Here is a 220064-nt window from a genome sequence, read left to right on the forward strand (position 1 = left end):
AATGCCGGGCTGCGCCTGAAGGACAAGCCGGTCTTTTCGGTGCAGTACCATCCCGAAGCATCGCCTGGTCCCCAGGACAGCCACTATCTTTTCCGGCGCTTCATGGATCTCGTTCACGAGAACCGCAAAGCGCCGACGGACAGGCCGCCGGCTTAAGCCGACGGACAGCGGAGACCGGCTCGCTCGATGCCGGTCTCAGCTCGAGGGGACTTCTGAGCGCGCCCGTCTCTGCAAAAAGAGAAAGCGCAGCATTTTACCTATAAGCCAGGCGAAAGTGCCGACGAGCGAGAGCCCGGACAAAGCCCATAAAGCTCCCGCTACTGTCACCGGAACGGCTGGTTCGTAGATCTGCCAGGCGCCCTTGACGATTTTCTGATCTGGGTTCCGGAATACGATCACCGGCCGCATCAGGGGCTCGGACAGCTCGAGCTCCGCCTCCTGACGGCTGAGTATCGAGAAGCGTGCGAGAAGACGCTTCATCGACAGGCCGCGATCCTTGAGGAACGGTTCCGGCGACTGGGCGTAAAGTGCCACAGCTTCGTCGCGGTCGAGCCCGTTGCGGCGAACGTCCGCATCGAAATCGGCCACGACCTGCCGCATTTCATCGACGGCGCCGCCGAGGCGTTGCCGATACTGCTGGGCGAATTCCGGCGCCTGCGAGCCCGCGAGACCTCCCGCCAGCGCGAGTGCCAGCACGGCCGTGCGGCCCGCAACGCTCATCCTTGCGCCTCAAAGCGTCGAAACGCTGAAAGTATCGCAGGCATCGAGATCTCCCGATTGATAGCCTTTGCGGAACCAACCTCGCCGCTCTTCCGACGAACCATGATTGAAAGCCTCGGGCACGACATAGCCTTGCGTGCGCTTCTGGATCATATCGTCGCCGATCTGGGTCGCCGCGTTCAGCGCCTCGTCGAGATCGCCCGCCTCCAGCAAGCCTTTGTCGCGCGTCCGGTTCGCCCAGATGCCGGCATAGCAATCGGCCTGAAGTTCGACACGGACAGAAAGGGCGTTGCCCGCGCGCTCGCTCATCCCCTGACGCATCTCGTTCACTTGCGAGAGAACGCCCGTCAGATTCTGGACATGATGGCCGACTTCATGCGCAATCACATAGGCTTGCGCAAAATCGCCGGGAGCACGAAAGCGCCGCCTCAGCTCTTCGAAAAAGGACAAATCGAGGTAGAGCTTCCGGTCCCCTGGACAATAAAACGGTCCAGCCGCCCTGCCCGCCAGGCCGCAGGCGGACCGGACAGAATTGTTGAAGAGGACAAGCGTGGGTTCAGGATAGTCCGCCCCCGCCTCGCGGAAAATGCCGCCCCAGACGTCTTCCGTCTCGGCAAGCACCGTGGCGACGAAATCGTCGGCTTCCGTTCGGGTGGAGGCGACGTCTCCAGACGGAGAGCGTTGTTCGCTTGAGATCTGCCCCGAGCTAGTCTCCACTTCGCGGAGGAGCTCCATCGGATTGATGCCGAAGACGAAGAAGAGGACTGCCGCGACGATCAGGAAGCCGATGCCGCCACCAGCACGTCCGATTGGCAGGGAGCTTCGCCCGCCGGTCCGATATTCGATATTGCTCGACTTCCGCCGACCCCGCCACCGCATCCCGTGCTCCGTCCGTTGCTGCGACGGGGAAAGAAACGGAGATGGCCGGCGGTTCCGTCGCCTGAAAGCAAAAACGCGGCCAGGGGAGCCGCGTTTTTGTTCATCACACTTCTTTTACAGCGTAATCGCCGTGAGAAACCTCAGCTGAACCAATGGCCTACACGCTTGAACAAGCGTGCCATGCCGCAGTTGAGAGTCGCGTAGCGATGCATATCCACGCGATCGTAACCCAGGCGAGCCCGCTGCAGGACGATGTCATTCAACATCTGAGAGCCCTCCTCTGACAGGTTGCGTCTGACGGCACGTAGGCCGTCAAAAGGAGCACTATTTGCGCCTTCATCGTGAATATGTGCACATTGTGCGCATTTGTCAAACCGGAAATGCACTTTTTGCGCCTTCACGATTTCGCTATAGGCCGCAGTGTAAAAAGCCCCTAAATTCGGTCAGCTGAAAGGGACCTGCCTTGGGCGTTTCCACGATGACACCCGACCAGTTCAAAGCCTGGCGAAAAAAGCTCGGAATGAAACAGAAAGAGGCAGCCGATCGGTTGGGCCTCAAAAAACGTATGATTCAGTATTACGAAACGGGCGAACGCGACGGCAAGAAGGTCAAGATCCCGAAATCCGTTCGCCTCGCCTGCTACGCGCTTTCGGTCGGGATTGCCGACTATGACGGCGAGACGGCATCGTACGAAGACGGCAAAGACACTGTCGAGGACACGAACGCCGAATCTGAGGCTTCCGCCATCGCAGAGTTGAGCTGACCCGCTTGCTCTCCGTCGTCTCGTTTCCGCTCTGGGGTCTGTGAGGCTGCAGGTCCACAGCACTCCAGGTGGCGGCTTTGCCTCTTGCGCGAATTCCTCTATAAGCGCGCAACTTTCCAACCACCCGGAACCGGCCGGGCCGAACGGCCCGCCTACCAGCACGCCCCCATGCCGAAACGCACCGACATCTCTTCCATTCTGGTTATTGGGGCCGGGCCGATCGTGATCGGCCAGGCCTGCGAATTCGATTATTCCGGCACACAAGCCTTGAAGGCTCTGAAGGCCGAAGGATATCGGGTCATCCTCGTCAATTCCAATCCGGCCACGATCATGACCGATCCGGATTTGGCGGACGCCACCTATATCGAGCCGATCACGCCCGACGTCGTCACCAAGATCATCGAAAAGGAGCGTCCCGACGCGCTCCTTCCAACGATGGGCGGGCAGACGGCGCTCAATTGCGCCTTGTCCGTGGCAAAGGCCGGCGTCCTCGATCGCTATGGCGTCACGATGATCGGCGCGCGCGCCGAAGTCATCGACAAAGCCGAGGACCGGGAGCTGTTCCGCGAGGCGATGACGAAGATCGGCCTCGATACGCCGACATCGCGTCTTGCCCATTCTCTTCCGGAAGCCCTTGCCGCGCTCGAAGAGATTGGCCTGCCGGCGATCATCCGCCCCTCCTTCACGCTCGGTGGCACCGGCGGCGGCATCGCCTACAACCGCGAAGAATTTCTCGAGATCGCCGAGCGCGGCATCGACGCCTCGCCCACCAACGAAATCCTGATCGAGGAATCGGTGCTCGGCTGGAAGGAGTACGAGATGGAGGTCGTCCGCGACAAAGCGGACAACTGCATCATCATCTGCTCCATCGAGAACATCGATCCGATGGGCGTGCACACGGGTGATTCGATCACCGTTGCTCCCGCCCTCACCCTCACCGACAAAGAATACCAGGTGATGCGGGACGCTTCGCTCGCGGTGTTGCGCGAGATCGGGGTGGAGACCGGCGGCTCGAACGTACAGTTCGCGATCAACCCGGCCGACGGGCGCATGGTCGTCATCGAGATGAATCCGCGCGTGTCGCGTTCCTCGGCGCTTGCCTCCAAGGCGACGGGCTTTCCGATCGCGAAAGTCGCGGCACGCCTTGCCGTCGGCTACACGCTCGACGAACTCGAAAACGAGATCACCGGCGGGGCGATGCCCGCCTCCTTCGAGCCGACGATCGATTACGTCGTGACCAAGATCCCGCGTTTCGCCTTCGAGAAATTCCCGGGAGCAGAGCCCTCTTTGACCACGTCGATGAAGTCCGTCGGCGAGGTGATGGCGATCGGGCGCTCGTTCAGCGAATCCCTGCAGAAGGCTCTTCGGGGCCTCGAGACCGGGCTCGACGGGTTGGACGAGGTGGTCATTCCGGGTCTCGGCGAAGGCGACGACAAGAACGCCATTCGCGCCGCGCTCGCCCGCCCCACTCCGGACCGGCTGTTGAAGGTGGCACAGGCGCTTCGTCTCGGCACTTCTTGCGAAGAGATCTACGAAGCCTGCGCCATCGATCCCTGGTTCTTGCGTGAGCTTGAAGGGCTGGTCGGCTGGGAGGAACGCATCCGCGCCAATGGCGTGCCGGAGGACAAGGTGGTGCTGCACCGCCTGAAGAGCCTCGGCTTTTCGGATGCTCGCCTCGCCAAGCTCGCAGGCACCGATGAAGAATCGGTGCGGGCGCTGCGCAACCGTCTCGGCGTCAGGCCGGTCTTCAAGCGCATCGACACATGTGCGGCCGAGTTCGCCGCCGCCACGGCCTATATGTACTCGACCTACGAACGGCCCTTCCGCGCCGGCGGCGAGGCTGAGGACGAAGCGCGTCCGAGCGACCGGGAAAAGATCGTCATTCTGGGCGGCGGACCGAACCGCATCGGTCAGGGCATCGAATTCGACTATTGCTGCTGCCATGCCGCCTTCGCGCTCGCCGATGCGGGCTATGAAACGATCATGATCAACTGCAACCCGGAGACGGTCTCCACCGACTACGACACCTCCGACCGGCTTTATTTCGAGCCGCTGACGGCGGAAGACGTGCTGGAGATCCTGCGGGTCGAACAGAGTGCCGGAACGCTGAAGGGCGTGATCGTGCAGTTTGGCGGCCAGACGCCGCTGAAACTCGCACAGCCGCTCGAAGAAGCCGGCATTCCGATCCTCGGAACCTCACCCGATGCGATCGACCTCGCCGAGGACCGCGACCGCTTCCAGAAAGTTCTTGGGAAGCTCGGCCTCAAACAGCCGCGCAACGGCATCGCCCATTCCGCAGAAGAAGCCTTCGCGATCGCCGAGAAGATCGGCTATCCCGTCGTCATCCGGCCGTCTTACGTGCTCGGCGGGCGCGCAATGGAAATCGTCCGCGATACCGCGCAGCTTGAGCGCTACATCAACGAGGCGGTGGTCGTCTCCGGCAAGTCTCCCGTCTTGATCGATTCCTATCTCGCCGATGCGATCGAGGTCGATGTCGATGCGCTTTGCGACGGCACCGATGTCGTCGTCTGCGGCATCATGGAGCATATCGAGGAAGCCGGGATCCATTCGGGCGATTCGGCCTGCTCGCTGCCGCCGCATTCTCTGTCCAAAGAGATCATCGAGGAGCTCGGCCGTCAGACGGCAGCGCTCGCCAAGGGGCTTTCCGTCGGCGGGCTCATGAACGTGCAATACGCGGTCAAGGGCGACGACATCTTCGTGCTGGAGGTCAACCCGCGCGCCTCGCGAACGGTGCCTTTCGTGGCAAAGGCCGTCGGCCGCCCGATCGCAAAGCTCGCCGCGCGGATCATGGCCGGCGAAAAGTTGAAGGATCTGGAGGCGACGCCGCTCGTCCACAAGCATGTGGCCGTGAAGGAAGCCGTCTTCCCCTTCGCCCGTTTCCCCGGTGTCGACACGGTCCTCGGACCGGAGATGCGCTCGACCGGCGAAGTGATGGGCCTCGACTACGATTTTGCCGTGGCCTTTGCCAAAAGCCAGCTCGCGGGTGGCGTGCAGCTTCCCACCGGCGGCACGGCTTTCGTCTCCGTGCGCGACGGCGACAAGCCGCGCGTCATGGAGACGGTGCGTCAGCTTGCATCCCTTGGTTTCACGATCATCGCGACGACCGGCACGCAGCGCTTTCTGGAAGAACACGGGATCGCCTGCGCCAAGGTAAACAAGGTACTTGAAGGCCGGCCACATATCGTCGATGCTATCAAGAATGGCGAGGTGCAGCTGGTCTTCAACACCACCGAAGGCGCTCAGGCCCTCGCCGACAGCCGGTCGCTGAGACGGGCCGCGCTGCTGCACAAAGTGCCTTATTTCACCACTTTGGCGGGAGCACGTGCTGCGGCACAGGGCATTGAAGCCCTTCTCGGCGGGCAGCTTGAAGTCAGGCCGCTACAATCCTATTTCGACGCGGCCTAAGTTAGTTTCGTCAAGCAGGGTGTTCCCCTCACCGGTGGAGCGCCCGCTTTTTTGTTGCCCCCAGCCCAAAAACGAGGCGTCGTGGAGGAGAAGATGGAAAAGATTCCGATGACCGCTGCCGGCCATGCGCAACTGGAATCGGAGCTCAAACGACTCACCTCCGAGGAAAGGCCGCGCATCATTCAGGCGATTTCTGAAGCTCGCGCGCATGGCGACCTCTCGGAGAATGCGGAATATCATGCCGCCAAGGAGCAACAGAGCCTGAACGAAGGCCGCATCGCGGAGCTTGAGGACAAGCTGTCGCGCGCCGACATTATCGACGTGTCGAAACTGACCGGCTCAACGGTGAAATTCGGCGCCAAGGTGAAACTCGTCGACGAAGACACCGACGAGGAAAAGACCTGGCAGATCGTCGGGGACATGGAGGCCGATGTCCGCCTCGGCCGCATCTCGATCTCCTCGCCGATCGCACGTGCCCTGATCGGCAAGAGCGTCGGCGATTCCGTCGAGGTTGCGGCTCCCGGAGGCGCGCACAGCTACGAGATCCTCGAGATCGTCTACGGCTGAGCACCCTCAGAGGGGTTTTCTACTCAAAGAGCGCGCCGGCACCGTCTTGCAGCCTATGGCGCGCTCCTGCTAACTGGCCCGCCTGACCTTAAGGCGGGCATTGCCATGATCGATCTTTACACCTGGACCACTCCGAACGGCCGCAAGGTCTCCATCGCTCTTGAGGAGATGGGGCTCGCCTATGAGGTCTATCCCATCGACATCATGGCGGACGAGCAATTCCGGCCGCAATTTCTCAAGATCAGCCCGAACAACAAGATCCCGGCGATCGTCGATCACGAGGGCGGCCAGGCGCTGATGGAATCGGGAGCCATCCTCCTCTATCTTTCAGAAAAGACCGGCAAATTCATGCCGACCGACGAGGCCGGCCGCTGGCGGGCGATGGAATGGCTGATGTGGCAGATGGGCGGGTTCGGCCCCATGCTCGGTCAGGCGCATCATTTCTTGAAGTTCAATCCCGGCAAGGCCCCCTACGCGGAGGAGCGTTACGCCAAGGAGGCTGCGCGCCTCTACAAAGTGCTCGATACGCAGCTCGCAGAGCACGATTATCTCGCCGGGGCCTATTCGATCGCGGACATGGCCGTCTGGCCCTGGGCGTCACGCTTCGAGTGGCAGGGGATCGATCTCGGCGATTTCCCGCATGTGCGCGATTGGTATCTGCGTATCGCCGACCGGCCCGCCGTCCAACGCGGCTACGATGTGCCGAAAAAGGACCAGGGCATTCCGCTGCCCTGACGGATCGGCGCAGCAAAGCGTAACGCTCCGCGCCCGCAGGCGCGAAGCTTCGATTTCCTGATGAGACTACTGCGTGCCGGCGTTCCCGCGTCGCACATCCACATCCGACGCACGGATTTCGTGCGCGGCCTCCATCAATTTGGCGGCCGCGCTGGCGCACGAATCCGCGCTCTCTTTCGGTGAGCACGTCACGCGGATCGTCGTATCGCCCTGGCGCAGTCTGAAGCTTGTGCCACCTTTGGCCATGCCATGCCCGCGATGGCCGTGCCACTTCATGCCGTGGTGGCCGCCGGGCCCCATGGCCGCAGGGCCGGGGCCCCTCTGACGCCAGCCGCCAGGTCCGGGTCGCTGCATCGGCTGTTGCCCTGCCCAATCGCCCGGATAGCCCCGGCCACCGCCATACCAATCATTACCAGGCCCATTCCCGGGCCCCATTCCGGCGCTGGGCGCCATCATGCAATTGCCCGGGCCCCAGCCGCCATAACCAGGCCCGCCCCAGCCGGAGCCACCCCAGCCAGAGCCGTAACGTTGCATCGGTGGGTTCTGCGAGGACGACGTATCATCGTCTGTCTGCGATGGCCCATCCTGATCGGGCATCATGTCCATATCCGGATCTGACTCCATGTCTTGATCGGGATTCGGCGCATTCATATCGGGCGGCGAAGCGGGTTGCTGAGCAGATTGTTCAGCCCCCGTCTGGGCATAGGCCAGTGTGGACATGCTAAGAGCGAGAGCGGTGCTCGCGGCAAGAAGTCTGCGCATTCGTATCTCCCATTGAGGCGCCCCTCCTTGACAGAACACGTGCAAAGAGCCCTTCGTTGCGTGAATTTCAGGTAACGTTTGCAGTACCCATTCCAGCGCACGGCCCACGCTCAGGCGGGGCGCCAATCGATCGTCACGTGCCCCCTCGCGGCGGCAACCCGCTCCAGCCAGCGGCGAATGCCCGGGAACGGATCGAGGTCGAAGCCGCCCTTCTCTTCCGCGTCATGCGTGTAGGCATAGAGCGCGATATCGGCGACGGAGAACGCATGGCCGGCGAGCCAGTCGTGCTTTGCAAGCCGCTTTTCCATCACGCGCAGAGCTTCGTTGCCCTTTTCAAGCAGCTCGCGCAGCCTCTCGGGCGTCGCTTGGGCGCGACGAGCTTCGTAAACGTGCAGCGCGCGACGTACGGCGATCGTAGGCTCGTGCGAATATTGTTCGAAGAACATCCATTCGTAGCACTTCGCTCGTTCGTAGCCGTCGTCCGGCAGGAAACGAGAGCCTTCCGCGAAATGCAGGAGAATTGCACCCGATTCGGCCAGAGCACGCCCGTCATCCAGGACGACAACAGGCGCCTTGCCGATCGGATTGATCTCGAGGAAGTCGTCCTTTCGGGTCGCACCGCTTGTCGTATCGATATCGACGATCCGAAACGGCAGACCGAGATGGGCAAAAAGCAACCGCACCTTATAGGAGTTGCCGGAATCCTGCATCGAATAGAGGGTCGCCATCATCGCCCTTCCGTTGTTGTCAGCTCTCAGGCTTTGCCGCTTGCTGCCCTCGCGGCAAGCAAATTGGGTTGAAGGGTTGCCTCAATCCTACTGAGGTACAGCCAGATCCCAGCGGCAAAGCGGATCTGCGATTGTGCGTTCGGCACGCTTGCGCCTTGCGCCTCCCGCGCCTTGGGCCTAGGTTTCGCGCCCGTTGCTAACTCCCTTCAGTCGGATTTCAAACTCATGGCCTTCCTTGCCGACAACCTCGCTCGTGTTCAGCCCTCCCAGACCATCGCCGTCGCCGAGAAAGCGCGCGAACTGAAAGCTCAGGGACGAGACGTCATCAGCCTCAGCGCGGGCGAGCCCGATTTCGACACGCCCGACAACGTCAAGGAAGCTGCGATCGCCGCCATCAAGCGGGGCGAAACGAAATACACGCCGGTTCCGGGCATCATGGAATTGCGCACGGCCATCGCAGAGAAATTCAAGCGCGAGAACGGCCTCACCTACAAGCCGACGCAGACCATCGTCGGAACCGGTGGAAAGCAGATTCTTTACAACGCGCTGGCAGCGACGCTTAACCCGGGTGACGAGGTCCTCATTCCGGCTCCCTATTGGGTGAGCTACCCGGATATGGTCCTCCTGAACGGCGGCGAGCCGCGCTTCGTCGACACGACGCTTGAAAACAAGTTCAAGCTGACGCCGGAAGCCCTCGAGGGCGCGCTCACGCCGAAGACCAAATGGTTGATCTTCAACTCGCCCTCCAACCCTTCCGGCGCGGCCTACACCGAAGCCGAATTGAAGGCTCTCGCGGCGGTTTTGATGAAGCATCCGCATGTGTGGATCATGTCGGACGACATGTACGAGCACCTTCTCTACACCGACGAGCCGTTTTCCACCCTCGCCGCGGCAGAGCCGGAGCTCTATTCGCGCACGCTCACGATGAACGGCGTGTCGAAGGCCTATGCGATGACCGGCTGGCGTATCGGCTATGCCGGCGGCCCGGACGAGCTCATCAAGGCAATGAGCAAGATCCAGAGCCAGCAGACATCCGGCACCTGCTCTATCGCGCAATGGGCCGCGGTCGAGGCGCTGACCGGGCCGCAGGATTTCGTCGAGAGTTCCCGCAAGGTCTTCCAAAAGCGGCGCGATCTCGTCGTGTCGATGCTCAACCAGAGTGCGCTTTTGGAATGTCCCGAGCCAGAAGGCGCATTCTACGTCTATCCGTCCTGCGCGGCGGCAATCGGGAAAAAGTCGCCCTCAGGCAAGACGCTCGAGAACGACCAGGATTTCGTCACGGAGCTTCTCGAAGCAGAGGGCGTCGCGGTTGTGCATGGCGGAGCCTTCGGTCTCGGCCCGAACTTCCGCATTTCATATGCGACGTCGACGGAAGCGCTCGAGGCAGCCTGCGAACGCATCCAGCGTTTCTGCAACACGCTGAGCTGAAGCCGGATCGAACCGGCGGCTACGGCAGCCGGGCTTTTTCACGCCGGAGGCGCGGCGCCTCGAGCGTACCGAAAGCTCCAGACGAAAAGAAAAGGGGCGGCCCGCACAAGCGAGCCGCCCCAAATTTTTGTCGTCTGTCTTCCGCTCACATGCGGAACGAGTCTTCCCAAAGGAGACTTCTCTCGGTCGACGACCTGCTCAAGCCTCGTCTTCGAGAAGCTGCAAATTGACCGCCTGCGGCCCACGACCGCGACGATCCTGCTGCGTCTCGAACGAAAGCTTGGTGCCTTCCGCAAGCTGCGGCAGGCCGGAGCGTTCGATCGCCGAGATATGCACGAAAACGTCCTTGCTGCCGTCCTCCGGCGAGATGAAGCCGAAGCCCCGATCCGCATTGAAGAACTTCAGTGTGCCGTTCTGACGCGGGCCGACCTCTGCCGGCTGGCGATCCTGGAAGCCGCCGCCGCCACCACCGCCGCTGCGGAAGCCGCCACCGGCTCCGCCGCCACCGCCGCCGCCGCGGTAGCCGCCGCCACCGCCGCCGCCGCGATAGCCGCCGCCTTCGCCACCACCGCGATAGCCGCCACCTTCACCGCCGCCACGGTAGCCGCCGCCTTCACCGCCGCCGCGATAGCCGCCACCTTCACCGCCGCCGCGGTAGCCGCCGCCACGGTTGGGACCGCCACGATAACCTCCGCCACCGCCGCCACCGCGATAGCCACCTTCATTGTCTCTGCCGAAGCCTCCTTCTCCCCGATCGCCATAACCGGGGGTGGGAGGAGCATCGCTACCGAAATCGCTGCCGAATTCGCGCGCACCACCACGACGGGGCCGACGGGACCGATCACGGTCCGGGCGCTCACCAAAGTCGTCGTCGTCGTGCCCGCCGCGACCGCCATTGTTCATCATCTCATCTCGTCCTTCGATAGAAAAAAGTCGCCGGCTGGAGGCTCACCAGCCGACGCGGGCAAGCGCGCGGTCTTTACTTGGGAATACATGGAAAGCCGGGATCGGTCCGCTGGCCCTCGACCATAAAGGGGGCGCCTCATGCAAACCCCCGCGTATGATCATGCCGTTATGCGGGCAAATCTGCAAGTCCCTAATGGGCCGAACCTTGGCTCGACCCTAAATCGGCGATTCACTTAAGGACTTCGATTTGAACCTTTGCCGTGCCTCGCCCTTTGAACCCGAGCTTGTGGGCGGCAGCACGCGTGACATCGATGACGCGCCCCTTGATGAAGGGACCGCGATCGTTGATGCGCAGGACGGCGGCTCGACCGTTGCGCAAATTGGTGACCTTCACCTTGGTCCCGAAGGGAAGCGTGCGGTGAGCCGCGGTCATTGCATTGGGGTTGCACCTCTCCCCGGAAGCCGTGCGCGAGGTCAGGGCGTACCAGGAGGCGTGGCCGGTCTGAGCATTGGCGCTTTGAGGCTGGGTTACGAGGACGCAGCTGCCCACAAGGACCGCCGCGGCGAGGAACTTCGCCGAGTGGAACATTCTTCTCTTCCCATGAAAACAAACTTTGCCGCCGCCGCTTTCACCGGCGAAAAGGGGCCAGAAATGGGCAAGACCTGGGGCATTTCTTGCAGCATGACGTGAAGAGAAGCCGATGTGACCATGATGTCACTCGAATGGCACAGAAAAGCAAAAGGCCGCTCTTTGAAAGCGGCCTTTCCTATATGTTGCTCAAGAAGAACGAGGTGTCACTGGCAAAGCTGGCGCGGGCCATTATACGGCTGATAGGTACCACTATTGGCATCGAAGGAGCGATACTTCGAGCTGCAATAGGCATACCATTCCGGCGTCCAGGGAGCGGGGCGCGTGTCGTAGACGACCAGCGGATTGCGCGCGGGAACCGCATAGACGGGCGCCGGCTGGACATAAACGGGCGGCGGAGCCGCATAGACCGGCGCCGGTTCGACATAGACGGGCGCGGAGCGCGGCGCGGTCAGTGCCGAACCGAGAAGAGCACCCGCGGCCAGGCCGACGACACCGGCAGCGACAGCCGCGCCGGCGTCGTCACGGTCGCGGCGATGGTGGCGGTGTCCATAATAACCGCGCGGACGCTCCCAGCCACGGTCACCATAATATCCCCTGTCGCCATCCCAGTGACGGGAATCCCATGACCCGGCCTGAGCGCCAGCCGGCAGAGCAAGAGCAGTCAGTGCAACGGCCAGTGCCGCAGCCGTTGTCTTGAGAGCAGTGGGTCTGAAGAAAGACATCGTCGTTTCCTTGCCAATAAGCCCCGCCGGAAGATCATCTCCGGCTTCTTGATGAGATTGATAGGACTTCCAGGCTGAACGATGGCTGAACGGACATGCCTCGTTGCCATCCCCCTCTCGGGACCTTTAGACAATTCCGCGCAATCGGAGGTCGACAGCAGCATCCATGCGGCCTCAAACGGTGCCGCGCGGCGCGTCGGCGCATGGGCGCACGACCCAGCTTGGGCGCATCATGACCAAGAAACAAGAAACCTGGGAGGACGCCGATGGTGAGCCGAATCTTGCTGCCGATCGACCTCGACCACATCGCCAGCTGGAAGAAATCCGTCACGACTGCGATCGAACTCACGCGCCTCTATGATGCCGAGCTCGTGGTTTTGAGCGTATTTCCCCAGATGGAAGCGGACTTTTCGCAGTTCCCGACGCATCACCTCCCCGCTGTGGAGGTGTTCCGGCGCGAGTATCTTCCCGAAGATATCAGAAGCCGCGCCATCTACCGTTCAGGAACCGTGGCTCGCGGTATCCGCGCGGCGATCAACCAGGAAAAGATCGATCTCGTGGTGATGGCCTCGCACAACCCCAATCTCGGCGACTATGTGATGGGGTCAAACGCAGCCAATGTGGTCCTGCACAGCCCATGCTCGGTGCTGGTGGTGCGTTAAACAAAAACCGCCGGACATGCCGGCGGCTCGATCGTCAAATATGGCTGGGAGCAGTCACATCCCAGAGAGGAAGCATTCAGGCAAGCTGGAGATTGACCGCCTGCGGGCCGCGGCCCCTTGGATCCTGCTGCAACTCGAAGCTGACGCGATTGCCCTCGACAAGGCCCGGAAGGCCCGAACGCTCGACAGCCGAAATGTGGACGAAAACGTCCTTGCTGCCGTCTTCTGGAGCGATAAAGCCGAAGCCGCGCGTGGAATCAAAGAACTTAACGGTGCCGGTCTGGCTCATGGGAGAAACCCTTTTCCCTTTGTGGTCGGATTCATCGAGGCTGGCCCATTGCCAGGCTCGAATTTCGAAACAGTCGGGAAAGACGTTACCTACCGGTCGGGTACGAAACCGCGCGGCGCAGACTTAACCGGTCGTCGGGGCGCGCCCATCCAACATTTACGCGCCCATTCGCGTTATGACGGGAAAAGCCACAGATAACAAGGCGCCGCCCTTCTGGGCCTGATCACAGCGCCGGCTTCCTGACGATCCCGAGCCTCGCACGCAGCACCTGCGGCACGTCGTATTCGCGCATCAGCTGCTCCGTGCCGGGGAAACCGAGCGCTTCGCGCTGCACGACGAGCGCCCACAAGGCCTGGCTCGCCTCGTCCAACGCTCGCGCACGAGCATCCTCGATGCTGGCGTCGGAGGCATCCGCTCTCACGGCATCTTCAAGGCGACGCCAGACGGCAAGCGCGTCTTCGAAACGGGAAGCCGCGCGTGAGAGGCTTGCAGCCCTCTCCGCCATCATCTCTTGCTCGAGGGCGTCGTAGGGCGAAGCTTGCTTGCGCGGAGCAAGGATGCGCGGTGGACGGATGCTCATGCCCCTCAGCTAGGACGCGCCGCCTTTCCGGACAAGACCGCCGCTGGTGCAGGGCCCGAAACGGTTCGCGGCAACGTGAAGGACCCCTGCTCCGATCGCTCAGATGAACACCGCATGCATTGCGGCACGTTCAGCGCCGTGTCTGACGGTCCTCTGGCAGGAATTGGGTGTGCTCCTTGTCGCGCTTTTGCCGTTCCTGCATCAATTCTTCGTAGGCGCGGCGCTCCTCGGCCGACAGCTGAACACGCTTCACCGGCGCCTTCTTTCGTCGATCCTTGGCCTTTTTGTAGAGCTGCGGCTCTGTGGACATGTGCCTCGTCTCCATCTGCCGGACATCGCTAGATAGCCGCTTCTCCCACAATTGACGAGGCGCTTTGCCCTTTCTGCGGCCAATACGTCGAATTCACCTGTCGAGGCGGGCCATAAGCTCCATAGCGGCGTGCGGATTGCGGACTTTGGCGCCGGCTATGAAGAAGATGAAAACCGCGTGGGGGTCGGTCGAGCAGATAGAGCCCTTCCCCTTGAGCCGCTGCAAATCGTCAGGCACGTCGCCGTGCGCAAACACGCGCGCACGCTCTGCCCAGGCGTCGAGATCGGACGGGGAATAACCCGTCCTCTCCTCCTCCCGCGTGCGCATCAGCCGCACATAGGCGAAATCGGCTGTCGGCTCGGCGAGGCCCGGATAATCGTCTGACTCGGCATAGACGATCGCCGCGTTGTGGCGGCTTGCGAGATCGACGAATTCCTCGCACAGGAAACTCTCATGGCGCACTTCGAGCGCATGGCGAAGCGGCAGACCGTCGACTTCCTGCGGCAGGAGCTTCAGGAAAGCGGCAATATCCTCAGCATCAAAGACGCGGCTCGGCGCGAACTGCCATAGGATCGGACCGAGCTTTTGCTTCAGCTCGGCGATGCCGCCGTTGATGAACCAATCGAGACTGTCGCCGGTCTCGGCGAGCTTCTTCTTCATGGCAATGGCGCGATGGCCCTTCAGAGCGAAGACAAAATCGTCCGGCGTCTCGTCGTGCCATTTGGCAAAGCTCTTGGCGCTCTGGCCGCGATAGAAAGTGCCGTTGATCTCGATCGCCGTCAGCTTGGAGGCCGCGTATTCGAGTTCGCGCGTCTTCGGCAGTTTTTCCGGATAGAAGGTTCCGCGCCAGGGTTCGAAGGTCCATCCGCCTATGCCGACCCGGATGTGTCCGGTTCGAGCCGAGTTGTTATCTTCGGACCTGTTCTGCGCCGGCATGCCTCGCCTCCTCTTCCTGGAGAGGGACCCTTCCCTGCCTTGAATGCGGAAGCAACCCGAAAAGACGCTGCGGAAGCTGACGGCACCTGCGCGTCAGAAAGTCGCCCGGGTCCGGCGGTCAGTTCTCTTCGCGATACTGATATTGCGCCCGGCACTTGGCGCGCTGCTGCGCCGTGAGATTTCCGGCACAGCCCGGCGGCGCGAAAATGCGCTGATTCTCCAGCCGGCGCTGACGGAGCCGCGGCTGATCGTAGGGGTTGTTGATCGGGTCTGGGGCCTTCAACTTCGGCACTTCGACCCGCGGGATCCGCGGCCGATCGGGGTTGCCAAAGCTCTGTGCAGTCGCAACAGAGGGGATCGCGGCGACGGCGAGAAGACCTGCGAGCGCCAATCCCGAAAGGGATTGGCCTGGACTCCGGCTCGAACGTGAAGCTGACCTGCACATGACAATCATGTGGGGCACCGCTCGGCTATTCACAAGCGGACATCCGTCCTTCGCGATTCGGCCTTAATTCCGTCTTCCGACGCAGCTAGCGGCCCGCCTGCCGCAGATGTCAGGAAGGAACCGACATGGATACGATGCCGACGCGCCGCAGCTTCACGGCCCTCATGGCCGCGATGGCCGGCAGCGCGTTTTTGCCCTCCCCGCTTTTCGCACAGACCGCAGACGATAATCCTCCGCAGGACGTGCTGACACGCACGCTCGCGGAGGTGGAGCAGCGCCTGAATGCGCGTCTCGGCGCCTATGTCCTCGACATCGAGACGGGTCGCGAATGGGCCCAGCGCGCGGACGAGCGTTTCCCGATGTGCAGCACCTTCAAGCTGCTCGCCTGCGGCGCCGTGCTGGCGAAGGTCGATATGGGCGAGGAAGATCTCGAGCGTCGCATCAGCTTCGAGGAAAAGGATCTCGTGACCTATTCGCCCGTCACCAAGGAACATGTCGGTGGTGAGGGGATGACGCTTGAGGATCTCTGCGTCGCGGCAATGACGCAAAGCGACAACACGGCCGGTAACCTGATTCTCGACAGCCTCGGCGGTCCGCCCGCGATCACATCTTTCGCTCGCTCCATCGGCGACCAGGTGACCCGCCTCGACCGCAGGGAAACAGAGCTCAACGAAGCGACGCCCGGAGATCCACGGGACACGACAAGCCCGCGGGCCATGGGCCGCGACGCGCAGACGCTCCTCGTCAAAGGCAGCCTCTCCGACCGTTCCCGCCTGTATCTCAAGAGATGGATGTGCACCAACAAGACGGGCGACGAAAAGCTGCGTGCCGGTCTTCCTGGCGACTTCCTCGTCGGCGACAAAACGGGGGGCGGCGGCAATGGCACGATGAACGACGTCGCGGTCATCTGGCCGAGCGGACGCAAACCCGTCATCGCGTCCATCTACCTGACGGAAAGCGGCGCCTCTTTCGATGATCGCAATGCCGGTTTTGCCGAGATCGGCAAGGCGATCGCGGAAGTGATCAAGGCCTGAGTGTCTTTAGCGACCCGGCCGCCCGGTCTTTCTCGGGCGGCGCTGGCGCGCGCGCTCGTCTTCGGGCTCCTCGTACGACCCCTTGCCGATGTTCTCACGCCGCAGCGGCCTGACGTCGTCGCCTTCTGGGGCCTGCAAGGGGGCGGGCCCGCCAAGCGGTTTCTCGGTCCGGCCCACGGTCATCTCGTCGAGCGTGTTCTTGCGCACGCGGGAGCCGCCGGACTTTGCCGCATCTTTCCGGCTCTGCCGGGTATTCTCGATGCCGGTGTTGCGGGCGAGCGGGTCGTCCATGACGGCAAGCTCAGTCGCTTCCAGCCGCTTGATCTCGTCGCGCATCCGCGCCGCCTCCTCGAATTCCAGATTGGAAGCGGCCTCCAGCATGCGTTTTTCGAGATCTTCGATATGGGCGCGCAGATTGTGGCCCATGAGCGCGCCCTCATCCTCGGCAAATCCAGCGCCGCGGCCACTGCCGGAAACACCGACGCGGACGTGGTCACGCTCGTAGACGGAATCGAGGATATCGGCGATACGGGCTTTCACGGATTCCGGTGTGATATCGTTCTCGACATTGTAGGCGATCTGCTTTTCGCGCCGACGCGAGGTTTCCGCGATCGCCCGTTCCATCGATCCGGTCATACCGTCCGCGTAAAGGATCACCCGCCCATCGACATTCCGGGCGGCCCGGCCGATCGTCTGAACCAATGACGTCTCGGAGCGCAAGAAACCCTCTTTGTCGGCGTCGAGAATCGCGACAAGCCCGCATTCGGGAATGTCGAGCCCCTCGCGCAGCAGGTTGATGCCGACGAGGACATCGAACGCACCAAGGCGCAGGTCACGGATAATTTCGATGCGCTCGATCGTATCGATATCGGAATGCATATATCGCACCCGGACGCCGTGCTCGTGGAGATATTCCGTCAGATCCTCGGCCATGCGCTTGGTCAGCACCGTGACGAGGGCGCGATACCCGCCGGCAGCGGTTTCCTTCACCGCGCCCAGGAGATCGTCGACCTGGCTCGAGGCTGGACGGATTTCCACCGGTGGATCGATCAAGCCGGTCGGACGAATGACCTGCTCGGTGAAGACGCCGCCGGTCTCGTTGAGCTCCCAGTTGCCCGGCGTCGCCGACACGCACACGCTCTGCGGGCGCATGGCGTCCCACTCCTCAAAGCGGAGCGGCCGATTGTCCATGCAGGACGGCAGCCTGAAGCCGTATTCGGCGAGCGTCGCCTTGCGACGGAAGTCGCCGCGATACATGCCGCCGATCTGCGGAATCGTGACATGGCTCTCGTCGACAAAGACGAGCGCGTTGTCGGGCAGGTACTCGAACAGGGTCGGCGGCGGCTCGCCGGGCTTGCGCCCCGTCAAATAGCGCGAATAGTTCTCGATGCCGGCACAGGAGCCCGTCGCCTCGATCATCTCCAGATCGAAACGCGTGCGCTGTTCCAGACGCTGTGCTTCAAGAAGCCGCCCCGCCTTTTCCAGCTCCTCGAGCCGCCATTTGAGCTCTGAGCGGATCCCCTTCACCGCCTGCTGCAGAGTCGGTTTAGGAGTGACATAGTGCGAGTTCGCATAGACCTTTACGGAACGAAGCTCACCCGATTTGTGACCTGTGAGCGGATCGAATTCCGAAATCGCCTCGATCTCGTCACCAAACAGCGACACACGCCACCCGCGATCTTCCAAGTGGGCCGGGAAAATCTCGATCGTGTCGCCGCGCACCCGAAACGTGCCGCGAATGAAATTGGCATCCGACCGTTTGTATTGCAGGGCCACGAGATCGGCCATGAGCTGGCGCTGGTCGAGCCGATCGCCCACCTCCAGGCCGAAGGTCATGGCCGTGTAGGTTTCCACCGAGCCGATACCGTAGATACAGGAGACGGACGCGACGATCACGACATCATCGCGTTCGAGCAGCGCGCGCGTCGCCGAGTGGCGCATGCGGTCAATCTGCTCGTTGATGGAGGATTCCTTCTCGATATAGGTGTCGGTGCGCGGAACGTAGGCCTCCGGCTGATAATAGTCGTAGTAGGAGACGAAATACTCGACCGCATTCTCCGGGAAGAACGATTTGAACTCGCCGTAGAGCTGCGCCGCCAAGGTCTTGTTGGGCGCCAGGATGAGCGCCGGGCGCTGCGTTTCCTCGATGACCTTCGCCATGGTGAAGGTCTTGCCCGAGCCGGTCACGCCGAGCAGAACCTGGGTCGCCTCCCCGGCCTCCTTGATCCCCGCAACGAGTTCAGCAATCGCCTGGGGCTGATCCCCGCGTGGCTCGAACTCGGAGGTGATTTTGAGAGGGACGCCGCCCTCGGACTTTTCCGGCCGCGGCGGCCGATGCGGCACCCAGGTGCCGTCGCGAAACTCCGGACGGCCTTTCTCGATGAGGGAGGAAAGGGCTTCAACCGTCGCCGTCACCGCGGAACCCGGCAAATTCTCCGCATCTTCCAGATTCACATCGAAGCCTGCCGCCGGGCTCATGCCCGCACCGGCGCGCTCCTTGGCGGAGCTGCGCCCACCCATCGAGGTTCCCCTCGAGGTCTTCAAAGGCTTGTCGGTGGCCGTCTTTCCGGCACGGGATTTTGTGCTCTTGCCCGCGGCGCCACGGCTGGGTTTCGCCGGCGCTTCCTTCTCATCAGCCTTGATGGGAATCGACTGGTCCGTCTCCCAACCGGAGTTCTTTCCCGGTCCAAGTCTCGACTTTCCGGCACGCGACTTTCCCTCCGGTGAAGGGTCAGTCTTCGGTTTTTCGGGAACAGCGATCGAGCGATCATAGGCAAGCCCGCCCCGATCCTTCGACTGGGGTGGCCTGATGCGCGTGCTGCGCCCTTCCGCCTCGGCCTCGCGCGCGATCTCTTCCGCCCATGATGTGATCGAACCGGCAAACGCCGCTTCGATCGGGACACCTTCCAGCGAGGGCTGTGCGGCCTCACCGAACCCCTTGCCCTCGCCCTCGCCTTCCGATTGCTCATAGGTGGTTTCGGAGCCGAGCTTAGCGGCCTTACCGCGTCGCCCGGGGGATGTGCGCCTGTCTGCTGCCATGTTCTCTATATGGACCAGCCTTGCAGGCGCGAAAAGGCCTGAGTGGCAGCTTTCGCCACCCGACGAGGGAGACTGGTTCGCGGGTCACAGCCTTTCGCAACCTGCTCGTGTCACATACCCGCAGAACGTGATTCTTCATTTCGCCACAAGAGCTTCTATCCTGGAACGAAAGCAATTCGAAGTTGGAGGAACGTCCGGGGGTCTTCGTACCGGTTCACCTGACCTGGAGTTTGGAGACGTGCGGATCACTCTCGGCGTCGGGCGCGTCCGAGCCCAAATCATGGCTCTCGGAATCGTGTCCATCCTTGGCCTGGGCGCGCTGGCTGGGCCGGCCGATGCGGATGAGCGCGACTGGCTGATCGTCAATCGTTCGTCGCTCGCCGATGGCGCGGCCATCTACACGCTCGGAGCTCAGCATCCAGGCGATTGGGAAGGCCGATTCGGTGTCGACATCGGTACGACCGGCAGTGGCTCTCACGGCGTCGACACGCGCGTGTGGCAATGGGGAAACCGGCCTACCGATGTGGCATGGTACAGCTTGGCGTTGCCCGGCCCCTTCCCGAATTACGACTGGACGTGGGACAAGGCCTGGATCGAAGGCAATGTGATCCCCGAAGAGAACAGCTACCGGATTGCGGCCCGCATCGGGCGTCAGGAATCCTTCGGCAATCTCGTCGAAGCGTCGCTGCAGCTGAGCTACGCCCTCTCCGGCTCCGGTGTCGGGTCCAACGCCGAACAGACGATGGCGACTGCACCTTATCTTCGCCTCAACATCCTGCCGACCGACACCGCCCTGACGGCGCAGTCTTACGTGTCGGATACCGATTTCATCTGGCACAGCTCCGTCGAAGCCCAACAGCAGCTGATCAAAGGCATGTCGCTCGTGGGGGCGGTTTCCGACATCGGGCTCGACAGCCAGAATGCCAGCCTGCGCCTGCAACTCTATCGAAGATGGTAGAGCCGAATCGGCGCCTCGTTCGAGCGCCGCGGCATCGAAACCTACCGCAGAACGATGATCGTCACGGGCCCATCGGTCTCGAAATGAACGGCAAAATCGTCGTCGCTCGAGTTCCGGCGGCTGAATCCGAGCGCTGTCAGCGCATCACCTCGGAGCCAGCCGTGCCGCGCGCCGCCCGAGCGCGGCCGCACCAGACACCACCCCTCCGCCTGCGCACAACCGTTGACGACGACTTCCGAGCCTCTGGCGACATCCCCGAGCGCCGCAGACGCATCGTCGGGCAGAGCGCGCATCACCGCATCACGTCGCAAAGCCGCGTCCGCCGCAAGAGCGGAGGACGACAGGCCCGAAAGACCCAGCGCGATCAGGGAAACGGTCAGGCGGATATTTGGGAGAAGCGGCACGGGCATCCCGGTAAGGATTGATTCACCATAGTGCTACGGTGCCGTTTCCGCGACGGCTCTGCAAGCGCGGCGCTTCCCGCGACTGACCGACTAGAGATTCAGCGCGTCGAGACCGGCGTCGATATGGTCGGCCAGAAGCGGCATGCCGAGAAGATACTTGGAGGTCTTGCCCTGGGCGCGGCCTCTCGCTTCGGAGCGCGCCTCCTCCCAATCGTCTGCGCCGTAATCACCGCGCCCGATCCATACGATTGCGACTAGATCCGCCGCTTCATCGATATTGAGATCATCGATGAGCTCGCGAAGTTCCTCTTCGGTCTGGTCGTCGGTCTCTTCTTCCGCGAGCGCATCGTGGTGGTGCGATTCGCGCATGCCCTCGGCATCGAGATCGATTTCATGATCGCGGCCGTCCTCGTAGCCAGCTTCCAGATCGGCACTGAGCGTGCGAGCCTTGTCGGCAAAAAAGCGGAGGGTCGAGGGATCGAGAGAAAGATCGACAGCCATTGTTCCGTTGTTCTGCTTGTGTGCTGGCCTTGGAAAAAGCCTAACACGAGTGTTGCGTCTTGTAGCGGAACGCGTTGTCACGTGGCCTGCGCCTGCAACCGTTCCCTCCCAGGAAGCCACTAGCCCGAAACAAAAAAAAAGACGAGCCCCGGTGTTTGATATCCAGGACTCGTCGGGAGAGTTTGGAGCCGGTCAACGACCGGCCGTCCAAGAGGGGAACAGCTGCTCTCTGCGGCCACAGGGAAGTGCCCGAAGAGCTCGTCAGCTCCCGCTTTATCGTCCGACAATCGGCCGATCACAATGAAAGAGTGTGCATGCCAGCCATGCATGTGCCTGAAACATAGGCATTCACTGCCTCTCAAGGCGGCAAACCGGCGGCAAAATCGTCGTCCTGGCCGCGCCCGAAGGCGCACTTGGCGCGCCGGCTTCCGGCATGCTACCGGTGGCGAAGTTCCCGCGCTTCAACTTCTCGCCGGCCCTCGTCAGATCATGGTTCCGCATCCCGTAAATCCGCCCAAGCCCCGCTGTTGGGTGCTGACGACCGGCGAGGCCGGAATGCGTAGCCAGGCCCTCGGATTGGCAGAACGATTGGGCGTGCCGTTTGAGGAGAAGACGATCAGGCTGCGTCAGCCATGGTCTTGGCTTCCAGGGCATTTGTGTCCCGCGGCGCTGGCCGGGCTCGATCCTTCGCGTGATCTTCTCACGCCGCCCTGGCCGGATCTCCTGATCAGCTGCGGACGCCGTTCCACTGCGGCCTCGATCGCGATCCACAGCGCCTCAGAAGGCAGCACACGGACGGTGCATATTCAAAATCCCCTGACGCCCGTGCACCATTTCGATCTCGTCATTTCGATGCGCCACGATCACCTTGCCGGTGAGAACGTGGTCAATGTCGATACGGCGCTGCATCGCGTAACCAGGGATAAACTCGACGAGGCAGCCGCCCTTTGGGGTCCGCGTCTTCGCGGTTCGGAAAACAGCCTCGTCGGCGTCGTTCTCGGGGGGCCGACACGTCACTACTGGATGAGCGAGGCCTTTCTCACACGCCTCAAGGCGATCATCCGCGGTGTTCACGAAGCCACCGGCGCACGTATCGTGGTGACGCCGTCGCGGCGAACGGAAAACCGGGTCAAGCAAGCTCTCGCTTCGGAATTTCAGGCCGAACCCTGGTACTGGCAGTGGGATGGGAGTGGCGACAATCCATATTTTGGGCTTCTCGCACTTGCCGATCGCCTGCTCGTCACCGCCGATTCCGTTTCGATGGTGTCAGAAGCGGTCGCAAGCGGGCATCCAGTCAATCTCCTGCCACTCAACGGCCGATCGCGTCGTCATGACGAATTCGCCGCCAATCTCGACACCCGCGGCCTGGTTTCTCTGACCGGCCCCGAAGGGGTGGATCTGGAGTTCCAGGGCGCCGGAACTGTCGATGCCACCACCTATGCGGCCGATGTCGTCCGCGAGCGCCTTTTGAGCTGATGGTCGTACGCCCTCCGACAGGAGCGGTGGACTTGCCAGAATGCGCCGAAAACAGCGCTTGGGTTGCACGCGACGCACCAAACAACCCGCCTTCGGCCGAAACCTGGTGACGGAAGGGCATGCTCGCTTGCCCTTTGTGAAGTTGCCGCCTATCTGGACAGACCAACCTGCGATGGGTGCGACCATGTCAACGGCCAACCATGCCAAGCTCTTGATCATCGGATCAGGTCCCGCCGGCTATACGGCAGCCGTCTACGCGGCGCGGGCTCTCCTCGAGCCTGTCCTGGTCGCCGGGATGGAGCCCGGCGGACAGCTCACCATTACCACCGAGGTGGAGAACTATCCGGGCTTTGCCGAGCCGATCCAGGGCCCATGGCTGATGGAGCAGATGCGCAGCCAGGCGGAGAATGTCGGCACACGGATCGTCAGCGATATCGTCGTTGCGGCCGAGCTCACCACCCGGCCCTTTCGACTGACCCTCGACAGCGGCGATGTCTGGACGGCGGATGCCGTCGTCATCGCCACGGGCGCGCAAGCACGCTGGCTCGGGCTGCCGTCGGAGGAACGCTTCAAGGGTTTCGGCGTGTCGGCCTGTGCCACCTGCGACGGTTTCTTTTACAAGGACAAGGACGTCCTCGTCGTCGGCGGCGGCAATACCGCCGTCGAGGAAGCCCTCTATCTCTCCCACCTCGCCCGCCACGTCACGCTCGTGCACCGTCGCGATGCGCTCCGCGCCGAGCGAATCCTGCAGGACCGTCTCTTCACGAGAGACAACGTCAGTGTGATGTGGGATTCCGCCATCGAGGAAGTCCTGGGCCAGGGCGGCTTCCCGCCGGCGGCGACCGGGGCGAAAATCCGCAATGTCCGGACAGGCGCAATCTCGGAAGTCGCAGTCGACGGCATCTTCATTGCCATTGGCCACGCGCCGGCAGTGTCGCTTTTCAAAGACCAGCTTCGCCTGAAGCCCAATGGCTATCTGTGGACCGCGCCGGATTCGACGGCGACGGATATCCCCGGGGTTTTTGCGGCGGGTGACGTGACCGACGACGTTTTCCGGCAGGCGGTGACCGCGGCCGGCCAGGGCTGCATGGCGGCCCTGGAGGCGGAGAAATACCTCTTCGCGCGGGAAGCAAGGCAGGAGGCGGCCGAGTAGGCCACCTGTCTCGATGCGCAATGTTCAAGACCTCAGGGGCGCAGGGACCCTGAAGGGGGTGTGATGGATTGGGATAAGCTGCGGATCTTCCACGCGGCGGCAGAAGCCGGGTCGTTTACCCATGCCGGCGATTCGCTCAACATGAGCCAGTCGGCCGTCAGCCGACAGGTGAGCGCACTGGAATCAGAGCTCGGGGTTCCCCTCTTCCACCGCCACGCCCGCGGCCTCATCCTGACGGAGCAGGGCGAACTGCTCGTGCGCACGGCACGGGAAGTGCTGGTGAAGCTCGAACAGACGCGCGCAGAACTGGCAGATTCCAAGGGGCAGCCGTCAGGCGCGCTCAAAGTCACGACCACCGTCGGGCTCGGTTCCAGCTGGCTCGCCTCGCGTCTCAACGAATTCATCGACCTTTACCCGCAGATCAATCTGCAAGTCGTGCTCGACGATGACGAGCTCGACCTGTCGATGCGTGAGGCCGATGTGGCGATCCGGCTGCGTGCGCCCACCCAGCCCGATCTCATTCAGCGCAAGCTGTTCACGGTGCACTTCCACGTCTACGCCTCGCCCGATTATCTCCAGCGTTTCGGACAGCCGAAAAGTGTGGCCGAGCTCGATGATCACCGCATCATCGTCTATGGCGAAAATGCCCCGGCCTATCTCCGCGACATGAATTTGTTGATGAGCAGCGGCCGCGAAAACGGCGAGCCGCGCACTCCGATCATGGCGATCAACAATGTCGTGGCGATCCGGCGTGCCATCGAAAAAGGGCTCGGCATCGCCATGCTTCCCGACTACCTCGTCAACGAGCAGTCGCCGCTGGTGGCCATCCTGCCGGAAGCGGAAGTGCCGGCGTTCGACACCTATTTCGTTTACGCAGAAGAGCTCAGGAACTCCGCCCGCGTCCAGGTTTTCCGAGACTTTCTCATCGCCATGGCACGCCGCTGGCATTATTGACGCGAGCGCCGCATCCGCAATGAGCGCGGTCTGAGGCCTTTTTCTCGGCGTCTTGCCGCGTCACTCTCTTCACATATGAAAAGCGCGGCCTTTCGGCCGCGCCAGTTCGAACAAAACCCCGCGAGGCTACGCCGCCTCTTTCGAGGCCGCTTTCAGAATGTCGTCGGAAAGCCGCCCATGGACTTCGGCCAGATGATCGAAGTTTGAGGTGAAGGTGCCGACGCCCTGTGTGGCCGAACGCAACTCGATGATGAGATCGGCAATCTCGGCTTCCGGAATGAGCGCCGAGATCACGTCCCAGCCCTCCCAATCCGGCTTGCCGTCAAAACCGAGAAGCTGTCCGCGTCGCCCTGAGACGATGGCGTTCACTTTCGGCGTCGCATCGCTCGGCACAGTGATCTCGACCTTCAGGACGGGCTCCAGGATGACCGGCTGGCATTGCGGCAATCCTTCGCGCATGGCGAGGATCGCCGCCATCTTGAACGCCTGCTCGGAGGAATCGACGGAGTGATAGGAACCGTCGGTCAGAGTGACACTGACATCCACGACCGGGAAGCCGCCAAGAGGGCCGCTTTCCAGCGCCTCTCTTGCGCCGGCCTCGACCGCGGAGAAATACTGCCGCGGAACCACACCGCCGGAGATCGTCTCGTTGAAGACGAAACCGGAACCGCGGGGCAGCGGCTTGATGTCGATCACGATGTCACCGAACTGACCATGTCCGCCCGACTGCTTCTTGTGGCGACCACGCTGCGTGACTGACCCCTTGATGGTCTCGCGGTAGGGTACGGTCGCAACGGAGGTCTCAATCGACAGGCCGTTCTTACTCGCAAGCCTCTCAAGCGCGACGCGCAGATGCATCTCCCCCTGCCCGCTGACGACCGTCTCGCCCGTTTCCTGACGGTGCTCGACGGCAAGAGAGGGATCTTCGTCAACGAGCTTGGCAAGAGCGGCCGAGAGTTTCACGTCGTCCTTGCGCTCACTTGGCCGCACCACCTTGTGCAACACCGGCTGTGGCGGCTTCGGCACAGCGATCGTGGGCACCGACGCCCCTTTGGCCGACAGCGTATCGCCGGTCACAGCCCCATCGAGCTTGCCGAGAGCGACGGTATCGCCGGCTTTGGCAGCACCACGCTTTGTCGTCTTCTGTCCGAGGAGGTCGTAGATGCCCGAGACTTTGCCCGCTGGGCCGGCGGCATTGTCGAGTTCGGCGGTATCTTCCACCGACCCGGCAAGGACGCGGCTCAAGGAAAGCTTGCCGCCGTGGCTGGTGTGAATGGTCTTCATCACCTGCACGAGCGGACCGGCGGCATCTTCCAGGCCAAGACGGGCGCGGGTGTCGGTGACGTCGGGAGCCTCGTGGCGCAGCGCCTTCAAGAGGCGCATGATTCCGTTGCCATTTGCGGCCGAGCCGAGGAAGACGGGAACGATCTCGCTGGCGCGCATCTCTTTCACGAGGTCAGCGAAGACGTCGTCGCGCGGCGGCTGAATGTCTTCCAGCAGCTGTTCCATCAGAGCGTCGTCGTGATCGGCGAGCGATTCCAGCATGGAAAAGCGCGCTTCGTCGCTCTCCATGCGCTCCATCTCCGCCATGTCGACGACTTCGCTCGGCGCGTGTTCGCGATAGAGGAAGGCACGATCGAGCGCGAGGTCGACGAAACCGACCGCGATGCCATCCTTCCAGATCGGCAGCTGCCGCAGAACGAGCGGCACGGACGAGACAGGCTGCAGCAGTTCGAGCGCGTCACGCACACCGCCCGAGGCCCGATCGATCTTATTGAAGAACAAAAGGCGCGGCACGTTGCGCTCTTCCAGATGCTTCATCACCACCTGGAGCGCAGGAATTTTCTTGTCGTCGGGCTCCGCCACCACGATCGCCGCGTCGACGCAGGCGAGCACCGGATCGGATTCGTAAGCGAATTCAACGGAGCCCGGGCAGTCGATGAAACAATAGGTTTCATCCATGAACGTGGTCGTGGCCGTATTGAGCTCAACGCTCATGGCGTGCTCGCGCGCTTCCGGCGAGGCATCACCGACGGTGTTTCCTGAGGCCACTGTTCCCACTTTGGGGATCGCGCCCGTTCGGAAAAGGATCTCCTCAAAGAGGCTGGTCTTACCGCTCGCGAAGGGGCCAACGATGGCGATGCATCGCGGCCCCTCGCGCCTCGCACCTCCTGCGTCTCTGCCGCTCATTTCGCCGCTCCTTTCCCTGAAATTGAAAACTCCATGACAACCGATTTCTAGCGCGTTGCGCGTAGGTTACGGTAGCCACAGATCGTCTCAGTCGAGGCGGCTTTTTGCAAGTCTGCAACACGTCCGAGCTATTCTTCCTGGCATGCTTGATTCGCGGGGCTCGCCCGCTCATGGTGGTGCAAAAGCAGAGGACGGAATGCGCATGAATAGGCTGTTTTTGGCTCTTGGAGCCGTCCTCGGGGCATGTCTCGCTCAACCTCAGGCCCATGCTGCAGATCTCGCGCGGGGCTACGATGCGGGGGTTTACGCCGTCGCACCGGCACAGCCGACGAGCTGCGATCAGCCCGCCGTTCTCAACAGGATCATGGAACGCTTCGCCTGGGCGGAGAAAAACACCTGGCACCGCGGCCTTTTGATCGACAACGTCGTCGAGCCACGTCTGCGTTACACGGACGGGACGGCTCCGGGCCGGATCATGAATGACCGCTGCGAGGCGCGTGCACTCATGAGCGACGGCACCATGCGATCGGTCTATTACATCGTCCAAGAAAATATGGGCTTTGCCTCGCTTGGCCGCGGCATCGATTTCTGCGTCCTCGGCCTTGATCCCTGGCGGGTTTACGACGCCGGTTGCAGCACGATGCGGTAGGTCACGTCTGCAACCGACCGTTCAGGCGGCATCGGCTCCTCTGACTTCCAACCGGGCCCGATGAGGCCGCCGGAGGTGGTGTATGCGCAGCCTCAGCCTTGTCGTCCTCCCATTGCTCGTCTGTTCTCCCGCTCACGCGCAAGAGACGAACAGTTTTCGCGATTGGTCGGTGACGTGCTCTCCGGAGGCCAGCTGCAGCGCCCAGATGAACGGCCCTTCCACGCAATTCTCGCTGGATCGAAGCGAGGGGGCCCCCGGCTGGTACATTCGCTTCGACTTCTCCGATCCGCTGCCGGATCCCGACCGGCCCCTCACCCTTTTGATCGACGGCAGCAAAACCGTGCTGCAGGCCCAATCGGGTTGGAGTTTTACGGGCGAGGCAGGACGAAGCTTCGTGCGCGGCAACGACAGGGTGCGGGCCGCTTTGATGAGCTCCCTGCAGGACGGAACGCAGCTCATCGTGGAATATATCGACGTCACCGGCGAGCCGCGCCGTCAGCTCTTCTCGCTTTCAGGCCTCTCCGCCTCATTGTTATGGGCGGAGGAACAGATGGGCATCGTGGGGGAGAAGCGCCTCGCCGCCACCCCGGAACAGGACGCGGTGGACGCAGAGGCGGCGACCGATATCGAGACCTTATCGATCGAAGCGTCGGCCGTTCCGGCGATCGTTCTCGAGAGACATCAGCAATCCAGCGCTTGCGAAGCTCTCGACAGCGAACTGATGCGGGAAATCCCGCCGCTCATCTCGCGGGTCAGCGATACGGCGATCGTCTATGCCATTCCCTGCGTCGCCGCGGCCTACAATGTCACCTATCGGCTCTATCTGCGCGAGACGGGAGAAATCGGCGGCCTCCAGACACTTTATTTCCCGCAATGGTCAAAGGCCTATGGCTGGAGCGGGACCGATCTCCTGTTCAATGTCGCGCTCGAGGGAGACCACCTTTCGGCGACCGCGCTTGGACGCGGCGTTGGCGATTGCGGCACGCAAGCCGATTTCACCTTCCTGGATTATGCCTTCCGCCTAAACCGTTATGCCGCCGAAGAGGAATGCCGGGGTCGTTTGCCCGCTGACTGGCCCGTCATCTACGAGCACAGCAAACAGCCACAAAAAAGCCCGACCTGAGGCCGGGCTCGCATTCATTTGCGTATCGTTGGCGCGGGGTGCGCGCCCCGCTTTCGAGCCGTCCCCGGAGCAAGCAGCCCTAGAACTTGTAGCCGACGCGGGCACGGACCGAATGTGTGTCGAGATCAACCGAGGTCGGCGCCGTGAGGCTGAACGTCTTGTCCTCGTAATCCGTGTAGCGGTACTCGACACCCGCCGTCAGGTTCTTGGTGATCGCGGCTTCTGCACCCGCGCCGAGCGTCCAACCGACACGCGTGTCGCTGTCGCTCACACCACCCGCCTTCGCCTTGACGTCGCTCAGCGCGACACCGCCGGTCGTGTAGAGAAGAAACCGATCAAGCGCGATGCCGGCCCGACCGCGCAAAGAGCCCGTCCAGTTCTGCTCAACGGAAATGCCGTAGTCGTTACCGTCGAGACCAGAGGCGAGCGCATCTGCTTCCACACCCACCACGAACTGATCGAACTGGCGCTGATAGCCGGCGTAAATCCCGCCATCGACACCGTCGACATCGACATTGCCGACGCTCGTATCGCTCTCGCCCGTGGAATAGCCGAGCATGGCGCCGAGATAAAAACCGGACCAGTCGTTCGGGCCGGTGGACGTGACCATAGGAGGCTCAGAGGTATAGGTTTCGGGCGCCGGCAGATCGGCAGCCAGCGCAGACGATGCCACCAAGCCGAAAGCAGCAGCGAGAACCAGCGGTTTGCGCATGTTAACCTCCACTCCTCCGATAACCTCAACGCGTAAGGCCGAAGGATGTTCCGATGAAATCCTATAGCCGTCGTTCGTTCGGAGCTAGCCTTAGATTGTGATACCGGCCGGTCGAAAAAAGGGTGAAACCTGAACAATTCCGTGATCAAGAGTTAACGTGTCTCAGCTGCCACACCTGCGCCGGTGATTCCCTGCAATAGAGCCTCTTCCACCTCAATCTATGACCATTCGCACAAGCCGCAAGTGACCGTTCCTCTCTCCATTTTCATCATCACCCGCAACGAAGCCGACCGCCTCGGCGAGACGCTCGCGGCCGTCCGCGGCCTGACCGACGACATCGTCGTCGTCGATTCCGGCTCCACCGACGGCACGCAGGAGCTGGCGAGACGCCTTGGCGCACGTGTCGTGCATCACGACTGGCAGGGCTTCGGCCCGCAGAAGCGTTTTGCCGAAGAGCAATGCCGCTACGATTGGCTTCTCAACCTCGACGCCGACGAGGTTCCTCAACCCGAAGTCGTCGGCGGTATCAGCGCGTTGTTCGCCGATGGCGAGCCTCCGCTCAGCCTCTATCGCATCCGCATCGTCACGATTTATCCGCGCCACCACCATCCGCGCCTTTTTGCCGACTTCGTCAGCCCGGTTCGCCTCTACGACAGACGTGTTGCGCGGTATTCGCCGAGCCTCACCGACGACCGCGTCGTCGACCATGGTCTGCCGTCGGGTCTCGTACCGGGGGCCGTGTGGCATTTCTCGTTCCGCTCTTTCGCGCATATTCGCGCCAAGCTCGACGGCTATTCCGATCTCCAGACGATTGAGAAGGCCGGGCGCCGCTCGCCCCTCGTTTTGAGGCTCAGGCTTCTCACCGAATACCCGATGCAATTCGCTAAGTACTTCATTTTCCGTCGTCATTGGACGGGTGGCGTGCTGGGCGCGCGCTATGCGCACGAAATCGCGGCAGCGAAACAACGTCGCATTCGGCGCTTCCTCGAGGCGCGCCAGAAGCTCTCCTCGACCTGACGGGCGCCGCATCGCGTACGACGACGGGGCTGTTGAGCGAGAAATACCCGCCTATATGGGGCGCTGCAGCCCAACGGATCGGATCCCGCCGCCCATGTCGAGCCTCCTCACCCTCATCGCCGGCCTCATCTTCCTCATGATTGCCGCCGACATCCTGGTGCGAGGTAGCGTCTCCTTGGCTGAGCGGTTCCGCGTCCCGCCCCTCGTCGTTGGCCTCACCATCATCGCCCTCGGTACGTCGGCGCCCGAATTGGTGGTGTCCTTGCAGGCGGGCCTTGCCGGGTCCGGCGGCATTGCCATCGGCAATGTGGTGGGCTCCAACATTGCCAATATCCTCTTATGTCTCGGCCTCCCCTCGCTAATCTTCGCAACGGCCGTGAACGCGACCGGACTGAAGCGGAATTTCTCCGTCATGGTCGCAGCCACCGTTCTTCTCATCGCATTGTGCTGGGATGGAAGTTTGAGCCGGCTCGACGGCGGGATTCTTCTGCTTTGCTTTATCGCCTTCTTCGTCGCCCAGATCCTCGTGACCCGCGATTCCCGGCGCCAGCAGGAGGAAATCGAAGAGCTCCGGACCAACCTCTCCCCGCCGCTCGCCGCCTTGATGGCAATCGGCGGCCTCGCCGCCCTGCCCTTTGCCGCAAACTTCGTCGTCGATGGAGCCATCGGGCTCGCGGAGATGCTCGGTCTTTCGGAGACGGTCATCGGCGTCACGGTCGTTGCCGTCGGCACCTCGCTGCCGGAACTCGCCGCCGGGGTGATGGCTGCCTGGCGCGGTCATTCCGACATGACCCTCGGCAACGCCATCGGCTCCAACATCTTCAATATCCTATTCATCCTCGGTGTCACCGCGAGCGCCGTGCCGCTCGTCGTCCCACCTGACTTCCTCGTCTATGAGTTCTGGGCGATGGTCGCAGCCTCGCTTGTCCTGGTGCCGTTCCTTGGCATGCGCTGGCCGATCGGCCGCCTAGGCGGGCTTGCCCTGGTCCTCGCTTACGGGGGCCTCATCTGGGGCGCCGTCGCTTTTCCCGGCGCCTGAGCGATGCCTGATAGAGCTTTTTCAGATCCATCTCCGCGCACTGCGCTCGTCACCGGCGGGGGGAGACGCATCGGGCGCGCGATCGCGGAAGATCTGGCACTGCGCGGCTGGCGGGTCGCGATTCACTGCAACACTTCCAAGAACGAAGCGGAGGACGTCGCTCAGGGCATTCGCGATGCCGGCGGAGAGGCCGCGGTCTTCGCCGCCGATCTCGGCGACGCCCAGGCCCTTGAGGGCCTCCTCCCCAGCGTTGCCGACGCCCTCGGGCCGGTCACACTTCTCGTCAACAATGCCTCGGTCTTTTGGGATGACGCTGCAGAAACCTTGACCGCGGAGGTCTGGGACAAACAGCTCGCGATCAATCTGCGAGCTCCCGTCTTCCTCACGCGCGACTTCGCCAGGCTCTTGCCGCAGGACGTCGAAGGCCTCGTCGTCAACATCGTCGACCAACGGGTTTTGAAGCCGGACGCCGAGTTCGTCTCCTATACGATCTCCAAATCCGCGCTTTGGACGGCGACGCAGACGCTCGCGCAGGCGCTCGCCCCTCGTGTCAGGGTGAATGCGATCGGTCCCGGACCGACATTGCCCAACCCGCATGATGGGGAGGCTGGGTTCGAGCGCGAAGTGGCACAGGAGACGCTTCTCGGGCGTTCCGTCGACCTCGCCGATTTCGGTCGCACCATCCGCTATCTGTGGCAGACGCGGTCGCTGACGGGCCAGTTCATTGCCCTCGACAGCGGCCAGCACCTCACGTGAACGGCCGCGCCTCCCCCGCGGCAACAGGAGAACCCGATGGACATAGCGATGATTGGTCTCGGCCGCATGGGCGCGGGACTTTCCCGGCGCCTGATGGCGTCAGGCCACACCCCCTTCGTCTTCGACCGCAACCAAAGTGCGATCGATGCTCTCGCCAGCGAGGGCGCGCGCCCGCTCGCGGCGCTGAGCCAGGTCACCGCGCTCGCGCCGCCCCGCGCGGTCTGGGTCATGCTCCCGCATGGCGAGGCGACGGAAAGCACGATCCGCGCCCTCGCCGACATCCTCTCTCCCGGCGACTGCATCATCGACGGCGGAAATTCTTATTATAAGGACGACGTGGCGCGGCGCAGCTTCCTGGAGCCGAAAGACATTGCCTATCTCGACGTCGGTGTTTCCGGAGGCATCTGGGGAGAGCGCGAAGGCTTCTGCATGATGATCGGCGGTCCGGACGCAGAGGTTGCGCGTCTCGATCCCATCTTCGCTTCCCTCGCGCCGGGCATCGGCGATCTCCCCGAGACACCCGGCCGCGATGGGCGCGATCCCCGGCCGGCGCAGGGTTATATGCATTGCGGGCCGGCAGGCTCCGGCCATTTCGTCAAGATGATCCATAACGGCATCGAATACGGGCTGATGCAGGCTTATGCGGAAGGTTTCGACATCCTGCGCAATGCCGGCACGGCTGCGCGCCCAGAAAACGAGCGTTTCGACCTCGATTGTGCCGACATCGCCGAAGTGTGGCGCCGCGGTTCGGTGATCCGCTCATGGCTGCTCGATCTTTCGGCCGCAGCGCTCGCCAAGGACCAGGCGCTTGAATCGTTCCGTGGACATGTCGCCGATTCCGGCGAGGCCCGCTGGACATTGGAGGCCGCCGTCGAGGAAGAGGTGTCGGCTGCCACCATCGCCTCTGCCCTGTTCGCCCGCTACCGTTCCAGACGGGAAAGCACCTTTTCCGACAAGCTGCTTTCGGCGCTGCGGGCCGAGTTCGGCGGCCATATCGAGGGCGGGAGCAAGAGCGAAAGAGCATGAGGCGGGTGCGCAAAGGCTAACAAGCGCCTATCTTGGACGACATATGAGTGAGGATATCAGCAACGGTGGGGAGGCGGAGGTCGCACAAACAGCGGACCCGGTCGATTCCGTCTCCTCCGGGGACGAGGTCACGGCCTCCGATACCCCTCGCACGCCCGCGGCAGAGCCGGTTTCCGGCATTGCATTCGAGGAGCTGCCCCCGGCCGAGCCCGGCGCGGACGTGATTGCGGCCGCCGTCAAGACCCTGCCTAACGCACCCGGCGTCTACCGCATGATCAACGAGCACGGTCAGGTGCTCTATGTCGGCAAGGCCCGCAGCCTCAAGAAGCGCGTCGTTTCGTATACGCGGCTCGGCGGCCAGAACAACCGCATCGCCCGCATGATCCGCGCCACTGCGGCGATGGATTTCGTGCGCACCCGGACGGAAACCGAGGCGCTTCTTCTGGAAGCGAATCTCATCAAGCGCTTGCGGCCGCGCTTTAACGTTCTGCTGCGGGACGACAAGTCGTTCCCTTACATCCTGATCACCGGCGATCACGAGGCGCCGATGATCGTGAAGCATCGCGGCGCCCGCAAACGCGCGGGCGATTATTACGGGCCGTTTGCCTCGGCCGGCGCGGTCGGGCGAACGATCAATGCTTTGCAGAAGGCGTTCCTCATTCGCTCCTGTTCCGATTCCGTTTACGAGAGCAGAACCCGTCCTTGCCTTCTCTACCAAATCAAGCGCTGCTCGGCCCCCTGCACCGGCGAGATCTCGGTCGACGATTATGCCAAGCTCGTCGACGAGGCCCGCGCCTTCCTGTCCGGCCGCAGCCAGGCTGTGCGCACAGAGCTCGCCCAGGAAATGGAGGCCGCCTCGTCTCGCTTCGACTTCGAGCAGGCCGCGGTTTATCGTGATCGGCTGGCGGCGCTGTCGCATGTCCAGTCCCACCAGGGCGTCAATCCGCAGAGTGTCGAAGAGGCCGATGTCTTCGCCATCCATCAGGAGGGCGGCATGGCCTGCGTTCAGGTGTTCTTCTTCCGCACCGGGCAGAATTGGGGCAATCGCGCCTATTTCCCGAAGGCCGACAAGACGATGGAGGCGCCCCAGGTTCTCCAGGCTTTTCTGGCACAGTTCTATGACGACAAACCGGTCCCGAAACTCGTCCTCGCCTCGGAGGAGTTCGAGGAGCGTGCGCTGCTTGCCGAGGCGCTCAGCGAGCGCGCCGGGCACCGCATCCAGGTCCATGTTCCGCAGCGAGGAGAGAAACGCGAACTCGTCGAGCACGCGCTGACGAACGCACGCGAAGCCTTGGGCCGGCGGCTGGCGGAAACCTCCAGCCAGGCCCGCCTGCTGCAGGGGCTCGGAGAGGCATTCGGCCTCTCCTCTCCTCCCCGCCGCGTCGAGGTCTACGACAACAGCCACATCCAAGGAACGAATGCGGTCGGCGGCATGATCGTCGCCGGGCCCGAGGGCTTTTCCAAACCGCATTATCGCAAGTTCAACATCCGCTCCGAAGAGATCACGCCTGGCGACGATTTTGGCATGATGCGGGAGGTTCTCACCCGCCGCTTTTCAAGGCTCATCAAGGAGGCCGGTCCGCGCGCTCCGCAAGAGCAGCCATCCGACGATGGCGGCGAACCACAAAGCGACGCGATACCCGCCTGGCCGGATCTCATCGTCATCGACGGTGGCAAGGGACAGCTCTCCGCGACGCTGGGAGTCTTGAAGGAGCTCGGGATCGAAGATCAACCCGTGGTCAGCATCGCGAAGGGCCGCGACCGCGAAGCGGGGCGCGAGACCTTTTTCATGGCGGGAAAAGCTCCCTTCATGCTCCCCCACCGCGACCCAGTGCTCTATTTCATTCAGCGTCTGCGTGACGAGGCGCACCGCTTCGCCATCGGTTCGCACCGCGCTCGTAGAAAAAAGGCAATGGCTGCCAATCCGCTCGACGAGATTTCCGGGATCGGTCCTTCACGAAAACGTGCGCTTCTCCGCCATTTCGGAACGGCTCGCGCCGTTAGCCGGGCCGGCGTGGAAGACCTGATGGATGTGGAGGGAATCTCGGAACAAATGGCCGAAATCATTTACGACCATTTCCACGAGCACGGCGGCTGAGACAAAATGGCACCGGTCTTGGCTAACAATCAGCGTGACAATTACAAAAGTTTTGTCAGGCACTGCTATTGAGACCGTTGACACTGCGAGCGGGCAAGGAACAAGCTGAGGCATGAGCATGGAAGCACAAAACGCGGCCCGCACCCCGCACATCCAGGCTTTTACGATACCGAACGTCCTGACCTATGGTCGGATAGCAGCGGCGCCGCTTCTTGGCGCCTTTTTCATCCCCGATATCGGTCCCTGGATCGCCTTCGTCATCTTCGTGGCGGCGTCCATCACGGACTATTTCGACGGGTATCTCGCCCGGATCTGGGAACAGCAATCGGCCCTCGGCCGCATGCTCGACCCGATCGCCGACAAGCTTCTTGTCGCCGTGGCGATCCTCATTCTGGTGGCGGACGGCATGCTCGCCGGCTGGACGATCTGGGCGGCAATCATCATCTTGATGCGTGAGATCCTGGTCTCCGGTTTGCGCGAGTTCCTGGCCGAATTGCGCGTGAGCGTGCCGGTCACCAAGCTCGCGAAATGGAAGACGACGATGCAGCTTTTCGCGATCGCTGCGCTTTTGATCGCGCCGGCGATCCAGGGCGCCAAGAGCGGCATCATCATCGATCTCGGGCTCGCCTTCTTCTGGCTGGCGGCGATCGTGACGCTCTACACCGGCTATGATTATTTCCGCGCGGGCTTGAAGCATCTGGTGGACGAATGAGCCTCGAACTGCGCTATTTCGCTTGGGTGCGAGAGCGGATCGGAAGCCCAGGAGAGAACATCGACGTGCCCAGCGAGGTCACCACTGTCGGCGATCTGATCAGCTGGCTTTCCAGCAAGGATGAGGGCTATGCGGCCGCGTTCGCCGAGCCGGACATCATCCGCGCCGCGATCGATCATGAGCATGCGGACCATGACACGGCGCTCGCAGGCGCGAAAGAGGTGGCTTTCTTCCCGCCCATGACGGGCGGCTGAAGCTGCTCCGATTGCCGTGGCCCAAAGTGCGCGAGCGCGTGACGACGGCTGAGAAAGTGATTCATGTCCTGCACAATTCGAATCCGGATCCAGCCGCAATCCTTTGATATCGAAGAAGAAAGCTCTCGCCTGACCGAGGGGCGCAGCGATGTCGGCGCGCTCGTCACCTTCACCGGCTATTGCCGCGATGAAGGCGGCACGCTCGCCGCTCTCACGCTGGAGCACTATCCCGGCATGGCGGAAGCTGAAATCAGCCGCATCGCCGAAGAGGCCGTCGCGCGCTGGCCCTTGAGCGGGCTCACGGCTATTCATCGTCATGGCCGCATTGTGCCCGGCGAGCCGATCGTGCTCGTGGCTGCCGCTTCGAGCCATCGTCAAGCCGCCTTCGAGGCAGCATCCTTCATGATGGACTATCTCAAAACCCGCGCGCCCTTCTGGAAGAAGGAAGAACGCGTCGGTGATCAAGAAGGCGATTGGGTGCAAGCGAAGGCTGTGGACGACGCCGCAGCCGGGCGCTGGCAGAAGCCGTGAGCGCTGAAGCCGCAGTTCCAGCACGGACTTTCGAACATCCCGCAGACAGCAAAAAGGGCGCCGCAGCGCCCTTTTCGAATTCACGATGTGGTCGCGCGCTTCAGCCGGCGGCAGCCACCTTCTGAGGTGCCGAAGCCGGCGTCACGGCGGCGATATAATCCTCGAACATCGTCTTCGAGATCTCGCCCGGCGTGAAGTGATAGGGTCCGATCTCCGAGACCGGCGTCACCTCGGCGGCCGTTCCGGTGATGAAGCACTCGGAGAAACCATCGAGCTCCTCGGGCATGATCGCCCGCACTTTGACGTCCAGCCCACGCGCCTCCGCGAGCTCGATGACCGTCTGGCGCGTGAGGCCGTTGAGGAAGCAATCCGGTTCCGGCGTATGCAGGACCCCGTCCTTCACGAAGAAGACGTTGGCACCCGTGCATTCAGCGACCCGGCCGCGCCAATCGAGCATCAGAGCGTCGGCATAGCCTTTGCTCTCCGCCGCATGTTTGGAGATCGTGCAGATCATATAAAGCCCGGCTGCTTTGGCATGGACGGGCGCAGTGCGCGGATCCGGCCGGCAATAGCTCGCGATATCGAGCCTGATGCCCTTCAGCCGCTCTTCCGGATCGAAATAGGACGGCCACTGCCAGGCGGCAATCGCCACATTGATCCGGTTTTTCTGAGCCGAGACGCCCATCATTTCGCTGCCGCGCCAGGCAAAGGGCCGCAGATATGCGTCGGTGAAGTTGTTCACCCGCAGAATTTCGGCCTTCGCCTCTTCGATTTCATCCACCGAATAAGGCAGTTTAAAATCCAAGATCTCCGCAGAATTGTGAAGGCGCTGCGTGTGCTGGAGGCTCTTGAAGACTACCCCACCATAGGCGCGCTCACCCTCGAATACGCAGCTACCGTAGTGAAGACCATGCGTCAGAACATGAATCTTTGCATCGGCCCAGTCGACGAACTCGCCATTGAACCAGATCTTGCCTTGCATTTTATCGAAGGGAACGCCTGCCATTGATTTCTCCTACCCTTGAGCTTGCATTGCTTTCGGCGGCGCATCTTGTAAGGTCTGCGGCAAGAGTGCGCCCTCGTGGACTGTCTCTCCTGCCCCAGCAACCATACACAAACGGCTTGACCTTCGTAGTCAACGACGGAAAATATGTCAACATGGCTGACGTAATTACGCCCTCACGCGAACGGATCGCGCCGATTTTTCCCAAAGAGCGCTACGACGACATAATGTCTTTGCTCTTTTTCGCATATCGAGATTTTATTTCCGATCCAGACGCGATCCTCGCGCGCTATGAGTTCGGTCGGGCCCATCATCGAGTGCTGCATTTCGTGACCTGCCACCCTGGTATGCGCGTGGCGGACCTCTTGGACATGCTGAAAATCACCAAGCAGAGTCTCGGCCGCGTTTTGAAGCAGCTCATCACCGGAGGTTACATCGAGCAGCAGCCGGGCGAGACCGATCGGCGGGAAAGACTGCTCTTCGCCACATCTGAGGGCGAAGCCCTGGCCGCGCGGCTACGCGAACCACAATCTCGCCGAATCGAGAGAGCATTGGCTCACCTCGGGCCCGATGCGCGGGACACGGTCGCGGACTTTCTGCTCAATATGGTCAATGAAGCGGAACAGGGTGACGTGGCGCGACGGGTGTTTGAGGAAAGAAACAGCGCATGACTGTCGTCGAGCAGGCAGTGCCGGCGGAGCTGCCGGACGACGCTCCCCATCTCCTCGTCATCGATGACGACAATCGCATCCGTTCTCTGCTTTCGCGCTTTTTGAGGAATGGCGGTTACCGCGTGACCGTTGCAGCCTCCGCCGAAGAGGCGAGACGTCACCTCTCGGCCATGACCTTCGATCTTCTCATCGTCGATGTGATGATGCCGGGCGAAAACGGCATGGATCTGGTGGCAAGCCTGCGGAAAACCGACGACGTACCGATCTTGATGCTGACAGCGCGTTCGGAGGCGGAAAGCCGCGTGCGGGGTCTGGAGCTCGGCGCCGACGATTATCTTGCCAAGCCCTTCGAGCCGCGCGAACTGCTTCTGCGTATCAGTAATATCCTTAAGCGGGGAAGCCCGCCGCCCGTGCGCGAGATCGAATTCGTGCGCTTCGGCCCGTTCACATTCAATCTTGAGCGGGGCGAGCTGAAACGCGGGTTGGAGCCGATCCGTCTCACCGACCGCGAGCGCGAATTGCTGACCGCCTTCTCCAGCCGACCGGGCGAGACGGTTCCCCGCCATGAGCTGTTGTCCAGCTCAGATGCGAGTGGCGAGCGCACCGTCGACGTGCAGGTCAACCGATTGCGGCGCAAAATCGAAGCCGATCCCTCAAACCCGGTGCATCTGCAGACGGTTCGCGGCATCGGCTACCGGTTGATGGTCGACTGATTCAGAATGCCGCGAGCGCCGTTCCTTATACGCGCAGTCTCCGCCGTTTTCTCCGACCGCGGCACGCTTGCGCGCCTCAATCACCAAGGCCTGCGACGGCAGCTCAGACGCTGGCGACGCCGGCTCAAGCGCATCCGTCCGTTCGGAGGGTTCGGCGACCGCCTCATGGGGCGCATGCCGAAAGGGCTCTTTGCCCGCTCCATTTTGATCGTCGTCACCCCGATCGTCATTCTCCAGGCGATCGTCGCCTATGTCTTCATGGAGAGGCACTGGCAGCTCGTCACCGAACGTCTGTCACAATCACTCACAGGCGACATTGCCGCCCTCATTGCGGTGATCGAGCGCTATCCGCACGAGCCGGGTTATCTCGACGTCACGCGGCTCGCTGCCGACACGTTTCAACTCACCGTTTCCATTTTGCCGCCGGACCCCCTGCCCCCGCCCGTTCCGAAGCCCTTCTTCTCTCTCCTCGACCACACCCTGTCGGAGCAGATCACTCAGGTGATCGGACGCCCGTTCTGGATCGACACTGTTGGCAATTCCGATCTCGTCGAGATCCGCATTCGGCTCGACGATGTCGTCCTGCGCGTCTTCGCACCGCGCCGACGCGCCTATGCCTCCAATTCTCACATCTTTCTCGTCTGGATGAGCGGCAGCGCACTTATCCTGCTGGCGATCGCGCTGTTGTTCTTGCGCAATCAGATCAAGCCGATCGTCGCCCTCGCCTATGCGGCCGAAAGTTTCGGCAAAGGCCGCAACGTGGAGAACTTCAAACCACGAGGAGCACGGGAGGTCCGACAGGCGAGCCAGGCCTTTCTCGACATGCGCGAGCGCATCGAACGCCAGATCGAGCAACGCACCACGATGCTGTCAGGCGTGAGTCATGATCTCAGGACCATTCTGACAAGGTTTCGCTTAGAGCTCGCTCTGCTGCCGGAAGGCGAAGAGAGCCAGGCGATGCAGAATGACGTCGAAGAGATGAGCCGCATGCTGGAGGATTATCTGGCCTTCGCCAAGGGCGATGCCGGCGAAGAGACGGAAGCCGTCGTGCTGCCCGATCTCCTCGAAACCCTTGCCGAACACACGCGATGCAACGGCGATACGGTCGTGTTGAATTTCTCGGGCGAGCCGGAGATCCACGTGCGCCCGACAGCTCTCGCGCGTTGCCTCTCCAACCTTCTCACAAACGCGGCAAAATTTGCCGATCGCATCGAGATCAGCGCCACCCACCGCGACGGCATCCTGGAAATCAGCATCGACGATGATGGCCCGGGTATTCGCGACGAGGATAAGGAGGCGGTGTTTCGCCCGTTCTACAGGCTAGATGATGCCCGCAACGTCGACGTGGGCGGAACGGGGCTGGGGCTTGCCATCGCGCGCGACATTGCGCGCAGCCATGGCGGGGACATTGCCCTGGAAGACAGCCGGCTTGGCGGGTTGAGGGCGGTGGTGACTATTCCTGCCTGAACGCCCCTAAAAAAGCCGCCCACCGACGGGCACCTCGAGATTCGGCTCGATCAGCACGACCTCCCCGTCGGCGTCAGGAACGCCAAGCGTCAAAACTTCCGAGCGCATGGGGCCGATCTGGCGCGGCGGGAAATTCACGACGGCAAGCACCTGCCGCCCGACGAGCTCGCTCGGTTCATAATGCTTGGTGATCTGGGCCGATGATTTCTTCTGCCCGATCTCCTCGCCAAAATCGATGAGAAGCTTGTAGGCGGGCTTGCGCGCTTCCGGAAACGGGGAGGCCTCGACAATGCGTCCGACACGGATATCGACTTTCAGGAAATCGTCGAAGGCGATCGTCTCGCAAACCGAGTCGCTCATACTTCGGCGGCCCCGGCTGCCTGTGCACCATCAGAGCGCGCCGCCTCTTCAGGCGTCGGCGCATTTCGCGGCGTCGTGTGGCGACGGCCTCCGGGCGGCCGTGGCAGGAAACGCGCCAGCCGATCGAGCCGCATCACGGCGCGTTCGCCCTTGCGGAGTTCGCGGTCGAGTGCGGACATTGTGCGCGCAAGCCCCGGATCGTCGTCCCTCAGCCAGGTGCGCATCACGCGACCCCACAGGAAAGCCAGGCCCTGCGCCCGGACCAAACCCGCCGGTCCGCCGGAAGAAATACCCGCCGCAGTCATCATCCAGGCCATCGACGTGACAAGGTGGCGGTTCAGCTCCGCGGCCAAAAGTGGATCCCGTCTCGCCGAATGGGCCAAACCGGAAACCGCATTCTTATGGGGCCCTAAGGCTTCAAAGCGCGAAAACAGCACATCGAAGAGCCGTTCGCGCGTGCTTTCAAACGCCATATCCGGATCGAGATTGGAAAGGACGGCCCGATCGGTCCGCCGACAAAAGTCCCCGACGATATCGCCCCGACCGTCATAAGCCTCGCGCAATTGCTGCAGGGTGACCCCTGCCTCGTCGGCGATGTCGGCGAGCGTCACCTCATCCCAGTCGCGCTCGGCTACAAGGTCGAGCAATGCGTCGATGATCTTATCGCGGGTTTTGGCAGTGGCCATCGTGGTCAATTCCCTTCTGCCCTCAACATGGCGTGGCGCTCTTGTAGATAGAGGCCGCTCTCATCGGGCAAGACCCCGCCACAATGCCGCAGGCAGCCTCAGCCAAGCTCGATCGAGCGCCGCTTGGCGGCGGCGACCGCCTCGCGCATCAAATCGACAAGACCGTGCTCGCTCATCAGCACTTCGAGAGCTGCCTGAGTGGTGCCGCCTGGAGACGTCACATTGCGGCGCAGCTCCTCCGCAGACAGCGGACTTGCGGCGAGAAGCGCCCCGCCTCCGACCACCGTCTGGCGTGCAAGCTGCATGGAAAGTTCCGCCGGCAGTCCAGCGGCTTCGCCTGCTGCAGCCATCGCCTCTACGAGATGAAAGACGTAAGCGGGTCCCGAGCCTGAGACCGCCGTCACCGCATCGATCAGCCCTTCATCGTCGACCCAAGCGATCTTTCCTGTCGGAAGCATCAGGCGATCGACCAAAGCGCGATCCTGCGCAGTCACCGCATCGTTGGCGACCGCAACAGCCATGCCCGCGCCGACCTGCGCTGGGGTATTCGGCATAACCCGCACAATACGCGAGGATACGTCAAAGCCCTTCGCCAATCGGCCGAGACCGATCCCGCCAGCGACCGAGATGATCAGCGTTTCTTTGCCGGCGTATAGCGCCGCTTCTGGCAAAACGTTGTCCATCTGCTGCGGCTTGACGGCAAGCACCAGCAAACGCGGCGCGCTGTCGAACCCGTCGGGGCCATTCGAAATGACCACGCCGCGGGAGCCGAGCTCATGCGTTCTCTCCGGCGAAAGCCCAGGATCTCGGACAATTGTCCTCTCCGGCGCGAGACCAGCCGAAAGCCATGCCTCCAGCATGGCGCCCCCCATCCGCCCGGCACCGACAAGGAGAACAGGTCCAATCTCAGAAAGATCCGCTTCGGCGGTCATAGTCTATGCCTCTCCAAGCGTCTCGAAGAGAACGGAGCCGAGAGCCTCCTCGGGCGATTTGCCGGCCCAGATGACGAACTGGAAAGCCTGATAGTAGCGCTCGCAGGCTTCCACCGCCGCGGAGAGAATTCCCTCAAGCTGACCGGTGTTGACCTCCGCCCCATCTGAAAGAAGCAGTGCGCTGCGGTACATGATGACGCCTTCGGCCTGCCAAAGATCGAAATGACCGATCCACAATTGCTCGTTCACCAGCGCCAGAAGACGCATGATTTCCGTCTTGCGGCGCTCACTGACACGAAAATCGAAGGCAGCCGCAAGATGCATTGCCTCCAATTCTTCCATCCATGACAGCGAAATATTGTAGTCGCAGAAGCTGCCGGCGATCGAAACCGTAATTTCGTCCTCGCCGGACCGGTCAAAGCTCCAATCGTGATAGGTGGCGATCTGCTCCACCAGGTCGACAAGATTTCCGGCGGCAGCGGTCTGAAAATCGAGCAGGCTCATAATTGGCCCTCGCATCTTGGGAGGTTGCAAGGCATCGAAAAGTGATGGGACGCGATGAGAATCAGCAGCTCCTTCAGTTCTTTAGCCTTAGGTGTGGCCGTGTCGATTTGATGACGCCACGAATCTCTTTCATTTCCAAGTATAGGAACGAAGGCGTGCCGCAAAACCCGCAGCTCGGCCTGAGCGGGCTTTTCCACGACCGATCGCCCGACGCCGAACCCGACGTCGGGGCAGCTGTCGTACGGGAGAGAAACGTCAGTCGGCGAGAGGACCTTCCTCATCGGCCGCAAGCCGTGCTTCGTCGCCGGCAAGCCGAGCTTCGAGAGCAGCGACGCGCTGCTGCAAGGCTTCATTCTCCGCGCGCGCCTTCAGAGCCATGTCGCGAACGGTTTCGAACTCTTCGCGCTGGATGAGATCGAGCTCGGACATGATGCGCTCCAGCTGAGAGCGCATCGCTGTTTCGGCTTCGCGCCGCACCCCCTGGGCTACCCCCGTCGCATCCGTCATCAGCTTGGCGAATTCGTCCATGAGGCGATTGGAGGTCTGCGTCATCGGGATCCCTTTCCGGCATTGTTTGGCACTGACGCCAGGCGTTCCTTCGGTGGCGCTGCGGCATACAGAGGGTGAGATATAGGAGCTCCGCGCCCGGCCGCAAGCGGAGAGACAAGGGCGTGGGGTCGCGGGAGAGGGAGCGCGGCGGCCACAGCCCGCGCCCGGTTGACCAGCAGCGCCATTCTGGGCAAGGGTCCGGCGCGCTTTAACACAGAAGCATCGTGACTCCCGTGGCCCTGCCGTTTCCGAAGATCGATCCCGTTGCCGTGGAGATCGGCCCCCTCGCCGTGCGCTGGTACGGCCTCGCCTATTTTGTCGGCATCCTTCTCGGCTGGTGGTATGCGAGACGCCAGGCTGGCAATCCGCGCCTCTGGCAGGGAGGCCGCGCGCCCCTGACGGCGGCGGATCTCGACGATTTTGTCTTGTGGATCACCGTCGGCATCATTCTCGGCGGGCGCCTGGGATACGCGCTCTTCTACCAGCCAGACCATTTTTTGAACGAGCCCCTCGCCTTCTTTCGGCTGTGGGAGGGCGGCATGTCGTTCCACGGCGGGTTGATTGGCACAATCGTGGCGATGATGGCGTTTTCCTGGAAACGCGGCCTGCCTTTGATGTCGCTTTTCGACGTCGTGTCGACCGCTGTCCCCTTTGGCCTCTTCTTCGGCCGCATCGCCAATTTCATCAACGGCGAGCTCTTCGGGCGCCCGACGGACGTTCCCTGGGCAATGATCTTTCCGGGCGGCGGCGGAGCTCCAAGGCATCCGAGCCAACTCTATGAAGCGGCTCTGGAGGGTGTCCTGCTGTTCCTCATTCTGCGACTCCTGACACATCATTTCAGGAGCTTGCGCTATCCCGGCCTGACGAGTGGCGCCTTCCTCATCTTTTACGGATCGTTCCGTATCTTCGTCGAGTTTTTCCGCCAGCCTGACCCCCAGCTTGGGTTCATCGCTGCCTTCTTGACGATGGGCATGATCTTGTCGGTTCCGATGATTCTGATCGGTGCCGGAGCAGTCATCTACGCATGGCGGCGCGGCCCGCGGCCGACGGAGGTTGGGGTGTGACGGGTACACTTTCAGACGCGCTGAAAGACATCATCCGCACCAACGGACCGATGACGCTCGCAAGCTGGATGGGCCATTGCCTCGGCCATCCCGAACACGGTTACTACGTCACCCGCGACCCGTTCGGCGCGACGGGCGATTTCATCACGGCCCCCGAAGTCAGCCAGATGTTCGGAGAGATCATCGGGGCGTGGATCATCGATCTTTGGCAACAGGCGGGCTGTCCGCAGCCCATCAACCTCGTCGAGCTCGGGCCGGGCCGCGGCACCTTGATGAGCGACATTCTGCGTGTCGTGCGTCTGAAGCCGAACTTCTGCAACGGGCTTTCGGTGCATCTCGTGGAGACGAGCCCCGTGCTGGCCAAGGCGCAGGAAACCGCTCTTGCATCCTTCGCTGGCCGGAAAGAATGGCATGAGAGCCTCCAGACGCTGCCGCAGGGTCCCCTTTTTGTGGTCGCCAACGAGTTTTTCGACGCGCTGCCGATCCGGCAATTCGTCTTCAGGCGGGGGAGCTGGGAAGAGCGCATGCTTGGCCTCGATGCCGAGGGCGAGCTGACTTTCGGCTTTGGACCGGGACGCCCGGAGAATGTGCCGTTCGAACCGCAGGAGGGCGATGTCTGGGAGGAGCGGCCCGCAGCAGCACCGATCGTGGCAGAGTTGGCAGAGCGCTTTGCAAGCGACGGCGGAGGCGCCCTCATCATCGATTATGGCCATGGCGAGGCGGGTTTCGGAGATACGCTCCAGGCCGTAGCCCGGCACGAATTCGCTGACCCATTGAAACGGCCTGGCGAGGTGGACCTGACGGCTCACGTCGATTTTTCCGCTCTATCCGATGCGGCCTTTACGGCCGGCGCGGATGTCTACGGCCCCATGCATCAGGGCGAGTTTCTCTTGCACCTCGGTCTCGTCGAGCGCGCCGGACGACTTGGATTCGGGCGCAGCGAAGAGGAGCAGGAAGCACTTCGCAACGAGGTGACCCGCCTTGCCGGTCCTGAGGACATGGGGGAGCTCTTCAAGGTTCTGGCCATCGTCAAGCCCGGGCTCGTGCCGGCACCCTTTGCCACCTCTTAGTTTCTGAGCAGTGGGCTCGCGCGGGTCCCTTTGCGGCTCGTCCGCAGCGCCGCCATCGTTTTGGCGCAGACACGTCTCATCCCGGCAGGAAGGACAGATGATGCCGCTCTCTCACTCTTTTCGCTCATTGATCGCCACAGGGCTGGCCGCGGGACTGATTGCCGGCGGCGGGAGCGCCTTCGCCCAGGGCGCGGGACCGATCAAGGTCGGAGATCTGACGATCAGCGATGCATGGACCCGAGCAACACCGCCAGGCGCACCGTCGGCCGGCGGCTATCTCACCATCTCCAATGCGGGTTCTAAGCCAGACCGGCTCGTCTCCGTCTCTGCCCCATTCGCGGAGGAAAGCGCCGTCCATGCGATGAGCATGCAGGACGGTGTCATGAGAATGCGGGCGATGAGCGAGGGTCTCGAAATCCGGCCGGGCGAGAGCGTGACGCTAGAGCCCGGCGGGAACCACGTGATGTTCATGGGGCTTGAGACCACCTTGACCGCGGGAAAGGCGGTACCGGTCACGCTCACTTTCGAGCATGCGGGAAAAGTCGAACTCGATTTGCCGACGGCAGCGATTGGAGCCACGCATCCTCCTGAAGCGTCGAAATAGCCCGGCAGACGCGGCGAACATGCATTTCCGGCAGCTCCTGTTTGGCGCCTTTGCCCTACTCATCGCCGCTTCGGCAGAGCCGGCGACGGCGCTCATCCAGCGACCCGGCGAAGCCTCTGGCGGTACCGTGCGCATTCATTCGGGCTTTGCACGGGCAACGCCAGGACCGGCACAAGAGACGGCCGCTTACCTCATCATCACCAATACCGGCCTGCAGCCGGAGCGCCTTCTTTATGTGGAGACGCCGTTTGCCGACCGGAGCGAACTGCGGGAAACAAGCTTCAATGAAGACGGCACCCTCGAAACACGTCGGCTCAGAAGCATCAACATTCCACCCGGCCGCACGATCACGCTCGCGCCCGGAGGCGAGCATCTCGTCTTCTGCGGACTGTCGAAACCTCTTATCCAAAATGAACGAATCCCGGTCACGCTCACTTTCGCCAGGGCCGGCCGCATCGACCTCTCGTTGCCCGTTTCCACAGCCGGAGCAAGACAACCCCCGAGATGAAGACCATTGATGAAAAGCTCACAGGTCTGGCAGCCTCGCCGTTTCGTTGAGAGCCACCGTCCTGCATGATCCGATCTCGACCAGCCACTCCACGACCTTGAGAGAAGAATGTCTCCGACACCGATTCAGGCTGATGCCCTCGCCTTCCCGAATATCCGTCACGCCTTCTTCACGCGGGAGGGCGGCGTCTCGGAGGGCATCTATGCGAGCCTCAATACCGGGCTCGGCTCCGCAGACGACCGTCTGCACATCCTGGAAAATCGCGCCCGGGCCTGCCGTCATCTGGAGGTCGCGCCGGAGCAGCTCGCAACGCCCCACCAGATCCACAGCAGCGATGCAAATTTGGTCCACGAGGTCTGGGCGCCCGGCGAAGGGCCGCGTTGCGATGCCCTGGTGACGAACCGACGCGGGGTCCTTCTCGGCATCGGCACCGCCGATTGCGGCCCGGTTCTTTTTGCCGATGCGAAGGCGGGCGTGATCGGCGCAGCGCACGCTGGATGGAAGGGCGCGTTCTCCGGCATCCTGGAAGCCACCATCGACGCAATGGCGGAACTCGGCGCCGAGCAATCCTCCATTGTCTCCGTTCTAGGCCCCACGATCTCGGCCAAAAACTACGAGGTCGGCGAGGATTTCGTGGACCGCTTTGTATCTGCGGACGGCGAGAACAAGACATTCTTCGCCGCATCCGAGCGGGCCGGCCACGCCATGTTCGACCTCCCGGCTTACATTCTGAAGCGTCTGCGAGAGGCGGGCATCGAGGCTCACAACCTCGATCTATGCACCTATGCGGATGAAGAACGCTTCTTTTCCTATCGTCGCGCGACCCATCGCAACGAAAAGGATTATGGACGCCTGCTCTCGGCAATTGTCTTGGCATAGGCAGAAAGCACGAGGTGCGTCTGTCTGCCATGCAAAGACGCAGGGGACTGGCGGCTTTAGCTGGTGGACGTCGACACGGTCAGCCGGTATGAGGCCCTTCTGAAAAGGCTTGATTATGCGACTGTCTCCGCTTCTGGCGTTTCTCGCGCTCATCCCACTGGCCGCATGCAACCCCGCTCTCAACACGGGCGGGCCAGGTGCTTCTGTGTCCAGTTCAAGCAAGGTGACGACAGACGCTCGTATTGCCTTCGCGCCGTTGACGGGACCGCCGCAGAAAATTGCCGACGCGCTTGCCGTGGAAGTGGCACGTGGCGCGACGAGCCGCGGGATCGCGCTAGCCAACTTTCAAGACGCGACCGCCAATTACACCATGAAGGGTTATCTCTCGGCTGTCGCTGAAGACGACGGAACGCTCGTCGTCTATGTCTGGGACGTGCTCTCGCCTGACTTGAAGCGTGTGCATCGAATTGCCGGAAAGATCATGATTGAGCGCAAGGCGAGCGATCCGTGGTCGGCCGTCGACGACAAGACGCTGGCGCTCGTCTCGCAGGAAACGCTCGACAAACTGACATCCTGGCTCGCATCCGGTTGATCAGCGCACACAGTTCGCTATACGCCAGCCTTGCCGCCGTGCATGGTGACCGCGCCGAAAGGCGCTTCCTTTGCAGCTCACCACTCCGGAGAGCCGCCTGAATGTTTGAGAGGGCTTCCAGCCGATGAAAATCGTCGCCGGCAATTCCAACCGGAGTCTTGCGCAGCAGATCAGTTCCTATCTCGATGTGGAGCTGGCAAAATGTGCCGTAAGACGGTTCGCCGACCAAGAGATCTTCGTAGAGATCCAGGAGAACGTGCGCGGCGAAGACGTCTTCGCGATCCAATCGACGAGCTTCCCCGCCAACGACAACCTGATGGAGCTGTTGATCATCATCGACGCGCTCCGACGGGCTTCAGCGCGGCGCATTACGGCAGTGATCCCCTATTACGGCTATGCCCGCCAGGACCGAAAGCCTGCGGCGCGCACGCCGATCTCGGCCAAGCTCGTGGCCAATCTGATCACTGAAGCCGGTGCGGATCGTGTCCTCACACTCGACTTGCACGCCGGTCAGATCCAGGGCTTCTTCGACATCCCAACGGACAATCTCTATTCGGCGCCTGTGTTCACGCGCGACGTGAAAGAGCATTACGAGCTTGGCAATGTCATGGTCGTGTCTCCTGACGTCGGCGGTGTGGTGCGCGCGCGTGCCATCGCAAAACGCATCGATGCGCCGCTGGCGATCGTCGATAAGCGCCGCGAGCGTCCCGGCGAATCGGAAGTGATGAACATCATCGGCGAGGTGGCCGGCCGCGACTGCCTTCTCGTCGACGACATCGTCGATTCGGGCGGCACGCTCTGCAATGCGGCCGACGCGCTGCTCGCCAAGGGCGCAACGTCCGTCACCGCTTATATCACCCACGGCGTGCTTTCGGGCGGCGCGGTCGCGCGCATCACGGCCTCGCGGCTGACCGAACTCGTCATCACCGATTCCATCGAGCCGACGGCGGCCGTCACCAGCGCTCACAATGTGCGCGTGGTTTCGATCGCGGCTCTTCTCGGCGAGGCAATCTCGCGCACCGCGCTGGAAAAATCGGTCTCCAGTCTCTTCGACTAAGGCCCCAGCCTTCCCCACAACGATCGGATTTGCGAGCACGGGTTCTTCGAGGCGAAGAAGCCTCCCGTCTTGAAGCTGTCATAACGCGTGCGAGATACGCCCCTCAATGGCATTGAGGGGGACGATATGCGCGCGCTGGACACCCGGGAGCAAACGACCGAAGGCTCGGCTTTCGAAGTCTTCAAGGTCTTTCTGGTGCGCGGCCTCACCTCCTTCGGCGGACCTGTCGCGCATCTCGGCTATTATCACGAAGCCTTCGTGAAGAGGCGCGGCTGGCTGAGCGACGCGGCCTACGCCGATCTGATTGCGCTTTGCCAGTTTCTCCCCGGCCCGGCCTCGAGCCAGGTGGGCATGGCTATCGGCCTTATGCGCGCCGGCTATCTCGGCATGCTGGCCGCCTTCGTCGGCTTTACCCTGCCCTCGGCTCTCCTCATGTACGCCTTCGCGGAGGCTTTCGGCTTTCTCTCGCCGCTCATCGGATCCGGCTGGATCGCGGGCCTCAAAGCTGCAGCGGTCGCTGTGGTGGCTTTTGCCCTCCTCGGCATGGCAAGAAATCTGACACCCGATCTCCGTCGTCTCGTCATAGCGGCCGGAGCCGCAGCTCTCGTTCTTGTGGCGCACACGCCGTGGACGCAGCTCGCCGCCATTCTCATCGGCGCTGTGCTCGGGCTCTGGCTCGTTCCAAACGAAGCGGTGGAGGCGCGCGAGGCCGAAGCCGCCGCCGACACCAAAGTGGGCCGGCGCCTCGGTGTTGCTGCTTTTGGCGTCTTCATCGTCCTGCTTCTCATCGCCTTCACGCTGCGTGGAACCCCTACCGGCCTGGGACTGGCAGCCCATTTTTATCACGCAGGCGCCCTCGTCTTCGGCGGCGGCCATGTCGTCCTGCCTCTTCTGGAGACCGAGGTCGTTTCTTCGGGCCTCGTCTCTCGCGACGCTTTCCTGGCCGGGTATGGCGCCGCACAGGCGCTGCCCGGACCGCTCTTTGCCTTCTCGGCCTATCTTGGATCGCTCGCGCAAACGCCTCTCGCCGGCGCGCTCGGCGGTCTCGTCGCCCTTTTGGCGATTTTCCTTCCGGGCGCCCTACTCGTCATCGCAGCCCTGCCCTTCTGGCGAGAGCTTCAGCACGCGCCGAATGCAAGAAAGGCGCTGGCCGGGGTTAACGCAGCCGTTGTTGGAATCCTCGCCGCCGCACTCTACGATCCGGTCTTTAAGGCGGGCGTCGACTCACTCGACAGCACTGCGATTGCCGCGAGCGCCTTTCTGGCCCTCGCTGGGCTGCGCGTGCCGGCTTGGGGCGTGGTGATCGTAGCCGCGGGCGTGGGGGCCGTCATTCTCTGACCCCTCTTCCTGCCGTCCCGCCTCTGCATTGCCTTTTGCGCAGGCCTCGCCTATAAGCGCGCCCACGCGCCGGCACCCTTGGAGGCCGGGCGTACAAGGAGCCGCACCATGCGGCTCTTTCTCTTCTTAAACCTAGGAGTGCACCAATGAGCCACACTTACGAGCTCACAGCTGAGGTGCGCGAACGGAGCGGCAAGGGGGCCGCACGTGCCGTGCGCCGCGAGGGTAAAGTCCCAGCCGTTATTTACGGCGACAAGAAGCCCGCCACGCCGATCGCGCTGAACTACAAAGAACTGAATTTGAAGCTGCGGGCCGGCGGCTTCCTCACCACCGTCGCCACCATCAACGTTGACGGCGACAAGGTACGCGTGATCCCGAAGGATTATCAGCTCGATCCCGTCCGCGGCTTCCTGATGCACGTGGACTTTCTGCGCGTTTCGCGCGGCACGACGCTGACCCTGGAACTGCCGGTGCACTTCATCAACGAGGAAGAAGCTCCGGGCCTCACCCGCGGCGGCGTTCTCAATGTCGTGCGCCACACCGTCGAGGTGCATGTGCCGGCAGATCAGATTCCGGAAAATCTGGTGGCCGACCTCGCCGGCCTCGATATCGGCGACAGCGTCCACATCTCCAACATCGCCCTGCCTGAGGGCGTGACGCCGACCATCACCGACCGTGACTTCACCGTCGCCACGATCGCCGCTCCGGCGTCGCTCATCAGCGAAGAGAGTGAAGAAGAGGCCGAGGGTGAAGAGCCCGAGGTCGAAGGCGAAGGTGACGAGGAAGAGGAGACGGAGGAGTAATCCTCCCCCTCTCGACCAAGGGAGGTCGGACGATGCTGTTGATCGTCGGTCTCGGCAATCCTGGTCGCCGGTACGCTCATCATCGGCACAATATCGGCTTCATGGCGGTGGACGAAATCCACCGCCATCATCGTTTTTCGAACTGGCGCGCGCGTTTCCAGGGGGAAGCGGCCGAAGGCCAGACCGGCGACGAGAAGATCGTTATCGTCAAACCCGCGACCTTTATGAACGAATCCGGCCGCTCGGCCGGAGACGCCATGCGTTTCTACAAGCTGAAGCCGGAAGACGTGCTCGTCATCCACGATGATTTGGACCTGGCGCCGGGCAAGCTTCGCCTCAAGACAGGCGGCGGCCACGGCGGTCACAACGGTCTCAAATCGCTCGACGCGCATATCGGAAAATCGTACCGCCGCATGCGCATCGGCATCGGCCATCCGGGCGCCAAGGAATTGGTGAACGCCCATGTCCTGCACGATTTCGCCAAGGAAGACGAAGAGTGGCGCGAGCCGCTCTTGCGCGCAATTGCGGAAAATGTCGGTCTTCTGGCTGAGGGTGATGAAGCCAATTTCATGAACCGCGTGCATCTGGCCAGCAACGGCTCGGCGCAACGTCCCGTCGAAGGGACCCCGCCGCCGCCGGCACCAGCCAGTTCGCGCGCCTCGGGAGAAAGCCGGTCAGGACCGCTTGCCGATGGGCTCAAAAGGCTCTTCCGGCGCGATTCCTGACTGCAGCCCTCCCTTCACTCCAACTTTCGAACAGGCATCGCCATGGGTTTCAAATGCGGCATCGTCGGCCTGCCCAATGTCGGCAAGTCCACTTTGTTCAACGCGCTCACCAAGACGGCCGCAGCGCAGGCAGCGAATTATCCCTTCTGCACGATCGAGCCGAACACCGGCGAAGTCGCAGTCCCTGACCCGCGCCTCAAGCGCATCGCGGAGATCACGAAATCCGCACAGACGGTGCCGACACGCCTCACCTTCGTCGACATTGCGGGCCTGGTACGCGGTGCATCCAAAGGCGAAGGCCTCGGCAACCAGTTTCTCGCCAATATCCGCGAGGTCGACGCGATCGCGCATGTCCTGCGCTGCTTCGAAGACGGCGACGTCACGCATGTGGAAGGCCGCATCGATCCGGTGGCCGACGCAGAGACCGTCGAGACCGAGCTCATGCTTGCCGATCTTGAAAGCCTAGAGCGCCGGGTCGTGGCCATGCGCAAAAAGGCAACGGCCAAAGACAAGGAGGCGTTGGCCTTTCTGCCGGTGATGGAAAAGGCGCTCACGGCCCTTCAGGAAGGCCGCATGGTGCGCACCATCCGCGCCGAACTCTCCGACGAGGATCGGGCGATCCTGCGCACGCTCGGGCTTTTGACGTCCAAGCCTGTTCTCTATGTCTGCAACGTTGCGGAAGACGAAGCCGCAACAGGCAACGCCCATTCCGCTCGCGTCGCAGAACGTGCGGCCGCCGAAGGAGCCGCCTGCGTCGTCATCTCCGCTTCCATCGAAGCGGAAATCGCCCAACTCGATGCGGAAGAGCAGGCCGATTATCTTGCCGATCTCGGGCTCGAAGAGCCTGGCCTCGACCGGCTTATCCGCGCCGGCTACGAGCTTCTGGATCTGATCACCTTCTTCACGGCCGGGCCAAAAGAAGCACGCGCCTGGACGATCCGGCGCGGCTCTCGCGCCCCGCAGGCCGCAGGCACGATCCACTCCGACTTCGAACGCGGCTTCATTCGTGCGCAGACCATCAAATACGATGATTTCATCGAGCTCGGCGGAGAGACGGCTGCCAAGGAGGCGGGTCGGGCGCGCGACGAAGGCAAGGAATATGTCGTGGAAGACGGCGACGTGCTTCTCTTCAAGTTCAACGCCTGAACGACTGGGCCTGAAAGCCTGGGCGTGAACTTCTCGACAGGGATTTTTGTCGACCCTAAGAATGGGTCATGTTGCATTTCGAGGATTTTCGTCCCGGCCTTGAGCTACCGCTCGCGCCCTACGCCGTGAGCCGCGAGGCGATCATCGCCTTTGCGGCGGAGTTCGACCCTCAGCCATTCCATCTCGACGAAGCCGCCGCGGCGTCAAGCATGCTCGGCGGTCTTGCCGCTTCGGGATGGCACAGCTCGGCGATATTCATGCGCATGATGTACGACGGGTGGCTGAAAGACGCCGCCTCGATGGGTTCATCCGGCATCGAGGAGGCGCGCTGGCTGAAGCCTGTGCGCCCAGGCGACCGCCTCTCCGGCGTCTCGCTCGTCCTCGACAGGCGGGCCTCTGCAAGCCGTCCGCATCTCGGCGTGGTGCGTTTCGAACACCGGGTTACCAACCAGAACGGCCAGCTCGTTCTGACGATGACCAACCCGATCGCCTTCCGGCTCCGCGAGGCGGTGGCATGAAGACATTCGAAGCGATCCAGATCGGCGAGCGCATCATGCTCGGCTCGTATCATTTCTCGAGCGAGGAGATCGTCCGTTTCGCCGAAGCCTTCGACCCACAGGATTTCCATCTCAGCGAGGAAGCCGCCGCCAACGGACCTTTTGGCCGGCTCGCAGCTTCCGGCTGGCACACGGCGGCGATCTTCATGAAACTCTGGATCGCCTATTCAAAGGAAGAGGCAGCGCGCGGGGGAGACTTCGATCCGCGCAATGCCGGTCCCTCCCCCGGCTTCGAAGACCTCAAATGGGTGAAGCCGGTGTTCGCCGGAGACATCCTCACCTACACGACCGAGATCATCGACAAGAAGGAGAGCGCGTCACGTCCCGAATGGGGCCTCGTCGTCATGCGCAACGAGGCACACAAGCAGGACGGAGAGCTCGCCTACACCTTCATCGGCAAGGTCTTTGTGAGGCGTGAGATGTCCGCAGACGCGCGATAGAGGCTGGGGCTTAGCCGCCCCCTTGCCTGCCTGCTTTAGTCGCCAGCGAAGCTTACAAGCGTGCGCACGGGCACACCAAGCTTTTCCAACTTGGCCGCCCCGCCGAGATCCGGCAGATCGATGACGAAAACCGCAGCGACCACATCGGCTCCGATCTGATGCATCAGGCGGATGGCCGCGTCCGCCGAACCGCCGGTCGCGATGAGATCGTCGACGAGGATCACCTTTTCCTGGGGACGAATCGCATCCTTGTGGATCTCCATTTCGTCCAGACCGTATTCGAGGCTGTAGGCGATCCGCACCGTATCGTAAGGCAGCTTGCCCTTTTTGCGGATCGGCACGAAGCCGGCGGACAGCTGGTGCGCCACGGCGCCACCCAGAATGAAGCCGCGGGCCTCGATGCCGGCGACCTTGTCGATCTTGGAGCCAGCCCAGGGCTGCACCAGTTCATCGACCGCACGCCGAAAAGCGCGCGCATCCCCCAACAGCGTGGTGATGTCGCGAAACGCGATTCCCGGCTTCGGATAATCCGGAATTGTCCGGATGGTGCTCTCGAGCGTGTCGATCAGGCTGTTCATCCCCGGCCTCAGCTGCCTCCGCGTTCGTCCGCTTTTGCGCGAACGACCAGTCGCTTAGCACCCGCAGACCGCGACGGCCAGATGGGCATCTTGCCGCCGCACAAAGGTTGGGGCGCAGCGCCGGGAATTGCGGCCGCGCACCCCAAGCATGCGTTTCCCCGCCGCCAAAAGAAATGGCCGCGGACGAGCCGCGGCCATCGAAAATGTTCAATCGGCGTAAGCGGAGATCAGTGCTCCACGTTCGCCCAGACCTTGCGCTTCACGTAATAGACGAGACCGCAGAAGACGAGCAGGAAGGCGATTACGGTGAAGCCCATCGCCTTGCGTGTCTCCATATGCGGTTCAGCCGCCCACATCAGGAACGCAGCCACGTCGCGGGAATACTGATCCACGGTCTGCGGTACGTCGTTGTTGGGATCGTCGTCCTGATTCTGCGCATACTCGATCAGATCGTCGAACAAGGGAGGCGGCATCGCCAGGGCGGCAGCGTACATATAATGCGGGTTGTAGTACTGCCCCGGAAGCACCGTCACGTCTTCAGGCGGCTCGTCTTCATAGCCCGTCAGAAGCGCGTGGATGTAGTCCGGGCCGCCCTCCTGATAGGTGGTGAAGATATCGATCAGGAACTGCGGGAAACCGCGTTCCACGCCGCGCGCCTTGGCCAGCACGGACATATCCGGTGGGACCGCGCCGCCATTGGCGTAACGGGCCGCCTCGTCGTTCGGGAACGGAGCCGGGAAATAGTCCGACGGCCGGCCCGGCCGTTCGAACATCTCACCCGTGTCGTCCGGGCCATCCTGGATTTGGTATTCGGCCGCAAGTGCTTCCACTTCCTCTTCGGAGAAGTGCGGTCCGCCCTCCCAGCCGAGAGCACGGAACGGCACCAGCTTCATCGAATGGCAGGCCGAGCAGACTTCCCGGTAGACCTGGAAGCCGCGCTGCAGCTGCTGCTGATCGAATTTGCCGAAGGGCCCGGCGAAGCTCCACTCCATCTCTTCCGGCTCTTCGAGCGGGAAATGAGGCAGAGCGGTTTCTTCGGGTTTGCTCTCCGCAGCCGCCGGAGCGTCTTGCTGGGCTGCCGCCACGGACAGCCCGGCCAGAACGAGAACGCCAGCTGCCGAAAGACGCGTTATGGATTTAAGCATTGTCGTCATGGTGTTTGTCGCAGTTCCGTCTCGCATCAGCCGCGTCGTTCCGGAGAGGCCGCCGCTTCCGCCGGCGTCGCTCCACCCCCGCTCTTATGCTTGGAAAGCACAGCCTCGGTGATGGAAGTCGGCCGAGGCCTCGGCTTCTCGATGTACCCCAACAGCGGGAAGATGATGAGGAAGTGGACGAAATAGTACGCCGTCAGGAGCTGCGTAGCGATCACGTACCAGCCTTCAGGAGGCTTGGCGCCGAAATAGCCGAGGCAGATGACGTCGACCACGAAGATCCAGAAGAAGATGCGATAGAGCGGGCGGTAGGCCGCCGAAAGCACCTTCGACCTGTCCAGCCATGGCAGGAAGAACAAGACGATGATCGAAGCGAACATCGCGATCACACCGCCGAGCTTGGACGGAATGGCCCGCAAGATCGCGTAGAACGGCAGGAAGTACCATTCCGGCACGATGTGCGGAGGCGTCACCAGCGGGTTGGCCACCGTGTAATTGTCCGGATGGCCGAGATAGTTCGGCAGGTAGAACAAGAACCACGCGAAGAACAGCGCGAAGGCGACCATCGCCACCGCATCCTTCATGGTCGCGTGCGGCGTGAACGGCACGACATCGCTGCGCGACTTCGGCTCAACGCCCGTCGGATTGGTCTGACCGGTCACATGGAACGCCCAGACGTGGAGAATGACCACGCCGACGATCATGAACGGCAGCAGATAATGCAGCGAGAAGAACCGGTTCAGCGTCGGATTGCCAACCGCGAAGCCGCCCCACAGCCAGTGGGTGATGGTTTCGCCGACCAGCGGGATCGCCGAGAACAGGTTGGTGATGACGGTCGCGCCCCAGAAGCTCATCTGCCCCCAAGGAAGCACGTAGCCCATGAAGGCCGTCGCCATCATCAGAAGGAAGAGGATGACGCCCAGGATCCACTGGATCTCGCGCGGAGCCTTGTAGGAACCGTAATAAAGGCCGCGGAACATATGGATGTAGACCGCGATGAAGAACATCGACGATCCGTTGGCGTGCATGTAGCGCAACAGCCAGCCGTAATTCACGTCGCGCATGATCTGCTCGACGGAAGTGAAGGCGATCGCTGAATTGGCGGCATAGTGCATCGCCAGCACCACGCCGGTGAGGATCTGAACCACAAGGACGAGGCTCAGAATCGCGCCAAAGGCATAGGAATAGTTGAGGTTCCGCGGGATCGGATAGGCGATAAAGGAATCGTACATGAGCCGCGGGAGCGGCATGCGCGAGTCGATCCAGCGTTCAATGCCGGTGCGCGGTTGGTATTCGGATGTACCCTGCATTCTCGTTCTCCGCCGCTCAGCCGATCGTGATTGTGTTGTCGTCGCTGAAGGCCGTGGTGGGGATCAACATGTTCTCCGGCGCCGGCCCGTGACGAATGCGCCCGGCCGTGTCGTAGACCGAGCCGTGGCAGGGGCAGAACCAGCCGTTGTAATCACCCGCCTCGCCCATCGGCACGCAGCCGAGATGGGTGCAGATGCCGACCATCACGAGAAACTCTTCACGGCCCGGCGCGGCGCGATTTTCATCGGTGGCAGGGGCATTGCTCTCGAGATTGTCGTTGCGCGCGATCGGATCCTTGAGATCGGAGAGCGGCGTATTCTTCGCCGCATCCACCTCTTCAGGGGTGCGGTAACGGATGAACACGGGCTTGCCTCGCCACATCACCGTGATCGATTGCCCCGGCTCCATGGCGGAGATGTCGACATCGATCGAAGCGAGCGCCAAGGCGGAGGCATCCGGATTCATCTGATCGATGAACGGCCATGCCAACCCAGCTACGGCCACAACCGCGGCAGCGCCCGTCGCGATGACGAAGAAGTCTCGTCTCGACGGTTCACTGCCGTGCGGATCTGGCGCAGCGGCGGAATCAGGAACGGTAGTCGGATATGTATTAGCGGACACGAATTCTACCCTCGCAGGTCGGACGGCCATTTGCGACTGGAAGAGCGCGAAGACGCGACAGCCAGCCGACTCCGCTTGCTCCACGCAGCTCCCAGCGAAGACCAAGCGCGCGGCCTCTTAGCGCCCCTGGTTTCATTTGTCACCCTTGCCCGAGGCTTGTCCAGTGACGCTTAGACGAACACGCCACAATGTCGCGCCTCATCCTCCACTTTTGCCTCAAGCAACGTCGATGCTGATCTCACGCGGGGCCAAGAAACCACCGGATTGGCGTTCCCATAGCTTTGAATAGACACCGTTTTTTTGGAGCAATGTCTGGTGCGTGCCGGCTTCGACAATCTGCCCGCGCTCCAGGACGACAAGTCGATCCATAGCAGCAATCGTCGACAAACGGTGGGCGATGGCAATAACCGTCTTTCCTTGCATCAACCGCTCAAGATTTTCCTGAATTGCCGCCTCGGCTTCCGAATCGAGCGCGGAAGTCGCCTCGTCGAGAACCAGGATCGGAGCGTTCTTGAGCAGGACGCGCGCAATCGCGATACGCTGTCGTTGACCGCCCGACAGCTTCACGCCGCGCTCGCCGACAAGAGCATCGTAGCCGGAACGGCCGCGATGATCGGACAGATTGTCGATGAATTCGGCCGCTTCGGCGGCCCGTGCCGCCTCTTCGTACTGATCTTCATCTGCATCCGGCCGCCCGTAGACAATGTTGTCGCGGACCGAGCGATGCAGAAGAGCCGTATCCTGCGTGACGACACCGATCGCGGCCCGCAACGAGGACTGGGTGACCTGAGAGATATCCTGCCCGTCGATAAGAATGCGCCCGCCTTCAAGGTCGTAAAAGCGCAGAAGGAGGCTCATCAGAGTCGACTTGCCGGCCCCCGAGACGCCCACGAGACCCAAGCGTTCTCCGGGACGGACATGCAATGAGAGGTCTTCGATCACGCCGCCGCCGCGTCCGTAATGAAAGCGAATGTTCTCGAAGCTGATTTCTCCGCCGGTGACGGCGAGATCTCTGGCGCCGGGCTGATCGAGCACCTCGTGGGGTCGGGAGATCGTCTCCAACCCGTCCTGGACGATCCCGATATGCCTGAACAAAGCAGACAGCTGGAACATCACCCAGCCGGCCATCGTCGAAAGCCTGGTGGCAAGCGCAAGGCCGGTGGCAATGGCACCGACGGTGATGGCGTTCGCCTGCCAGAGCCAGAGCGACGTCACGGCAATCGACACGACGAGACAGGCATTGAGCATGGTGAGCACGGCACGGATCGTCGTCACCTGACGTGTCAAGATCCGCAAGCGCTCCACGAAACTGCCGATCGCCTGGCGAACGAAGCTTTCCTCCGTCTCCGCTTCGGCGAAGAGCTTGACGGTCTGGATATTCGTATAGCTGTCGACGATGCGCCCATTGACGATGGAGCGCTCGTTGGAAACACGTTTTGCCGCCCCGCGCAGCCGTGGGATCATCACGTAAGCGAGGACGACATACCCGCCGAGCCAGACGATGACAGGCAGCATCAGGCGAAGATCGGCCTGCCCCAGAAGGACGAGAGCGGTGATGGCGAAGACCAGGACGGTCCAAAGCGTCTCCGCCAGCCCGGTGACGAAATCCGCAAGCGAGATCCCCGTCTGCATGACCTTGTTGGCGATGCGGCCGGCGAAATCGTTGGCGAAGAAGGAAACGCTCTGGCGCAGAACATGCCGATAGCTTTGCCAGCGCACCAGATTGGCGAAATTCGGTGCCACGCTCTGCTCGCTCAGCAGACTGTTGGCAATGACGAAGGCAGGTCGAAGGACAAGCACCACCAACGCCATCCCCAACAAGGTCAAGCCGTGATCGGACCAGAACGTCTCGCGGTTGGCGCTGCCGATCATATCGACGAGCCTGCCGATAAAGGAAAAAACCACGGCGTCGGTCACGGCCGAACCGAGCCCGGTCGCCAGCAATGCAGCCAGCGGCCAGCCCATCTGGCGAGCATAGTGCCAGATGAAGGCCATCGTCGTTGCCGGAGGTTGAGCGGATTCAGGCCTGAGGGGATCGATCAGGCGCTCGAAGAAGCGAAACATGGATCCCTATATGGCGCGGCTTTGCGATAGCGAGAAGACGTGCTTCTTCGTGCCACACGTCACCTTCCATCCGCAGTGCAATGATCGATATCGCCCTCTTCCAACCCGACATTCCGCAGAATGCCGGCGCAATCCTTCGGCTCGGCGCGTGTTTCGGCACGACCGTCCACATCATCCACCCTGCCGGCTTCGTGCTCTCCGACAGAAATTTGAAGCGTGCCGGGATGGATTACGTCGAGCTCGCGGCCCTTCGCGAGCATGACGATTTCAGAGCCTTCGAGACATGGAGGCGAGAAGCCGGCCGGCGGCTCGTCGCGCTGACGACACATGGACGCGAAAGCCTTCCGGACTTCACCTTCATCGCCAGTGACATCCTGCTGCTCGGGCGGGAATCGGCTGGGCTGCCGAACGATGTCCGGGAAAAGGCCGATCGGCTGCTGCGTCTGCCGATCCGAGCGACGACGCGCTCGCTCAACGTCGCCAATGCCGCCTCGATCGCCCTGTTTGAAGCGCTGAGGCAGACCGGCGGCCTTCCCTCGTCCAGTTAGGTTTCAGCGTGCTCTTCTTTGACGTAAAGGATTAGGTCAATCGGCCGTCGGCAGCCGGCGCATGGTGAACTCGATGTCGCCATTTTCCAGCTCGCGCCAGCTCTCCACCTCGCTCTGATAGGCCTCGCGCGGAAAGCGTTGCAGGAATTCGCGAGCGCGTTCTCGCGCGCGCGGCCTCGGCAGAACGAAGGTCTCGCGCCGCCAGATATCGAGACCGTCGCCTGCTGATCCTCTTGTGCTGCGCCCTCGTGTGCTGCGCTTATGCGAGAAGTCGCCGTCCATCGCGCCGATCTCCGGTCACGCCCGACCTCAATATAGCGCAGTGCAAAGCCCTCTGCGAATCGCTGGAAGCCTTCAGACCTGGCCCGATCCCGCATCAGCCAAGTCTCGCAACGCAAGGCCCATCGCGATCCAAGCCGAGCCGATCACGATGAGATCAACGGCCAGGAAGATGCCGAGCGCCCAAAGGCTCGAAGCCGGCCAACCGATGAGGATGACGACGCCGATCAAGATCGTGAGAAGACCGGATGCAAGGACGTAACCCCATCGCCTTTGGGGGCGCATCGAAAAAGCGAGGAAGGTGCGCACGCCGCCTGCGAAGATCAGCACCACGCCGAGAAGCCATGTGAGGACCATTGCTGCGAACAAAGGCGCGACAAAAATCATCGCGGCTGCAACAACATAAAGTGCGCCGATCAGGATCCACAGGAAGAAGCGCGACCAGCGGCGCGACTGGATACCATGGGCCACCTCCGCAAAGCCTGAGAGCAGCATCATGACGCCGATCAGGTAGACGCTGGCGACCGTTGCGGTCACGATCGCAATAAGGCCCAAAAGGCCACCGATCAGGGCGATCGCGCCGAAGGCCACGAGCCACCCCCAACGTTCGGCCAGCGCTTCCTGCATTTCGCGGTCTCTCGGGCCGAGCCCGCCAAAATCGCTTTCATACATGGCAATCTCCATATCTTCTCGTTGCCAGAAGGAACTCAAGCCACGCAGTTCGGTTGCCGCGATCAAAGCCATGCTTTAAGCGCGAGACAATGAGCCGCAACATGCACCTTTACCGGCCGGATCTCGACGCTCTCAGCGTGCCGGACGACATCGATGCCAAAAAGGCAGAAGCGCGAACCTGGTTCGAGGCCCTTCGCGACACGATTTGCAGCCGGCTGGAGGCTCTGGAAGATGCCTTGCCGGCCGACTCCAGCAGCGACGCACCGGCCGGCCGCTTCGAGCGCACGCCGTGGGATCGGAGCGACCATTCCGGTGCGGCCGGAGGTGGCGGTGTCATGTCGGTGCTGCACGGACGCGTCTTCGAAAAGGCCGGCGTCCATTGCTCGACCGTCTTCGGGGAATTCGCGCCGGAGTTTCGCGGGCAGATCCCCGGCGCCGATGAAGATCCGCGATTCTGGGCCTCCGGCATTTCGTTGATCGTGCATCCGCGCAACCCGCATGTTCCAGCCGCGCATATGAACACGCGTATGGTGGTGACGAGCCGCCAATGGTTCGGCGGTGGCGCCGATCTGACGCCGGTCCTCGCCGCACGGCGCAGCCAGGACGATCCGGACAGCCACGATTTTCACGCCGCAATGGAAGTCGCCTGCCGGAGCCACACAGAAGTCGATTATCCGCGCCTCAAGACGTGGTGCGACGATTACTTCTACCTTCCCCACCGCGACGAGGCGCGCGGCATCGGCGGCATTTTCTTCGATTACCTGAATTCCGGCAGCGGCAGTGATGAAGGCTGGAGAGCCGACTTCCACTTTGTGCAAAAAGTGGGTCAGGCCTTCGCCGACATCTATCCCAAGCTCGTGGAACGCAACTTTGCGAAGCCCTGGAGCGAGACCGAGCGCGAGGAGCAGCTCGTTCGCCGGGGACGCTATGTCGAATTCAATCTGCTCTACGACCGGGGCACGATTTTCGGGCTCAAGACGGGAGGCAACGTCGCCTCCATCCTGTCTTCGATGCCGCCTGAGGTTCGTTGGCCGTAAGGACGCCTCACGCAGCTTTCCGGCAATCCCCTCTACCTCGGCCGATCTGCCCTTTGATGACGAGATGCGACTATAGGCACGTCTTGCGGCATTGAATCCGCCAAACGATCGCTCACATTGACGTATGCGTCGGCAGCAATTCCGACGCCATCAAGGCAAGGAGGAAGCCATGAAAACGATCACCTGTGGGGAACTCGTTCCCGGCTGCACCTACAAGGCCCGCGCGGAGACGGAAGCGGAGCTTTTGCAGAAGGTTTCCGAGCATGTGCGCACTGCCCATCCGGGGATGGAGATGACGCCGAAGATGGTGGAAAAGGTCAAAGCCAAGGTGCACGAGGAATAATCTTCCTCGCACCACGAACTTGACCGACTGATGCCTCTTGGAGGCGCTGGCACCGCATGAGCGAATGCGGTGCCGCAATGGTTCGTTATTGTCGACGCGCCAGGGCCAGAAGCTCCTCGCGACTGATCGCGAAATCGAGCTCGAGCCAGCGTTCTTCCAGCTCGTTGAGGAGTTTGCCGAGTTCTGGGCCGGGTTGATAGCCCGCAGCAAGCAGATCCTTGCCAGTTAGCGGAAATGTCGGCCGCTCATAATCGCGCAGGAAAGCGAGCTGGCGCCTGCGCGCCGCTGCCGCGCTCTCATCGCCCTTCTCCATGTCGCGAGCCAGCGCCAAAAACAGCCTATCCGTGAGGGCGCGCCGGCCGGCCGAATAAGCTCTGCGCGCCAACAGCGCTTCGGATAGCACGCTCTCCGGCTCGGGCGTCTCGGCCCAGGAGACCAGACGCTCCGTCTCCTTTCGCGCCAAACGCAGACGGCTTGAAAGCTGATCGATGCGCGAGCGGTGGGGCGGGATGATCGCCATCAGCCTCAGGAGCGGATCGGGCGGGATCTCCTCGGTGCGTTCGGCGACAACCACCCGCTCGATCGCGTCGATGCCCCAATTTTCCGGGAGAGCCTTATCGAGTGTGCCGGTGATGCGCATCCAACGCAGAGCGCGCGAGGGATCGGGCGCCGCGAGCAGCCGTTTCAACTCCGACCAGACCCGCTCGGCCGACAGCACGGCAATGCCGGCCTTCAACCTCGAACAAGCTTTCAGCCCTTCGGCATCGGGCCGCCCATCCCCATACCAGGCGAAAAAGCGAAAGAACCGCAGAATGCGCAGATAATCCTCGCGGATGCGCTCTTCGGGATCGCCGACAAAGCGGATATTGCGTGCGTCGAGATCGGCATAGCCGCCGAGCGGATCGAAGACATGACCGCTCGCGTCGCAATAGAGCGCATTCAAGGTGAAGTCGCGTCGGCCCGCATCTTCCGCCCAATCATCGGTGAAGCGCACGACGGCATGGCGGCCGTCGGTCTCCACATCGGCACGCAACGTGGTCACTTCAAAAGGGTGACCTTCGGCGATCACCGTCACCGTGCCGTGCTCGATGCCAGTCGGCACGCTTTTCAGCCCCGCATCTCCTGCCGCCGCCACGACATCTTCGGGCAGCAGAACCGTCGCCATGTCGATGTCGCCGACGGGTTCACTCAAAAGCGCGTTGCGCACGGCCCCCCCGACGATGCGCGTCGCCCCCTCATCACTCTTCAAAGCGTGCATCACCCGCTTCAGCGCTGGCGCGTCGAGAAAGGGATGGCCGGCAAGGCTCGGCAGTTTCAAATCTTTTCTCCATAAAGCTCTTCCGCGAGCATCCTGATGATGCCTGCCGTAACGCCCCAGATGTATCGGTCCTGCCAGGGCATCTCGAAAAAGTTGCGCGCACGGCCTTGCCAGATGCGGCTCTTCTTGCGGTGGTTGCTTGAATCCATCAGGAATGCGAGCGGCGTCTCGAATGCAGCGGCGACCTCATGCGGGTTGAGGCTGAGCGGCATACCCGGTCTTACGACCGCCAAAACTGGGGCAATGCGAAATCCTGACGCCGTGAGATAATCCGGCGCGCGCAGAACCACTTCGACAGCCGAACGGGGCAAGCCGATCTCTTCTTCCGCCTCGCGCAGTGCTGCTTCCTCGGCCGTCTCTCCGGGATCGATTTTGCCTCCGGGAAAGGCGACCTGACCGGCATGGCTGCTCAAGCGGTCGGTGCGCTGGGTCAGAATCACGCTCGCTTCACCCGGGTAATCGACGACGGGAACAAGGACGGCCGCATCGCGCCGCTTCATGGCCGCGAACATGGCGGCAAGCTCCGGATTGATGCTGTGGTCGCCATATTCGCGCGGGGCATGGGCCTCGGTCGTGAACGCGTTTTCGGCACGCCGGCGAAATTCGTCCGCCGTATAGGGAATCGTTGCCTTCACAGAGATCATCCTGCGCCGTCTTCGGAGAGCTCCGGCAGAGAAAAAAACGTTCCGGCGGATAGAAGGCCAAGAGTACCGTCTCGCTCCGTCGCCAGGTCGATGAGGTCGTGCGTGAGGGCACGCGTGAGAAGCGCCTCGAGCCCCGCCCGGACGGTCACGTAAGGCTTCACGCCGAGCGTCTGTGGTTCGACCGCGAATCGGATCGGGTGCTCGGCATCGGCCGTGACGACGTCGTCGACATTGGTTCGGAAGGTCAGCCGCTGCCCGCCGCCCTCTCCGTCCACAGCCATTTCGACACCCAGAAAGGGCGCATCATCGACATGGATACCGACCTTCTCCACCGGTGTCACAAGCACGTATTCCCCGTCCGGCTCGCGTCTCAATACCGAGGCGAAAAGACGAACGAGGGCCGGCCGCGCAACAGGTGTGCCCATATAGAACCAGGTTCCATCCGCGGCGATACGCATGTCGATGACACCGCAATGGGGCGGGTCCCACTTTTCCACTGGGCGCGCAGGGGCTCCTTCGCTCGCGCGGCGCATGAGCTCGGCGAGGCCCGGCGGCAGTTCACCTTTCTTTGTTCCTCTTTCCATCGCCCCGTTCCGGTCCATCTCTTAATCTGTAGAGGCTGAGATCTCTTCGCCCCCGGCATGACACAATCGGCCATGAAAACGAAGGTGTGGGGCAGATGCGGCAACCGGCAACCACGGATCAGGCCTAATGAGTGCAATGACGCAGCCAGAAACCAATCCGGACGAGATCGTCCGCGAGGCGGAAAAGACCGTCGACCTGCTCGGTGAGGTGCGCGAGGCGATCGGGCGTGTGATCTATGGCCAGGACATCGTCGTCGAGCGGGCCCTCATCACGCTTTTGTCGGGCGGACATGGCGTCCTCGTCGGCGTCCCGGGCCTCGCCAAGACCAAGCTCGTTGAGACGCTTGGCACAGTCCTCGGGCTGCATGCCCGACGCATCCAGTTCACGCCGGATCTGATGCCCTCCGATATTCTCGGCGCCGAAGTTCTGGAAGAAAGCGGCGACGGACGACGGGCTTTCCGCTTCATCCGCGGGCCGATCTTCGCTCAGCTTCTCATGGCCGACGAAATCAACCGTGCCAGCCCGCGCACCCAATCGGCGCTTCTGCAGGCGATGCAGGAGCAGCATGTGACGATCGCCGGCCAACGCCACGACCTGCCGCAACCTTTTCATGTGCTGGCAACACAAAACCCGCTGGAGCAGGAAGGCACCTACCCGCTGCCTGAAGCCCAGCTCGACCGCTTTTTGATGCAGATCGACATCCTCTACCCCGATCTTCAATCGGAAAGGCGGATGCTGCTTGAGACGACCGGTGCCCATACCGCAGTGACGGAAACCGTGCTCGACGCCGAGCAATTGATGGCGATCCAATCGCTGGTGCGGCGCATGCCGGTCGGCGACGGCATCATCGACGCGATCCTGAAACTGGTGCGCTCCGTGCGCCCCGATGAAGCTCAGCCCGAAATGGCCGACCGCATTGCCTGGGGACCGGGCCCGCGCGCCAGCCAGGCGCTGATGGTGACGGTCCGCGCCCGCGCGCTCCTTGACGGTCGCCTGGCGCCCTCGCTCGACGATGTGGAGGCACTGGCGCTGCCGATCCTGCAGCACCGAATGGCGGTCACCTTCGCCGCCCGCGCCGACGGGATGAGCGTCCAAGACATCATTCGCCGGGCGATCGAGCAGGCCCTCTGACGGTGATGGCAGCCGGCGCCCCCTCTCATCACAGCGGATCGGTCGCCGACGCGCGAAGCCTCGCCGCACGTCTGCCCGACCTTTTGGTCGCCGCACATCGCGTGGCCGCAAATGCAATGTTCGGCTCGCATGGCCGGCGCAGGCCTGGAACCGGCGAAACCTTCTGGCAATATCGCGCCTACCAGCCCGGCGAACCGGCGAAACGCATCGACTGGCGTCGGTCTGCGCGCGACCACCATCTTTTCGTCCGCGAACGCGAATGGGAGGCCGTGCAGACGGTCTGGCTTTGGCCCGACCTTTCGCCCTCCATGCGCTTTCGCTCTCGGCTTGCCGCACAGGAAAAGGCCGAGCGGGCGCTTATTTTGGTTCTGGCGCTTGCGGAACTTCTGGGACGCGGCGGTGAACGCGTCGGGATACCGGGCCTCGTCCCGGCCCGACCCGGCCGTGACCTGCCGGAGCGCTTTGCCGAAGCATTTCTGCGTGGCGACGTTACCGACGAATGGCCGACGACCGCGCCGATCAAGCCGCTTTCCGACGTCGTCATTGTCAGCGATTTTCTCACCGATCCTGAGACGATCCACGATCGTTTCCGCCACGCGGCAGAAAAGACAGCCCGTCTGCACCTCCTGCAAATTCTGGATCCGGCCGAAGAGACCTTTCCTTATGGCGGTCGCCTCGAATTCGAAGATCCGGAGACCGGCGGCACCTGGCTCGCCGAGCGCGCCGATCTTCTCAAGGAGGGCTATCGCGCCCGGCTCCTCGCGCACCGGGACGAGATCGCCCGCCTCGCACAGAGAGCCGGCTTCTCTTTCAGCGTGCACCACACGGACCGTCCCGCCTCGGAAGGGCTTCTCGTTCTGCAATCAAGCCTGGCCGGCCCGAGCGAACGGCGCTTGAGCGCATGATCGCCAATTTCGCGTTTCTCTCACCCTGGATGCTCGCGGCCTTCGCCGCATTGCCGCTTTTGTGGCTCATCTTGCGCCTCACGCCGCCTCGCCCGACGCGGGAGATCTTCCCTCCGACGCGCATTCTTTTCGGCATTCAGGAAGAGCAGCGCACACCGCGGCGCACGCCCTGGTGGCTCACGGCACTGCGGCTTTTGCTTGCCGCGTTCATTATCCTGGCCCTCGCCAGGCCCGCGTTGCAGCCCTCCGCCAATCTCGCGGAAACCCGGCAAGGCCCGCTTCTCATCGTCCTCGACAATGGTTGGGACAGCGCTCCGGACTTCGCCACACGCCGCGACGTCGCCGCCAGGCTGATCGACGAGGCCGGACGCACCGACCGTCCGGTCGCGATCGCGGCGAGTGCCGGCGAGCCCAACGCCAATCTCGCGCCGACCTCCTCAAGCGAGGCCATAAGGCGGCTGGCCGCCATCGAGCCCGAGCCATTCCCTGCCAACCGCCAGGGACTTGCCAACAGACTTGCCGAGCTCTTCCCGTCCGGCTCCGCGGAAGTGGTTTGGATCGCCTCTGTTCTCGACGGCGGCGATGGCGGCAGTTTTGCGGCCGCCCTTCGCAACATCGATGCGGACCCCCTCCTCGTTACGGCGCCCACAGCGCTCTCCGTCCTGCGCCCGCCCCGCAACGCCGCTGACCGCGCCGATGTGCGCGTGAGCCGTGTCGGGCCAGCCGCCGGCATCACACTCGCCGGCTTCGACAGCGAAGGCCGCCGTCTTGTCGACGCTGAGACAAATCTCGTAGCCAATACCGATACGGACGTGGAAATTCAGCTTCCGACGGAGATGCGCAACGAAATCGCGCGGTTTGAAATCGTCGGCACAGAGAGCGCAGGAGCCGTGCAGCTGCTCGACGGACGCTGGCGCCGCAAATCCGTCGGCCTGATCGCGGGAGAAGCGGGCGATGCGGCGCAACCGCTTCTTGCCCCCCTCACCTATGTGGAGAGGGCTTTGTCGCCTTACACGGACATCAAAGAGCAAAGCGGCGAGACATCACCCAAGGCGATCGACAAGCTTCTGACCGCAGGCGTCTCCGTGCTCGTCCTCACCCAGACGGGCAATCTGCCGCCGGAGACCGTCGACAAGCTGCGCCGGTGGATTGCGGCCGGCGGCACGTTGCTGCGCTTCGCGAGTCCGAATATCGGCGCGAGCGATCCCGAGCTTCTGCCGGTCGAGCTTCGCGAAGGCGAGCGCGCTCTCGGCGGTTCTCTTTCCTGGGAGGAACCGCAGGCAATCGGCCGGCTTTCGCCGGAAAGCCCCTTCCGTGCCATCGAAATCCCAGCGGATGTGCGCATCCGTCGCCAGATCTTGGCCGAACCGCGCTCGCTGCCGCAGGCAGAGACCTGGGCGGAGCTTTCCGATGGTACCCCCCTCATCACGGCCGTCATGCGCGGTCAGGGCCGCATCATCCTCTTCCATGTAACGGCAGATCCCCGCTGGTCGAACCTGCCGATCTCCGGCGCCTTCGTGGACATGCTGCGTGCGATCGTCGATACGGCCGAACCTGCCGTTCGCCTGCCGCCGGAGAATATGGCCTCCGGCGAGATCGCGCCGGCGCCCGCACGCGCACCGTCGCGCAGTTCGCCCTGGAAGCCCGCCTCCGTCCTGGATGGCTACGGGCGCCTCCGCCCGCCGGGATCAAAAGCCGCTCTCGTCGCGGACATCGACGCGGCAGCGGCCAGCGCCATCACGCCCCCTGGCCTCTACGAGCGCGGTGGCGATATTCGCGCCCTGAACACGGTGACAGACGAAACGGATCTGACCCCGCTCGATCCCAACGCCATCGGCTGGTCGGGGCGTGTCGGCTCGCTCACGCCCGAACGGGCGAAGCCCCTGTGGCCGTGGATCCTTGCCATTGCCGCCCTTCTTGCCGCGCTCGACGGTCTCGCGGTCCTGGCGCTGTCCGGTCGGCTCATTCCCCGGCGTGCGGTGACCGCTGGCCTCGCGCTTGCCGCTTTGGTCGCGATCGCTGCACCGAACAAAGTCTCTGCGCAGGAAGTCTCGGCCGAAGACGCGCTTGCCGGCACGCTCGAAACCAGGCTCGCCTACGTCATCACCGGCGACACGCTCGTGGACGAAACCAGCCGGGCGGGGCTCAGAGGCCTGACCGAATATCTCGCTGGACGCACTGCCCTCGAACCCGGGCAGCCGGTTGGGCTCGACCTCGCGACCGACGAGCTCTCCTTCTACGCGCTCATCTACTGGCCGATGAGCGCCGGGCAGACGCCGCCATCGGCGGAAGTGATGGCGAAGGTCGATGCCTATATGCAGAACGGCGGCACGATCCTCTTCGATACGAGAGACGCCGGCAATCCGATGCCGAACTCCGCACTCAGCGCCACTCCGGAAACACAAGCCCTGCGGCAGATCCTGTCCGAGATCGACGTGCCTCCCCTGCAGCCAGTGCCACCCGATCACGTTCTGACCAAGGCTTTTTATCTCCTCAGCACGTTTCCGGGCCGCTGGGACCAGTCGCAGCTCTGGGTGGAGGCGATCGCCGACCAGCCGGACGATACGGGGCGGCCGGCCCGTGGCGGCGACGGCGTCTCGCCGATCCTGATCACGGGCAACGACTTTGCCGCGGCCTGGGCAATTTCAGCCGACAACAGCTTTCTCTATCCGACCATTCCCGGCGACCAGCGTCAGCGTGAAATGGCGTTTCGCGCCGGCGTCAACATCGTCATGTACACTCTGACCGGGAATTACAAAGCCGATCAGGTCCACATTCCGGCGCTCTTGGAGCGCCTCGGCCAATGAACAATTTCGTCTTTCACCTCGAGCCCCTTCTGCCCTGGTGGCTCATTGGCGGGCTTGGCGGCCTTCTTCTCGTCGTCGCTCTCTACGTCTTGTTTCGCCGTCTGTCCGGCGCCTTTTTGCGGCTTCTTGCCGGCGCACTTCTCGTCTTCGCTCTCACAAACCCAGTCCTTGAGAGAGAGGAACGCGAGCCCCTGCCGTCTGTCGTGGCCGTCGTGGTCGACGACAGCGGCAGCCAGGGGATCGGCGAGCGGCGTGCACAGACCGAGCAGGCCGTCGCGCAGCTCAAAGAGCGCATCGGCGCGCTCTCGGGCTTCGAAGTGCGCGAAGTCCACGTCGGCGACGCCTCGGACGACAGCGGCACGGCGCTTTTCGGCGCTCTCTCCAAGGCGGTCGACGACGTGCCGCCCGATCGCCTCGGCGGCGCGATCATGGTGACGGACGGCATCGTCCACGATACCCCCTCGTCTCCCGAAAGCCTCGGCTTCAACGCTCCTGTCCATGCGCTCATCACCGGCGAGGAAGACGAATACGACCGGCGCATCGTGCTTGAACGGGCGCCGCGCTTTGCGATTCTGGGCGAAGATCAGACCATCACCTACCGTGTCATCGATCCGCGGCTTTCTCCGGGAAGTCTTGTGCGCGTGACGCTCCGCATCGATGGGCGCGAGGTCGCGACCGACATGGCGGTGGTCGGTGAAGATCAGGTCATCGACCTTCCGATCGAGCATGCGGGACGCACGATCGTGGAACTCGAGGTCGAACCGGCAGAGGGCGAACTCACCACGGACAACAATGTCGCCGTCGCCGATATCGACGTGGTGCGCGAGCATTTGCGCGTGCTTCTCGTATCGGGTGAGCCCCATGCCGGCGAGCGCACTTGGCGCAACGTCTTGAAAGCCGACGCGGCCGTCGACCTCGTCCATTTCACCATCCTGCGCCCGCCGGAAAAGCAGGACGGAACACCCATCCACGAATTGTCGTTGATCGCGTTCCCGACGCGCGAGCTCTTTGCGGAGAAGATCGACGAGTTCGACCTCATCATCTTCGATCGCTATCAGCGGCGCGGCGTTCTGCCGATTCTCTACTTCGACAACATCGCCCGGTATGTTCGCGATGGCGGAGCGGTGCTGATTGCGGCGGGGCCGGATTACGCGTCCACGGCGAGCCTTTATTCCACACCTCTCGGCGGCATTTTGCCGGCGGCGCCGACCGGCAATGTGACGGAGGCGCCTTATCGGGCGGAGATCACCGAGCTCGGGCGCAAGCATCCCGTGACCCGCGACCTGCCCGGCGGAGATAGCTCCCCGCCAAGCTGGAGCCGGTGGTTCCGGCTCATCGATACGGACGTGACGGCCGGCGATGTGGCTCTCAAAGGCCAAGACGGCAAGCCGCTACTGGTTCTCGCACACGAGAACGAGGGGCGTATCGCCATGCTTCTCTCCGACCAAGCCTGGCTATGGGCTCGCGGGTTCGAGGGAGGCGGCCCGCACGGCGCGCTCCTGCGGCGGATCGTGCATTGGCTGATGGGTGAACCCGAGCTTGAAGAAGAAGCATTGACGGCGCGCGCTGACGGCAACAGCCTGATCGTGGAGCGGCAGACACTGGGTTCGGAGAAGCCGGACATCACGGCGACCGGACCAGACGAGAAAGCCGAGCCGGTCCCCATGCGCGAGGCAGAACCCGGTCTTTGGCGCGGGCGCATCGATAACGCCTCTCTCGGCCTCTACAAGGTCAGCGACGGCAAGATGAGCGCGCTCGCCCATATCGGCGTCGCAGACCCCGTGGAATTCCGGGAGGTCGTCAGCACTCCGGACAAGCTGGCGCCGATCGCCGAAGCGACGGGCGGCGGTGTCGTCCGCCTTGCCTCCAACAATGGCAGCATCCCACGGATTGCCGCCGTCTCTCGGCGCGCCAGTGCCGCTGGTTCCGGCTGGATCGGCCTCAAGCGCAGCGACGCAACGATCCTGAAAAGCGTCGACCGCCTGCCCCTCTTCAGCGGCTTGATGGGCCTTGCCCTTCTCCTTGGCGTCTTTGCCTCACTGTGGTGGCGCGAGGGACGTTGAACAAAAAATCTGGCTCAGATCGTCGCGGTCTGGCGGTTCGGCGTTGGCCGATCTGCACAGTGTCCTAAATTCGGTTTTGCCTCACCCCCTACGGCCATCCCAAATTTGCACACGAAAGGAATATTGCGATGAAAGGGTCAGACGTTTCCCTGAAGCATCTCCAGCGCGCTCTCACGATGGAGTTGACTACCGTCAACACCTACATCCTGCAGGAGCGCAAGCTGGACGATTGGGGCGTCGATCGCCTTGCAAAGCGTATGCGTGAAGAGATCGATGAAGAGCGCGAACACGCCAATCTCTTCCTCACCCGCCTGCTCTTCCTGGAAGGCAAGCCGGACGTGCACACGCTCGACAAGATCGACCAGCCGAAGGACATCGCCCATATCTTCAAGACCCAAGCGTCGATGGAGCAAGAGGCGATCGAATATTACAACAAGGCTGCGCAGGAATGTCAGGAAGCTGGCGATATCGGCAGCTTCAACCTGTTCATGACAATCCTCGGTGACGAGGAAGAGCATGTCGGCTTCGTCGAAGAGCAGCAGGATCTGATGGAGATGCTGGGCACGCAGCTTTACCTCGCGCGTCAGGTCTCCTCGGTCGCCGCAGAAGAAGAAGACGACTGATCTTTCTCGGTCATTCTTGAGAGTTATCACCGACCGCCCGTCCGCAGAATTGCGGGCGGGCTTTCGTTTGCTACGGTCCCCGGCGCGTTACGGCCGGCCTGCGACGACGCCCGCCAAAGACGCGACGATCCCCTGCTCCAGCTCCGCGACGAGGAGCCGCCTCGGATCGCAAGGACCCGGCATCTTCACCCGCCCCGGCGGCACAGGCGCAAAACCGAGCGGGCCATAATAGGGCGGATCGCCGACCAGGAGCACATACCGGACGCCGAGAGCGCCAGCTTCTGCCAAAGCGTGGCGCACGAGGGCCTTGCCGTAACCGCGGCTCTTCAAGGGCGGGTCGACCACGAGGGGACCGAGAAGCCTGCCCTCGCACGGGCCGATGACGATCGGCGTCAGGCGGACCGAAGCCGCGAGCTCTCCGTCGAGATCGATCACGAACGACAAAGCCGGATCGTGCGGCGCCTGCTCGCGCACGCGAAACGCGGCCCGCGCATAGGCTCCCGGGCCGAATGCGTTTGAAACGAGATGTGAGATGGTAGCGTCGTCGTCCGGCGCTTCCGGCCGGATCAGAATGTCGGACATGGGATCAGCTGGGCTTTCGAAGGAGGATGGCCGCGGCTCATTGCGCAGCGTGAAACCGCCGCTCCCTGAGCGGCGGAACGAGCCTCATCGGAGGCGCAGGATCTTCGATGTCCGATACATGCGCGGGCCCTCTATCACACGCTCGGCGCCCTTTCAACGAGTTCTCGCAAACGGCCGCTGCTCCCACTTTTCGTCCAACACAACGGCGGAACGCAGCTATTGAGGACAACTAAGCTCTTTGTCTTCCCCGCCCCGGACCACATGTTTGGGCAGCGCCGACGGCCAAACACGTCTGGTCGATCCGGCCGAGCTTCTTTAAGACGCAGAGATGCCCCATAGCGGGGAACGGGAGAAATTCATGGGTTTGTTGGTCGACGGCGTCTGGCAGGACCAGTGGTACGATACCGAGAAGACCGGCGGAAAGTTCGAGCGCGAAGCTTCGATCTTCCGCAACTGGGTGACAGCCGATGGCGAAGCCGGCCCCTCAGGCAAAGGCGGCTTCAAGGCTGAACCCGGCCGCTATCATCTTTATGTGTCGCTCGCCTGTCCGTGGGCGCACCGCACGCTGATCTTCCGCCGCCTCAAAGGGCTGACGGACATGATCGGCGTCTCGATCGTAAGCCCGCTCATGCTTTCCGAAGGCTGGATCTTCGACGACGAGCACACAGATCACCTCTACGGGCTCAGGCGGCTTTACGAGGTCTATCTTAAGGCGAAGTCCGATTATTCTGGCCGCGTTACCGTTCCGGTCCTGTGGGACAAGCAACAGGAGACGATCGTCTCCAACGAATCTGCGGAGATCATCCGCATGTTCAATTCCGCCTTCGACGGTGTCGGGGCCCGCGCCGATCTCGATTTCTATCCGAAAAGCGAGCGCGCAGCGATCGACGAGATCAATGCTCAGGTCTACGAGACCGTCAATAACGGCGTCTACAAGGCCGGTTTTGCGACCAAGCAGGCGGTTTACGAAGAAAACTACAAAGCCCTCTTCAACACGCTCGACGAGATCGACCAACGCCTCGACGACCAGCGCTTCCTCGTCGGCGATCGCCTCACGGAAGCCGATTGGCGTCTCTTTACGACGCTGGTGCGCTTCGACGCCGTGTATTACGGCCACTTCAAGTGCAACAAGCGCCGCATTTCCGACTATTCAAACCTGTCGGGATATCTGCGAGATCTCTATCAGATCCACGGTGTGAAAGAGACGGTCAACTTCACGCATATCAAGCGACACTATTATTACAGCCACGCCAACATCAATCCGACGCGCATCGTGCCGCTCGGACCGCTTCTGGTGCTCGATTCTCCGCATAATCGAGACCGGTTTCCTGGCGAGGGAATCCCGAAAGACTGACGGGTCTCCCAAAACTGGCGTTATCGACTCACCAATCCTGCGCAGGCGCCACAGCGCCTGCGATCTCGGCGATGCGTGCGCGGGTGGCAGGCGTCGTTTCGTCCGGCAAATTGTTCAGCGGAAACGTGCCGATGTCTGCGATCTCGGCACCCCTTGGATCTACGCCGAGATCTTTCCAGCTGCGGCAAATATAGAGCGCGACATGATCGTTCGGATGCGCCCGAGCATTGCGGTAGATCCCGAAAAGCTCTGCGGGCCCGTCGAGCTCCGCTCCCGCCTCCTCACGCACTTCCCGCGTCAAAGCCTCAAGCAGCGTTTCGCCCGCTTCGACACCGCCCCCTGGCAGATACCACCCAGGCAGATAGGTGTGCCGCACGAGGAGAATTTGAGCATCCGAGATCAAGGCCGCTCGCACTCCGAGCGTCATCCCGCGAGAAACGCGCCCATAGGCGAGCAGAACATGCTGGCCAAGCCGCTGCACCGCATTCAGCCGAGGCCAACGTCGCTGGCTCATCCTCACCTCCCTTCGTGGCCGCAGAAGACCTTTTGGACGGCGGCAAAGTTTCCGGCCATTGCACAGCCTCCCAGAGCGCGATAGGCGAAGCCATGTTCCGCCTTGCGCATATCTCCGACGTGCATCTGCCGGCCCTGCCGCAGCCCCGTCTTCGCGAGCTCGCCTCCAAGCGCATCATCGGCTACGTCAACTGGCGGCAGAACCGCAAGCAGGCGATGACGGAAGGCAGTCTCGACCTTCTCACCGCCGACATCGTCGAGGCCGATCCCGACCATATCGTGGTCACAGGCGATCTCACCAATCTCGCGCTTCGGCAGGAATTCGAGAATGCGCGTCTGTGGCTTCAGGCCCTTGGGCCTCCGACGAAAGTCACGGCCATTCCGGGCAATCATGACGCCTATGTGCCACGCGCCCACCATCGCTACCGTGCGCTGTGGGCGCCATGGATGCGCGGCGATATCGACGAAACGGACGATTCTGAACATATCGATCGGGCAATTTTCCCGTTCATGCGGCGCAAAGGCAATGTCGCCATCATCGGCCTGTCGTCGGCGGTCGCCTCGGCGCCGTTCATGGCGACCGGGCGCCTTGGCCGCAGGCAGACGGCGCGCCTGGAAACCCTGCTGCAGGAGGCACGAGACGAGAGGCTTTTTCGCGTCGTCCTGGTGCACCATCCGCCCAAACTGATCGATCCAGGCCGGGCACTGCGGCGGCTGACAGACGGGTACAGGCTGCGGCGTGCCGTCGAGCGTTTCGGTGCCGAACTCGTCCTCCACGGGCATGATCATATCCGCGCCGTGACCGCCATTCGCGGGCCGCACGGCACAGTCCCCGTCATCGGCGTACCAGCCGGCAGCAGCGGCCCCTCGGCCGGACCGAAATCGGGCGGCTACGCCTTACACGAAGTCGAGGAGAGCCCTGATTGCTGGCACCTCACGGTCATTCACCGCTGCCTCGACGAAAGTGGAGGCGTGAAGGAAGCCATGCGGGTCCAGTTCGACATCAAGCGACGGTGAGCCAGGCATAGGCGAGAAGTGCTGACGCACCGACGATGATGCCGATGATGAAAGCGAGAAAAACCCAAAATCCGGACAGGCGGGAGCGCGCGTGATTCTGGATCTGCCGTGCATCGGCAAGTCTTCGGTGACGCGCCGTCTCCACGTCATCGGCAGCAAGCGCGCGTTCGCGCTCGACGATGCGCTCCGCGAGATGTGTGGTGACACGATCGGCCATCGAGCCCGCATCATTCGCCTCGGCGAGAACGATACGCCCGTTCAGCGTGTCTTGAAGGAAGCGAAAGGTGCGCTTGTCGCGCCCCATCATCACGAAGCTCGTTGCATCCACCCAATAGCGCGGCGGATCTCCGGGCAGGATCGACATCAAGAAGCGATCCCGGTCGCGCTCGGGGAGTTCCTCGGCGACGCCCGCCATTTCTTCAGCGAGAAGCTCGAGGCGCGCGCGTTCCGTCTCTCTCAGATCGACGATTCCATCCATCCGGTCCGATTCGCGTATCCGCGCCTCACGAATGCGCTCCTGCAGCTTGCGTACGGTCGCCCCGGTCGCTGGCACCGTGTTCATCCTCGCTTCCCCTTTCGCCGACTGTGAGCGGAGGCTACCAGAAAGCCTCCGTGGCGGCAGGCACCGACACACAGTCTCCACTGCTATCTATGGTTAAAGAAAGGCAAATGGAATGGCGTCAACGGCGAGAAGCAGCGATCGTGTCGCAGCGGCGGCAAGGGCAGCCGGGATCGATATCTCTATCGAGCGAATGCCGGACACGACACGCACCGCCGAGGACGCCGCACGGGCATGCGGCACGAGCGTTGCGCAGATCGTGAAATCCTTGATCTTCAAGAAAGCGGAAAGCGGCGAGCCGGTGCTTCTCCTCGTCTCGGGGAAGAACCGCGTCAACGAGAAGAAGATGGCAGAGCGGCTCGGCGAAGTGCTCGAGCGCGTCGATGCGCGCACGGTTCGCGATCTCACAGGCTTTGCGATCGGAGGCGTCGCACCGCTCGGCTCCACCTCTCCGCTCGCCACCTATATCGATGAGGACCTTCTTGCCTTCGATTCCGTTTGGGCGGCGGCGGGCGCGCCGAACGCGGTTTTCGAAATCGAGCCGAACAAGCTCAAGGAGGCCACAGGGGCCGAGGCCATCCGCATGGATTGAGGGGAGTGGCGCACCGCTCCCCTCACCGTCTTATCGGCTTCAGCCGGCCTGTCCGGTGCCGCCATCTCCCGAGCCGGAGGGGGCGTTGACGAGAGAGCCTGGCTCGACGGTTTGGAAATAGGCCGCCACCGCCTTCATCTCGTCATCCGTCAAGTTATGGGAGAGCTCGTCCATCGGATTGTAATCCCCGACATTGCCGCGATGGTTCTTCGCGAAGAGCTTCAACTGGCTCTCCGTATAGGTCGCATATTGGCCGCTCAGATTGGGGAAGACACGAGACGTGAACGTCGTCTGCTCGTGGCAGGAGAGGCAAGCGGCGACATTCCGGGACGGCACGCCGTCCTGGGCGATCTCGCGGCCCTTCTCGACGAGCGCCGGATCGAGCTTGTCCGCCCCAGGAGCGCGAACATCCGGCTGCGAGGCGTAGTACTTTGCGAGCGCCTCGATCTGCGGCTGGGACAATTGCGTGGCGACCGGGCGCATGAAGCCGCTGTGGCGCTCACCGCTGGCATAAGCTTCAAGGGACTTCTTCAGATATTGCTCGTTCTGCATGGCAAGGTTCGGGAAGGCGCCGATGCCACGCCCGGTCCCATCCTCACCGTGACAGCGACCGCACATCGGAAGCAGGGTGTCCTGCATGGCGAATTCCAGAAAGCCGCTGGCGGGCGTGCTGGAGCGATATTCCGACCGCTTGGCCGCAGCCGAGCGCGTATCCGGGAAATGATCGCCGAACGTGACGTCGAGCTTCTTGGTGATCGACCGTCCCTGCCCGTACGCAAGATCGCTGTAGGTAGCGTAATCCATTTCCGGCAGCTTGCGCAGGAAGGCCGCCATCGACCACGCTTCATCCTCACGCTCTGCATCGGTCCATGCGGGCATCGCCGTGTATTTGACGCCGTGCAGAACGATCCAGGCGAGTTCCTTGTTGCTCAGTTGATCGACAGCTTCGACCAGGTATTGCGGACGGGGCCGCATTTGCAGCACGACCGCGTTCTGCCCGAGTTCGGGAGCACCATGGCACGAGACGCAGACATGGCCGTAATGTGCGGCACCTTGCGCGACCCGCCAGTCGGCATCGAAATCGTCGGGCTCCTTCAAATCACCCGCATGAAAGGCCACCGCCCGCTTCATGCCGTAATGCAGGAGATTCGCCCATCCCTCCGGATGAGGGATCGATGCGGCGAGATTGATGATGCCCGAGACGAGCACGACAACAGCAACAAGGGCGACCGCGGCTACGGCCGTGCCGAGAGGACCAATCCATAAGGACAGTCGGTCAGGGAAGAACTTGTTCATGGCGGGAAGGCAGCACCGGAAGGTTGTTGATGGCATTTAAGCTAGGGCTCAAACGCACTCCGTCCCGCCCCGTTCCCGGGTTTTGGCCACTTTTCGGCCGCCAAAAGGCTCAATTGCACCGCGGCGGCCAAGCCTCTGCACGCCTCGACGCTTCGCCAACTAAGCAGCCTGCCTGCTCCGCGCTAGCGGCTGTTCTCCCAGATAAGTCTTGCCGCGGCTGACGGAATTTCCCACGGCAGCATATGGCCGGCGTCCGCAAAGAGGTGCACACCGATCGTGCCCGGCAGCCCGCGCGCCTGTGCCGCGGGCAGGATGCGATCTTGTTCGCCCCACAAGAGCTTCAGAGGGCAAGGGAGAGCCGCGATCGCCTCAAGAGGCAGCATCTTCTGGGCTCCACCGCTGTGCAACGTCTCGGAAATCGCCACAAGCGCCTCGCCCGCGCCCGGAGCCTCACGCTCGGCGGCAAGCCGGAGGATCAGATCTTCAGACAGCTCGGCACAAAAGCCGACGAATTCCCCAAGCACCCGGCGCATTTCCTCATTGCCTCGGGCGGCCGCATAATGTGTCAGGGCGCGGTGGTTCACCGCCGGGCCGAACCCGCCCGGGGCCAGAAGCGTCAACGAACGCGCCTTTTCCGGCTGCTTCAGCGCGATGAGCGCAGCGGCCGCCCCGCCCATCGAATGGCCGACGAGGTGGAAGCCGTCCGGGGCTCGTTCGGCCAGGTCGGCTCGCACGGCGCGGGCCGCAGTCACCGCGTGGCCGAGTTTGGGATAGGCGAGCGAGGCCGCATGACCGGGGAGATCGTAAAGAAGGATCGGCCTTTCACCTCTCAGTTCGGCGCAGACACCGTCCCACGTCCGATGCGAGCCGCCAAAACCATGCAGAAGGACGACAGGAATACCCTCGTCCTTTCCAATCCGTCGCACGAACAAGGACGACATCTCTCCGGCTCCTCCCCGTCTTCTTGCGAGCGGCTTAACGCTTTTCATCAACACCCGGAAGGCACCGCCGCAAATGCAAGGGTTTCACCAGTCGATTACGATGCGGGTGTTCTTTGGTCCGCTGCGCTTGACGAGATTGTAGAGCTTGCGCGCATTCGCCGGATGCAGGCGTACGCAGCCATGCGACGCCGGGCGCCCGAGACTGCGGACCGCATTGGTGCCGTGGATCGCATAGCCGCCGCGAAAAAAGATGGAAAAAGGCATCGGCGACATGTCGTATTTCCGCGAATACCACATCCTGTGCATCCGCTGCGGACGGTATGTTCCGGTGGGTGTGCGATAGCCCTTGCGGGCGGTCGAGACCGCCCAGGTATAGGCGAGCCGCCCGTTGCTATAGACGCGCATCTTTTGTGCAGAGAGATCGATGCGGGCGGTCACTCCGGCACCTGCCGCCCCCGCCGTGACGGGAAGGGCCAGAACAAGCACGATCATCAAAGCGGCAAACCGCATCACGCCCTCCCATCCGGCGACCACATCACAACTTTGCCGCACTTGCCTCAGTCTAGACACAATTTCTAACACCCACAAAGCTCTGATCGCACGCAAAATTTTACTACCGTTAAGCGAGCGCAAAGATGCGCCAGGCACTGGCACGCAGTGACACGCTGAGGTCGCAACTCGAACTTTCAGCAAAGTGTGCGCGCTTTTTATGCGTGACGGCTCGCGACGCATTGGCTAGCCTCATCCCGCAGCATGGAACAGACAGTCGGCCAGCGCGGCTTAGCGCGTGAGATCATCTTCAACGAAATGATCGGGCCCGAAGGGGCGCCGCGGGGCCATTACGTGACCCTCTCCGAATGGCTGGAACAACAGCCGGCGCGGGATTTGAAGCGCAAGCGGGCCGAGGCCGAATCGATCTTTCGACGCCTCGGCATCACCTTCGCCGTCTACGGCTCCAACGATACGCTGGAACGCCTGATCCCGTTCGACCTCATTCCCCGCATCATATCGGCGGCGGAGTGGCGCCTTCTCGAACGCGGCATCGAGCAACGGGTGCGAGCGCTCAACGCCTTCCTCCTCGACATCTACAACCGACAGGAGATCATCCGAGCAGGACGGATCCCGGCCGATATCGTCCTGCGCAACGACGCTTTTCTGCCGGAAATGATCGGGCACCGGCCACCGCTCGGCGTCTTCAGCCACATCGTCGGCACTGATATCGTGCGCACGGGGCCGCAAGATTTCTTCGTCCTGGAAGACAATCTGCGCACGCCCTCCGGCGTCTCCTACATGTTGGAGAACCGCGAGGCGATGTTGCACCTCTTCCCGGAGCTTTTTGCGCGCCATTGCGTCGCGCCGGTGCAGCATTATCCGGAGCTTCTGCGCCAGACGCTGGAAGCGGTGTCGCCGGTGGCGCCGGAAGAAACGACGATCGCGGTGCTGACGCCCGGCATTCACAACTCGGCCTATTTCGAGCATTCCTTCCTCGCCGATCAGATGGGCGTCGAGCTCGTCGAAGGGCAGGATCTCTTCGTCTCCGGCGGGGCGCTCTACATGCGCACGACGCGGGGACCGATGCGTGTGCATGTCGTCTACAGGCGCATCGACGACGAGTTTCTCGATCCCCTCACCTTCCGACCCGATTCCATTTTGGGCGTGCCGGGGCTCATGGACCTCTACCGGGCCGGTGCCGTCACCATCGTCAATGCGCCAGGCACCGGCATCGCCGACGACAAGGCGATCTACTCCTGGGTGCCGGAGATCGTCGAGTTCTATACGGGACAGAAGCCCATCCTGCAGAACGTCCCGACCTGGCGCTGCGCCGAACCGGAAGCGCTCTCCTACGTGCTCGAGCATCTCTCGGAACTCGTGGTGAAGGAGGTTCACGGGTCTGGAGGCTACGGTATGCTCGTGGGACCGACATCTTCGAAGAAGCAGATCGAGCAGTTCCGTCGGATTCTAAAGGCCAGGCCATCGAACTACATCGCCCAGCCGACGCTCGCTCTGTCTGCCTGCCCGGCTTTTACGAAATCGGGCGTCGCGCCCCGTCACGTCGATCTCAGACCTTTCAGTCTCGTCAGCGACCGTGTGCGCATCGTCGCCGGTGGTCTCACCCGTGTGGCGCTCAAGAAGGGGTCCCTCGTCGTCAATTCCTCACAGGGTGGCGGCACCAAGGACACTTGGGTGCTGACCGATGAATGAGCGAGCCCGTCGCATGCACAGTGAACGCAGCCCCTGGCAGCGTCCGAGAGATCGATCGCCATGCTAAGCCGCGTCGCATCGAGCCTCTTTTGGATGTCTCGCTATATCGAGCGGGCAGAAAACATTTCGCGCCTCTGCGAAGCGGGGTTTCGTATCTCGCTCACCCCAAAAGTGGGCGGGGGGCATAAGGAAGAATGGCTCTCGACGCTTAAGAGCGCGGGCGTGCTTGAAAGCTATCTCTCCGTCCATGACGAAATCACCGGCGAGAAGGCAATCAACTTCCTGCTGTTCGACGAACGCAACGCGTCGTCGGTCAAGTCGTGCCTCACCTCCGCGCGCAACAATGCCCGCATCGTGCGCACCAAGCTCACCCGGGACATGTGGGAATCCCTGAACGATACCTGGATTGCCCTGCAGGCGGTGTCTCCCCAATCGATGACGAATGCCCGGCTGCCCGATTTTCTGGATTGGGTCCGCCACCGCACGGCGCAGTTTCGCGGTGCGCTCCTCGGCACCGTCCTGCGCGACGAGGGTTATTATTTCAGTCAGCTCGGCGCTTTCATCGAGCGCGCCGATAACACGGCGCGTATCGTCGACGTGAAATACTACCTCTTACTGCCGGACCATCAGGCCGTCGGAGGCGCAATCGACACCTATCAATGGGAGACGATCCTCAGAGCCGTCTCGGCGCAGCGCTCCTACCGACATGTCTTCCATGAAGATTACCGCCCGTGGCGGGTCGCCGAGTTCTTGATCCTGCGGCCAGAAATGCCGCGATCGTTACGTTTCTGCTATGACTGGCTCAACGTCACGATCGACGGTTTGATTGAAGGCCAACATCCAGAGCTCAGCGCCGCGCGACTCATTCGCAGCACCCATCAGCTCCTGAAAAGTAGCCAGATGGACGATATTTTTCAGTCGGGCCTGCACGAATTTCTCACCGATTTCATCGATCGCAACAACCGCGTCACTGGAAACCTGGCGGTCGATTACTGTTTTGAGCAGGCGGCCTGACCATGCGGCTCAAGATCCGGCACGTCACCACCTACAATTATGCGAGCGCCGGTCGCTACGCCATTCAGCGGCTACGCCTGACGGCCCGCGCGAATGCCGCGCAAACGGTCGAAGAATGGCGGATCGAAGCACCCGGCATCGATCAGGCAGCAAGTTATACAGACGGTTTCGGCAATATCACGCATCTCGTCACCCAGGACCCGCCGCTCGAAACATTGTCCATCGTTGCGGAAGGCGTGGTGGTAACGAAAGATACCGGGGGGGTTACGGGACGCCCGCCGGAGGCCGCCAATCCGGCGTCTTTTCTGCGCAGCACAGCCAGCACCGAGGCCTCCCCTGCAATCCGCAAGATCGCGCGCAACGCCAGAGGCGACGACCGCCTGGCCCTGTTGCACAGTCTGATGGCGGTGATCGGCGATCATATGAGCTTCGATACCGATTCAAGCCATGCCGGGACCAGTGCAGCAGACGCATTCGCCGCCGGTTTCGGCGTCTGCCAGGACTTCACCCACATCTTCTGCGCTGCCGCCCGCACTCTGGAGGTGCCGGCGCGCTATGTGACCGGCTATCTGAGGCTCGACGACGAGGTCCCCTCAGTGGCGCACCACGCCTGGGCGGAGGCCTTCGTGCCGGAGCTCGGCTGGGTCGGCTTCGACGTTGCAAACGGCATCTGCCCAACGGAAAATTATGTTCGTCTCGCCTGCGGCCTCGACGCGCGTGCTGCCGCCCCTATAGTCGGCTTACATCGACAGGCGGGCGAGGAAACTCTGTCCGTGGACGTCGTCGTCGAACAGCAGCAGCAATAGCGAGCGCAAGCTGCCTCCGGAGAAGCGGAAATGACGTATTGCGTGGGCCTGCGCCTCGACCGAGGCATCGTCTTCGCCTCCGACACGCGCACCAATGCCGGCGTCGACAACGTGTCCATCTTCAAGAAGATGCATATCTGGGAGCGCAAGGGTGAGCGGCTGCTCGTGCTCTTGTCTGCCGGCAACCTTTCCGTAACGCAATCCGTCGTCTCGCTTCTCAACGAGAGGCTGCATCTCGCCGCCGATGGCAGCGAGCCATCCCTGATGACGGTGGAGACGATGTTTCAGGCGGCCCGCCTCGTCGGGCAGACGGTGCGTGAGGCTCTCGCAGATCAGGACGAGGCAGCACGCGAAAATCCTGGTCTCTTCTCCGCGTCCTTCATCTTCGGCGGGCAGATCGAGGGAGATATCCACCGCCTCTTTCTGATCTATCAGGAAGGCAACTTCATCGAAGCGACGAAGGACACGCCATATTTCCAGATCGGCGAGCACAAATACGGCAAGCCGATCCTCGACCGCGTCACGGTGGCGCCGATGCGCATGGGTGAAGCGGCAAAACTCGTCCTCATCTCGTTCGATTCCACCTTGCGGTCAAACCTTTCCGTCGGGCTGCCCATCGATCTTCTCATCTACCGCAAGGACACGCTGACGATCGGCGAGCAACGCCGCATCGAGGCGGAAGATCCCTATTTCCGCAAGCTTTCGCATGCCTGGTCGGAGGCTCTGCGCGACGCTTTTGCCCGCATCGACGAATATGAGGCTCTCGACGCAGGCGGACCGCCTCCCATCAGCCTCGTGCCATCGAAGCCGCCGGCAAAGGAAGAGGCCTAGGCGCTGTCACCCCGCGGCCCGTCCGGCAACAAGATCTCCATCCCGTTGTGCTCGGTGTTCCCTTCCAGGGCGCCCGCTATGGCCTCGCTTGAGGGAGCGACGCCGCCTCCGCTGATACTTGTCGCTGGACGCGTCGCGCCGTGTCGATAAAAGCCCGCAGCTTGGGCGAGAGCGAGGCGCGCTTCGGAAAATAGAGGAAGAGGCCTGGCTCCTCGATTGCTGTTTCCGCAAGGAGCTGCACGAGCCGCCCTTCAGCAATGTCGGCACGCGCCAACGGCTCGAAAAGGTAGGCGATGCCAAGCCCCTCCTTTGCGAGATCGAGCGCGCTCATCGCATCGCTCACGACGAGCGGGCCGCGTGTCTCCACCGCCACGTCCTTGCCGTTCTCAGAGAGCTCCCAGCGATAGAGCGCCCGAGAGCGGATCCCTCGGAATCCGATACAGTGATGCGCGGCGAGATCGGCAATCCGCTCTGGCCGGCCGCGGCGTGCGAGATAAAGGGGCGAGGCGACGAGGATGGCCTGGAAAGGCACGGTGAGACGGACGGCCACCATATCGCGGGCAATCATCTCGCCGAGACGCACGCCGGCATCGAAGCCCTCACCGACGATATCGGCAAGCCCCTCATCGATGGTGATATCGACCGTCACATCCGGGTGCTTCTCGACCATCTCCTTCAGGATCCGGGTGAGCGCCAGCGGCAAGGCCAGTCGTGGGGCGTTGAGCCGCAAGACACCTCCCGCCCGTCCTTTGGCGGCCCGCAGGCGTTCGATTTCGTCGGCGATATCGGCAAGCGCCGGGGAGATGCCGGCAAGAAGGGCTTCCCCCGCTTCGGTCAGAGCGACGCTCCTCGTCGTGCGTGCGAAGATCGCCTGGCCGAGTCTCTCTTCTACGAGCCGGACGGCGTGGCTCACCGCCGAAGGGCTCATACCCAGTTCGCCGGCCGCTGCAGCAAACCCCTTTCGCCGCGCCACGGCCGCCACGACGAACAGGTGGCTGAGAAGATCACGCTCCATTGCTGCACCCAATCGCACAATGCATGCGAGGGAAACATCTTATCGCATGAAACCTGATCGCTCATGCTTCTTCCTCTCCAGGCAAGGCTCCCGGCATCCGGTGGAGGGGATGATGACGATGGATTACTACACGCTCGGAAGAAGCGGCCTCAGAGTAAGTCGCCTCACCCTCGGCACGATGACCTTCGGAACGGAATGGGGCTGGGGCGCAGACCGAGAGACGGCACAGTCCCTCGTCAATGCGTATGTGGAGACAGGCGGCAATTTCTTCGATACGGCCGACCTCTATACGGAGGGCACCAGCGAGGAATGGCTGGGCGCATTCATCGCCGAACGGGGCCTTCGAGATCGCGCGGTGATCGCCACGAAATTCAGCTACAACGCCGAGCCCGGCAATCCGAATACGGGCGGGAACGGTCGCAAGAATATCCTGCGGGCCCTCGAAGGCTCTCTCAGGCGGCTCAGGACCGACTATGTCGATCTCTACCTTCTGCATACCTGGGACCGGCTGACGCCAGCCGAAGAAGTGCTGCGCACCCTTGATGATCTCGTTACGGCGGGCAAAGTCCGCCACATCGGTCTCTCCGACGTGCCAGCCTGGTATGCGGGACGCACCCAGGCCATCGCCGAGCTGAGAGGCTTCGAGCCCGTCTGCACGCTGCAGCTCGAATACTCGCTGGCAGAGCGCAATATCGAGCACGAATTCGTGCCCTTTGGGCTTGCGAGCGGCGCGGGCATCATGGCCTGGAGTCCACTCGCGTCGGGCCTTCTCTCCGGCAAATATCATCCGGGAGCGCAGGCTTCAGGACGGCTTGAGACTTTGAGGGGATCGTCCAATCCCGGCTTTCAAAAACTCACCGAGCGGAACTTTTCGATCGTCGCCGAGCTCGAAACGGTGGCGAACCTACTCGACCGTTCGATGGCGCAGGTCGCCATCAACTGGGTGGCGACGCAGCCCGGCGTCGCCTCGGTCATCCTCGGAGCGACCAGGCGGGCGCAGCTCGCCGACACTCTCGGCGCACTCGATTTCGTCATTCCGCCAGAACTTCGGGCGCGCCTCGAGCATGTGAGCCAACCCGCCACCCCCTTCCCCTACACCTTCTTCGGTGCAGAGCTGCAGGGCGGCATTACGGGGGGCACGACGGTCGGCGACAAACCGGCGGGCTATGCTCCGCCGATGATGATCGCCGGTGCATTTGCGGGTGTCGCGTGAAGCGAGACGCGACCCGGGGTCTCAATGGGCACGGCCGGGCAAAGCCCGGCCCTCCTGACAGAGAAAGCAGTTGGAGCGACAGCGAGAGCGCATCCGATCGGCGGGACAGCCGATCGGATGCGATCCGCCTTCTACCGCATGGTCGGCATGATGAATTCGGCACCATCCTTGATGCCGGAGGGCCAGCGCGAGGTCACCGTCTTCGTCTTCGTGTAAAAACGAATGGAATCGGGGCCGTGCTGATTGAGATCGCCATAGCCTGACCGCTTCCAGCCACCAAAGGTGTGATAGGCCAGCGGCACCGGGATCGGCACGTTGATGCCGACCATGCCGACTTCCACCTTCGAGGCGAAATCGCGGGCGGCATCGCCGTCGCGCGTAAAGATCGCGACGCCGTTGCCGTATTCGTGCTTCGTCGGCAGATCGAGCGCTTCCTGATAATCCTTGGCGCGGACGACGGAGAGAACAGGCCCGAAGATCTCCTCTTTGTAGATGCGCATGTCCGCCGTGACGCGGTCGAACAGGCAACCACCCATGTAGAAGCCATTCTCGTAGCCCTGCATGGTGAAGCCGCGGCCGTCGACGACGAGGTCGGCGCCCTCTTCGACACCGAGATCGACATAGCCGCGAACCTTCTTCACCGCCTCGGCGGTGACCAGCGGACCGAAATCGGCGTCCGGATCGGTCGAGAGGCCGATCTTCAGACTTTCCACCCGCGGAATGAGCTTTTCCATGAGCCTGTCCGCGGTCTCCTCGCCGACGGGGACGGCAACGGAAATCGCCATGCAGCGCTCGCCGGCAGAGCCGTAGCCTGCACCGATCAGGGCATCGACGGCACGATCCAAATCGGCGTCAGGCATGACGATCATGTGGTTCTTGGCGCCGCCGAAACACTGCACACGCTTTCCGGATGCGCAGCCCTTTCCATAGATGTACTCGGCAATCGCGGAGGAGCCGACGAAGCCGATCGCCTTGATGTCCGGATCCTCAAGAATTGAATCAACGGCCTCCTTGTCGCCGTTGACGACGTTGAGAATTCCAGCCGGCAGACCCGCCTCGATCATGAGCTCTGCAAGGCGCATCGGCACGCCCGGATCGCGCTCGGACGGTTTCAGGATGAAGGCATTGCCGCAAGCGATCGCCGGAGCGAACTTCCACATCGGGATCATGGCAGGAAAGTTGAACGGCGTAATGCCGGCGACGACGCCGAGAGGCTGGCGCATGGAATACATGTCGATGCCCGGCCCGGCGTTCTCGGAAAACTCGCCCTTCATCAAATGGGGAATGCCGCAGGCGAACTCCGCCACTTCGAGGCCGCGCTGAATGTCGCCTCGCGCATCCGGAACGGTCTTGCCATGCTCACGCGCCAGAAGCTCGGCGAGACTGTCGTATTCCTGATGTACGAGTTCGAGAAACTTCATCAAAACGCGAGCGCGCTTCTGCGGGTTCTGCGCCGCCCAACCAGGCTGCGCCGCCTTGGCGTTCTCCACCGCCTCACGCATTTCCGCGCGCGAGGCGAGCGCCACTTTCGCCTGCACCTCGCCGGTCATCGGCAAGAAAACGTCGGCCGTGCGCCCACTCTTGCCCGCCACGTTGCGACCGCCGATGAAATGTCCGATTTCGCGCATTCAGTTCTCCTTGTCGCGCTCCTTCAATCCTGCTGCAGACATCCCGGAGCCTTCAGCGAGTGATCGCCGCAGAGGAGGAGAAAAACAACCCCGGGCAGCGCACTCTTGCCGTGTGGCGATGACAATCCACCTGTTGTGGACCTATGGTCGGTCCATATGCGGGGTTCGATGAGCACGAACTATCTCGATTTTTACATGATCGACGGCAGCGATATCGTGATCCGCCCGGCCGCGCGTGAGCGCCGATGGATGGATCAGACGAGCCATCGCTTCGCCTATCGCTGCCTGCCTCTCGCCATCGCCAACTCGCATTGCTGGGAAATTCTGAACCCTGCGAAATTCACAGCCAGCTGGGATGGCACCGATGCGCTGGAGGCTATCGATATCAGCTACCGAGAGGCGCACCGGCACCCCGCGATGAGCCATTTCGGCCACGGCATTCTCACATTTACGGTCCCGGCCTTGATCCGCACCCCACCGGGATATGATCTTTGGGTCATGGGGCCGCCCAACCTCATCAAGGCCGATATCCAGGCGCTCAACGGTGTGGTGGAGACAGACTGGGCGACCGCCACCTTCACCATGAACTGGCGCTTCACCCGCCCCGGGGCCAGCGTCACCTTCGAGAAGGACGAGCCGTTCTGCGCTTTCTTTCCGGTCCGCCGGGGAGAAATCGAGACTTTTGAGGCCCGCCGCCGGGCGCTCGGTGACGATCCGGAGCTTGCCGCCGCCTATCACGAATGGGCGGAAGGACGGCGAAGCTTCAACGAAGAGCTCGCCTCGCCGGATTCTGAGGCCGCGCGCAAGAAGTGGCAGCGCGACTACTTGAAGGGGCCGCAAGAGGCGCTGTCGCCGCCGCATCGTACCAAGGTCGTCTTGCGCAAAACGAAGAAAACGGACGACTGAGCCGATCAGGATCTTCGCCTGCGCGAAGCCCATCCGAGACCTTCATGGAATTTGCACGTCGAACGAGCCGGGAACCGCAACGATCCCGACGGCGTTTCTTGCTGCAAAAGAGCCGGCCCAACGGGGGCGCCGGACAAAACGAAGGTTCTCCATGTCGGTCGGAACAATTCTTCTTATCATCTTGATCTTGATCCTGCTCGGTGCAGTGCCGGCCTGGCCCTATAGTCGCGGCTGGGGCTACGGACCATCCGGGATCGTCGGCCTCATCCTGGTCATCCTCATCATCATGCTTTTGCTGGGATATGTCTGAGGCGGCGTAGATCGGTCGCACCACCGCCTCGCTTGATGGACGGGGCGCGGTCTTCCATATCAACAACGACAGGGCGGCGGTCTTTCACGGCCGCCGTCTTTTTGATTTGGAGTGCGTTGGAGACGATGATGAAAAGAGCGATGTTGTTTGCCCTGGCTGCCGTGGCTTTCGGGGCGGCCGCAGGTACCGCACAAAGCCAGGATTTTGACGCCGCCTCCGTCTTCACGAGCAAATGCGCCGCCTGCCACGGCACGCTGGCTCCGAACAAAGCGGCCATGGCGGAGCTGGACCTTGAGCAGTTTCAGCAAAAGATCGCCACCCATCCCAATCTCGGCGGGGTTGTAGAGGGGCTGACCGAGCCTCAGATCGAGGCCCTGCACACCTACGTCCAGGAGAAATAGAAGCCGGTGCGCCCCAGGCGACCGCGCGCCGCACTTCTTACTCCCCTCGCTGCCGCCTAAGTCTCTCTTGTCCGACAAAGAAGGCGCGTCCGCCCGGACGCGCCGATCGGGCAACGGGGGATTTTTCATGAAATGGGCAGCACTCGGCCTCGTGGCGGTTGGCGGCGTTATCGGCCTGGCCGTTGCAGGCGCGACCACCACCGTGGTCGAGAAGACCGGCACCAACGAATTTTGTCTTGCCTGTCACGAAATGTCGTGGCCGCAGGAGACCTACACCCAACAAGCGCACTACAAGAACGCCTCCGGCGTCCGTGCGCCTTGCATCACCTGTCATGTCGATAGCCACCCATGGACCGATTACCTTTGGGGCAAGGCGACGGCAGGCGCGAAGGACGTGTGGGGCCACTTCACCGGCGAACTGTCGACACGCGAGGAATACGACGCCAAGCGCGAAGAGATGTCGGAACAGGTCTGGGCCTATCTGGAGCGCACTGATTCGGAGACTTGCCGCACCTGTCATGACGAAGCGGCCATGGCGCTTGAGAAACAGAGCCAGGCGGCACAATTCGCCCACCAGCAGGCGCAGGGCGCCAACCTCACCTGCATCGCCTGTCACAAAGGGATCGGTCACGGCCCGGTCGGCGATCAGGCGGCCTCACACGGACACGCCAACGAGATGGCAGATCTTGCAGGAGAACTCGCGGACGTGCTTGGCTCCCAAAAGTGATGGCACGTGGCCGGCGGCGTTTCTGATGGCGGCCGGCCACGCAGCTTTTTGAGGCCCAATGTCCCGACACCTTGAGACGACGCGTTTCGTTGCGCTGCCCCAGGAAGAGGTCTTCGACCTCGTCTCCGACGTTGAGAGCTATCCCGAATTCCTTCCCGGCTTTCTGGAGGCGCGGATCCTCGAGCGCGACGGCGATGCACTCCTCGTCATGCAGCGCGTCGGACTGCCGGGCCTGACGATTGCGTTTCGTAGCCGTGCCGAACTGACGCGGCCGGACCGTCTTCTTATCACCTCACACGACAAACCGTTTCGTTCGCTGCGCCATGAATGGCACTTCGAGGCGATCGAAAAGGCGCGCACCAAGGTGACGATGCGTGTCGACTTCGCCCTCGTTGGTGCGGGATTTGGCGGCTTCAAGGAAGCCGTGGTGCGCCAGCTCTATGCTCGCTCTGTGGAAGCGTTCGAGGCACGCGCCCGCGAGCGGGCACTCGCGCAAGCCCGCAAAATCCAAACCGGCGGCTCCAGCGGTGGCACATAAGGTGTGCGCGGCCGAGAGATAACGGCGCACCGCGGCTTGACGGTGAAAAAACCCCACCGTATATCGCACGCGGTCCGTTAGCCTTGCATCGCGAGGCGGCCTGCGGGCGGCGGAGTAGCTCAGTCGGTTAGAGCAGCGGAATCATAATCCGCGTGTCGGGGGTTCGAGTCCCTCCTCCGCTACCAGCCTTTTTATCACGAAAAATCAAACGGTTATGCGTCTCTCTTAATGTGGCGACTGGGATACATCTCCCGGTCATGTACGGGAAGATGTAACCCATGGCGCGCACCTCCTGCTTGCTACGCCGCGGCGGTCGGTCGCCGCACCGAGGGCCTGGACGATTCCGTCTGCGTTGTCCGTCGAGGTCATTGTGAAAATAGCCGGCAGGCGGCCGCAGCGATGCTTGCCGGGCCGGCGCATATCCACTAGGTCTGAAGTTGCTCACACGGGGTGCCCATACGGGCTGAGAGGCTTATCCGCCAACCCGCTGAACCTGATCCGGCTCGCACCGGCGGAGGGATGGAGAGCTTTCGTTGCCGCGAATGCGCCCCTTCCCGCTTTCAAACGACAAGGAGGCGCCCTTGGGCTCGCTGCAATCCCCTTCCATCTTCGTCATCTCAGCCGCCGCCGCGATTGTCTTCGGCACATCCGCCCCCGCCGCGGCGCAGGAGGATAAGCCCTCTCTGACGGTCTACACTTATGAAAGCTTCGTCGCCGATTATGGGCCGGGCCCGCAGATCAAGGCCGGTTTTGAGAAGACCTGCGGCTGCACAGTGAGATGGGTCGGGCTGGAGGATGGCGTTGCGATCCTCAACCGTTTGAAGCTCGAAGGTGCCTCGACGTCGGCGGAAGTGGTGGTTGGGCTCGACACCAACCTGATCGCTGAGGCCAAGGCGAGCGGGCTCTTCGTATCGCATGGCACCGACACATCTGCGGTCGACGTGCCCGGCGGCTTTTCCGATCCGGTTTTCGTGCCCTACGATTATGGCTGGTTCGCCGTTGTCTACGACAGCCAAGCGATCGACGTGCCTCCGCAAAGCCTGGAGGCGCTGGTCAGCGGCGATCCGGAGGAGAAGATCGCCATCGAAGACCCCCGCAGCTCGACGCCGGGTCTCGGGCTGCTTCTGTGGATGAAGAATGTCTATGGCGACCGCGCCGAGACGAAATGGCGGGAGTTCTCCGAGCGTATCCTGACAGTGACGCCCGGCTGGAGCGAAGCCTATGGGCTTTTGACGAGTGGCGAAGTTCCGATGGTGCTGAGCTATACCACCTCACCCGCCTATCACCTGATCGAGGAGAAGAGCGACCGCTACCGCGCTGCAGCCTTCGATGAGGGCCATTACATCCAGATCGAGGTCGCTGCCCGCATCGCGAACTCCGACCATCCAGATCTCGCCCGCGACTTCCTCGCTTATCTGATCTCGCCCGCGGCGCAGGACGTGCTGCCGACCACAAACTGGATGCTGCCGGCCGCAGCGACGGCCTCGCCGCTGCCCGACGCCTTCGAACAACTTGTGATCCCGGACAAGACCCTGTCTTTCGATCCGCAAACGGTGGCCGACAGCCGCCGTGGCTGGACGCAGGAATGGCTGCAGGCGCTCGGCAACTGAGGTTTTCCCCCGCGAGATGACAGGTTCGACCGATCGACGTTGGCGTGTCGCGGCGGGGCTCGCCGCAATTGCCGCGCTTGCCGTGTTCTTGGGCGGCGCGTGCCTCGCGCTGCTCGCCCAAGCCGATGCGACGCCGGACCTATCTGCCTTGGCATCGGACCGCTATTTGCGGGGGGTGGTGCTGTTCACGCTGGAACAGGCCACGCTTTCCACCCTACTTGCCGTGACCGGTGCCCTGCCGCTTGCTGTCGCCCTGCACAGGGCGCAGTTTCCCGGCCGCGGCCTCGTCTTGCGGTTGTTCCTGCTGCCGCAGGCTTTACCGGTGCTGGTGGGTGCCCTGGCGATCATCGCGGTGTGGGGCCGCAACGGCGTCGTCTCGGATCTGGGCGCTGCGCTCGGCTTCGAGCGCCTCAATGTCTATGGGCTCTCCGGCATTCTGATCGCCCACACCTTCTTCAACATGCCTCTCGCCGCTCGCCTCATGGTCGCCGCGCTCGACGGCGTCCCGACGGAAAGCTGGAAGCTCGCCGGGCAGCTTTCTCTCACGCCCCTCACCACCTTCCGCGTCCTCGAATGGCCGGCAATCCGTACCGCGCTGCCCGGCGCGTCGAGCCTCATCTTCATGCTCTGCGTCACCAGTTTCACGCTGGTCCTGACATTGGGCGGCGGACCGGGCGCCACTACCCTGGAAGTCGCGATCTATCAGGCGCTGCGCTACGATTTTAATCCAGGCCTCGCGGTTTTCCTGGCGCTGACACAAATCGGGCTGACCGCCCTGGCGCTCGCCGCCACACTGCGGCTTGGCCAGACAACGCCCGGCGGCTTTACCCTCGGGCGGCGGGCACGGCGCTACGACCCTCCCCTGGGCTTCGTTCGGGCGCTCGACTTCGCGGCTCTGACCGTGGGGATCGCCTTCGTCCTCTCGCCGTTCATCGCCACGATCGTTGCCGGTCTGCGTTCCGATCTGGTCGCATTGCTGGCCGATCCAAACGTCCAGCGGGCCGCGATGACCAGCGGCGTCGTGGCGATCGCGGCGGCGACACTCGCCATCTTGCTCGCAGCACCTCTCCTCCTGGCACGACAGGCATTGGAAAGATCGCCGTCTTCGAGGCGACCGCGAGAGAGGGGGCGCATCGCCTGGCGGGGGCTCTTCGAGCTGTCCGGCAGCCTCGTGCTCGTGGTGCCGCCGATCGTCATCGGCGCCGGCTGGTTTCTTCTGCTGCGACGGGTGACCGACGTTTTCGCGGCGGCGCCCTTCGTCGTTGTCGCCACCAATGCCGTGATGGCGATGCCGTTCATCGTGCGTATTCTCGCGCCGGCGCTTGCCGTTTCGGCACAGCGACACGATCGCCTTGCCGAGAGCCTCGGCCTCTTCGGGCTGGCCCGGCTGCGCCATGTCGAATGGCCTGCGCTGAAAGCTCCCTTGGCTCTCTCCTTTGCCTTTGCGCTCGCCCTGTCCCTCGGGGATCTCGGCGCGATGGCGCTTTTTGGCAGTCAAGATTTCATCACCCTGCCATATCTGCTCCTGCAGCGCATGGGCAGCTATCGCACCGCCGACGCAGCCGGACTGGCACTGCTGCTCGGTGTCTTGTGCCTCGGCCTGATGGCGCTCGCCGAGCGCGGATTTCGCCGGGAAGAAGGCTTATGACCACCCAGCCCGCCCTCGTCCTGGATGGCATTGAATACACCTATGAGAGCGCGCCAATGCGTTTCGACCTCACGGTGGCGCCCGGCGAATGGCTGGCGATCATCGGCCCGAGCGGTGCCGGCAAATCGACCCTCCTCGACATCATCGCCGGCTTTCTGCCGCCCGAGCGCGGCCGGGTGACAATCTCCGGCGCCGACATGACGGGCGTGCCACCCTCGCAACGCCCGCTCAGCTTTGTCTTTCAGGAGAACAATCTCTTTGCCCAGCTGAGCGCCATGCAGAATGTGGGGCTCGGGATTTCCCCGAGGTTGCGACTGAGCGCGGCCGAGCGGAAGCGCGCGGCAGAAGCACTGCAGGCTGTCGGACTGGCTGGCTTCGAAGACCGAAGGCCGGGAGAGATGTCCGGCGGCGAACGTCAGCGGGTCGCGCTGGCGCGCGCCTTTGTCCGCCAGCGCCCGCTGCTCCTGCTGGACGAGCCGTTTGCCGCGCTCGGCCCTGCCCTGCGCCGCGAAATGCTGGCATTGTTGCGCGATCTGCGGCGTCGGGCGGGAACAATGACGGTGCTGATGGTGACACATCATCCGGAGGATGCCCGAGGCTTCGCCGACAACGTCGCCTTCCTCGACAAGGGGCGATTCGTCACCGTTGGACCGACCGAGGAAACCCTCTCAGCCTCGGGCATCGCCGCCGTAGAGAGCTATCTCGGAACGCATACCCCCTCGTAACGGGGCATGCAGCAAAGCGGCGAAAGGTCAGGCAGAAGCGCCTCGGGGCCGCAGAAGAGACGGCCCAAGAGAGGAGACAAGCCGGCACTTTGTCTTCGAATAGAAGCGAACGCGCCTATACGCATTTTGCCCTCTCTTGCGTTTGCCACCACATTCATCGAATACTTTCGTCTGGCAAAATACGGGACACCATAACAATCATCGCAGGTGCAGCCAGGCGATTGCACTAATCGTGTCTCAAAATACGCAAGGAGAACGCAAGAACCTAGAATCGGACGATGTGCCTAGACAAGCCGAATACAAAAAACGGTCCATGCACATCGAAACCCCAATGGGAGGAAACTTGGGATGTCCGAGACTTGTCCCCACGTCGATGTGGTTCACTCTGCGATCGCGGCCGGGGCTGCCGCGCAATCGCCGATGGTCGCGTCCTGGAGCCGCTCGGCGCGTCTCTACGGGCTCGATCCGGCCAACAGGCACCCGCCGCATCGGCTGACGGCGAGCGAATTCGCCATGGTGCGCGAGCGAATGGAGCCATGGATTCGCGCGGCAAAAGCCAGTCTTGATCAACTCTTCAGCGCCGTCGGCGCGGCGGGCTGCTGCGTGCTCCTTGCCGATAGCGACGGCGTACCGGTCGAGCGCCGCGGCGAGGCTGGCGACGATGCGACCTTCGACGATTGGGGATTGTGGCCAGGCGCGCTGTGGAGCGAGGCAACGGAAGGCACCAACGGCATCGGCACCTGCGTCATCGAGCGCCGCCCCGTCACCGTGCACCGGGACCAACACTTCTTTGCGCGCAACGGGGCGCTCGGCTGCATGGCAGCACCGATCCATGACCACAACGGCCAGCTCGCCGGCGTTCTCGACGTCTCCTCCTGCCGCACAGATCTCACCGAGACCTTCGCCGGGCTTATCGCTCTCAGCGTCCGCGAAGCGGCACGGCGGATCGAAGCCGAAGCCTTCCGCCGAACGTTTGCGCATGTGCGGATCCTCGCCGTATCGGGGTTGGAGCATAACCCCGCGGCGCTCGTCGCCGTGAATGCCGACGATCTCGCAGTCGGCGCATCCCATAGCGCGCGCGTCGCATTGGGGATCAAAGGCAACCTCTCCAAAGCGCCGGTGCCGGCTTCCGATCTCCTGAGTATCCCGGGTGCGGAAAGCCTGGAGGATGCGGAGCGTGCCGTCCTTGCCCGCGCACTCGCCCGCACCGGCGGCAACGTCTCGGCAGCGGCGCGCATTCTCGGCATTTCGCGCGCGACCTTCCATCGCAAACTCGGCGCAAAGCGCCCGGAGGAGGTGACACAAGATCCCGCGGCTCCCTGTCGCATTCCTGCGACAGATGCCTCATCCCTCCCGCGTGACGGGGGCTGACAAGCCCCAGGGGGCCATCGATCCTGCTGTCCAGGGCGCCCGAGAGGAACCGCTTTCCTCTCGCCAAGAGCGCCCGGTTAGGGAGAACAGCAATGGATCAATTGGAACGGCCGTTCGGCGAAACGCGACTGCCTTTCGCCACGCGCTACGACAATTACATCGGCGGCAAATGGGTGGCGCCGAAGTCGGGTCGGTATTTCGACAACGTCACGCCGATCACCGGCCAATCGCTGTGCGAGGTCGCACGCTCGGATGCGGCCGATATCGAGGCAGCACTCGATGCCGCCCACGCGGCCAAAGATGCCTGGGGCAAGACCAATGTCGCCCAGCGAGCCTTCATCCTCAATCGCATCGCCGACCGGATGGAGGAGAATCTCGATCTCCTCGCCACCGCCGAGACCTGGGACAACGGCAAGCCGATCCGGGAGACGAAGGCCGCGGACCTGCCACTCGCGATCGATCACTTCCGCTATTTCGCCGGCTGCGTGCGGGCGCAGGAAGGCACGCTGTCCGAAATCGATCACGAGACCATCGCCTACCATTTCCACGAGCCGTTGGGCGTCGTCGGCCAGATCATCCCGTGGAACTTTCCGATTCTCATGGCCGTGTGGAAGCTCGCTCCGGCGCTCGCCGCAGGCAATTGCGTGGTGCTGAAGCCGGCCGAGCAGACGCCCGCCTCGATCATGGTGTTGATGGACGTCATCGGCGACCTGCTGCCTGAGGGCGTGCTGAACGTGGTCAACGGCTTCGGGCTTGAAGCCGGCAAGCCCCTCGCCTCCTCCAATCGCATTGCGAAGATCGCCTTCACCGGCGAGACGACGACCGGCCGGCTGATTATGCAATATGCCAGCCAGAACCTCATCCCGGTGACGCTGGAGCTTGGCGGAAAATCTCCGAACATCTTCTTCGACGACGTATGCGCGGAAGACGACGATTTCTTCGACAAGGCCATCGAAGGGTTCGTGATGTTCGCGCTCAATCAGGGCGAAGTCTGCACCTGCCCGTCGCGGGCACTTATCCAGCACTCCATCTACGACCGCTTCATGGAGCGGGCATTGGAGCGCGTGAAAGCCATCAAGCAGGGCAATCCGCTCGACCCGGAGACGATGATCGGAGCGCAGGCGTCGAGCGAACAGCTCGAAAAGATCCTCTCCTATATCGACATCGGCAAACAGGAAGGCGCCGAAATCCTCACGGGTGGTGAGCGCAACCATCTCGGCGGCGAGCTGGAAGGCGGCTATTTCGTCCAGCCGACCGTGTTCCACGGCAACAACAAGATGCGCATTTTCCAGGAGGAGATCTTCGGTCCTGTCGTGTCCGTGACGACCTTCAAGGACGAGGAAGAAGCGCTGCATATCGCCAACGATACGCTCTACGGCCTGGGATCCGGCGTGTGGAGCCGCGATATGAACCGCTGCTACCACTTCGGCCGCAACATCCAGGCCGGGCGCGTCTGGACCAATTGCTACCACGCCTATCCGGCCCATGCGGCTTTCGGCGGCTACAAGCAATCGGGGATCGGCCGCGAGACCCATTCGATGATGCTCGACCACTACCAGCAGACGAAGAATCTGCTCGTCAGCTACAATCCCAAGAAGCTCGGCTTTTTCTAAACGAGCCACCAACGAGGGCCCGGCGGCTTGGGGGCCGCCGGGCTTCTTTTTCAAGACAAAATCCAAGGGAGGAAGACAATGGCGAAGACCATGAAGGCCGCAGTTGTGCGCGAATTCGGCAAACCGCTGAGCGTGGATGAGGTGCCGGTTCCCGAACCGGGGCCAGGACAGATCCAGGTTGCGATCCAGGCATCAGGCGTCTGCCACACCGATCTTCACGCGGCCGAGGGGGACTGGCCCATCAAACCAAATCCGCCTTTCATTCCGGGCCATGAAGGCGTCGGTTACGTCTCGGGTGTCGGGGCGGGCGTCACACGCGTCAAAGAAGGCGACCGGGTCGGCATCCCGTGGCTCTACACGGCCTGCGGGCATTGCGAGCATTGCGTAGGCGGCTGGGAGACTTTGTGTGAATCGCAGCAGAATACCGGTTACTCGGTAAATGGCGGTTTTGCCGAATACGTGGTGGCCGATCCCAATTATGTCGGACACCTTCCGGACAATATCGGGTTCACCGAAATAGCTCCGATCCTGTGTGCCGGCGTGACGGTCTATAAGGGCCTGAAGATGACCGATGCCCGGCCGGGCAATTGGGTCGTCATCTCGGGCATCGGGGGCCTCGGCCACCTTGCCGTCCAATACGCCAAGGCGATGGGCTTCAACGTCGCCGCCGTCGATATCGACGATCACAAGCTCGATCTCGCACGGAATCTTGGCGCCACTCTGACAGCCAATGCAGCCAAGGAGGACGCTGCAGCGAAGATCAAGAAGGAGACGGACGGGGGCGCGCACGGCGTTCTCGTCACGGCCGTCAATCTGAAAGCTTTCGAGCAGGCCGAGAACATGGTCCGCCGCGGCGGCACGATCGCAATGAACGGTCTGCCGCCGGGCTCTTTCCCAATCTCGGTCTTCGACATGGTCCTGGCGGGCATCACCGTTCGCGGCTCGATTGTCGGAACCCGCCTCGACCTTCAAGAGGCGCTCGATTTTGCCGGGCACGGCAAGGTCAAGTCGATCGTCAACCCGGTGAAACTCGAAGACGTCAACAGCGTCTTCGAGAAGATGCACAAGGGCCAGATCGACGGCCGAGCGGTCATCGAGATCGCCGCCTGAGACATCTGCTGGGTGGGGCGGCAAAGCTGCCCCACCTTCCCGCTCTGCCCTTTGAAGTTCGCAAGGTGAAAGCCATGGGCTCAGTCTCCGCAACGCCAGCCGCACGCGAGCTGCTGCGGGAGATCGTTGCCGATCACGGCCCGGTCCTGTTTCATCAATCGGGCGGTTGTTGCGATGGCTCCTCGCCGATGTGCTACCCGGCGAACGGGTTTCTGATTGGCGACGCCGACGTGAAGCTCGGCGAGATCGACGGTATGCCCTTCTATATCGGCGGGGCGCAATACGAGCGCTGGAAGCACACAGATCTCGTCCTGGACGTGGTTGCGGGGCGTGGCGGCATGTTCTCCCTGGACAATGGCCGCGAGCGCCGCTTCCTCATCCGTTCGACGCTCTGCGAGGCGCCAGACACTGCGGACCGGTAAGCCTCCGTCCCTCTCACTTTCAAATTCTTCTCTCAGGTGTTTAGGCCCGCGGCATCAGAAGCGCTCGAAGCGATAAGGCGCAGGATCCACGATCGGCGTTTCTCCGGTCACCAGCTCGGCCGCGAGCTGACCTGCGGCAGGCGACGTGCCGAAACCGTGGCCCGAGAAGCCGGTCGCCAATGTCAGCCCCGGAATGCGGGCGACGGGGCCAATCACGGGATGAGTGTCCGGCGTGATATCCATCGTTCCGGCCCACGCAGATTTTATCTCGACACCTTTGAAAAGCGGCCAGGCCGAGCTGAGATTGGAGACAGCCTCTCGATTGAAATTGGAGATCGTCGGTGGGTCCATCACACGACGCTTTTCGAAGGGGCTTTCGTCTGCAGGCCCCCAACGGCGCCGCAGTTTCAGATCATCGATCGTTTCGCGTCCGACCTTCATCCGCACGATGCCGCGGTTTCCACGCAGCTGAGAAAGATACCGCATGCCGATCAGCACATGATCGAGCGTCAAAGGCGCCATCAGCGCGGCACGCTGGGTCATGATGAAGCTGCCATCATAATGCTGGCAGAAGGAGAAATCCGGTCCGGCAACGCCGATCTTGCACGGCCCCTGCATTGGCGGGGAGCGAAAGGCCGAACAGACGAGCGACAAGGTCGGCAAGCTGATACCGAGATTGCCGAGGAAGCGGCGCGACCACAGCCCCCCAGCGAGAAGCACCTGGTCGCAGCGGATCTCTCCGCGCTCGGTCACCACACCGGCGACCCTGCCAGCCTCCAAAGACAAGGTGCGCACGGCGCAATTTTCCACGACGACCGCACCTTTGGAAATCGCAGCTTTCGCGATCGCACTCGCGGCCAAGGTCGGGTCGGCGTGACCATCCGACGGCGTATAAAGGCCACCGGCCCATTTGCCCGCACCACCCGGCACCAATTCGTCGATCTCTGAAGGCGTGACAAGGCGCGAATCGAGAGACAGATGGCTCACCGATTTCAGCCAGTCCTCATGCCCGGCCACATCCGCTTCGGTGCGGTCGAGATACATGATGCCGGTGCGCCCATAACCCACATTCGCCCCGACCCGCGTCGCCATCTCGGCCCACAAACGGTCGGCCGCCATAGCCAGCGGTACATCCGGCGCAGCTCGGATCGTCTTGCGGACCCAGCCGAGATTTCGCGACGATTGCTCGCCCGCGAGCCGTCCCTTCTCCAAAACGAGGACGGGGATATTCTTTTCGGCCAGCGTCAGGGCGGCCGTCAGTCCGACGATACCGCCACCGATAATGACGACGCTGGTGCGAGGCGGAAAATCCTGCGCCGTCTCAACGGGCATGATCGTGGGGGCCATGAGGATATCCTTCTGACAGGCCTTGCCCGAGGCAGAGCCTCGTTCAGCGGCCAAACGCAATGAGCTCGTTTTCGCTGTCGGATCGAGGGACGCCGCAAGCCGGCGTCCTTCGATCTTGCGGAGAGCATCTTTCGATAGCGGGCACGTGTGGTGGAGGCGCCTCAGCGCAGCGCCGGCTCGTCCCATAGGTTGAGCTTCTGACCGATGCCCTTCTCCACGGCATTGCGATAGATCACGGTGCCCCAGGCCACATCCTCGACCGGCATGCCTCCGACCGACATCAAGATGATCTCTTCATCGTTGATCCGGCCTGGCGCATCGCCCGCGACGATCGCCCCGAGATCCTCAAGTTCCTCGCGCTTCATGCTGCCCTCGGCGAGCATATCCATGAACTTCACCCCGATGACCGGGATGGTGCGATGCGCGGGCTTCGGAACCTCCTCGTACCAAGCCTCGTAGAGACCGGTATTGTCCAGAACCTTGCGCACATCGGGTGCTTTCATCGCTTCGTCGATTTCGCAAAGGGCCGGCATCGCCAGGAACGCGCCCGGCTTCACCCATTCGCGCTTGACGATCGGATAGGTCTCCGGATCGCCGACTTCGCCGGAGGCGCAATAGGTGACGATATCGCAATCACGAACGACCGCCTCGAGGTCGTTCACGATCTCGATCTTGGTGATCTGCGGGTAATGCTCTTTCACCCAGGCGATGAAGACATCGAGGCTTTTCTGCCCGCGCGCCTTGACCCGGACGGTGTCGATCTGCGGACAAGCCGCGATGAAGGCCGCAAGCGCGGTGCGTGCCATCACACCAGGCCCGAGGATGCCGACGATTTTTGAATCCTTGCGCGCAAGGTGACGCGCACCGACACCCGGCACCGCCCCGGTGCGGTAAGCAGAAAGCAGATTGGCCGACATATAGGCGAGCGGTGCGCCCGTATCAGCATCGTTGAGCGTGAACATCAGGATCGAGCGGGGCAGATCCTTGTCGCGGTTTGCGATGTTGGAGCCATACCATTTGACGCCCGCGGTGCAGAAATTGCCGCCGAGATAGGCCGGCATCGCCATGAAGCGACGATCCGCCGTGGGCTTCGGCATATTCGGAAAGGGCGAGTTCTCCGGGAACACGATCATGGCGCCGTGGCTGTCGCTATTGGGGCCGGCCATTCGGTAGTCGCCGTGATGCAGCAGGGCAAACATCTCTTCCATGCAGTCGACGCAGGCGGGCATGTCGGTCACGCCGGCACGGATCATGTCTGGTTCAGAGAGATAGAGAAAATCGATTTTCGGCAGACCTGTCATGGGTTTGGTCCTTGTGTTCGGCCTCGTATCGCGCAGGCGTCTGCGCACCGCGCGACTTGAGACGGTGGATCGAAGGAAGGGTGAAGGAGGTGAAGGCCGGCAGGCATTGCGCTCCAAATGCAGAACGCCTGCCGGTTTTCTGGGAGGCCTAGTCGAGCATGCGCCCGAGCCCGGCGTAGAGATCGGGTCGCTTCGCCTTGATGCGATAGCCGAAGAGGATGCCGGCCACGCAAACCAGGACGATCGCATAGGGAAACGAAGCGACGACGGGGCTGTCGCTGCCCGACAGCAGCGAGAGATTGTTGATCACCAGTGCAAGGGCTCCGAGCAGTCCCACAAAGGCGACGCTCGGCGCCACCAGCGTGGTCCAGCGACCATGCTGGTCAGGATGGCGATGAAAATACAGGATGATCGCCACCGAAACCAAAGCCTGCACCGACAAGATGCCGATCACAGCGAGAGCCGACATCCAGGAGAAGACCACGGCGTAGGGATCGGCCCCCGACAACACGAAGACGAGAAGGATGGCGGCCGCGCTCAGGCTTTGGACGACGCCGGCGATGTGCGGCGACAGATGCTTTTCATGCACCCGACCGAGGGCCCGCATCGCCAGCCCTTCCCGACCGAGAGCAAAGAAATAGCGGTTGAGCGTGTTGTGAAACGAGAGCACGCAGGCAAACAGGCTCGTGATCAGCAGAATGTTCATGGTCTCGCTGGCCCAGCGCCCGAGCACCGCATCCATGGCGGCAAAGAAGAAATTGTCGAGCCCGGCTTCGGCGACCGCCTGCACCTGCGAGGCGCCGTAATGCTGTACGATCGCCCAGGTCGAAAACGCGTAGAACAAGGTGATGAGAAGGACGGCGACATAGGTCGCCTTCGGAATGGTCGTCTCCGGGTTTTCGGCCTCTTCGCCGAAGATCGCGGTCGCCTCGAAGCCGATGAACGAACCGATGACGAAGACGAGTGCCGCGCCCAGCCCTGGAGACAGGACGGTGGCAGGCGCGAACGAGGTCAAGCCGATGCCCTCCGGCCCACCGCCTTGGAGGAGGATCCCAACATCAAGCAACAAGAGAATGACGATCTCCGCCACCATGCAGACGCCGAGGATCTTGCCTGAAAACGCGATGTTGCGCTGCCCGCAGAGATGGACCACGGCCAAAGCGGCAAACGACCAGACCCACCACGGCAATTCGATGCCGTAAGGCGCGAGCCCCGCAGCGACGAAGACACCGAAAAGCGCGTAGATGGCGATCTGCACGGCGCTGTAGGTGATCAGTGCCATCAAGGCTGCACCGACGCCCGTCGGCCGGCCAATGCCTTGGGAGATATACGCATAGAATGCGCCGGCCCCTTCAACGTGGCGGCTCATCGCTGTGAACCCCACGGAGAATACCAGGTACAAAAGCCCGGCCAGGAGATAAGCCCCGGGGACACCCGCGCCATTGCCGAAGGCGAAAGCAACCGGCGAAGCTCCGACGACGGCGGTCAAAGGAGCGGCGGCTGCGACGACGAAGAATACGATATGGGCAAGCCCGACCGAATTCCTTGCCAGTCTCGGACTGGCGACAGGATTGGCGATTTCCAACGTCATATCACCCCTCATTGGAACTGCTATTTGCCGAAGCTACGAGGGGGAAATTGGTCCCGATATTGCATGTTACGCCAATGAATCGATAATTCGCGCCGAGAGGGGGTTTGGCGATTATGTCAACGGCAAATGCCCTACACTTAGACAGTCGTATGCCAGCGATTGCATCAATTCGTGCTTCCGCGCTGGCGCCGATCATTCAAGAACTGGACAAGCGCACCGCCAAGACCGATGTTTTACTGGCGGGCCACGGTATATTGCGGGCCCAGCTCAGCGATCCCTATGCCGTTGTCCCCATCGCGCGCTATCTCGCCGCGTTCGAAGAGGCAGCCGTCGTGGTTCGCGATCCTTTTCTCGGCGCTGAGCTCGGCGTGTCGATCAAGCCGGCGGATCTTGGGCCGATGGGCATGCTCTTCTCGATGACCTCGACCATCGAAGCCGCCTTCAAGCGCCTGTGCCGTTCGATGGCCGCGCTGCAGGGCGCCAGTCATTCGTCCGTCTCTTGCGAAGACGAGACGCTGATATGGTCCTACGGGATCACTGACACGTCGTTATCTCCGCGCCGGCAGGACAGCGAGTTCACGCTGGCAACGACCTGCCATCTCGTCAGGCAGTGCTTCTCAAGCAGCTGGCGCCCCCTGGAGGTTCACTTCGAACACGGCGCCCCGCGCGATCCGAAGCCTCTGGAGCGCATCTTTCAGGCACCTCTTCTGTTTGGGCAGTCGACCAACAGATTGGTGATGGACCTTGCCGGCGCACGCCGCGTCTATCGCAAGGAGGATCCGGCACTTGCCAGCGTCCTGGAGCGGCATATCAGCGATCTCCTCGTCGCAACCGAGGCGCCCACCACCTATTCCGAACGCGTCCTGGCGCTCATCGCCATCCATCTCGGCTTCACGAACATCACGCTTGCCACCATCTCCAAAGAGCTCGGCATCCCTCCGCGAACACTTCAGCGCCGCCTCGCAGACGAAGGTACCTCCATCCGTAAGCTGGTACAGGACTACAGGAAGTCCCTTTTGCGCCGGCATAATACAGCCCATGGAGGAAACCGGTCTCGGCTCGCTCAGGCACTCGGATATGCGGACAGCACCGCCCTGTGGCGCGCTGAAAAGCGCTGGGAGGAGGGCGACTAGGCTCGAGCTCGGAGATCCGCCGGCATGGCCGCGAGCGGGCGGCGCATTCAGAATTCGGAGACCTTTCCCCGGAGCCCCCGCCCGAACCGCGACAGAGCATATTGCGCAAACTCGACAAGGGGCTGCGCTCCGCTGACGAGATCGGCGATGAGATGCCCCGCCCCCGGACCGATCCCGAAACCATGGCCGGAAAAGCCGGCAGCCAACAAAAACCCTTCCGGTCCCACGCTCGGATCGATCACCGGCACCCCGTCAGGAGTGCTGTCGATATAGCCGGCCCAGAGCGCCTGCACAGGCACGTACTGCAAGGGCGGCAAGAGCTTGCGTGCCCGCGACAAGGTTCGGTCGGTCGCACGCATGGACGGCGCGGGATCGAGAATACGCATCCGCTCCATCGGCGTCGGCCGGTCGAGAGACCAGTGCCTGATCGTTTCATGTCCGGCCCGCAACGCCGTGAGATCACCCGGCGAGAGGCTGCGCCAACGCTTGGCAAACATCGGCAAAAAGTGCCGTGCGAAGCGAAGCTGCTGCAGCGTGGGATCCGTCTTTGCCATCCCCGACACCGCGAGCGTGTAGCCTCCGTCTCCGCGTCGCGTCACGGTCACCTCCGCCGTGTGCAAGGCGTCCGGAAGGCCTTCAGCTCCCGGCTCCACCGAAAGGACGGAGGAACGAACCGACGCCTGCGGAAAGACAACGCCGAACTGCCGGCAAAACGATGAGGCCCAGGCCCCGCCGGCCATCACCGCCTGGCGCGTCCGGATAACACCTTTTTCCGTCACGACCGCGGAGACGCGCCCGGCCTCCGTCTCGATACCGCGTGCGGCACAGGATTGATGGACGGTGCCGCCGAAGCGAACGATGCCTTCGGCGATCATCGGTGCCGCACGGGCGGGGTCAGCAATGCCGTCAGACGGCGAAAAGACGCCGCCCTTCCAGGATTTTCCCGTGACAGTGCCGCGAGACGTCGCCTCCTCTCGGCTGAGAGGATGGCTCGTCACGCCCATCGTCGAGGCAAAGCGGCACCATTCCGCCCAACCTTCGATCTCCTTTTCGTCGTCAGAAAGATAAAGCAGACCAGAGCGCCGGAAGCCGAGATCGGGTCCAAGCTCAGCACCAAGCTCGTCCCAGAGCCCCAGGCTCTTGGTCGCCATCGGCAATTCACGCGCATCACGGTTTTGCTGTCGGCACCAGCCCCAGTTGCGGCTCGACTGCTCGGCCGCGATCATCCCCTTCTCCAGGAGAGCGACCGTGACGCCCCGCTTTGCCAGATAATATGCCGCCGTCACTCCGATGATCCCGCCTCCGATCACGACGACATCGGCGGCCGCCGGCAATTTCGGGGAGGAGGGAATGGTCAACAAAGGAACGGGCATAAATCTCTCCAATCGCCCCGAATCTAGCATCGTGAGCGGGCCGGATTGGCGGCAATCCCCAGCATCGGCAGCATAAAATGCTTCTGAACCTGCAACCGACGACAGCTTCTGTTTCAGCGATGCACGTGCAGACCGGTTGTCAGATGGGTCAAGTTGGCACAAGCTGACAGCATCTTATGCCGCGCACCGCCGGAGGAGGTCCCCCTGCCCACCAATTCGCGCATGAAGCTCGATATGATCGACGTGAAGATCCTCTGCGAGTTGCAGAAGAACGGGCGTATCACCAATGTCGAGCTGGCCGAGCTCGTCAATCTCTCGCCAAGCCCCTGCCTGACCCGGATGAAGAAACTGCAGGCCGCCGGTTACATCACCGGCTATTCTGCCCAAATCGATGTGAGCAAAATCGGCGAGACGCTGACCGTCTTCACCGAATTCACCTTGAAGAACCACCGACATACGGACTTTTCGCGATTTCAGGCGACAGTGGAGAAAATCGATGCCTGCGTGGAATGCCACATCGTCTCGGGTGGCTACGACTATCTGGTCAAATTCGTGACAGCCGGCATCGTGCATTACCAGACGATCATGGAAAAGCTCATCGACGACGACATCGGCATCGACAAATATTTCAGCTTCGTGGTGATCAAATCGCCCTTCATCAAGGCGCATCTGCCGCTGACGTCGCTGTTCCGCGATAAGCTTCACGCCTGAAAAGCAGCTGCCGCAGCTGCGCTCAGCGTCCGGCGACAGCCTGCATCAGCTCGTGATCGGGCGCCGGGCGATCGAGCCAGATGATATCAAGCCGAGCCACAGAACAGCATCGCGCAGAGCTCGATGAAGTGTATCGCGGGTCGCAACGGCATCCACCAGCGGCTTGGCGACACCCCGATAGTTTATGCCCGATGATGATTCACCGCCGGATCGTGCGCTTCAGGAGAGCCATCTCGACATAGGACATGGATCGTGTCGATCACGGCGGCGCGGGGCAGAAGGATCATAGTCCGGATCTTGCTCGCGCGCTTCTCAATAGCCGCGGGCCTTATCGACCAGGCCTGGGATCGGTCGCCCTTCCTCATGCGCGCGCAGGCATTCCACTGCGGCCAAGGCCCCCTCTTCGAAATCGGTCACCGTGGCGACATGCGGTGTCAGCACGAGGCTCGGATGGCTCCAAAAGCGATGCTCGACCGGTAGCGGCTCAGGCTCCGTCACATCGAGGAACGCACCCTCGAGATGACCGGTATCAAGAGCATCCAGGAGCGCATCGTGGTCGAGCTGCCTGCCTCTTCCTGCGTGGACAAGCGCGGCGCCTTTCGGCAACGCCGCAAAGAGCTGGGCATCGAGGATGTCTTCCGTCTCCTTCGTCAGCGGCAGAAGGCAAACGAGAATATCGGTCCCTGCGAGGAAGGCCGGAAGTTCTTCTTGCCCGGCAAAGGTCGCAACCCCGTCGAGCGCGCGGGGCGATCGACCCCAGCCGGCGAGTTTGAAGCCAAAGGGCCGAAGCGCCTCCAGCACAGCCGTTCCGAGCTGACCCAGCCCCATCACACCGACGGTCTTCCGACGCGCAAGGTCGACACGGCCGCCACTCCACACTTTGTCGCGCTGCTGTGCGATGTAACGCGGCAACTGCCGGTGCATCGCCAGCACGCCGAGTACGACATAGTCACGCATCATTTCGGCGATGCTCGGCGTGACCATGCGCGCGACCTTCACATGCTCCGGCAGAGAGCGAAAGTCGAACTGGTCGACGCCGGCACCGACCGAGAGGATCATCTCAAGGTTCGGATAGGTCTTCACCGGATCGGCCGGGGCGTTCCAAGTTGCGATGAAACGCACCTTCGAGGGGTCACGCACCGCCTCGAGGCCATCGTAGAATTCCAGTTCCGGCAATTCGCGCGCGAAGATCGGCTTCCAGACCTCGCCACGCTCTTTATGCGAAAGATAAAGCAGTGCCATCGCTCAGGCGTCCTTCATGGCCGCGCGCACATCCGCATCGGCCAGTGTTTCGTCGAGAACGCGCCGCGTGCGCGCCACGATTTCGTCGATCTCCTCATCGCTGCAGCAAAGCGGCGGCGCAAAGCCGATGACGCCCTGTGCGAAGGCGCGGACGATCAGCCCGTTCTTGTAAGCACGATCAAAAACACGTTTGCCGGCTTCAGCCGCAGCGGGAAGCGGTGTCTTTGCACCCTTGTCGGTCACCAATTCGATGGCGGCCAACATGCCACGACCGCGCACATCGCCGACAAGCGGATGTTCGCCGAGGCTTTCAAGGCCCGCCATCAACCGCTTCCCTGCCCGACGGCCATTGTCCAGTAGCCCACCTTCGTAAAGCTTCAGAACTTCCAGACCCACGGCCGTGCTCACCGGATGGCCGGAATAGGTGTAGCCATGGCCGATCGCGGCATCGCCTGCCCCATCGGCGATGGTCTGATAGACGTGATCGGCCATGAAGACCGCGCCGAGCGGCGCATAGCCGGCGGTGAGCCCTTTGGCGACCGTCATGAAGTCCGGCACCACCCCCTCTTCCTCGCAGGCGAAAAGCGGCCCCGTGCGACCGAAACCGGTGATCACTTCATCGGCAACGAAGAGAATGCCGAGTTCGCGGCACCTCTCAGCCATCGCCTTCACCCAACCCAGCGGCGGCACGAGCACGCCCCCCGAGCCTTGGATCGGCTCGGCGTAGAAGGCCGCAACACGGTCTTTGCCGATCTCCTCCACCTTGGCGGTCAGCGCCGCGACCGAGGCAGCAATCACCGTCTGGGGATCGCTTCCGACCGGATTGCGGTAGAGATAATGGGACGGAATTTTGTGCTGCCACTCGAAAGGCACGCCGAAGCCCGTGTGGAAGCCTTTGAGCGCCGTGAGGCCTGCGCCTGCGGTCGAAGAACCGTGAAAACCCTGCTCCAGCGAGATGAACTGATCCCGCTCCGGCGTGCCGCGCGCGTGGTTGTAGTAGCGGATGAAACGGATCGTGCTGTCGACCGCGTCCGATCCCCCGAGCGTAAAATAGACATGGTCGAGATCGCCTGGCGCCCTCTCCGCGAGCGCCTCGGCAAGCTTGATCGCCGGCTCGGAGCCCAGATCGAAATAACCGGTCGCGTATGGCAGACGACGCATCTGTTCAGCGGCCGCCTCCACGATGCTCTCATGACCATAACCGACATTGACGCACCATAGGCCGGCAAAGCCGTCGAGCAGCTCATGTCCCTCGCGGTCCGTCAGCCACACCCCCTTTGCGGAGGCCATGACACGCACGCCTTCCCGCTCATGCCCGCGAAACGAGCTCAAAGGATGAACCAGGTGCTCGCGATCAGCCTCGAGCAAAGAATTTGAAAGCATGTCGTTCTCCAGAAGCGTTAGCCGAAGGCTTGAGAGACAAGGGCGAAAGTCGTGGGTTCTGCGTCTCGGATCGTGTGGGGCTCTTCGCCGCGCGCCATCGCCACTCCGGATCCGGCCTCAAGAAGGCCGCTCCAGGAGCCAAGGTGACAGGCCGGTATCGCGGCGAAGGGTGTGGTGAATGCCGTGCCGACGACGCGCTCGTCCGTCGTTGCGACGAAGCCTTGCGAGGCCGCGACGACCATCGCCCAGTCTTCGGCTCGGTGCGGCCATTTCTCGGCCTGAGACAGGCGAACGGCCGCCTCAAGATGCGCGTCCGAAAAAGGTTCAAGCAGAATATCGCTCATCTCGTTCAACAGAATTCTCGGCCCTCGCAATTGGTAGCAGCAAAGGAGAGAACGAAATGCCCGGTGCACCCGCCACCGGCGACACATCCAGCCGTCCGGTCGATCTGCTGCCGCAGCTTATACCGACGCGCGACGCATCCGGTGAGCTCTGGAGCAATTCAGAGGGCGCGCCCCGTCTCCCCGGATGCGGCCCCAGCCGCAAGCCTGCGTCCAAGCCGGAGCACCATCGCCTGGGCATCATTGAGCTCATCGACGGTGATATATTCTTCCGGCTTATGCGCGCGGGAGATGTCGCCCGGCCCACAGACGATGGAGGGCACTCCGGCTGCCTGAAAAAGACCGGCCTCCGTCCCGTAGCTGACGGCTTCGACCAGGGCTTGGCCGGAGAGCTCCGCGGCTAGCCCAGCGAGTGGATGGTCCTCATCCAACGACAGCGCAGGGTAGCTCGCGATGACCTCTGCTGCGAGAGCCTCGCTCGCTTCGACCTCTGCAAGCGCGCCCTGCAAAAGCGCCAGCGGATCGAGGCCAGGCACGGCCCGCGCCTCAAACTCCGCCTCAGCGTGGCTCGGGATGATGTTGAGCGCCTCGCCGCCCGAAATCACGCCGATCTGCAAGGTGCTGTAGGGCGGCGCGAAATGCGGATCTCTCGGGCCACTCTTTTCCTGGTTCGCCGCCTCATCAGCGACCGCCTTCAAAGCGGGCAACAAGGCGTGAATGGCATTCTGACCGAGGTCCGGCCTGGAACTGTGGCCGGCCACGCCTTCCGCCTTGATGCGGATCGCAGCCTTGCCCTTGTGGCGCAGCACGGGCTTCAGGCCCGAAGGCTCGCCGACGATGCAGCCGAGAGGCGGAGCGCACAAAGTCGGCAGCTTTTCGATGAGATGCGGCACGCCGCGGCAGCCTGCCTCCTCATCGTACGACAGTGCGATATGGATCGGCTGCTGCAGCTCCAACGCCGCCAGCTCCGGCACAGAGGAAAGCACGGCCGCCACGAAACCTTTCATGTCGACGGCACCTCGACCGATGAGCCTGTCCTCCACGTTGCGCAGGCGAAACGGGTCGGATGCCCATCCCGTCTCATTCGCCGGAACGACATCGATATGGCCGGAGAGAATGTAGCCCGGGACGTTTTTCGGGCCGATCGTCGCGAAGAGGTTGAAGCGGTCGCCTTCCGGCCCGGAGATCACCGCAGAGGCGATGTCGTAGCTGGCGAGATAGTCGCGGATATAGTCGATGAGTGCCCCATTGCGCGTTCCCACGACGGAGCGGAAAGCGACAAGGGCAGAGAGCATACCTTCGGCGGACATCGGCGGGCCTTCCCAGGCAGGAGCGCAACACGGCGCCATCCTTTGGCAACGATCGCGCATCGGGATCAAGACTGGCAGGAAAGCATCGGCAGCCTTTGCCGTGTGCACAGCCCCTTTCGGAAGAATCTGCTTTGCTTGCGAGGCGGACCATGAAAACGCGCGCGAAATCGCCGCTACGCTCACATTAGAACAGCCCCCAACGCGCCGTTATCGTCGGAGTGAAGAAAGGCCATGCCCGTGTTCCGCCCGAAATACATCACCTTCGACTGCTATGGCACGCTCACCCATTTTCAGATGGCCGAGAGAGCCAAAGAAATCCTCGGAGAAAGGCTGTCGCCGGAGAAGCTCGCCACTTTCATCCGCAATTTTTCCGCCTACCGGCTCGACGAGATCATGGGCGACTGGAAGCCTTATGAAGAGGTGGTCATCAGCGCGTACGAGCGCACCTGCAAACGCAACGATGTCACTTTCGATCTGGCGGAGGCCCGTTCATTCTACGAAGCCGTGCCGACCTGGGGTCCGCATCCGGACGTGCCGGCGGGCCTTGCGAAGGTGGCCAAGGAATACCCCCTGGTCATTTTGTCGAACGCCATGAATTCTCAGATCATGTCGAACGTGGAAAAGCTCGGCGCGCCGTTTGCCCATGTCTTCACGGCCGAGCAGGCAGGCGCCTACAAGCCGCGCTTCCGCGCCTTCGAATATATGCTCGATCAGCTCGGCTGCGGCCCTGATGAGATCCTGCATTGCTCATCGTCTTTCCGCTACGACCTGATGTCGGCGCACGATCTCGGCATCGAGCACAAAGTCTGGGTGAACCGCGGCCATGAGCCCGCTAATCCCTATTACGGCTACACCGAGATCGCCGACATTTCCGGTCTGTCGGCTGTGGTCGGCCTCTGAGCCGCGTCCCAGGACCCGCGACGATGCAGCTCAAATCCTATTGGCACGAAACCGCGCCCCGCTTCTCCGGCGGCGCGCGAGGCCCTGTCGAAGGCCGTTACGACGTCGCCGTCATCGGCGGAGGTTTTACCGGTCTGTCGGCCGCCCGCAGCCTTGCGAAAGCCGGGCTTTCCGTCGCCCTCCTCGAAGAGCGGCATGTCGGCTATGGCGGCTCGGGTCGCAACGGCGGCCACCTCAACAACGGCCTTGCCCATTCCTATCCTGCGGCAAAGGAAGAGCTCGGGGCGGACCGGGCGAAGGCCCTCTACCGCGCCTTCGACGATGCGATCGACACGATCGAGAGGATCGTCGCGGAGGAGAAGATCGATTGCAGCTTCCGTCGCGCCGGTAAGCTGAAGCTCGCCTCGAAGCCGGAGCATCTCTCAGCGATCGCGAAAAACTTCGAGGCAGTGCACAACGAAGTCGATCCCGAAACCGCCCTCCTGTCGAAAGACGACCTTCGCAGCGAGGTGGGCTCCGACGCCTTCCATGGCGCGATGCTCTTCAAAAAGAGTGCCATGATGCATATGGGCCGCTTCGTCCACGGCCTTGCAGTGGCCGCGCGCCGCCATGGCGCAACGATCTTCGAGGACGCACCGGTCCGCGACCACACGAAGACCGCCTCCGGTCACCTGCTGACGACGCCGCGGGGCACGCTCGCGGCGGAGCGTGTGTTCCTCGCGACCGGAGCCTATACGAGCGGGCCCTTCCGTTATTTCCGCCGCAGGGTGATCCCGGTTGGCAGCTTCGTCATCGCGACGCGGCCGCTCAGCCCGGCGGAGGCAGAGGCTCTCATGCCCGGCAACCGGACTTGCGTCACCTCTCGTAACATCGGCAATTACTTCCGCCTCTCGCCCGACAACCGTCTCATCTTCGGCGGTCGCGCCCGTTTCTCCGCCGTCTCGGACGCCACGTCCGACGAAAAGTCTGGTCATATCCTCAGAGCCAACCTGGCGGAGGTTTTCCCCGACTTCTTCGATATCGACATCGATTATTGCTGGGGCGGCCTCGTCGGGATGACGAAGGACCGCTTCCCCCGTGCCGGCGAAGCCGACGGCCTCTATTATGCCATGGGCTATTCCGGCCATGGCGCCCAGCTCTCCACCCATCTCGGCGCCATCATGGCCGACGTGATTCTCGGTCGTGACGACCGCAATCCGATGAAGGGCGTCGACTGGCAGGCCGTGCCCGGCCATTTCGGCAAGCCCTGGTTCCTGCCGCTTGTTGGGCTCTATTACCGGGCTCTCGACCGGATCCAGTGACGGGAGCCTCGTGCGAGGCTCCCGCTTCTCAAAGCTATTTCAGCCGAGGCCGCCGATGTGAAAGGTCTTGGTCTCGAGATATTCCTCGATGCCGACCTTCGCACCTTCACGCCCGAGCCCCGACTGTTTTACGCCGCCGAAAGGCGCGACCTCCGTCGAAATAAGACCCGTGTTGAGCCCGACGATGCCGAAATCGAGCGCCTCGCCGACGCGGAATGTGCGGGCGAGATCGCGCGTGTAGAAATAGGCGGCAAGCCCGAACGGCGTTGCGTTTGCGGTCGCAACCGCTTCCTCCTCACGCTCGAAGCGGAAGATCGGTGCAATCGGCCCGAACGTCTCCTCCGAAGCGAGCAGCATGTCCGTATTCGCCTCCGTCAGAACGAGAGGCGCGACGTATTGCGGACCGTCCGGCAGCTCGACAGGGGCGTGAGCGCGCTTCGCACCCCGAGCGAGCGCGTCCTCCACGTGGCGTTCGATTTTCTCCAAGGCGGCGCGATTGATCATCGGACCGATATCGGTGCCTTCATCGAGACCCGACCCCACACGCATCGCCGCAACCCGCAGCGACAACTTTTCCACGAAGGCGTCGTGGACGCCCGCCTGAACGAGGATGCGGTTCGAACAGACGCAGGTCTGGCCGCCGTTTCTGAACTTGGAGGCGATCGCTCCCTCGACCGCGAGATCGAGATTCGCGTCGTCGAAGACGAGGAACGGGGCATTTCCGCCGAGTTCGAGGCTCAGCCGCTTCACGGTCGGCGCCGACTGCGCCATCAACAGCGACCCGATGCGCGTCGAACCGGTGAAGCTCAATTTGCGCACGATCTCGCTGCCGGTGAGCTCGCCGCCGATGTCCTTCGGCATGCCGGTGACGATGTTGATGACACCCGCCGGGATACCCGCTTCCTCGGCCAGAACGCCGAGTGCCAGTGCCGAAAATGGCGTGAATTCGGACGGCTTCACCACCACGGTGCAGCCCGCGGCGAGCGCCGGCGCCACCTTGCGGGTGATCATGGCGTTCGGAAAATTCCAGGGCGTGATGATCGCGGCCACGCCGACCGGCTCTTTCAGCGCCAGGATACGACGGTCCGGCGTCGGTGACGGGATCGTCTCGCCGCCAATTCGCCGCGCCTCTTCGGCGAACCAGCGCACGAAAGATGCCCCGTAGCGGATCTCGCCCCGCGCTTCGGCGAGAGGCTTTCCCTGTTCGCGCGTCAAGAGCGTCGCAAGTTCCGTCTCGTGTGCGAGCATCAGCCCGTACCAGGCAAGGAGCTTTTCGGCACGCTCCGCATGCGTCGTACGCCGCCAGGACGCGAACGCCTTCTCCGCCGCCTCGATCGCCCGCCGCGTCTCGGCCGCACCCATATCCGGGACCGTGCCGATGACGGCGCCCGTCGCCGGATCGATCACCTCGATCGTGGCGCCTTGGTCTGCTTCGATCCAAACCCCGTCGATAAGCCCCGCCTGCCGCAAAAGGCTCGGAGAGATATTGCCGTCCATCATCATTCCTCGTTGATTGCCGTCAAAACGGCGTCCGTGATCGCATCCGTCGTTTGGGCGCCCGGCCGAATGCCGAAGCCGCGAGCGGTCGCGGCCTCCATCGCCATCAAAATGCGCGTCGATGCCTGCCCTTCACCGAGATGATCCAGCATCATCGCAGCCGACCAGATCGCGGCGAGAGGATTGGCAAGGCCCTTTCCGGCGATGTCCGGGGCCGAACCGTGGACCGGCTCGAACATGGAGGGGGCCGAGCGCGTCGGATTGAGGTTCGCGGAGGCGGCGAAGCCGAGACCGCCCTGGATCGCCGCACCCAGATCCGTGAGAATGTCTCCGAAGAGATTGGAGGCCACGACGACATCGAGCGTCTCAGGCGCCATCACCATGCGCGCCGCCATCGCATCGATATGGTAGGAGGTCACCTCCACCTCTGGATAATCGGCCGCGACGAGACGCGTGATCTCGTCCCAGAAGACCATGGAGTGCTTCTGGGCGTTCGACTTCGTCACCGAGGCGACACGTCCACGCCGCCCTTTTGCCGCCTCGAACGCAAAGCGCAGGATGCGCTCCACGCCGGTGCGGGTGAAGATTGCAGTCTCCACGGCAACTTCCTGGGACGTGCCCTGATGCACGCGCCCGCCGGCGCCGGAATATTCGCCTTCGGTGTTTTCGCGGATACACAGAATGTCGAAGATCTCCGCCTTGAGAGGACCTTCCACGCCCGGCAGAAGCCGGTGCGGGCGAATGTTGGCGTACTGATCGAAGGCCTTCCGGATCGGCAGGAGAAGCCCGTGCAGCGAAACCGAATCGGGGACGGTCGCCGGCCAGCCAACCGCGCCGAGCAGGATGGCATCGTGGCCGCGCAGCTTTTCGATGCCGTCCTCCGGCATCATCCGCCCGGTTTCGAGATAATAATCGCAAGACCAGGGATAGGTCGTACCCGCGAGAGCGAATCCATCTTTCCCGGCCGCAGCTTCGGCGACCGCCCAAGCTGCTTGCGTCACCTCGGGTCCGATACCGTCTCCCGGCACGAGGGCGATGTCGTAGGTTTTACCTGCGCTCATGTCATTTCCGTTCTTCATAGGTCGACCAACACCGACTTCTTCCGCCGGCTGGCGAGATAGGTTTTGCGGCCGAGATCATTGCCGAGCCCGGATCCCTTGTAGCCGCCTGTCGGCAGGATGTGGTCCTCGGGAGACCGCTTGGAGAGTTGCGAAAGGCTAACCGCATCATGCCGACAGGACATGACGAAGTGGCGGCATGCTTGGCAGAATCGTCTGCAGCAGGTGCTTCGCGAAGCGGATAATGACGTGCATGGCACCGACAGATGGACAACCCCGCTCATTCGCCGTGCGAGAGATCGGCCGTGCCTCGTCCCGTCCAGAGCGCGACGGCAAAGGCCAGCTGCGACGCGAGGATCAAAAGCAGGATGGAAACCGCAAGGCGCAGAACGCTCGGCGTGCCAAACTGCAGGACGAAGACCGTCGCAAGCCCGGCCACCGCCATCTGCAGAAGCCCGAGAAATCCCGCGCCCGCGCCTGCGCGCGGCGGATCGATGCTGAGGGCGCTGGCGATGCCGTTGGGCTGCGTGATCCCGTTGCCCAGGACATTGACCGACATGACCAGGAACCACAAAAGCGGCCCGCCCGCCCCGCTCTCGGCGACGGCTGTGAAAAGACAGGCGCCGACAAGGGACACGATCCCACCGGCGAAAATCATACGGTCGCTGCCGAAACGCCCCGAAAACCGTCCGGAGAGGAAATTGCCGGTGGCGTAGGCAGCAAGCACCAGCATGACGAGGAGCCCGTAGGTCGATTGCGGCAGCCCCTCCACCTCCACGAGGATGAACGGCATGCCGGCGATGAAGGTGTACCAGGCAGCCATGGTGAACGCCGTGTTGAGCGAATAGGCGAGGAAGGCTGGGCGGATGGCAAGACGGCCATAGGCGCGGAACCAGCCGGACAGATCGAGCTCCGAAGTGGCTCTCCGCGTCTCCGGCAGGAGCAAGGCCGCCCCGAAGGTCGCCGCGACCCCGAAAAGGCTCAAAAACACGAAAGACCAGCGCCAGGAGAGCCAGAGGTCGAAATAGCTGCCGATGGTGGGCGAGACAGCCGGCGCAAGGGCCATCGCCATGGTGATATAGCCATAAAGGCTTGCCGACCGACTCCGTCCGAACAGATCGCGCACGATCGCCCGCGACATGACCATCCCCGCACAGCCTCCGACCGCCTGAAGCGTCCGGCAGACGAGAAGGATCTCGATCGATGGCGCGAACGCACAGGCGGCGCTCGCCAAAGTGTAAAGACCAAGCCCCGCAAGCAGCACAGGCCGTCGCCCGAAACGCTCCGACAAGAGTCCATAGCCGAGCTGGGCGACACCGATCCCGGCGAGAAAGACGGTCAGCGTGAGTTGCAACCGCCCATAATCGCCGCCGAAGGAACGTTGCAGACCCGGCACCGCGCCAACGAGGATATGGAGCGCAAGCGGACCCGTCGCCGTCACGAGAACGAGGAGCCAGACGGGGGGCGGCGCCTCGCTTGCCTTCCCCCGCCTTTCTGCCTCCAACACGTCTTCCCCGCTCAAGCGGGCACCGCCTCCTGGATCTGAGGAAGCTCATCAAGAAGGCCCTGGTAGGCGCGCCGGACCAGTTCCGCGCTGTCGTGCTCTGTGTCGCCGACCTCTTCGAGCGCCCGGAAGATGCGATGCTTGATGAAGAAGCGCCATTCGACCGGCAGAGAAAACATGATCTCCGTCAGCGCGTCATAAGCTTCGCGGGTCCAGACCTTCTCATATTCCTCGCGCTCAGGGCCGAAGTCGAAGAAGGCGGTGGTGTCGGTTTCCGCGCGCATCTCGTCGCGGCGTGTTTCGGTGGCCGCCTCGTCGACGGCTCCGGACACGATGACGACACCATATTCCTCCAGCGCGAGCTTCTCCGACAGGAAGCCGCGTTCGACGTCGCGCAGCACGCGGGCTGGCTCCCGTTCGAGAGGCGAGCCCCGCCCTCCTCCACCTGGCGAGAAGATACGGAAAACGTCACCCGGCTCCGCGATCACGAAATCCTGGTTGCCGAGGAACGTCTCGCGGGGGGTGTCCGGATTGAGGATCGAATCCGAGGGTTTGCCGGCCTTGCCGCCGAGGATTCCCCAAGGGCGGAAGCGGCTGCGGTCGCGATTGCGGATGGTGATGCGGGTGTGGGGGGAGAAAACCTTGAACTCGAGCATCGTGCCGAGCCCGCCACGCCAGCGGCCGGCGCCGCCGGAATTGGGCGCAAGCCGGTAGCGGATGATCTCGATCGGCACCTCCGCCTCGTTGATCTCCACCGGCGTGTTCTTGAGATAGGCGCCGTCCGCACCGGAACCATCCGTTCCATCGCGTGTCGGCATGCCGCCCGAGCCGCCGACGATCGGATCGATCGCGGCAATGATGCGCCTCCCCGTCTTCGGCTCCGTCGTCATGACGTTGACGATCGAGCTCGATCCGGCGGGCGCCGCGGGCATCCGCTCCGGGATCGCCTGTGCGAACGCTCCAAAAATCAGGCTGCGCAGCCGTCCGCAAGTCAGGCTGCGCATGCCGACCGCCGCAGGGAAGACCGGATTGACGACGCTGCCCTCCGGCAAGATGCAGGTGAAGGGACGCGTCAAACCGGCGTTCAACATCAGGTTCTGATTGAGGCTGTAGAGGATGTAATAGACACCGACGAGCATCAGCGTGTGGCGCGGATTGCCGCCCGTCGGCACATTCAACGACGAGGTGAGCTGGGTGTCCGTGCCGGTAAAATCGAGTTCCGCTTCACCATCTGAAATCGTCAGCTTCAGCGCCAGCCGGCAAGGATAGCCGTTGACCGAATCCTCGTCGCAATAATCGGAGAATTCATAGACCCCGTCCGGCATCGAACGCAGGATTTCGCGGGCCTGGCTTTCACCATAGTCGAGCATGTCGTGCATGCCCTGCGTCACCGCCTCCACGCCAAACTTGGCGACGATCTCGCGAACTTTCCGTTCGCCCGTGTTGAGCGCGCCTACGAAGGCCTTGAGGTCTCCCCAGTTCTGTTCGGGCTGACGAACATTCGTCATCATGATGTCGAGGAGTTCCTGGTTCAGGACCCCCTTGTCGTAGAGCTTGCAGGGCGGGAAGCGGATGCCCTCCTGATGGATCTCGGTCAGCGTCCGCGACAGACTGGCCGGGACGGCTCCACCCATATCAGTGTTGTGGATGTGGCCGACAGCGAAGCAGACGAGCTGCCCGTCCACGATGATCGGCTTCCACATGTGGATATCGGGCGTGTGGGTGGCGAGAAAGCCGCTGTAGGGATCGTTGGTGAGGCAGACGTCGCCCTCGTTATACTCGGAAATCCGTTCGATCCCCGGTCCGTAATCGAGCCCCGGATACCAGGTCGCGCCGTAATCGAGCGGCACCGAGAAGGTCGTTCCTTCCGGCGTGACGAGCGCGATGGTGAAGTCCTCCGTCTCCTTGACGAAGGCGGATTGGGCCGTGCGGTAGAGCGTATAGGCCATGCTTTCCGAGGCGGCCCGGAAGTGGTTGGCGAGGATCTGCAGAGTAGCCTTGTCGGTCATGTTTTTCTCCCGGGCCAATCAGATGAGGGTCTTTTCCGCAGTCGCCTGCAGCATGATGTTGCCGAAGCCGTCGACGGAGGCTGAAAAGCCTTCCGGAATGCAGGTCGTGCTGTCGGACTGGAGGACGATCGCGGGACCTTCGAAGAAATGTCCCGGAGCGAGATCGTGACGGAGATAGAGGCCGGCCTGCACCGTCTTGTCGGCGAAGGTTGCCGGGACGTAACGGGCCGGCTCAGCGGGTGCCCGGACGACCGGCACACTCTTCAGTTCCGGACGCGGGCCGGCAGCCGTCACGACGAGACGCAGATTGACGATGTTCACCTCCGCATCGGCGTCATGGAAGTCGTAGAGCTGCACATGGCGGGCGTGGAAGGCGTCGATGATCGCCGTCACCTCCTCCCCCTCGAGCCAGTCTGCCTCAAGGTCGGTTTCGATCTCGAAGGATTGGCCGGCGTAATTCATGTCGGCGGAGAGAAGAAAAGTCGGCTCGCCTTTGAACTTTTGTTCCTCGCGCAGCCATAGGAGCGCCTCGCGCTTCAGCTCCTCAAATCCCGCGCGGATCGCCTCCATATTGTTCGACGCCACGGTCAGATAATGGCTGGAGATAAAGTCGTTGCGGATGTCGGAGACGAGGCCGCCGAGTGCGCTGACGACACCGGGCGTGGTCGGCACGAGGACCTGGCGAATGCCAAGCTCGAGCGCCAGCATGGGCGCCAGCATCGGACCCGCACCGCCGAAGGCAACGAGCGTGAAGCTTCGGACATCGATGCCATGGCGGGCGATCAGCTTGTTGATCTCCAGATACATGCCGGAGATCGCGACGTTGATGATCGCCTGCGCCGTCGCTTTCAGGCTCCAGCCGAGCTTCTCCGCGATCGTGCCGACAGCGGCACGCGCCTTGTCCACGTCGATGGAGATGCTGCCATAGGCGAGGCTGTCATGGCCGATCAGGCCGCAAACGGCGAAAGCATCCGTGATCGTCGGCTTCGTGCCGCCGCGCCCGTAGCAGGCAGGGCCTGGATCGGAACCGGCACTTTCCGGTCCGACCTTGAGGACGCCGAAATCATCGACCCAGGCGACAGAGCCGCCGCCTTCTCCGATCGAGGAAACCGCGACTGCGGGAACGTAGAGAGAATGCGGCCCCACCTTCTCGCCGGCGGCGAATTGCGGCTTGCCGTCGATGATCACCGCAACGTCGGCACTGGTGCCGCCGATATCGATGGTGAGCGCATCGGAGCAACCGGCTCGACTTGCGACGAAGGCACCGCCCATGACGCCCGAAGCCGTGCCGGAGAGCAGCATGCTGACGCAGTTCTCCTTGCCGAGCTCGGCATTCATGATGCCACCGTTCGACTTGGTCACCAGCGGTTCCGGCTGTACCGCATGCTCGCGCAGGGCCGCTTGTAGCGAGGAGATGTAATGGGCGACGCGCGGATGCACGTAGCCATTGATGACGGCCGTCGTGGTGCGCTCATATTCGCGGATCACCGGCCAGATGTCGGTGGAGGCGAAGACGAAGAGCTCCGGCGCCACCTCTCGCACGATGCGCACCACTTCGCGTTCGTGATCGGCGTTGCGATACGCGTTGATGAGGGCGACGATGATGCCCTCCGCCCCTTTCTCCCTGGCGCGCGCGACCGCTTCCACAACGCTGTCGCGATCGAGCGCCCGCAACACCTTGCCGTCGCTGCGCATGCGCTCGCGGATGGAGAAGACGAGGTCTTTCGCCACGAGCGGGTCCGGGCGAGAGGATTGCAGATTGTAGGTCTCCGGCATGCGCAGGCGCGCCAGCTCGAGAACGTCTTCGAAATTCTCGGTGGCGAAGAGCGCAAGGCGCGCGCCGACCCCCTGGATCAGAGTGTTCACGCCGACGGTCGTGCCGTGGACGAAGCTCGTGATCTCGGAGGGCTCGATGCCATGGCGGCTTTGCGCGATCTTAAGCCCTTCCATAACCTCCGAACCCGGCTTCGAAGGCGTGGTGAGAACTTTGAGGGTGAAAATGTCGTCCGTCTGCTCGTTGAAAAAGCAGAAATCGATGAAGGTCCCGCCGATATCGACACCGACTCGATAGCTCATCGTTACGTCTCCTTGTCGTCAAAGCCGGTCCCTTCGCCGCCCGCCCTTCGGCAGACCGGCGCTCTGGTCGGCATCCATCTTGAGTTTCTCGTTTGGCGCGCTGTCAGTGATGCACTTGGATGTGCCTCATCATCTCCGCGACGCGCCCCACGCCCGGAGGACCGTGCACGGCGCGCCAGATCGCCTCGGTGTCCACCGCGAGCGCCGAGCGCGCCGCACAGGCAAGGAATTTCGTCTTGAGAGCGTCTTCGCTCAGAGGCTGCTGCGGGTGGCCCGTCGGAACCGAGACGACGCGCTCACACATGCCCCCGCCTCTCTTCGTCACCCGCACGCGCGCCCGTTCGGGCGTTTCAGACACGGCACCCGTCCCCGAAAGCGCCGCGTCCCGCGTCACCGTCACCCGTTCGGCAAGGGCCAGGACGTCGTTTCGTCGGATCGCCTCGGCCGTAAATGTCCTCGTATCGACCCGGCCGTCGATCAGTGCCGCCGCCGCGCAGTAGGGCAGGCTGAAGCGCGCCTCGGCCACATTCTGCGGCAGCCGGTAGCGGAGATTGGTGGCTGCTGCGAACGAGACGACCGCCTCAACCTCGACGACATCCTCGGCCGCCAGCCCCTCCTCCGCGCGCATGGCAAGAAGCGCATCGATCGGGCGGTGAGTACTCCCGCAGCACGGGTAGAGTTTGCGCCAGGCGCCATACTCCGAGATCGCAGGCTGTCCGCCAAGTTTTTCGTCAATCACCCTGGTGCCCGGCGCCGCCTCGCCCGCCGTCATGGCGACGATGCCCCACGGCCCGTCGATAGCTTCCTCCGCCGCCGTCACGCCGCTCTGCGCCAGCCGCGCAGCCATGAAACCGTTTTTCGCGGCAAGGCCTGCATGAATGGGCTTAGCCATTGTGCCGAACTGCTGTTTGGAGCCCCCGGCCATGCTGGTTGCAAGGCTGATCGCCGAGGCCGTCTGCGCCGCATTGAGACCGATCAGCCGGGCAACCGCAGCAGCCGTCGCGGGCGCTCCGAGCGAAAGCGTGCTGTGCCAGCCATTGTTGTAATGCGCGAGGTTCATCGCCTCGCCGAGCCGTGCCATCACCTCGAAGCCGACCAGGAACGCGTCAAGACATTCGTCCCAGGACCGATCTTCCTCCTCGGCAAGCGCGAGGAGCGCCGCCGTCAGCGGCGCGCTCGGATGCGCCATCGCCGGGTCGAGAACGTCATCGTAATCGAGCGCGTGCGCGGCCGTTCCGTTGGCAAAGGCGGCAAAGGGAGGCGGCAAGCGCCTCGTTTCTCCGAGGACGGTCGCTTCGCCCGTTCCCCAGGCGGCAACCGTCGTCACGACCTTCTCGCTCGCCGGCTCGACAGATCCGGCAAGCATGCAGCCGATCGTATCGATCAGGCAGAGCCTCGCCTCTCTCAGACAGGGGTCCGGCCAGTCGCGAGAGGTCTCCGCGGCCCATTCGCCGAGGCGCGCCGTCGTCCTCACTGCACCGCCTCCTCTGCCTGCGAGACTTTTTCGGTCTGACGCCAACCTTCCGGAAAATGGCAGGCTGCCTCTACTCCGGAGACGGATCGCAATACCGGGGGCTCGGCCGCACATTTCGGCTGCGCGATCGGGCAACGCGTATGGAAACGACAGCCCGCAGGCGGATTGGCCGGCGACGGCACGTCGCCTTCGAGCAGAAAACCCTGCCGGGAACGCGCCACATCCGGATCGGCGATCGGGCTCGCCTGCAGGAGGGCGCGTGTGTAGGGGTGCTGCGGCCGGGTGAAAACCCTCTCCGTCGGACCGCGCTCGACGACCTGTCCGAGATACATCACGGCGACGGTTTCGCAGAGCGAGCGTACGACACTGAGATCGTGGGTGATGAAGATCGAGGCGAGATCAAGCTCCCGCGTCAGCTTGCGGAACAGCGTCAGGATTTGCGCCCGGATGGACACGTCGAGCGCGGACACCGCCTCGTCGGCGATGATGACCTTCGGCCGCGAGGCGATGGCCCGAGCGATGCAGATGCGTTGCCTCTGGCCACCGCTGAATTGATGCGGATAGCGGCCAAGATAGGCTTCGGCAGGCGACAGCCCGACGGCATTGAGCAGCCGGATAACCTCGGCCTTCAGTTCTTTGCGTGGCACGATCTTGTGGATGCGCAAGGGCTGCGCGATCGTCGAGAAGACCGTTTTGCGCGGGTTCAGGGAATCGAAGGGGTCCTGGAAGACCATCTGCACGGAACGACGGAAATTCTGACGCTCCTGCGCATTGAAATTGCCGACGTTGCGCCCCGAATAGATGATGTCGCCGGCGGTCGGTTCGGTGAGGCCCACGAGCGTGCGCGCGATCGTCGACTTGCCGCAGCCGGATTCCCCGACGAGAGCGAGAAGCTCGCCCCGTTTCAATTCGAGGCTCACGCCATCGACGGCCCGCACGGGCAGGCTGCCCGCACTGAACAGGCCGCCACTCGTCTCGTAATGGACTTTGAGTTCGTGGATCGTCAGGAGAGCGTTGGTCATTGATGCGCCTCCTCCAGGTGACAACGGACCATCGCCCGGCCCTCTCCCGCCCGATCGAGCCCGGGCACCGCAGAGGGGCAAGGATCGAATGCGCGGGGGCAGCGCGGATGGAACCGACAGCCGGGTGGCGGCGCCAGAAGCTGCGGTGGCTGACCATCGATGACGGCGAAATCCTCGCTCACCCGGTCCGGTCGCAGAGACGATTGAAGGAGCGCCTGCGTGTAGGGATGGCGCGGGTGCTGGAAGATCTCCCGGACCCCGGCATCCTCCACCACCTGCCCGGCATACATGACGTAGACCCGGCTGCAATATTGCGCCACGAGGCCGAGATCGTGCGTGATGAGCAAGACCGCCGTGCCGAGTTCATGCCGCAGATTGTCGATCAACTCCATGATCTGCGCCTGGATGGTCACGTCGAGCGCCGTCGTCGGCTCATCGCAGATGAGGAGCGACGGCCGGCATGCAACGGCGATCGCGATCAGGACGCGCTGGCGCATGCCGCCGGAGAGCTGGTGCGGGTAATTGTGCACGACGTTCTCAGCATCGGCGATGCGCACGCGGCGCAGAGCCTCGAGCGCTTGCGCATCGGCTTCTGCCCGGCCCGCTCCGGTGTGCAGTCTGACCGCCTCTGCGATCTGCTCACCTACCTGCCTCAGTGGATTGAGGAAAGTCAGCGGATCCTGAAAAATCATTCCGATCGTGCCGCCGCGGATCTGGCGCATGGCGCGTTCGGACACCGTCACCAGGTCTTGGCCTGCCACTCGGATCGAGCCGGAGCGGAAGCGCGCATAAGGTGGCAGAAGGCGCATGATGGAGAGCGCGGTCATCGACTTGCCGCAGCCCGATTCACCCACGAGAGCCACCGCCTCTCCCTCGTCCACGCGGAGCGAGAGGTTTTCAACTGCACGAACCGTGCCGAGTTCGGTTTCCAGATGCATGCTCAAATCATCGATGCGAAGGACGTCGGTCACGGCTCACCTCGCTCGCGCACGGGGATTGAAAAGATCGTTGAGGCCATCGCCGACGAGATTGGCGGCGAGGACGGCGAAGAAGATCAGGCTTCCCGGCAGCGCCGTGGCCCACCAAGCCGTGCGCATGATCTCCTGGGATTGATGCAGCATCAGTCCAAGGCTGATGCGGTTCGGATCACCGAGGCCGAGATAGCTCAGACCCGCTTCCAGAAGCATTGCCTGGCCCACCTGCAGCGTGGCGTTGACGATGACCGGGCCGAGCGCATTCGGAAGGATCTCGCCGAAGATGATGCTCGCGGTGCTCGCCCCTGCGATGCGGGCGGAGGAGACGTATTGCCGGTTCTTCAGGCTCATCACCTCGGCACGAATGACGCGCGCACTCTCCGGCCAGCTCAGGAGGCCGATGGCAATGACGATGTTGACGATGCTCGCCCCGAAGAAGGCAACGAGCAGGATCGCCAGAAAGAAGCGCGGGATGACCTGAAAGATCTCCGTCATGCGCATCAGGACGTCGTCGACGAAGGCACCGAAATAGCCGGAGATGCAGCCGATCAGAATGGCGATGGTGCTCGACATGGCGGCTGCGACGAAGCCGACGAACAGCGATACGCCGACGCCGAGGCTCGCCCGGCTGAAGATGTCGCGCCCGAGCTCGTCCGTGCCGAAAAGGTGGGTGAGTGACGGCGGCGCCATCGTCTCGCCGACGCCCACGCTCAAGGGATCGTAGGGCGACAGAACCGGGCCGAGAACGGCCAGGAGCAGGAGCAGAACGAGGAGGACCGTGCCCACTGCCGAAGCGCGGTTGCGAAAGAAGATACGCAGGCCGCTCGGCTGGGAGGCAACAGTGAAGCTGGATGTCTCGATCGTCATCGCCACCTCTCAGCGGTAGAGAATGCGCGGATCAATGAGCGCATAGATGATGTCGGTGAGGACGTTCGCGATGATCACGAAGAGCGAAATCACCACGAAGAGGCCGAGAAGGAGCGGATAATCGCGGGCATTGATCGCCTCGTACATGAGGCGTCCGAGGCCCGGCCAGCCGAAGACCGTTTCCACGAGCACGGAGCCGGCGAGCATGAAGCCGAAATTGTAGCCGATGACGGTAATGACCGGCAGGATGGCGTTGGGCAGGGCGTGCACGAAGAGCACCCGCCTCTCCCCCGCGCCTTTGGACCGTGCCGTGGTGATGAAGTCCTGCACCAGCACGTCCATCATCTTGATGCGCGTCATGCGGAAGATGAGCGTCAGATGATAGATGCCGTAGACCGTTGCCGGCAGCACCAGGTGGTGGAGCACCGAGGCGATGTAGCCCCAGCCGTGGCTCGGGGCACGAAGCGACACCATGCCCTGAACGGGGAACCAGGGTAGCTTGAGCGCGAAGACGAGCAAAACGAGCTGGCCGAGCCAGAAGACCGGTATGGAAAAGCCGGCAAGTGCGAAAATCGTCGCCGCATTGTCGGTCCAGCCGAAGGGACGACGCCCCGCGATGACGCCGAGACCGATCCCGAGAATGCTGCTGATGACGAGGGCCGTACCCATCAGGAGGAAGGTCGCCGGCACCCGTTCGAAGATGAGGCCCGACACGTCCTGACGGAAACGGAAGGAATAGCCGAGATCGAAGGTGGCGATCTTGGCGATATAAGAAAGGAATTGCTGCGGCAGCGGCTCGTCGAGGCCGAACTCCTCGCGCACCTGGGCGATGTATTCCGGCGTCGTCTCCATTTGACCGATCAAGGCATAGACCGGATCTCCCGGCGCCGCCTGGATCAGCGTGAAGTTGATGAGCACGATGACAACGATGATCGGCACCGCCTGCAGAAGGCGCCGCACGACATAGCGGGCATAGCGAAAGCGGATGCCGCGTTTGGCCCGCGCCTTCCCTGCCGCCGCGACATCTGTCGCGACGGCATCGCCATCAATTGCAGTGGAGGTGGCCTCGACCATGATCCGCCCGCGCCTCAATCCTTGAACCAGGCGTTATGCCGGCTCTGGAAGTAACCGTAGGGTCCGGTCACCGCGTCCATCAGCCGGGCGTTGGCGAGATGCCCGTCGGGGAATTCGAAGACGGGGATCGCCGGCAGATCCTGCATCAGGATCTTCTGCGCCTCGTCCCAATTCTCCTTGCGCTTCTCTTCGCTCACCTCCGAGGCGTCTTCGTCGAAGATCTTGTCGAGCTCCGGGTTGGAGTAGCCCATGGCGTTGGTGAAGGGGGAATGGTTGATCTGCTTGGTGTGATAGCGGGTCACGACGCTGATCGCGGGATCGGGACCGGTGCTGTAAAGCTGCATCGCCGTATCGAAATCCCACTGGTCGAAGACCTTCTCGATGAAGGTCGGCCGGTCGTAGGTCTTCACATCGGCATTGACGCCGACGTCGCGCAGCTGATCGCGGATGATCTCCGCCGACTTGCCGTCATAGGGGCGCCCTGCGGCCCAAAGGATGTTGATGGTGAAGCGAGTGCCGTCGCCGCCGCGCGGATAACCGGCTTCATCGAGCAGCTGGTTCGCCTTTTCGACATCGCGGTCGTAGACGTCGTAGCTGCCGTTAAAGGCCCATTTCAGATTGCTGTTGAGGAAGCTGTGGGCGGGCCGGCCGGCTCCGAAGAGCGCCTTTTCGGAAATATCGTTGACATCGATGGCGTAGGCGAGCGCCTGCCGCACTTCCTTTTTGGCGAGGGGCCCCTTGCGGACGTTGAGAAGCCACATGCCCTGCACGGCGATGGCATCCGCGCCGGTCAGAAGCTTGAAGCGCGGATCCTTGGCAAGCCGCGCCACTTCGTTGTGGGGTACCGCCGTATAGTCGATGAAATCGACCTCGCCGCGTTCGAAAGCGAGGATGCGGGTGTTCGGATCAGGAATGAACTGGAAGATCAGCCGATCAAGGTAAGGCTTTCCTTCCATGAAGTAATCGTCGTTGCGTTCAAGAACGACATGGCTTCCTTTCGACCATTCCACGAACTTGAATGCGCCACTGCCGATCGGATGCTCGTTGGCCGGATTGGTCATCGGGTCGGAGCCCTCGTAGATATGCTTCGGCAGGATCTCCGCGCCACTCCGCAGCTGGTAGGCAAGAAGGGTGAGAAGCGGCGGAAATGGCTTCTTCAACTTCATGACGAAGGTGTGCTCGTCTTCCGCGGTGGCCGATTCCACGTTCGGCCACCAAGAGCCGCGGCTTGGATGATACTTCGCGACGACATCGTTGAAGGTGAAGGCCACATCCTCCGCCGTCACCGGCACGCCGTCGTGGAAGCGTGCATTCGGGTCGAGATGGAAGGTGTAGGTGAGACCGTCGTCGGAGACCTCCCAGGAACGGGCGAGCTCGGGAACCGGTTCGAAATCTTCATTGAGCCCGACGAGGCCGCTGAAGATGTTGGCTGCAATGCTGTGGCCGCCGGTGTCGGTGTGTAGAAAGCCGACGAGTGCGCTCGGCTCGCCGCTCAAGGCGATCACCATGGTGCCGCCTCGCTGTTGCGCAACCGCCGGCGGCGTCGCCGCAACGAAAGCTGCGCAGAATGTACTGGCCGCGATGGCCAGCATCCTCATCCATTTCATCGATCGTTCCCCTTTTTCTTGCTCGTGAGGAGATCTCACCGGGCGCCACCCGACGAGGGCGCTGCGGGCGAGGTTTTCGCGGGTCCGTTGCCCGCGAACCTTTGGATCGAGAAAGGCTCGATCGGGACTTTCGTGTCGCCGGTCGCGGCGAGATCGGCGAGGACGGATCCGACGCCTGGACCGAGCTGGAAACCGTGGCCGCTGAAGCCGAAAGCGTGCAGAAGACCTGGAACCTTCGCGCTCCAGCCGAGCGCCGGCAGCTTGTCCGGGAGATAGCCTTCGACGCCGCTCCAGGTGCGCACCACCTGAACGCCGGCCATCGAGGGGAGAAATCTCGTAAGCGAACGAAGCTGTGTGAGGAGATGGGTGGGACGCGGCCGCGGCCTCGGATCGGACAGATCGACCGCGACATGAGCGCCACCTCCGAAGACGACGCTGCCGCGCTTCACCTGGCGCATGTAGAAACTGGAATCGCCCGTCCCGAGCACTGGCGAGACGAAATAGGGAAGCGATTCCGTCACGCCCATCTGCGGGCCGCGGGCTTCCATCGGGACGGATTCGCCAAAGCCAGCCGCGAAGCGATTGCTCCACGCTCCGGCGCTGTTGATGAGGATCGGGGCACGCAGAATGCGCCCGTCCGCCGTCTCGATGATGAAGCCTTCGCCTTGGCGGGTGGCGCCGATCACTTCGCATTGTTCGAGGATATGCGCCCCCGCCCGACGCGCCGCCCGCCCGAATGCCGGCGCGACGAGCCGTGGATTGGCGTGTCCGTCCTCGGGTGAGAAAGAGGCGCCGAGAGCGCCGGACCCGAGAAACGGATACTCCGCGCGCAGCCGGTTCACGCCGACGAGTGTCAGCGACAGGCTCCAGTGCCGGGCTTCGGCGTTGTAGGCCTCAAGGGCAGCAAGCGACTCCTCGTCGAAGGCGATCTTCAAATGCCCGGTCGGCAGGAATTCGCAATCTTCGCCGATCAATGCCGGCAGCCGCCCCCAGATATCACGGGCATGATGCGCGAGCGGCAATTGGATGAAGGGGCGTCCCTGGCGGCGCACATTGCCGAAATTGACGCCGCTCGCCTGAGCGCCGACGCGCCCGCGCTCCAGGAGCGCCACGGAGGCGTTGTGGCGTGTCGCCAGGAAGAAGGCTGCGGACGCGCCCATCAGCCCGCCGCCGACGATGACCACATCGTATTTCGTTGCGTCCGTCATTCGCCGGCCTCCGTCTGAATGGCGGCAGGCAGCGGCTTCACCGGTGCCTGCCCGCGCAGACGTCCGACGGAAGCGAGTTCGACACCGAGCGTTTGGGCGGCGACGCGCGCCGCCGAAGCACCGCACATGCGCCCCTGGCAGCGCCCCATGCCGACACGGCAGAAGGCCTTTGCACGATTGACTTCATCGGCGCCCTTGTCCCGCAAGGTGGCGCGAAACGTGCCGACCGAGACCTCCTCGCATCGGCACAGGATCGTCTCATCGGCCAGGTTCTCGTAGAGATGCTCGGGAAACGGGAAGGCATCACGCAACGCCGACGCGAAGGCCGAACCTCGCCGCATGGCCTTGAGCGCTTGACCGCGCACGGCAGCATCGAATGGCATGCCCTGATCCTGGAGGCACGCCAGGGCGGCAAGGGCGCCGGTCGCTTCCGCCGTATCGGCTCCACGCACCAAGGCGCCGTCGCCGGCGAGGTAGACGCCAGCCACCGAAGAGCGACCCATCTCGTCCTGGCGCGGAAGCCATTGCCCGGCGCGGGCATCGAAAGCGAAATCGCAGCCGAGAAGATCGGCAAGCTGCGTCTCCGACTGGACATGATAGCCGGCCGCGATCGCATCACAGGCGAAAGTCCGCTCCCGCCCCGCGCGATCGCGCAAAACGAGGCGGGCGACACGCCCCTCGCCTTCCGCACGGAGCGGCGCCACGCCATGCAGCATGGGAACGCCGTGTGCCGCCAGCCAGGCAAGATAGTAGAGCCCCTTCGCCGTGTTGGCGGGATTTGCCGCCATTCTCGGTAGACCAGCAAGCTCGCGCGAGAGCGGCGTCGTATCGAAGATGCCGGCAAGGTTCCCGCCGGCGCGGCGATACTGGTAGGCGACGAGATAGAGGAGCGGTCCGGAACCGACGAGGGCGACGTTCCTCCCGATCAGGCAGGCCTGGTATTTGAGAGCGATCTGGGCGCCGCCTAAGGTATAGACACCGGGCATCGTCCAACCCTCGAAGGGAACGATGCGGTCGACGGCGCCGGTGGCGAGGATGAGGGCGTCGAAACCGATGACGTCTTGGCGGCCGTCGCCGTCGGCAAGGTGGAGATTGCGCCCCTCCGTGCCCCAAACCATCGTCCTCGGCCGATAGTCGATCTTGTCTTGAAGACGGTCGAAGGTTTCGTGAAGACGCGCAGCCTTGCCAGCCTCAAACCCGTAGAGTTTTTCCGGGGGACGCCTGAAACCTTGCGGCTGACGGCGATAGATCTGGCCGCCGCTCCTCGGTGCCTCGTCCACAACGACCGGCTTCAATCCGGCGGCAACCAGCATTTCCGCGGCGCGCGTGCCGGCCGGTCCGGCACCGATCACGACAACCCGTGGCGTGCTCATTCCGGGCGCGCCCCTTTGAAAGGCGAACGCGTCCTCAACCGCATCTCCGGCTCGATCATCGTGGAGCAGGCACGGACTCTTTTGCCCTCTTCAGTCCAAATCCAGCAATCCTGACACGCCCCCATCAGGCAGAAGCCAGCCCGCGGTTGTTCCTGGATTTCGCTCAGACGGACTCGGTCATCGTGGGTCAGGAGAGCCGTCAGCACGGTGTCTCCAGACAGCGCCTTCGCTGGGTGCCCGTTCAGAAAGAAAGGCACGATCTCACGATCTGGCTCGGCGACACGAAGGAAGAGCGACTGTTCGTCCATGACATGCAAAACCGCTGCGTCTCGTTGTCGCGATTGAAGAGCGAGATACAGACGAGATCAAATTCCGATGTGTCGACAAACAATAGCCTGAGGCTATAGGTTGGCGGAACAAAGCCGGGCCAGAGACCGATGAACGCGCGCCAGCTCGAAGTCTTTCGCACGATCATGCAGACAGGCAGCGTCACCGACGCGGCCAAGCTTCTCAACGTGTCGCAGCCGACCGTGAGCAAGATCCTCCATCACATGGAGGACCAACTCGGTCTCCGGCTCTTCCGGCGCATCCGCGGCCGTCTTCATCCAACGCCGCAGGCGGAGATGCTCTTTCCGGACGCCGACCGCGTCTTCCGTGATCTCGGAGCGTTGCGGCTTCTTGCAGAGGAGTTGCGCGCCGGCTCAGGCGGCGTATTGCGCATCGCCGCCTCCTCCTCGCTCGCCGCCGCGATCGTGCCGCGCGCGATCGCATCGTTTCGTGCGGCAAATCCGCGGGTCAAGATCGTCTCGCATCTCCTGCCGGGAGCCGAGACTGCGGAGATGGTGCGCTCCCATCAGGTCGATCTCGGCCTTTGCCTGTCACCACAGGATCTTCACACGCTCACCATGAGGAGCCTCGGCCAGGTGGAGATGATCTGCATCTTCCCGCGCGGGCACCGCCTTTCGGCCCTCACCCACGTCACGCCGCCGGACCTCGCCGACGAGACGTTCATTTCCTTCAACTCCTTGAACCATTTCGGGGGGCTCCTCGACGAGGCCTTCCTGCAGTACGACGAGACCCGACGCGTCGACATCCAGGCGACGATGTCGATCGTTGCGGCCGTTCAGGTGGCCCAGGGGACGGGGGTCGCCATCGTCGACCGCTTCGCCATGCTGATGGCGCCGGAAAACGTCGACTGGCGACCGTTCCGACCCGTCCTCTCCCTGCCCATCAATCTGCTTCTGTCGGAGACGCTGCCCTGGTCGCGCTTCCGCAACAGCATGATCGAACACCTTCAGAAGGCGGTGGAGAAATATCTGGAAAACTGACAGGGCCCCGGGCGAAGCGAACTCCAAAGAAAGCAGAATGAACTTGCCGGCCTCACGCCGGTTTGGGCCGCCAGCGGTTGGCGTGCCGCTCAAGCGGCTGCACTACGGCTAGCTCGATCAAGAGCATGATGCAGACGAAAACGAGCGTGTAAGCGAGGATGGCGCGCACGTCGAAGACCTGGAAGTAGAGGTGGATCTGGAAGCCGATGCCGTTGGAACGGCCGAGAAGCTCGACGACGAGCACGATTTTCCAGATCAACGCCAGGCCGGAGCGGCTCGCCGCGGCGATATAGGGCTGCAATTGCGGTAGAATGACATGGCGCAGCGTCTTCATTCGTCCGAAGCCGTAGACGCGTGCCATCTCCATAAGGTGAGTGTCGAGCGCCCTCGCTCCTTCCCGGATGGTGACAGTGGCGTTCGGGATTTTGTTGAGCGCCACCGCCAGGATCGCCGCACTCTCGTTGAGGCCGATCCAAATATAGGCGAGCACGATGACGATGAGCGCCGGGGCATTGAGGAACAGAATGAGCCATGGCTCGCCGAGGTCGTTGGCGATCCGACTGCGTCCCATCATGAGGCCGGTCGCCAGACCGATCGACATGGCAATCGCAAAGGCGGCGATCACCCGGAGAAGCGTGATCGCAAGATGATAGGGCAGTTCGCCCGAGGCGATCTCCTTTGCCGCGAAGGCAAAGACGCTGACCGGCCCCGGGCAAAGGCGCGGACCGAACGCATAGGAGGCCAGAACCCAGACGACGACGAAGACTGCGATCGAGATCGCCCGCAGCCCGATCGGCCCCGTGAGGAAGGACCTCATGCGCCGCTCCCGTCATCCTTTGTCGAGGCAATTAAGCCGTTTCGTTCACTCCAGCGCAAGGCTCGGAAAGCGGTGGGCAAGATCGACGAGAAGATGGCTAAGCGCCCCGCCGCTGCGGCCGGCATGAGGGAGAGAGATCTCGGTGGTGCCGGCGACATGCGCGGGCGGCGGAGAGAGGACGATCAGCCGGTCGGCGAGCCGCGCCGCCTCACGGATATTGTGGGTGACCATGAGCACCGTGACAGGCCGCGACTGCCAAAGTTCCAGAAGCAGGTGGCGAAGCCGGTTCGCCGTCATCTCGTCGAGCGATACGAAGGGCTCATCGAGAAGCAGGATCTCCGGCTCGACGGAAAACGCGCGCGCCAGCGCCACTCGGCGCGCCATGCCGAGCGACAGTTCGGACGGATAGGCGCTGCGGAAGGCGTTGAGTTCCACCGCATCAAGCACCGGCGTGAGGTCCTTCTCCGCCATTTCAGGCGGCAGAGCGAGACGGATGTTGTCCTCCACGCTGCGCCAGGGCAAAAGCCGCGGCTCCTGGAAGACGGCGGCAAACCGTGCGCGCTGGAGCGCCGGCGAAACGGCACCGGAGAAGTCAGCGTCGAGCCCCAGCATGATCTTCAGCGTCGTCGTCTTACCGCATCCTGACGGGCCGAGAAGGCAGGTGAAGGTATGCGGCGTCAGCACGAAGGACAGGTCGCGGATAACCTCGACCTCTCCGCCATTTGCCCGCTTGAAGCGTTTGGCCTCGATGCGAACCGAAAAGGCATGATCCTCCACTTTGTCAGCATGGGGCACGCCGAGTTGACCGTGTAAGGCGGTATGAAAAGGAAGCACCTTCGCGCCCACGAGCTCCTCCTGTGGTGGGATTGGCCCCTCCTTGGTCACTCGCCCTCCTTCAGCACCGACCAGAAGGTTCCGGGCGACAAGGTTTGCGCGGAGCCAACCAGCTTCTCCCCGCCGATCGCTGCGAGCCTGCGATAGATCTTTTCGGTATCGGCCTCCTCCTCGGCCATCGGCCGGCTCGGAATGCCCTCACGGTAGCGTCTGACCAGATTGCGGAAGATGGCGTCGTCTTCTGCATTCATGCTCGGACGGAGCCTGTCCCAGGCGGCGTCCGAGGTCCCGAGAAGCTCCTTCGCCTCATGCGAGGCGGCCACGAAACCGAGCATCGCGTCCTTGTGCTCGGCCGCCCATTCCTCGTTGAAAACATAGCCGATCGCCGAGATCGGTCCGGTCGCGCCGAAGGCTTTCGCGGCGTCCTGACCGCTCACGAGCTCTCGGTAGCCTTCCGTCTCCAGCCGGGCGTTGTAGTGCCAGAAGTTCGACGCAGCGGCGAGCTCGCCATCTCTCAACTTCTCCGCGAGAAATGGCGGTGCGGCGAAGGCGGGCTGCGTCTCCTCGGCGAGGTCGAAGCCGTATCTGTCTTGCGCGAGGGCCCGGAACATAAGCCAGTTCTTATCGAGCGGGCCGCCGGCAACGCCGACACGACTGCCCCTCAAGTCTGCAAGCGTCTTCGCGATGCTGTCATCTGGCACCATGATGGCGCCGACCGATGTCGAATAAGGCACAAAGGTCAGCGGGATGCCTTCCGCCCGCTGGCGGGAGACGAAAAGCCAGTCGCTGACGATGACATCCACCTCGCCGGCGTTGATGCCGATGCGGCCGGCATCGCTACCGGCAAGCACCACCGGCTCCAGGCTGAAGCCATGCTTTTTGTCGAAACCGTTTTCGACAATGGTGTCAATCTCCCAGTTGACGGTCCCGAATTTCAAGACGCCGACGCGCACGATTTCTGCGTCTGCCGCACTCGCCCGAGCGCCGGCAACACAAAAAATGCATGACACCGCGAGCGCCAAGATTAGATGGCGCATCATCTCCTCCCCATTGCCGTCGTTTCTTTTCGCCGCGCGCACGCGACACCGGCTTCTTCTATAAACTTAGCAGTATCCGTGGCGCTGCCAAGCTGTGACTGCACCAGACTGACGTGATCCGCATCGCTACGCCTGCGCCGTCCGAGCGCGTATCTCCATGCCATGCACCGGCTTGTAGCCCCAGATTGCAAGCACCAGAAAAACCGCCAGACAGCCGAGGACGACGGCAAGCGAGGCGGGCTCGAGCTTGCCGTAGAGCGCAAAACGCACGAGTTCGACCGCATGCGTGAAAGGGTTTGCGGCGGAGATCTTGTAGAGCGCGACGCTCGCCTCGCGCATATGCCACAGGGGATAGAGCGCCGAAGACAGGAAGAAGGCCGGAAAGATGACGAAGTTCATCACCCCGGCGAAGTTTTCCAACTGCTTGACTGTCGAGGAAATGAACATGCCGACGGCGCCAAGCATCAGCCCGCTCACGACAAGCGCCGGCAGGATGAAAACGTAACCGAGCGGATCGAATTCGATGCCGAAGAGCCAGGCGATCAGAAGGAACGTATAGACCTGGAGGAGCGAGACGGCGGTCCCGGCTGTCAACTTCGCCACCAGAAGAAACCAGCGCGGCAAAGGCGTCGTGAGAAGCACACGCATGGAGCCCATCTCGCGGTCGTAGACCATCGATAGCGAAGATTGCATGCCGTTGAAGAGCTGAATCATGCCCACAAGTCCCGGCACGATATAGACCTCGTAGGTGATGTAGGTCTCGTAGGGGGGGATGATCGAAATACCGAGGACGGCGCGGAAGCCAGCGGCGAAAACGATCAGCCAGACGAGCGGGCGCACCAGAGCGGCGAGAAAGCGTTCGCGCTGATAGAGGAAGCGCATGATCTCGCGCCAGACGATCGCCGTGAAGGCGCGGGTGTAGACGCTCATGCCCGCTCTCCCGCAGAACTCTCCCGCGTCGGCGTCGTCAGCATTGTGAAGGTGGTGTCGAGAGAGCCGGGACCTGAGCGCGCGACGATATCCGCGGATATGCCGCGTGCCACCACCCTGCCCTCATGGAGAATGACGAGCGCATCCTCCTCGCGGATCTCGTCGATCAGATGGGTCGCCCATAAAATGCCGACGTCACGCTCGCCCGCCAGCGCATGCACATGGCTCACGATCGCCTTGCGCGAGGGCGCATCGAGCCCGACCGTCGGTTCGTCGAGCAGGAGAAGGTCGGGATCGTGCAGGAGCGCGCGGGCAATCTCCACACGACGCCGATGCCCCCCGTTGAGCGAGCGCACCGTCTCGCGCGCGCGCTCAGCCATGTCGAAGCGGGTGAGTTCGCGATCGATCCGCCTGCCCGCCTCCTTGAGCGAAAGCCCCCGCAGCCGCGCGAAATATGCCAGGTTCTGACGCACAGTGAGATCAAGGTCGAGCGTCGGCTGCTGAAAGACGATGCCGAGCGAGGCAAGTGCTGCCGCGCCAGCCTCCCGCGTATCGCGGCCGGCAATCAGGATGCGCCCAAGGGACGTCTCAAGCAGCCTTGTGATCAGCGAGAAGAGCGTCGTCTTGCCGGCGCCGTTGGGACCGAGAAGCGCCGTGAAGCGCCCCTTCTCCACCGCGAAGCCGACATCGTCGAGGACCGGCTTGTCGCGATAGGAAAACGAGAGATTCTCGATGAGAAGGGCCTGTCGTTCAGACTGTGCAGGCGCCTCGCCGAGAAGATCGCTCTGTGCCGAGACCGCCCGCAGGACCACCATCGCTCAGATCTTCTCTTCTCTGTCATTCACCCAGGCGCAATGAAATCCGGCAATGCGCCATTTCGGATGCTCTCCCGCCCATTGCGCCATGGTCGGCATCGCCTCCCACAGGCAGGTCTTCAGCGAGCTGCGCGACTGGTAGTAGAGATGCTCTTCGTGGCATGTATTCGGGTTGTTCACCAGACACACGGCGAGGATCAGATCGACGACATCCATGTCATCTCCTCTCGTACCGGCGCCTCCCATAGAGGAACCTCGGATCCGTCTTCCGACGGTCACTTCGGTGCATGCAGACGGATGTCGCCTCGGCGGCGCTCGATTGTAAATATCGCAGAAATCGTCCGCGGTAAGACCAGCACCCGCCGTTCCTGCCGGGATGACTGCCGTCATTGAGCCGTGTCTTTCGGCAGAATGCGATTCACCAGGAGCCAATCGAGCCCCTTCTGCCAGGAACGATCGGTGTTGGAACGGATATCGGCATTGAAGCCGGCGATGATCCGGCCCGTCTTCACGTCGCGCACGGCGATCGAAATGTTCAGGATCAGCTCCGACATCTTGTGAATGACGGGGACCATGGAGAGATCGGCGCCGACCGTCTCCGCGAAGCTGCGATCGCAATTGCCACAAGCCTGCAGCCGCGTCTCGGCAACCCTCTCGCGGACCGGAGCGATATCGACGACCGCAAACGTTTTGTCGGCGCCGAGCGCCTCCCGCAGCCGATCGGAGAGCATCGCGAGCCTTTGCTTTTCGGCTGCATTAGGAGGGTCGCCGGTTGAGGTGTTGACCAGCTCGAAATCGAAGACTGCGATTTTTAAGGGCGCCGCCTCCGCCGAGAAGCCGGCGAGCACGGAGACAACGCAAAGAGCCAGGCGGAACAGCGTCATGCGCGACATCGGACATCTCCCGCTACAGATTGAGACGGCTCTCGGGCAGTCGCCTTGGAGGCTGCGAGGCCACCGCCCGCAGCAAGCTTGTAGCCGAAGCCGCGCACAGTCTGGATCAGAGGCTCAGCCTCGCCCTCGTCGATCTTGCGCCGCAGATAGCGGATATAGACATCGACCGTCTTGGTGCCCGGCTCGAAGCTGTAGCCCCAGACATTGGCGAGGAGGCGTGTGCGGCTCACCACCTTACCGGCATGCCGCATGAGATAGAGGAGAAGGGAGAATTCACGCGCCGTCAGCGCGATGTCTCGCCCCCCGCGACGCACAGAATGGCCGGACGGGTCGAGCGTCAGATCGCCGACGATAAGCGGTCGCTCCTCATCCAGATGCGGTCCGCGGCGCAAAAGCGCCTGCAGCCGCACCACAAGCTCGTCGAAGGCGAAGGGCTTGGTGAGATAATCATCGGCGCCGCTCGAAAACCCGTCCACCTTGTCCTTTAAGCTGTCTTTCGCCGTCAGCATCAGGATCATGCTGTGCGAGCCGTGAGCTCTGAGCTCCCGGCAGACCGCGATGCCGTCGACGCCCGGCAGCATGCGGTCGAGGATAATCAGCGGATAGGCGGCCTCGGCGGCAAGAGCCAATGCCTCGCGGCCGCTTTCAGCGAGATCGACCACATAACCTTCTGCTTTCAGCCCCCGACGCACGAAACCGGAGATGCGTGGATCGTCCTCCACCAGGAGAAGCCTCGTCATGATCTTCGCTCCCTGTTTCGTTCGGTCATCGACCCACATCCCTCACGCATGGCGCTCACTCTGCGGCCGGCAGATAGGCCGGTGTCCGATCGTTCGTCTCACGCGCCTCATTCGCAAGCGCGGAAGCCGTGGTATCCAGCTCAAGCGCGGCTGCCGGCAGGCGCAGCAGGACTTTGAGCCTGTCGGGCCCGTCGCGGCCGAGCGCGATCGTGCCGTCGTGCTTCTCCACCAGCCACCGTGCGATTGCGAGGCCGAGGCCGCTGCCGGCGGAACCGGCCATCGCCGCTTCGCGACCCCGATAAAAACGGTCGAAGAGACGCGGCAGCTCTTCCTCGGCGATGGGTCCGCTGCGATTGACGACAACGAGCTCGGCCACACCCTCGCTGTAGCCGAGGCGGAGACGAACAATTTCGCCGTGCTCGGAATATTTCACGGCATTGTCGAGCAGGATCATCAGCACCTGCTTCAGCCGCGACCGGTCGCCGATCACGATCGGCGCGGCCGAGATCTCCGGCTCGATCCGAATTGCTCGCGGCCGTGCAAGGCTCGCCGCCTCACGCACGGCGTCTCCCAAGATTTCCGCCAGATCCACGGGATCGGCGGCGAGAGCCACCTCATCCGTTTCGGAACGGGCAAGCACCATCAAATCCTCGACCAGCCGCCCCATCGCCTCCGCCTCTTCGACGACGCGAATAAGCGCCTCTCGACAATCGGCAAGTTGCAGCGGTTTTGAGCGCAAGGTCACCTCCGCCTCACCACGCAGAACGGTCAGGGGCGCCCGCAATTCGTGGCTGACATCGGCGAGGAAGCGGACCCGCGAGCGGTCGCGTTCGCGAAGTGCTGAATTCGCACCTTCAAGCTCTCGCGTGCGCGCCGCCACCTCCGCCTCGAGGCCCGCTTGCGCCTGGAGCAACTGTGCCTGCTGCTCCTCGATGCGCGTCGCCATATCGTCGAAACGGCGGGCGAAGACGCCGATCTCGTCATCGCCGAGCGGCCCGAGCCGGAAAGAGAGCTCGCCGCGCCCGATCGCTTCCGCCCCGGCGCTCAGCCTCCTGATCGGGCGCGCCAGCGAGCGATGCAGCACATAGCCCGCAATCAGTGCGGCCGACAGAAGCACCGCCGAGACGAGCCCGATCCCCCAGCCGAGCCGGCCGAGAAGCTCGCGCGCCTCGCTGTCGGCCATCTCGATCTCGGCGATCTCATCCGCCATGGCCGCATCGATGAGTGCGGAGAATTCTTCGTCTGCGCGCCGATCGATCGTGCGGAAGAAAACACGGGCCGCGGCCTCGCCCTGCCCCACCTTCTGCATGGCGAGAAGCGCTTCGCCGCGGCGGTTCATGTCGTCATAGAGGCTTTTGAGGCGGCCGATCCGCACCGCCTCCTCCGCCTGGCCATGCGCGTCCCCGCGTGAACCGAGGAAGGCCGTCTCGTCGCGCGTCGTCTCCGACAGCGTCTCGAACGCGGCCCCGATGCCGGTTTGAAGGCGCACCACTTCGCCAGCCGCGGGCTTGCCCGTCATCAGCAACGCGGCGAGCGCCCTGGAATAATGATCGACGTCACGCGCCAGAGCGGTGACGGCCGCAAGCTGGCGATGGGCGAGCGCGCCGCGTGACAGGTGGAAGTGAAAAGCCTGGATCGCCAGAAAAGCGGCGACGATGAGGACAATGACGGCCGTCCCGACGATCAGCTGAAACGCCAGGATGCGCGTGCGGATCGTCATCGGCGGAAATATCCGCATGCCGGCCCTCTGTCGCGGCGGCACGAAGGTGCCGCTTCCTCCCTATCGCGCCTTTTTTCTTTGCCTTTTTTACGAACTTTCATGACGCCGGACGAATGTTACCCGTTCAATTCTTCTCGGCAAGTGTGCAACCATATCTTTCTCAGTTTCGAAGCACGACGGCACGACAAACCGAAGTGGCGCCAGAGCTCTCTCCGCATTCTAACCTTGGCTTAATTGCTCTCTAACGCGAGATGACGTGAGGTAGAGACATGGCAAATGGGTGCTTCATCCGGATCGACATTCTGCGCAATCTCCTCGCGACTCTTTCTCTCGTCGCGTTCACTCTGGCGTTTGGCGACATCACGCCCGTTGCGGCAGAGGATGCGGCGGGCGCTGAGAATGCCGACAGCGAAGTGACGATCGGCTATCTCCGCTCGCCCCTGCCGGACTGGCTCCCCATTTCTTTGAGCGAGCGTCCGCGTGAGGACGACGGCATCGCCGGCGCGCGCCTTGCCATTACAGACAACAACACGACGGGCCGTTTCACCGGTCAGAAATACGAACTTGAAGATGCCGCTGTGAGCGACCAGCAGCAGGCACTGGACGCCCTCGGCGAGATGAATGCCGAGGGCGTCCGTTTTGTCGTCGCGGATCTTCCCGCCGACACGCTTCTTGCCATCACCGATGAGGCCGCGAAGACGGACACGCTCGTCTTCAATATCGGCGCCGCCGACGATCGGCTGCGCGAAGCCGATTGCCGAGGCAATCTCATTCACGTGACGCCGAGCCGGGCGATGCTCGCCGATGCGCTCGTGCAATATCTCGTCACCAAGAAATGGACGCGTCTCTTCCTTCTCGTCGGCTCACACGCCGCCGACGAGGATTATGCGGCCGCTGTCGAACGGGCCGCGAAACGCTTCGGCGCCAAGATCGTGGAAAAACGCGTCTTCACCGACACCGGCGGCGCCCGCACCACCGATTCCGGACTCGTTCAGGTCGATGCCCAGATGGCCGTCTTCACCCAATCGGCACCCGATCACGACGTGGTCGTCGTCGCCGACGAGAGCGAGATTTTTGGGCCCTATGTCCCCTACCACACCTGGGATCCGCGGCCGGTCGCCGGCACCTCCGGGTTGAAACCCACGAGTTGGTCGGCAGCCCACGACCAATGGGCCGGGATCCAGATTCAAAACCGCTTCGTCGCCGCCTATGACCGGCAAATGACGGCAAAGGATATGGACGCCTGGACGGCCGTCAGGATGATCGGCGAGGCGGCGACGCGCAGTTCCAGTACCGATGCCGCGACCATGGCCAATTTCATCAAGGGACCGAGCTTTGAAGTGGCGGCCTTCAAAGGGCAGAAGCTGACACTTCGCGACTGGAACTGGCAGCTCCGGCAGCCGATCCTGCTCGCCGATGGCCGCATGGTCGTCTCCGTCTCGCCTCAGGAAGGCTTTCTGCATCAGACCTCTACACTCGATACGCTCGGCTACGACCGACCCGAGAGCGGGTGCCGGCTATGATGCACGACCGTCACGGAAGAGGCCGCAGGGCGCTTCGCAGCATTGTCGGGCTCACGCTCGCGGGGATGATGCTGTCGCTGCCGGCGCCCGCTTTCGCCTATAAAATCTTCGTTTCCAACGAAGGCGACAACACCATGACGGTGCTCGACAGTGCCTCCATGGAGGTGATCGAGACCGTCCCCGTCGGCCAGCGCCCGCGCGGCATCACCATCACCAACGACGGCAAATACGTGCTTCTGTGCGCGAGCGACGACGACACCGTGCAAATGATCGATGCCGAAACCTACAAGGTCGTCGCCACGCTTCCCTCCGGCCCTGATCCCGAGCTCTTCGTCCTCGATCCGGACGGACGCCTTCTCTACATCGCCAACGAGGACGACAACCTCGTCACGGTCGTGAACGTCGAAGAGCGTTCGCTCGTCAGCGAAATCCCGGTCGGCGTGGAGCCCGAAGGCATGGGCGTGTCGCCGGATGGGTCGGTGATCGTGAACACGTCGGAAACGACGAGCATGGCCCATTTCATCGACGCCGAAACGCACGAGATCACCGACAACGTGCTCGTCGATTCCCGCCCGCGCTTCGCGGAGTTCAAGCACGACGGTTCGGAGGTCTGGGTCTCCGCCGAGATCGGCGGAACGGTCAGCGTCATCGATACGGCCGCCCACGAGGTGACCCACAAGATCACCTTCGACATTCCAGGCCTGCGGCCCGAAGCAATCCAGCCGGTCGGGGTGCGCATCACCGGCGACGACAAAACCGCCTTCGTTGCGCTTGGCCCGGCGAACCGCGTCGCCATCGTCAATGCCGAAACCTATGAGGTGGAGGAGTACCTACTCGTAGGGCAGCGGGTCTGGCAGCTCGCCTTCTCGCCCGACGAGAGCCTCCTTTTCTCGACCAACGGCATCTCCAACGACATTTCCGTCATCGATGTCGCCGATCGCGAAGTGATCAAGAGCATTCAGGTCGGGCGATTGCCCTGGGGGGTGGTGACGACGTCGGAATAGGCGGTGACCGGCAGCTCGGGCCGAGACACCGCAAAGCGAGGGAACGGAACGACACGGTCGAAAAGCGCCAGGGCGAAGAACGACAGGGGGAGGAAGAACTATGCAGATGAAGAGGAGCGCAGAACTTGCCATTCTGGCGGCCGCCGCGGCTTTCGCGCCGGCGCTCGCACATGCTCAGTCCGGGCTCTTGACCCGACCGATCGATGTCGGGCCGATCACACTGTCTTCGGGCAAGCCATTGCTCGAGGCACCAATCGAGCTTGAATCCGGCAAGCAATACAAACTGACGATCGAGGCCGATGGCACGGCCGAACTCGCCGTGCACGGCGCCGATTTCTTCCGCAATGTGTGGGTAAACGAGATCGTCATCAACGACATCGAGATACGCCCGCTCGGCGTCGATTCCATCGAGTTCGACGCCGCAGGTGAAGTTGAGATGACCTTCGTGCCGATCCGGCCTGGAAGGTTTGAATTGCGCATTCCGAACACCACCGGCGAGACGCAGGGCGCCCAGATTCTGGTCAAATGAGGGGTGGGGGCGGGGGCCGGCAGCATTGCTCTGACGGGCTTGCGGCCGGCCCCATCGGCGCGCATTCTGGTTGCATGGTCGTCTCGGGATGCCGCTTCCTGATCGTTGTCGCCGCCGTGCTCACTCTGACGGGCGCATCGGCCATAGCCCAGCCACGCAAAGATCCCGACTGGCCCTGCATTCAGCCGGAAGTGCCGACGCTCTCGGTCGTGCAGGTATGGACCGGCCCTTCGGTCGATGAGGCGGTGACGGCCTGGCGCGACGACGAGGCGATCGCAGTACTCGCCCGCAGGCTCGCCGCACGCCGCATGCCGATCGAGGACGCGAAAGCTGCAATCCGGGACTTTTCCGCCGGCCTCGATAAATCCGAGAAGGAGGCGCGGCTGACCCGGCTCTTCGCCGGCATTTTCGCAACGCTGAACGCAGAGCGCAGCGAGGTGATGAGCGGCATCAAGCATTATGCGCGCCGGCAGAAGGCGATGGCTGAGGAGATCCGCACGCAGCAATCGACCCTGAGCGACCTTCGCCAAAAATCGCCCGATTCCGAAAAAGCCCAGGAGCTGAAAACCGGCCTTCTCGTGCAGGTCCGCATTTTCAACGACCGGCGCCATTCGCTCAAATATGTCTGCGAAGTGCCCTCGCTGATCGAGCAACGCCTTTTCGCACTCGCAAGGGAGATACAGGCCGAGCTTTCGGATTGAGCGGCCACACGCTTGCCTCGCCTGCGACCTCGCCGAAACCCGAAGATCCCTCCCCGAACGAAAACCTCTTGGGCTGAACGCAGCGGTCGAAGCGTGTCAGATCAATGGGTGATCGGCTTTTCGTGGGCGTCGAGGATGGGCACGCCATAATCGAGCAGGATTGCATCGATCGCGTTCTGGTTCTCTCGGATCAGCCGATTGAGCGTGCGCTTGAACTCCTGATCGGTCGGGCGCACGCCCATGGTGATGCGGTAGACCATGCGCGAACCGCCCTCCTCGCTCAAAAGCGCAGTGACGGTGAGAGGCGGATCAGCCTGGCTTGCGAACCAGCCGGCGAGCGGCCCCCACAGCGCAGCCACGTCGATCTCGCCGGCCTTCAGATCGGCGATCATCGCCTCGGCGCTGGTCCCCCGACGCGTATCGACCATCAGCTGATAGGGCTTCGCTTTCTTGAGAAGCCCGTGCATGGCCATATTGGTCGCGGGCGGTGTGCGCGCGACGACGCCGATGCGCTTGTCCTTGAGGCGCGGATCGGCGAGCGTCGTCACTTCCCCAAGGCCGGAATCCGGCATCGTCACCAGCGCATAGGCGGTCTGGTAATAGGCGTTGGTGTTCTGCACCAGTTCGTCGCCCTGCGCATAGCTCATGATGACATCGCATTCATGAGCGCCGAGCGTATGCCGCACGAAGCCCATCACTTCGGGAAAGTAGGTATAGGCGACCGTCTTCCCGAGTTTTTCTGCAAAGAGCTCGGCCAGCTTCTGCTCATAGCCTTCCTCCTTTTGATTGGAGAAGGGCATGTTGCTGGGATCGGCGCAGACGCGAAAGACGTTCGGATCGACGAGTTCGATCGCTTCGCCGAGCCCCGTCGTCTGGGCCAGGCCCTGCCCCTGTGTTGCAGAAAGCCCAAGGATTGCGGCCGACATCGCGATCGCCAGGCGGATGTGCGTGGGAGCCGGTATCATGTGCCGAGACAATCGTTTTCCGCCTTCATGAAGGACTCCGGCTTCTTTTCCTTCTTGGGCGGACGGCCGCGTGGCAGATCTCCTTGCGCTCGCGCCCTCAGATAGACGTAGATGTCGTCGATGTAGCACATCACGTTCGGGTTGGTGCCGAAGGACGGCATGACGTTCTTCTGCGAGCTGGAGACATTCTCGCGTCCACCGGCGACGACCGCCAGGAAATGCGCGTAATCGAGACGTTCGAGCGAATGGGCGAGTGCCGGCGCATAGCTCGACCCAAGACCGTCGGGGCCATGGCAGACATGGCAGGCGGCATGATAGCGGCGATAACCGGAGAACGTATACCAGTCGACTTCCCCGTTCTCGAACTTGAAAGTGGGCGTCCCGTCGGCGTCGAAGTATTTTCCGTCTCGGTCCTCCGCGATGGCGGGATCCCCCGGAGTATCCTGTGCAACAGCGGCAGAAGCCAGAAATCCACAGACAAGAGCAAAGACAAGCGCGACCATGCTGCGAGCGAGCATCGTAACTCCTGACAGGTTGATGAGGCATCTGTGGAGAGCCCGGCAAAAGGCCGGGCCCTCTCTTCAGCTCGCCAGTCTCAATCGGGAAGCGCGAAGACCGTCAGCACGCCACCGAGATTGGTGAAGTTGGCAAGGCCCGAATAGCCGCCGACCGCGCCAAGGCCGGCCGTACCGACCTGAGCCTCCGTATCCCCCTGCTCACGCCCCTGATCGACAGCCTCGTGCCAACCTGCAGCCGTTTCGGGCGACAGGAGACCCGCCGCAAGCCCGATGCCGGCCCAGCCCCCGACACCCGAAAGGACGGCGATATACTGCTTGCCGTCATGCTCGTAGGTGTTGACGTTGCCGATGATTCCGGAAGGCGTCTTGAACCTGTAGAGCTCCTTACCGGTCTCGATATCGACCGCCTTGAGATACCCTTCGAGCGTGCCGTAGAAGACGACGTCGCCGGCCGTGGCGAGTGCACCGCCCCAGGCTGAGAACTGTTCGGGGATCGACCAGACGATCTCGCCCTTCCTGGCATCCCAGGCGATGAAATTGCCCATGCCGCCATGGCTGTCCGGTGCCGGATACATCGACACGGTCGCACCCACATAGGGCTGGCCGGCGGTGTAGCTGACGCGGAACGGCTCGTAATCCATGCACACATGGTTCGTCGGGACATAGAACATCTGGGTCTTCGGCGAATAAGCGGCCGGCTGCTGGTCCTTGGTGCCGAGCGCCGCTGGGCAGATGCCCTCGACGTTGGTGTCCTCACCCTGCGCATCGGTGGAATAGTCGCTCACCACCGTGGGCCGACCATACGTCTCGCTGTCCTTGTCCATGTCGACGCCGCTCGTCCAATTGACTGCGGGGTCGTATTTCTTGGCAAGCAGGAGTTCGCCCGTCTCGCGATTCATGGTGTAGGCAATCCCGTTGCGGTCGAAATGCACGAGCGCTTTCACCATCTCGCCGTCGATTTCGAGATCGACCAGGATCATCTCGTTGACGCCGTCATAATCCCACTCGTCGTGCGGCGTCATTTGATAGAGCCACTTCGCCATGCCCGTATCGGCATCGCGCGCAAAGATCGTCATCGAGTATTTGTTGTCGCCCGGCCGCTGGTTCGGGTTCCACGTCGATGGATTGCCCGTTCCGTAATAAATGAGGTTCAGATCCGGGTCATAGGCGTACCAGCCCCAGGTGGTGCCGCCACCGGTCTTCCACTGGTCGCCTTCCCAGCTTTGAAGGCTGGAATCCTTGCCGATCGGCTTACCGAGCGCCATCGTCTTTTCCGGGTCGACGAGCATGTCTTCGTCCGGACCAGTGGAGAACGCCTTCCAGGCGACCGAGCCGTCGGCAAGACTGTAGACGGTGACCCGGCCACGCACGCCGAATTCGGCACCGGAGACGCCGATCAGCACCTTGTCCTTGTAGACCAGGGGCGCCGAGGTCGCACTTTCCGCCTTGCCGGGGTCGCCGTTTTTGACCTTCCAGACCTCTTCGCCGGTTTCGGCGTTGAGGGCCACGACCGTCGTATCCGCCTGACTGAGGATCAACATCGCCGGATGGCCCTCGCCTTCCGGCGCATAGGCTGGGCCGCGATTGACCGTGTCGCAGCACATGATCGGGATCACGCTCGAATCCTGAACCGGCTCATATTTCCATTTGATGGCGCCGTCGTTGTTGAGGTCGAGCGCATAGACGATGTTCGGAAACGGCGTATGCACGTACATCATGTCATTGATGACGAGTGGTCCGCCTTCATGACCACGCAGGACGCCGGTTGAAAACGTCCATGCGACCTGCAGATCGCCGACATTGTCCTTGTTGATTTGATCGAGCTCGGAGAAGCGGTGATTGGCATAATTGCCGGTGGGCATGACCCACTCTTTCGCGTTCTTCTCCATTTCAATGAGTTTTTCATTAGAGAATGCTGGCCCCATCAATATGACGAGCCCAAGCCCGGCGCAAAGCGCCGTCACGATGCGACCCATTTGACCCTCCCATTGCGACATTAGCGTCGTCTATGGTTTCGTTACGTACAGCCGCGGCCGAACGCACGAACGCTTATTGAAAAGGGTTTTCGACAATACGAAACGACATCGAGCTACGCTTTCATTTGCGCACTCGAACTGACCTTCGACAGCATCCAATTCCCAGGTTGGATTCTTTTTAAGTCGAAAACCTAATGAGTACTGTACGGGCATTCTGCATTCTCGGCAAGGATACTGATGACTCCTTGTCGCACCCAGATGCCTTGAAGACCCGAAAAGCCCGCCAAAGCCGATACTTCGGGCGCTCAGTTACCCTTGAAGCAGCGCACATCCGCCTCAGCCTGGGCGCGGCGCAGATCCTGGATCGACGCATTCGAGCGTGGGCTGTTGCGAAAGATATCGGCACCTTCTCCGTGCAATTGGTGCATGCTCAAGAAGGTGCTCGCGGTCAGATAACGCTCATAGGTGAGGAGCGAGGCGACGACGTCGATCGAACAGGCGCAGGCGGACAGGACCGGCCGCGTCTCGCCATTCGCCTTCATGCAGGCATAGACATATTCGGCGATCGCCTCGCTCGGATAGTCGTTGCCGGCCGAGGCGGCCATCGCCAATGCCGGGCTCGTGCAAAGAGTGGCGGCAAGGACGGGACCAAAGATTGTGTGACGCATCGTTCGCCCTCCCATCTCGCCGAAAAGTTGCCGCGTTGCTCAAAAGCTCCACCTTGGCCAGGCTGGTGACGAGCCTTCAGCGCGCGGTACGGGAACGCAGCTTGGGTCGCCTCATTCATCCCGGCAGGACGCCATCTAGACGTGCTCCACCACAAACATCGGCACTATGGGCTCGTCACCACGCCCGAGAGCCCCACAAACTTCCAAGGGAAAGCGTCTTCCTTCCAGGGGGAAGCGTCTTCCCAGATCGACGACATTCGACATGTCCCAATACGACGTCGGTCGTGCGGCGTTTGAAGCGTGACCTTCCTTTCTGCCGCGCCGCAACAGAAATAAACTCGCAAGACGGCAGATAACTTCGGAAATGAACGAACTCTGTCTTTCTAGATAAGTCTAAAAAATTGTCGGCCGCAACGCTTACCTCGTACTTCTGGCGCCTGGAAGGTGTCAGCCGACACGATCTCACGCTTCGCCAATTGCGTATCTTGTGGACCAACGCCGACGGCTGTGCCCGGATCACCAACGCGCCGTCGGCCTTCAACGCGAAATGCGCTGCGGCACGGCCGGTGACGGGCGATCCGGAAAACACCGATCCGGCCTGCAGTCTGTCGTCCCATCATGCCGAGATGGAGAAACTCGCCCGGAACTGGGCCACGGACAGGCGCCCGAGGCGCCGCCACCCTTCACCTATCGCCGCTTCCGGTAGCCGTTGCCGGAGACCGGCCTCACCTAGAGGCCGAGGGAGCCCGTCTTCAGAAACTGCCTCATGAGAGCAGCGACGAACGACCGGTCGAGCGCCGTTTCGCGAATCCGGTCGGGCAGAGACTTCCGCATCGCCTCGGGCAATGCGGCGCCGCGTTCGGCGAGAAGCCCACTCACATAATCCGCATCGAATTCCGGGTGTGGCTGGAAGGTGAGAAGCCTCTCCCGCTCGAACATCCCTGCGATGGGGCAGTTCTCGCCTTCAGCAAAAACCTCGACGCCCGATGGTGCTCGCGTCACCTGATCGCGGTGCCAGGCATTGACGGTGAAGCGTTGATCTGCCGGCCCGCGATAGGTCTGCGGACCCAAGATCCAGCCGACATCGGCGCGTTTCACCTCGCCGCCCAGCGCGCGGGCAATGATCTGGTGGCCGAAGCAGATCCCGACGAGGGGCCGGACGGCCGAACGCGCAGCCCGGATAAAATGCTCCAGAGGATCGCGCCAGGGATGATCCTCGTAGGCGCCATGGCGAGAACCTGTGATGAGCCAGCCGGCGGCCGCATCGATGTCGTCGGGCAACTCGCCAGCTTCCACATCCCAGATGCGATAGGTAAAGTCCGTCTCGCCGAGGAGCGCGCGAAAACACGCGTCGTAATCGCCCTTGTCATGCGCCAAGCCCTCCGGCGCGTGACCGGGCAGGAGGATGCCGATCGGCATTTTCGTCACGTCGATCAGGCTCCCGTTTCGAGCGTTCCGCTCGCCTTGCGGATCGCCCAGTCGGCGAGAAGCACAATCACCGTGATCGCCACCAGGAAGGTGGAAACAGCGGCAATCGTCGGCTCCACTTCCAGAAGCAGGCTGTTCCAGATCTTGACCGGCAGCGTTTGGGTCCGCACGCCGGTGAGGAAGAGCGAGATGATGAGCTCGTCGAAGGAGGCAAGAAAGGAGAAAAGCGCCGCGGAGACGACGCCCGGCAAGGCGAGCGGGATCACAACGAGACGGAAAGTCTGAAGTCGGGAGCAACCCATGCCGGCGGCGGCCCGCTCCAACGCAGGATCGATGTTGCGCAAGGTGGCAAGCAGGATGAGAAGCACGATCGGCAGCGCGATCACCGAATGGCAGATGGAAACCCAGACGAGATTGCCGACGAGACCGAGCTGCGACGAGACATAGAACATCGCAATCGCAGTGATCACTTGCGGTACGATCATCGGCGTCAGCGCCAGAGCCAGCAAGGCTGTCCGAAAACGGCTCGAGCTGCGCACCAGCACATAGGCGCCCAGAAAACCGATCGTGGTGGAGAAGAGGCTCGCCACCAGCGCGATGATCGCCGAGGCCCACAACGCGTCCCACCAGCGGCCATCACCAAAGAAAACCTCATACCATTGCAGCGACAAGGAACTCGGCGGGAACTTCAGATAGCCGTCCCCACCAAAGGAAACGATGACGATAATGCCGATCGGCGCGATCAACAGCAGAGCGCCGATGCCGACGATCAGGCGCAGCCAGGCGGGCGTGCGGGTCATTCCGGTTCGCTCCCGATCAACGAGTTGAGCCCGCCGAATGCGATGTAGATGAAGAAGAGCAGCAGCGTCACCACGAGCAGAGCCAGCGCCATCACTGCAGCCAACGGCCAGTTCAGCATGATCTCCACCTCGTGCTGGATCTTCATGGCGATCATGATGTCTCCCGGTCCGCCCATCAGCGCGGGCGTGATGAAATAACCGACAGCGAGGATGAAGACGATGAGCCCGCCCGACACCACTCCCGGCAGGGAGAGCGGGAAATAGATCTTCCAGAAGGTGGTGAAACCGCCGGCACCCATGCCGCGGGCCGCCTGCATCAACCGCGGGTCGATGCTCTTCATCGCCGCATAGAGGGTCAGCACCATGTAGGGCAGAAGCACGTAGATCATGCCGATCAGGATGCCGCGCTCGTTATAAAGAAGGTCGAGCGGTTCGGTGACCAATCCCGAAGAGACAAGTGCATCGTTGATCAGCCCCTTGGAGCCGAGCAGCACCATCCAGGCATAGGTGCGCACGATGACGGAGGTGAAATAGGGCACGATCACGCACAACACGACGAGGTTGAAGGCGAGCTTGCTGGCGCGCGACAGGAAATAAGCGAGCGGATAGGCGATGACGAGGCAGCCGAACGTCACGATCACCGAGATGCGCAAGGTGGTGACGAAGGATTGCACCACGGCGCGCGAAGCAAGCACCTTGCCCGCATAGGCGAGCCCGTCGGCAAGTCCGCGCTGGTCGATCAGCTGACCGAGCGTGACAATCAGAAACCACAGGAGCGGCCCCAGAAAGACCAGCGTCAGAAGCGCAAGCATCGGCAGGAGAAGCAGCGCGTATCCGTTTCGCGCAGCACTCATGCCTCGTTCTCCTCGGAGGCAAAGCCGGACCGCGCCGGCGCTTCCACCGGCAGAAGCCGGCAATCGGCCGCGTTGAAGCCGAGCACGCAGGATGCGCCGACGGCAAAAGCCGGCTCGCCGGAGAGGTTCTGCACATCGGCCGTCAGATCCTCGCCATCGATGGTGACGCCGTAACGGATGATGTTGCCGAGATAGGAGACGCGATGGACGGTGCCGGCGAGTTCGTTGTCGAAGCCACCGCCCGTCATCGCCGCAACGCGCAGCTTCTCCGGTCGCACGAAAAGCAGAGCCTGACCGCTTTCAAGCCCGCTCGGGCTTTCCGAACAAGCGAGCGTCAGCCCGCCCCGGCTCGCGGAACGAGCGGAGGTGGCAGTCACCGGCAGAAGATTGGCCTCGCCGAGAAAGGTGCCGACGAAGGCGGAAACAGGATGCTGATAGACCTCGGAAGGCGAGCCGAGCTGCGCCATCCGCCCATCGCGCATGATGGCGATGCGGTCCGACAAGTTCATCGCCTCTTCCTGGTCATGGGTGACGTAGATCACCGTCATGCCGAGGCGGCGTTGGATATCCTTGATCTCCGTCTGCATGTGGAAGCGCAGATTCTTGTCGAGCGCACCCAAAGGTTCGTCCATCAGGATGACCTTGGGCTGGTAGACGATGGCACGTGCAAGCGCCACGCGCTGCTGCTGGCCACCGGAGAGACGGCGCGGAGCACGATCTGCGAAATCCGTGAGCTTGACGGTTTCGAGCGCCCAGGCGACACGCTCGCGCCGTTCGGAGGCGGAGACGCCGCGCACCTTCAGCGGAAAGGCGACGTTTTCCGCCACGCTCATATGCGGGAACAGGGCATAGTTCTGGAAGACCATGCCGAAGCCGCGGTTCTTCGGCGGCACCGAGGAGATGTCGCGCCCGCCGACAGTGATGCGGCCGAGATCGGTCTCGGCAAAGCCGGCGATCATCATCAGCGTCGTCGTCTTGCCGGAGCCCGAAGGGCCGAGAAGGGAGAAGAACTCCCCCTCCTCAATGGTCACGTTGACGTCGCTGACGACCCGGGTATCGCCGTAGATCTTGCCGACCCCTTCCAGCGTGATGTGTCCGGATCCGCTCGTTTCCGTCATTCGATGATCCAATCCGCCCAGCGCTGGTTGATCTCATCGCGATGGTCTTCCCAATAGACGACATCCTGCAGGAAGCCTTGTTCCGCCAGTTGCGGGCTGCCAGGCATGTCGGGCAGAAGCTTCGGGTCAATCAAGTCATAGGCCTTCTGGTTGGCCGGACCGTAATTGAGCGCCGTCGCGAAGATGCTGCCGGGCTTGGCGCCGCAGGCAAAGTCGACGAGCTTTTGCGCGTTCTCGGCATTCGGCGTGTCCTTGAAGATGCCGTAGGCCTGCACCTGCAGCATGTTCTCGTTCCACTCGATCGCCAGCGGAGCGCCATTCTTGGCGGCCGTCTGCAAACGTCCGTTCCAGATGGAGCCGAGCACGACCTCCTGGTCGGCCATCATCTGCGCCGACAGGGCGCCGCTGTCCCAGAACTTGCGGATATGCGGCTTGATCTCGGTCAGCCTGTCGAAGGCCTTGTCGAGGTCGAGCGGGTAGAGCTCGTCCTTCGGAACGCCAGCGGCGAGCAGAGCGAATTCGAGATTGGGCTGGCCGGAGGCGATATCAGCAAGCATGCGCGCGCCCGGGAATTTCTCCACGTCCCAGAACTCCGCCCAGGATCGCGGGTGCTCGCCGCCGGAAAACACATCGGTGTTGTAGCCAAGAACGGTGGCGAACATGAAATTGCCGACCATGTAGGGGCGCACGAGATCCTGGCGGACGTCCTTCGGATCGGTGAATTCCCAGTTGGCGTAGTCGAGCTTTTCCAGCGCTCCTTCCCGCTCCAGCTTCAGGAGCGAACCATCCGTCGTGTCGATGACGTCGAGTTCGAGATTGCCCGACCTGTACATCGCCATGAGCTTCGCGAAGGTCGCAGGAACCGAAAGGACCTCGATGCCGGTTGCCTCGGTGAAGGGGTCGTAGACCGCCTTGCGCATGGTGTCTTCGTAGACGCCGCCGGGATTGCGCACGATGACCTGGTTGGAGGCGGCGCGGGCCGTCAGGTTCAAAAAGGGCGCGGCAAGAGCCGCACTGCCGGTCGCGGCAAGAAAGCTGCGGCGCGAGATGGAACTGGAAGCCATTTGTTTTTCACTCCTCTTGGGGGGGCAGACTGTGCGGGGCACACTCGATCCGACTCAGGCCGGGAAGACATCGCTTTCAAAGAGCTTGCGGTCGAGGCGTGTCAGCCGCTCCGCACCCTTGTCGGTTATGAGTATTGTCTCGGAGAAAGCGATGCCGTCTGCGACCAGGTACATGTGGAACGTCATGCCTGGTTGCAGCTCCCAATCGGCCTTCGGATGGAAGACGCGATTGAAATCGGATGTCCGTGGCGTGGCCGGGCCGTTGAAGCCGACCGTGTAGCCGGAAATGCCGGTGAAGTCGTCGCGGAGCCCCTCCTCCACCAGAGCGTCGCGCACGACCGCATCCACGTCGCGCGCGATCATGCCGGGCTTCATCGCCGCAAATTGCGCGTCCTGCAGGGCGATGAGGCGCTCGGCGACATGCGCCTGGCGTTCGCTCGCCCGGCCGATCACGACCGGGCGCATCATCCGCGAACTGTATCCGGCGAATTTCGGCAAGAGCTCCACATGGCAGATTTCGCCCCGCTTCAGCGGTGCCGGGCGCAAATGGCCGTGCAGGAAATCAACGCCGACGCCGACCGTGATCGGACCGACCGGAGACGGGTCAGCGCCCCCATCGAGATAGACCCGGTAGGCGGCTTTGACGACATCGTGCAGGATGACGCCCTCGCGCGCACTGCCGAGAGCGGACAACATGGCCTTATCCGCGACAGCCGCAGAACGGCGCAAAAGATCGAGTTCGGCGGCATTCTTGATCATGCGCCGGTCGGTGACAGCCGCACCGACATCGACGAAGTGGGCGTCAGGCAACCGGGCCTGCAGCACCTCGAAGAAGTCCACCGGCAAACCATAGGAATGCTTGTCGAGGCCGATCGTACCGGCCGCGAAGCCGCGGGCCGTCAGCGTGTCGGCGAGCACCTTTTCCGGCTCGTCCCAATCGCAGAAGGTCACGACATCGTCGATCCAGCTCACATCTCGGAACGGGGCCGCATCGAGCGCGCGGATCAGGAAAACTGGACTGCCCTCGGCCGGCAGCACCAGGCAGCGATAAATGTTCATGGCGCCCGGAAAGCCGGTCAGCCATTGCACGGCTTCGATCTCGTCATAGATCGCGACGCCGACGCCGCGGCCCTTCAGATCGGCCTGAACCGCGCTGCAGCGCTCCGCATAAAGCGCCAGCGGAAACAGCAAACGTTTTCCCGCACTCGCGCCACTGGCCAATTCGTCCATGAACCCTCACCCCGAGATGATTGACAGGATCAGACAGTGGCCAAGAGGCCGAAAATGAGTCAAATATAATGAAACAGAGTTGCAAAATACGGGACAAAGCGTTGTCATCCTTGGCCAAGGCATCTTCGATCCTGGCATGCTTCACCACCGAAGAAACCGATCTCACGGTCTCCCGCGTCGCGGAGAAACTCGTCCTCCCAAAAAGCTCGGTGTCGCGGCTGATGAAGGAAATGGCGGAGCTCGGGCTCCTGCAGCGCGCCTCGGACGGGCGGGGCTATGGGCCCGGATATATGCTTTTCCAGCTTGGCTCGATCTACCAGATGCGCTTCGACATCATCGAAATCGTCGATCGGATCGTGCGGGACCTCGTCAAACAAACGGGGTGCACGGGCTATATCGGCCTTCTCGACGACGGCGAGATCGTCGCCATGCGCAAGCATCTCGGCACCGATGCGGTGCGCTACCGCATCGAGGTCGGCCGGCGCTATCCGATCACCTACCTCTCGTTCGGCAAAGCTCTCCTGGCGCGCCGCTCCGATGCCGAGATCCAGGGCTTCTTCACCAAGTATCCGGCCGCCCGACCTGCAAAGATGAGCGTATTCCTAAAGGAGATCGGCACCATCCGCGCCCAGGGCTGGGCGGAAGCGACCCAGACTTCGGTTCCCGGAGCCCACGGGCTCGGCGTCGCTGTCATCAGCCCGCTGTCGGAACAACTCATCGGCTATTCCCTGTCGTTTCACGCCGATCTCGTATCCCGCCAGACGCGGCACGAAATCGCCATGGCTCTGGTCAACAGCGCCCGCCGGGCGGCGGCGCTCACCCGCGATGCCTACTGGCTCAACCGATAAACCGGCGGCAGTCTAAAGTGCCGCCATATAAGTGTTGAGGTCCTTGAGCCGGGGCACGACGATCATGCGGGTGATATGGCCCTTCTTGAAGGCCTTCAGGAAGCGCTCGTAATTGGCGAAGACCACGCAGCCGTTGGACTGCGAGCGCGACCCGCCCCCGGCATACATGTAGGGGTGCGCCAGGAGCCCGTCGCGATTGTATTTCTTGCGGCCGTCGGAGGGCAGCAGGCGGATGGCCTCCGCTCCGTGGAAGCGGCTTTCGCGCATCACCAGATCGTAGACATTCGGCGGCGTCGGGCCGCGGTTCTTTTCCCGCACATAACGGGGATCGTCCTGCATCTTGGCAAGGCCAGAATGCGCCTCGAGACGTTCGCCGTTCGGCAGGTAGACGGTCGCCGATTCAATCTCATAGACGGCGACGCCGCTATCGCGTCCGGGAAGTCTGGCACGACTGCCAGGCACGAACAATTTGTTGAAGAAGCCGTCGGATGAATCGCTTGCAGCGGAATCTTCGACCGCCGCGTAAGCAAGACTTGCCGGCGAGCGACCGCCTCTCGCAATCACGCTCGGCGTAGGCCGGGAGGCAGGCACCGCGACCTTTTTCAAAACGGCCTGAGCGTCCAAAGCTTCGTCAAAACCCACTGCCGATGCCGGCCGGGCATCCGGCTCCAGGCTGGCGACCTCGGTCTCGCCGATGTCGGGCCTCGGGACCGGTACGAAGTCGAGACCTGCCACCGCATCTGAGACCATTTCCTCAGGCAATGGCACTTGGTCAATCCCGATGAGGGCGGCGAGATACGCCCCGGCGGTGGGCTCAAAAGCCTCGGACATCCAGCGCTTCGCAAACACCTCTGCGCTTGTCTGGGGGACCATCGCGAAGGCCGTCGCCGATCGTGCCGTGCCGGCTTCTCTCGCCGGCACCAGGAGCCCCGGATAACCCTCGACGATTTCCGGCAGGTGAACCATCGTCGGCTGCCAGGCGAAACGCTGCGTGTCGAAAAGAGCGGGCGGCAGGCCTTTCACATCGGCATCTTCAAAAAGGTTGCGCTCGAACGTTGGGCTGCGCTGTCCGAGATCGCTCGACTGATCCTGCTTGAAAGCGACCGAGGACAGGCGATCTCCGCGCGATGCGGCCCCGAGCCCCTCGGCTCCACCGTGCATGGGTCCCGAAAAAGGTCCTCCCGCAGCAATCAGGCTCGCAGATGCCTGCACGAAGCGCTCGGTGACGAAAGTCGTCGTCGCCAGGAGCGCAACGGCACCGATCGCAACAGCGGGAACAGTCCACAAACCGCGCCGCGTCACGCGCTTTCGCGCAGTCAGCTTTCGCTTCTGAAGCTTCCGGTGCATCACGAGATGTCCCGCTCCCTTTGTCGCGAGGCTCGGCTCTGCCGGTGGCATGGCATCACCACCGTGCGCTGAGCGACCTACCACATTCTCCATACAGCTTGGAGCGTTATGGTTTCGTTTACGATAACGGCCAGCCCGAGGGCGAACCGGCAAGGGGCGCACGAGGCCCGGCGATCCCCCAGCCCGGTCTCATCCCGGCATGCGACCCGCCTTTTCACGGCACGCCGTTTCATGGGTCGCCGTTTCATGGGCTGGGTCATCGACGAGGTCAGCATCGAGGGCGCTCGTAAATGCACGCCTGCTTTGCTTGGCGAGCATCGAGAAGCATCGGATAATCGCTCCCCTCGCCCCGTGAACAGAAAACGTCGGGCGTCTGAACGGACAGTGTTCGGATCTGCGATCTGAGATGGAAATCCCGCCAGCAACTGCGACGAAGGGCAATGCCTGATGAACCTCGCTTCGAACGCCAAAACCAGAACGATTTCCACCTGGTATGTCGATCCCGCCGACGAAGACGCCATGACTGAAGCCCACGCACCGATCTGGCGTCACCTCATCGGGCTGCTGCCGGAACGTGACCTGACGACTAAAAACGTCCTCGATTTCGGCTGCAATCAGGGCGGTTTCTTGCGGCATCTCTATGCCCTCCGCCCGTTCCGAAAGGCGCTGGGTGTCGACATCGCGACGGCGTCGGTCGAAAAAGCGGAAAGCCTGAAAGGCGCCGTGCCCGTCCATTACGATACCGACACAAGACTGCGCGGATGGGATGAACAGTTCGATGTCGCCTTCACGCATGAAGTGATCTACCTGATCGAGGACATCCAGCGTCACGCATCCGATCTCTGGCGGGTGCTAAAACCATGCGGCGTCTACTACGCCGTTACGGGGTGCCATACCGACAATCCGCTTTGGCCGGAATGGCGCAGCCTGATCGCGGGGCGAACCAACACGACCGTGCAGGACCGCTCGATCACCGACTATGCTCGGGCATTCGTTGATGCCGGCTTCCAGGTTTCGGCTCGCAAGCTCGCCTTCGACGGCTTCGTTCCCTACCAGCCGGATGGATGGTCGCCGAACTTTGCTCAGACGCTCGACTATTACACGCAGACCAAAGTCGTCTTTCGTCTCGTGAAGCCGTAGAGGCCTCGGATCGACACCGAGACAAGTTGTTTCAAATGCGGCGACATCTCCCGACCGGGTCCGGTCTCACCCGTTGGCCCGGCCAGGAAATCGCAGCAAATCACTGGTAAGCCGCGGTCGCAATTCAGGCCGCTGCCAACTTCTCGTTCGGATAGCCCGCCTCGCGGATCGCGGTTTCGATCGCCACCTCGTCGGCCGAACTCTCGATTGCGGCGGTGCCGGCATCGAGGTCGATATCGACCTTGGCATCGGGGTCGACACCCTTCACGGCCTTCTCCACATTCGCCACGCAATGCTTGCACGACATTTCTTCAACCTTGAGCTTCAGCATAGAAATCTCCTTCTCAGACATGACATTGGCCGGCACCGCCGGAGTTTGGGACGCAGATTGTGCAGGTTTTGATGGCGTTTCAGGTTGCACCGTCGCCGCTGATTTGGCGAAGGGGACATTGTGCTTTCCGGTCACCGCAAGGGGTGGCGAAAACCGTCTCAGACGCAGGGCATTGGTGACGACGAAGACGCTCGAAAGCGCCATCGCTCCGGCCGCGAAAATCGGCGACAGAAGCACGCCGGTCGACGGATAAAGCACACCGGCGGCGACCGGGATCAGCACGACATTGTAGGCGAAGGCCCAGAAGAGGTTCTGCCGGATATTGGCGAGCGTTGCCTTGGAGAGCGCAATCGCGTTGGCGACGCCGCCGAGATCTCCCGACATCAACACCACATCGGCACTTTCGATCGCCACATCCGTGCCGGTGCCGATCGCCAGACCGACATCGGCTTCCGCCAGCGCCGGCGCGTCGTTGATGCCATCGCCGACGAAGGCCACCTTGCGGCCGCCGGACCGCAAGGCTTTGATCGCATCGATCTTGCCCTGCGGCAGCACTTCGGCGACCACTTCGTCGATGCCGAGACGCCGAGCGACGGCGTCCGCCGTGCGACGATTGTCGCCGGTGATCATCGCCACTTTCAATCCCAGATCGTGCAGGGCCTTGATCGCGGCCGGCGTCGACGCCTTGACCGGATCGGCGACCGCCAGCATCGCGGCAAGCTTCCCGTCAATCGCGGCATAAAGCGGCGACTTGCCCTCCTCACCCAGCCTCACGGCTTCCTCGGCGAAGCGCTCGAGGACGACTTTGTGCTCCGTCATCAACCGGTCGGCGCCGACCATCACCTCACGGCCGGCAACCCGCGCCGTGATGCCGAAACCAGGTATCGCCTCGAAAGCGTCAGGCTTTGCAAGCGTCAACCCCCGACGCTCGGCCGTGGCGACGATTGCGGTCGCGATCGGGTGCTCGGAGCCCGCCTCGACGGCCGCCACCAAAGCCAGGACTTCGGCCTCGTCGAAACCGTCAGAGACACTGAGATCGGTCAGTTCGGGCTGGCCTTCCGTCAGCGTGCCCGTCTTGTCGAGCGCGATCACGCGCGCCTCGCGCAGCGTCTGCAGCGCCTCGCCGCGCCGGAACAAAACGCCGAACTCGGCCGCCCGGCCCGTGCCGACCATGATCGAGGTCGGCGTTGCGAGCCCCATGGCGCAGGGGCAGGCGATGATGAGGACGGCGACCGCATTGACGAGCGCAAAGCCCAGCGCCGGCTCCGGACCGAAGACGAGCCAGACGAGGAAAGTCAGGAGGGCCGCACTCATCACGGCCGGGACGAACCATTGCGTGACCTTATCGACCATCGCCTGGATCGGCAGCTTGCCGCCCTGCGCCGCCTCGACCATGCGGATGATATTGGCGAGCATCGTATCGCTGCCGACCTTCTCGGCGCGATAGGTGAAGCTGCCGGTCTTGTTGATGGTGCCGCCAACGACTTCAGCGCCTTCGGTCTTTTCGACCGGGATCGGCTCGCCGGTGATCATCGATTCGTCGACATAGGACATGCCGGTCAAAACGGTGCCGTCGACGGCGATCTTGTCGCCAGGGCGCACCTGCAGAACGTCGCCGACGACGATCTCTTCAAGCGGCACTTCGACGAAACGCCCCTCCCGCTCGACCCGGGCGATTTTCGGCTGCAGGCCGATCAGGCGTTTGATTGCCTCGCCCGTGCGGCCTTTGGCACGCGCTTCGAGAAGGCGGCCGACGAGAATGAGCGTCACGATCCCGGCCGCCGCCTCGAAATAGACATTCACCGTCCCGGCCGGCAGCACTTGCGGCAGAAAAGTCGCGACCGTGGAATAACCCCAGGCGGCGCTCGCCCCCACGACGACCAGAGAATTCATGTCAGGTGCGGCGTGAAGGAGCGCGGGCAAGCCCTTGCGGAAGAATCGCAATCCCGGGCCGAAGAGCACGAGCGTCGTCAGGACGAACTGCATGAGATGATTGCTGCCCGAACCGATCGTCCGCTGCACGAGGTCATGGATCGCCGGCGAGACATGCGAGCCCATCTCGACCAGGAAGACGGGCAATGTCAGAACCGCAGCTATGATGAGATCGCGCTTCAGGGCAGCGTAATCGCGTGCCTTCACCTCGGCGCGCCGGTCGGCCCCGGCCGCGTCATGCTCGATCAGGCGCGGTGTATAGCCGGCCTCGCGGATCGCCGCGGCGACGGCCCCGCGATCGAGCCCGCCCAGGCTCGTCATCGAGGCCCGTTCGGTCGCCAGATTGACGGACACCGCGTCGACGCCCGGCACGGCCGCGATTGCGCGTTCGACCCGCCCCACGCAGGAGGCGCAGGTCATACCCTCGATGGCGATCTCGAAATCCTCGCGCGGCACATCGTAGCCGGCCTTCTTAATCGCCGCGACCACGGCGCCGTCCTCAGGCGCGCCGGCGAAGATGACCTCGACCGTCTCCGTCGCCAGATTGACATTGGCTGTGTCGACAGACGGTAGCGCCGCGATCGCCTGCTCGACACGGCCCACGCACGAGGCGCAGGTCATGCCCTCGACATGGTATCGCCGCGAAGAAGGTCCTTCGCGAAAACTCTCTGGAGGTGCAATCTCGTTCATGAGACCATCCTCGTGGCTGATCGCACCCTAGATGGGGCTTCCAGCCACTGGAAGGTCAAGTCAGTCGATCGTCATGCCCTGGCGGCGGGCTCGTCGTTCAGATGGCAGGCGGAAAGATGACCGCCGGCGACCGGCTTGAGCTTCGGCACTTCGACCCGGCAGCGCGCATGGGCGAACGGGCATCTTGGGTGGAAGTGACAGCCCTTCGGCGGAAACAACGGGCTCGGAATTTCGCCTTTGATCGCCTCGAAGCGGCGCTTGCGCGGCTCGATGCGCGGGATTTCGGCCAGCAGTGCCTGTGTATAGGGGTGGTTCGGGCGGGCGAATATTTCTTCAACCGGCGCCTCTTCCACGATCCGACCGAGATACATGATGACGACACGGTCGGAGATATGCTCGACCACGCCGAGATCGTGGCTGATGAACATATAGGTGAGATCGAGCTCTTCCCGCAGCTTCACGAAAAGATTGATGATCTGCGCCTGGATGGAGACGTCGAGCGCGGCGACGCTTTCGTCGCAAACCAGAAATTCCGGCTTCACGGCGAGCGCTCTCGCGATGTTCACACGCTGGCGCTGACCGCCGGAGAATTCGTGCGGCAGGCGCTTCTTCATCGCCGGATCGAAGCCGGCCATGCGCAGATGCTCATCGACGTAATCGGAGACGCTTCCCTCGATGAGGCCGTGAGCGCGCGGCGCCTCTGCGACGATGCTCTCGATGCGCATACGCGGATTGAGGGCCGCCATCGGATTCTGGAAAATCATCTGCGCGGCGAGATCGGCCGCCTTGCGCGCCCGGCCCTTCAGCTTGTGATGCGCCTCGCCCTTCCAGCGGATTTCTCCATCGGTCGGCGGCAGAATGCCCGCCACGATGCGGCCGAGCGTCGATTTCCCGCAGCCGCTCTCGCCGACCACTCCCAAAACTTCGCCACGCGCGACCGAGAGATTGATGCCGTCGAGCGCGTAGACCACGGCTGGCGGTTCCGCCGCGCCTGCGCTGATGGCAATGCGGGCGGCAAGATCCGGCGTTGCACCGAAGCGGCGCGTCACGTCGCGTGCTTCGACGAGTGGAATCTTTGGAGCGTTCTCCATGATCTGGTTCGTATCGCTCACGATACGGCCTCCCCGGCGATCGCGCCCAAGGACTGCGCACCCAAGGGGTGCACGCAACGATAGCTCCGCTCCCCTTCCCCGATCTCGGGCGGAAGCTTCGTGCAGAGGGCATCGGCGCCTCCGCAACGGGTTCGGAAGCTGCATCCGGAAGGAAGATTGGCCGGGCTCGGTGTCATGCCGGGAATCTGCTTCAGGAGCGCGCCGCGGGTGTTCTGGCTCGGCACGGAATCCATCAGCCCGCGCGTATAATGATGGCGCGGTTCGGTGAGCACTTCCGCGACAGGGCCGGTCTCCACGAGGCGGCCCGCATACATGACGGCAATGTCGTCGGCGAGCCGCGAGACGATGGCAAGATCGTGGGTGATCCAGATCACGGCCGTGTCCCTCTCCTCGGCCAGGCGTTGAAACTCGGAAATGATTTGGGCCTGGATGGTCACGTCGAGTGCCGTCGTGGGTTCGTCCGCGATGATCAGCTCGGGGCTGTGCAGAAGCGCAATCGCGATGGCGACGCGCTGGCGCATGCCGCCCGAGAACTCGTGCGGATAGGCGGAGAGCCGCTCTTCGGGGCTCGGAATTCCGACCATGCCGAGTGCATCCCGCGCTCGTGCACGCGCCTCGGCACGATCCATCTTCTCATGCGCGAGGAGCGTCTCGGTCATCTGCGTCTCGATCCGCAGCACCGGATTGAGCGTCATCATCGGATCCTGGAAGACCATCGCGATATGGCGCCCGCGCAAACGCCGCATCTCCTCCGCATTGAGATCGGCGAGGTTTTCACCGTTGAAGAAGATGTCGCCTGCAGCGACGCGGCCAGGCGCATCGACGAGGCCCATGATCGAAAAGCCGGTGACGGATTTTCCCGAACCGCTCTCGCCGACAAGTCCGAGCACCCTTCCCTTCTCAAGCGAAAAGGAGACGTCGTTGACCGCCTTGACGGGCGCTCCGCCGTGACGGGGAAACTCGGTGACGAGGTTCTTCACTTCAAGCAAAGCGGCCATCTCAGACGTTCCTCGGATTGAGGACGTCGCGCAGCCTGTCACCGACGAGGTTGATGGCAACGATCGTCACGAGAAGGGCAATGCCCGGATAGAAGCTGATCCAGTAGAGGCCGGAGAGCAGATACTGGTAGCCATTGGAGATGAGCATGCCGAGGGAGGGTTCCGTCACGGATGCGCCGAGACCGAGAAAGGACAAAGTCGCCTCCAGGCTGATGGCGCGGGCGACCTGCATCGTGGAGATGACGATCACCGGCGCGAGGCAGTTGGGCAGAAGATGGCGGAAGAGAATGCGCCAGCCCGGCAGCCGCAGGCAGCGCGCGGCCTCGATATATTCTTTCTCGCGCTCAACGAGGGCCGTCGCACGCACGGTGCGGGCATAGACGGCCCATTCGGCGATGATCAGAGCCAGGATGACGTTCATCAGGCCTTTGCCGAGCACGGCGAGCATCATCAATGCCATGAGGATCGTCGGAAAGGAGAGCTGCAGATCCACGATCCGCATCATGAGGCTTTCCACCCGTCCGCCGATATAGGCGGCCGAAAGGCCTACCGAGGTGCCGATGATCGCGGCAGCGAAGGCTGAAAGCACGCCCACCATCAGCGAGGCGCGCAGGCCATAGAGAATCCCTGAGAGGATGTCGCGCCCCTGTGCATCCGTCCCGAGAACGTAGGGCACGCCGGAGAAGGATTCCGATCCCGGCGGCAACCGGCTGTCGAGAATGTCGAGCTGCGAAAGATCGTAAGGGTCCTGCGGCGCGATATGCGGCGCGAGGATCGCCACGATGACAATCAAGAAAAGCGTGAGCAGCCCCAGCACCGCGCCTGGAGAGCGAAAGAACTCCCGAAGCTGATTGCGGCCGCGCTCGGGGGTGAGCGTCTCGGTCTCTGGAACCGCGTTTTCAATGTGATCTGCGAGCTGAGGGTCCATAGCGTCACCGTTTGGCATCGAGCCGGACGCGGGGATCCAGCAGCGTGTAGCAAAGATCGACAATGAAATTCAGGCTGACGAAAATCAGGACCATCATCATCAGGTAGGCGACGATCACAGGCCGATCGAGAAGGTTGATGCTGTCGATGATGAGCTTGCCCATGCCTGGCCAGGCGAAGATGCTCTCCGTCACGACGGAGAAGGCAATGAGCGAGCCGAATTCGAGCCCGACGATGGTCACGACCGGGATCATCAGGTTCTTGAGAACGTGCACGGAAATGATCCGGCGCTCGCTCAGTCCCTTGGCTCGGGCGAACTTGATATAATCCTGCGGCAACACCTCCTGCACGCCGGCGCGGGTCAGGCGCAGAACGAGCGACGTCTTGAAGAGCGCGAGGTTGAGCGCCGGCAGAAAGAGATGCCGCAATCCGTCCGCCGTCAGGAAAGACCAACGCATGCCGAGGATTTCCACGGTCTCGCCGCGCCCGTTCGACGGCAGCCATCCGAGTTGCACGGAAAACAAGAGGATGAACATGAGGCCGACCCAGAATGTCGGCAATGAAAAGCCGAGGATCGAGCCCGACATGATGATCCGCGAGGCGACGCTCCGCGGCCGCAGCCCGGCGTAAAGGCCGAGCGGCAGACCGACGATGAGCGCGATCACCAGTGCCGAGAGCGCGAGTTCGAGCGTCGCCGGAAAGCGCTCCAAAATCACCTGGAGAGCGGAGCGACCGTAGACGAAGCTGTTGCCGAAATCGCCGCGCAACAGCCCCGCCAGGAAATCGATATACTGACGCCAGAGAGGCTGATCGAGGCCATATTCCGCGATCACGCGCGCGCGCTCGGCCTGGTTCGCATCCGGGTTGATCAGAATGTCGACCGGATTGCCGATGACGTTGACGGCGACAAAGACGATCACCGTCATCGCCACGATGACGAACAATGCCTGGATGAACCGCCGAATAATGGAAGTGACCATTCAGCCTCTCCGCCCTGACTAGGTGATCGAGATGGCCATACCATCCCGCTGCGGATCTGCGGCTCCCTTCGACACGCCGTCGTCGATCCGGATGCCATGCAGAGCCGCAAAGGCATAGGTCTGCGGCGAGCGCTCGACATCGTAGCCGTCCGCCCGCAGATCCGCCTCCACCGAACGGCGAATGCGGTTGCAGATGTCGATCGTGTTCGACACGCCGACGATGCGCGGGGCCGTCACCGCCTCCTGAATCGACATGTCAAAATCGATCATATTCATGATGCCCTGAGCGATCGTCGGGGCGATATAGCTGCCGCCGGGGGCACCGATGACGATAAAAGGCTTGTCGTCGCGAAACACGATCGTCGGGGCGGCCGAACTCGCCCGGCGCTTGCGCGGGGCGATAGAGCCGGGGCGTCCGGGGCGCGGGTCGAAACGGCTCATCGTGCCGTTGTACATGAAGCCGAGGCCGTCGGTGATCGCACCAGAGGGACTGCCGAGCGTGTGGGTCATGGCGACCGCATTCCCCTCACGATCGATCACCGAGATATGAGTGGTGTCGCGCTGGGACAGGTCGAGGCGTTCCACATTCGCACGTTCGCCGCGGCGGATGCTCTCGGCGTGGGCCCGAATGTTCTCATCGGAGAGAAGTCGTTCGACCGGCACCTCGACATAGGCCGGATCGCCCATATGGGCGTCCTTGTCGATCGTCATGCGCTTCATCGCCTCGAAGAGAAGGCGCACATGCTCGGTGCTCGCATGCTGCATGGCAGCGACGTCGAAATGCTCCATGATGTGCAGGATTTCCAGCATCGGGAACCCGGATGCCGGAGGCGCGCTCGTGGAAATCTTGTGGCCGCGGTAATGCCCCCAGACCGGCTCCGATCTGGTCACCTTGTATTTCGCGAGGTCTTCCAGACCAATGAGGCCACCGCCCGCCTTGAAGTCGGCGGCAATCTCTTCGGCGATTTCGCCATGATAGTAGATATCCGAGCCGCCGCTTCGCGCGATCCGCTCCAGAGTGCTGGCAAGGTCCGGGTTGCGCAGGATCTCGCCGACCTCACGAAGGCTTCCGTCCTCGTGGAAATAGACGCTCCGTCCGGTCTTGGAGAAACGCAGCTTGTCGATCGTGTTCGCCTGCCCGTCTCCCGACTGGTCCTTCGACCAGTACCAGTGCATATGCGGGCGGATCATGAAACCGGTGCGCGCGACTTCGGCCGCAGGCGTGATCAGATCGGCCCAATCGAACGTGCCGTAATCGCGAAGGGCGGTCTCATACCCCTTGAGAGAGCCCGGCGTGCAGCAGGCGAGATAGCCGATCTCGGAGATGTTGCCTTCGAGAATGAAACCGAAGCCGTCGCGGCTTTGGCCGAGCAGCTTGTCGAGCCACATCTCCGGCGTGGCCGCGGCGGGTGCGAGAGCATAGAATTCCAGCGTCTCGTGCACGCCTCGCCCCGGCATATAGATCTGCATCGAGCCGAAGCCGCCGACACCGGCCATCTGCGGATCGACCACGCCTTGCATGAAGGCGCAGGCGAGCGCCGCATCGACGGCGTTGCCGCCGCGCTCCAGGACATTGGCGCCCGCTTCCACAGCCTCCGGCTGCGGGGCGACTATGGTCGCGTTGTTCATCGGCTGCGCCTCTCTGCGAGCGTGCGTGTGAGGAAGGCTTTGACATGGCCGAGCACCTTCATGCGGTCATGCGAGATGCCGGGGACTTCATCGAAGGTGACATTCACGCCGACCGCTTCGAACGAGCGCGCGAGCGAACGCAGACGTTCCGGACGCGTCTCGCCGGCATCGTTGGCGCCTTCCATCCAGTAGGCCGAGCCGGGCTTGTGAGTGATTTCCCAGGTCTCGAGATCGAGTTTGCCGACGACCATCTGCACCGGCAGTTTGGCGAGTTCTTCGAGATTGAACGGCTTTCCGAATTTTTCCGCGAGATCGCGGGTGCCGACCCACCAGTCGCGCTCCGGATCGATCAGCGTGACCGAACCGGGTGCACCCACACATGCGGCCCATAGGCGTTCGGGATGAACGAGCGCGAAGCGATGGGTGAAATGCCCGCCGCCGGAATAGCCGAACATCGCGAAACGCGACCAGTCCTGACCGTATTTCTCGGCCATCTCCTCGACCATGGAAATGAGCAGGAGATCGTAGCGGATATCGCCCTCGATCAGATATTTGTACCCGGAGCGTGCGCCGTCGCCGCGCACATTCATCGGGAAGATCGGGCATAGGACGGCGCAGTCGTTGTAGAGACCGAACTCGGCGAAGCCGTCGCGGAATTCCATTGCGGAGGTGCGGCCGGTTCCGTGCACCGCGACCAGGAGGTCGACCGGGCGGCCGTCGGCCGCCGCCGGCGGGACGTACAAAAGCATGTGAAAACGCGGATCGGCCGTAGAGGCAAAGATTGCCGTATGGCCGTAATCGTAGATGGCGCGCGCGCGGGCAGCGGCAGCGCTGGTGCCGAGTTCCTGCATTCCTATGTCCTGAAAGGGGAGAATTGGCGGGCGTGGCGCAGAGGCGCCCCGCCCGGTGATTTAAAGACGAGCCTTGAGGCTCACTCGGCCGACTTCACCTCATACGCGAGCAGATATTTGTCGCCGCGCGGCTTGTAGTCGACGTCCTTGCTGGCCCCGAGCACGACGTTCTCGTAGTGCAGCGGCAGTAGATAATGGTGGTTGAAGGTGAGCTCGGAAACCTTCTGAAGGATCGGCTCACGCTTGTCCTCGTCGAGCGTCGAGGTCGCCTCATCCAGGAGCTTGTTGATCTCCGGATCGTCGATGCCACCGCCATTGTAACGGCCGGTGCCCTTCGCCTCGTCGCGACCGGCCACGATGGCAATCGCCGGGTTCGACACTTCACCGGTGTTGACGCCCCAAGAGCCGAGGAAGACAGAGTATTCGCCGTCGGAGTATTTGTCGGCGTACATCGACCACGGCATCACCTCGACCTTCGTATCGATACCGATGCGTGCGAACATCTGGCCGACCGCCTGCAGAACGTCGCTGTCGTTGACGTAGCGTCCCTGCGGGCCGTGCAGGGTCAGACGGAAGCCGTCGGGATAACCCGCCTCCTCAAGGAGCTTCTTGGCGCCTTCCGGATCATAGGAGACTTCGTCGACATCGTCTGAATGGCCGAAATAACCCTCGGCGACGAATTGGTGGGCGACGGTGCCATTGTCCTGCATGACGCGCTGGACGATCGCCTGCCGGTTGATCGACATCAGGAGCGCCTTGCGGACACGCTCGTCCTTGAGCGGGTTCTTGTCGAGCTTGGAGCCGTCCTTTGCCGTGATGAAAGGCGTCTGATCGCGCGCGATATCCACGCCGAGATAGACGATGCGGGTCGACTGGCCGCGGATGACCTTGAGATTATCGGAATTCTCCACCCGCTCGACGCCTTCTGCGGGAAGCGTCTCGATGAGGTCAGCGTCACCGGAGAGCAGGCTTGCGAGCCGCGCGCCGTTGTCGGGCAGCATGCGCAAAGTCACCTTGCTCCACTCGGAGGGACCCGCGAAATAATCGTCGTTCCGCTCCATGACGATGCGGTCGCCCGGCGTGTAGGAGACGAATTTGAACGGGCCGGTGCCGACCGCCGCAGTCCCGTTGTCGAACGCGGCGACATCGTCGTCGGCGTGCTCGGAGCTGATGATGCGAATGCGGCTCAGCGAGTTGAGGATCATCGGATCCGGAACGCTCGTCTCCACGACGACAGTGTGGGGATCTTCTGCCGTCACATCCGTGATGTTGCGCGTGTAGGACGCAAACGCCTGGCTCGGCTTGTCGCGTGCCCGCAGCACAGAGGCGATGACGTCCTCGGCGTCGAAATCGGTGCCGTCGTGAAATTTCACCCCCTCGCGGAGATGAAACCGCCAGTGGGTGTTGTCGACGACCTCCCAGGAGGTCGCAAGCTGGGGTTCGTTTTCGGCAGCGCCGCCACGATAGATCAGGCTATCGAAGATGTGCCTGCTCATCGCATTGTGCGGCGAGTTCGATTCCTCATGCGGATCGACAGTCGCAAACGTCGACGCCATGCCGACTGTCAATTCCTTGTCCTGCGCCCACGCCGTTCCGGCAGCGACCGCACATATGGCCAAGGCAGCAGCACCCCGGCCGATCCATCCCATTGTCGCGATACCCAAGAATTAGTCCCCTCTTGTTCGAAAAGGCCGGACCCCGCAATGCGGCGACTGCCCATGCCTTGACCACGCTTGAACGTTGACCAGGAACGCATGCGCAAAGGAGGGCTGTCAACAAAAATGAAACTGTGTTTCACTGTGTGAGACACGCGAGTCTTGCAACCGGAATTTGAGGCACATTGTCGCAAGCTTCTTCAGCGCACGGGGATCAAGCCATGGCGGAACAAGAAAAAAGCTATGTTGTTCAGTCGGTTGATGACGCAATCAATATTCTCATGACAGTCGCGGAGCATCCCGAGGCGGGGGTCTCGGAGATCGCTCGCGCGGCGGGCGTGACAAAGGCCAAAACATTCAGATTGTTACGAACACTGGAACGGCGAGAGCTGGTCTCGCAGGAACCGGACGGCCGATGGCGGCTCGGAAACGCCATCCTGGTGCTCGGCACCTCCGCCTCCTCGCAGATCGATCTCGTCAAACTCGCCAATCCGATTCTGGAAGATCTCGGGCTCAAAACGAACGAGACGGTGCAGCTGCGCCTGCGCGATAAGAGCGAGGCTCTGTGCATCGCCAAATACGAGCCGTCTCGGGATTTGCGCGTGCATGCGGTGGTGGGCCGCCGGCGTCCGCTTTATGCGGGATCGAGCAAGGCGATCATGGCCTATCTCTCAGAAGACGAACGCGAATCTGTGTTGCCGCAAGAACTGAAGGCCTTCACCGGCAACACCATCACCAACCGGTCCCGCCTCTTTGCCGAACTCGATCGGATTCGCGCGCGCGGTATCTGCATCAGTCGCGGCGAAGTGAGCGACCAGCTCGTGGCCGTGTCGGCTCCCGTATTTTCCGCCGATGGCTCCGTCTTTGCCTCGATCAATATCGCTGCGCCGGCCTTCCGAACAGAGGACACCGACATCGAACGCTTCATCCGGCTGGTCGCCGAGGCGGCAGGCCGGATTTCCGAAGGGCTCGGCTGGAAAGGCGATGCCTCGCTCAAAGGACGAATGGCGTCTTGAAATCGGGCACCTCGCAGCCCCACCACGTCGCGATAGATAGAAAACAAGCAGCAATGTAAGCGACGAGGAGCACTGGAGCGATGTGGGATGAGAGATATGGCAAGCCCGGCTATCTCTTCGGGACGGAACCGAACGCCTTCCTCGCCGCCCATGCGAACCTGCTGCGCCCAGGGATGCGGGTCCTGTCGGTTGCCGATGGCGAAGGGCGCAACGGCGTCTGGCTGGCTGAGCAGGGGCTTGAGGTCACGGCGATCGACGCCTCAGCGGTGGCGATCGAGAAATCGAAACGCCTCGCAGCCGACCGCGGCGTGTCACTCGCCCACGTGCATGCGGATCTCGCCGCATGGGAATGGCCGCCATCCGCCTATCACGGCGTGGTGGCCATCTTCATCCAGTTTGCCAATCCGACGCTTCGCGGCGAGCTCTTCGAGGCGATGAAGCGAGCTCTCCTGCCCGGCGGGATTCTGCTCCTGCAAGGTTACCGGCCCGAGCAGATCGGCTATGGCACAGGCGGACCGCCCGACCCCGACCACCTCTATACGCGCTCCCTGATCGAGGAAGCATTCGCCGATCTTGAGATCCTTCGGCTTGCAGAACACGACAGCGAAATTCACGAGGGTAAGGGACATTCCGGCCTGTCGGCCTTGATCGATCTCGTGGCACAGAAACCTGCCTGACGGCGCGCTCGAACGAAACTCAAGGGTTCATCGCACCCGCTGCCGCCAATGGCGTGGATCTGTTTTCCGCCAGAGCCGCCGGTTTTGACGCCAAGGTCGAACCGCGCACGATACAGCGACCGGACAGGACCACTTTGCGGGGCGCCAGACCCGGATTTTGCAGGCGGTCGAAGAGGAGCGACATGGCGTTGCGGCCGATGTCGTGCACCGGCTGCTCGATCACCGTCAGCCCCGGTCCGACCACTTCCGTCCAGTCCTCATTATCGAAGCCAGCAACGGCAAGGTCGCCTGGGATGGTGCGCCCCAGCCTCTGCGCCGCCTTGACGACGCCCATGAGCAAGAGACCATTGCTGGCGATGATCGCCTCCGGCGCATCAGGCCCTGCCAGCCATTCACTCATCTCCCTCTCCCCGGCATCGACCGTCGGCGGCAGCAGACGCGAATCCGGCTTAAGGCCCTTGGCTTTCATACTGGCGCAATAGCCGTCGCGGCGTTCCAAGCCCGTGGCACTGGTCTGGCCGAACACGCCGCCGATGCGCCGATAGCCCTCTGAGAAAAGGTGCTCCACAAGCGTGTTCGCAGCCTCGCGGTTGTCGAGAACGACAGAATCGTAAAGGCCGCCAGCCCCTGCCCGGTCGATCAGCACAGCGGGAAACTGCAGCGGGTTCTTTTGCAACTGATCGAGCATCGCGAGCGTCGGCGCGAGAATGAGGCCCGTCACGCGCTCCTCCTGCATCAGACGCAGATACATACGCTCGCGCTCGACATTCTCATCGGTGTTGCACAGAAGCACGCGCATACCGGCCCGATAGGCAGCATCCTCGACCCCCCGACCCACGGCGGTGAAAAACGGATTGCGGATATCGGAGACGATGAGGCCGATCGTCTGAGCGTGCTGCGTGCGCAGACGCCGGGCCGAGAGATTGGGACGATAGCCGAGCGCTTTGATCGCGGCGTGAACCCGCTCTTTGGTGTCCGCGCGAACGGGCCCTTCGCTGAGGACCCGCGACACTGTGGCGACCGATACGCCGGCCTTCTCGGCGACGTCCTTGATGCTGATGGACATTTTTAGAAAACGTTTTCACACATTAGGCCTGAACGATGCCACGTTGCGCACGAACAGGCAACCATTGTGCACTGCAAAACTCGGATTTCTGGGATCTCGATGATTGACATCCATAATGTAATCGTTTTCACTAAATCAAACGGCACGGAGGAAATGGACCGATGACAAACGCCCAGCCCGACATCCTGCCACCGTCCAATCTGGTTCGCCTCGGCGCAGCACCCGCGGACAAAGAGGCCGCCATCCGTGAAGCCGCGCAGCTGTTGATCGCGGCCGGATGCATCGACCCCCGATATGCCGACAGCATGATGCGACGCGAGGACGTGGCCGAAACCTATCTCGGACACGGCGTGGCCATTCCCCACGGCAAGGTCGAAGATCGAGGCATGGTTCGCCGCAACGGCCTCTCCATCCTGCAAGTGCCTAAGGGCGTGGAATGGAATGTGGGCCAGACGGTGCATCTCGTCGTCGCCATCGCCGCAGAATCGGACGCGCACATCGACACGCTGAGACGTCTCACGAACCTTCTGCAGGACGAAGAGCACCTCAAGAAGCTGTTCACGACGAACGACACCTCCGACATCATCAACGCTTTGAGCGAGGCCGAGGCCCAGCCCGAGGCGGACGGGGTGCCCGCGGAAGACCTCGACGAACGTTTCGAGTGGACCGTCGATTATCCTTCGGGCCTTCACGCCCGCCCGGCCTCGGCATGGGTTGCAGCCGCGCGGAAAGCGAGCGGCTCCGTGCAGGTGCGCAAAGGCGCCGCCGTGGCCGATGCCAAGGCGCTCGTGTCGCTCCTGCGGCTCGGCCTGCGCCAAGGCGACACGATCGTCATTTCCGCCGACGGCCCCGATGCAGGCTCTGCAATCGACCGGATGCAGGCAGCCGTCACCGGGCTCAGCGCCCAGGAAAAAGCGGATGCCCAGGCGGCGAAAGGACCCGAGCCGACCGTCAAGGGCTGGACGCCGCCGGAGGATATGCCGGTCATCGCAGGAATCGGCGCAAGTCCCGGCCTCTCCATCGGGCCGATCCATGTCTATGCGCCTGCCGAAATCGCCATTGCGGATACGCCGACGCCACTCAATGAAGGTGGTAACAAGCTGCACGAGGCCTTGACGGTGACGCAGACGCAGCTGCGCGTCCTCGCAGACGACACTCTGCGCCGTCTCGGCGAAGCGGAAGCGAACATTTTCCGCGCCCAGGCAGAACTCCTCCACGACACCGACCTTATCACTCTCGCCTGTCAGTTGATGGTCGAAGGACATGGTCTCGCCTGGTCTTGGAACGAGGCGATCGAACGCACAGCCCGGGATCTTGAATCCAACGACAACGAAGTGCTGGCCGCACGTGCCGCCGACCTGCGCGACGTGGGACGCCGCGTCCTGGCGCGGATCGATCCCTCGCTTGAGAACAGAGACGGCGATCCTCTGCCGGCTGAGCCCTGCATTCTCGTCGCCGGCGACCTGTCGCCGTCCGACACCGCGGGCCTCGACGTGGAGCGCGTGCTCGGGCTCGCCACCGTTCAGGGCGGACCGACGTCGCACACCGCCATTCTGGCGCGCACCCTCGGCCTGCCGGCGATGGTCGGCGGCAGCGAGGCCCTGCTCGATCTCGAAAACGGCACGGAAGTCATTCTCGACGGCCAGGCCGGCCGCCTCTATCCAAAGCCGTCCGCCTCCGCCATCGCTTCGGCACGCGACTGGCTTGCCTCGCAGGAAGAGCAGCACAAGCGCGAGATCGCCGAGAGAAGCCTGCCGGCGCGCACCACCGACGGCCATCAGATGGAGATTGCGGCAAACATCAACCGCCCCGACCAGATCGAGCTCGCGCTCTCGCAAGGCGGCGAAGGCGTCGGCCTTATGCGCACCGAGTTCTTGTTCCTGGAGCGTAGCTCCGCGCCCACGGAAGACGAGCAATACGAAACCTACCGGGCCATGCTCGATGGCCTCGAAGACCGTCCGCTCATCGTGCGGGCGCTCGATATCGGCGGCGACAAGCAGGTGCCACACCTCAACCTGCCGCGCGAGGCCAATCCCTTCCTCGGCGTGCGCGGTTCGCGGCTTCTCCTGCGCCGCCTCGACCTTCTCGCAACACAGTTGCGGGCGCTTTATCGCGCCGCCCGCGACGGCGAGAGCAGCGGTCTTTCGATCATGTTCCCGATGATTACCTCCGTCGGCGAAATGCAGCGCCTCAGAGCCGTAGCGGACAGCATCCGCGACGAGCTCGACGCACCTCAGATACCGCTCGGCGCCATGGTCGAGGTGCCGGCCGCTGCGATCGGCGCAGACATTCTCGCCCGCTATGTCGATTTCTTCTCGATCGGAACCAACGACCTCACGCAATACGGGCTTGCCATCGACAGGCAGCACCCGGAGCTCGCCGCCGAGGCAGACGCACTCCATCCTTGCGTCCTGCGCCTGATCCGCATGACGGTCGAGGGGGCCGCAAAGCACGGCCGCTGGGTCGGCGTGTGCGGCGGCATCGCCGGCGAACCTTTCGCGGCCTCCGTTTTGACCGGACTTGGCGTCAACGAATTGTCGATGACGCCGCGCGACATCCCCGCCGTCAAAGCAGCCCTGCGCGGGACCTCCCTGACCGCACTCAAAACTCTCGCCGACAAAGCCCTTGCCTGCGAGACGGCAGCCGAGGTGCACGCCTTGGATCGGGAGGAATTGTGAAACCCTCACCCCTCCCCGTCGTCACCGTCACCTTGAACCCGGCGATCGATCAGACGGTCGTCGTGGAAGGGATGACGCTCGGTGACGTTCACCGCGCTTCGTCCGTGCAGAGCAATGCGGGCGGCAAGGGCGTCAATGTCGCGAGCTGCCTCGCCGACTGGTCGGTGCCCGTGATCGCAACGGGCATCCTTGGCGGCGGCAATCCCGGCCCCTTCGAGGCGCTTTTCAGCGCCAAGAACATTCGTGATCTCTTCGTGCGCGTTCCTGGCGAAACCCGAACCAACATCAAAATCGCCGATCCCACCCGCAACGAGACCACCGACATCAACCTGCCCGGCCCGACCGCCGATGATGCAGCTCTCGAGCGGGTGAAAGCCGTCCTCAACGAAACGGTCGCGCCCGACAGCCTCGTGGTGCTTGCCGGAAGTCTGCCGGCCGGGCTTCCCGACGACACGCTCGCCCGCCTCTCTGCAGCATTGTGCAAACGAGGTGCACGCGTCGTTGTCGATACCAGCGGGGCACCGCTCGGGGCCGCCCTCTCGGCACCAGCCGAAGATCTCCCCTTCTGCGTCAAACCCAATCAGCACGAGCTTGAGGAATGGGCAGGTAAGTCCTTGTCGGGCCGCGACGATCTTCTCGCGGCTGCCACCGCTCTTCAGGCGAGCGGGATTGCCGTGGTGGTGGTTTCGCTCGGCTCTGAGGGAGCCCTGTTCGTTACCGGAAACCAGATTCTCATGGGCCGGAGCGAACCGGTCGAGACTTTGAGCACGGTCGGGGCCGGAGACGCCATGGTGGCGGGCCTCGTCGCCGCTTTTCGGGAGGATGCGCCACTTGAAGACGTGGCGCGTCTTTCCACCGCCTTTGCCGCCGCGAAGCTGGGCCGCATCGGGCCGCACCTGCCCGATGCAGAGGAAGTCCGGCGTCTTGCTCGGGCGGTCGTCGTGACGGAGCTCCCGGCTGGCCGGGACCTCAAGCAACAAGCATAGGAGGACCCATGACACACGTTCTTGCCGTCATATCGGCAGGCGACCTCACGACCCAGGCCGCATTGGCGGCCGAGGCCCTGCGCAAGGCGGCCGACAATCTGGGCCATCGGATCGACATCGAGGTGCGCTCCGACCTCGGCATCCGCAATTCGATCTCGAGCAAGGCTGCAAATGATGCCGCTGTCGTGCTCCTGGTGGGCTCCGGCGAGCACGAGGAAAGCCGTTTCGGCGCAGTGAAGCAAAGCACCGTGACCATCGAGGCGGTACTGGAGGACGCGGACGGCGTCCTTGCCCAGGCCCTTCAAGCCGCCGGCTCTACTGCAGACGCAGCACCAGCCGCCTCGACCGGCGGTCAAAAGCACATCGTGGCCATCACCTCCTGCCCGACCGGCATCGCCCATACCTTCATGGCGGCCGAAGGCGTGCAGAAGGGTGCCGAAGCGCTCGGCTACTCGGCGCGCGTGGAAACGCAAGGCTCCGTCGGCTCCCAGAACAAGCTGACCGACGAGGAAATCGCAAAGGCCGATCTCGTTATCATTGCCGCCGATACGCAGGTGGATTTGAGCCGCTTCGCCGGCAAGCCGGTCTTTCTCTCCGGCACCAAGCCCGCCATCAACAACGGCAAGGCGCTCGTTGAGCGGGCTTTCAAGGAAGCCGAGATCCAGGGCGGCAGCGAGGGCCTCGCCGATCGCGTCGCGGCCGGCAAGGCGGAACGCGCCGCTTCCCGCACCGGCCCCTACAAGCACCTGATGACCGGTGTGTCATACATGCTGCCCTTCGTCGTGGCGGGCGGCTTGCTGATCGCGGTCGCCTTCGCGATCGGCGGCATCTACGCCTACGAGAACGAAGGCACGCTTGCCTACAATCTCTTCCAGATCGGCGCCAAGGGCGGTTTCGCGCTGATGGTTCCGGCACTCGCGGGCTATATCGCCTATTCGATCGCCGACCGACCCGGCATCACGCCCGGCATGATCGGCGGCCTTCTCGCCGCCAATGTCGGCGCCGGCTTCCTGGGCGGCATCGTCGCCGGTTTCATCGCCGGTTACGGCACCGATTTCATGAATCGGCACATCAAGTTGCACAAGAATCTTGAAGGCCTGAAGCCGGTTCTCATCCTGCCGCTCCTCGGCACGCTCCTGACCGGCCTCTTGATGATGTATGTGATCGGCACGCCCGTCGCCGAAATCATGACCTTCCTGACCGACTGGCTGAAGTCGATGCAGGGCTCGAGCGCCATCATGCTCGGCCTCATCATCGGGGCGATGATGGGCTTCGATCTCGGCGGCCCTGTCAACAAAGCGGCTTACACCTTCTCCACAGGGCTGCTCGCAAGCCAGGTGTACACGCCGATGGCGGCCGCGATGGCCGCGGGCATGGTGCCGCCGCTCGCTGTGGCGCTTGCGACGAAGATCTTCGCCGACCGCTTCACCGCAGACGAGAGGGAAGCCGGCAATGCGGCGGCGGTGCTCGGCATCGCCTTCATCACGGAAGGTGCCATCCCGTTCGCGGCACGCGACCCGCTGCGGGTGATTCCCGCCATGATGGTGGGCGCCGCCACGACTGGCGCCATCTCGATGGCGATCGGCGCCGAGCTCAAGGTTCCGCATGGCGGCATCTTCGTCCTGCCGATCCCGAATGCCGTCACCCATCTCGGCGGTTATATCGTGGCGCTCCTTATCGGCACGGTGGTGAGTGCGGTTCTCCTGCGGCTTCTGAAAAAGCCGATCCAGGCTGTCGCCCCAGCAGCTCTCGCACCTGCCGAATAAGCCTGCGGAGCTTGTCTTCCCCCCACAAGAACCAAGGCCGAGGCCGGCGTGCAAACGCCGGCCTCACCACTTTCGTGAAGGCGTTTTGGCAAGCCTGAAGGGGTCTTCCCACGCCACCAGAAAGACCGCATCGGCCGCGCAAAACTTCGTCATGAAAAGCCCGATTTTGCTTGCCAAAATCGCTTGTAGTGGATAGCGTAGTTTTACTACATAACCTGATCGCTCGACCGGAGCAGCGCGGCCTGACCGCCTTCAATCCGCGAGCGGCACGACAATCCCAGCCCTCTTGGGCCCCACCCTCTTGGGCACTGCGCAGAAACCCGACATTCTTGGAAGGGCCAGAGCCATGACATCCGAAACGCTCCCGAGCCTCGACGCTCTCATCGCTCCTGTGAAGGAGGCCCAACGGATCTACGCGGGGTATTCCCAGGAGAGGGTCGATCAGATCTTTCGTGCGGCCGCGCTCGCGGCCAACAATGCCCGCATCAAGCTCGCCAAGCTCGCCGTCGAAGAAACCGGCATGGGCGTCATGGAAGACAAGGTGGTCAAGAACCACTTCGCGTCGGAGTACATCTACAACAAGTACAAGGACGAAAAGACCTGCGGTATCCTCTCCGAGGAGCCGGAGTACGGCACGCTGACGATCGCCGAGCCGATCGGCCTGATCTGCGGCATCGTCCCCACGACCAACCCTACCTCGACGGCCATCTTCAAAGCCCTCATCAGTCTGAAGACGAGAAACGGCATCATCTTTTCGCCGCATCCGCGCGCGCGTCGCGCCACCTGCGAAGCGGCCCGTATCGTGCTTGAAGCAGCGGTCGCAGCCGGAGCGCCTGAGAACATCATCGGCTGGCTCGAAGAGCCGACGGTCGAACTCTCGAACGCGCTGATGCGCCACAAAGACATCAACCTCATCCTCGCGACGGGCGGGCCGGGCATGGTCAAGGCGGCCTATTCCTCCGGCAAGCCGGCGATCGGTGTCGGCGCGGGCAACACGCCGGCCGTCATCGACGAATTCGCCGATATCAAGCGCGCTGTCGCCTCCATCCTCATGTCGAAGACTTTCGACAACGGTGTCATCTGCGCCTCGGAGCAATCGGCGATCGTCGTCGACCAGGTCTATGACGCGGTGCGCGCACGCTTTTCCAAGCACGGCGGCTACATTCTCTCCCCCGACGAGACGGACGCGGTCCGCCATGTCATCATGCCGAACGGCACATTGAATGCCCGTATTGTCGGCCAGTCGGCCGCCGCCATCGCCGAGATGGCCGGATTTTCGGTGCCGCCCTTCACTAAGGTTTTGATCGGCGAAGTCAGCGATGTGAGCGAGGCAGAAGTCTTCGCCCATGAAAAGCTGTCACCGACGCTCGCCCTCTACCGCGCGAAGGATTTCGGCCACGCGTGCGATATCGCTGCCGATCTGGTTGCGCTCGGCGGCATCGGTCACACCTCGGTCCTCTACACCGAACAGGACCAGCAGGAAGAGCGCATCCACCAATTCGGCGATCGCATGAAAACGGCGCGCATCCTGATCAACTCACCGTCTTCGCAGGGCGGGATCGGCGATCTCTACAATTTCCGGCTGGCGCCGTCGCTGACACTCGGCTGCGGCTCCTGGGGCGGCAATTCCATCTCGGAGAATGTCGGCCCCCAGCATCTCATGAACAAGAAAACCGTGGCGAAGCGAGCGGAAAACATGCTCTGGCACAAGCTCCCGAAATCCATCTACTTCCGCCGTGGCAGCCTGCCTTTCGCGCTCGAGGAATTGCGCGGACACAAACGCTGCCTGATCGTTACGGACAAATTCCTGTTCGAAAGCGGTGCCGTCAGCGAGACCATCAGCCTTCTCAAGAACCTGGGTCTCGAGGTCGAGGTCTTCTACGAGGTCAACGCCGACCCGACGCTCGAGACGGTGCGCAAAGCCACCTCGCTCGCCAACGCCTTCAAACCTGACGTGATCCTGGCGCAGGGCGGCGGTTCGCCGATGGATGCGGCGAAGATCATGTGGGTGATGTACGAACACCCTGACGTCGCCTTCGAAGAACTCGCGCTGCGCTTCATGGATATCCGCAAGCGCATCTACAAATTCCCGAAAATGGGCATCAAAGCGCAGTTCGTCGCGGTGCCGACGACCTCGGGCACCGGTTCGGAGGTCACCCCCTTCGCCGTCGTCACCGACGAGAAAACGGGCATCAAATACCCGATCGCCGATTACGAGCTCACGCCCAACATGGCGATCGTCGACCCCAACCTCGTCATGACCATGCCGAAATCCCTGACGGCGGCCGGCGGCATCGACGCCGTGACGCATGCGCTCGAATCCTACGTCTCGGTGCTGGCGAACGAATACAGCGACGGCCAGGGGCTGCAGGCCCTCAAGCTCCTGAAAGACTATCTGCCGTCGGCCTACCGCAACGGACACGAAGATCCGAAGGCACGCGAGCAGGTGCACAATGCCGCAACGATCGCAGGCATCGCCTTCGCCAACGCCTTCCTCGGCGTCTGCCATTCCATGGCGCACAAGATCGGCGCGGAATTCCACATTCCGCATGGCATCGCCAATGCGCTCCTGATCTCGAATGTCATCCGCTACAACTCGGCAGACATTCCAACGAAACAGACGGCCTTCAGCCAGTACGACCGTCCGAAAGGCGTCGCACGATATGCGCAGATCGCCCGCCACCTCGGTCTTTCCGGCGAGCGCGACCACGAGCGCGTGCAGAGCCTCATCGCCTGGGTGGACGAGCTGAAAGAGGAGCTGGAAATCCCGGAGAGCATCCAGGCCTTCGGCATCAAGGAGGCAGACTTCCTCGACAAAGTGGACAGCCTCGCCGAGGCGGCCTTCGACGACCAGTGCACCACCGCCAATCCGCGCTTTCCGCTCGTCAGCGAGCTGAAACAGCTCCTTCTCGACAGCTATTACGGCCGGGCCTGGGTCGAACCGTCGCTTGAAGCCGAGAACCAGATGCAGGGCTCCTCCCCTGCCTCGCTTGCCGCCGAATGACGGCACATTGGCGGGTCCGCTCTCACCCCTCCTCCCGAAGAGTGCGGACCCGCCAAATCAACTCCGACGCCAAATCAGCCCCGATGGCTGTCGTCGGAGGACAGAAGGAATGAGACGATGAGCAAGAGCTTGATGTGGACCGCCAAAGAGGCGCGTGGCCTCACGGTTCAGTGCCTCTTCAACGAGGATGCCCGTAGCTACGAGATGACCGTCTCGGCCCAATCCGCCCGGGCATGTCGCAGCGAGGCATTTCTTGCAAGCACTGAGCCCGTCTTCGGCATGGATCCGGACGACCGGGCGCTGTCGGTCCAGGTCGCCGACCGGCTCTTGCGCGATGTCGCGCGCTCACTCGGCGACTTCTGACGGCACAAGCTGACCGCTGTGCGCTTTCAATCCTCAGTCCCGCAGCCCGCCGTTTTCCTTCAGGAGCGCTTTGCTGCGCTCCACACGCTCATGCAGGGCCCGCCCCTTGCGCAGCGCCACGCAGATGGAGAGCGCATCTCCCAAAACGAGGTGACTGATGCGGGAAGTGAGAGGCGAATAGACGTCGTATTCTTCGGCGACGTCGGTCAGAAGGCTCACGGTCGCGAGACGCGCCAGCGGAGAATCGGAGCGGGTCAACGCCACGACATCGGCGCCGACCGTCAGCGCGTTCTGCACGCTGTCCAGAATATCGCGTGTGCGCCCGGAATTGGACACGGCCACGACCGCGTCGCCCGGGGCGAGCGCTAGCGACGAAATGAAGTAAACATGCGGATCACTGTAGGCCACAGTCGGCATTCCGAGCCGGAAAAAGCGGCGCTGAACGTCCTCCGCGATGGTGCCGGAATTGCCCGAGCCGTAGAACTCGATGCGCCGCGCCGACGCCAGAATGTCCGCAGCCTTGTCCAGCATCGCGGCGGAGAGATTGTTGCGCACGCCGATCAGCGTGTTGATGGTGCGATCGAAAACTTTTCCGGCAATGCCGGTGGCGCCGTCATCGGGCAGCACATCCTGATCGAGGAACGGCATCCCGCCTGCGATATCCTGCGCCAACTTGATCTTGAATTCGCGAAAGCCCTTGCAGCCAAGCGCGGAACAGAAGCGCGCCACAGTCGGCTCGCTCACCTCCGAGCGGCGCGCCACTTCGGCCATCGACAAGTTGATGACCTCGCCGGGATGGGAGAGCACGAAGTCCGCCAGCTTGCGCTCGGACGGCCGGATCTGATCCTTGACCGAGGTGATTCGTCCCAACATTTCCGCCCTCTTTCGTTGCGTCAGCCGGCGAAAGCGATCATCCATGACGCGGGCCAACGCAGACAAGCCCTGCACGGCATGCATGACAGCATGCTACACACCGCAAATCCAATTTGGATTGAGCTAACGTACTGACGTGTTTATAGTTTTGTCCCTAATGGCAAATCCGGGCGAGGCAGGACGCTTGCTCCCTTTGCCCTTCAACCACACACATTTGTGTAGTAAAACTACAGAAAGTCAACGGTTCGTGAAACGGATCCAATCCAACCGGCAGAACCATCAGAAATATGATAGGTTCAAGCCACAGCGCCCTTTTCACAAGGAGTGACAATGAACGCCATAGTGATGTCCTCTCGCGTCGATCTCAACGACTTCCCGACGACGAACGACCCGTGGCGCGGCTTCAAGCCCGGCGCGTGGCAGCATGAAGTCAACCTCCGCGACTTCATCCTCGACAATATCACCCCTTATGAGGGCGATGCAGCCTTCCTCGCCGGCTCGACCAAACGGACGAAGGCGCTTTGGGACAAGGTTTCCGAGCTCCTGAAAGAGGAACGCGCCTCCAAGGGCGGCGTTCTCGACGCCGATACGGAGGTGATCTCCTCCATCACCTCGCATGACGCGGGCTACATCGACCGCGATTTGGAAGTCGTTTTCGGGCTCCAGACCGACAAGCCGCTGAAGCGTGGGATCATGCCCTTCGGTGGCTGGCGCATGGTCGTGAAGGGCCTGGAAGCCTATGGCTTTACGCCCTCGCCCAAACTCAAAGAGGTATTCCCGAGCCTCCGCAAGACCCACAATGACGGCGTCTTCGACGTTTACACCGATGAAATCCTGCGCTGCCGCAAGTCCGGTCTCATCACCGGCCTTCCCGACGCCTACGGGCGCGGCCGCATCATCGGAGATTACAGGCGTGTCGCCCTTTATGGCGTCGACCGCCTCATCGCCGACAAGCAGGAGCAGATGACCTCGTTGGAGGTGAGCCCGCTCGATTCCGATATTCTCCAGCTGCGCGAGGAGATCGCCGAGCAGATCAAGGCCCTCAACGAACTGAAAGAGATGGGTGCGGTCTACGGCTTCGATCTTTCGCAGCCGGCAACCAATGCGCGCGAAGCGGTGCAGTGGACCTATTTTGCCTATCTGGCCGTCGTCAAGGAAGCCAATGGCGCGGCCATGTCGCTCGGCCGAGTATCGAGCTTCCTCGACATCTACATCGCGCGCGACCTCGCCGAAGGCACCCTCACGGAAGCCCAGGCGCAGGAACTCATCGATCAATTCGTCATCAAACTGCGTCTCGTCCGCTTCCTGCGCACGCCGGAATATGACTCTCTGTTTTCGGGCGATCCGACCTGGGTCACCGAAGTTCTCGGCGGCATGGCTCTCGACGGCTCGACGCTCGTCACGCGCACGAGCTTCCGGATGCTGCAGACGCTGCACAATCTGGGTCCCGCGCCGGAACCCAACCTCACGGTCTTATGGTCGGAGAAGCTGCCCAAGGGCTTCAAGGAATTCTGCGCCGAGACCTCCATCAAGACGTGCTCGCTGCAATATGAAAACGACGATCTGATGCGGCCTTATTACGGCGACGATTACGGCATTGCCTGCTGTGTGTCGGCCATGCAGATCGGCAAGCAGATGCAGTTCTTCGGCGCCCGTGCGAACCTCGCAAAGGCCCTGCTCTACGCCATCAACGGTGGCCGCGACGAGAAGTCCGGCGTCCAGGTCGTGCCGGCTTTCGCCCCGATCACGGCCGAGGTGCTGGATTATGACACGGTCGTGGAAAAGTTCCTGCCCATGCTGGAATGGCTGGCGCGGGTCTATGTCAACGCGCTCAACGCCATCCACTACATGCATGATAAGTACATGTATGAGCGCCTCGAGATGGCGCTGCACGACCGCGATGTGCTTCGCACCATGGCCTGTGGCATCGCCGGTCTTTCGGTGGTGGCGGACAGCCTGTCGGCCATCAAGCACACCAAGGTGAAGGTCATCCGCGACGAGCGCGGGCTTGCCACCGACTTCGAGATCGACGGCGAATATCCGACTTTTGGCAACAACGATGCACGCGTCGACGACATCGCCTCCTGGGTGGTCAAAACCTTCATGGACATTCTGCGCCAGCAGAAGGCCTATCGTGGGGCCACGCCGACGCAGTCGGTCCTGACCATCACATCCAATGTGGTCTACGGCAAAAAGACGGGTTCCACGCCCGACGGCCGCAAGGCCGGCGAGCCTTTCGCACCGGGCGCCAATCCGATGCATGGCCGCGACAGCAAGGGCGCCCTCGCCTCCATGGCGAGTGTCGCGAAGCTGCCGTACGAACATGCCCAGGACGGCATTTCCTACACCTTCACGATCGTCCCCTCCGCCCTCGGGCCAACCGAGGACGAGCGGACGGAAAATCTGGTCGGCATGCTCGACGGCTACGTGGCGGCCGGCGGTCACCACATGAACGTCAACGTCTTCGACAAGGAGACGCTGTTGCACGCGATGGATCATCCGGAGCTCTATCCGCAGCTCACCATCCGCGTGTCGGGCTATGCCGTGAACTTCATCAAGCTGACCAGGGAGCAGCAGCTTGACGTCATCAGCCGCACGTTCCACCAGCGCCACTGAACCCGTTCAGGAGGTGACGCAGAGCGAAGCACCCGAGGCCGCAGCGGCGCCCTGCGTCAAGGGCTGGGTGCATTCGCTCGAAACGGGCGGCACCCTCGATGGGCCGGGCCTGCGTTACGTGCTGTTTCTGTCTGGCTGCCCTTTGCGCTGCTGCTACTGCCACAACCCGGACACGTGGCACATGCGCAAGGGGAAGCTGCAAAGCTCGGAAGATATCGCGGCGGAGATCGCCTCCTTCGCACCCTTCCTGAAGCGCGGTCGTGGCGGCGTCACCTTGACGGGCGGCGAACCGCTTGTGCAGCCCGAATTCTGCCGGGCGATCCTGCGGGCATCGAAAGACCTCGGCCTGCACACAGCGCTCGACACGTCCGGTTTTCTGGGTGCACGAGCCGATGACGCGTTTCTGGAAGACGTCGACCTCGTGCTTCTCGACATCAAGGCGTTTTCCGAAGCCACCTACCGCAATGTCACGGGCGTGCGTCTGCGCCCAACGCTCGATTTCGCCGAGCGGCTCTCCGCCATGAAGAAGCCCGTGTGGCTTCGTTACGTCCTCGTGCCGGATTTCACCGACAATACGACGGAGATCGAAGCGCTCGCCCGCTATGTGGCCGATCTCAAGAATGTCGAGCGCGTCGACGTTCTGCCCTATCACGACCTTGGCGCCTACAAATGGCCTCGCCTGGACAAGGCCTATCGTCTGGCGGGCACGCAGCCGCCGAAGCTCGAAGAGACGGAGCGCGTGCGCAACATTTTCCGGGCTCGGGGCCTTCTCGCGACATAGATGGGCTGAGAGCGGCCCACCTCCTTGTCCTGCGGCTCGCCGCAAGGACGAGGCTCTGCGTTATCCCCTTCAGGATCAGACGTCCTGCTCTGCTCAGGTGAGAACGGGGCCGACCTCATTCATCGCGACCGTCGCTCCCCAACGACGTCGCGTGTAGCGTTAGCCCTGGTTTCTGCGAGCGGCACGAAGCGGGCACACGCTCTTCTTTCGCCCATATAAAAACCCTCCCGCCGATCTCCGGCGGGAGGGCAAAGTCGTTCGAGTGCGTTCGTCCCTAAATTAGTAGGGCAGCGGCACCAGGCTGAAGAAGCCGATCGACAAGAGATAGTTCACCGTGAGGGTCATGGTGGCGATCGTCGTTGCCGGCGGATCGAAGTGCGTATCGCCGTGATCGTGGAAGAGCCGGGCAAAGAACTCGCCGAGCAGCGCCCCGATCACACCAACGACTGCCGCCCACAGCAGGCTACCCGACCCCGCAGCCGCCAGAGCAGCTGGCAGAGCGATATGGTGGGTGACCGGCACGGAGACGCCAAACTGGAGGAAGATCAGCGAGGCGGCAGAAATACCGAAGGCGAGGAAGCATCCGGCGCCACCGTAGAGATCGCCGAGATATCCGCCGAAGATGCCGACGCCCAGGCCGATCACGACGAGCTGGCCGAGCGTGCTCTGGAAGGGCAGCCACAGATCGGCTTCTCCCGGATTCCAGCGCGTGGTGCCCTCTTTAGGTGTGCCGAAGAGGCCCGCCTTGCCGAACATGAGGCGGGTGACGATGGCGCTGATGACGACCGTCAGAGCAACCGTGTCCGTCCAGGCCAGTCCTTCGCCGAAGGCCGGCACGAGAGCGAGATAGTACTGGACGATGTAACCGAAGATACCGAATGCGCCGCCGACGAGGAGCACGTCCGGCGCCTTAAGTCCCATCATCCCGGCAAGGATATTCTTGCCCGAATCGAACTTGCCGCGGCGTGCGGCATAGGCGGCCGCAGCCACACCCGAAGCGAAACCACCGACATGGGGTCCGAAGACGCCAAACGGCAGTCCGAAGAAATCGGTCGCCTCCGGTGCAACACCGAGCTGCACGGCCACACCGATCATCACGAGGAAACCGACCATTTCGAACGCCGGCAAGGCGCCGATGGCAGCTCCAAATATCCCCCCGCCAAATGCGGCAATTATTCCTAGGACCGTCATTTTGCCCTCCAAGAGGTCGTCACTGTTTCACAAGATCCAAGCCTTGGCCAAAAGTCGAAGCACGAATGAAGCTGCCGCCACTTGTCATACCGAGCTCCATAAGATGTACTTTGCTTCTCAATCCCCCGCCGGCCTGCAGTTTTTTGGGAATATCATCCCCGCTCCGCCGTTTCCGGCAGATTTCGTTGTTCTCAGCTTTCGAGTTGGCTTCCCCGCCCTGAGGAAGATGCAACCGTATGCGATCCGGTCACCACGATGACGTCGTGGCAGTCGCCCGCTGCCAGCCCCCGCGTTGAGAGCTGGCAGCGGTTGCAAGACGGTTCAGCGACCGGGCGCCTTTGTGCCCCAGCCCCGGTCGCGATGCCCCTTCTCAGATTGAGACGATGCCGTTCTCGCATGCATTTTCGCAGTCGTGATTAGAGCGAGAACGCCCCAACGAGCGCACAGCGGCGAACACGCGTGAAGGTGCGCACGGTCGCGATGCCCTCGCCGGTCCGCCCAGCGATGGTGAAGCCCGTATGTCCCTCGCCGCCGATACCGATACCGGCATAGGAGGGAGCGTTCTTGACGTAGATCGTGGTGTTGATCGCTCTTCCGAACTCGCTCATGTGATAGACATCGGAGGAATGGATGATCGCCGAGTGACGATTGCCGCCCTCAAGCTCCACGGCCACATCCACCGCCTCCTTGAAGTTGCCGACGCGCACAACGCCGAGAACCGGGATCATCAGCTCGTGGACCACGAACGGATGCTTCCGGTCGGTCTCCACGATGATGGCGCGGATGTCGTCGCCCGCATCAATGCCGAGCTCACGAAGGATGACGTTGGCGTTCTGGCCGATCATCTTCGGCGCACCGCCCGTCCGCTTTTCGTTGAGCACGATGCGCTCGAGCTCCGGCAGACGGTCTGCACCGAGAACGACGGCGTTGTCGCAACGACCGAAGGCTGCCATGAGGTTATCGGCAATGCCGGAGGTCGCGATGACTTCCTTCTCGGCGATGCACGGCAGGTTGTTGTCGAAGGAATGGCCGGCGATGATTTCGCGCGCAGCCTTCGCCGGATCGGCGCTGTTGTCGACCACGACCGGCGGGTTGCCCGCAGCCGCGCCAATCACACGTTTGCCGCTGGTCATCGCTTCACTGACGACACCGGTGCCGCCCGTGATGCACAAGATCGCGATCTTCGGATGGCGCATCAGCCCCTGAACCACCTTGAGATCGACGGCGCTCGTCGTCACGCAGGTGTTGGCCGGGCCGCCGGCCTTCTCCACCGCCTCGTTGATGAGGTCGATGCAGTGCAGCGAGGTCTTCAACGCACGCGGATGCGGCGCGAAATAGACCGTGTTGCCGGCCGCGAGCATGCTTATGGCATTGTTGAGCAGCGTGGCCGTCGGGTTGGTCGTCGGCGTCACGGCGAGGATCGTGCCGAACGGTGCCGGCTCCTCGGTCGACAGGCCGAAATCGCCGACCATCGCGTTGGTCGGCAGACCTTCAACGCCCGGGGTCTTTTCAGCCACCGCCAGGTGCTTCTTCACCTTGTCTTCGACGCGGCCCATACGAGTTTCAGAAACGGCCATCTGGGCCAGTTCCTGCGCATGTTCGATCGTCACGTCACGCAGCGCGTCGACGATCGCCCGGCGCTTGGCTAGGCTAACGCTGCGGAACTCCGCATTGGCACGCTCGACGGCAAGGATGGCATCGTCTGCATTCGCAAAGACGCCACGTTGCCCCGTCGTGACCGGCTGCGGACGGAAAGCCGAACGGTCAGCATCCGGCCGACCACCCATCTCACCGAGAACCCGGCGAACGATCTCGCTGATTGTGTTGTCTTCTACAGCCATAGCGTGTCTTTTCCTTTCACAGAATTCTCACAGCGCCGCGACCATCGCGCGGGCCACGTCGATATCTTCCTCGACCGATCCTCCACTCACCCCGACAGCGCCGACGACGCGACCGCCGCGCTCAAGCGGCAGCCCTCCGCCGACTAGCGTGAAGTTCGGAATGTTGCTGTCGATGCCGAACAGCGGACCGCCGGGCTGCGATAGTTTCGCGATCTCATGGGTCGGCGTACGCACCGCAGCCGCCGTATAGCCTTTATTCGGCGCAAGCTTCAGGCTGACGCCGAGCGAACCCTTCATGCGGCGCAGCTCGATCAGATCTCCCGCCGCGTCGACGACGACCAGAACCATCGGTACGGAAATGGCGTCCGCGCGGGCAATTCCGGCCTCCACCAGGCGGTCGCAATCTGACAGGCAGAGTTCCGTCATCGTCCCCTCCTCGGGTTCGGCCTTGGCTGTCTGAATCTGCTTGGTGACTTCGCGAACGACCGTGCGCTGCTCGTCGATGCGCGCGGCCATGTACAGATAGTCCGATAAGCGATTGAAATACTTGAGGAGAACCGGATTGATCTCTTCTTCACGACCGAGCGCGATGAGCCGGCGTTCGCCGCGCCGCACGAAGGTGCGGGCCATGTCGAAGGCGGCTGCCGCTTGTGTCCCGCCAGGCGTCACGAAGCCTCTCTGAGGAACCCGCTCTTCCTGGTAGGCGTCGATCAGCTTCTCCAGATGTTCCACCTGGTGAGGTTCGACGCGGTAGACTTTGCCTTTGCGTGGCTTATCGGGGTCAAACCCGGAGGCGACCTCGGCCATCACGTCGATCAGCTCGCGTTGCAGGCAGTGGAGGTCGCCACGCAGCTCGTCATCTTCACACGAGGCCCGAGCGAGACCCATCGCCGACGTCGCCTCGTCGAGGGTCCCGTAAACTTCCACCCTCAGGCTGTCTTTCGGGACGCGCAAACCACCGAGAAGCGAGGTTTCGCCCTTGTCGCCGCCTTTCGTGTAGACGCTCATGACCGCACATCCACGGTGTCGACGATGCCGACGACAGCCGCATCGACCGGGCTTGGTTTATCCAGCTTGACGCGAGCGGCACCGCCGGTGACGTAGAGAACGGTGTCGCTGCCGCCGGCGCCGACGAGGTCGATGGCGACGATGCGGGAGCCGTCCGAGAGTTCCAGGACGAGAAGCTTGTAGCCGACCAGCGCATCGTCCTTGCGGGTGGCGACGACAGTCCCGATTACCGTTGCAAGTTGCATTTCAGTCGTCCTTTCACTGTGACGCAGCCACGAGCTTCAGATGCAGGCGCTCGACAGCATCGCGGGCCTGGGCCGTCAAAGCCTGCCCCGGCGCGAGGCTGATCGAAGAGCCAGGCGCAAGACCCAGGAGCTCATTGGCAGTCACGAATTTCGAGGTCGGCGTCCCCGCGCGCGCTCTTCTAGCGGCGACCGGTGCCACCGGCTGCGGAACCGCGGCAGGCGCCTCCGTCGCGTGGCGCGAGGTCACAAGGTGGCGTTCCATCCGCATCAGGAAGTCCTGCTTGTCGACCATTTCCGCGCCAAAGGCGGCGAGCCGCGCGAGGTATTCCTGCAGAAGCGACCAGAGGACGGGCGAACCATCAGGCCTGGATCCCATGACCTCGCCGCGTTTGTCCGCCGGATCGGCGCCATTGCGAATGGCGACAACCGGCTTGCCTGCGAGCAGGACGCCCAGGAAGAGCGTCGTTGCCGGAGAATCCATGAGGCCGAGGGCAAGCCGCCCGGCAAGATTCATCGTCAGGCACGGCACGAGGAGCAGATCGCACTCCTTGATGAGCTCCGGAACGTCGAGCCAGGGATCGTAAGGCAGGATCGTCTTCGCGCCCTCCTGGCGAACCAGATCTTCGGTCAGGACATGCTGGGCGCCCGGCGTCATCAGCACTTTGAGCTCATGCTTGGAGGCACTCAGGCGGCGGATGCCTTCGCGCGCGGCGTAAAAGCCACTTGCTGCACCGCTCAGCAGCATGACGACGCGCCGCGGCGAGGTGTCGAGTGTCTCGCCCTCAAGCTGCGCCATCACCCTGGCGACGACCATGTCGACGATTGCCTCGTCCATCGCCCTCTCCCTTCAGCCTCCTCAGCGCGGAATGATGAGCGTGCACATCTGGCCGGTGCGGATGCCGGCCGCGTTCGCTTCGTCCGTGTCGACGTGCAGTTCGGTGCGCCAGCCCGCCTTCACCCGCACGAAGATGCCGTGCAGTGTGGTGGGCTTCGGGCCATCGACACGCAGATCGAGAAGGTCGCCGGCCTTCACGCGCAGCTCGCGGGCGACATCATCGCTGAGGTGAATGTGACGCCGTGCCTGGAAGGCACCACCGCCCTTGCCGCCCGGCAGGCGTACGGTGCCCCTCGGTCCAACGAGAGTGACCGGCTGCGTGCCTTCTTCGCTGCCTTCGGTGCGCACCGGCAGTTTCAGGCCGATATTGGTGGCATCCGTCTGCGCGAGTTCCACCTGCGAGAATGCTCTGGTCGGGCCGAGAACCCGAACCTTTTCGATCGCCCGTTTCGGACCGACGACGATCAGCTGCTCTTTTGCGGCGAAATAGCCCTTCTGATAGAGCTCATTGTAGACCTGCAGGTCATAGCCTTCGCCGAAGAGCACCTTCACGTGTTCGTCGCAGAGATGGATGTGGCGCACGGAGACGCCGGTGTAGACCGGCAGTTCCAGATTGCCGTTGCGAATGACCGGCTTCGTCGGGGTTTCGCTTTGGATAGCCTCAGGCTTGGGCGTCGCCGTCTCCGTCTTGGCCGCAGCCGGTGGTGCACTCGCCGTCGACTTCGCCGCGCCCGCTCCCGCTTGCGAAAGACGCCGGACCACTTCTTTGGTGACCCCTTCGATCGTTTCGGCGGTGATTTCCATCGAGATACTCCTCAGTCGCGCCTTCGGCGCGGTCTTCTTCGTCCGTTCAAATCGTCGGCGAGGCGGCCTTCACCGACCGTCAGTATTTCCTTCTGGAGCGCCGTCCCTTGCGGGGCCGGCTGTTTGAGGCCGATTGCTCACCGCTGGAATTCGCTTCGTCCGTCTCGCCGTCGGAGGTGTCGTCACCCTCTTCATCACCCGCCTCGCCGGAGGCTTCATCGTCAGTTTCGGCCGCGGTCTCGACCGGAGCTTCCTCTTGCGGGCTGACTTCGGCTGCGGCAGACGTCTGGACCTCAGGGGCTTCTTCAGTGACCGGCGCGGTCACCTCCGAAGCCTTGGGTTGGTCGTCTTCGCCGTCGCTTTCGCCTTCGGCCGCATCCTCGGAGCCGCCGGTTTCAGCGCCCGCCTCGTCCGGTGCAGTTTCTGCGGCAGCAGGTTCTGCCGCGGATGTCTCAGAAGCGGCCTCGCTCGGCGCTTCCGACTTCGGCTTGCCGCCGGCCTGAAGGATCAGGCTTTCGAGCGTGTCGTGCGGACGCGGGATGATCAGTTGACCATCGATGCGGCCGACCTTCTCACCAGCCGCCGTTCCGGCGGCGACCGCCGCGCGGATCGCGCCGACGTCTCCGGCCAGCTTGATGGTGATACGTCCGCCGCCTTTTGCGGTTTCGGAGCCGAGCAGCACGACATTGGCGGATTTCACCGCCGCGTCCGCCGCCGCGATTGCGGTCGGAAGGCCAATGGCCTCGATCAATCCCAGAGCCTTCAGCGCCATTGTGTTCCTCGTTCTTTGATGATCGCCACGACGATCTTGACGATCTTGCGTATGTCGGCCTCGCTCAGAGCAAGCTCCGCAGAGGCCTCCCCGGCCGTCGGTCTTGCTGTCTCAGCCGCTTGTTGATTTGTGCTGTGCTGCCGCGCACTGCCCTCGGCGAGCTTCGTGCCTTGGGTCGGCGCGGAAGCGGCCTGTTGCGCTGCGGCGCGCCGCTCGGAGGCTGGCCGAACGTGGTCGTCAACATCCTCCACCTCGTCTTCGAAACGCAGCGGGAGGCGTGCCACCATGCGGGCGGCATTGGCACCGGCACGGCGACACACGGCCTCCGCCCGGTTTTCGTAAGGGATCGTCAGGACTGGCTTGCGGGGCGGCATGTGCCGCTCGTGCAGAACGATCGCATCAGAGCCAATCGCAACACCGATATCGATCCGCGAACTGATCGCAGCAGCGTAAGCCGCATCGACGACGTCCCCGTCAGCGGCCTCGGCAAGTTTGGTCGGGACGCCCTCTTCCTCAGCGCCGATCAACACCCATTCGTAAAGGGACGGCTCTGCACCGCGGACGACCGCGACATTGATGGTGGGACGTTCGGACTTCTCGGCCATCGCTCAGACCGCTCCCTGACGCCGCGCATGGCTCAGGACGAGGCCGGTCGCCACGGCATTCACCGGGCCGAGGGCCCCGCGAATATTGGCGGTGCCGATCACCGTGCCGTAATGGGCGAGCTGATCGGTCAGCATCCGAGCGACTTCGAAGTCGAGCCCCGAACCGCCGACGACCGCGACGAACTGGATCTCGCGGATGTTGCCGGCCGGGGCGACCGCGGACAGAGCACGCATGGCGTTGCGCACGAAGACGCGGCGCTTGGCTTCGCGGCGCACCTCGCGAATGCGGTCCAGCGTGTGATGCGTCGGAATCGGTGAGAGCCCGTCCGGGGTGATCAAAGCGACGCGGCCAAACAGCTTCGGATCGAGCGGCTCTTCGAAGAAGCGCACCGTGTTGTCCTCGTGGCGGACGTGGAACAGACTTTCCACACGCACCAGCGGAAAACGCTTGATCTGCTCGGCGACGTCCGTCTCGTTGCCGCCCGGCAGATCGAGTTCACGCTGAATGAGGAGCGTGACCATGTCGCCCGCGCCGGCGAGATGCACCGAGCGCACTTCGCGGTCCTTTTCGAGGATCGCAGCGTCGGTCGAACCGGCGCCGAGATCGAGGATCGCCAGTGGCGTGTCGAGCCCCGGCGTGGTGAGTGTGCCGAGGATCGCCATATTGGCTTCGACACCGCCCAGCTGCACCTGGATGCCGAGCTCCTTGTGCAGACCTTCGGCGAGCTGCTCCATCAGTAGCTTGTCGGTGTTGACCATAGCCGCAAGACCGACGGCGTTCTCCATCGAGAATTCTTGGGCGAGGCCGCCCGAAACCCGCTGCGGCACGAGGCAATCGACCGCCAGCACGTCGCGGATATGCACCTCCGACGCCGGCTTCTTCGTCATGTTGCTCATGGTCTGGCGCACACGCGCCACCATGCCGCCGACATTGGTGCCGGATTCACCCTCCACGTCCTTGAGCGGGAAGACCTGGGCGAGCGCATCCATGATTGCGTCCGCGCCGGAATCCATCGGGGCGTCGACCGTGCGGCGCTCGCCGACGAGCTTCAGCGAACCGGCAGGAATGTGCCGGGTCTGGACGTCGCCTGCGGGGGTGCGGATGACCACGGCCGAGCGCAGGCCGATGAGGGCCTTGGCGATCGGGATGATCATCGTCGTTTCCTGCGGCGTCAGCTTGAACAGCGTCGCGATGCCATAGGGATTGCTGAGCTGCTGGATCGCCTGGCCATGATCGGCCACCTCGACGGCAGCGAGCATGCCGAGCGGCACCTGATCGATGAGCTTCACCTCATCGACGATCGGCAGTTTCTTGGGCAGGCGGTTGGCGATCAGAACGCCATCATCGCCCTGCACGATCGCAGCCGTCACATCGACGCCGCGCTCGAGCGCGGCTGCGAGCATCTGTGCGGCGCGCGTGAAGTCGTAAGTCTTCGGGACGACGGCGATGACCGCCTCGTCCTTCGGGGCTGTCTCAAGCTCACTGATGTCGTGCGTTACGCCGACACCGATGCCGAGCCCACCCGGGGAATTCGGATTGTGACCGATCATCGAGGATTCGGTGATGATCGTCTCGGTGATCGTTTCCATGGCGATATCGCCGATCACCGGGGTCGCTTCATTCAAGAGAACGAGATCAATGTCCCGCAGCGACAGCCCTGCCTGCTGCACAGCCGTATCGAGCGCCCGCACCACACCCGGGACATTTGCCAGAGTGCCCTTGATGCCCGTCGTCGGCATGCGGCTGGAGGCCAGAAAATTCGGCACCCCGCCATTCGCGCCAACTTCGGCCAGGGCAACTTCCGTGGTCGAGTTTCCGATATCGACGCCCGCGACCTTCATTTCTCTTCCAATAGGTTTGCTTTGAGGAAGGTGCGAAACGGCGGGCCAATTGGGGGTACACCCGCCGTTTCGCAGAGAACCAAACTCCAAGGGGGAGCAACGTGCAGGAGTTTGGTCAGTCCTTGCGGAGGACGTCGCGACGTTCGTAAACGTCGGCAGCCTCACGAACGAAGCCGGCGCAAATCTTCGCGTCGAACTTGCTCTCCAACTCGTCCGCGATCGCCAGCAATTCGGCTTTCGTGGAACGGTTCGGACGCAGTGCGTTGTACATCTGCAGGATCCGGTCGTCGGGAACCCGGGTCATCTCGGCAGCGCGCCGGAGGTTCGCCGCAAACTGCGGGCGACCGACGCTCTCACCGATCTGGGCCTGGTATTCCAAGGTCTGAGCCGTGATGCGGATGTCGTTCGCGCCGATCTTGCCGTTGAGCACATCCTCAAGCGTGATGTCCTCAAGCGACTTGCCGCCTGGCGTCTTGACCAGCTCGGGGCGATTCTTGGCGAGCGGATAGTCCTTCGTGTGGTCGAGCTTTCCGCTTGTCGAGGCCTTGCTGGGCGCAGCGGCGGAACCGCCGTTGCCCAGCTCCGCGAGCACTTCGCGAACAATGGAGTTGATCAGGTCTTGCTGTGACATTTGTTTCTCCCTGTCCGCTCAGCTGAACTTCACTTCCAGATCGACCGGCTTCGCATTGCGATCAACGAAGCTGGTTTCACGGATGTGGAGGACCGCTGCGATGGCCTGGTATTTCGGCCGGGCCATCTGGTCGTTCTTCTGCCGCACGGGATCGGGCGTCTCGCCCTTCGCGTAGCGGGCAGCGTTGCGGCCGATTGAGCGGTAGGTTTCAAGGTCGAGCACCGGCGCCTGCGGGAACAGCTCCAGGTTCTGGAGCGGGAACAGGTCTCGCTGGTGGATGACCGAGGTGCCCCGCGACTGGATGCCGATGGCGATGCCCGAACCGGCGAGCTTCGCACCGACATTGCCAGCGAAGGCGACATCGGAGGTGTGCTTGACCCGAACGACGCGTCCCTTGCAGCCCTCTTCCTCGATGCCGGCGAGAATTTCGCGCAACACCTTGGCGTGGGGAATGCCAGTGATCGTCTGCTCCTTCAGCTTGTCGCCGAAGGCCGGAGCGAGCGCCACGACGACTTCGTTCGGCTCTGTGCCCTGCTTGGCAGGGCCGACCTCACGCAGCGTCATCTTAGCGGCAGAGTTGTCGACCGGAGCAAAGGCGGAAACCGGAGTGCTCTTTGCACCCTTGTCTTCCGCCAGCTGCATCTGGGCCAGGACTTCCCGAACCGCGTCGCGGACAGCTGCTTCTGTGATCTGTGCCATTTCTGTCTATCTCCTGACCGCGGCTTAGAGATCTTCAGGCCGAATGGCCTGACGGATCGTCTGCAACTGTTTCCAGCGCTCGCCTTCGGCCCGATATCCAGTGCCAGGGCCCTGGTAGTCGTTCAGGTCATTGACGGCAGCGATCGGGTTGAAGTCCGTGTCGAAGATCGTCGAAGTGTGCAGATAGTCACCCGCCACGCGCTGCTTCTGGATGGACAGAACCGAGTTCGCCACATCCGCAAAGCCTTGCTTGGCAAGAGCCTTGATCACATCGAGACCGGTGATGCCCCGCTTCAGGATGTCCTGGGCAGCCTTGGTGTCCCGCACCTTGTCGCGCGCCGGCATGTCGTCGCTCGAATAGGCGTAGGTTGCTGCTTCGACTTCCTCGTCGGTGATCGCCGGCAGACCGAGTTCCGTAAAGACTGCCTGCATGGCGCGGGCGGCCTTGTTGCGGACTTCGATGATCTTCTCTTCCGAACTTGGAACGAGGCCAGCATCGACCTTGAGGTCGCGCTGAATGATCAGCCAATCGTCAATGTCGTCGATGTCGACATTGGAACCGGCGAACATGTTGTCCTTGTTCGGCGTGGCCGAGTAGCCAGAGGTGATGAAGTCGGTTCCCGGAAGGAACTGCATCAACAGGCGGGCCGTCCGACGCATGTCGGAATGCGAGAAGGTCTGGTCGTTGCCCGACGCGTTCTCAAGATCGAGGCACGCCGTGACGAGGTTCTCGCCGAGGACGGCACGGATACCACCCGGGACGCCGGCAGGAACGCCGATGCACGAGATGGAGCCGTTCTGCAGGCCCTGCACGCCGGCCGCCTTGGTCAGCATGATGCACTTGATCTCCAAGTACAGCATCGACTTGCCTTCGGCGTAACCCATCTGCACTTCCGAACCGGTACCGGAGGTGAAGCGCATCTTGATGCCGCGTGAGGCGTAGGCGGAAGCCAGGAAGCCCTTCGACCACGGCGTGTCGTCGCCGTCGATGAACACCCGCTCCGTGCCATAGACCGAGACGGTTTCCGCATAGGCGGTCAGACCGCGCATGCCGAGCTCGAGCTCGATCGATTCTTCCAGAGAGTCCTGCCAGAGGACACCCGGACGGCCGACCTGGCCACCGATCAGAAGCGCAAGCGCGTTGAACGGGCCATAGTTGAACACAGCGACGGTCGTCTCGATCTCGGCGAAGCCGTAGCAGGTCGCCTCAGCCGCGTCGGCCGCCATCAGGACGGGATTGTCCTGGGTGTTGGTCACGTGAGCCTGGTTCGCCGGGGTGCGGCGGGCACGCATCTTCTGCACGCCCATCATCATCTCGACGACGTTGAGCTCGTCCACAACCGCTGCGATCTTGGCAGGCGTGAGACCCGAGAAGACGCGAACGACCTTCTCGCGCGGCACGTTGATGTCGACGATCATCCGGGCGATGTCGACTGCCGACATCGCCATCATCTCTTCGGCAACCTTGGTGTTGATGCCGTACTTGGCGATGAAGATCTCGTTGAAGTCGAACTCTTCATGCGTGCGACCGTCCATTTCGACGATCACACCGTCCTTGATTTTGATGCTCGGCTTCGGGTCGTTCGGGCTGCCCATGGCGATCATGCCGACTTCGGGCCATTCCGTCACGTATCCGTCTTGGTTGACGGGCCGCTTCTCCAGAGCCTCAAATCTTTTGTGCCTTTTGGCCATACTATTATTCCTCGCTAAGGCTGGCTCTCGATCAGATGTACGGGGTTCCGCCCGTCTTCGGCTCCGAGCCAAGCGTTCCGAGGAGCTTCACGCCGATCTCGCGCGCCGTGACGACCGCCTGGCGGACCGCACCGGCATCACCGCTGAAGAAGCCGATGACCTCGTTGGAGAAGGACGTGCCTTTGGCCGGCGAAGCAACGCCGAGAAGATCAACATCCGCGGACTTCACCGCAGCGTCGACCATTTCGACCCCGATACCGGCGGGAGCACCGACGCACAGACCGAAGGCGCGTCCGATCGGGGCGTTGAACGCCTTGTTGCAGGCGTAGCTGGCGCGAGCCGTATACTGCAGTTCGATATGGCCAGCGTCGTTTGCGTAGACGTCGCCGAAGGTGCGCTCGAGATCCTTCAGAGCGACCTCGATACCGCGGCGCGCATCGGACACCTCTTCGGCACCCAGAAGAATCAACGAACCATGACCCGCACCACCCTTGGTGTCGCGAGCAAGCTCAATCGAGATGACCTCGGTATTGGTCGCCTTCACGGCCTCGTCGACGGCAAGGATGTGCGGGCCAGCACCGGTCCGCGAGCTCAAGATGCCGATCGAGCGGTACTTCGGGTCGAAGCCGAGCATTTCGTGCAGCTTCGGATCGAGATTGGCGATCACGATGCCGATCGAATCGCCGACCGCAGTCCCGACGAATTCCGTCAAGCCGGGATGCTTGTTGGCGGGCTGCGACGCAGCCGGGGCAGCCGGAGCAGCGCCGGCGTTGCCGCCGATCTTCTGCATCACCTGCTGCACCATCTGGTCGAGGAGTTTATCGTCCATGGCGTGTCATCCTTTAATGACTAGTGCGTACAGATCAGCTCTGGCTGCCCGGCAGTTTCGGCAGGAGCTTTTCCGTATCCATGTGCGGCCGCGGAATGACGTGGACCGAAACCACTTCACCGACGCGCTGGGCCGCAGCGGCACCCGCATCAGTCGCAGCCTTCACGGCGCCGACATCGCCACGGACCATGACGGTCACGAGACCGGAACCGATCTTCTCCGTGCCAATCAGCGTGACGTTGGCCGCTTTGACCATCGCGTCGGCCGCCTCGACCATCGCGACAAGACCCTTCGTCTCAAGCAGGCCAAGGGCTTCACCCGGTGTATTTGCCATGTTGCTTCACTCCTCTGTGTTAGAAGCGCTGTGGTGAACCAGTCCCAGGGCAAGAAGACGTTGGCGCAATTCCTCAATGCCGGTGCCTTCAACCGCAGAGACGGGGTAGATGTCCCCACGCACCCCGGCATCGCGGAGCAGCCGTGAGGCGTGAGCGATGTCGGCGTCGGGACGATCAATCTTTGTGACCAGGCCGATGACGGTCTGGGAAAACATCAGGAAGAACCCAGGCGGAAAGCTGGAGCGCGCTCGCGTGGCATCCTGGATCACCAGGAGCACTGACGCGTCGTTCGCGGTCGTGATCAGATGGTTCCGGAACATCCCCATCTCGGAGTATTCCCCGGGGGTGTCGATGCCCCAGCCGGCGTAGTCGACCATCTGGGTCTTGCGTGCCGCCTCGCCCGCGCCTTCAAGAGCACGCAGCAGGGTCGTCTTGCCGAAGCCGACGGAGCCGAGCACCATAAAGCGCTGCTCGGAGGGAGTTTCCGTTGTAGCCATTGCTACTCCGCCCCGCCTCATGTCCGTGTGACCTTGGCCGGGAAGAAGGCCAGGACACTTTGGAGCCCACGATTGGCCGCCTCGACGGCGACCTCGACGCTATCCAGGCTGCCGCACACCACCAGCGTGCCACTGAAGCGGTCCAGGAAACCGATGGTGACATCAGCCGCCTTCATCGCCAGATCGCCCGCTATGATCGTGCCCTCGCCCGGCGTCACAGTTAGGATCCCGACCGCTTCCGCGTCCTCAAGGCCGACCCTTTGACACAAAGCGGCGTCCGGATTCGCGATAATATGAGCAATCGTTACCTGCCGGCCAGGCACGTATTCTTGAATAATACGTGTCGATACTTCTTCCTGGTCGAACTGCGTCCGCGACATGCTTATTTGTTCTTCCTTTTGATACAGTCGCGGTTTTAGACGGCGGGGGTCACACCTTCAATGCACGGACCGGCGGAGCCACTCCACAAATCGGCTTTTGTTCGGCCCGAGAGTGTACGAACTCAGCCGAAAAGTGCACAACCATAGCGGCTAATTGCATTGCCGCATCCTCGCCTGCCACATAAGAAAGTACCGGCTAAAAAAAGCCGGTTCTGCCGTGCGCACAAGCGTGTACGGCTGACAATTGTCTTGCGCGTGAGGTTGCCGATTACGCCAGCAATGCCCGACGATATCTTCTGTCGCGATAATAGACCCCAGAGATATCTGCCGGTTTTGCTGAAACCCGGACAATGCCCGGTTCAACGCGGGGTCCTTGACCGCCTCGCGGACAAGTGCGCCCATCTGGAGCATCTACTGTGAAAGCTTTGGTCTATTACGGCTCTGGAAAGATCTCCTGGGAAGACAAACCTCTCCCGAAGATCGAGCACCCGGCGGACGTGATCGTCCAGATCAGCAAGACGACGCTTTGCGGTACCGATCTTGCGATTCTGCGTGGTGGCGTGCCCGATGTTCAGCCGGGCCGCACGATCGGCCATGAGGCCACCGGTTACGTCACCGAGATCGGCCCCGCCGTGCAGGACCTCAAGGTCAGCGATCACGTCATCATTCCCTGCAACACGTCCTGCGGACGCTGCGAACCCTGCCGGAAGGGGCTTCACTCCAGTTGCGAGCGCGGAGGCTGGCTGCTCGGTCACACGATCGACGGCGTACAGGCCGAATACGCGCGCGTCCCGCTTGCCGATTCGAGCCTCTTTCGCATTCCCGACGGCGTCGACGAGGAAGCGGCCTTGATGCTTGCCGACATTCTGCCGACGGGCCTCGAGGTCGGCGTCAAGCGTGCGGAGGTCGGCCTGGGCGACGCCCTTGTGGTGATCGGCGCCGGGCCTGTCGGGCTGGCGACCATCCTCGCCGCCGAATTCTACTCGCCAGCCCGGATCATCGCGATCGATCTGGACGACAATCGCCTGGCGAAAGCGCGCGAAATCGGCGCCACAGACACCATCAACAACAAGGACGGCAAGGCGCGCGAGAAGGTGATGACACTCACCGAAGGGCGCGGCGCGGACGCCGTCATCGAGGTGATCGGCAATCCCGCCACCTTCCAGCTGGCGCAGGAGATCCTCGCTACGGGCGGCCGCATGGCCAATATCGGCATCTTCCACAAGAGCACCGAACTGCACAACGAAACGCTCTGGACGCGCAACATCACCCTGCGGATGGGCGTGGTCGACAACAGCACGGTGCCGGTTCTTTTGAAGATGGTTCAGGCAGGAAGGCTCGATCCGAGCAGCCTGGTCTCGCACCACTTCCACATCAACGAGATCCTCGAAGCCTACGAGATCTTCAAGAATGCGGCCCAGGAGCAGGCGATCAAGATCGTTCTCTCCACCGATGCGGCCAAGAAGGCTGGCAGCAACAAAGTCTCCAACGACAACGAGTTCATTCGCCAGATCGTAGAGCGCGTTCTGGCCAGCCTCTGACATCCGTCGCCGGCGGCCGCGATGCGGCACGGCTCAACGAAAACCGGCGCCCCACGCCTCGCAGAGGTAGTGCGGCCATGCTTGCGGAGTGTTCACCGGTGATTTTGGTTATCAACTGCGGCAGCTCGACGCTGAAATATCAGCTCTACACGACCGATCTCAAAATCGTCGCCGCCAAAGGCCTCGTCAGCAGGATCGGCGAGGAAGGCTCGCGACTGGAATATACCGCTCACGGATCGAAACATGTCCGCGTCTTGCCGGTGCCGGACCATCACACAGCCTTCACCGCCATGATCGACATCCTGCTCGACCCCGAGGCCGGCGTCATCGACGATATCAGCGAGGTCACGGCGGTCGGCCACCGCGCCGTCCACGGCGCCGACACCTTCGTCAAATCGTCGGTGATCAATGACGAGGTCATCGCCAAGCTTGAGGAATGCGTCCCGCTCGCGCCGCTTCACAATCCGCCGAATCTCGTCGGCATCGTGGAGGCGCGCAAATTGCTGCCGGACGTCCCGCAAGTGGTCGTCTTCGACACCGCGTTCCACCAGACCATGCCCGAATATGCGCATGTCTATGCCCTGCCCTACGAGCTTTACAGCGAGCACCGGATTCGTCGCTACGGTTTCCACGGAACGTCCTGCCGCTTCGTCAATCAGAGGGCGGCGGACATGCTCGGCAGACCGGTGGACGAGCTCAAGATGGTCATCTGCCATCTCGGCAACGGGGTCACGATCGACGCGATCGAGAACGGACGCTCGATCGATACGAGCATCGGCTTTGCCACGTTTTCGGGCGTGATGATGGGCACGCGCTCCGGCGACGTCGATCCGGGCCTGATTTTCTATCTCAACAAGCAACTCGGCATGAGTCTCGGCGACATCGAGGCCATGCTTTACAAACGGAGTGGCCTCCTCGGCGTCTCGGGCATCAGCAATGATATGCGCGAAGTGGAGGAACGCGCCGAGGGCGGATGCGAACGTTGCGAACTCGCACTCGAGATGTTCGCCTACATGACGCGGAAATATATCGGATCTTATGCGGCAGCCTTGGGCGGGCTCGATGCGCTGGTCTTCACCGCGGGGATCGGCGAGAACAGCCCGTCGATGCGGGCACGCATCTGCGAGAAGCTCGACTTCCTCGGCATTGCCATTGATGGTGACGCCAACGAGGCGCCTGGGGAAGATGGCCGCATCAGCACCCGCGATTCCCGGACGGCGGCGATGGTCGTGCCGACCGACGAGGAAAAGATGATCGCGATCGACACCCTCCGCCTGACCGAAAAGGCGAGAGCAGAAGCTGCGTGAGGCAGGAACCATGAACAACCACGCCGACGACATCCTCGCCCGTGCGGTCAGCGTCTTCAACAAGACGCCAGCGCAACAGGCTTACAAGGGCCGCGTCCATGTCGGGGTTGATCTCGGCACGGCCTACACCGTTCTCGTCGTCCTCGACGAGGACGGGCAGCCGCTCGCCGGGCGCTATCAGTTCGCGCAAATCGTGCGTGACGGTCTCGTGGTGGATTTCATCGGCGCGATTAAGATCCTGTCGCGCATGAAGGCAGAGGTGGAGGCGGATCTCGGCTTTCAGCTTGAGAGCGCGGCGACCTCCTACCCGCCCGGCGTTGCCCCGGCGGAGGTGAAGGCGACGCAAAACGTCGTCATCGGCGCGGGGCTCGAATGCGAGCACTTCGTCGATGAGCCGACAGCGGCCAATGCCCTCCTGCAGATCAAGGATGGGGCGGTGGTCGACGTCGGCGGCGGCACGACGGGCGTTGCGATCTTCAAGGATGGCGAAGTCGTCTATACCGCCGACGAGGCGACCGGCGGGACCCAGTTCACTTTGGTACTTTCAGGTGCCCTCGGCGTCTCCTTCGAGGAGGCGGAGGATATCAAGAAAGATCCGAAACGAGCCCGATCACTTTATCCGCTGGTCAGACCGGTGATGCAGAAGGTCGGCAGCATCGTGGCCCGCCATATCGCACCATACGACGTCAAGACCATTCACCTCGTTGGAGGCACAAGCGGCATGCCCGGCATGGCCGAGATCGTAGGCGAGATGACGGGCGTGCCGACAAAGTTGCCGTCCCACCCGATGTTTGTGACGCCGATCGGCATCGCCATGCATGATCGCAAAGACCGTGCATGAGTGAGAAGACGAAGCGGCCGCCCATCCTCGAAGATAGGCGGCCCGAAGGTCACTCCGAGCTGGCCTCCGGCTCCTTCTCGCATCTGCGGAACTGCGCCGGTGTCATGCCTGTCTCACGCTGGAACAGGCGATAGAAATTGGTGACGTTGGCATAGCCGACCTGCTCGGCGACCGCCTCATTGGTCGTGTCGGTCGTCAAAAGCAGGTCTTTGGCGGCTTCGATGCGCTTTTCGGTGAGAAACTGCTTGTAGCTGACGCCGACGCATTCGCGAAAACGGTGCGCAAGATGTGACGGGCTGAGATGCGCGACGTTGGCGACAGCCGCGAGCGACATGTTTTCGTCGGCATAGTTCTCGGAGATGAAGGCGACCGCCCGCTTGACCGGATCTCTCTCCGGCGCACAGGGCGTTGCGGCCGGCGTGACGTCACGAGCGATCTCCGCGTCATTAGCCGACGACGCACTCAATTCCGTGCAAATCTCACCGTGGAGTTTGCGCAGCAATTCGCCGAGCTTCGTCGGACGGATCGGCTTCAAGAGATAATCGAGCGCGCCGATCTTGAGGGCGCGCTGCACATAGGCAAACTCATCATAAGCCGTGAGAAAGATGAGCCGCGTGCGGGGCAGCTCGGCCTTGATGATCGCCGCCGCCTCCAACCCGTCCACGCCGGGCATCTTGATATCGATCAGAATGAGCTCGGGCCGCTCCCGCCGGGCGACCTCGACCGCTTCGGAGCCGTTCTTGGCTTCCCAGACATTGGCGAAGTCGAGAGCCTCTGCGGCAACGACGCGACTGATCGTCGAGCGAATGATCGGTGTGTCGTCGGCCACCAAAAGGCCAGGTCGAACCGAGGACTCCTGCTGAAACGCCCCCTGAAACATGGAAGCAAAACGCTCAGTACGGGCGAGCTCAAGCATTTTCGAGCTGCGCATAGTCGCCGAGTGGCCAGGAAAGCTCAATTCGGGTTCCCTCATTCAGTCTGCTCGTCACTTTGAGATCGAAGTCGTTGCCGTACTCGCTGTCGAGCCGGGTAATGACGCTCTGCAGTCCCAGAGCCGCCCGGCTCCGTTCCGCCTGCTGCAGGACACAACGATCGTTGTTGAGCGCGGCGACCTGAGCCTCGCTCATACCCGCGCCGTTGTCATAGACCTCGATCAAACCGCGATCATCGACCTTGCGAGCCGAAACGCGCACGCGCACCGGCCGTGAGAGCGCTTCGACCCCATGCACGATCGCGTTCTCGGCAAGCGGCTGCAGAACCATGCAGGGGACCGGCCAGTTGCGCAGGCTTTCGTCGAGATCGACTTCAATGCTCAGATGGTCGCCGAAGCGAAGCTGATGGAGGCGCAAGCAGCGCTCGATCATGTCGAATTCTTCGCTGAGCGGCACCAGCGTGGCGAGATTGCGCAGACTGTAGCGGAGGATGTCGCTCAGCATATAGGCGACTTCCTCGGTCTTCACCGCCCTCTCCTCGAAAGCCGTGTAGCCGATGAGCGTCAAGGAGTTGAACAGGAAATGCGGATTGACCCGCGCCTGCAAGGCCCGCAGCTGAGCATCCTGCAGCGCCTTTTCGGTGGCGGCCTTGGCTTTCACCTCCTTGAGGAGGCGCGCCTGGATCAAGTTCGTCTTGCCAATCTCGATGATGTGGCTCGCCGCCAGCATCAGCATCTCAACAGCGGAATCGAGACGGTCACGATCGGCCGCCGGCATGGCGTAGACCGCTTCTTCGAGCTCCGCCGGAGCAATGCCAAGCGAATGGTTTCGGTCGAGCACGTTCCGAATGGTGCGCTCGCGCTCATCTTCGAGCATCACCTGGCCGCACAAAAGGCAGCCGAGATATTCATCTTCGATGATGATCGGCGCAGCGACATCGACGAGCCCGGCATGACAGACATAGGTCGCCGGCCGGCCAGACCGATAGGCGGCGAGCCCCCCGCAAGCGTCGCAGGCATGGCAGCGCCGCAACCCTTCGGTCGTGGAGCGCATCAAACGACACACGGGCTGGAAATTGCTCGCTTTTGTGACGGGCACGCCGTCGCGATCAACTGTCACCGCGGCCATATCCATGGCCTTGGCGAAAGTGTCCTGAATCCGCTGCAACGTCGGGATGTCGACGAAGTCCTGGATCCGCCACTTATGAGTTGGGTAATGCTCTTCCATCAGGATGACCGCTCCGCCCAACGCCGAAATATGACAAGCAAGCGCACGCGCTGCCTGCCGTGACTTTCGTCGCTGGATGCAGACCCCGACATCCCTCGTTATGCATCGACGGCCCACACAGCCCGATGCACATCACCGGCAGGTCTCCTGGCTCGCGGCACCAAGCAAAGGCTACCTTCCCAGCGCTCGCGCGCCAGTGGCACTCCCAGCCCTGCTCTCCGCTCACAGTTGCGGGGGCAGCTACGGTTTCGGCCCTTCTTGGGGAGCCTCACCGTATTCCCTTTTCATCCTCACGCTCGCGCGCTCGGAAACCGGTAACGGGCTTTTACTGGCGCTAACCACGGCTTATGTCAAGTCGGTCTCGCCGTGGGCTGCTTCGTTACCCACTTGCAACAGGAGGAAATTCTATCTTTGGTTTATTTATAACGCCCATAGGTTGCTTCCTGCCATAAAAATGCACCTGGAAGCACCAATTTCTGCAATATTTACATCGGTATTCATAAATAATACTTCGATGTATGACGATTTTTACAGGCATCCCCAGCTGAAGCCAGCCATAATGCCGCAGGCTGTAGAGCCCGACACCCTCGACGCGGGGCACCAGGCATATCGCTCGTTGCAGGTGAGCATATCTATCGGGGCACGATCTCGACAAGAAGAGCCCGGCCTCAGCCGCTCCCTTCGGGCCGCCCCTTCGAGCATAAGGGCGGCCTATGCCGTAAAGCTCTCGGCCCGAGCTATAGAGCCTGGCCATCCTTTCCGAAGAAATGGCAATGGCTCGGATCGAAACTCAGCCAAACGCGCTCACCCGTCGTCACATCGCTGATACCTGCCGTCTCGACCGTGACGAGATCGTCCTCACCGATATTGGCATAAAGAAGCGTGTGGTTGCCGAAGGTCTCGACCACGACGATCTCGGCCGAAATGCCCTGGGTTTCCTCGCGACTGAATTTGATCTCGTGAGGGCGGATACCGAGCACGACATCGTCCCGGTCGATCGCAGCCGGGGGCACTTCCGGGAAAGCCATCTCAACCCCGTTCGGCAGCTTGAGGCGAGGACCACCGTCCGCCGTCCCGGCAACACGCACCGGCAGAAAATTCATCTGCGGGCTGCCGATGAAGCTCGCGACGAACCGCGTCTTCGGCTTGCCGTAGAGCTCAAGCGGCGTGCCGACCTGTTCGATCTGCCCCTCGTTCAAAACCACGATGCGGTCGGCGAGTGTCATCGCCTCCGTCTGATCGTGCGTGACGTAGATCATCGTGGCGTCCATGTCGCGATGCAGGCGCGCGATCTCGATGCGCATCTGGGCGCGCAGGGCCGCATCGAGATTGGAGAGAGGCTCGTCGAACAGAAAGACCTTCGGATCGCGTACGATCGCACGACCGATGGCAACACGCTGGCGTTGCCCGCCGGACAATTGTCGCGGCTTACGCTGGAGAAGCTCCGACAGGCGCAGCATCTCGGCCGCTTCGGTGACCTGCCGCTTGATCTCCGACTTCTCGACCTTCGCCTGCTTCAGTCCGAAGCCCATATTCTCTTCCACGGTCAGATGCGGATAGAGCGCGTAGGACTGAAACACCATCGAGATGCCGCGTTTGGCCGGCGACAGATCCTTCACCGAACGCCCCTCGATCAAGAGGTCGCCGGAGGTGATCTCCTCCAGACCCGCGATCAAGCGCAGGAGCGTCGACTTTCCGCATCCCGACGGCCCGACGAAGACGACGAATTCCCCGGCCTCAACGCCGAGGTCGACGCCACGGATCACCTCCGCGGCCCCGAACTTCTTACGCACACCTCGAAGCTCAACTTGCAGCTCTCGGGCCATGGCGGTCACCTCGTTCAAACGAATGCCGATGGTTTGATGACGGGAACGCTCTCGCCCGCCACAGGATTGAGACGGCGGCGCACCATGGCCGCAGCTCCGATGAGACCGGAATCGTTACCATGCTCGGTCGCCAAGATCCGGGCATCAGCAACCAGATACGGCCAGGTATTTGCCCGAAGATGCCGGCGGATACGATCGAGCAGAAAGCCTCCGGCGAGCGAGATCCCGCCACCGACGACGCAAAGCTCGATCGCGGTGAGATTGATCATCGTGCCGAATGCCTGAGCGATGTAGCGCCCCATCGTCTCGAATGCCGCGTCGGCTCGGGCGTCACCGGCCAGAGCGCGTTCGCGCAAGAGGCTCATATTGAGATCTTCGGCAGCTTCTCCGGTCTGCGCGGCATAGGCGGCAATGATTGCTTTGCCACCGGCGAGATCCTCAAAGGTCCCGCGCAGGCCCTGACGTTCATAAGGATGACCCGGCTCCAGAACCATGGCGCCAAATTCCGGCGGCTTGCCGTCACGACCGCGCACGATACGGCGATCGATCACAAGGGCGCCGCCGATCCCCGTGCCCACTGTGATCAGCGCAAAGCTCGAAACGCGCCTGCCGACACCGAACTCCAATTCTCCGAGCGTGGCACAGATCGCGTCGTTGTCGGTTGCGGCGGGCACGTTCAACCGCCTGGCGAGCTCTTCTGCAAGCGAGCCGCCCTGAAGAAGCGGGACGTTGCCCGTGCCGTCGAGTGGCAGGCCAGTGGCGGGATCCGCATAGCCGGGGGCCGCGATGCCAATCGCCTCAGGCGCCGCGGCAACCGAGCGGGCCAAGGCGTCGAGGCTTTCGGCGGCCTCCTCTGCGAGGGCTTCGAAGCTTGCCAGCGACAGAAATGGAAGCGCGTTCTTGGCGACGACGACGCCTTTGCCGTCGACGATGCCAAGCTTCACCGACGATCCGCCGACATCAACCGCAAAAAGGAATTCGGGCGTCAAACGGCCTCTCCGACCTTGATGCCGAGCCGCTTGGTCATGCCTGGATAAGGCATATCCTCCGGGACGAGGCCACGCTCTGCGGCAAGATCGATCGCCAGCCACTGAAACGGCACGACGGCGCTCAACGTATCGAAACCGGCCGTCGCCTCTCCCGGTGCCGGCCAGACGATTCCGGCGGGCTCTTTGCCCGCGAGATCGAAAATGAAGCCCGTCAAACCGTAATGCGCCATCGCAGCCACAACGCGTCGCGCCAGATCGAGCTCGTCCGCATTCGAAGCAAGCGCAATCGTCACGCTCTTCTTGGTGAGACCATGCAGACGTCCGTGGCTCGCCTCCTCGGTTTCGAGACCGAAGGAGGGAATGCCGGCCATCTCCGCCACTTTCAAGGATCCCTCCAGGGCAGAACCGTAATGCCGCCCCTGCCCCAGCACGGCGATCACATCGGCGCCGGCGAGCTTCGGAGCCAGATTGGTGGACCAGATGCGCGCCGTCTCAATCAACTCTGCGTAAGCCTCGACGAAACCGTTTGCCGCTCCCGGCATCGCCTTGCCGCTGAGCGCCAGGCCGATCAACCGTAGCGCCAGAACGCTCGCAGTGTAGCCCTTGGTCTTGGGGCCGACGGTCTCGTCCTCGACCGGAAGCCAAACGAGATTCACATCACAGGCGGCAAGCGGCGCATCCCGTCCGGCCGTCACCACGATGACGTCCATGCCCTCTTTGCGGGCCTGTTTCGTCGCTGCGATCGTATCGCTGCTGTTGCCCGACTGGGACAGCACGATAGCAAGGCTCTTTGCGACACGTCGCTCGCCGGTCTCGGCAAGGAAGGTCAGCGGGCTGCGCAGCGCAAGCTCGGCAGGGAGACCGGAAAAGCTGTCGGAGGCGGCAAGGAGCGCATTCATCGAACTGCCGGTGCCGATCAAAATGACGCGTTCGGGCTCCGATTCTGGGAGCGCCGCTTCAATCTGTGACGGCAGGTCGGACAGGACTTTCTCGACCGTCGCCGGTTGTTGGGCGATAAAGTCGCTGATTTTCATGGTCATAACGCAGCCTGAGTGTCCGTATCGAGGAAGTTGATTGACGTGATGGCCTCCTATTAATCAAAACGTTTTGGAAAACTCAACCATTTACAGCGAGACGGAGTGCAATGTCGCTTCAGGGCACAAACCTCGAACATGCGAGAAGACGAAATCGCCGCGTGGCATTCGAAGCGGTGCTGAAGCACGGGCCGCTGTCGCGCTCAGAGATCGCCCGCATGACGGGCCTCACCTCACAGACCGCCTCCAACATTGCCGGGGAATTGATTGCCCTTGGCCTGATCAAGGAGACCGGCCGGCGCCTCGGCCGCAAAGGCCAACCCGCCACTGAATATGTGGTCGACGAGGAAGGCGCCTACACGATCGGCATCCACCTCGATCAGAACCAGCTTGTCGGCCTGCTCGTCGACGTTCTGGGCCACATTGTTGCACGCACCGCCCTTCCGATCGCGCGCCAAAATCCGGGCGAGGTCTTGCCGCTGGTGGAGCGCGCCGTCGATGGCCTGGTCAACGGAAACGACGAAATCCGCCGGCGCCTTCTCGGGCTCGGCGCGGTGATGCCGGGCTTTTTCGAAAGCGGCACCTTCGCCTCGCGCGGCCCCCTCACGATGGAAGGCTGGCTCGATTTTCCGCTCGCCCAGGAGCTTTCCGGACGCCTCAACCTGCCGGTTTTCGTGGATAACGACGCGACAGCCGCGGCGATCGGCGAAAGCCTCTACGGCTTCGGCCAGACACACCCGACCTTTATCTACATCTATTTCGGGCTCGGGCTCGGCGGCGGCATCGTCATCGACGGGCGGCCCTTCACCGGCGTGCGACAAAGAGCGGCTGAACTCGGACATCTCATCGTCAATCCCGGCGGCAAGCCCTGCGCCTGCGGCAATCGCGGCTGCCTGGAGCGCTACGTCTCGCTGCACAGCGCCTACGAGGCGATCCTGCAAACTGAGAACGAGTGGGAAGGTGCAAGCCCCGAGCTGCTCTTGAGAGCCTTTCAGATGGGCAATAACGCCCTCGCAAAGTGGCTCGACGACGCCGCCTACTATCTGCGCATCGCCGTCAACGGGCTTGAGAATCTCTTCGACCCGAGCGGCATCGTCGTCGGGGGCCTGCTCCCCGACCCAATCCTGAGCGCCTTGATCGAGAAGACTTTTCCACTGCTGCCGAGCTCAGCGGCAAGCCCAGGGACCCGAGGCGCGCGGCTCATCAAGGGCGAGGTCCGCTTCGATACGCCGGCGGCAGGGGCAGCGGCGCTGCCGATGTCACGCCTCCTGCATCCGCTCGCGAAGGAAGACGGGCCAGAGCTGGAAAATGCCGCAGGCGCCGGCCTTTTCGGAGCGCTTTAGGCGTCGTGGACGCACGGATTCGGGCCACACCGCGGCCCGGACCATGTGCAATCCCACTGCTCAGAAGGGGCGCGCTCGTCCGGGCGAATGGGGCGCCTTTTCAAGACGGATCAGCAGCTTTTTGCAGTGCACCAAGCGTGTCATACCCGGCGAGCGCTTGTTGACAGGCAATTTTGCCCTTGATCTATTTAGCAAAACAATTTGAATTATTAATCCTTGCGGTTTCGATGTCGCTGGAATTGTCCGCAACTGAAATGGAGTCCAAGTGCATGAACATTTTACGCATCAGTGCGGCCACGGCCTTGGTCGCATCGTCGCTCGGCCTGGCCACGGCCGGCCCGGCCTCGGCGGAGACGACCATCAATGCTCTCTACATGTCGCAGGCTTCCTACAATGAGGCCGATGTCCGCAGCATGACAGAGGCATTTGAGAAGGCGAACCCCGACGTCAAAATCAATCTCGAGTTCGTCCCCTACGAAGGCTTGCGCGACAAGACCCTTCTCGCCAGCAATTCCAGCCAGGGTTACGACGTCGTCCTATTCGACGTGATCTGGACTGCGGAATACGCCAAGCGTGGCATCCTCGCCGACGAGACGGACAACATCTCCGCCGACGTCAAAGACGAGATTTTCCCCGGCGCCTGGACGACGGTGGAATATAACGGCCACTATTACGGCATGCCGTGGACGAACAGCTCCAAGCTCTTCTTCTATAACAAGGAAATGGTCGAGAAGGCCGGCTTCGATCACGCTCCGCAGACCTGGAGCGAGCTCGTCGAGCAGGCCAAGGCGATGAAAGAGCAGGGTATCGTCGACTACCCGATCGTGTGGAGCTGGGCGCAGGCGGAAGCCGTGATCTGCGACTACACCGTTCTTCTCGACGCCTTCGACGGCAAGTTCCTCGACAAGGACGGGGCCCCGGTCTTCCAGAAAGATGGCGGCCTCGACGCGTTGAAGTTCATGGTCTCCACCCTCGACGACGGCATCACCAACCCAAACTCGACGGAGTATCTTGAAGAGGATGTGCGTCGGGTGTTTTCGAGCGGCCAGGCGGCATTCGCCCTCAACTGGCCGTATATGTACAACCTCGCCAACGATCCGAAAGAGTCCGACATCAGCGGCAAGGTTGGCGTCATGGCACCGCTCGGTGTCGAAGACCGCACCGAAGCTTCCGGCGTCAACGGCTCCATGGGTCTCGGCGTCACCGCCAACAGCGGCAACGCCGATATCGCCTGGCAGTATGTCCAGCACATGTCCTCGCCGGAGATGCAGAACAGCCACGCAGAGCGCAGCCTGCCGATCTGGAAAGCCTCTTTCGAGAATTCCGAGGTCGTCTCTGGCCGCGAGGATCTCATGAAGGCTGCAAGCAACGCCTTCACCGCGATGATCGCGCGCCCGACACTGCCGAACTATCAGGAAGCGTCGAACATCCTGCAGGTGTCTATCCAGGAAGCCCTTCTCGGTGCCTCCACCCCGGAAGACGCCCTCGGCTCGGCCGCCGATCAGATTAAATCCCTGACCGACCAGTAAGGCCTTTCTTCGATGCGCTCATCCTTATCGTATCATTCCAGGCAGCGTCTGACTGCCTGGCTCATGATCGCCCCTCTCGCGGTCGGTGTCCTGATCATCGTCGGATGGCCGTTCCTCGACACGATATGGATGAGTTTCACCTCGGCACATCTGACCCAGTACACGGGCGACTGGGTCGGCCTCGACAATTACATCCGTGCCTTCCGCTCGCCGCAGGTTCGCGGCGCGCTTGCGACGACGATCTTCTTCGTCGCCCTCACCGTTTCGCTGGAACTCGTTCTCGGCGTCTTGGTGGCTTTGCTGCTTGATCAGCCGCTTTACGGCCGGCGCTTCTTTCGCGCGCTCCTGATCCTCCCCTGGGCGCTGCCGACAGTGGTGAACGCCATGTCGTGGCGGCTGATCTACAATCCCGATTTCGGCGGCCTCAACGCGTTTCTGACGCAGATCGGCCTCCTGGATTCCTATCAGAGTTGGCTCGGCTCGCCCGCAACCGCGATCTACGCCATCGCCGTCGCCGACATCTGGAAGACGGTGCCGCTCGTGGCAATGATCACGCTCGCCGCCCTGCAAGGTGTACCGCGCGAGCAGCTGGAGGCCGCCCATATCGACGGCGCCTCGCCGTGGTCGCGCTTCAAGACAGTCACCATGCCAGCGATCGTCGGGCCGTTGATGGTCGCGGCCGTCCTGCGCACCATCGAGGGCGTCAAGGTCTTCGATATCGTCTGGGTGATGACGCGGGGCGGCCCCGCCAACAGCACCAAGACCATGAGCATTCAGGTCTACCAGGAAGCCTTCTCGAACTTCCGGGCCGGATCCGGTGCCTCGCAAGGCCTGTTGATCGTGCTCGTCAGCCTCATTCTCATCAACGTCTATGTGGCGCTCCTGCGCCGCCAGGGGGCACAATGAAACAACCTCTTGCCCTCCGCGTCGTCCTGCACGCTCTGGCCATCCTCGTCGCCGTCATCATCCTGGCGCCGATCCTCTGGCTTCTCCTCGTCAGCGTCAGCACGACGACGCATCTGACGACCCTCCCCTTCGAGTGGATTCCCGAGAAGCTGAATTTCGACAATTACGCCAAGCTCACGACGCTCGAGCCCAACAGCCGCGGCGAGATGTTCCTCTACGCCATGCGCAACACGGCCCTCGTCGCCTTCGGCGCGACTGCGATCGCACTTTGCGCGGCCATTCCCGCCGCCTGGTCCTTCTCCCGCTCCAAGGGCGGACAGAGCAACCTTCTCTATGTCGTCGTCGCGACCTACATGCTGCCGCCGGTTGCGCTCATCGTGCCGCTTTTCGCCTTCTTGAATGGGCTCGGCCTTTTGAACACCAAGACCGGGCTGATGCTGGTCGACTGTTCCATCGTCCTGCCCTTCACCACCTGGCTCCTGAAGAGCAATTTCGACAACATCTCACACGAGATCGAAGAGGCTGCCTTCGTCGACGGCGCCAGCATGCTGACGGTCCTGCGCAGCGTCACGCTGCCGATGGCAAAACCGGCGCTCGCGACCGTCGTGCTCTTCTCGATCCTCCTCGTCTGGGACGAGTTCTTCTACGCCTTCATCCTGACCAATGACGACCGCAGCCAGACGCTTACCGTGGCGATCGCCAATCTCGCCAGCGGCCGCGTCTCCGATTACGGCCTGCTCGCAACGGCGGGCATTCTGACGGCCCTGCCGCCGCTCATCATCGGCATTCTCTTGCAACGCGCGCTCGTTTCCGGCCTGGCACAGGGCGGCGTGAAGGGCTGAGGCCGGCGATTTTCGGGGACGCATTTCTCCTTTGCGTCCCCTTCTCTCCCGCAAGTCCGGAAATCGGGCCTTGCGTTCGCCCGGCGCCGCGCCACAGTGAGGGTAAGAACGGAGACAGCGACATGGGCGACTTCAGCATCGGGACAAAAGACCTCCTTCTCGTCATCGACGTCCAGAACGATTTCTGCCCGGGGGGCGCACTTGCCGTACCCAACGGCGACGCGGTCGTGCCGGTCATCAACGCTCTGATGCCGCGTTTTCAGCATGTCGTGCTGACCCAGGACTGGCACCCGGCCGGGCACCAGTCTTTCGCCAGCGCGCATCCCGGCAGCGACCCGTTCCAGACGTTTGCTGCCGAATATGGCGAACAGGTTCTGTGGCCTGAGCATTGCGTACAGGGAAGCGCCGGCGCGGCGTTCCACCCCAAGCTCGATACGGTGCCGGCCGAGCTCATTCTGCGCAAAGGCTTTCGCCCCGGCATCGATTCCTATTCCGCCTTCTATGAGAACGACCGGACGACGGAGACGGGCCTTGCCGGTTATCTGCGCGAGCGCGGCTTTGCCCGCCTGTTTCTCACAGGTCTCGCAACCGATTTCTGTGTCGCCTGGTCGGCACTCGATGCGCGCAAGGAAGGCTTCGAAGTCGTGCTCGTGGAAGATGCCTGCCGGGCAATTGATCTCGATGGTTCTCTGGACAAGGCGCGCGCCGAGATGGCTTCGGCCGGTGTGAGCTTCGTCACCTCACAGGCGATTTAGCCCCGGCGCCGCGGCGGGCCTGTCGTTACCGTTCAGTCTTCGTCCTCCAGGAAGTCGGAGGATCGCACTGGCCGGTCGACCACCTCCCGCAGGGCGAAGGACGAGTTCAGGCGCGCGACATGCGGGAAAGCCGACAGCACCGTCTTGTGGAGGCGCTCGAAATCCTGGAGATCGCGCGCCGCAACGCGCAGAAGATAATCGTATTCCCCCGACATTAGAAAACAGAACAGCACGTTCGGGCAGCGCCGCGCCGCCGCCTCGAACTCCGACAGATGCCGTTCGCTCTGGCCGGAAAGCGCGATGTTGACGAGAACCGTGACGGGCCGCCCGAGATGTCGGTGAGACAGGCGGGCGTGGTAGCCCTTAATGGCGCCTTCTTTCTCCAGACGATCGAGACGCCGCGAGCATGCCGAGGGTGACAGGCCGACGCGCTCCGCCAGCGCCGTGTTGGAGAGCCGCCCCTCTCGCTCCAGCGCCCGCATGATGGCAAGATCAAAATGATCAACCTCGTACATGTGTGGATGATTGCGCGGATTAGGGCTCTGCCGCAAGATGTTTGCTTGGCGGACTGTCTCCCCGGCTCTTTCTGCAAAGACATTGCGCATCTGCTGCGCTTTCTTTTCCTTCCCACCAAGAGGAGAGAACAATGCGTGTTGGATGTCCCAAGGAAATCAAGAACCACGAATATCGCGTCGGCCTGACGCCGGCGGCGGCACGCGAATACGTGGCGCACGGCCATCAGGTGATGATCGAAAGCGGAGCCGGCGCCGGCATCGATGCATCCGATGAAGATTATGAGGCGGTCGGAGCGTCGATTGCGGCCACGGCCGAAGAGGTTTTCGCAGCGGCCGAGATGATCGTGAAGGTGAAGGAGCCGCAGCCCAGCGAGTGGGCGCAGCTCAAAGAAGGCCAGATCCTCTACACCTACCTGCACCTTGCTCCGGATCCGAAGCAGACTGAGGGGCTCATCGCCTCCGGCGTCACCGGCGTCGCCTATGAGACGGTGACCGACGCCCATGGCGGGTTGCCGCTGCTTGCGCCGATGTCGGAAGTCGCCGGCCGCCTTTCCGTCCAGGCCGGCGCTCGCGCGCTCGAGAAAGCCTGCGGCGGGCGGGGCGTGCTTCTCGGCGGCGTCGCGGGCGTCGCATCCGGGCGGGTCGCGATCATCGGCGGTGGCGTCGTCGGCAAGCAGGCCGCGAAGATGGCACTCGGCCTCGGTGCCGACGTCACCATTCTCGACCGCTCCATTCCGCGGCTGCGCGAGCTTGACGACCTGTTCGAGGGGCGGGTGAAGACCGCCTTCTCCACACCGACGGCCGTCGAAGAGGCCGTTTTCGCCGCTGATCTCGTCATCGGTGCCGTCCTCATTCCGGGCGCGACGACGCCGAAACTCGTCACGCGCGAGATGCTGTCGGGCATGAAGAAGGGCGCGGTTCTCGTCGACGTCGCCATCGACCAGGGCGGCTGTTTCGAGACCTCGCACGCCACCACCCATGCGGAACCGACGTTTGAGATCGAGGGCATCGTGCATTACTGCGTCGCCAACATGCCGGGGGCCGTGCCGATCACCTCGACCAATGCCTTGAACAACGCCACCCTGCCCTTCGGCCTGGCGCTCGCAGACCGCGGCCTTGCGGCATTGACCGCCGACCCGCATCTTCTCGCCGGCCTCAACGTGCATCGCGGCAAGGTCACCAATCGCGCCGTCGCGGACGCCCTCGGCAAGCCGTTCGTCGATGCGGCCGAAGCTCTGAAAGCCTGAGGCTCTCTGCGTCCAGCCGGTTTTGGGTGCTTGCCACTTTCTCAAAACCCGCTCGGCAAAAATCCTTCTAGATCGGGCGCGAGAGGATTCTCGCGCCCGCTTTGTGTCTGGTCGCCATTTTCACGTGGGGCGACCGATTTCGGTAAATCTTCGGAGAAACGGTCCGCCGTCCGAGACCGATCTTTCGATCCCGATGGCCATCAATGCGGACGCGGCCGGCTCATTTTGACGGTGATGCGCGCGCTCACCGCCGCTTCCGACAGCGCGCTGGCGATATCATCGGCGCTCAGACCGCTTTGCGGCCAGATGCGGTCGATCCGTTCGGCCTGACTGCCGGTATCGACGCAAATGCCGCTTTCGATCGCTTCGGCGACCACCCGGCGGATCTCCTCGAACACGGCGCTTCGGGCCGGATTGTAGGCGTCATCCAGCATCTTTCCTGAACCTTTTCATATTCCTGCGGGCAGCCCCGGCAGACGGCGAAGGATTTTGCGACCGTGCCGGGGCGACTCAACAGGTTCGTGCGAGGCCGCGGACACCGAATATCCAGGCGAGAATGGCGAAACAGCGGTGGCAGCCTCTCCAATCTTTTGTCCACAATCAGCCGAACACCCTCCTTGGCCCTCTCATCTCCGCGTCATGTGGCCGTCTTCACCGAGCCAACGCAGTTAATTTTTCGGAAACATGAGGTTTTGCATTTGCATTAAGTCAATTTTGGTACTCAAATGTTTCCTGCCAAAACCGCTGGTTATGCTGAAGTTTTCGACGATCCCGGATTGCATCTATTCAGAGTTGAAAGCGTCTCTGGCGGCTTGGGCTGCGTGCATTTGTAGCGGCGCGCAGAATCTAAGGCGGAGGAGACAGGGACATTGGCCCAGACAGCAACCATAAGTGTATATGACGAGAACGGAACTCAGGTTTCGGGTACGTATAGCAGCCTTGAAGACGCCGTTAGCGCGTGCAGCGACGGCTATCGAATTGAGCTCGGTGAAGGCACCGTTTCAGCCGAGGGCACTGGCGCGAATGGACAACTCACCATTGACGTCGACGTCACCATCACCGGGGCGGGTACGGGCAAAACGTTCATCGTACCTACGGCAGATACGGGATCCGTTGACGACGCGCGTGCCATGATCCTCGTCAAAGAGGGCGCCACCGTCGACATCAGCGGCGTTACCGTCGATGGCAAGGGGCATGAGGTGTACGAGGCCATCCGTACGCACGGGGATCTGTCCGTCACCGAGAGCGCTTTCGATGAGATCCACTACTCGACCTATCTTGGCACAGCCGTCGCGGCGCGGGGCGACAATGCCGTTCTCGATGTCAGTGATTCCACCTTCAGCAATATCGGCCGCATCGGCGCTTATTACGGCGAAAAGGCGACCGGCAGCTTTGAAGGCAATACCTATACCGGCAAGGGTGACGTCGACGGTCTCGACTACGGCGTCGAGGTGGAAAGCGGCGCGGTCGCTTCTATCACGGACAACAGCTTCACGAAGATCACAGGGGTGGCTTCGACTGACAAATCTGGTTCGGCAGCCATTCTTGTCACAACCTATTTCGGTGATGGCTCTGAAGCGACGATTACCGGAAATAGCTTCGAGGGTTTCAGCCTCGGCGTCGCAGTCGGTTATCTCGGCGACGATACGAGCAAAGTGACATTCGGTGACGGCAACACCTTCACCGACGTGGGGGAAGCCGGCGTTCAGATCGTTGGCGATAGCGAAGTTTCGAACGTCTCGGCGATCAGCGGTGATGGTGCGACGGTCGATTGGGCCGCGGGTGAAGACGCCAACGTCCTCTCAGGCTCCGGCCTTTCCGATACGCTTACCGGCGGCGCGGGCGACGACAACCTCACAGGCGGCGCTGGCGACGACGTGGCCCTCTTCGGCGGAAACCGCGACGATTATACGATTACCCAGACCAAAAACGGCAGCTACACCGTCACCGACACAAATGACGCCGATGGCAACGATGGGACCGACACGCTGACGGGGGTCGAAGGACTTCGGTTCGGCAGCGACACGATCACTTACGAGCTCGATGCCAACAGCCCGGATTATGCGCACAGCAAAGTCCTCTTCAAGGAAGACTTCCAAGACAGCAAGGCCACCGACTCGTTCCTTGTGAACGGGGCAACCTCTGACGGCGTCCTTTCCGTGGCTTACGACGGAAGCGACACATATGGAGTCTTCACGGAAGCGTCGGATGGCTCCTCCGCCTACACCAAGCTCGGCGGTTACAGCAGCGATTTTGGCGACGGCTACACGGTTTCCACCAAGATCTACCTCGACACGGATTGGGACGCCGGCGATGGGTTCGAAGTCTCGGTCGCGGCCAATGGTCAGGACGGCGCGCACCAGCGCGATTTCGTCTTCCACGTCACGCAGGATACGAGCACGGGCGCACTTCTCGTCGGCGCCAACAACAATGCGGGCTTTGGCCAGGATGAGAACCTGGAACTGCAGAACCACGCCACGATCGGCTCGTCGGGTTGGTACACATTCGATTGGAACTTCTATGAGAACGACGCCGGCAACCTCGAAGTCGCGATGAATGTCTACGATGAAGACGGCGATTTCGTCTTCTCCGAGGTCAGAAGCTCAGCTGCGGATTCGATCGACACTGAGGTCGGCGGCAACCGTTATCTCTGGTTCACCGATATCTCGGTCGACGGCGGCCTGAAGGTGGATGACGTTACACTCACCGTGCCGGATTCCGGCAGTGGTGGTGGTGACAGCGGCGGTGGCGATGATGGCGACATCGGCGGCGGCACCACGGGCGGCGAGGAAGACGACACGCTCGCAGGCACCGACGACGCCGACACCATGTCGGGCGGCGGCGGCAACGACGAGATCGAAGGCGGCGGTGGCAACGACACGCTGTTCTCCGGCGAAGGCAACGACACGGTCGATGGCGGCGACGGCGACGATATGGTCTTCGGCGGCGCGGGCGACGACGTCGTCACCGGCGGGGGCGGCAACGATCAGGCCTATGGCGGCACCGGCAACGACGATATCGACGGCGGCGACGGAGACGATTTCCTCGGCGGCGGCGAAGGCAACGATACGATCATCGGCGGGGGCGGCAACGACGTCCTCTTCGGCGGCAAACCTGGCCTCGGCAGCGATGCCAATGACGCCTTCTATGCCGGCGACGGAGACGATCAGGGCTATGCCGGCGACGGCGACGACATCGCGACCGGCGGCGCTGGAGCCGACA

211 protein-coding genes, 1 tRNA gene and 2 riboswitches (1 of these 214 cut by a window edge) are annotated in these 220064 nt (G+C 62.6%); of the genes, 97 read left to right on the forward strand and 115 right to left on the reverse strand.

Annotated features, from left to right (window positions below; all coding sequences use genetic code 11):
• On the forward strand, window positions 1–156 hold the 3' end of the coding sequence (gene carA / locus J2R99_RS16635) for a glutamine-hydrolyzing carbamoyl-phosphate synthase small subunit (RefSeq protein WP_307155489.1). The gene continues 1044 nt to the left of window position 1, outside the view; only the last 156 of its 1200 coding nucleotides appear in the window; its start codon lies off the left edge, out of view; its stop codon occupies window positions 154–156.
• Window positions 157–195: 39 nt separating this feature from the next.
• Here the strand turns inward: carA and J2R99_RS16640 are convergent, their stop codons facing one another.
• Both J2R99_RS16640 and ypfJ read right to left on the reverse strand, forming a co-directional pair.
• Window positions 196–720 (reverse strand): DUF2937 family protein, encoded by a 525-nt coding sequence (locus tag J2R99_RS16640; RefSeq protein ID WP_307155490.1) that lies wholly within the window; start codon window positions 718–720, stop codon window positions 196–198.
• A gap of 9 nt (window positions 721–729) precedes the next feature.
• Complete coding sequence (gene ypfJ / locus J2R99_RS16645; protein ID WP_307155491.1) at window positions 730–1599, reverse strand: KPN_02809 family neutral zinc metallopeptidase; 870 nt, start codon at window positions 1597–1599, stop codon at window positions 730–732.
• A gap of 478 nt (window positions 1600–2077) precedes the next feature.
• Here ypfJ and J2R99_RS16650 point away from each other — a divergent pair, with 478 nt between their 5' ends.
• The 4 genes from J2R99_RS16650 to J2R99_RS16665 all read left to right on the forward strand — a co-directional run bounded on the left by J2R99_RS16650 (window position 2078) and on the right by J2R99_RS16665 (window position 7090).
• Window positions 2078–2362 carry a helix-turn-helix domain-containing protein gene (locus tag J2R99_RS16650; protein ID WP_307155751.1) on the forward strand — a complete coding sequence of 95 codons (285 nt, stop codon included), beginning with the start codon at window positions 2078–2080 and terminating at the stop codon, window positions 2360–2362.
• 168 nt (window positions 2363–2530) lie between these two features.
• Window positions 2531–5788 carry a carbamoyl-phosphate synthase large subunit gene (gene carB / locus J2R99_RS16655; protein WP_307155492.1) on the forward strand — a complete coding sequence of 1086 codons (3258 nt, stop codon included), beginning with the start codon at window positions 2531–2533 and terminating at the stop codon, window positions 5786–5788.
• Between the two features lie 93 nt (window positions 5789–5881).
• Entirely contained in the window at window positions 5882–6355 is a 474-nt protein-coding gene (greA, locus tag J2R99_RS16660; protein ID WP_307155493.1) for a transcription elongation factor GreA, read from the forward strand.
• Window positions 6356–6460: 105 nt separating this feature from the next.
• Entirely contained in the window at window positions 6461–7090 is a 630-nt protein-coding gene (locus J2R99_RS16665; RefSeq protein ID WP_307155494.1) for a glutathione S-transferase family protein, read from the forward strand.
• Window positions 7091–7962: 872 nt separating this feature from the next.
• Here the strand turns inward: J2R99_RS16665 and J2R99_RS16670 are convergent.
• The gene (locus tag J2R99_RS16670; protein WP_307155752.1) at window positions 7963–8580 is read right to left on the reverse strand and encodes a glutathione S-transferase family protein; all 618 of its coding nucleotides are present in this window, start codon (window positions 8578–8580) and stop codon (window positions 7963–7965) included.
• A gap of 225 nt (window positions 8581–8805) precedes the next feature.
• Between J2R99_RS16670 and J2R99_RS16675 the strand changes: the two genes are divergently transcribed.
• Window positions 8806–10008 (forward strand): pyridoxal phosphate-dependent aminotransferase, encoded by a 1203-nt coding sequence (locus J2R99_RS16675; RefSeq protein WP_307155495.1) that lies wholly within the window; start codon window positions 8806–8808, stop codon window positions 10006–10008.
• A 198-nt stretch (window positions 10009–10206) separates the two neighbouring features.
• On the opposite strand, the gene J2R99_RS16680 is transcribed toward J2R99_RS16675, so the two are convergent.
• The 3 genes from J2R99_RS16680 to J2R99_RS16690 all read right to left on the reverse strand — a co-directional run bounded on the left by J2R99_RS16680 (window position 10207) and on the right by J2R99_RS16690 (window position 12228).
• On the reverse strand, window positions 10207–10914 hold the full coding sequence (locus J2R99_RS16680) for a cold-shock protein (RefSeq protein ID WP_307155496.1): 708 nt from the start codon (window positions 10912–10914) through the stop codon (window positions 10207–10209).
• Window positions 10915–11143: 229 nt separating this feature from the next.
• Window positions 11144–11503, reverse strand: a complete 360-nt coding sequence (locus tag J2R99_RS16685) for a septal ring lytic transglycosylase RlpA family protein (protein WP_307155497.1) — start codon at window positions 11501–11503, stop codon at window positions 11144–11146.
• A 206-nt stretch (window positions 11504–11709) separates the two neighbouring features.
• Entirely contained in the window at window positions 11710–12228 is a 519-nt protein-coding gene (locus J2R99_RS16690) for a BA14K family protein (RefSeq protein ID WP_307155498.1), read from the reverse strand.
• Window positions 12229–12494: 266 nt separating this feature from the next.
• Between J2R99_RS16690 and J2R99_RS16695 the strand changes: the two genes are divergently transcribed.
• Window positions 12495–12890 (forward strand): universal stress protein, encoded by a 396-nt coding sequence (locus J2R99_RS16695; protein ID WP_307155499.1) that lies wholly within the window; start codon window positions 12495–12497, stop codon window positions 12888–12890.
• 76 nt (window positions 12891–12966) lie between these two features.
• Here the strand turns inward: J2R99_RS16695 and J2R99_RS16700 are convergent, their stop codons facing one another.
• The 5 genes from J2R99_RS16700 to J2R99_RS16720 all read right to left on the reverse strand — a co-directional run bounded on the left by J2R99_RS16700 (window position 12967) and on the right by J2R99_RS16720 (window position 15396).
• Window positions 12967–13179, reverse strand: a complete 213-nt coding sequence (locus J2R99_RS16700) for a cold-shock protein (RefSeq protein WP_092815141.1) — start codon at window positions 13177–13179, stop codon at window positions 12967–12969.
• A gap of 223 nt (window positions 13180–13402) precedes the next feature.
• Window positions 13403–13759, reverse strand: coding sequence for a DUF6665 family protein (locus tag J2R99_RS16705; RefSeq protein ID WP_307155500.1), 357 nt, complete (start codon window positions 13757–13759; stop codon window positions 13403–13405).
• 130 nt (window positions 13760–13889) lie between these two features.
• Window positions 13890–14069, reverse strand: coding sequence for a hypothetical protein (locus J2R99_RS16710; RefSeq protein WP_092815147.1), 180 nt, complete (start codon window positions 14067–14069; stop codon window positions 13890–13892).
• 93 nt (window positions 14070–14162) lie between these two features.
• Entirely contained in the window at window positions 14163–15005 is an 843-nt protein-coding gene (locus J2R99_RS16715) for a DUF72 domain-containing protein (RefSeq protein ID WP_307155501.1), read from the reverse strand.
• Window positions 15006–15123: 118 nt separating this feature from the next.
• Entirely contained in the window at window positions 15124–15396 is a 273-nt protein-coding gene (locus J2R99_RS16720; RefSeq protein WP_307155502.1) for a hypothetical protein, read from the reverse strand.
• A 188-nt stretch (window positions 15397–15584) separates the two neighbouring features.
• On the opposite strand from J2R99_RS16720, the gene bla reads away from it, so the two are divergent.
• Entirely contained in the window at window positions 15585–16484 is a 900-nt protein-coding gene (gene bla / locus J2R99_RS16725; protein ID WP_503167858.1) for a class A beta-lactamase, read from the forward strand.
• Between the two features lie 6 nt (window positions 16485–16490).
• Here bla and uvrB read toward each other — a convergent pair whose 3' ends face one another.
• Complete coding sequence (gene uvrB, locus J2R99_RS16730; protein ID WP_304504488.1) at window positions 16491–19523, reverse strand: excinuclease ABC subunit UvrB; 3033 nt, start codon at window positions 19521–19523, stop codon at window positions 16491–16493.
• Window positions 19524–19803: 280 nt separating this feature from the next.
• Here uvrB and J2R99_RS16735 point away from each other — a divergent pair, with 280 nt between their 5' ends.
• A complete protein-coding gene (locus tag J2R99_RS16735; RefSeq protein ID WP_234627732.1) occupies window positions 19804–20481 on the forward strand; it encodes a hypothetical protein in 678 nt (225 codons plus the stop codon).
• 41 nt (window positions 20482–20522) lie between these two features.
• Here the strand turns inward: J2R99_RS16735 and J2R99_RS16740 are convergent, their stop codons facing one another.
• Together J2R99_RS16740 and J2R99_RS16745 are read right to left on the reverse strand one after the other, a co-directional pair.
• Window positions 20523–20885: an SH3 domain-containing protein gene (locus J2R99_RS16740; RefSeq protein WP_234627731.1), complete on the reverse strand. Its 363-nt coding sequence runs from the start codon at window positions 20883–20885 to the stop codon at window positions 20523–20525.
• Window positions 20886–20975: 90 nt separating this feature from the next.
• Window positions 20976–21386: a DUF3775 domain-containing protein gene (locus J2R99_RS16745; protein ID WP_307155504.1), complete on the reverse strand. Its 411-nt coding sequence runs from the start codon at window positions 21384–21386 to the stop codon at window positions 20976–20978.
• Window positions 21387–21941: 555 nt separating this feature from the next.
• Between J2R99_RS16745 and J2R99_RS16750 the strand changes: the two genes are divergently transcribed.
• The 3 genes from J2R99_RS16750 (at window position 21942) to J2R99_RS16760 (ending at window position 24969) form a co-directional block, all read left to right on the forward strand.
• A complete protein-coding gene (locus J2R99_RS16750) occupies window positions 21942–22862 on the forward strand; it encodes a mitochondrial fission ELM1 family protein (RefSeq protein ID WP_234627729.1) in 921 nt (306 codons plus the stop codon).
• Window positions 22863–23046: 184 nt separating this feature from the next.
• On the forward strand, window positions 23047–24015 hold the full coding sequence (gene trxB / locus J2R99_RS16755; protein WP_307155505.1) for a thioredoxin-disulfide reductase: 969 nt from the start codon (window positions 23047–23049) through the stop codon (window positions 24013–24015).
• A gap of 63 nt (window positions 24016–24078) precedes the next feature.
• Window positions 24079–24969, forward strand: a complete 891-nt coding sequence (locus J2R99_RS16760) for a LysR family transcriptional regulator (protein WP_307155506.1) — start codon at window positions 24079–24081, stop codon at window positions 24967–24969.
• A 126-nt stretch (window positions 24970–25095) separates the two neighbouring features.
• Here the strand turns inward: J2R99_RS16760 and J2R99_RS16765 are convergent, their stop codons facing one another.
• Window positions 25096–27159, reverse strand: coding sequence for an elongation factor G (locus J2R99_RS16765; RefSeq protein WP_307155507.1), 2064 nt, complete (start codon window positions 27157–27159; stop codon window positions 25096–25098).
• 196 nt (window positions 27160–27355) lie between these two features.
• Here J2R99_RS16765 and J2R99_RS16770 point away from each other — a divergent pair, with 196 nt between their 5' ends.
• Both J2R99_RS16770 and J2R99_RS16775 read left to right on the forward strand, forming a co-directional pair.
• Window positions 27356–27808, forward strand: a complete 453-nt coding sequence (locus J2R99_RS16770; protein ID WP_307155508.1) for a hypothetical protein — start codon at window positions 27356–27358, stop codon at window positions 27806–27808.
• An 82-nt stretch (window positions 27809–27890) separates the two neighbouring features.
• On the forward strand, window positions 27891–28931 hold the full coding sequence (locus J2R99_RS16775; protein ID WP_307155509.1) for a DUF1176 domain-containing protein: 1041 nt from the start codon (window positions 27891–27893) through the stop codon (window positions 28929–28931).
• Window positions 28932–29010: 79 nt separating this feature from the next.
• Here J2R99_RS16775 and J2R99_RS16780 read toward each other — a convergent pair whose 3' ends face one another.
• Window positions 29011–29643 (reverse strand): outer membrane protein, encoded by a 633-nt coding sequence (locus J2R99_RS16780; protein ID WP_307155510.1) that lies wholly within the window; start codon window positions 29641–29643, stop codon window positions 29011–29013.
• Between the two features lie 243 nt (window positions 29644–29886).
• Between J2R99_RS16780 and J2R99_RS16785 the strand changes: the two genes are divergently transcribed.
• From J2R99_RS16785 to J2R99_RS16820, 8 genes are all read left to right on the forward strand, one after another.
• Window positions 29887–30660, forward strand: a complete 774-nt coding sequence (locus tag J2R99_RS16785; protein WP_200170579.1) for a glycosyltransferase family 2 protein — start codon at window positions 29887–29889, stop codon at window positions 30658–30660.
• A 94-nt stretch (window positions 30661–30754) separates the two neighbouring features.
• Window positions 30755–31699, forward strand: a complete 945-nt coding sequence (locus tag J2R99_RS16790; RefSeq protein WP_307155511.1) for a calcium/sodium antiporter — start codon at window positions 30755–30757, stop codon at window positions 31697–31699.
• A 3-nt stretch (window positions 31700–31702) separates the two neighbouring features.
• Window positions 31703–32455 carry an SDR family oxidoreductase gene (locus tag J2R99_RS16795; RefSeq protein WP_307155512.1) on the forward strand — a complete coding sequence of 251 codons (753 nt, stop codon included), beginning with the start codon at window positions 31703–31705 and terminating at the stop codon, window positions 32453–32455.
• A gap of 36 nt (window positions 32456–32491) precedes the next feature.
• Entirely contained in the window at window positions 32492–33481 is a 990-nt protein-coding gene (gene gnd / locus J2R99_RS16800) for a phosphogluconate dehydrogenase (NAD(+)-dependent, decarboxylating) (RefSeq protein WP_307155513.1), read from the forward strand.
• Window positions 33482–33524: 43 nt separating this feature from the next.
• Complete coding sequence (gene uvrC, locus J2R99_RS16805; RefSeq protein WP_307155514.1) at window positions 33525–35579, forward strand: excinuclease ABC subunit UvrC; 2055 nt, start codon at window positions 33525–33527, stop codon at window positions 35577–35579.
• Between the two features lie 112 nt (window positions 35580–35691).
• Window positions 35692–36291, forward strand: coding sequence for a CDP-diacylglycerol--glycerol-3-phosphate 3-phosphatidyltransferase (gene pgsA / locus J2R99_RS16810; RefSeq protein WP_307155515.1), 600 nt, complete (start codon window positions 35692–35694; stop codon window positions 36289–36291).
• Window positions 36288–36545 carry a molybdopterin converting factor subunit 1 gene (gene moaD / locus J2R99_RS16815; RefSeq protein ID WP_307155516.1) on the forward strand — a complete coding sequence of 86 codons (258 nt, stop codon included), beginning with the start codon at window positions 36288–36290 and terminating at the stop codon, window positions 36543–36545. Before pgsA ends, moaD begins: the two co-directional genes overlap by 4 nt.
• 63 nt (window positions 36546–36608) lie before the next feature.
• A complete protein-coding gene (locus J2R99_RS16820) occupies window positions 36609–37076 on the forward strand; it encodes a molybdenum cofactor biosynthesis protein MoaE (protein ID WP_307155517.1) in 468 nt (155 codons plus the stop codon).
• 100 nt (window positions 37077–37176) lie between these two features.
• On the opposite strand, the gene J2R99_RS16825 is transcribed toward J2R99_RS16820, so the two are convergent.
• Window positions 37177–38082, reverse strand: a complete 906-nt coding sequence (locus J2R99_RS16825) for a branched-chain amino acid aminotransferase (RefSeq protein WP_307155518.1) — start codon at window positions 38080–38082, stop codon at window positions 37177–37179.
• Window positions 38083–38198: 116 nt separating this feature from the next.
• Between J2R99_RS16825 and J2R99_RS16830 the strand changes: the two genes are divergently transcribed.
• From J2R99_RS16830 to J2R99_RS16840, 3 genes are all read left to right on the forward strand, one after another.
• Window positions 38199–38750: a MarR family winged helix-turn-helix transcriptional regulator gene (locus J2R99_RS16830; protein ID WP_307155519.1), complete on the forward strand. Its 552-nt coding sequence runs from the start codon at window positions 38199–38201 to the stop codon at window positions 38748–38750.
• On the forward strand, window positions 38747–39463 hold the full coding sequence (locus tag J2R99_RS16835) for a response regulator (RefSeq protein ID WP_307155520.1): 717 nt from the start codon (window positions 38747–38749) through the stop codon (window positions 39461–39463). Before J2R99_RS16830 ends, J2R99_RS16835 begins: the two co-directional genes overlap by 4 nt.
• Before the next feature lie 174 nt (window positions 39464–39637).
• Entirely contained in the window at window positions 39638–40930 is a 1293-nt protein-coding gene (locus J2R99_RS16840; RefSeq protein WP_370872431.1) for an ATP-binding protein, read from the forward strand.
• A gap of 6 nt (window positions 40931–40936) precedes the next feature.
• Here J2R99_RS16840 and J2R99_RS16845 read toward each other — a convergent pair whose 3' ends face one another.
• The 5 genes from J2R99_RS16845 to J2R99_RS16865 form a co-directional block, all read right to left on the reverse strand.
• A complete protein-coding gene (locus tag J2R99_RS16845) occupies window positions 40937–41290 on the reverse strand; it encodes a tRNA-binding protein (RefSeq protein WP_307155521.1) in 354 nt (117 codons plus the stop codon).
• Complete coding sequence (locus J2R99_RS16850; protein ID WP_307155522.1) at window positions 41287–41976, reverse strand: TetR/AcrR family transcriptional regulator; 690 nt, start codon at window positions 41974–41976, stop codon at window positions 41287–41289. The genes J2R99_RS16845 and J2R99_RS16850 overlap by 4 nt, the downstream gene beginning before the upstream one ends.
• Before the next feature lie 98 nt (window positions 41977–42074).
• Window positions 42075–42908, reverse strand: coding sequence for a pyrroline-5-carboxylate reductase (gene proC / locus J2R99_RS16855; protein WP_307155523.1), 834 nt, complete (start codon window positions 42906–42908; stop codon window positions 42075–42077).
• Between the two features lie 3 nt (window positions 42909–42911).
• Window positions 42912–43412 carry a type III secretion system chaperone family protein gene (locus J2R99_RS16860; RefSeq protein WP_092815220.1) on the reverse strand — a complete coding sequence of 167 codons (501 nt, stop codon included), beginning with the start codon at window positions 43410–43412 and terminating at the stop codon, window positions 42912–42914.
• A 255-nt stretch (window positions 43413–43667) separates the two neighbouring features.
• Window positions 43668–43964: an accessory factor UbiK family protein gene (locus J2R99_RS16865; RefSeq protein ID WP_092815223.1), complete on the reverse strand. Its 297-nt coding sequence runs from the start codon at window positions 43962–43964 to the stop codon at window positions 43668–43670.
• Between the two features lie 218 nt (window positions 43965–44182).
• Here J2R99_RS16865 and lgt point away from each other — a divergent pair, with 218 nt between their 5' ends.
• The 13 genes from lgt (at window position 44183) to J2R99_RS16930 (ending at window position 54744) form a co-directional block, all read left to right on the forward strand.
• Complete coding sequence (gene lgt / locus J2R99_RS16870; protein ID WP_307155754.1) at window positions 44183–45025, forward strand: prolipoprotein diacylglyceryl transferase; 843 nt, start codon at window positions 44183–44185, stop codon at window positions 45023–45025.
• Window positions 45022–46095: a class I SAM-dependent methyltransferase gene (locus J2R99_RS16875; protein WP_307155524.1), complete on the forward strand. Its 1074-nt coding sequence runs from the start codon at window positions 45022–45024 to the stop codon at window positions 46093–46095. Before lgt ends, J2R99_RS16875 begins: the two co-directional genes overlap by 4 nt.
• Window positions 46096–46192: 97 nt before the next feature.
• Window positions 46193–46699, forward strand: coding sequence for a copper chaperone PCu(A)C (locus J2R99_RS16880; protein ID WP_307155525.1), 507 nt, complete (start codon window positions 46193–46195; stop codon window positions 46697–46699).
• 19 nt (window positions 46700–46718) lie between these two features.
• Entirely contained in the window at window positions 46719–47207 is a 489-nt protein-coding gene (locus tag J2R99_RS16885; protein ID WP_307155526.1) for a copper chaperone PCu(A)C, read from the forward strand.
• Window positions 47208–47315: 108 nt separating this feature from the next.
• A complete protein-coding gene (pgeF, locus tag J2R99_RS16890; RefSeq protein WP_307155527.1) occupies window positions 47316–48086 on the forward strand; it encodes a peptidoglycan editing factor PgeF in 771 nt (256 codons plus the stop codon).
• A gap of 205 nt (window positions 48087–48291) precedes the next feature.
• Complete coding sequence (locus J2R99_RS16895) at window positions 48292–48678, forward strand: hypothetical protein (protein WP_307155528.1); 387 nt, start codon at window positions 48292–48294, stop codon at window positions 48676–48678.
• A gap of 124 nt (window positions 48679–48802) precedes the next feature.
• Window positions 48803–49735, forward strand: coding sequence for a ribose-phosphate pyrophosphokinase (locus J2R99_RS16900; protein WP_307155529.1), 933 nt, complete (start codon window positions 48803–48805; stop codon window positions 49733–49735).
• Window positions 49736–49861: 126 nt separating this feature from the next.
• Window positions 49862–51073, forward strand: coding sequence for a chromate efflux transporter (chrA, locus tag J2R99_RS16905; RefSeq protein WP_307155530.1), 1212 nt, complete (start codon window positions 49862–49864; stop codon window positions 51071–51073).
• A gap of 146 nt (window positions 51074–51219) precedes the next feature.
• Window positions 51220–51876, forward strand: a complete 657-nt coding sequence (locus J2R99_RS16910) for a 50S ribosomal protein L25/general stress protein Ctc (RefSeq protein WP_307155531.1) — start codon at window positions 51220–51222, stop codon at window positions 51874–51876.
• A 32-nt stretch (window positions 51877–51908) separates the two neighbouring features.
• Complete coding sequence (gene pth / locus J2R99_RS16915; protein WP_307155532.1) at window positions 51909–52601, forward strand: aminoacyl-tRNA hydrolase; 693 nt, start codon at window positions 51909–51911, stop codon at window positions 52599–52601.
• 42 nt (window positions 52602–52643) lie between these two features.
• The gene (gene ychF / locus J2R99_RS16920; protein WP_307155533.1) at window positions 52644–53747 is read left to right on the forward strand and encodes a redox-regulated ATPase YchF; all 1104 of its coding nucleotides are present in this window, start codon (window positions 52644–52646) and stop codon (window positions 53745–53747) included.
• A gap of 68 nt (window positions 53748–53815) precedes the next feature.
• On the forward strand, window positions 53816–54265 hold the full coding sequence (locus J2R99_RS16925) for a MaoC family dehydratase (RefSeq protein ID WP_307155534.1): 450 nt from the start codon (window positions 53816–53818) through the stop codon (window positions 54263–54265).
• Window positions 54262–54744: a MaoC family dehydratase gene (locus J2R99_RS16930; protein ID WP_307155535.1), complete on the forward strand. Its 483-nt coding sequence runs from the start codon at window positions 54262–54264 to the stop codon at window positions 54742–54744. Before J2R99_RS16925 ends, J2R99_RS16930 begins: the two co-directional genes overlap by 4 nt.
• A gap of 35 nt (window positions 54745–54779) precedes the next feature.
• On the opposite strand, the gene J2R99_RS16935 is transcribed toward J2R99_RS16930, so the two are convergent.
• The 5 genes from J2R99_RS16935 to J2R99_RS16955 all read right to left on the reverse strand — a co-directional run bounded on the left by J2R99_RS16935 (window position 54780) and on the right by J2R99_RS16955 (window position 60469).
• The gene (locus J2R99_RS16935) at window positions 54780–55322 is read right to left on the reverse strand and encodes an adenine phosphoribosyltransferase (RefSeq protein WP_370872397.1); all 543 of its coding nucleotides are present in this window, start codon (window positions 55320–55322) and stop codon (window positions 54780–54782) included.
• A 227-nt stretch (window positions 55323–55549) separates the two neighbouring features.
• Entirely contained in the window at window positions 55550–56467 is a 918-nt protein-coding gene (locus J2R99_RS16940; protein WP_307155756.1) for a cytochrome c1, read from the reverse strand.
• A 35-nt stretch (window positions 56468–56502) separates the two neighbouring features.
• On the reverse strand, window positions 56503–57783 hold the full coding sequence (locus J2R99_RS16945) for a cytochrome b (protein ID WP_307155536.1): 1281 nt from the start codon (window positions 57781–57783) through the stop codon (window positions 56503–56505).
• 16 nt (window positions 57784–57799) lie between these two features.
• Entirely contained in the window at window positions 57800–58405 is a 606-nt protein-coding gene (petA, locus tag J2R99_RS16950) for a ubiquinol-cytochrome c reductase iron-sulfur subunit (protein ID WP_307155537.1), read from the reverse strand.
• 216 nt (window positions 58406–58621) lie between these two features.
• Window positions 58622–60469: an ABC transporter ATP-binding protein gene (locus tag J2R99_RS16955; RefSeq protein ID WP_307155538.1), complete on the reverse strand. Its 1848-nt coding sequence runs from the start codon at window positions 60467–60469 to the stop codon at window positions 58622–58624.
• A gap of 83 nt (window positions 60470–60552) precedes the next feature.
• Between J2R99_RS16955 and J2R99_RS16960 the strand changes: the two genes are divergently transcribed.
• Window positions 60553–61017: a tRNA (cytidine(34)-2'-O)-methyltransferase gene (locus J2R99_RS16960; RefSeq protein WP_307155757.1), complete on the forward strand. Its 465-nt coding sequence runs from the start codon at window positions 60553–60555 to the stop codon at window positions 61015–61017.
• 36 nt (window positions 61018–61053) lie between these two features.
• Here J2R99_RS16960 and J2R99_RS16965 read toward each other — a convergent pair whose 3' ends face one another.
• Together J2R99_RS16965 and J2R99_RS16970 are read right to left on the reverse strand one after the other, a co-directional pair.
• Window positions 61054–61299: a hypothetical protein gene (locus J2R99_RS16965; protein WP_307155539.1), complete on the reverse strand. Its 246-nt coding sequence runs from the start codon at window positions 61297–61299 to the stop codon at window positions 61054–61056.
• A 72-nt stretch (window positions 61300–61371) separates the two neighbouring features.
• Window positions 61372–61968, reverse strand: coding sequence for an HdeD family acid-resistance protein (locus J2R99_RS16970; RefSeq protein ID WP_307155540.1), 597 nt, complete (start codon window positions 61966–61968; stop codon window positions 61372–61374).
• A gap of 89 nt (window positions 61969–62057) precedes the next feature.
• Between J2R99_RS16970 and hemF the strand changes: the two genes are divergently transcribed.
• Together hemF and J2R99_RS16980 are read left to right on the forward strand one after the other, a co-directional pair.
• Entirely contained in the window at window positions 62058–63005 is a 948-nt protein-coding gene (gene hemF, locus J2R99_RS16975; protein ID WP_307155541.1) for an oxygen-dependent coproporphyrinogen oxidase, read from the forward strand.
• Between the two features lie 169 nt (window positions 63006–63174).
• On the forward strand, window positions 63175–63348 hold the full coding sequence (locus tag J2R99_RS16980) for a DUF1059 domain-containing protein (protein WP_092815272.1): 174 nt from the start codon (window positions 63175–63177) through the stop codon (window positions 63346–63348).
• An 85-nt stretch (window positions 63349–63433) separates the two neighbouring features.
• On the opposite strand, the gene J2R99_RS16985 is transcribed toward J2R99_RS16980, so the two are convergent.
• Genes J2R99_RS16985 through J2R99_RS16995 form a run of 3 tightly spaced genes read right to left on the reverse strand, consistent with a single transcriptional unit; the run spans window position 63434 to window position 65894 of the window.
• Window positions 63434–64666, reverse strand: coding sequence for a CCA tRNA nucleotidyltransferase (locus J2R99_RS16985; protein WP_307155542.1), 1233 nt, complete (start codon window positions 64664–64666; stop codon window positions 63434–63436).
• Window positions 64663–65310, reverse strand: coding sequence for a CoA pyrophosphatase (locus J2R99_RS16990; RefSeq protein ID WP_307155543.1), 648 nt, complete (start codon window positions 65308–65310; stop codon window positions 64663–64665). The genes J2R99_RS16985 and J2R99_RS16990 overlap by 4 nt, the downstream gene beginning before the upstream one ends.
• Window positions 65307–65894, reverse strand: a complete 588-nt coding sequence (locus tag J2R99_RS16995) for a DUF1285 domain-containing protein (RefSeq protein WP_370872398.1) — start codon at window positions 65892–65894, stop codon at window positions 65307–65309. Before J2R99_RS16995 ends, J2R99_RS16990 begins: the two co-directional genes overlap by 4 nt.
• Before the next feature lie 127 nt (window positions 65895–66021).
• Here J2R99_RS16995 and J2R99_RS17000 point away from each other — a divergent pair, with 127 nt between their 5' ends.
• The 5 genes from J2R99_RS17000 to J2R99_RS17020 all read left to right on the forward strand — a co-directional run bounded on the left by J2R99_RS17000 (window position 66022) and on the right by J2R99_RS17020 (window position 73424).
• Window positions 66022–67026 carry an AAA family ATPase gene (locus J2R99_RS17000; protein ID WP_307155544.1) on the forward strand — a complete coding sequence of 335 codons (1005 nt, stop codon included), beginning with the start codon at window positions 66022–66024 and terminating at the stop codon, window positions 67024–67026.
• Between the two features lie 5 nt (window positions 67027–67031).
• A complete protein-coding gene (locus J2R99_RS17005; protein WP_307155545.1) occupies window positions 67032–67931 on the forward strand; it encodes a DUF58 domain-containing protein in 900 nt (299 codons plus the stop codon).
• Window positions 67928–70738 (forward strand): DUF4159 domain-containing protein, encoded by a 2811-nt coding sequence (locus tag J2R99_RS17010; RefSeq protein ID WP_307155546.1) that lies wholly within the window; start codon window positions 67928–67930, stop codon window positions 70736–70738. Before J2R99_RS17005 ends, J2R99_RS17010 begins: the two co-directional genes overlap by 4 nt.
• Window positions 70735–72801: a hypothetical protein gene (locus J2R99_RS17015; protein WP_307155547.1), complete on the forward strand. Its 2067-nt coding sequence runs from the start codon at window positions 70735–70737 to the stop codon at window positions 72799–72801. Before J2R99_RS17010 ends, J2R99_RS17015 begins: the two co-directional genes overlap by 4 nt.
• Before the next feature lie 128 nt (window positions 72802–72929).
• Window positions 72930–73424, forward strand: a complete 495-nt coding sequence (locus tag J2R99_RS17020) for a ferritin-like domain-containing protein (RefSeq protein ID WP_307155548.1) — start codon at window positions 72930–72932, stop codon at window positions 73422–73424.
• 87 nt (window positions 73425–73511) lie between these two features.
• Here J2R99_RS17020 and J2R99_RS17025 read toward each other — a convergent pair whose 3' ends face one another.
• Entirely contained in the window at window positions 73512–74006 is a 495-nt protein-coding gene (locus J2R99_RS17025; RefSeq protein WP_307155549.1) for a GNAT family N-acetyltransferase, read from the reverse strand.
• A 358-nt stretch (window positions 74007–74364) separates the two neighbouring features.
• Here J2R99_RS17025 and J2R99_RS17030 point away from each other — a divergent pair, with 358 nt between their 5' ends.
• Entirely contained in the window at window positions 74365–75360 is a 996-nt protein-coding gene (locus J2R99_RS17030) for a glutathione S-transferase family protein (protein ID WP_307155550.1), read from the forward strand.
• 28 nt (window positions 75361–75388) lie between these two features.
• Here the strand turns inward: J2R99_RS17030 and J2R99_RS17035 are convergent, their stop codons facing one another.
• A complete protein-coding gene (locus tag J2R99_RS17035) occupies window positions 75389–75874 on the reverse strand; it encodes an NUDIX domain-containing protein (protein ID WP_370872399.1) in 486 nt (161 codons plus the stop codon).
• A gap of 92 nt (window positions 75875–75966) precedes the next feature.
• Here J2R99_RS17035 and J2R99_RS17040 point away from each other — a divergent pair, with 92 nt between their 5' ends.
• Window positions 75967–76890, forward strand: a complete 924-nt coding sequence (locus J2R99_RS17040; protein ID WP_307155551.1) for a metallophosphoesterase family protein — start codon at window positions 75967–75969, stop codon at window positions 76888–76890.
• On the opposite strand, the gene J2R99_RS17045 is transcribed toward J2R99_RS17040, so the two are convergent.
• Window positions 76877–77452: a hypothetical protein gene (locus J2R99_RS17045; RefSeq protein ID WP_307155552.1), complete on the reverse strand. Its 576-nt coding sequence runs from the start codon at window positions 77450–77452 to the stop codon at window positions 76877–76879. The genes J2R99_RS17040 and J2R99_RS17045 overlap by 14 nt on opposite strands.
• A gap of 112 nt (window positions 77453–77564) precedes the next feature.
• Between J2R99_RS17045 and J2R99_RS17050 the strand changes: the two genes are divergently transcribed.
• Complete coding sequence (locus tag J2R99_RS17050; protein WP_307155553.1) at window positions 77565–78041, forward strand: YbaK/EbsC family protein; 477 nt, start codon at window positions 77565–77567, stop codon at window positions 78039–78041.
• A 39-nt stretch (window positions 78042–78080) separates the two neighbouring features.
• On the opposite strand, the gene J2R99_RS17055 is transcribed toward J2R99_RS17050, so the two are convergent.
• From J2R99_RS17055 to J2R99_RS17065, 3 genes are all read right to left on the reverse strand, one after another.
• Window positions 78081–79337 (reverse strand): c-type cytochrome, encoded by a 1257-nt coding sequence (locus J2R99_RS17055; protein ID WP_307155554.1) that lies wholly within the window; start codon window positions 79335–79337, stop codon window positions 78081–78083.
• 182 nt (window positions 79338–79519) lie between these two features.
• Entirely contained in the window at window positions 79520–80278 is a 759-nt protein-coding gene (locus J2R99_RS17060; RefSeq protein WP_307155555.1) for an alpha/beta fold hydrolase, read from the reverse strand.
• A gap of 84 nt (window positions 80279–80362) precedes the next feature.
• Window positions 80363–80788 (reverse strand): L,D-transpeptidase, encoded by a 426-nt coding sequence (locus J2R99_RS17065; RefSeq protein WP_370872402.1) that lies wholly within the window; start codon window positions 80786–80788, stop codon window positions 80363–80365.
• A 243-nt stretch (window positions 80789–81031) separates the two neighbouring features.
• On the opposite strand from J2R99_RS17065, the gene J2R99_RS17070 reads away from it, so the two are divergent.
• Genes J2R99_RS17070 through J2R99_RS17085 form a run of 4 tightly spaced genes read left to right on the forward strand, consistent with a single transcriptional unit; the run spans window position 81032 to window position 85131 of the window.
• Window positions 81032–82480, forward strand: coding sequence for a circularly permuted type 2 ATP-grasp protein (locus tag J2R99_RS17070; RefSeq protein WP_370872404.1), 1449 nt, complete (start codon window positions 81032–81034; stop codon window positions 82478–82480).
• 60 nt (window positions 82481–82540) lie between these two features.
• On the forward strand, window positions 82541–83494 hold the full coding sequence (locus J2R99_RS17075; RefSeq protein ID WP_307155556.1) for an alpha-E domain-containing protein: 954 nt from the start codon (window positions 82541–82543) through the stop codon (window positions 83492–83494).
• Window positions 83495–83496: 2 nt separating this feature from the next.
• On the forward strand, window positions 83497–84300 hold the full coding sequence (locus J2R99_RS17080; RefSeq protein ID WP_307155557.1) for a transglutaminase family protein: 804 nt from the start codon (window positions 83497–83499) through the stop codon (window positions 84298–84300).
• 30 nt (window positions 84301–84330) lie between these two features.
• Window positions 84331–85131 carry a proteasome-type protease gene (locus tag J2R99_RS17085; RefSeq protein ID WP_307155558.1) on the forward strand — a complete coding sequence of 267 codons (801 nt, stop codon included), beginning with the start codon at window positions 84331–84333 and terminating at the stop codon, window positions 85129–85131.
• 76 nt (window positions 85132–85207) lie between these two features.
• Here the strand turns inward: J2R99_RS17085 and J2R99_RS17090 are convergent, their stop codons facing one another.
• On the reverse strand, window positions 85208–86146 hold the full coding sequence (locus tag J2R99_RS17090; protein WP_307155559.1) for a LysR family transcriptional regulator: 939 nt from the start codon (window positions 86144–86146) through the stop codon (window positions 85208–85210).
• 112 nt (window positions 86147–86258) lie between these two features.
• Here J2R99_RS17090 and J2R99_RS17095 point away from each other — a divergent pair, with 112 nt between their 5' ends.
• Complete coding sequence (locus J2R99_RS17095) at window positions 86259–87359, forward strand: aldo/keto reductase (RefSeq protein WP_307155762.1); 1101 nt, start codon at window positions 86259–86261, stop codon at window positions 87357–87359.
• A 131-nt stretch (window positions 87360–87490) separates the two neighbouring features.
• On the opposite strand, the gene J2R99_RS17100 is transcribed toward J2R99_RS17095, so the two are convergent.
• Window positions 87491–88987: a CoA-acylating methylmalonate-semialdehyde dehydrogenase gene (locus J2R99_RS17100; RefSeq protein ID WP_307155560.1), complete on the reverse strand. Its 1497-nt coding sequence runs from the start codon at window positions 88985–88987 to the stop codon at window positions 87491–87493.
• 168 nt (window positions 88988–89155) lie between these two features.
• On the opposite strand from J2R99_RS17100, the gene J2R99_RS17105 reads away from it, so the two are divergent.
• The 13 genes from J2R99_RS17105 (at window position 89156) to J2R99_RS17165 (ending at window position 100368) form a co-directional block, all read left to right on the forward strand.
• The gene (locus J2R99_RS17105) at window positions 89156–89893 is read left to right on the forward strand and encodes a DUF6065 family protein (RefSeq protein ID WP_307155561.1); all 738 of its coding nucleotides are present in this window, start codon (window positions 89156–89158) and stop codon (window positions 89891–89893) included.
• Between the two features lie 151 nt (window positions 89894–90044).
• The gene (locus J2R99_RS17110) at window positions 90045–90203 is read left to right on the forward strand and encodes a DUF3309 family protein (RefSeq protein WP_128293767.1); all 159 of its coding nucleotides are present in this window, start codon (window positions 90045–90047) and stop codon (window positions 90201–90203) included.
• A gap of 125 nt (window positions 90204–90328) precedes the next feature.
• A complete protein-coding gene (locus J2R99_RS17115; protein ID WP_307155562.1) occupies window positions 90329–90604 on the forward strand; it encodes a c-type cytochrome in 276 nt (91 codons plus the stop codon).
• Window positions 90605–90731: 127 nt separating this feature from the next.
• Window positions 90732–91331 (forward strand): NapC/NirT family cytochrome c, encoded by a 600-nt coding sequence (locus J2R99_RS17120; protein ID WP_307155563.1) that lies wholly within the window; start codon window positions 90732–90734, stop codon window positions 91329–91331.
• Window positions 91332–91389: 58 nt separating this feature from the next.
• Complete coding sequence (locus J2R99_RS17125; RefSeq protein ID WP_307155564.1) at window positions 91390–91869, forward strand: type II toxin-antitoxin system RatA family toxin; 480 nt, start codon at window positions 91390–91392, stop codon at window positions 91867–91869.
• Window positions 91870–91977: 108 nt separating this feature from the next.
• A tRNA-Met gene (locus J2R99_RS17130) sits at window positions 91978–92054 on the forward strand.
• Between the two features lie 250 nt (window positions 92055–92304).
• A riboswitch (TPP riboswitch) is annotated at window positions 92305–92406 on the forward strand.
• 53 nt (window positions 92407–92459) lie between these two features.
• Window positions 92460–93479, forward strand: coding sequence for a thiamine ABC transporter substrate binding subunit (gene thiB / locus J2R99_RS17135; protein WP_370872432.1), 1020 nt, complete (start codon window positions 92460–92462; stop codon window positions 93477–93479).
• Window positions 93480–93495: 16 nt separating this feature from the next.
• Window positions 93496–95127, forward strand: a complete 1632-nt coding sequence (gene thiP, locus J2R99_RS17140) for a thiamine/thiamine pyrophosphate ABC transporter permease (protein ID WP_307155565.1) — start codon at window positions 93496–93498, stop codon at window positions 95125–95127.
• Window positions 95124–95852 (forward strand): thiamine ABC transporter ATP-binding protein, encoded by a 729-nt coding sequence (gene thiQ / locus J2R99_RS17145; protein WP_307155566.1) that lies wholly within the window; start codon window positions 95124–95126, stop codon window positions 95850–95852. The genes thiP and thiQ overlap by 4 nt, the downstream gene beginning before the upstream one ends.
• A gap of 348 nt (window positions 95853–96200) precedes the next feature.
• The gene (locus J2R99_RS17150; RefSeq protein WP_307155567.1) at window positions 96201–97223 is read left to right on the forward strand and encodes a GAF domain-containing protein; all 1023 of its coding nucleotides are present in this window, start codon (window positions 96201–96203) and stop codon (window positions 97221–97223) included.
• Window positions 97224–97315: 92 nt separating this feature from the next.
• Complete coding sequence (gene adh / locus J2R99_RS17155; protein ID WP_307155568.1) at window positions 97316–98836, forward strand: aldehyde dehydrogenase; 1521 nt, start codon at window positions 97316–97318, stop codon at window positions 98834–98836.
• Between the two features lie 78 nt (window positions 98837–98914).
• Window positions 98915–99946 carry an alcohol dehydrogenase AdhP gene (adhP, locus tag J2R99_RS17160; protein ID WP_307155569.1) on the forward strand — a complete coding sequence of 344 codons (1032 nt, stop codon included), beginning with the start codon at window positions 98915–98917 and terminating at the stop codon, window positions 99944–99946.
• A gap of 74 nt (window positions 99947–100020) precedes the next feature.
• Window positions 100021–100368 carry a DUF779 domain-containing protein gene (locus J2R99_RS17165; protein WP_307155570.1) on the forward strand — a complete coding sequence of 116 codons (348 nt, stop codon included), beginning with the start codon at window positions 100021–100023 and terminating at the stop codon, window positions 100366–100368.
• Window positions 100369–100422: 54 nt separating this feature from the next.
• Here J2R99_RS17165 and J2R99_RS17170 read toward each other — a convergent pair whose 3' ends face one another.
• The 3 genes from J2R99_RS17170 to J2R99_RS17180 form a co-directional block, all read right to left on the reverse strand.
• Window positions 100423–101715: an NAD(P)/FAD-dependent oxidoreductase gene (locus J2R99_RS17170; RefSeq protein ID WP_307155571.1), complete on the reverse strand. Its 1293-nt coding sequence runs from the start codon at window positions 101713–101715 to the stop codon at window positions 100423–100425.
• 161 nt (window positions 101716–101876) lie between these two features.
• The gene (locus J2R99_RS17175; RefSeq protein WP_307155572.1) at window positions 101877–103016 is read right to left on the reverse strand and encodes an ornithine cyclodeaminase family protein; all 1140 of its coding nucleotides are present in this window, start codon (window positions 103014–103016) and stop codon (window positions 101877–101879) included.
• Window positions 103017–103164: 148 nt separating this feature from the next.
• Entirely contained in the window at window positions 103165–104607 is a 1443-nt protein-coding gene (locus J2R99_RS17180) for an APC family permease (protein WP_307155573.1), read from the reverse strand.
• Between the two features lie 149 nt (window positions 104608–104756).
• Between J2R99_RS17180 and J2R99_RS17185 the strand changes: the two genes are divergently transcribed.
• Window positions 104757–105740 (forward strand): AraC family transcriptional regulator, encoded by a 984-nt coding sequence (locus tag J2R99_RS17185; RefSeq protein WP_307155574.1) that lies wholly within the window; start codon window positions 104757–104759, stop codon window positions 105738–105740.
• 47 nt (window positions 105741–105787) lie between these two features.
• Here J2R99_RS17185 and J2R99_RS17190 read toward each other — a convergent pair whose 3' ends face one another.
• On the reverse strand, window positions 105788–107113 hold the full coding sequence (locus tag J2R99_RS17190) for an NAD(P)/FAD-dependent oxidoreductase (RefSeq protein ID WP_307155575.1): 1326 nt from the start codon (window positions 107111–107113) through the stop codon (window positions 105788–105790).
• Between the two features lie 222 nt (window positions 107114–107335).
• On the opposite strand from J2R99_RS17190, the gene J2R99_RS17195 reads away from it, so the two are divergent.
• Window positions 107336–107824 carry an Lrp/AsnC family transcriptional regulator gene (locus J2R99_RS17195; RefSeq protein ID WP_307155764.1) on the forward strand — a complete coding sequence of 163 codons (489 nt, stop codon included), beginning with the start codon at window positions 107336–107338 and terminating at the stop codon, window positions 107822–107824.
• A gap of 312 nt (window positions 107825–108136) precedes the next feature.
• Here the strand turns inward: J2R99_RS17195 and J2R99_RS17200 are convergent, their stop codons facing one another.
• The 4 genes from J2R99_RS17200 to argE all read right to left on the reverse strand — a co-directional run bounded on the left by J2R99_RS17200 (window position 108137) and on the right by argE (window position 112100).
• Entirely contained in the window at window positions 108137–109066 is a 930-nt protein-coding gene (locus J2R99_RS17200; protein WP_307155576.1) for a 2-hydroxyacid dehydrogenase, read from the reverse strand.
• Between the two features lie 3 nt (window positions 109067–109069).
• On the reverse strand, window positions 109070–110449 hold the full coding sequence (locus tag J2R99_RS17205) for an aspartate aminotransferase family protein (protein ID WP_307155577.1): 1380 nt from the start codon (window positions 110447–110449) through the stop codon (window positions 109070–109072).
• A 17-nt stretch (window positions 110450–110466) separates the two neighbouring features.
• A complete protein-coding gene (locus tag J2R99_RS17210) occupies window positions 110467–110802 on the reverse strand; it encodes a hypothetical protein (protein WP_307155578.1) in 336 nt (111 codons plus the stop codon).
• A gap of 149 nt (window positions 110803–110951) precedes the next feature.
• Window positions 110952–112100 (reverse strand): acetylornithine deacetylase, encoded by a 1149-nt coding sequence (argE, locus tag J2R99_RS17215; RefSeq protein WP_307155579.1) that lies wholly within the window; start codon window positions 112098–112100, stop codon window positions 110952–110954.
• Between the two features lie 231 nt (window positions 112101–112331).
• On the opposite strand from argE, the gene J2R99_RS17220 reads away from it, so the two are divergent.
• Both J2R99_RS17220 and J2R99_RS17225 read left to right on the forward strand, forming a co-directional pair.
• Window positions 112332–113000, forward strand: coding sequence for a haloacid dehalogenase type II (locus tag J2R99_RS17220; protein ID WP_307155580.1), 669 nt, complete (start codon window positions 112332–112334; stop codon window positions 112998–113000).
• Between the two features lie 23 nt (window positions 113001–113023).
• Window positions 113024–114301, forward strand: a complete 1278-nt coding sequence (locus tag J2R99_RS17225) for an NAD(P)/FAD-dependent oxidoreductase (protein ID WP_307155581.1) — start codon at window positions 113024–113026, stop codon at window positions 114299–114301.
• 39 nt (window positions 114302–114340) lie between these two features.
• Here the strand turns inward: J2R99_RS17225 and J2R99_RS17230 are convergent, their stop codons facing one another.
• From J2R99_RS17230 to J2R99_RS17295, 14 genes are all read right to left on the reverse strand, one after another.
• Window positions 114341–115798, reverse strand: coding sequence for an NAD-dependent succinate-semialdehyde dehydrogenase (locus J2R99_RS17230; RefSeq protein ID WP_307155765.1), 1458 nt, complete (start codon window positions 115796–115798; stop codon window positions 114341–114343).
• 2 nt (window positions 115799–115800) lie between these two features.
• Entirely contained in the window at window positions 115801–116859 is a 1059-nt protein-coding gene (locus J2R99_RS17235; RefSeq protein WP_307155582.1) for a tartrate dehydrogenase, read from the reverse strand.
• 277 nt (window positions 116860–117136) lie between these two features.
• Window positions 117137–118378 (reverse strand): multidrug effflux MFS transporter, encoded by a 1242-nt coding sequence (locus tag J2R99_RS17240; RefSeq protein WP_307155583.1) that lies wholly within the window; start codon window positions 118376–118378, stop codon window positions 117137–117139.
• A complete protein-coding gene (locus J2R99_RS17245; RefSeq protein ID WP_307155584.1) occupies window positions 118375–120369 on the reverse strand; it encodes a hydantoinase B/oxoprolinase family protein in 1995 nt (664 codons plus the stop codon). Before J2R99_RS17245 ends, J2R99_RS17240 begins: the two co-directional genes overlap by 4 nt.
• An 18-nt stretch (window positions 120370–120387) precedes the next feature.
• A complete protein-coding gene (locus tag J2R99_RS17250; RefSeq protein WP_307155585.1) occupies window positions 120388–122445 on the reverse strand; it encodes a hydantoinase/oxoprolinase family protein in 2058 nt (685 codons plus the stop codon).
• A 103-nt stretch (window positions 122446–122548) separates the two neighbouring features.
• Entirely contained in the window at window positions 122549–123919 is a 1371-nt protein-coding gene (locus tag J2R99_RS17255) for an MmgE/PrpD family protein (RefSeq protein WP_307155586.1), read from the reverse strand.
• Entirely contained in the window at window positions 123916–124941 is a 1026-nt protein-coding gene (locus J2R99_RS17260) for an ABC transporter ATP-binding protein (RefSeq protein ID WP_307155587.1), read from the reverse strand. Before J2R99_RS17260 ends, J2R99_RS17255 begins: the two co-directional genes overlap by 4 nt.
• Window positions 124938–125912: an ABC transporter ATP-binding protein gene (locus J2R99_RS17265; RefSeq protein WP_307155588.1), complete on the reverse strand. Its 975-nt coding sequence runs from the start codon at window positions 125910–125912 to the stop codon at window positions 124938–124940. Before J2R99_RS17265 ends, J2R99_RS17260 begins: the two co-directional genes overlap by 4 nt.
• 3 nt (window positions 125913–125915) lie before the next feature.
• Window positions 125916–126782, reverse strand: a complete 867-nt coding sequence (locus J2R99_RS17270; RefSeq protein ID WP_307155589.1) for an ABC transporter permease — start codon at window positions 126780–126782, stop codon at window positions 125916–125918.
• A gap of 9 nt (window positions 126783–126791) precedes the next feature.
• Window positions 126792–127856, reverse strand: coding sequence for an ABC transporter permease (locus J2R99_RS17275; RefSeq protein ID WP_307155590.1), 1065 nt, complete (start codon window positions 127854–127856; stop codon window positions 126792–126794).
• A 14-nt stretch (window positions 127857–127870) separates the two neighbouring features.
• Complete coding sequence (locus J2R99_RS17280) at window positions 127871–129463, reverse strand: ABC transporter substrate-binding protein (protein WP_307155591.1); 1593 nt, start codon at window positions 129461–129463, stop codon at window positions 127871–127873.
• A 35-nt stretch (window positions 129464–129498) separates the two neighbouring features.
• Window positions 129499–130671 carry an NAD(P)/FAD-dependent oxidoreductase gene (locus J2R99_RS17285; RefSeq protein ID WP_307155592.1) on the reverse strand — a complete coding sequence of 391 codons (1173 nt, stop codon included), beginning with the start codon at window positions 130669–130671 and terminating at the stop codon, window positions 129499–129501.
• Window positions 130668–132044 (reverse strand): FAD/NAD(P)-dependent oxidoreductase, encoded by a 1377-nt coding sequence (locus tag J2R99_RS17290; protein ID WP_307155593.1) that lies wholly within the window; start codon window positions 132042–132044, stop codon window positions 130668–130670. Before J2R99_RS17290 ends, J2R99_RS17285 begins: the two co-directional genes overlap by 4 nt.
• Complete coding sequence (locus J2R99_RS17295) at window positions 132041–132352, reverse strand: (2Fe-2S)-binding protein (protein ID WP_307155594.1); 312 nt, start codon at window positions 132350–132352, stop codon at window positions 132041–132043. Before J2R99_RS17295 ends, J2R99_RS17290 begins: the two co-directional genes overlap by 4 nt.
• 129 nt (window positions 132353–132481) lie before the next feature.
• On the opposite strand from J2R99_RS17295, the gene J2R99_RS17300 reads away from it, so the two are divergent.
• Window positions 132482–133372, forward strand: a complete 891-nt coding sequence (locus J2R99_RS17300) for a LysR substrate-binding domain-containing protein (protein WP_307155595.1) — start codon at window positions 132482–132484, stop codon at window positions 133370–133372.
• A 52-nt stretch (window positions 133373–133424) separates the two neighbouring features.
• Here J2R99_RS17300 and J2R99_RS17305 read toward each other — a convergent pair whose 3' ends face one another.
• The 9 genes from J2R99_RS17305 to J2R99_RS17345 all read right to left on the reverse strand — a co-directional run bounded on the left by J2R99_RS17305 (window position 133425) and on the right by J2R99_RS17345 (window position 141176).
• The gene (locus tag J2R99_RS17305) at window positions 133425–134189 is read right to left on the reverse strand and encodes an ABC transporter permease (protein ID WP_307155596.1); all 765 of its coding nucleotides are present in this window, start codon (window positions 134187–134189) and stop codon (window positions 133425–133427) included.
• Window positions 134190–134234: 45 nt separating this feature from the next.
• Window positions 134235–135074, reverse strand: coding sequence for an ABC transporter ATP-binding protein (locus J2R99_RS17310; RefSeq protein ID WP_307155597.1), 840 nt, complete (start codon window positions 135072–135074; stop codon window positions 134235–134237).
• On the reverse strand, window positions 135071–136063 hold the full coding sequence (locus J2R99_RS17315; protein ID WP_307155598.1) for an ABC transporter substrate-binding protein: 993 nt from the start codon (window positions 136061–136063) through the stop codon (window positions 135071–135073). Before J2R99_RS17315 ends, J2R99_RS17310 begins: the two co-directional genes overlap by 4 nt.
• Window positions 136064–136186: 123 nt before the next feature.
• Entirely contained in the window at window positions 136187–136990 is an 804-nt protein-coding gene (locus J2R99_RS17320; protein WP_307155599.1) for a lanthanide ABC transporter permease protein PedC, read from the reverse strand.
• Window positions 136987–137805 (reverse strand): lanthanide ABC transporter ATP-binding protein PedB/LutE, encoded by an 819-nt coding sequence (locus J2R99_RS17325; protein ID WP_307155600.1) that lies wholly within the window; start codon window positions 137803–137805, stop codon window positions 136987–136989. The genes J2R99_RS17320 and J2R99_RS17325 overlap by 4 nt, the downstream gene beginning before the upstream one ends.
• 3 nt (window positions 137806–137808) lie before the next feature.
• Complete coding sequence (locus tag J2R99_RS17330; RefSeq protein ID WP_307155601.1) at window positions 137809–138021, reverse strand: hypothetical protein; 213 nt, start codon at window positions 138019–138021, stop codon at window positions 137809–137811.
• 170 nt (window positions 138022–138191) lie between these two features.
• Window positions 138192–138698 (reverse strand): DUF3280 domain-containing protein, encoded by a 507-nt coding sequence (locus tag J2R99_RS17335; protein ID WP_307155602.1) that lies wholly within the window; start codon window positions 138696–138698, stop codon window positions 138192–138194.
• A complete protein-coding gene (locus J2R99_RS17340) occupies window positions 138686–139438 on the reverse strand; it encodes a response regulator transcription factor (RefSeq protein WP_307155603.1) in 753 nt (250 codons plus the stop codon). Before J2R99_RS17340 ends, J2R99_RS17335 begins: the two co-directional genes overlap by 13 nt.
• A gap of 55 nt (window positions 139439–139493) precedes the next feature.
• On the reverse strand, window positions 139494–141176 hold the full coding sequence (locus tag J2R99_RS17345) for a sensor histidine kinase (RefSeq protein WP_307155604.1): 1683 nt from the start codon (window positions 141174–141176) through the stop codon (window positions 139494–139496).
• Window positions 141177–141427: 251 nt separating this feature from the next.
• Here J2R99_RS17345 and J2R99_RS17350 point away from each other — a divergent pair, with 251 nt between their 5' ends.
• The 4 genes from J2R99_RS17350 (at window position 141428) to J2R99_RS17365 (ending at window position 144915) form a co-directional block, all read left to right on the forward strand.
• Complete coding sequence (locus tag J2R99_RS17350) at window positions 141428–142681, forward strand: lanthanide ABC transporter ABC transporter substrate-binding protein PedA1 (protein WP_307155605.1); 1254 nt, start codon at window positions 141428–141430, stop codon at window positions 142679–142681.
• Window positions 142678–143685: a YVTN family beta-propeller repeat protein gene (locus J2R99_RS17355; protein WP_370872407.1), complete on the forward strand. Its 1008-nt coding sequence runs from the start codon at window positions 142678–142680 to the stop codon at window positions 143683–143685. Before J2R99_RS17350 ends, J2R99_RS17355 begins: the two co-directional genes overlap by 4 nt.
• A gap of 100 nt (window positions 143686–143785) precedes the next feature.
• Complete coding sequence (locus J2R99_RS17360) at window positions 143786–144214, forward strand: cupredoxin domain-containing protein (RefSeq protein ID WP_307155606.1); 429 nt, start codon at window positions 143786–143788, stop codon at window positions 144212–144214.
• A gap of 74 nt (window positions 144215–144288) precedes the next feature.
• Complete coding sequence (locus tag J2R99_RS17365; RefSeq protein WP_307155607.1) at window positions 144289–144915, forward strand: hypothetical protein; 627 nt, start codon at window positions 144289–144291, stop codon at window positions 144913–144915.
• A gap of 101 nt (window positions 144916–145016) precedes the next feature.
• Here the strand turns inward: J2R99_RS17365 and J2R99_RS17370 are convergent, their stop codons facing one another.
• The 10 genes from J2R99_RS17370 to J2R99_RS17415 form a co-directional block, all read right to left on the reverse strand.
• Window positions 145017–145841: a substrate-binding domain-containing protein gene (locus tag J2R99_RS17370; protein WP_307155608.1), complete on the reverse strand. Its 825-nt coding sequence runs from the start codon at window positions 145839–145841 to the stop codon at window positions 145017–145019.
• A gap of 35 nt (window positions 145842–145876) precedes the next feature.
• Window positions 145877–146398, reverse strand: a complete 522-nt coding sequence (locus J2R99_RS17375; protein WP_307155609.1) for a c-type cytochrome, methanol metabolism-related — start codon at window positions 146396–146398, stop codon at window positions 145877–145879.
• Between the two features lie 77 nt (window positions 146399–146475).
• Window positions 146476–148374 (reverse strand): methanol/ethanol family PQQ-dependent dehydrogenase, encoded by a 1899-nt coding sequence (locus J2R99_RS17380; protein ID WP_370872408.1) that lies wholly within the window; start codon window positions 148372–148374, stop codon window positions 146476–146478.
• A gap of 305 nt (window positions 148375–148679) precedes the next feature.
• Window positions 148680–149042, reverse strand: a complete 363-nt coding sequence (locus J2R99_RS17385; protein ID WP_261212512.1) for a hypothetical protein — start codon at window positions 149040–149042, stop codon at window positions 148680–148682.
• Window positions 149043–149771: 729 nt separating this feature from the next.
• A complete protein-coding gene (locus J2R99_RS17390) occupies window positions 149772–150461 on the reverse strand; it encodes a type 1 glutamine amidotransferase (RefSeq protein ID WP_307155768.1) in 690 nt (229 codons plus the stop codon).
• Window positions 150462–150475: 14 nt separating this feature from the next.
• On the reverse strand, window positions 150476–151270 hold the full coding sequence (locus J2R99_RS17395) for an ABC transporter permease (protein ID WP_307155610.1): 795 nt from the start codon (window positions 151268–151270) through the stop codon (window positions 150476–150478).
• Complete coding sequence (locus J2R99_RS17400) at window positions 151267–152124, reverse strand: ABC transporter permease (protein ID WP_307155611.1); 858 nt, start codon at window positions 152122–152124, stop codon at window positions 151267–151269. Before J2R99_RS17400 ends, J2R99_RS17395 begins: the two co-directional genes overlap by 4 nt.
• On the reverse strand, window positions 152121–153242 hold the full coding sequence (locus tag J2R99_RS17405) for an ABC transporter ATP-binding protein (RefSeq protein WP_307155612.1): 1122 nt from the start codon (window positions 153240–153242) through the stop codon (window positions 152121–152123). The genes J2R99_RS17400 and J2R99_RS17405 overlap by 4 nt, the downstream gene beginning before the upstream one ends.
• Window positions 153239–154306: an ABC transporter substrate-binding protein gene (locus tag J2R99_RS17410; protein ID WP_307155613.1), complete on the reverse strand. Its 1068-nt coding sequence runs from the start codon at window positions 154304–154306 to the stop codon at window positions 153239–153241. The genes J2R99_RS17405 and J2R99_RS17410 overlap by 4 nt, the downstream gene beginning before the upstream one ends.
• 54 nt (window positions 154307–154360) lie before the next feature.
• A complete protein-coding gene (locus J2R99_RS17415) occupies window positions 154361–155536 on the reverse strand; it encodes a M24 family metallopeptidase (RefSeq protein ID WP_307155614.1) in 1176 nt (391 codons plus the stop codon).
• Between the two features lie 110 nt (window positions 155537–155646).
• Here J2R99_RS17415 and J2R99_RS17420 point away from each other — a divergent pair, with 110 nt between their 5' ends.
• Window positions 155647–156384, forward strand: a complete 738-nt coding sequence (locus tag J2R99_RS17420) for an IclR family transcriptional regulator (RefSeq protein WP_307155615.1) — start codon at window positions 155647–155649, stop codon at window positions 156382–156384.
• 12 nt (window positions 156385–156396) lie between these two features.
• On the opposite strand, the gene J2R99_RS17425 is transcribed toward J2R99_RS17420, so the two are convergent.
• A complete protein-coding gene (locus J2R99_RS17425; RefSeq protein ID WP_307155616.1) occupies window positions 156397–157731 on the reverse strand; it encodes a DUF2778 domain-containing protein in 1335 nt (444 codons plus the stop codon).
• Window positions 157732–158178: 447 nt separating this feature from the next.
• On the opposite strand from J2R99_RS17425, the gene J2R99_RS17430 reads away from it, so the two are divergent.
• Window positions 158179–158871: a class I SAM-dependent methyltransferase gene (locus J2R99_RS17430; protein ID WP_307155617.1), complete on the forward strand. Its 693-nt coding sequence runs from the start codon at window positions 158179–158181 to the stop codon at window positions 158869–158871.
• A 124-nt stretch (window positions 158872–158995) separates the two neighbouring features.
• On the opposite strand, the gene J2R99_RS17435 is transcribed toward J2R99_RS17430, so the two are convergent.
• From J2R99_RS17435 to J2R99_RS17470, 8 genes are all read right to left on the reverse strand, one after another.
• Entirely contained in the window at window positions 158996–161824 is a 2829-nt protein-coding gene (locus J2R99_RS17435) for a heavy metal translocating P-type ATPase (RefSeq protein ID WP_307155618.1), read from the reverse strand.
• Window positions 161825–161895: 71 nt separating this feature from the next.
• Window positions 161896–162915, reverse strand: a complete 1020-nt coding sequence (locus J2R99_RS17440; RefSeq protein WP_307155769.1) for an ABC transporter ATP-binding protein — start codon at window positions 162913–162915, stop codon at window positions 161896–161898.
• 17 nt (window positions 162916–162932) lie between these two features.
• Window positions 162933–163934 (reverse strand): ABC transporter ATP-binding protein, encoded by a 1002-nt coding sequence (locus J2R99_RS17445; RefSeq protein ID WP_307155619.1) that lies wholly within the window; start codon window positions 163932–163934, stop codon window positions 162933–162935.
• Window position 163935: 1 nt separating this feature from the next.
• The gene (locus tag J2R99_RS17450; RefSeq protein WP_307155620.1) at window positions 163936–164862 is read right to left on the reverse strand and encodes an ABC transporter permease; all 927 of its coding nucleotides are present in this window, start codon (window positions 164860–164862) and stop codon (window positions 163936–163938) included.
• A 4-nt stretch (window positions 164863–164866) separates the two neighbouring features.
• Window positions 164867–165841 carry an ABC transporter permease gene (locus J2R99_RS17455; RefSeq protein WP_307155621.1) on the reverse strand — a complete coding sequence of 325 codons (975 nt, stop codon included), beginning with the start codon at window positions 165839–165841 and terminating at the stop codon, window positions 164867–164869.
• Between the two features lie 18 nt (window positions 165842–165859).
• Entirely contained in the window at window positions 165860–167470 is a 1611-nt protein-coding gene (gene ggt / locus J2R99_RS17460; RefSeq protein ID WP_307155622.1) for a gamma-glutamyltransferase, read from the reverse strand.
• On the reverse strand, window positions 167467–168321 hold the full coding sequence (locus J2R99_RS17465) for an alpha/beta hydrolase family protein (protein WP_307155623.1): 855 nt from the start codon (window positions 168319–168321) through the stop codon (window positions 167467–167469). The genes ggt and J2R99_RS17465 overlap by 4 nt, the downstream gene beginning before the upstream one ends.
• A gap of 80 nt (window positions 168322–168401) precedes the next feature.
• Entirely contained in the window at window positions 168402–169970 is a 1569-nt protein-coding gene (locus tag J2R99_RS17470) for an ABC transporter substrate-binding protein (protein WP_307155770.1), read from the reverse strand.
• Between the two features lie 227 nt (window positions 169971–170197).
• Here J2R99_RS17470 and J2R99_RS17475 point away from each other — a divergent pair, with 227 nt between their 5' ends.
• Together J2R99_RS17475 and J2R99_RS17480 are read left to right on the forward strand one after the other, a co-directional pair.
• Window positions 170198–170992, forward strand: a complete 795-nt coding sequence (locus J2R99_RS17475) for an IclR family transcriptional regulator (RefSeq protein WP_307155624.1) — start codon at window positions 170198–170200, stop codon at window positions 170990–170992.
• 80 nt (window positions 170993–171072) lie between these two features.
• On the forward strand, window positions 171073–171669 hold the full coding sequence (locus tag J2R99_RS17480; protein ID WP_307155625.1) for an SAM-dependent methyltransferase: 597 nt from the start codon (window positions 171073–171075) through the stop codon (window positions 171667–171669).
• A gap of 19 nt (window positions 171670–171688) precedes the next feature.
• Here the strand turns inward: J2R99_RS17480 and J2R99_RS17485 are convergent, their stop codons facing one another.
• On the reverse strand, window positions 171689–172735 hold the full coding sequence (locus tag J2R99_RS17485) for a LacI family DNA-binding transcriptional regulator (protein ID WP_307155626.1): 1047 nt from the start codon (window positions 172733–172735) through the stop codon (window positions 171689–171691).
• A 161-nt stretch (window positions 172736–172896) separates the two neighbouring features.
• Here J2R99_RS17485 and ptsP point away from each other — a divergent pair, with 161 nt between their 5' ends.
• The 5 genes from ptsP (at window position 172897) to J2R99_RS17510 (ending at window position 181532) form a co-directional block, all read left to right on the forward strand.
• The gene (gene ptsP, locus J2R99_RS17490) at window positions 172897–175413 is read left to right on the forward strand and encodes a phosphoenolpyruvate--protein phosphotransferase (RefSeq protein WP_307155627.1); all 2517 of its coding nucleotides are present in this window, start codon (window positions 172897–172899) and stop codon (window positions 175411–175413) included.
• Window positions 175410–176399, forward strand: a complete 990-nt coding sequence (gene pfkB, locus J2R99_RS17495) for a 1-phosphofructokinase (protein WP_307155628.1) — start codon at window positions 175410–175412, stop codon at window positions 176397–176399. Before ptsP ends, pfkB begins: the two co-directional genes overlap by 4 nt.
• Before the next feature lie 8 nt (window positions 176400–176407).
• Window positions 176408–178165 carry a fructose-specific PTS transporter subunit EIIC gene (locus J2R99_RS17500; protein ID WP_307155629.1) on the forward strand — a complete coding sequence of 586 codons (1758 nt, stop codon included), beginning with the start codon at window positions 176408–176410 and terminating at the stop codon, window positions 178163–178165.
• Window positions 178166–178511: 346 nt separating this feature from the next.
• A complete protein-coding gene (adhE, locus tag J2R99_RS17505; protein WP_307155630.1) occupies window positions 178512–181169 on the forward strand; it encodes a bifunctional acetaldehyde-CoA/alcohol dehydrogenase in 2658 nt (885 codons plus the stop codon).
• 117 nt (window positions 181170–181286) lie between these two features.
• Window positions 181287–181532 carry a hypothetical protein gene (locus J2R99_RS17510; RefSeq protein ID WP_307155631.1) on the forward strand — a complete coding sequence of 82 codons (246 nt, stop codon included), beginning with the start codon at window positions 181287–181289 and terminating at the stop codon, window positions 181530–181532.
• A gap of 33 nt (window positions 181533–181565) precedes the next feature.
• Here J2R99_RS17510 and J2R99_RS17515 read toward each other — a convergent pair whose 3' ends face one another.
• Window positions 181566–182405, reverse strand: coding sequence for a MurR/RpiR family transcriptional regulator (locus tag J2R99_RS17515; RefSeq protein WP_307155632.1), 840 nt, complete (start codon window positions 182403–182405; stop codon window positions 181566–181568).
• A gap of 330 nt (window positions 182406–182735) precedes the next feature.
• On the opposite strand from J2R99_RS17515, the gene pflB reads away from it, so the two are divergent.
• Complete coding sequence (gene pflB / locus J2R99_RS17520; RefSeq protein ID WP_442476019.1) at window positions 182736–185021, forward strand: formate C-acetyltransferase; 2286 nt, start codon at window positions 182736–182738, stop codon at window positions 185019–185021.
• The gene (gene pflA, locus J2R99_RS17525; RefSeq protein ID WP_307155633.1) at window positions 184984–185802 is read left to right on the forward strand and encodes a pyruvate formate-lyase-activating protein; all 819 of its coding nucleotides are present in this window, start codon (window positions 184984–184986) and stop codon (window positions 185800–185802) included. The genes pflB and pflA overlap by 38 nt, the downstream gene beginning before the upstream one ends.
• A 279-nt stretch (window positions 185803–186081) precedes the next feature.
• Here the strand turns inward: pflA and J2R99_RS17530 are convergent, their stop codons facing one another.
• The 16 genes from J2R99_RS17530 to eutS form a co-directional block, all read right to left on the reverse strand.
• Entirely contained in the window at window positions 186082–186993 is a 912-nt protein-coding gene (locus J2R99_RS17530; protein WP_503167857.1) for a DUF7973 family transport facilitator, read from the reverse strand.
• A 416-nt stretch (window positions 186994–187409) separates the two neighbouring features.
• Window positions 187410–188834, reverse strand: a complete 1425-nt coding sequence (locus J2R99_RS17535) for an aldehyde dehydrogenase family protein (RefSeq protein WP_307155635.1) — start codon at window positions 188832–188834, stop codon at window positions 187410–187412.
• A 27-nt stretch (window positions 188835–188861) separates the two neighbouring features.
• Window positions 188862–189842 carry a cob(I)yrinic acid a,c-diamide adenosyltransferase gene (locus J2R99_RS17540; RefSeq protein ID WP_307155636.1) on the reverse strand — a complete coding sequence of 327 codons (981 nt, stop codon included), beginning with the start codon at window positions 189840–189842 and terminating at the stop codon, window positions 188862–188864.
• Complete coding sequence (locus J2R99_RS17545; RefSeq protein ID WP_234627545.1) at window positions 189839–190087, reverse strand: EutN/CcmL family microcompartment protein; 249 nt, start codon at window positions 190085–190087, stop codon at window positions 189839–189841. Before J2R99_RS17545 ends, J2R99_RS17540 begins: the two co-directional genes overlap by 4 nt.
• Window positions 190088–190100: 13 nt before the next feature.
• Entirely contained in the window at window positions 190101–190922 is an 822-nt protein-coding gene (locus tag J2R99_RS17550) for a flavoprotein (protein WP_307155637.1), read from the reverse strand.
• Window positions 190923–190943: 21 nt separating this feature from the next.
• Window positions 190944–191726 (reverse strand): PduL/EutD family phosphate acyltransferase, encoded by a 783-nt coding sequence (locus J2R99_RS17555; RefSeq protein WP_307155638.1) that lies wholly within the window; start codon window positions 191724–191726, stop codon window positions 190944–190946.
• Between the two features lie 79 nt (window positions 191727–191805).
• Window positions 191806–192498, reverse strand: a complete 693-nt coding sequence (locus J2R99_RS17560; protein WP_307155639.1) for a BMC domain-containing protein — start codon at window positions 192496–192498, stop codon at window positions 191806–191808.
• Complete coding sequence (locus J2R99_RS17565; protein ID WP_307155640.1) at window positions 192489–193103, reverse strand: glycerol dehydratase reactivase beta/small subunit family protein; 615 nt, start codon at window positions 193101–193103, stop codon at window positions 192489–192491. Before J2R99_RS17565 ends, J2R99_RS17560 begins: the two co-directional genes overlap by 10 nt.
• Before the next feature lie 3 nt (window positions 193104–193106).
• Entirely contained in the window at window positions 193107–194945 is a 1839-nt protein-coding gene (locus J2R99_RS17570) for a diol dehydratase reactivase subunit alpha (RefSeq protein WP_307155641.1), read from the reverse strand.
• A gap of 115 nt (window positions 194946–195060) precedes the next feature.
• On the reverse strand, window positions 195061–195576 hold the full coding sequence (locus J2R99_RS17575; protein WP_307155643.1) for a diol dehydratase small subunit: 516 nt from the start codon (window positions 195574–195576) through the stop codon (window positions 195061–195063).
• An 18-nt stretch (window positions 195577–195594) separates the two neighbouring features.
• Window positions 195595–196275, reverse strand: a complete 681-nt coding sequence (locus tag J2R99_RS17580; RefSeq protein WP_307155644.1) for a propanediol/glycerol family dehydratase medium subunit — start codon at window positions 196273–196275, stop codon at window positions 195595–195597.
• 24 nt (window positions 196276–196299) lie between these two features.
• Window positions 196300–197967, reverse strand: a complete 1668-nt coding sequence (locus J2R99_RS17585; protein WP_307155645.1) for a propanediol/glycerol family dehydratase large subunit — start codon at window positions 197965–197967, stop codon at window positions 196300–196302.
• A 31-nt stretch (window positions 197968–197998) separates the two neighbouring features.
• Window positions 197999–198796, reverse strand: a complete 798-nt coding sequence (pduB, locus tag J2R99_RS17590) for a propanediol utilization microcompartment protein PduB (RefSeq protein ID WP_307155646.1) — start codon at window positions 198794–198796, stop codon at window positions 197999–198001.
• Window positions 198797–198830: 34 nt separating this feature from the next.
• Window positions 198831–199130, reverse strand: a complete 300-nt coding sequence (gene eutM / locus J2R99_RS17595) for an ethanolamine utilization microcompartment protein EutM (RefSeq protein ID WP_092814156.1) — start codon at window positions 199128–199130, stop codon at window positions 198831–198833.
• Between the two features lie 6 nt (window positions 199131–199136).
• Window positions 199137–199628, reverse strand: a complete 492-nt coding sequence (locus J2R99_RS17600; RefSeq protein ID WP_307155647.1) for a EutP/PduV family microcompartment system protein — start codon at window positions 199626–199628, stop codon at window positions 199137–199139.
• A gap of 17 nt (window positions 199629–199645) precedes the next feature.
• Entirely contained in the window at window positions 199646–200008 is a 363-nt protein-coding gene (eutS, locus tag J2R99_RS17605) for an ethanolamine utilization microcompartment protein EutS (RefSeq protein WP_128293627.1), read from the reverse strand.
• A 416-nt stretch (window positions 200009–200424) separates the two neighbouring features.
• Here eutS and J2R99_RS17610 point away from each other — a divergent pair, with 416 nt between their 5' ends.
• The 3 genes from J2R99_RS17610 (at window position 200425) to eutJ (ending at window position 203697) form a co-directional block, all read left to right on the forward strand.
• On the forward strand, window positions 200425–201549 hold the full coding sequence (locus J2R99_RS17610) for a zinc-binding dehydrogenase (RefSeq protein WP_307155648.1): 1125 nt from the start codon (window positions 200425–200427) through the stop codon (window positions 201547–201549).
• A 98-nt stretch (window positions 201550–201647) separates the two neighbouring features.
• Window positions 201648–202856: an acetate/propionate family kinase gene (locus tag J2R99_RS17615; RefSeq protein ID WP_307155649.1), complete on the forward strand. Its 1209-nt coding sequence runs from the start codon at window positions 201648–201650 to the stop codon at window positions 202854–202856.
• Between the two features lie 10 nt (window positions 202857–202866).
• Window positions 202867–203697: an ethanolamine utilization protein EutJ gene (eutJ, locus tag J2R99_RS17620; RefSeq protein WP_307155650.1), complete on the forward strand. Its 831-nt coding sequence runs from the start codon at window positions 202867–202869 to the stop codon at window positions 203695–203697.
• Window positions 203698–203746: 49 nt separating this feature from the next.
• Here the strand turns inward: eutJ and J2R99_RS17625 are convergent, their stop codons facing one another.
• The 5 genes from J2R99_RS17625 to J2R99_RS17645 form a co-directional block, all read right to left on the reverse strand.
• A complete protein-coding gene (locus tag J2R99_RS17625; RefSeq protein WP_307155651.1) occupies window positions 203747–204526 on the reverse strand; it encodes a response regulator transcription factor in 780 nt (259 codons plus the stop codon).
• Window positions 204527–204605: 79 nt separating this feature from the next.
• The gene (locus J2R99_RS17630) at window positions 204606–205856 is read right to left on the reverse strand and encodes a PocR ligand-binding domain-containing protein (protein WP_307155652.1); all 1251 of its coding nucleotides are present in this window, start codon (window positions 205854–205856) and stop codon (window positions 204606–204608) included.
• A 120-nt stretch (window positions 205857–205976) separates the two neighbouring features.
• Window positions 205977–206187, reverse strand: a riboswitch (cobalamin riboswitch).
• 406 nt (window positions 206188–206593) lie between these two features.
• A complete protein-coding gene (locus tag J2R99_RS17635; protein ID WP_307155653.1) occupies window positions 206594–207682 on the reverse strand; it encodes an ABC transporter ATP-binding protein in 1089 nt (362 codons plus the stop codon).
• A gap of 14 nt (window positions 207683–207696) precedes the next feature.
• Window positions 207697–208671 (reverse strand): ROK family protein, encoded by a 975-nt coding sequence (locus J2R99_RS17640; RefSeq protein ID WP_307155654.1) that lies wholly within the window; start codon window positions 208669–208671, stop codon window positions 207697–207699.
• Window positions 208668–209711, reverse strand: coding sequence for an SIS domain-containing protein (locus J2R99_RS17645; protein WP_307155655.1), 1044 nt, complete (start codon window positions 209709–209711; stop codon window positions 208668–208670). The genes J2R99_RS17640 and J2R99_RS17645 overlap by 4 nt, the downstream gene beginning before the upstream one ends.
• Window positions 209712–209866: 155 nt before the next feature.
• Here J2R99_RS17645 and J2R99_RS17650 point away from each other — a divergent pair, with 155 nt between their 5' ends.
• The 5 genes from J2R99_RS17650 to pncA all read left to right on the forward strand — a co-directional run bounded on the left by J2R99_RS17650 (window position 209867) and on the right by pncA (window position 215080).
• Complete coding sequence (locus tag J2R99_RS17650) at window positions 209867–211048, forward strand: ROK family transcriptional regulator (RefSeq protein WP_307155656.1); 1182 nt, start codon at window positions 209867–209869, stop codon at window positions 211046–211048.
• 275 nt (window positions 211049–211323) lie between these two features.
• Window positions 211324–212577, forward strand: a complete 1254-nt coding sequence (locus J2R99_RS17655) for an extracellular solute-binding protein (protein WP_370872433.1) — start codon at window positions 211324–211326, stop codon at window positions 212575–212577.
• 63 nt (window positions 212578–212640) lie between these two features.
• Window positions 212641–213483: a carbohydrate ABC transporter permease gene (locus J2R99_RS17660; RefSeq protein ID WP_307155658.1), complete on the forward strand. Its 843-nt coding sequence runs from the start codon at window positions 212641–212643 to the stop codon at window positions 213481–213483.
• The gene (locus J2R99_RS17665; RefSeq protein WP_307155659.1) at window positions 213480–214325 is read left to right on the forward strand and encodes a carbohydrate ABC transporter permease; all 846 of its coding nucleotides are present in this window, start codon (window positions 213480–213482) and stop codon (window positions 214323–214325) included. The genes J2R99_RS17660 and J2R99_RS17665 overlap by 4 nt, the downstream gene beginning before the upstream one ends.
• A gap of 122 nt (window positions 214326–214447) precedes the next feature.
• Window positions 214448–215080 (forward strand): bifunctional nicotinamidase/pyrazinamidase, encoded by a 633-nt coding sequence (pncA, locus tag J2R99_RS17670; RefSeq protein ID WP_307155660.1) that lies wholly within the window; start codon window positions 214448–214450, stop codon window positions 215078–215080.
• Between the two features lie 32 nt (window positions 215081–215112).
• On the opposite strand, the gene J2R99_RS17675 is transcribed toward pncA, so the two are convergent.
• Window positions 215113–215595: an Lrp/AsnC family transcriptional regulator gene (locus tag J2R99_RS17675; RefSeq protein ID WP_307155661.1), complete on the reverse strand. Its 483-nt coding sequence runs from the start codon at window positions 215593–215595 to the stop codon at window positions 215113–215115.
• 131 nt (window positions 215596–215726) lie between these two features.
• Here J2R99_RS17675 and ald point away from each other — a divergent pair, with 131 nt between their 5' ends.
• Window positions 215727–216842 carry an alanine dehydrogenase gene (gene ald, locus J2R99_RS17680; protein ID WP_307155662.1) on the forward strand — a complete coding sequence of 372 codons (1116 nt, stop codon included), beginning with the start codon at window positions 215727–215729 and terminating at the stop codon, window positions 216840–216842.
• 200 nt (window positions 216843–217042) lie between these two features.
• Here ald and J2R99_RS17685 read toward each other — a convergent pair whose 3' ends face one another.
• Window positions 217043–217276, reverse strand: a complete 234-nt coding sequence (locus tag J2R99_RS17685) for a hypothetical protein (protein ID WP_307155663.1) — start codon at window positions 217274–217276, stop codon at window positions 217043–217045.
• A 696-nt stretch (window positions 217277–217972) separates the two neighbouring features.
• Here J2R99_RS17685 and J2R99_RS17690 point away from each other — a divergent pair.
• Window positions 217973–220064, forward strand: a 2092-nt coding sequence (locus J2R99_RS17690; protein ID WP_370872415.1) for a calcium-binding protein, incomplete at its 3' end; no start/stop codon positions are given.

It is taken from the genome of Rhodopseudomonas julia (assembly GCF_030813515.1).
GTDB classification, from domain to species: Bacteria; Pseudomonadota; Alphaproteobacteria; order Rhizobiales; family Afifellaceae; genus Afifella; species Afifella julia.

Coding starts and splice junctions, on each gene's coding strand:
- J2R99_RS17540 (WP_307155636.1), bottom strand. CDS start 189,842: ATGAGCGTCTACACGAAAGGCGGCGACAAGGGCGAAACCTCGCTTCTC.
- J2R99_RS16850 (WP_307155522.1), bottom strand. CDS start 41,976: ATGGCCACTGCCAAAACCCGCGATAAGATCATCGACGCATTGCTCGAC.
- moaD (WP_307155516.1), top strand. CDS start 36,288: ATGAGCCTCGAACTGCGCTATTTCGCTTGGGTGCGAGAGCGGATCGGA.
- J2R99_RS17390 (WP_307155768.1), bottom strand. CDS start 150,461: ATGCCGATCGGCATCCTCCTGCCCGGTCACGCGCCGGAGGGCTTGGCG.
- J2R99_RS17580 (WP_307155644.1), bottom strand. CDS start 196,275: ATGGCACAGATCACAGAAGCAGCTGTCCGCGACGCGGTTCGGGAAGTC.
- J2R99_RS16840 (WP_370872431.1), top strand. CDS start 39,638: ATGCCGAAAGGGCTCTTTGCCCGCTCCATTTTGATCGTCGTCACCCCG.
- J2R99_RS16980 (WP_092815272.1), top strand. CDS start 63,175: ATGAAAACGATCACCTGTGGGGAACTCGTTCCCGGCTGCACCTACAAG.
- J2R99_RS17005 (WP_307155545.1), top strand. CDS start 67,032: ATGGCAGCCGGCGCCCCCTCTCATCACAGCGGATCGGTCGCCGACGCG.
- J2R99_RS16995 (WP_370872398.1), bottom strand. CDS start 65,894: ATGGAAAGAGGAACAAAGAAAGGTGAACTGCCGCCGGGCCTCGCCGAG.
- J2R99_RS17195 (WP_307155764.1), top strand. CDS start 107,336: ATGAAGCTCGATATGATCGACGTGAAGATCCTCTGCGAGTTGCAGAAG.
- hemF (WP_307155541.1), top strand. CDS start 62,058: ATGAGCCGCAACATGCACCTTTACCGGCCGGATCTCGACGCTCTCAGC.
- J2R99_RS17675 (WP_307155661.1), bottom strand. CDS start 215,595: ATGTACGAGGTTGATCATTTTGATCTTGCCATCATGCGGGCGCTGGAG.
- J2R99_RS16885 (WP_307155526.1), top strand. CDS start 46,719: ATGCATTTCCGGCAGCTCCTGTTTGGCGCCTTTGCCCTACTCATCGCC.
- J2R99_RS17425 (WP_307155616.1), bottom strand. CDS start 157,731: ATGCACCGGAAGCTTCAGAAGCGAAAGCTGACTGCGCGAAAGCGCGTG.
- J2R99_RS17435 (WP_307155618.1), bottom strand. CDS start 161,824: ATGAACGAGATTGCACCTCCAGAGAGTTTTCGCGAAGGACCTTCTTCG.
- uvrC (WP_307155514.1), top strand. CDS start 33,525: ATGAGTGAGGATATCAGCAACGGTGGGGAGGCGGAGGTCGCACAAACA.
- carB (WP_307155492.1), top strand. CDS start 2,531: ATGCCGAAACGCACCGACATCTCTTCCATTCTGGTTATTGGGGCCGGG.
- J2R99_RS17315 (WP_307155598.1), bottom strand. CDS start 136,063: ATGATGCGCCATCTAATCTTGGCGCTCGCGGTGTCATGCATTTTTTGT.
- J2R99_RS17355 (WP_370872407.1), top strand. CDS start 142,678: ATGATGCACGACCGTCACGGAAGAGGCCGCAGGGCGCTTCGCAGCATT.
- J2R99_RS16935 (WP_370872397.1), bottom strand. CDS start 55,322: ATGAACAGCCTGATCGACACGCTCGAGAGCACCATCCGGACAATTCCG.
- J2R99_RS17510 (WP_307155631.1), top strand. CDS start 181,287: ATGAGCAAGAGCTTGATGTGGACCGCCAAAGAGGCGCGTGGCCTCACG.
- pduB (WP_307155646.1), bottom strand. CDS start 198,796: ATGGACGATAAACTCCTCGACCAGATGGTGCAGCAGGTGATGCAGAAG.
- J2R99_RS17475 (WP_307155624.1), top strand. CDS start 170,198: ATGGCGGAACAAGAAAAAAGCTATGTTGTTCAGTCGGTTGATGACGCA.
- J2R99_RS16665 (WP_307155494.1), top strand. CDS start 6,461: ATGATCGATCTTTACACCTGGACCACTCCGAACGGCCGCAAGGTCTCC.
- J2R99_RS16925 (WP_307155534.1), top strand. CDS start 53,816: ATGTTGCATTTCGAGGATTTTCGTCCCGGCCTTGAGCTACCGCTCGCG.
- J2R99_RS17050 (WP_307155553.1), top strand. CDS start 77,565: ATGGCGTCAACGGCGAGAAGCAGCGATCGTGTCGCAGCGGCGGCAAGG.
- J2R99_RS17225 (WP_307155581.1), top strand. CDS start 113,024: ATGCAGCTCAAATCCTATTGGCACGAAACCGCGCCCCGCTTCTCCGGC.
- pth (WP_307155532.1), top strand. CDS start 51,909: ATGCTGTTGATCGTCGGTCTCGGCAATCCTGGTCGCCGGTACGCTCAT.
- J2R99_RS16845 (WP_307155521.1), bottom strand. CDS start 41,290: ATGAGCGACTCGGTTTGCGAGACGATCGCCTTCGACGATTTCCTGAAA.
- J2R99_RS17330 (WP_307155601.1), bottom strand. CDS start 138,021: ATGGATGTCGTCGATCTGATCCTCGCCGTGTGTCTGGTGAACAACCCG.
- adh (WP_307155568.1), top strand. CDS start 97,316: ATGGATCAATTGGAACGGCCGTTCGGCGAAACGCGACTGCCTTTCGCC.
- J2R99_RS17180 (WP_307155573.1), bottom strand. CDS start 104,607: ATGACGTTGGAAATCGCCAATCCTGTCGCCAGTCCGAGACTGGCAAGG.
- J2R99_RS17485 (WP_307155626.1), bottom strand. CDS start 172,735: ATGTCCATCAGCATCAAGGACGTCGCCGAGAAGGCCGGCGTATCGGTC.
- J2R99_RS17515 (WP_307155632.1), bottom strand. CDS start 182,405: ATGTTGGGACGAATCACCTCGGTCAAGGATCAGATCCGGCCGTCCGAG.
- J2R99_RS17575 (WP_307155643.1), bottom strand. CDS start 195,576: ATGTCACAGCAAGACCTGATCAACTCCATTGTTCGCGAAGTGCTCGCG.
- J2R99_RS16955 (WP_307155538.1), bottom strand. CDS start 60,469: ATGTTTCGCTTCTTCGAGCGCCTGATCGATCCCCTCAGGCCTGAATCC.
- J2R99_RS17660 (WP_307155658.1), top strand. CDS start 212,641: ATGATCGCCCCTCTCGCGGTCGGTGTCCTGATCATCGTCGGATGGCCG.
- J2R99_RS16745 (WP_307155504.1), bottom strand. CDS start 21,386: ATGGCTGTCGATCTTTCTCTCGATCCCTCGACCCTCCGCTTTTTTGCC.
- J2R99_RS16910 (WP_307155531.1), top strand. CDS start 51,220: ATGAGCCACACTTACGAGCTCACAGCTGAGGTGCGCGAACGGAGCGGC.
- J2R99_RS17325 (WP_307155600.1), bottom strand. CDS start 137,805: ATGGTGGTCCTGCGGGCGGTCTCGGCACAGAGCGATCTTCTCGGCGAG.
- J2R99_RS17080 (WP_307155557.1), top strand. CDS start 83,497: ATGCGGCTCAAGATCCGGCACGTCACCACCTACAATTATGCGAGCGCC.
- J2R99_RS17360 (WP_307155606.1), top strand. CDS start 143,786: ATGCAGATGAAGAGGAGCGCAGAACTTGCCATTCTGGCGGCCGCCGCG.
- pflB (WP_442476019.1), top strand. CDS start 182,736: ATGAACGCCATAGTGATGTCCTCTCGCGTCGATCTCAACGACTTCCCG.
- J2R99_RS16670 (WP_307155752.1), bottom strand. CDS start 8,580: ATGGCGACCCTCTATTCGATGCAGGATTCCGGCAACTCCTATAAGGTG.
- J2R99_RS16865 (WP_092815223.1), bottom strand. CDS start 43,964: ATGACGCAGACCTCCAATCGCCTCATGGACGAATTCGCCAAGCTGATG.
- ypfJ (WP_307155491.1), bottom strand. CDS start 1,599: ATGCGGTGGCGGGGTCGGCGGAAGTCGAGCAATATCGAATATCGGACC.
- J2R99_RS16750 (WP_234627729.1), top strand. CDS start 21,942: ATGCGTAGCCAGGCCCTCGGATTGGCAGAACGATTGGGCGTGCCGTTT.
- J2R99_RS17150 (WP_307155567.1), top strand. CDS start 96,201: ATGTCCGAGACTTGTCCCCACGTCGATGTGGTTCACTCTGCGATCGCG.
- argE (WP_307155579.1), bottom strand. CDS start 112,100: ATGTCCGCCGAAGGTATGCTCTCTGCCCTTGTCGCTTTCCGCTCCGTC.
- J2R99_RS17500 (WP_307155629.1), top strand. CDS start 176,408: ATGACACACGTTCTTGCCGTCATATCGGCAGGCGACCTCACGACCCAG.
- J2R99_RS17065 (WP_370872402.1), bottom strand. CDS start 80,788: ATGCGGTTTGCCGCTTTGATGATCGTGCTTGTTCTGGCCCTTCCCGTC.
- J2R99_RS17450 (WP_307155620.1), bottom strand. CDS start 164,862: ATGGACCCTCAGCTCGCAGATCACATTGAAAACGCGGTTCCAGAGACC.
- J2R99_RS17445 (WP_307155619.1), bottom strand. CDS start 163,934: ATGGCCGCTTTGCTTGAAGTGAAGAACCTCGTCACCGAGTTTCCCCGT.
- ptsP (WP_307155627.1), top strand. CDS start 172,897: ATGACAAACGCCCAGCCCGACATCCTGCCACCGTCCAATCTGGTTCGC.
- J2R99_RS17235 (WP_307155582.1), bottom strand. CDS start 116,859: ATGAGCGCAGGTAAAACCTACGACATCGCCCTCGTGCCGGGAGACGGT.
- J2R99_RS17250 (WP_307155585.1), bottom strand. CDS start 122,445: ATGAGCTATCGAGTCGGTGTCGATATCGGCGGGACCTTCATCGATTTC.
- pgsA (WP_307155515.1), top strand. CDS start 35,692: ATGAGCATGGAAGCACAAAACGCGGCCCGCACCCCGCACATCCAGGCT.
- J2R99_RS17070 (WP_370872404.1), top strand. CDS start 81,032: ATGGAACAGACAGTCGGCCAGCGCGGCTTAGCGCGTGAGATCATCTTC.
- J2R99_RS17300 (WP_307155595.1), top strand. CDS start 132,482: ATGAACGCGCGCCAGCTCGAAGTCTTTCGCACGATCATGCAGACAGGC.
- J2R99_RS16860 (WP_092815220.1), bottom strand. CDS start 43,412: ATGAGCCTGCTCGATTTTCAGACCGCTGCCGCCGGAAATCTTGTCGAC.
- J2R99_RS17410 (WP_307155613.1), bottom strand. CDS start 154,306: ATGGCTTCCAGTTCCATCTCGCGCCGCAGCTTTCTTGCCGCGACCGGC.
- J2R99_RS17090 (WP_307155559.1), bottom strand. CDS start 86,146: ATGGAGCGTGATCTTCTCAGCCACCTGTTCGTCGTGGCGGCCGTGGCG.
- J2R99_RS16685 (WP_307155497.1), bottom strand. CDS start 11,503: ATGTTCCACTCGGCGAAGTTCCTCGCCGCGGCGGTCCTTGTGGGCAGC.
- J2R99_RS17570 (WP_307155641.1), bottom strand. CDS start 194,945: ATGAAGGTCGCGGGCGTCGATATCGGAAACTCGACCACGGAAGTTGCC.
- J2R99_RS17385 (WP_261212512.1), bottom strand. CDS start 149,042: ATGCGTCACACAATCTTTGGTCCCGTCCTTGCCGCCACTCTTTGCACG.
- J2R99_RS17685 (WP_307155663.1), bottom strand. CDS start 217,276: ATGCTGGATGACGCCTACAATCCGGCCCGAAGCGCCGTGTTCGAGGAG.
- J2R99_RS16650 (WP_307155751.1), top strand. CDS start 2,078: ATGACACCCGACCAGTTCAAAGCCTGGCGAAAAAAGCTCGGAATGAAA.
- J2R99_RS17530 (WP_503167857.1), bottom strand. CDS start 186,993: ATGACGGTCCTAGGAATAATTGCCGCATTTGGCGGGGGGATATTTGGA.
- J2R99_RS17465 (WP_307155623.1), bottom strand. CDS start 168,321: ATGCAGGAACTCGGCACCAGCGCTGCCGCTGCCCGCGCGCGCGCCATC.
- thiP (WP_307155565.1), top strand. CDS start 93,496: ATGACAGGTTCGACCGATCGACGTTGGCGTGTCGCGGCGGGGCTCGCC.
- J2R99_RS17375 (WP_307155609.1), bottom strand. CDS start 146,398: ATGCTCGCTCGCAGCATGGTCGCGCTTGTCTTTGCTCTTGTCTGTGGA.
- J2R99_RS17220 (WP_307155580.1), top strand. CDS start 112,332: ATGCCCGTGTTCCGCCCGAAATACATCACCTTCGACTGCTATGGCACG.
- J2R99_RS17120 (WP_307155563.1), top strand. CDS start 90,732: ATGAAATGGGCAGCACTCGGCCTCGTGGCGGTTGGCGGCGTTATCGGC.
- J2R99_RS16835 (WP_307155520.1), top strand. CDS start 38,747: ATGACTGTCGTCGAGCAGGCAGTGCCGGCGGAGCTGCCGGACGACGCT.
- J2R99_RS17055 (WP_307155554.1), bottom strand. CDS start 79,337: ATGAACAAGTTCTTCCCTGACCGACTGTCCTTATGGATTGGTCCTCTC.
- J2R99_RS16780 (WP_307155510.1), bottom strand. CDS start 29,643: ATGCGCAAACCGCTGGTTCTCGCTGCTGCTTTCGGCTTGGTGGCATCG.
- J2R99_RS17175 (WP_307155572.1), bottom strand. CDS start 103,016: ATGACAGGTCTGCCGAAAATCGATTTTCTCTATCTCTCTGAACCAGAC.
- J2R99_RS17290 (WP_307155593.1), bottom strand. CDS start 132,044: ATGAGCACGCCACGGGTTGTCGTGATCGGTGCCGGACCGGCCGGCACG.
- J2R99_RS16930 (WP_307155535.1), top strand. CDS start 54,262: ATGAAGACATTCGAAGCGATCCAGATCGGCGAGCGCATCATGCTCGGC.
- gnd (WP_307155513.1), top strand. CDS start 32,492: ATGGACATAGCGATGATTGGTCTCGGCCGCATGGGCGCGGGACTTTCC.
- J2R99_RS16940 (WP_307155756.1), bottom strand. CDS start 56,467: ATGCTTAAATCCATAACGCGTCTTTCGGCAGCTGGCGTTCTCGTTCTG.
- J2R99_RS16825 (WP_307155518.1), bottom strand. CDS start 38,082: ATGGCAGGCGTTCCCTTCGATAAAATGCAAGGCAAGATCTGGTTCAAT.
- J2R99_RS17370 (WP_307155608.1), bottom strand. CDS start 145,841: ATGTCGGCCGCAATCCTTGGGCTTTCTGCAACACAGGGGCAGGGCCTG.
- J2R99_RS16760 (WP_307155506.1), top strand. CDS start 24,079: ATGGATTGGGATAAGCTGCGGATCTTCCACGCGGCGGCAGAAGCCGGG.
- J2R99_RS17270 (WP_307155589.1), bottom strand. CDS start 126,782: ATGACGATCGAGACATCCAGCTTCACTGTTGCCTCCCAGCCGAGCGGC.
- J2R99_RS17105 (WP_307155561.1), top strand. CDS start 89,156: ATGAGCACGAACTATCTCGATTTTTACATGATCGACGGCAGCGATATC.
- J2R99_RS17020 (WP_307155548.1), top strand. CDS start 72,930: ATGAAAGGGTCAGACGTTTCCCTGAAGCATCTCCAGCGCGCTCTCACG.
- J2R99_RS17200 (WP_307155576.1), bottom strand. CDS start 109,066: ATGGCACTGCTTTATCTTTCGCATAAAGAGCGTGGCGAGGTCTGGAAG.
- J2R99_RS17430 (WP_307155617.1), top strand. CDS start 158,179: ATGAACCTCGCTTCGAACGCCAAAACCAGAACGATTTCCACCTGGTAT.
- J2R99_RS16705 (WP_307155500.1), bottom strand. CDS start 13,759: ATGAGCATCCGTCCACCGCGCATCCTTGCTCCGCGCAAGCAAGCTTCG.
- J2R99_RS17205 (WP_307155577.1), bottom strand. CDS start 110,449: ATGCTTTCAAATTCTTTGCTCGAGGCTGATCGCGAGCACCTGGTTCAT.
- J2R99_RS17285 (WP_307155592.1), bottom strand. CDS start 130,671: ATGACGGACGCAACGAAATACGATGTGGTCATCGTCGGCGGCGGGCTG.
- J2R99_RS17165 (WP_307155570.1), top strand. CDS start 100,021: ATGGGCTCAGTCTCCGCAACGCCAGCCGCACGCGAGCTGCTGCGGGAG.
- J2R99_RS16790 (WP_307155511.1), top strand. CDS start 30,755: ATGTCGAGCCTCCTCACCCTCATCGCCGGCCTCATCTTCCTCATGATT.
- J2R99_RS16770 (WP_307155508.1), top strand. CDS start 27,356: ATGCGCATGAATAGGCTGTTTTTGGCTCTTGGAGCCGTCCTCGGGGCA.
- J2R99_RS17125 (WP_307155564.1), top strand. CDS start 91,390: ATGTCCCGACACCTTGAGACGACGCGTTTCGTTGCGCTGCCCCAGGAA.
- J2R99_RS17320 (WP_307155599.1), bottom strand. CDS start 136,990: ATGAGCGTCTACACCCGCGCCTTCACGGCGATCGTCTGGCGCGAGATC.
- J2R99_RS17245 (WP_307155584.1), bottom strand. CDS start 120,369: ATGACCGACAAGGCTACTCTGCAGATCCTCGCCAACCACTTCCGGGCC.
- J2R99_RS17280 (WP_307155591.1), bottom strand. CDS start 129,463: ATGAAATGGATGAGGATGCTGGCCATCGCGGCCAGTACATTCTGCGCA.
- bla (WP_503167858.1), top strand. CDS start 15,585: ATGCCGACGCGCCGCAGCTTCACGGCCCTCATGGCCGCGATGGCCGGC.
- J2R99_RS17100 (WP_307155560.1), bottom strand. CDS start 88,987: ATGCGCGAAATCGGACATTTCATCGGCGGTCGCAACGTGGCGGGCAAG.
- ggt (WP_307155622.1), bottom strand. CDS start 167,470: ATGAACAACGCGACCATAGTCGCCCCGCAGCCGGAGGCTGTGGAAGCG.
- J2R99_RS16675 (WP_307155495.1), top strand. CDS start 8,806: ATGGCCTTCCTTGCCGACAACCTCGCTCGTGTTCAGCCCTCCCAGACC.
- pncA (WP_307155660.1), top strand. CDS start 214,448: ATGGGCGACTTCAGCATCGGGACAAAAGACCTCCTTCTCGTCATCGAC.
- eutJ (WP_307155650.1), top strand. CDS start 202,867: ATGAACAACCACGCCGACGACATCCTCGCCCGTGCGGTCAGCGTCTTC.
- J2R99_RS17185 (WP_307155574.1), top strand. CDS start 104,757: ATGCCAGCGATTGCATCAATTCGTGCTTCCGCGCTGGCGCCGATCATT.
- J2R99_RS17030 (WP_307155550.1), top strand. CDS start 74,365: ATGGGTTTGTTGGTCGACGGCGTCTGGCAGGACCAGTGGTACGATACC.
- J2R99_RS16795 (WP_307155512.1), top strand. CDS start 31,703: ATGCCTGATAGAGCTTTTTCAGATCCATCTCCGCGCACTGCGCTCGTC.
- J2R99_RS17190 (WP_307155575.1), bottom strand. CDS start 107,113: ATGCCCGTTCCTTTGTTGACCATTCCCTCCTCCCCGAAATTGCCGGCG.
- J2R99_RS16945 (WP_307155536.1), bottom strand. CDS start 57,783: ATGCAGGGTACATCCGAATACCAACCGCGCACCGGCATTGAACGCTGG.
- J2R99_RS17275 (WP_307155590.1), bottom strand. CDS start 127,856: ATGGTCGAGGCCACCTCCACTGCAATTGATGGCGATGCCGTCGCGACA.
- J2R99_RS17645 (WP_307155655.1), bottom strand. CDS start 209,711: ATGACCATGAAAATCAGCGACTTTATCGCCCAACAACCGGCGACGGTC.
- J2R99_RS17040 (WP_307155551.1), top strand. CDS start 75,967: ATGTTCCGCCTTGCGCATATCTCCGACGTGCATCTGCCGGCCCTGCCG.
- ychF (WP_307155533.1), top strand. CDS start 52,644: ATGGGTTTCAAATGCGGCATCGTCGGCCTGCCCAATGTCGGCAAGTCC.
- J2R99_RS17480 (WP_307155625.1), top strand. CDS start 171,073: ATGTGGGATGAGAGATATGGCAAGCCCGGCTATCTCTTCGGGACGGAA.
- J2R99_RS17365 (WP_307155607.1), top strand. CDS start 144,289: ATGGTCGTCTCGGGATGCCGCTTCCTGATCGTTGTCGCCGCCGTGCTC.
- J2R99_RS17535 (WP_307155635.1), bottom strand. CDS start 188,834: ATGGCTGTAGAAGACAACACAATCAGCGAGATCGTTCGCCGGGTTCTC.
- ald (WP_307155662.1), top strand. CDS start 215,727: ATGCGTGTTGGATGTCCCAAGGAAATCAAGAACCACGAATATCGCGTC.
- thiQ (WP_307155566.1), top strand. CDS start 95,124: ATGACCACCCAGCCCGCCCTCGTCCTGGATGGCATTGAATACACCTAT.
- J2R99_RS16775 (WP_307155509.1), top strand. CDS start 27,891: ATGCGCAGCCTCAGCCTTGTCGTCCTCCCATTGCTCGTCTGTTCTCCC.
- J2R99_RS16690 (WP_307155498.1), bottom strand. CDS start 12,228: ATGTCTTTCTTCAGACCCACTGCTCTCAAGACAACGGCTGCGGCACTG.
- J2R99_RS17115 (WP_307155562.1), top strand. CDS start 90,329: ATGATGAAAAGAGCGATGTTGTTTGCCCTGGCTGCCGTGGCTTTCGGG.
- J2R99_RS17395 (WP_307155610.1), bottom strand. CDS start 151,270: ATGACCCGCACGCCCGCCTGGCTGCGCCTGATCGTCGGCATCGGCGCT.
- J2R99_RS17015 (WP_307155547.1), top strand. CDS start 70,735: ATGAACAATTTCGTCTTTCACCTCGAGCCCCTTCTGCCCTGGTGGCTC.
- J2R99_RS17550 (WP_307155637.1), bottom strand. CDS start 190,922: ATGGACGAGGCAATCGTCGACATGGTCGTCGCCAGGGTGATGGCGCAG.
- eutM (WP_092814156.1), bottom strand. CDS start 199,130: ATGGCAAATACACCGGGTGAAGCCCTTGGCCTGCTTGAGACGAAGGGT.
- J2R99_RS16970 (WP_307155540.1), bottom strand. CDS start 61,968: ATGTATGAAAGCGATTTTGGCGGGCTCGGCCCGAGAGACCGCGAAATG.
- J2R99_RS16695 (WP_307155499.1), top strand. CDS start 12,495: ATGGTGAGCCGAATCTTGCTGCCGATCGACCTCGACCACATCGCCAGC.
- J2R99_RS17230 (WP_307155765.1), bottom strand. CDS start 115,798: ATGGACGGCAATATCTCTCCGAGCCTTTTGCGGCAGGCGGGGCTTATC.
- J2R99_RS17085 (WP_307155558.1), top strand. CDS start 84,331: ATGACGTATTGCGTGGGCCTGCGCCTCGACCGAGGCATCGTCTTCGCC.
- J2R99_RS16900 (WP_307155529.1), top strand. CDS start 48,803: ATGAAAATCGTCGCCGGCAATTCCAACCGGAGTCTTGCGCAGCAGATC.
- J2R99_RS17380 (WP_370872408.1), bottom strand. CDS start 148,374: ATGGGTCGCATCGTGACGGCGCTTTGCGCCGGGCTTGGGCTCGTCATA.
- pgeF (WP_307155527.1), top strand. CDS start 47,316: ATGTCTCCGACACCGATTCAGGCTGATGCCCTCGCCTTCCCGAATATC.
- eutS (WP_128293627.1), bottom strand. CDS start 200,008: ATGTCGCGGACGCAGTTCGACCAGGAAGAAGTATCGACACGTATTATT.
- J2R99_RS17345 (WP_307155604.1), bottom strand. CDS start 141,176: ATGCGGATATTTCCGCCGATGACGATCCGCACGCGCATCCTGGCGTTT.
- J2R99_RS16680 (WP_307155496.1), bottom strand. CDS start 10,914: ATGATGAACAATGGCGGTCGCGGCGGGCACGACGACGACGACTTTGGT.
- J2R99_RS17405 (WP_307155612.1), bottom strand. CDS start 153,242: ATGACGGAAACGAGCGGATCCGGACACATCACGCTGGAAGGGGTCGGC.
- J2R99_RS17000 (WP_307155544.1), top strand. CDS start 66,022: ATGAGTGCAATGACGCAGCCAGAAACCAATCCGGACGAGATCGTCCGC.
- J2R99_RS17470 (WP_307155770.1), bottom strand. CDS start 169,970: ATGGGATGGATCGGCCGGGGTGCTGCTGCCTTGGCCATATGTGCGGTC.
- adhE (WP_307155630.1), top strand. CDS start 178,512: ATGACATCCGAAACGCTCCCGAGCCTCGACGCTCTCATCGCTCCTGTG.
- J2R99_RS17350 (WP_307155605.1), top strand. CDS start 141,428: ATGGCAAATGGGTGCTTCATCCGGATCGACATTCTGCGCAATCTCCTC.
- J2R99_RS17665 (WP_307155659.1), top strand. CDS start 213,480: ATGAAACAACCTCTTGCCCTCCGCGTCGTCCTGCACGCTCTGGCCATC.
- J2R99_RS17400 (WP_307155611.1), bottom strand. CDS start 152,124: ATGAGTGCTGCGCGAAACGGATACGCGCTGCTTCTCCTGCCGATGCTT.
- J2R99_RS17260 (WP_307155587.1), bottom strand. CDS start 124,941: ATGACCAACGCTCTCCTGACGATCCACGAACTCAAAGTCCATTACGAG.
- uvrB (WP_304504488.1), bottom strand. CDS start 19,523: ATGGCAGCAGACAGGCGCACATCCCCCGGGCGACGCGGTAAGGCCGCT.
- J2R99_RS16820 (WP_307155517.1), top strand. CDS start 36,609: ATGTCCTGCACAATTCGAATCCGGATCCAGCCGCAATCCTTTGATATC.
- J2R99_RS17340 (WP_307155603.1), bottom strand. CDS start 139,438: ATGACGAGGCTTCTCCTGGTGGAGGACGATCCACGCATCTCCGGTTTC.
- J2R99_RS17035 (WP_370872399.1), bottom strand. CDS start 75,874: ATGAGCCAGCGACGTTGGCCTCGGCTGAATGCGGTGCAGCGGCTTGGC.
- J2R99_RS17415 (WP_307155614.1), bottom strand. CDS start 155,536: ATGGACGAATTGGCCAGTGGCGCGAGTGCGGGAAAACGTTTGCTGTTT.
- J2R99_RS17455 (WP_307155621.1), bottom strand. CDS start 165,841: ATGGTCACTTCCATTATTCGGCGGTTCATCCAGGCATTGTTCGTCATC.
- J2R99_RS16765 (WP_307155507.1), bottom strand. CDS start 27,159: ATGAGCGGCAGAGACGCAGGAGGTGCGAGGCGCGAGGGGCCGCGATGC.
- J2R99_RS17095 (WP_307155762.1), top strand. CDS start 86,259: ATGACGATGGATTACTACACGCTCGGAAGAAGCGGCCTCAGAGTAAGT.
- J2R99_RS17295 (WP_307155594.1), bottom strand. CDS start 132,352: ATGGACGAACAGTCGCTCTTCCTTCGTGTCGCCGAGCCAGATCGTGAG.
- J2R99_RS17045 (WP_307155552.1), bottom strand. CDS start 77,452: ATGAACACGGTGCCAGCGACCGGGGCGACCGTACGCAAGCTGCAGGAG.
- J2R99_RS17635 (WP_307155653.1), bottom strand. CDS start 207,682: ATGGCCCGAGAGCTGCAAGTTGAGCTTCGAGGTGTGCGTAAGAAGTTC.
- J2R99_RS17565 (WP_307155640.1), bottom strand. CDS start 193,103: ATGGCCGAGAAGTCCGAACGTCCCACCATCAATGTCGCGGTCGTCCGC.
- J2R99_RS16965 (WP_307155539.1), bottom strand. CDS start 61,299: ATGGACGGCGACTTCTCGCATAAGCGCAGCACACGAGGGCGCAGCACA.
- J2R99_RS17440 (WP_307155769.1), bottom strand. CDS start 162,915: ATGGAGAACGCTCCAAAGATTCCACTCGTCGAAGCACGCGACGTGACG.
- J2R99_RS16640 (WP_307155490.1), bottom strand. CDS start 720: ATGAGCGTTGCGGGCCGCACGGCCGTGCTGGCACTCGCGCTGGCGGGA.
- J2R99_RS17025 (WP_307155549.1), bottom strand. CDS start 74,006: ATGTCCGACATTCTGATCCGGCCGGAAGCGCCGGACGACGACGCTACC.
- J2R99_RS17555 (WP_307155638.1), bottom strand. CDS start 191,726: ATGGAAATCACCGCCGAAACGATCGAAGGGGTCACCAAAGAAGTGGTC.
- adhP (WP_307155569.1), top strand. CDS start 98,915: ATGGCGAAGACCATGAAGGCCGCAGTTGTGCGCGAATTCGGCAAACCG.
- J2R99_RS17110 (WP_128293767.1), top strand. CDS start 90,045: ATGTCGGTCGGAACAATTCTTCTTATCATCTTGATCTTGATCCTGCTC.
- J2R99_RS16715 (WP_307155501.1), bottom strand. CDS start 15,005: ATGCCGGCGCAGAACAGGTCCGAAGATAACAACTCGGCTCGAACCGGA.
- J2R99_RS17305 (WP_307155596.1), bottom strand. CDS start 134,189: ATGAGGTCCTTCCTCACGGGGCCGATCGGGCTGCGGGCGATCTCGATC.
- J2R99_RS17600 (WP_307155647.1), bottom strand. CDS start 199,628: ATGGCTACAACGGAAACTCCCTCCGAGCAGCGCTTTATGGTGCTCGGC.
- J2R99_RS17170 (WP_307155571.1), bottom strand. CDS start 101,715: ATGGCCCCCACGATCATGCCCGTTGAGACGGCGCAGGATTTTCCGCCT.
- J2R99_RS17075 (WP_307155556.1), top strand. CDS start 82,541: ATGCTAAGCCGCGTCGCATCGAGCCTCTTTTGGATGTCTCGCTATATC.
- J2R99_RS17335 (WP_307155602.1), bottom strand. CDS start 138,698: ATGTCGCGCATGACGCTGTTCCGCCTGGCTCTTTGCGTTGTCTCCGTG.
- greA (WP_307155493.1), top strand. CDS start 5,882: ATGGAAAAGATTCCGATGACCGCTGCCGGCCATGCGCAACTGGAATCG.
- chrA (WP_307155530.1), top strand. CDS start 49,862: ATGCGCGCGCTGGACACCCGGGAGCAAACGACCGAAGGCTCGGCTTTC.
- trxB (WP_307155505.1), top strand. CDS start 23,047: ATGTCAACGGCCAACCATGCCAAGCTCTTGATCATCGGATCAGGTCCC.
- J2R99_RS17010 (WP_307155546.1), top strand. CDS start 67,928: ATGATCGCCAATTTCGCGTTTCTCTCACCCTGGATGCTCGCGGCCTTC.
- J2R99_RS16700 (WP_092815141.1), bottom strand. CDS start 13,179: ATGAGCCAGACCGGCACCGTTAAGTTCTTTGATTCCACGCGCGGCTTC.
- J2R99_RS17545 (WP_234627545.1), bottom strand. CDS start 190,087: ATGCAACTTGCAACGGTAATCGGGACTGTCGTCGCCACCCGCAAGGAC.
- J2R99_RS16880 (WP_307155525.1), top strand. CDS start 46,193: ATGATGCCGCTCTCTCACTCTTTTCGCTCATTGATCGCCACAGGGCTG.
- J2R99_RS16990 (WP_307155543.1), bottom strand. CDS start 65,310: ATGATCTCTGTGAAGGCAACGATTCCCTATACGGCGGACGAATTTCGC.
- J2R99_RS17630 (WP_307155652.1), bottom strand. CDS start 205,856: ATGGAAGAGCATTACCCAACTCATAAGTGGCGGATCCAGGACTTCGTC.
- J2R99_RS16710 (WP_092815147.1), bottom strand. CDS start 14,069: ATGTCCACAGAGCCGCAGCTCTACAAAAAGGCCAAGGATCGACGAAAG.
- J2R99_RS17585 (WP_307155645.1), bottom strand. CDS start 197,967: ATGGCCAAAAGGCACAAAAGATTTGAGGCTCTGGAGAAGCGGCCCGTC.
- J2R99_RS16735 (WP_234627732.1), top strand. CDS start 19,804: ATGGCTCTCGGAATCGTGTCCATCCTTGGCCTGGGCGCGCTGGCTGGG.
- J2R99_RS17560 (WP_307155639.1), bottom strand. CDS start 192,498: ATGGCGCTGAAGGCTCTGGGATTGATCGAGGCCATTGGCCTTCCGACC.
- proC (WP_307155523.1), bottom strand. CDS start 42,908: ATGACCGCCGAAGCGGATCTTTCTGAGATTGGACCTGTTCTCCTTGTC.
- J2R99_RS17060 (WP_307155555.1), bottom strand. CDS start 80,278: ATGTCGTCCTTGTTCGTGCGACGGATTGGAAAGGACGAGGGTATTCCT.